Source organism: Streptomyces sp. NPDC001732 (assembly GCF_053596315.1).
The window spans coordinates 260,789-488,547 of the sequence record NZ_JBSFFY010000001.1 but is presented as its reverse complement, the minus strand read 5'-3'; the positions used below and the strand labels follow the sequence as shown (position 1 = coordinate 488,547).

The 227,759-nt window shown below is 72.4% G+C and carries 196 protein-coding genes, 4 tRNA genes, 1 other RNA gene, 3 pseudogenes and 1 riboswitch (2 of these 205 running past the window's edge); of the genes and pseudogenes, 108 read left to right on the top strand and 96 right to left on the bottom strand.

All coding sequences use genetic code 11. The features are described 5' to 3' along the window. Positions 1-120, top strand: the end of a protein-coding gene (locus ACWCXX_RS02060) for a pyridoxamine 5'-phosphate oxidase family protein (protein WP_451123286.1). 393 nt of this gene lie to the left of the window's left edge; 120 of the gene's 513 nt are visible here — the last part of the coding sequence; its start codon lies beyond the left edge, outside the window; its stop codon occupies positions 118-120. Positions 121-252: 132 nt separating this feature from the next. Here ACWCXX_RS02060 and ACWCXX_RS02055 read toward each other — a convergent pair whose 3' ends face one another. Continuing rightward, positions 253-1,062 carry a putative protein N(5)-glutamine methyltransferase gene (locus ACWCXX_RS02055; RefSeq protein ID WP_451123284.1) on the bottom strand — a complete coding sequence of 270 codons (810 nt, stop codon included), beginning with the start codon at positions 1,060-1,062 and terminating at the stop codon, positions 253-255. A gap of 381 nt (positions 1,063-1,443) precedes the next feature. Continuing rightward, the gene (locus tag ACWCXX_RS02050; protein ID WP_451123282.1) at positions 1,444-2,643 is read right to left on the bottom strand and encodes an RNA-guided endonuclease InsQ/TnpB family protein; all 1,200 of its coding nucleotides are present in this window, start codon (positions 2,641-2,643) and stop codon (positions 1,444-1,446) included. A gap of 51 nt (positions 2,644-2,694) precedes the next feature. Here ACWCXX_RS02050 and tnpA point away from each other — a divergent pair. Together tnpA and ACWCXX_RS02040 are read left to right on the top strand one after the other, a co-directional pair. Further along, positions 2,695-2,985, top strand: a pseudogene (gene tnpA, locus ACWCXX_RS02045) (IS200/IS605 family transposase); the annotation flags it as partial. 118 nt (positions 2,986-3,103) lie between these two features. Next, a complete protein-coding gene (locus ACWCXX_RS02040) occupies positions 3,104-3,466 on the top strand; it encodes an acyl-CoA-like ligand-binding transcription factor (RefSeq protein ID WP_451123280.1) in 363 nt (120 codons plus the stop codon). A gap of 100 nt (positions 3,467-3,566) precedes the next feature. Here ACWCXX_RS02040 and ACWCXX_RS02035 read toward each other — a convergent pair whose 3' ends face one another. The 4 genes from ACWCXX_RS02035 to glnA form a co-directional block, all read right to left on the bottom strand. Beyond that, complete coding sequence (locus ACWCXX_RS02035) at positions 3,567-4,601, bottom strand: TolB family protein (RefSeq protein WP_451123279.1); 1,035 nt, start codon at positions 4,599-4,601, stop codon at positions 3,567-3,569. Further along, entirely contained in the window at positions 4,598-5,905 is a 1,308-nt protein-coding gene (locus ACWCXX_RS02030) for an MFS transporter (protein WP_451123277.1), read from the bottom strand. The genes ACWCXX_RS02035 and ACWCXX_RS02030 overlap by 4 nt, the downstream gene beginning before the upstream one ends. Next, complete coding sequence (locus tag ACWCXX_RS02025; RefSeq protein ID WP_451123275.1) at positions 5,905-7,251, bottom strand: discoidin domain-containing protein; 1,347 nt, start codon at positions 7,249-7,251, stop codon at positions 5,905-5,907. Before ACWCXX_RS02025 ends, ACWCXX_RS02030 begins: the two co-directional genes overlap by 1 nt. A gap of 348 nt (positions 7,252-7,599) precedes the next feature. Continuing rightward, a complete protein-coding gene (glnA, locus tag ACWCXX_RS02020) occupies positions 7,600-8,961 on the bottom strand; it encodes a type I glutamate--ammonia ligase (protein ID WP_451123273.1) in 1,362 nt (453 codons plus the stop codon). Between the two features lie 241 nt (positions 8,962-9,202). Between glnA and ACWCXX_RS02015 the strand changes: the two genes are divergently transcribed. The 6 genes from ACWCXX_RS02015 to ACWCXX_RS01990 all read left to right on the top strand — a co-directional run bounded on the left by ACWCXX_RS02015 (position 9,203) and on the right by ACWCXX_RS01990 (position 15,319). Beyond that, complete coding sequence (locus ACWCXX_RS02015; RefSeq protein ID WP_451123271.1) at positions 9,203-9,892, top strand: DUF3105 domain-containing protein; 690 nt, start codon at positions 9,203-9,205, stop codon at positions 9,890-9,892. A gap of 47 nt (positions 9,893-9,939) precedes the next feature. Further along, positions 9,940-10,623: a DUF305 domain-containing protein gene (locus ACWCXX_RS02010; RefSeq protein WP_451123269.1), complete on the top strand. Its 684-nt coding sequence runs from the start codon at positions 9,940-9,942 to the stop codon at positions 10,621-10,623. Between the two features lie 284 nt (positions 10,624-10,907). Then, positions 10,908-11,333, top strand: coding sequence for a CBS domain-containing protein (locus ACWCXX_RS02005; RefSeq protein ID WP_451123267.1), 426 nt, complete (start codon positions 10,908-10,910; stop codon positions 11,331-11,333). Positions 11,334-11,519: 186 nt separating this feature from the next. After that, positions 11,520-11,690: a hypothetical protein gene (locus ACWCXX_RS02000; protein ID WP_451123265.1), complete on the top strand. Its 171-nt coding sequence runs from the start codon at positions 11,520-11,522 to the stop codon at positions 11,688-11,690. A gap of 93 nt (positions 11,691-11,783) precedes the next feature. Next, on the top strand, positions 11,784-13,472 hold the full coding sequence (locus ACWCXX_RS01995; RefSeq protein ID WP_451123263.1) for a multicopper oxidase family protein: 1,689 nt from the start codon (positions 11,784-11,786) through the stop codon (positions 13,470-13,472). A 92-nt stretch (positions 13,473-13,564) separates the two neighbouring features. Next, a complete protein-coding gene (locus tag ACWCXX_RS01990) occupies positions 13,565-15,319 on the top strand; it encodes an NAD+ synthase (RefSeq protein WP_451123261.1) in 1,755 nt (584 codons plus the stop codon). Positions 15,320-15,403: 84 nt separating this feature from the next. Here ACWCXX_RS01990 and ACWCXX_RS01985 read toward each other — a convergent pair whose 3' ends face one another. The 3 genes from ACWCXX_RS01985 to ACWCXX_RS01975 all read right to left on the bottom strand — a co-directional run bounded on the left by ACWCXX_RS01985 (position 15,404) and on the right by ACWCXX_RS01975 (position 19,071). Beyond that, positions 15,404-16,438: an endonuclease/exonuclease/phosphatase family protein gene (locus ACWCXX_RS01985; protein WP_451123259.1), complete on the bottom strand. Its 1,035-nt coding sequence runs from the start codon at positions 16,436-16,438 to the stop codon at positions 15,404-15,406. 226 nt (positions 16,439-16,664) lie between these two features. Continuing rightward, complete coding sequence (locus ACWCXX_RS01980; RefSeq protein WP_451123257.1) at positions 16,665-17,309, bottom strand: TetR/AcrR family transcriptional regulator; 645 nt, start codon at positions 17,307-17,309, stop codon at positions 16,665-16,667. 145 nt (positions 17,310-17,454) lie between these two features. After that, entirely contained in the window at positions 17,455-19,071 is a 1,617-nt protein-coding gene (locus ACWCXX_RS01975; RefSeq protein ID WP_451123255.1) for an MFS transporter, read from the bottom strand. Between the two features lie 192 nt (positions 19,072-19,263). On the opposite strand from ACWCXX_RS01975, the gene panB reads away from it, so the two are divergent. The 3 genes from panB to ACWCXX_RS01960 all read left to right on the top strand — a co-directional run bounded on the left by panB (position 19,264) and on the right by ACWCXX_RS01960 (position 22,248). Then, positions 19,264-20,151, top strand: a complete 888-nt coding sequence (gene panB / locus ACWCXX_RS01970) for a 3-methyl-2-oxobutanoate hydroxymethyltransferase (RefSeq protein ID WP_451123253.1) — start codon at positions 19,264-19,266, stop codon at positions 20,149-20,151. Positions 20,152-20,380: 229 nt separating this feature from the next. After that, entirely contained in the window at positions 20,381-21,403 is a 1,023-nt protein-coding gene (locus ACWCXX_RS01965) for an ATP-binding cassette domain-containing protein (protein WP_451123251.1), read from the top strand. Next, positions 21,400-22,248: an ABC transporter permease gene (locus ACWCXX_RS01960; protein WP_451123249.1), complete on the top strand. Its 849-nt coding sequence runs from the start codon at positions 21,400-21,402 to the stop codon at positions 22,246-22,248. Before ACWCXX_RS01965 ends, ACWCXX_RS01960 begins: the two co-directional genes overlap by 4 nt. 109 nt (positions 22,249-22,357) lie before the next feature. Here ACWCXX_RS01960 and ACWCXX_RS01955 read toward each other — a convergent pair whose 3' ends face one another. Then, entirely contained in the window at positions 22,358-25,687 is a 3,330-nt protein-coding gene (locus ACWCXX_RS01955) for an ATP-binding protein (RefSeq protein ID WP_451123248.1), read from the bottom strand. Between the two features lie 285 nt (positions 25,688-25,972). Between ACWCXX_RS01955 and ACWCXX_RS01950 the strand changes: the two genes are divergently transcribed. Beyond that, the gene (locus tag ACWCXX_RS01950) at positions 25,973-26,779 is read left to right on the top strand and encodes a site-2 protease family protein (RefSeq protein ID WP_451123246.1); all 807 of its coding nucleotides are present in this window, start codon (positions 25,973-25,975) and stop codon (positions 26,777-26,779) included. Between the two features lie 40 nt (positions 26,780-26,819). Here the strand turns inward: ACWCXX_RS01950 and ACWCXX_RS01945 are convergent, their stop codons facing one another. Both ACWCXX_RS01945 and npdG read right to left on the bottom strand, forming a co-directional pair. After that, positions 26,820-27,011 carry a hypothetical protein gene (locus tag ACWCXX_RS01945; RefSeq protein ID WP_451123244.1) on the bottom strand — a complete coding sequence of 64 codons (192 nt, stop codon included), beginning with the start codon at positions 27,009-27,011 and terminating at the stop codon, positions 26,820-26,822. A 133-nt stretch (positions 27,012-27,144) separates the two neighbouring features. Beyond that, positions 27,145-27,852, bottom strand: a complete 708-nt coding sequence (gene npdG / locus ACWCXX_RS01940; protein WP_451123242.1) for an NADPH-dependent F420 reductase — start codon at positions 27,850-27,852, stop codon at positions 27,145-27,147. A 140-nt stretch (positions 27,853-27,992) separates the two neighbouring features. Here npdG and ACWCXX_RS01935 point away from each other — a divergent pair, with 140 nt between their 5' ends. Together ACWCXX_RS01935 and ACWCXX_RS01930 are read left to right on the top strand one after the other, a co-directional pair. Further along, positions 27,993-28,595, top strand: coding sequence for a hypothetical protein (locus ACWCXX_RS01935; RefSeq protein ID WP_451123240.1), 603 nt, complete (start codon positions 27,993-27,995; stop codon positions 28,593-28,595). 174 nt (positions 28,596-28,769) lie between these two features. Beyond that, on the top strand, positions 28,770-30,122 hold the full coding sequence (locus ACWCXX_RS01930) for an MFS transporter (protein WP_451123238.1): 1,353 nt from the start codon (positions 28,770-28,772) through the stop codon (positions 30,120-30,122). 68 nt (positions 30,123-30,190) lie between these two features. Here the strand turns inward: ACWCXX_RS01930 and ACWCXX_RS01925 are convergent, their stop codons facing one another. Then, positions 30,191-30,421, bottom strand: a complete 231-nt coding sequence (locus ACWCXX_RS01925) for a hypothetical protein (protein ID WP_451123236.1) — start codon at positions 30,419-30,421, stop codon at positions 30,191-30,193. Between the two features lie 57 nt (positions 30,422-30,478). Here ACWCXX_RS01925 and map point away from each other — a divergent pair, with 57 nt between their 5' ends. Further along, complete coding sequence (map, locus tag ACWCXX_RS01920) at positions 30,479-31,336, top strand: type I methionyl aminopeptidase (RefSeq protein WP_356932681.1); 858 nt, start codon at positions 30,479-30,481, stop codon at positions 31,334-31,336. Between the two features lie 297 nt (positions 31,337-31,633). Next, on the top strand, positions 31,634-32,296 hold the full coding sequence (locus ACWCXX_RS01915; RefSeq protein ID WP_451123234.1) for a biliverdin-producing heme oxygenase: 663 nt from the start codon (positions 31,634-31,636) through the stop codon (positions 32,294-32,296). A 71-nt stretch (positions 32,297-32,367) separates the two neighbouring features. On the opposite strand, the gene ACWCXX_RS01910 is transcribed toward ACWCXX_RS01915, so the two are convergent. Next, the gene (locus tag ACWCXX_RS01910; RefSeq protein ID WP_451123570.1) at positions 32,368-33,024 is read right to left on the bottom strand and encodes a PhzF family phenazine biosynthesis protein; all 657 of its coding nucleotides are present in this window, start codon (positions 33,022-33,024) and stop codon (positions 32,368-32,370) included. Between the two features lie 310 nt (positions 33,025-33,334). Between ACWCXX_RS01910 and efeO the strand changes: the two genes are divergently transcribed. From efeO to ACWCXX_RS01890, 4 genes are read left to right on the top strand one after another with little or no spacing between them, the layout of a single operon-like run. Then, positions 33,335-34,471 (top strand): iron uptake system protein EfeO, encoded by a 1,137-nt coding sequence (gene efeO / locus ACWCXX_RS01905; protein WP_451123232.1) that lies wholly within the window; start codon positions 33,335-33,337, stop codon positions 34,469-34,471. A gap of 20 nt (positions 34,472-34,491) precedes the next feature. After that, on the top strand, positions 34,492-35,766 hold the full coding sequence (gene efeB, locus ACWCXX_RS01900; protein ID WP_451123230.1) for an iron uptake transporter deferrochelatase/peroxidase subunit: 1,275 nt from the start codon (positions 34,492-34,494) through the stop codon (positions 35,764-35,766). 29 nt (positions 35,767-35,795) lie between these two features. Continuing rightward, the gene (efeU, locus tag ACWCXX_RS01895) at positions 35,796-36,779 is read left to right on the top strand and encodes an iron uptake transporter permease EfeU (protein ID WP_389000578.1); all 984 of its coding nucleotides are present in this window, start codon (positions 35,796-35,798) and stop codon (positions 36,777-36,779) included. Next, complete coding sequence (locus tag ACWCXX_RS01890; RefSeq protein ID WP_451123228.1) at positions 36,712-37,650, top strand: hypothetical protein; 939 nt, start codon at positions 36,712-36,714, stop codon at positions 37,648-37,650. Before efeU ends, ACWCXX_RS01890 begins: the two co-directional genes overlap by 68 nt. Positions 37,651-37,772: 122 nt before the next feature. Here ACWCXX_RS01890 and ACWCXX_RS01885 read toward each other — a convergent pair whose 3' ends face one another. Both ACWCXX_RS01885 and ACWCXX_RS01880 read right to left on the bottom strand, forming a co-directional pair. Continuing rightward, a complete protein-coding gene (locus tag ACWCXX_RS01885; RefSeq protein WP_451123226.1) occupies positions 37,773-38,519 on the bottom strand; it encodes a bifunctional DNA primase/polymerase in 747 nt (248 codons plus the stop codon). Between the two features lie 162 nt (positions 38,520-38,681). Continuing rightward, entirely contained in the window at positions 38,682-39,299 is a 618-nt protein-coding gene (locus ACWCXX_RS01880) for a TetR/AcrR family transcriptional regulator (RefSeq protein WP_451123224.1), read from the bottom strand. Between the two features lie 251 nt (positions 39,300-39,550). Here ACWCXX_RS01880 and ddaH point away from each other — a divergent pair, with 251 nt between their 5' ends. Further along, positions 39,551-40,366 (top strand): dimethylargininase, encoded by an 816-nt coding sequence (gene ddaH, locus ACWCXX_RS01875; RefSeq protein ID WP_451123222.1) that lies wholly within the window; start codon positions 39,551-39,553, stop codon positions 40,364-40,366. Between the two features lie 31 nt (positions 40,367-40,397). Here ddaH and ACWCXX_RS01870 read toward each other — a convergent pair whose 3' ends face one another. Then, complete coding sequence (locus ACWCXX_RS01870) at positions 40,398-41,393, bottom strand: small ribosomal subunit Rsm22 family protein (RefSeq protein ID WP_451123220.1); 996 nt, start codon at positions 41,391-41,393, stop codon at positions 40,398-40,400. A gap of 141 nt (positions 41,394-41,534) precedes the next feature. Here ACWCXX_RS01870 and ACWCXX_RS01865 point away from each other — a divergent pair, with 141 nt between their 5' ends. Next, entirely contained in the window at positions 41,535-42,845 is a 1,311-nt protein-coding gene (locus tag ACWCXX_RS01865) for a hypothetical protein (RefSeq protein WP_451123218.1), read from the top strand. A 149-nt stretch (positions 42,846-42,994) separates the two neighbouring features. Here the strand turns inward: ACWCXX_RS01865 and ACWCXX_RS01860 are convergent, their stop codons facing one another. Continuing rightward, entirely contained in the window at positions 42,995-44,308 is a 1,314-nt protein-coding gene (locus tag ACWCXX_RS01860) for a multidrug effflux MFS transporter (protein WP_451123568.1), read from the bottom strand. Between the two features lie 87 nt (positions 44,309-44,395). Between ACWCXX_RS01860 and ACWCXX_RS01855 the strand changes: the two genes are divergently transcribed. Beyond that, complete coding sequence (locus ACWCXX_RS01855; RefSeq protein ID WP_451123566.1) at positions 44,396-45,451, top strand: Gfo/Idh/MocA family protein; 1,056 nt, start codon at positions 44,396-44,398, stop codon at positions 45,449-45,451. A gap of 75 nt (positions 45,452-45,526) precedes the next feature. Here the strand turns inward: ACWCXX_RS01855 and ACWCXX_RS01850 are convergent, their stop codons facing one another. Continuing rightward, a complete protein-coding gene (locus tag ACWCXX_RS01850) occupies positions 45,527-47,155 on the bottom strand; it encodes an alkaline phosphatase D family protein (protein ID WP_451123216.1) in 1,629 nt (542 codons plus the stop codon). Positions 47,156-47,427: 272 nt separating this feature from the next. Between ACWCXX_RS01850 and ACWCXX_RS01845 the strand changes: the two genes are divergently transcribed. Both ACWCXX_RS01845 and ACWCXX_RS01840 read left to right on the top strand, forming a co-directional pair. Continuing rightward, complete coding sequence (locus ACWCXX_RS01845; protein WP_451123214.1) at positions 47,428-48,201, top strand: SDR family oxidoreductase; 774 nt, start codon at positions 47,428-47,430, stop codon at positions 48,199-48,201. 218 nt (positions 48,202-48,419) lie between these two features. Further along, the gene (locus ACWCXX_RS01840; protein WP_451123212.1) at positions 48,420-49,337 is read left to right on the top strand and encodes a PhzF family phenazine biosynthesis protein; all 918 of its coding nucleotides are present in this window, start codon (positions 48,420-48,422) and stop codon (positions 49,335-49,337) included. A gap of 135 nt (positions 49,338-49,472) precedes the next feature. Here the strand turns inward: ACWCXX_RS01840 and ACWCXX_RS01835 are convergent, their stop codons facing one another. Together ACWCXX_RS01835 and ACWCXX_RS01830 are read right to left on the bottom strand one after the other, a co-directional pair. Further along, complete coding sequence (locus ACWCXX_RS01835; RefSeq protein ID WP_451123210.1) at positions 49,473-50,279, bottom strand: inositol monophosphatase family protein; 807 nt, start codon at positions 50,277-50,279, stop codon at positions 49,473-49,475. 87 nt (positions 50,280-50,366) lie between these two features. Beyond that, complete coding sequence (locus ACWCXX_RS01830) at positions 50,367-50,930, bottom strand: GNAT family N-acetyltransferase (RefSeq protein ID WP_451123208.1); 564 nt, start codon at positions 50,928-50,930, stop codon at positions 50,367-50,369. Positions 50,931-51,063: 133 nt separating this feature from the next. On the opposite strand from ACWCXX_RS01830, the gene ACWCXX_RS01825 reads away from it, so the two are divergent. Then, positions 51,064-51,429 (top strand): VOC family protein, encoded by a 366-nt coding sequence (locus ACWCXX_RS01825; RefSeq protein ID WP_451123206.1) that lies wholly within the window; start codon positions 51,064-51,066, stop codon positions 51,427-51,429. A 4-nt stretch (positions 51,430-51,433) separates the two neighbouring features. On the opposite strand, the gene ACWCXX_RS01820 is transcribed toward ACWCXX_RS01825, so the two are convergent. Continuing rightward, on the bottom strand, positions 51,434-52,318 hold the full coding sequence (locus ACWCXX_RS01820; protein ID WP_451123204.1) for a metallophosphoesterase family protein: 885 nt from the start codon (positions 52,316-52,318) through the stop codon (positions 51,434-51,436). Between the two features lie 382 nt (positions 52,319-52,700). Between ACWCXX_RS01820 and ACWCXX_RS01815 the strand changes: the two genes are divergently transcribed. Then, a complete protein-coding gene (locus ACWCXX_RS01815; protein WP_451123202.1) occupies positions 52,701-55,178 on the top strand; it encodes a SpoIIE family protein phosphatase in 2,478 nt (825 codons plus the stop codon). Between the two features lie 436 nt (positions 55,179-55,614). Here ACWCXX_RS01815 and ACWCXX_RS01810 read toward each other — a convergent pair whose 3' ends face one another. The 3 genes and pseudogenes from ACWCXX_RS01810 to ACWCXX_RS01800 form a co-directional block, all read right to left on the bottom strand. Next, entirely contained in the window at positions 55,615-58,545 is a 2,931-nt protein-coding gene (locus tag ACWCXX_RS01810; RefSeq protein WP_451123564.1) for an AfsR/SARP family transcriptional regulator, read from the bottom strand. A 237-nt stretch (positions 58,546-58,782) separates the two neighbouring features. After that, an RNA gene (gene rnpB / locus ACWCXX_RS01805) (RNase P RNA component class A) lies at positions 58,783-59,184 on the bottom strand. Positions 59,185-59,249: 65 nt separating this feature from the next. Continuing rightward, positions 59,250-59,659: pseudogene (locus ACWCXX_RS01800) on the bottom strand (Uma2 family endonuclease). Positions 59,660-59,837: 178 nt separating this feature from the next. Between ACWCXX_RS01800 and ACWCXX_RS01795 the strand changes: the two are divergent. Both ACWCXX_RS01795 and ACWCXX_RS01790 read left to right on the top strand, forming a co-directional pair. After that, positions 59,838-60,683 carry a MerR family transcriptional regulator gene (locus tag ACWCXX_RS01795; RefSeq protein ID WP_451123200.1) on the top strand — a complete coding sequence of 282 codons (846 nt, stop codon included), beginning with the start codon at positions 59,838-59,840 and terminating at the stop codon, positions 60,681-60,683. Further along, complete coding sequence (locus ACWCXX_RS01790) at positions 60,680-61,543, top strand: hypothetical protein (protein WP_451123198.1); 864 nt, start codon at positions 60,680-60,682, stop codon at positions 61,541-61,543. Before ACWCXX_RS01795 ends, ACWCXX_RS01790 begins: the two co-directional genes overlap by 4 nt. Here ACWCXX_RS01790 and ACWCXX_RS01785 read toward each other — a convergent pair. Then, on the bottom strand, positions 61,488-62,930 hold the full coding sequence (locus ACWCXX_RS01785) for an RNB domain-containing ribonuclease (protein WP_451123196.1): 1,443 nt from the start codon (positions 62,928-62,930) through the stop codon (positions 61,488-61,490). The genes ACWCXX_RS01790 and ACWCXX_RS01785 overlap by 56 nt on opposite strands. 130 nt (positions 62,931-63,060) lie before the next feature. On the opposite strand from ACWCXX_RS01785, the gene yaaA reads away from it, so the two are divergent. Beyond that, positions 63,061-63,861 carry a peroxide stress protein YaaA gene (yaaA, locus tag ACWCXX_RS01780; protein WP_451123194.1) on the top strand — a complete coding sequence of 267 codons (801 nt, stop codon included), beginning with the start codon at positions 63,061-63,063 and terminating at the stop codon, positions 63,859-63,861. 120 nt (positions 63,862-63,981) lie between these two features. After that, positions 63,982-64,653, top strand: a complete 672-nt coding sequence (gene eda / locus ACWCXX_RS01775) for a bifunctional 4-hydroxy-2-oxoglutarate aldolase/2-dehydro-3-deoxy-phosphogluconate aldolase (RefSeq protein ID WP_451123192.1) — start codon at positions 63,982-63,984, stop codon at positions 64,651-64,653. Positions 64,654-64,831: 178 nt separating this feature from the next. Here eda and ACWCXX_RS01770 read toward each other — a convergent pair whose 3' ends face one another. The 4 genes from ACWCXX_RS01770 to ACWCXX_RS01755 all read right to left on the bottom strand — a co-directional run bounded on the left by ACWCXX_RS01770 (position 64,832) and on the right by ACWCXX_RS01755 (position 69,063). Continuing rightward, the gene (locus ACWCXX_RS01770; RefSeq protein WP_451123190.1) at positions 64,832-66,187 is read right to left on the bottom strand and encodes a bifunctional RNase H/acid phosphatase; all 1,356 of its coding nucleotides are present in this window, start codon (positions 66,185-66,187) and stop codon (positions 64,832-64,834) included. Next, the gene (locus ACWCXX_RS01765; RefSeq protein ID WP_451123562.1) at positions 66,187-66,930 is read right to left on the bottom strand and encodes a zinc ribbon domain-containing protein; all 744 of its coding nucleotides are present in this window, start codon (positions 66,928-66,930) and stop codon (positions 66,187-66,189) included. Before ACWCXX_RS01765 ends, ACWCXX_RS01770 begins: the two co-directional genes overlap by 1 nt. After that, a complete protein-coding gene (locus ACWCXX_RS01760; protein ID WP_451123188.1) occupies positions 66,927-67,769 on the bottom strand; it encodes a Nif3-like dinuclear metal center hexameric protein in 843 nt (280 codons plus the stop codon). The genes ACWCXX_RS01765 and ACWCXX_RS01760 overlap by 4 nt, the downstream gene beginning before the upstream one ends. 250 nt (positions 67,770-68,019) lie before the next feature. Continuing rightward, positions 68,020-69,063 carry an ABC transporter substrate-binding protein gene (locus ACWCXX_RS01755; RefSeq protein ID WP_451123186.1) on the bottom strand — a complete coding sequence of 348 codons (1,044 nt, stop codon included), beginning with the start codon at positions 69,061-69,063 and terminating at the stop codon, positions 68,020-68,022. A gap of 805 nt (positions 69,064-69,868) precedes the next feature. On the opposite strand from ACWCXX_RS01755, the gene ACWCXX_RS01750 reads away from it, so the two are divergent. Further along, positions 69,869-71,158 (top strand): hypothetical protein, encoded by a 1,290-nt coding sequence (locus tag ACWCXX_RS01750; protein ID WP_451123560.1) that lies wholly within the window; start codon positions 69,869-69,871, stop codon positions 71,156-71,158. Positions 71,159-71,278: 120 nt separating this feature from the next. Continuing rightward, complete coding sequence (locus ACWCXX_RS01745) at positions 71,279-71,446, top strand: hypothetical protein (RefSeq protein WP_356932642.1); 168 nt, start codon at positions 71,279-71,281, stop codon at positions 71,444-71,446. Between the two features lie 156 nt (positions 71,447-71,602). Here ACWCXX_RS01745 and ACWCXX_RS01740 read toward each other — a convergent pair whose 3' ends face one another. From ACWCXX_RS01740 to ACWCXX_RS01730, 3 genes are all read right to left on the bottom strand, one after another. Then, positions 71,603-72,544 (bottom strand): 3-oxoacyl-ACP reductase, encoded by a 942-nt coding sequence (locus ACWCXX_RS01740; protein WP_451123184.1) that lies wholly within the window; start codon positions 72,542-72,544, stop codon positions 71,603-71,605. Positions 72,545-72,586: 42 nt separating this feature from the next. After that, on the bottom strand, positions 72,587-73,663 hold the full coding sequence (locus ACWCXX_RS01735; protein ID WP_451123182.1) for a Zn-dependent alcohol dehydrogenase: 1,077 nt from the start codon (positions 73,661-73,663) through the stop codon (positions 72,587-72,589). A gap of 69 nt (positions 73,664-73,732) precedes the next feature. After that, entirely contained in the window at positions 73,733-74,605 is an 873-nt protein-coding gene (locus tag ACWCXX_RS01730) for a MaoC/PaaZ C-terminal domain-containing protein (RefSeq protein ID WP_451123180.1), read from the bottom strand. Positions 74,606-74,902: 297 nt separating this feature from the next. Between ACWCXX_RS01730 and ACWCXX_RS01725 the strand changes: the two genes are divergently transcribed. After that, a complete protein-coding gene (locus tag ACWCXX_RS01725; RefSeq protein WP_451123178.1) occupies positions 74,903-75,670 on the top strand; it encodes an ATP-binding cassette domain-containing protein in 768 nt (255 codons plus the stop codon). Positions 75,671-75,681: 11 nt separating this feature from the next. After that, the gene (locus tag ACWCXX_RS01720; protein WP_451123176.1) at positions 75,682-76,914 is read left to right on the top strand and encodes a sensor histidine kinase; all 1,233 of its coding nucleotides are present in this window, start codon (positions 75,682-75,684) and stop codon (positions 76,912-76,914) included. A gap of 45 nt (positions 76,915-76,959) precedes the next feature. Here the strand turns inward: ACWCXX_RS01720 and ACWCXX_RS01715 are convergent, their stop codons facing one another. Then, positions 76,960-77,235: a hypothetical protein gene (locus ACWCXX_RS01715; protein WP_451123174.1), complete on the bottom strand. Its 276-nt coding sequence runs from the start codon at positions 77,233-77,235 to the stop codon at positions 76,960-76,962. A 185-nt stretch (positions 77,236-77,420) separates the two neighbouring features. Beyond that, a complete protein-coding gene (locus tag ACWCXX_RS01710) occupies positions 77,421-77,831 on the bottom strand; it encodes a hypothetical protein (protein WP_451123172.1) in 411 nt (136 codons plus the stop codon). A gap of 368 nt (positions 77,832-78,199) precedes the next feature. Here ACWCXX_RS01710 and ACWCXX_RS01705 point away from each other — a divergent pair, with 368 nt between their 5' ends. Next, complete coding sequence (locus tag ACWCXX_RS01705; protein WP_451123558.1) at positions 78,200-78,832, top strand: response regulator; 633 nt, start codon at positions 78,200-78,202, stop codon at positions 78,830-78,832. 89 nt (positions 78,833-78,921) lie between these two features. Here the strand turns inward: ACWCXX_RS01705 and ACWCXX_RS01700 are convergent, their stop codons facing one another. Both ACWCXX_RS01700 and ACWCXX_RS01695 read right to left on the bottom strand, forming a co-directional pair. After that, the gene (locus tag ACWCXX_RS01700) at positions 78,922-80,145 is read right to left on the bottom strand and encodes a lipid-transfer protein (RefSeq protein ID WP_451123170.1); all 1,224 of its coding nucleotides are present in this window, start codon (positions 80,143-80,145) and stop codon (positions 78,922-78,924) included. Between the two features lie 15 nt (positions 80,146-80,160). Next, on the bottom strand, positions 80,161-82,380 hold the full coding sequence (locus ACWCXX_RS01695; protein WP_451123168.1) for an acyl-CoA dehydrogenase: 2,220 nt from the start codon (positions 82,378-82,380) through the stop codon (positions 80,161-80,163). A 270-nt stretch (positions 82,381-82,650) separates the two neighbouring features. Here ACWCXX_RS01695 and ACWCXX_RS01690 point away from each other — a divergent pair, with 270 nt between their 5' ends. Then, positions 82,651-84,459 carry an MFS transporter gene (locus ACWCXX_RS01690; RefSeq protein ID WP_451123166.1) on the top strand — a complete coding sequence of 603 codons (1,809 nt, stop codon included), beginning with the start codon at positions 82,651-82,653 and terminating at the stop codon, positions 84,457-84,459. Here ACWCXX_RS01690 and pepE read toward each other — a convergent pair. After that, entirely contained in the window at positions 84,422-85,150 is a 729-nt protein-coding gene (gene pepE / locus ACWCXX_RS01685; protein WP_451123164.1) for a dipeptidase PepE, read from the bottom strand. The two genes, ACWCXX_RS01690 and pepE, sit on opposite strands and share 38 nt — an antisense overlap. Positions 85,151-85,230: 80 nt before the next feature. Continuing rightward, on the bottom strand, positions 85,231-86,058 hold the full coding sequence (locus ACWCXX_RS01680; protein WP_451123162.1) for an IclR family transcriptional regulator: 828 nt from the start codon (positions 86,056-86,058) through the stop codon (positions 85,231-85,233). Between the two features lie 148 nt (positions 86,059-86,206). Between ACWCXX_RS01680 and ACWCXX_RS01675 the strand changes: the two genes are divergently transcribed. From ACWCXX_RS01675 to ACWCXX_RS01660, 4 genes are all read left to right on the top strand, one after another. Continuing rightward, positions 86,207-87,160, top strand: coding sequence for a DUF1177 domain-containing protein (locus tag ACWCXX_RS01675; protein WP_451123160.1), 954 nt, complete (start codon positions 86,207-86,209; stop codon positions 87,158-87,160). Beyond that, positions 87,160-88,548, top strand: coding sequence for a cytosine permease (locus ACWCXX_RS01670; RefSeq protein ID WP_451123158.1), 1,389 nt, complete (start codon positions 87,160-87,162; stop codon positions 88,546-88,548). Before ACWCXX_RS01675 ends, ACWCXX_RS01670 begins: the two co-directional genes overlap by 1 nt. Then, positions 88,545-89,873, top strand: coding sequence for a M20/M25/M40 family metallo-hydrolase (locus ACWCXX_RS01665; RefSeq protein WP_451123156.1), 1,329 nt, complete (start codon positions 88,545-88,547; stop codon positions 89,871-89,873). The genes ACWCXX_RS01670 and ACWCXX_RS01665 overlap by 4 nt, the downstream gene beginning before the upstream one ends. Before the next feature lie 120 nt (positions 89,874-89,993). After that, complete coding sequence (locus tag ACWCXX_RS01660) at positions 89,994-90,581, top strand: hypothetical protein (protein ID WP_451123154.1); 588 nt, start codon at positions 89,994-89,996, stop codon at positions 90,579-90,581. A gap of 255 nt (positions 90,582-90,836) precedes the next feature. Here ACWCXX_RS01660 and ACWCXX_RS01655 read toward each other — a convergent pair whose 3' ends face one another. The 4 genes from ACWCXX_RS01655 to ACWCXX_RS01640 form a co-directional block, all read right to left on the bottom strand. Further along, positions 90,837-91,895: a phosphotransferase family protein gene (locus ACWCXX_RS01655; RefSeq protein WP_451123152.1), complete on the bottom strand. Its 1,059-nt coding sequence runs from the start codon at positions 91,893-91,895 to the stop codon at positions 90,837-90,839. 140 nt (positions 91,896-92,035) lie between these two features. Continuing rightward, entirely contained in the window at positions 92,036-92,245 is a 210-nt protein-coding gene (locus ACWCXX_RS01650) for a DUF397 domain-containing protein (protein ID WP_451123150.1), read from the bottom strand. Positions 92,246-92,250: 5 nt separating this feature from the next. Then, positions 92,251-92,448, bottom strand: a complete 198-nt coding sequence (locus ACWCXX_RS01645; RefSeq protein WP_451123148.1) for a DUF397 domain-containing protein — start codon at positions 92,446-92,448, stop codon at positions 92,251-92,253. Positions 92,449-92,453: 5 nt separating this feature from the next. Continuing rightward, entirely contained in the window at positions 92,454-93,326 is an 873-nt protein-coding gene (locus ACWCXX_RS01640; RefSeq protein ID WP_451123146.1) for a helix-turn-helix domain-containing protein, read from the bottom strand. A 277-nt stretch (positions 93,327-93,603) separates the two neighbouring features. Between ACWCXX_RS01640 and ACWCXX_RS01635 the strand changes: the two genes are divergently transcribed. The 6 genes from ACWCXX_RS01635 (at position 93,604) to ACWCXX_RS01610 (ending at position 101,649) form a co-directional block, all read left to right on the top strand. Next, positions 93,604-94,041, top strand: coding sequence for a hypothetical protein (locus ACWCXX_RS01635; protein ID WP_451123144.1), 438 nt, complete (start codon positions 93,604-93,606; stop codon positions 94,039-94,041). Positions 94,042-94,150: 109 nt separating this feature from the next. Then, positions 94,151-94,738 (top strand): class I SAM-dependent methyltransferase, encoded by a 588-nt coding sequence (locus ACWCXX_RS01630; protein ID WP_451123556.1) that lies wholly within the window; start codon positions 94,151-94,153, stop codon positions 94,736-94,738. A 49-nt stretch (positions 94,739-94,787) separates the two neighbouring features. After that, complete coding sequence (locus ACWCXX_RS01625) at positions 94,788-95,738, top strand: N-acetylmuramoyl-L-alanine amidase (RefSeq protein WP_451123142.1); 951 nt, start codon at positions 94,788-94,790, stop codon at positions 95,736-95,738. Between the two features lie 191 nt (positions 95,739-95,929). Continuing rightward, a complete protein-coding gene (locus tag ACWCXX_RS01620) occupies positions 95,930-96,742 on the top strand; it encodes a DUF5336 domain-containing protein (RefSeq protein WP_451123140.1) in 813 nt (270 codons plus the stop codon). Between the two features lie 123 nt (positions 96,743-96,865). Beyond that, on the top strand, positions 96,866-97,876 hold the full coding sequence (locus tag ACWCXX_RS01615; RefSeq protein WP_451123138.1) for an LLM class F420-dependent oxidoreductase: 1,011 nt from the start codon (positions 96,866-96,868) through the stop codon (positions 97,874-97,876). A 437-nt stretch (positions 97,877-98,313) separates the two neighbouring features. Continuing rightward, positions 98,314-101,649: a protein kinase domain-containing protein gene (locus ACWCXX_RS01610; protein WP_451123136.1), complete on the top strand. Its 3,336-nt coding sequence runs from the start codon at positions 98,314-98,316 to the stop codon at positions 101,647-101,649. A gap of 121 nt (positions 101,650-101,770) precedes the next feature. On the opposite strand, the gene ACWCXX_RS01605 is transcribed toward ACWCXX_RS01610, so the two are convergent. The 5 genes from ACWCXX_RS01605 to ACWCXX_RS01585 form a co-directional block, all read right to left on the bottom strand. After that, entirely contained in the window at positions 101,771-102,358 is a 588-nt protein-coding gene (locus ACWCXX_RS01605; protein ID WP_451123134.1) for a VOC family protein, read from the bottom strand. 286 nt (positions 102,359-102,644) lie between these two features. Further along, complete coding sequence (locus tag ACWCXX_RS01600) at positions 102,645-103,427, bottom strand: maleylpyruvate isomerase family mycothiol-dependent enzyme (RefSeq protein WP_451123132.1); 783 nt, start codon at positions 103,425-103,427, stop codon at positions 102,645-102,647. A 217-nt stretch (positions 103,428-103,644) separates the two neighbouring features. Next, positions 103,645-104,718 (bottom strand): prenyltransferase/squalene oxidase repeat-containing protein, encoded by a 1,074-nt coding sequence (locus ACWCXX_RS01595; RefSeq protein WP_451123130.1) that lies wholly within the window; start codon positions 104,716-104,718, stop codon positions 103,645-103,647. Continuing rightward, a complete protein-coding gene (locus ACWCXX_RS01590) occupies positions 104,715-105,473 on the bottom strand; it encodes a class I SAM-dependent methyltransferase (RefSeq protein ID WP_451123128.1) in 759 nt (252 codons plus the stop codon). Before ACWCXX_RS01590 ends, ACWCXX_RS01595 begins: the two co-directional genes overlap by 4 nt. A 61-nt stretch (positions 105,474-105,534) precedes the next feature. Further along, the gene (locus ACWCXX_RS01585; protein ID WP_451123126.1) at positions 105,535-106,857 is read right to left on the bottom strand and encodes a glycosyltransferase family 4 protein; all 1,323 of its coding nucleotides are present in this window, start codon (positions 106,855-106,857) and stop codon (positions 105,535-105,537) included. 231 nt (positions 106,858-107,088) lie between these two features. Between ACWCXX_RS01585 and ACWCXX_RS01580 the strand changes: the two genes are divergently transcribed. Further along, a complete protein-coding gene (locus ACWCXX_RS01580; RefSeq protein ID WP_451123124.1) occupies positions 107,089-107,700 on the top strand; it encodes a TetR family transcriptional regulator in 612 nt (203 codons plus the stop codon). 115 nt (positions 107,701-107,815) lie between these two features. Continuing rightward, the gene (locus ACWCXX_RS01575; protein WP_451123122.1) at positions 107,816-108,166 is read left to right on the top strand and encodes a DUF4190 domain-containing protein; all 351 of its coding nucleotides are present in this window, start codon (positions 107,816-107,818) and stop codon (positions 108,164-108,166) included. A gap of 120 nt (positions 108,167-108,286) precedes the next feature. Here ACWCXX_RS01575 and ACWCXX_RS01570 read toward each other — a convergent pair whose 3' ends face one another. The 3 genes from ACWCXX_RS01570 to ACWCXX_RS01560 all read right to left on the bottom strand — a co-directional run bounded on the left by ACWCXX_RS01570 (position 108,287) and on the right by ACWCXX_RS01560 (position 112,110). Next, positions 108,287-110,272: a helix-turn-helix domain-containing protein gene (locus ACWCXX_RS01570; RefSeq protein WP_451123120.1), complete on the bottom strand. Its 1,986-nt coding sequence runs from the start codon at positions 110,270-110,272 to the stop codon at positions 108,287-108,289. Positions 110,273-110,413: 141 nt separating this feature from the next. Next, entirely contained in the window at positions 110,414-110,647 is a 234-nt protein-coding gene (locus tag ACWCXX_RS01565) for a ferredoxin (protein WP_451123118.1), read from the bottom strand. Beyond that, complete coding sequence (locus ACWCXX_RS01560; RefSeq protein ID WP_451123116.1) at positions 110,647-112,110, bottom strand: aldehyde dehydrogenase; 1,464 nt, start codon at positions 112,108-112,110, stop codon at positions 110,647-110,649. Before ACWCXX_RS01560 ends, ACWCXX_RS01565 begins: the two co-directional genes overlap by 1 nt. Before the next feature lie 219 nt (positions 112,111-112,329). Between ACWCXX_RS01560 and ACWCXX_RS01555 the strand changes: the two genes are divergently transcribed. The 8 genes from ACWCXX_RS01555 (at position 112,330) to ACWCXX_RS01520 (ending at position 120,830) form a co-directional block, all read left to right on the top strand. Continuing rightward, positions 112,330-113,370, top strand: a complete 1,041-nt coding sequence (locus tag ACWCXX_RS01555) for an MBL fold metallo-hydrolase (RefSeq protein ID WP_451123114.1) — start codon at positions 112,330-112,332, stop codon at positions 113,368-113,370. 114 nt (positions 113,371-113,484) lie between these two features. After that, positions 113,485-113,640, top strand: a riboswitch (cobalamin riboswitch). Between the two features lie 90 nt (positions 113,641-113,730). Then, positions 113,731-115,008 (top strand): prenyltransferase/squalene oxidase repeat-containing protein, encoded by a 1,278-nt coding sequence (locus tag ACWCXX_RS01550; protein ID WP_451123112.1) that lies wholly within the window; start codon positions 113,731-113,733, stop codon positions 115,006-115,008. Positions 115,009-115,037: 29 nt separating this feature from the next. Next, on the top strand, positions 115,038-115,697 hold the full coding sequence (locus tag ACWCXX_RS01545) for an SCO2322 family protein (RefSeq protein WP_451123554.1): 660 nt from the start codon (positions 115,038-115,040) through the stop codon (positions 115,695-115,697). Beyond that, entirely contained in the window at positions 115,694-116,842 is a 1,149-nt protein-coding gene (locus ACWCXX_RS01540; protein ID WP_451123110.1) for an energy-coupling factor transporter transmembrane component T, read from the top strand. The genes ACWCXX_RS01545 and ACWCXX_RS01540 overlap by 4 nt, the downstream gene beginning before the upstream one ends. A 16-nt stretch (positions 116,843-116,858) precedes the next feature. Beyond that, the gene (locus tag ACWCXX_RS01535; RefSeq protein WP_451123108.1) at positions 116,859-118,580 is read left to right on the top strand and encodes an ABC transporter ATP-binding protein; all 1,722 of its coding nucleotides are present in this window, start codon (positions 116,859-116,861) and stop codon (positions 118,578-118,580) included. After that, positions 118,577-119,464, top strand: coding sequence for an ECF transporter S component (locus ACWCXX_RS01530; protein ID WP_451123106.1), 888 nt, complete (start codon positions 118,577-118,579; stop codon positions 119,462-119,464). Before ACWCXX_RS01535 ends, ACWCXX_RS01530 begins: the two co-directional genes overlap by 4 nt. A gap of 321 nt (positions 119,465-119,785) precedes the next feature. Next, positions 119,786-120,214 carry an aggregation-promoting factor C-terminal-like domain-containing protein gene (locus ACWCXX_RS01525; protein WP_451123104.1) on the top strand — a complete coding sequence of 143 codons (429 nt, stop codon included), beginning with the start codon at positions 119,786-119,788 and terminating at the stop codon, positions 120,212-120,214. Between the two features lie 322 nt (positions 120,215-120,536). Further along, positions 120,537-120,830, top strand: coding sequence for a hypothetical protein (locus tag ACWCXX_RS01520; RefSeq protein ID WP_451123102.1), 294 nt, complete (start codon positions 120,537-120,539; stop codon positions 120,828-120,830). Between the two features lie 122 nt (positions 120,831-120,952). Here the strand turns inward: ACWCXX_RS01520 and ACWCXX_RS01515 are convergent, their stop codons facing one another. Then, positions 120,953-122,245: an alpha/beta hydrolase family protein gene (locus ACWCXX_RS01515; RefSeq protein ID WP_451123100.1), complete on the bottom strand. Its 1,293-nt coding sequence runs from the start codon at positions 122,243-122,245 to the stop codon at positions 120,953-120,955. Between the two features lie 126 nt (positions 122,246-122,371). Then, positions 122,372-123,550 carry a steroid 3-ketoacyl-CoA thiolase gene (locus tag ACWCXX_RS01510; protein WP_451123098.1) on the bottom strand — a complete coding sequence of 393 codons (1,179 nt, stop codon included), beginning with the start codon at positions 123,548-123,550 and terminating at the stop codon, positions 122,372-122,374. Between the two features lie 271 nt (positions 123,551-123,821). On the opposite strand from ACWCXX_RS01510, the gene ACWCXX_RS01505 reads away from it, so the two are divergent. Together ACWCXX_RS01505 and ACWCXX_RS01500 are read left to right on the top strand one after the other, a co-directional pair. Beyond that, the gene (locus ACWCXX_RS01505; RefSeq protein WP_451123096.1) at positions 123,822-125,135 is read left to right on the top strand and encodes a cytochrome P450; all 1,314 of its coding nucleotides are present in this window, start codon (positions 123,822-123,824) and stop codon (positions 125,133-125,135) included. A gap of 179 nt (positions 125,136-125,314) precedes the next feature. Further along, positions 125,315-126,433 (top strand): AEC family transporter, encoded by a 1,119-nt coding sequence (locus ACWCXX_RS01500; protein WP_451123094.1) that lies wholly within the window; start codon positions 125,315-125,317, stop codon positions 126,431-126,433. A gap of 219 nt (positions 126,434-126,652) precedes the next feature. Here ACWCXX_RS01500 and ACWCXX_RS01495 read toward each other — a convergent pair whose 3' ends face one another. Beyond that, the gene (locus ACWCXX_RS01495; protein ID WP_451123552.1) at positions 126,653-128,662 is read right to left on the bottom strand and encodes a bifunctional glycosyltransferase 87/phosphatase PAP2 family protein; all 2,010 of its coding nucleotides are present in this window, start codon (positions 128,660-128,662) and stop codon (positions 126,653-126,655) included. Positions 128,663-129,056: 394 nt separating this feature from the next. Here ACWCXX_RS01495 and ACWCXX_RS01490 point away from each other — a divergent pair, with 394 nt between their 5' ends. Continuing rightward, positions 129,057-130,145 (top strand): DUF2330 domain-containing protein, encoded by a 1,089-nt coding sequence (locus tag ACWCXX_RS01490; protein WP_451123550.1) that lies wholly within the window; start codon positions 129,057-129,059, stop codon positions 130,143-130,145. Positions 130,146-130,256: 111 nt separating this feature from the next. Continuing rightward, positions 130,257-130,787 carry a GNAT family N-acetyltransferase gene (locus ACWCXX_RS01485; protein ID WP_451123092.1) on the top strand — a complete coding sequence of 177 codons (531 nt, stop codon included), beginning with the start codon at positions 130,257-130,259 and terminating at the stop codon, positions 130,785-130,787. A gap of 127 nt (positions 130,788-130,914) precedes the next feature. Here the strand turns inward: ACWCXX_RS01485 and ACWCXX_RS01480 are convergent, their stop codons facing one another. Next, positions 130,915-133,032 (bottom strand): MFS transporter, encoded by a 2,118-nt coding sequence (locus ACWCXX_RS01480; RefSeq protein ID WP_451123090.1) that lies wholly within the window; start codon positions 133,030-133,032, stop codon positions 130,915-130,917. A gap of 419 nt (positions 133,033-133,451) precedes the next feature. On the opposite strand from ACWCXX_RS01480, the gene ACWCXX_RS01475 reads away from it, so the two are divergent. Continuing rightward, the gene (locus tag ACWCXX_RS01475) at positions 133,452-134,474 is read left to right on the top strand and encodes a peptidoglycan-binding domain-containing protein (protein ID WP_451123088.1); all 1,023 of its coding nucleotides are present in this window, start codon (positions 133,452-133,454) and stop codon (positions 134,472-134,474) included. A gap of 255 nt (positions 134,475-134,729) precedes the next feature. Further along, a complete protein-coding gene (locus tag ACWCXX_RS01470; RefSeq protein WP_451123086.1) occupies positions 134,730-135,392 on the top strand; it encodes an HAD-IA family hydrolase in 663 nt (220 codons plus the stop codon). Between the two features lie 184 nt (positions 135,393-135,576). On the opposite strand, the gene ACWCXX_RS01465 is transcribed toward ACWCXX_RS01470, so the two are convergent. Next, entirely contained in the window at positions 135,577-136,314 is a 738-nt protein-coding gene (locus tag ACWCXX_RS01465; RefSeq protein ID WP_451123084.1) for an ABC transporter permease, read from the bottom strand. A 279-nt stretch (positions 136,315-136,593) separates the two neighbouring features. On the opposite strand from ACWCXX_RS01465, the gene ACWCXX_RS01460 reads away from it, so the two are divergent. From ACWCXX_RS01460 to ACWCXX_RS01450, 3 genes are all read left to right on the top strand, one after another. Then, positions 136,594-137,238: an HNH endonuclease family protein gene (locus ACWCXX_RS01460; RefSeq protein WP_451123082.1), complete on the top strand. Its 645-nt coding sequence runs from the start codon at positions 136,594-136,596 to the stop codon at positions 137,236-137,238. A gap of 992 nt (positions 137,239-138,230) precedes the next feature. After that, on the top strand, positions 138,231-138,677 hold the full coding sequence (locus ACWCXX_RS01455; protein WP_451123080.1) for a DoxX family protein: 447 nt from the start codon (positions 138,231-138,233) through the stop codon (positions 138,675-138,677). A gap of 359 nt (positions 138,678-139,036) precedes the next feature. Then, the gene (locus ACWCXX_RS01450) at positions 139,037-139,699 is read left to right on the top strand and encodes a DedA family protein (protein ID WP_451123078.1); all 663 of its coding nucleotides are present in this window, start codon (positions 139,037-139,039) and stop codon (positions 139,697-139,699) included. On the opposite strand, the gene ACWCXX_RS01445 is transcribed toward ACWCXX_RS01450, so the two are convergent. The 3 genes from ACWCXX_RS01445 to ACWCXX_RS01435 form a co-directional block, all read right to left on the bottom strand. Continuing rightward, entirely contained in the window at positions 139,686-139,910 is a 225-nt protein-coding gene (locus ACWCXX_RS01445; RefSeq protein WP_451123076.1) for a DUF2277 domain-containing protein, read from the bottom strand. The two genes, ACWCXX_RS01450 and ACWCXX_RS01445, sit on opposite strands and share 14 nt — an antisense overlap. Before the next feature lie 107 nt (positions 139,911-140,017). After that, positions 140,018-140,452: a DUF7144 family membrane protein gene (locus ACWCXX_RS01440; RefSeq protein WP_451123074.1), complete on the bottom strand. Its 435-nt coding sequence runs from the start codon at positions 140,450-140,452 to the stop codon at positions 140,018-140,020. Between the two features lie 218 nt (positions 140,453-140,670). After that, positions 140,671-141,333, bottom strand: a complete 663-nt coding sequence (locus tag ACWCXX_RS01435) for a hypothetical protein (RefSeq protein WP_451123072.1) — start codon at positions 141,331-141,333, stop codon at positions 140,671-140,673. A gap of 215 nt (positions 141,334-141,548) precedes the next feature. Here ACWCXX_RS01435 and ACWCXX_RS01430 point away from each other — a divergent pair, with 215 nt between their 5' ends. Beyond that, positions 141,549-141,623 (top strand): 50S ribosomal protein bL37, encoded by a 75-nt coding sequence (locus tag ACWCXX_RS01430; protein WP_451123548.1) that lies wholly within the window; start codon positions 141,549-141,551, stop codon positions 141,621-141,623. Between the two features lie 1,105 nt (positions 141,624-142,728). After that, positions 142,729-143,676, top strand: coding sequence for an N-acetylmuramoyl-L-alanine amidase (locus tag ACWCXX_RS01425; protein WP_451123070.1), 948 nt, complete (start codon positions 142,729-142,731; stop codon positions 143,674-143,676). Between the two features lie 98 nt (positions 143,677-143,774). On the opposite strand, the gene ACWCXX_RS01420 is transcribed toward ACWCXX_RS01425, so the two are convergent. Then, entirely contained in the window at positions 143,775-144,317 is a 543-nt protein-coding gene (locus ACWCXX_RS01420) for a flavoprotein (protein WP_451123068.1), read from the bottom strand. 118 nt (positions 144,318-144,435) lie between these two features. Here ACWCXX_RS01420 and ACWCXX_RS01415 point away from each other — a divergent pair, with 118 nt between their 5' ends. Both ACWCXX_RS01415 and ACWCXX_RS01410 read left to right on the top strand, forming a co-directional pair. Beyond that, positions 144,436-145,620, top strand: coding sequence for a helix-turn-helix domain-containing protein (locus ACWCXX_RS01415; protein ID WP_451123066.1), 1,185 nt, complete (start codon positions 144,436-144,438; stop codon positions 145,618-145,620). Positions 145,621-145,726: 106 nt separating this feature from the next. After that, positions 145,727-145,921 carry a hypothetical protein gene (locus ACWCXX_RS01410; RefSeq protein ID WP_451123064.1) on the top strand — a complete coding sequence of 65 codons (195 nt, stop codon included), beginning with the start codon at positions 145,727-145,729 and terminating at the stop codon, positions 145,919-145,921. Between the two features lie 126 nt (positions 145,922-146,047). Here the strand turns inward: ACWCXX_RS01410 and ACWCXX_RS01405 are convergent. After that, a tRNA-Val gene (locus ACWCXX_RS01405) sits at positions 146,048-146,122 on the bottom strand. Between the two features lie 246 nt (positions 146,123-146,368). Between ACWCXX_RS01405 and ACWCXX_RS01400 the strand changes: the two genes are divergently transcribed. The 4 genes from ACWCXX_RS01400 (at position 146,369) to ACWCXX_RS01385 (ending at position 149,673) form a co-directional block, all read left to right on the top strand. Next, positions 146,369-147,082 (top strand): DUF4097 family beta strand repeat-containing protein, encoded by a 714-nt coding sequence (locus ACWCXX_RS01400; RefSeq protein ID WP_451123062.1) that lies wholly within the window; start codon positions 146,369-146,371, stop codon positions 147,080-147,082. Between the two features lie 71 nt (positions 147,083-147,153). Next, entirely contained in the window at positions 147,154-148,521 is a 1,368-nt protein-coding gene (locus tag ACWCXX_RS01395; protein ID WP_451123060.1) for a hypothetical protein, read from the top strand. A 221-nt stretch (positions 148,522-148,742) separates the two neighbouring features. Then, complete coding sequence (locus tag ACWCXX_RS01390) at positions 148,743-149,330, top strand: DUF4383 domain-containing protein (RefSeq protein ID WP_451123058.1); 588 nt, start codon at positions 148,743-148,745, stop codon at positions 149,328-149,330. Positions 149,331-149,448: 118 nt separating this feature from the next. Then, positions 149,449-149,673, top strand: a complete 225-nt coding sequence (locus ACWCXX_RS01385; RefSeq protein WP_384223688.1) for an FmdB family zinc ribbon protein — start codon at positions 149,449-149,451, stop codon at positions 149,671-149,673. Positions 149,674-149,739: 66 nt separating this feature from the next. On the opposite strand, the gene ACWCXX_RS01380 is transcribed toward ACWCXX_RS01385, so the two are convergent. The 4 genes from ACWCXX_RS01380 to ACWCXX_RS01365 all read right to left on the bottom strand — a co-directional run bounded on the left by ACWCXX_RS01380 (position 149,740) and on the right by ACWCXX_RS01365 (position 155,267). Next, positions 149,740-150,399 carry an O-methyltransferase gene (locus tag ACWCXX_RS01380; protein ID WP_451123056.1) on the bottom strand — a complete coding sequence of 220 codons (660 nt, stop codon included), beginning with the start codon at positions 150,397-150,399 and terminating at the stop codon, positions 149,740-149,742. Between the two features lie 89 nt (positions 150,400-150,488). Next, positions 150,489-151,382 (bottom strand): HAD family hydrolase, encoded by an 894-nt coding sequence (locus ACWCXX_RS01375; protein ID WP_451123054.1) that lies wholly within the window; start codon positions 151,380-151,382, stop codon positions 150,489-150,491. After that, positions 151,379-154,069, bottom strand: coding sequence for a phosphoribosyltransferase (locus ACWCXX_RS01370; RefSeq protein WP_451123052.1), 2,691 nt, complete (start codon positions 154,067-154,069; stop codon positions 151,379-151,381). The genes ACWCXX_RS01375 and ACWCXX_RS01370 overlap by 4 nt, the downstream gene beginning before the upstream one ends. A 34-nt stretch (positions 154,070-154,103) precedes the next feature. Then, positions 154,104-155,267, bottom strand: coding sequence for an HpcH/HpaI aldolase/citrate lyase family protein (locus ACWCXX_RS01365; RefSeq protein WP_451123050.1), 1,164 nt, complete (start codon positions 155,265-155,267; stop codon positions 154,104-154,106). Between the two features lie 220 nt (positions 155,268-155,487). Between ACWCXX_RS01365 and ACWCXX_RS01360 the strand changes: the two genes are divergently transcribed. Continuing rightward, complete coding sequence (locus ACWCXX_RS01360; RefSeq protein WP_451123048.1) at positions 155,488-156,390, top strand: TerD family protein; 903 nt, start codon at positions 155,488-155,490, stop codon at positions 156,388-156,390. A gap of 220 nt (positions 156,391-156,610) precedes the next feature. Here the strand turns inward: ACWCXX_RS01360 and ACWCXX_RS01355 are convergent, their stop codons facing one another. The 6 genes from ACWCXX_RS01355 to ACWCXX_RS01330 form a co-directional block, all read right to left on the bottom strand. Further along, positions 156,611-157,348 (bottom strand): TerD family protein, encoded by a 738-nt coding sequence (locus ACWCXX_RS01355; RefSeq protein ID WP_451123046.1) that lies wholly within the window; start codon positions 157,346-157,348, stop codon positions 156,611-156,613. A gap of 173 nt (positions 157,349-157,521) precedes the next feature. Next, entirely contained in the window at positions 157,522-158,667 is a 1,146-nt protein-coding gene (locus tag ACWCXX_RS01350) for a DUF475 domain-containing protein (protein WP_451123044.1), read from the bottom strand. Between the two features lie 70 nt (positions 158,668-158,737). Further along, positions 158,738-159,313: a TerD family protein gene (locus ACWCXX_RS01345; protein ID WP_451123042.1), complete on the bottom strand. Its 576-nt coding sequence runs from the start codon at positions 159,311-159,313 to the stop codon at positions 158,738-158,740. Positions 159,314-159,668: 355 nt separating this feature from the next. Further along, positions 159,669-160,244, bottom strand: a complete 576-nt coding sequence (locus tag ACWCXX_RS01340; protein WP_451123546.1) for a TerD family protein — start codon at positions 160,242-160,244, stop codon at positions 159,669-159,671. 264 nt (positions 160,245-160,508) lie between these two features. After that, positions 160,509-160,967, bottom strand: a complete 459-nt coding sequence (locus ACWCXX_RS01335; RefSeq protein ID WP_189541777.1) for a peroxiredoxin — start codon at positions 160,965-160,967, stop codon at positions 160,509-160,511. Positions 160,968-161,308: 341 nt separating this feature from the next. Further along, a complete protein-coding gene (locus ACWCXX_RS01330; RefSeq protein ID WP_451123040.1) occupies positions 161,309-161,746 on the bottom strand; it encodes a DUF3052 domain-containing protein in 438 nt (145 codons plus the stop codon). Between the two features lie 471 nt (positions 161,747-162,217). On the opposite strand from ACWCXX_RS01330, the gene aceE reads away from it, so the two are divergent. After that, positions 162,218-164,950 carry a pyruvate dehydrogenase (acetyl-transferring), homodimeric type gene (gene aceE, locus ACWCXX_RS01325; protein WP_451123038.1) on the top strand — a complete coding sequence of 911 codons (2,733 nt, stop codon included), beginning with the start codon at positions 162,218-162,220 and terminating at the stop codon, positions 164,948-164,950. Between the two features lie 124 nt (positions 164,951-165,074). Here aceE and ACWCXX_RS01320 read toward each other — a convergent pair whose 3' ends face one another. Next, on the bottom strand, positions 165,075-165,491 hold the full coding sequence (locus ACWCXX_RS01320) for a peptidase inhibitor family I36 protein (RefSeq protein ID WP_451123036.1): 417 nt from the start codon (positions 165,489-165,491) through the stop codon (positions 165,075-165,077). 208 nt (positions 165,492-165,699) lie between these two features. Beyond that, complete coding sequence (locus ACWCXX_RS01315; RefSeq protein WP_451123034.1) at positions 165,700-167,310, bottom strand: MFS transporter; 1,611 nt, start codon at positions 167,308-167,310, stop codon at positions 165,700-165,702. Positions 167,311-167,426: 116 nt separating this feature from the next. Between ACWCXX_RS01315 and ACWCXX_RS01310 the strand changes: the two genes are divergently transcribed. From ACWCXX_RS01310 to ACWCXX_RS01285, 6 genes are all read left to right on the top strand, one after another. Further along, positions 167,427-168,110: a TetR family transcriptional regulator gene (locus tag ACWCXX_RS01310; RefSeq protein WP_451123032.1), complete on the top strand. Its 684-nt coding sequence runs from the start codon at positions 167,427-167,429 to the stop codon at positions 168,108-168,110. A 267-nt stretch (positions 168,111-168,377) separates the two neighbouring features. Continuing rightward, positions 168,378-169,589 (top strand): alpha/beta hydrolase, encoded by a 1,212-nt coding sequence (locus ACWCXX_RS01305; protein ID WP_451123030.1) that lies wholly within the window; start codon positions 168,378-168,380, stop codon positions 169,587-169,589. Positions 169,590-169,675: 86 nt separating this feature from the next. Further along, positions 169,676-170,662 carry a DUF4429 domain-containing protein gene (locus ACWCXX_RS01300; RefSeq protein WP_451123028.1) on the top strand — a complete coding sequence of 329 codons (987 nt, stop codon included), beginning with the start codon at positions 169,676-169,678 and terminating at the stop codon, positions 170,660-170,662. A 118-nt stretch (positions 170,663-170,780) separates the two neighbouring features. Then, a complete protein-coding gene (locus ACWCXX_RS01295) occupies positions 170,781-172,127 on the top strand; it encodes a sensor histidine kinase (RefSeq protein ID WP_451123026.1) in 1,347 nt (448 codons plus the stop codon). Then, entirely contained in the window at positions 172,124-172,807 is a 684-nt protein-coding gene (locus ACWCXX_RS01290) for a response regulator (protein WP_451123024.1), read from the top strand. The genes ACWCXX_RS01295 and ACWCXX_RS01290 overlap by 4 nt, the downstream gene beginning before the upstream one ends. A gap of 170 nt (positions 172,808-172,977) precedes the next feature. After that, positions 172,978-174,021: an alpha/beta hydrolase gene (locus ACWCXX_RS01285; protein WP_451123022.1), complete on the top strand. Its 1,044-nt coding sequence runs from the start codon at positions 172,978-172,980 to the stop codon at positions 174,019-174,021. Between the two features lie 217 nt (positions 174,022-174,238). Here ACWCXX_RS01285 and ACWCXX_RS01280 read toward each other — a convergent pair whose 3' ends face one another. Both ACWCXX_RS01280 and ACWCXX_RS01275 read right to left on the bottom strand, forming a co-directional pair. Further along, complete coding sequence (locus tag ACWCXX_RS01280) at positions 174,239-175,255, bottom strand: aldo/keto reductase (protein WP_451123020.1); 1,017 nt, start codon at positions 175,253-175,255, stop codon at positions 174,239-174,241. Beyond that, positions 175,255-175,716, bottom strand: coding sequence for a MerR family transcriptional regulator (locus ACWCXX_RS01275; protein WP_451123018.1), 462 nt, complete (start codon positions 175,714-175,716; stop codon positions 175,255-175,257). Before ACWCXX_RS01275 ends, ACWCXX_RS01280 begins: the two co-directional genes overlap by 1 nt. 70 nt (positions 175,717-175,786) lie before the next feature. Here ACWCXX_RS01275 and ACWCXX_RS01270 point away from each other — a divergent pair, with 70 nt between their 5' ends. Beyond that, positions 175,787-176,608 (top strand): serine hydrolase domain-containing protein, encoded by an 822-nt coding sequence (locus ACWCXX_RS01270; RefSeq protein WP_451123016.1) that lies wholly within the window; start codon positions 175,787-175,789, stop codon positions 176,606-176,608. 42 nt (positions 176,609-176,650) lie between these two features. Here the strand turns inward: ACWCXX_RS01270 and ACWCXX_RS01265 are convergent, their stop codons facing one another. After that, the gene (locus tag ACWCXX_RS01265) at positions 176,651-177,901 is read right to left on the bottom strand and encodes an eCIS core domain-containing protein (RefSeq protein ID WP_451123014.1); all 1,251 of its coding nucleotides are present in this window, start codon (positions 177,899-177,901) and stop codon (positions 176,651-176,653) included. Positions 177,902-178,050: 149 nt separating this feature from the next. On the opposite strand from ACWCXX_RS01265, the gene ACWCXX_RS01260 reads away from it, so the two are divergent. Then, the gene (locus tag ACWCXX_RS01260) at positions 178,051-178,641 is read left to right on the top strand and encodes a GNAT family N-acetyltransferase (protein WP_451123013.1); all 591 of its coding nucleotides are present in this window, start codon (positions 178,051-178,053) and stop codon (positions 178,639-178,641) included. 14 nt (positions 178,642-178,655) lie between these two features. Here the strand turns inward: ACWCXX_RS01260 and ACWCXX_RS01255 are convergent, their stop codons facing one another. Further along, entirely contained in the window at positions 178,656-179,315 is a 660-nt protein-coding gene (locus ACWCXX_RS01255) for a pirin family protein (RefSeq protein ID WP_451123011.1), read from the bottom strand. Between the two features lie 114 nt (positions 179,316-179,429). Here ACWCXX_RS01255 and ACWCXX_RS01250 point away from each other — a divergent pair, with 114 nt between their 5' ends. From ACWCXX_RS01250 to fabF, 5 genes are all read left to right on the top strand, one after another. Continuing rightward, complete coding sequence (locus ACWCXX_RS01250; protein WP_451123009.1) at positions 179,430-180,629, top strand: PucR family transcriptional regulator; 1,200 nt, start codon at positions 179,430-179,432, stop codon at positions 180,627-180,629. Positions 180,630-180,718: 89 nt separating this feature from the next. Next, positions 180,719-181,633: an ACP S-malonyltransferase gene (locus tag ACWCXX_RS01245; RefSeq protein ID WP_451123007.1), complete on the top strand. Its 915-nt coding sequence runs from the start codon at positions 180,719-180,721 to the stop codon at positions 181,631-181,633. Between the two features lie 13 nt (positions 181,634-181,646). Next, the gene (locus ACWCXX_RS01240) at positions 181,647-182,678 is read left to right on the top strand and encodes a beta-ketoacyl-ACP synthase 3 (RefSeq protein WP_451123005.1); all 1,032 of its coding nucleotides are present in this window, start codon (positions 181,647-181,649) and stop codon (positions 182,676-182,678) included. A gap of 62 nt (positions 182,679-182,740) precedes the next feature. Continuing rightward, complete coding sequence (locus ACWCXX_RS01235) at positions 182,741-182,989, top strand: acyl carrier protein (RefSeq protein ID WP_362005061.1); 249 nt, start codon at positions 182,741-182,743, stop codon at positions 182,987-182,989. 78 nt (positions 182,990-183,067) lie between these two features. Next, positions 183,068-184,330, top strand: coding sequence for a beta-ketoacyl-ACP synthase II (fabF, locus tag ACWCXX_RS01230; protein WP_451123003.1), 1,263 nt, complete (start codon positions 183,068-183,070; stop codon positions 184,328-184,330). Positions 184,331-184,540: 210 nt separating this feature from the next. On the opposite strand, the gene ACWCXX_RS01225 is transcribed toward fabF, so the two are convergent. Beyond that, positions 184,541-185,035, bottom strand: coding sequence for a DUF3145 domain-containing protein (locus ACWCXX_RS01225; RefSeq protein WP_451123001.1), 495 nt, complete (start codon positions 185,033-185,035; stop codon positions 184,541-184,543). A gap of 349 nt (positions 185,036-185,384) precedes the next feature. On the opposite strand from ACWCXX_RS01225, the gene ACWCXX_RS01220 reads away from it, so the two are divergent. Next, positions 185,385-186,299, top strand: a complete 915-nt coding sequence (locus tag ACWCXX_RS01220; RefSeq protein ID WP_451122999.1) for an SGNH/GDSL hydrolase family protein — start codon at positions 185,385-185,387, stop codon at positions 186,297-186,299. Positions 186,300-186,310: 11 nt separating this feature from the next. Continuing rightward, positions 186,311-187,309, top strand: coding sequence for an aldose epimerase family protein (locus tag ACWCXX_RS01215; RefSeq protein WP_451122997.1), 999 nt, complete (start codon positions 186,311-186,313; stop codon positions 187,307-187,309). 67 nt (positions 187,310-187,376) lie between these two features. Here ACWCXX_RS01215 and ACWCXX_RS01210 read toward each other — a convergent pair whose 3' ends face one another. After that, the gene (locus ACWCXX_RS01210) at positions 187,377-189,848 is read right to left on the bottom strand and encodes a glycoside hydrolase family 3 protein (RefSeq protein ID WP_451122995.1); all 2,472 of its coding nucleotides are present in this window, start codon (positions 189,846-189,848) and stop codon (positions 187,377-187,379) included. A 158-nt stretch (positions 189,849-190,006) separates the two neighbouring features. On the opposite strand from ACWCXX_RS01210, the gene ACWCXX_RS01205 reads away from it, so the two are divergent. Next, positions 190,007-190,603: a TetR/AcrR family transcriptional regulator gene (locus tag ACWCXX_RS01205; protein ID WP_451122993.1), complete on the top strand. Its 597-nt coding sequence runs from the start codon at positions 190,007-190,009 to the stop codon at positions 190,601-190,603. Between the two features lie 129 nt (positions 190,604-190,732). Further along, on the top strand, positions 190,733-192,685 hold the full coding sequence (locus ACWCXX_RS01200) for an FAD-dependent oxidoreductase (protein WP_451122991.1): 1,953 nt from the start codon (positions 190,733-190,735) through the stop codon (positions 192,683-192,685). Between the two features lie 32 nt (positions 192,686-192,717). Here ACWCXX_RS01200 and ACWCXX_RS01195 read toward each other — a convergent pair whose 3' ends face one another. The 3 genes from ACWCXX_RS01195 to ACWCXX_RS01185 all read right to left on the bottom strand — a co-directional run bounded on the left by ACWCXX_RS01195 (position 192,718) and on the right by ACWCXX_RS01185 (position 195,263). Continuing rightward, entirely contained in the window at positions 192,718-193,560 is an 843-nt protein-coding gene (locus ACWCXX_RS01195) for an EI24 domain-containing protein (protein WP_451122989.1), read from the bottom strand. 127 nt (positions 193,561-193,687) lie between these two features. After that, positions 193,688-194,116 carry an organic hydroperoxide resistance protein gene (locus tag ACWCXX_RS01190; protein ID WP_451122987.1) on the bottom strand — a complete coding sequence of 143 codons (429 nt, stop codon included), beginning with the start codon at positions 194,114-194,116 and terminating at the stop codon, positions 193,688-193,690. A gap of 127 nt (positions 194,117-194,243) precedes the next feature. Continuing rightward, positions 194,244-195,263, bottom strand: coding sequence for an NADP-dependent oxidoreductase (locus tag ACWCXX_RS01185; RefSeq protein ID WP_451122985.1), 1,020 nt, complete (start codon positions 195,261-195,263; stop codon positions 194,244-194,246). Positions 195,264-195,405: 142 nt separating this feature from the next. On the opposite strand from ACWCXX_RS01185, the gene ACWCXX_RS01180 reads away from it, so the two are divergent. From ACWCXX_RS01180 to ACWCXX_RS01165, 4 genes are all read left to right on the top strand, one after another. Next, entirely contained in the window at positions 195,406-195,870 is a 465-nt protein-coding gene (locus ACWCXX_RS01180; RefSeq protein ID WP_451122983.1) for a MarR family winged helix-turn-helix transcriptional regulator, read from the top strand. Positions 195,871-195,917: 47 nt separating this feature from the next. Beyond that, positions 195,918-196,484: a hypothetical protein gene (locus ACWCXX_RS01175; protein WP_451122982.1), complete on the top strand. Its 567-nt coding sequence runs from the start codon at positions 195,918-195,920 to the stop codon at positions 196,482-196,484. A gap of 238 nt (positions 196,485-196,722) precedes the next feature. Then, the gene (locus tag ACWCXX_RS01170; protein ID WP_451122980.1) at positions 196,723-197,760 is read left to right on the top strand and encodes a rod shape-determining protein; all 1,038 of its coding nucleotides are present in this window, start codon (positions 196,723-196,725) and stop codon (positions 197,758-197,760) included. 239 nt (positions 197,761-197,999) lie between these two features. Further along, the gene (locus tag ACWCXX_RS01165) at positions 198,000-199,520 is read left to right on the top strand and encodes a GAF domain-containing protein (RefSeq protein ID WP_451123544.1); all 1,521 of its coding nucleotides are present in this window, start codon (positions 198,000-198,002) and stop codon (positions 199,518-199,520) included. A gap of 108 nt (positions 199,521-199,628) precedes the next feature. Here the strand turns inward: ACWCXX_RS01165 and ACWCXX_RS01160 are convergent, their stop codons facing one another. Continuing rightward, positions 199,629-200,060, bottom strand: coding sequence for an Lrp/AsnC family transcriptional regulator (locus tag ACWCXX_RS01160; protein ID WP_124717831.1), 432 nt, complete (start codon positions 200,058-200,060; stop codon positions 199,629-199,631). On the opposite strand from ACWCXX_RS01160, the pseudogene ACWCXX_RS01155 reads away from it, so the two are divergent. The 3 genes and pseudogenes from ACWCXX_RS01155 to ACWCXX_RS01145 all read left to right on the top strand — a co-directional run bounded on the left by ACWCXX_RS01155 (position 200,029) and on the right by ACWCXX_RS01145 (position 204,460). Continuing rightward, positions 200,029-201,416: pseudogene (locus ACWCXX_RS01155) on the top strand (nitrate/nitrite transporter). The gene ACWCXX_RS01160 and the pseudogene ACWCXX_RS01155 sit on opposite strands and share 32 nt — an antisense overlap. 256 nt (positions 201,417-201,672) lie before the next feature. Further along, positions 201,673-203,055 carry an acyl-CoA synthetase gene (locus ACWCXX_RS01150; RefSeq protein ID WP_451123542.1) on the top strand — a complete coding sequence of 461 codons (1,383 nt, stop codon included), beginning with the start codon at positions 201,673-201,675 and terminating at the stop codon, positions 203,053-203,055. Next, complete coding sequence (locus tag ACWCXX_RS01145; protein ID WP_451122977.1) at positions 203,048-204,460, top strand: carboxyl transferase domain-containing protein; 1,413 nt, start codon at positions 203,048-203,050, stop codon at positions 204,458-204,460. Before ACWCXX_RS01150 ends, ACWCXX_RS01145 begins: the two co-directional genes overlap by 8 nt. A 16-nt stretch (positions 204,461-204,476) precedes the next feature. Here ACWCXX_RS01145 and ACWCXX_RS01140 read toward each other — a convergent pair whose 3' ends face one another. From ACWCXX_RS01140 to ACWCXX_RS01130, 3 genes are all read right to left on the bottom strand, one after another. Further along, complete coding sequence (locus tag ACWCXX_RS01140) at positions 204,477-205,742, bottom strand: MFS transporter (protein ID WP_451122975.1); 1,266 nt, start codon at positions 205,740-205,742, stop codon at positions 204,477-204,479. 129 nt (positions 205,743-205,871) lie between these two features. After that, a complete protein-coding gene (locus ACWCXX_RS01135; RefSeq protein WP_451122974.1) occupies positions 205,872-207,755 on the bottom strand; it encodes an ABC transporter ATP-binding protein in 1,884 nt (627 codons plus the stop codon). A gap of 156 nt (positions 207,756-207,911) precedes the next feature. Continuing rightward, positions 207,912-208,094: a hypothetical protein gene (locus ACWCXX_RS01130; RefSeq protein ID WP_451122972.1), complete on the bottom strand. Its 183-nt coding sequence runs from the start codon at positions 208,092-208,094 to the stop codon at positions 207,912-207,914. 526 nt (positions 208,095-208,620) lie between these two features. Between ACWCXX_RS01130 and ACWCXX_RS01125 the strand changes: the two genes are divergently transcribed. Next, entirely contained in the window at positions 208,621-209,202 is a 582-nt protein-coding gene (locus ACWCXX_RS01125) for a peptidoglycan DD-metalloendopeptidase family protein (protein ID WP_451122970.1), read from the top strand. Positions 209,203-209,297: 95 nt separating this feature from the next. On the opposite strand, the gene ACWCXX_RS01120 is transcribed toward ACWCXX_RS01125, so the two are convergent. The 4 genes from ACWCXX_RS01120 to ACWCXX_RS01105 form a co-directional block, all read right to left on the bottom strand. Continuing rightward, positions 209,298-212,195, bottom strand: a complete 2,898-nt coding sequence (locus ACWCXX_RS01120; protein ID WP_451122968.1) for a BTAD domain-containing putative transcriptional regulator — start codon at positions 212,193-212,195, stop codon at positions 209,298-209,300. 257 nt (positions 212,196-212,452) lie between these two features. Continuing rightward, positions 212,453-212,526 (bottom strand) — tRNA-Ile (locus ACWCXX_RS01115). A 234-nt stretch (positions 212,527-212,760) separates the two neighbouring features. After that, positions 212,761-212,833: transfer RNA gene (locus ACWCXX_RS01110), tRNA-Asn, on the bottom strand. A 5-nt stretch (positions 212,834-212,838) separates the two neighbouring features. Continuing rightward, positions 212,839-212,911: transfer RNA gene (locus ACWCXX_RS01105), tRNA-Asn, on the bottom strand. Positions 212,912-213,103: 192 nt separating this feature from the next. Between ACWCXX_RS01105 and ACWCXX_RS01100 the strand changes: the two genes are divergently transcribed. The 4 genes from ACWCXX_RS01100 to ACWCXX_RS01085 all read left to right on the top strand — a co-directional run bounded on the left by ACWCXX_RS01100 (position 213,104) and on the right by ACWCXX_RS01085 (position 218,780). Beyond that, on the top strand, positions 213,104-213,406 hold the full coding sequence (locus ACWCXX_RS01100) for a YtxH domain-containing protein (RefSeq protein ID WP_451123540.1): 303 nt from the start codon (positions 213,104-213,106) through the stop codon (positions 213,404-213,406). A 101-nt stretch (positions 213,407-213,507) separates the two neighbouring features. After that, positions 213,508-214,953, top strand: a complete 1,446-nt coding sequence (locus ACWCXX_RS01095) for an FGGY family carbohydrate kinase (RefSeq protein WP_451122966.1) — start codon at positions 213,508-213,510, stop codon at positions 214,951-214,953. A 162-nt stretch (positions 214,954-215,115) separates the two neighbouring features. Continuing rightward, positions 215,116-216,849, top strand: coding sequence for an ABC transporter ATP-binding protein (locus ACWCXX_RS01090; protein WP_451122965.1), 1,734 nt, complete (start codon positions 215,116-215,118; stop codon positions 216,847-216,849). Further along, positions 216,849-218,780: an ABC transporter ATP-binding protein gene (locus ACWCXX_RS01085; protein ID WP_451122963.1), complete on the top strand. Its 1,932-nt coding sequence runs from the start codon at positions 216,849-216,851 to the stop codon at positions 218,778-218,780. The genes ACWCXX_RS01090 and ACWCXX_RS01085 overlap by 1 nt, the downstream gene beginning before the upstream one ends. 65 nt (positions 218,781-218,845) lie before the next feature. On the opposite strand, the gene ACWCXX_RS01080 is transcribed toward ACWCXX_RS01085, so the two are convergent. The 4 genes from ACWCXX_RS01080 to ACWCXX_RS01065 all read right to left on the bottom strand — a co-directional run bounded on the left by ACWCXX_RS01080 (position 218,846) and on the right by ACWCXX_RS01065 (position 225,186). Then, a complete protein-coding gene (locus ACWCXX_RS01080; RefSeq protein WP_451123538.1) occupies positions 218,846-219,985 on the bottom strand; it encodes an RNA polymerase sigma factor in 1,140 nt (379 codons plus the stop codon). A 193-nt stretch (positions 219,986-220,178) separates the two neighbouring features. Beyond that, complete coding sequence (gene dnaG / locus ACWCXX_RS01075) at positions 220,179-222,086, bottom strand: DNA primase (protein ID WP_451122961.1); 1,908 nt, start codon at positions 222,084-222,086, stop codon at positions 220,179-220,181. Between the two features lie 144 nt (positions 222,087-222,230). Further along, on the bottom strand, positions 222,231-223,490 hold the full coding sequence (locus ACWCXX_RS01070; protein ID WP_451122959.1) for an NAD(P)/FAD-dependent oxidoreductase: 1,260 nt from the start codon (positions 223,488-223,490) through the stop codon (positions 222,231-222,233). Positions 223,491-223,866: 376 nt separating this feature from the next. Then, positions 223,867-225,186 carry a deoxyguanosinetriphosphate triphosphohydrolase gene (locus ACWCXX_RS01065; protein ID WP_451122957.1) on the bottom strand — a complete coding sequence of 440 codons (1,320 nt, stop codon included), beginning with the start codon at positions 225,184-225,186 and terminating at the stop codon, positions 223,867-223,869. 172 nt (positions 225,187-225,358) lie between these two features. On the opposite strand from ACWCXX_RS01065, the gene ACWCXX_RS01060 reads away from it, so the two are divergent. Further along, complete coding sequence (locus ACWCXX_RS01060) at positions 225,359-226,069, top strand: SanA/YdcF family protein (RefSeq protein ID WP_451123536.1); 711 nt, start codon at positions 225,359-225,361, stop codon at positions 226,067-226,069. Between the two features lie 39 nt (positions 226,070-226,108). Here the strand turns inward: ACWCXX_RS01060 and cutA are convergent, their stop codons facing one another. Together cutA and ACWCXX_RS01050 are read right to left on the bottom strand one after the other, a co-directional pair. After that, complete coding sequence (gene cutA / locus ACWCXX_RS01055) at positions 226,109-226,450, bottom strand: divalent-cation tolerance protein CutA (protein WP_451122955.1); 342 nt, start codon at positions 226,448-226,450, stop codon at positions 226,109-226,111. Positions 226,451-226,535: 85 nt separating this feature from the next. Then, entirely contained in the window at positions 226,536-227,150 is a 615-nt protein-coding gene (locus tag ACWCXX_RS01050) for an NADPH-dependent FMN reductase (protein ID WP_451122953.1), read from the bottom strand. A gap of 92 nt (positions 227,151-227,242) precedes the next feature. Between ACWCXX_RS01050 and ACWCXX_RS01045 the strand changes: the two genes are divergently transcribed. Further along, positions 227,243-227,759, top strand: partial view of an aminotransferase class IV family protein gene (locus tag ACWCXX_RS01045; protein ID WP_451122951.1) — the 5' portion only. Its footprint extends 284 nt past the window's final position; 517 of the gene's 801 nt are visible here — the first part of the coding sequence; its start codon is at positions 227,243-227,245; its stop codon lies beyond the right edge, outside the window.

Sequence of the window (227,759 nt, the reverse complement as noted above, 5' to 3'; positions counted from 1 at the left end):
CGGGACGACACGTTCGTGAAGGCGGGGCACGCGGCGCTGGTGTTCGAGGTGCGGCCCCACAAGGTCTTCGGCTTCGGCAGGGGCGACCGCTTCAGCCAGACCCGGTGGCGGTTCAGCTGACCCGCGCCGGGCCGTGCGGACGGGCGGCACCGGCCCGGCCGGCCGTCACCGCGACTGGTGGGCCGTGGGTCGTGGGTCCGGCACGGGAACGGCGGCGCTCCCGGGCCGGGCCCGGTGACCGGATCGGGTCCGTCAGTGCCCGGTGGGGGGCGGGAGAGCCGGGCGGGTGGCGACGACGACGGTCGCGTACAGCTCCTCGGAGGTGACCACGCGCGGGATCAGGCCGCTGCGGGCCACGGTCTCCTCGGCCCGTGCCGCCTGCCGCTCGCTCGTCTCGACCAGCAGGTGCCCGCCCGGGGCCAGCCAGCGCGGGGCCTCGGCGGCGACCCGGCGCAGGACGTCCAGACCGTCCGCGCCGCCGTCGAGTGCCACCCGTGGTTCGTGGATGCGGGCCTCGGGGGGCAGCAGTTCGACGTCCTGCGTCGGTACGTACGGCACGTTGGCCAGCAGGATCTCCACCCGGCCGCGCAGCGACTCGGGCAGCGGGTCGAAGAGGTCGCCCTCGTGGACGCGGCCCGCGTCGCCGATGTTGCGGCGGGCGCAGCGCACGGCGGCGGGTTCGACGTCGGAGGCGTGCAGTTCGACCCGGCCCAGCGTCGCGGCGAGCGCGGCGCCGAGGGCTCCCGAACCGCAGCAGAGGTCGACGACGACCGCCCCGGGTCCGGCGAGTCCGGCGGCCTGTTCCACCAGGAACTCGGTGCGGCGGCGGGGTACGAAGACGCCGGGGTCCACGGCGATCCGCAGACCGCCGAACCCGGCCCAGCCGAGGACGTGTTCCAGGGGCAGTCCGGCGGCCCGTCGTTCGACCATGGCCGCGAGGGCGGCGGGGTCGGGGGCCGTGGAGACGATCAACTCCGCCTCGTCCTCGGCGAATACGCAGCCGGCGGCGCGGAGTGCGGTGACGACGGCGGGAAAGGGGAGCGGTGAAGCAGGTACCGACATGCAGGCGGAGCCTTTCGGGGAAGCCGATGGGCGCTCCGCGGTCGACTACCTCGGGTCGATGCCGCGATCCTGCGGGAGGAGCACCCAGTTCGATCCAGCGGTAATGGGTCTCACCTCCTCGGTCGCGGCCCCCGTTGTGGGGATGCGCCACCCTACCCCATGCCCCGGCCGGGTCCCGCCGTGCACGGCGGTGCCCCGCACGGTCGCTTCGAGCGCCGGGCGGGGCACCGGGGGCATGCCGGTCGCGCGTGCGTCTACAGGTCCACGCTGTCGCGCAGCTTCGTCGGCGTCAGGAACAGGGCGGCGACCACGCCGACCACCGCGATGGCCGCCGAGATCAGGAAGGTGACTCCTCCACCCCGTGGGCGGGGTGGCTTCTCGCTATGCCGGTGCGGCTTCGCGACGGGCCAGCCCGGCCCGTAGGACGTTCAGGGCGCCCACGGTGTCGGCGTGCGCCTTGTGGCCGCAGGCGACGCAGTGGAACTTCTCCTGGGTGGGCCGGTTCTCCTTGGCGGTGTGCCCGCATGCAGGGCACCGCCGGGAGGTGTTGCGGGGGTCCACCGCCATCACTTGCCGTCCGGCTCCTTCCGCCTTGGCGGTCAGGATCGCGAGGAACACCCCCCATCCGGCATCGACGATCGAGCGGTTAAGTCCGGCCTTGGCGGCGGCCCCGTTGGGCAGGAAGACGCCCGGCCGATCCGGGTCCGGCTTCGGGGCCGGGGCCTTGCTCATGCTGCGGATCTTGAGGTCTTCGTGCGCGATGAGGTCGTGATCACGCACCAGACCGAGCGCGGTCTTGTGCGCGTGGTCGGTCCGCTGGCGCCGCACCTTGCGGTGCAGCTTCGCCACCTTCTCCACGGCCTTGCGGCGGCGCTTGCTGCCGCGCTTACACCAGGACAGGGCCTGCTGTGCGGCTTCGAGTTTCGCGGCGGCCTTCGCCCCGTGGCGGGGGTTCTCGACGAAATCGCCGTTGGAGTCGGTGAGGAAGCTGGCGATGCCCATGTCGATGCCCACCACGCTGCCGGTCGCCGCGAGCGGTTCGGGCCGGTCCTGCTCGGCGGTCAGGATGACGTACCAGCGCTTGCCTTCGCGCTTGACCGAGATCGTCTTGACCTTGCCGACCACGGGCCGGTGCTGGTGCACCCTGACGTGCCCGACGCCCTGCAGACGGACACGGGTGACGGGGTCGTGCGGAGTGGCATCCCACCGGCATCCGTCGCCGTCCTTCGGAAAGTCCACGGTGTCGAACCGCTTGCCCGACCGGAAGCGCGGATAGCCCGGCTTCTCCCCGGCCTTCACACGTCGGAAGAAAGCGGCGAACGCCTTGTCCAGTCGGCGCAGCGTGGCCTGCTGGCTGGAGAATGACCAGCGGCCCTGACGCTCCGGATCAAACGCTCGGATCTCCTTGAGCTGCGCAGACTGCTGCCCGTACCGGACGGTGGTCTTCGAGGCGTGCCGGTAGGCGTCGCGGCGTTCCTGTAACGCCCCGTTGTAGAGCGAGCAGTGATCGGCCAGCATCCCGGCGAGTGCACCCTGCTGGCCCACTGTGGGCCGCATGAGGAACTTGTACGCCCGGATCATCCGACCCACCCCCTTCCCTGTCAGCTCACGTGAATCTACTGCATTCGACACATGCCACCGCGTTCGGGGCAAAACTCCGATATTCCTACTAGTCGTCACGCCGTCTGCGTTCTGCACACGCACTTGGTGTTCGTCACCGGGTACCGGCGGACCGTCTTCGACGACGCCACGCTCAAATGGTGCGAAGAGATCACGCGGAAGGTTCGCGGCAAGTTCGAGGCGGGACCAAGAAAGCTCAACGGCGAAGTTGATCATGTACACCTGCTCGTGCGCCACCCGCAGAAAGGCGCCCTGCCGAACCTCGTCAACGGCCTCAAGGACGTCTCTTCCAGGCGGCCCCGCCAGGAGTTCACCGGCTGCGGGCCGCTGGTGAAGCATTCCGGGGCGATTCCCTCCGAAGAGGTAGGATGCTGTCCTCCTGTACGGGGAGGAGCGGCAGACCAGGGACCTCGCCCGGGCCGTGCGCGACCGGCCCGCCGAGGAGAGCGCCTGGACGGCGCTGCGGGCGGCCATGGCCCAGTTCGCCGAGCGGGTCTCGCCGCCGGAGCGCGCGTGGGCGGTACGGACCAGGCTGGCGATGCGACACCCCTCGCTGCTGGCCCGGCAGCTCGCCAACCACGCCGCCCTGGAACGGGATCTGGCCGAGGCGGTGGCGGGGCGCCGGGGCCCGTCGGGGCAGCCGGTCGAGCCGTTGGTGCTGGCCGCGGCGTTCCTGTCCTCGCTGCGGATCGCGATGCGGATGTGGATCGAGGAGGACCTGGCCCGGGAGCCCTCCGAACTGATCGACCAGATCCTCGACCAGATGTCCTGCCGGTTCGACTGAGCGGTACGGCGGGGGCGGCGAAGGCAGCGGGGGCGGGGACGACGGCGGGGCGGCACCGCCCGGTGCCGCCCCGCCGTCCGTTCCTCCGCGCGTCCCGTTCTCAGCGCGCCGTCGTGGCCGCCGCCACCGCCACCGGTGACGAGCCGCCCTTCACGGCCAGGCGGGGCGTCCCCGTCCCGTCCGCCGGTACGGTCCAGACGTCGCCGCCCCGGCCGGACTCGCCCGGCAGCCCGTAGGCGAGCGTGTCGTCGTCCAGCCAGGCCGCCTGGTCGTCGACGCTGCGCTCCTCCGCGAGCGGCGTCTCGCGCATGGTCCGCAGGTCCAGGACGTACAGCCGCCAGGGCGCGGCCGCGTCGTCGGAGACCTTCTTCTTGAACGCGAGCCGGGTGTTGTCGGGCGACAGGGAGGGGCACTCGACGTTCTGCCGCAGCGCCTTCGCCGACCAGTCCCGCATGTTCCCCTCGACGAGGTGGGTGCGCCCCTTGGTGGAGACGGTCGCGTAGAAGCGGTTGTCGTCGCGGGCGAAGGTCACCCCCCAGTAGTTGACGTCGGGGGCGTGGTAGCGGGCGCCGTCGATGGTGAGGGGGATGGTCTCGATGGACTTGATGAGATAGCCGGTGCGCAGGTCGAGGATGGCGGTGCGCGTCGAGAAGGACGTGGTGGCGTACGAGTCGCCGGTCGCGAACACCGTCCAGGACAGCATCCGCCCGGAGGCGGAGACCCGGGCCCGGGTGGGGATGCCCGGCACGGTGATCCGGCGCTTCTCGCGCAGGTTCCGGTCGAGGACGATCGCCTGCGTCCTCGGCAGCACCCCGGGCCTGGCACGCAGGCAGAGCGCGCCGTCGCCGGAGGCGTAGAACCGGTCGCAGGCGGGTCCGCCGGGGGTGCGGGCCGCGGTGGCGGGGGCCATCGGCCGGCGCGCGACCCGGCCGGTACCGGTGTCCCGGAAGTACAGCGCGGGCCCGTCGAGCACGAACGAGGCGTCCGCCTCGGCCCGTTCGCCCCGCGTCCGGTGTTCCGCGTGCATCACGTACCCGACGGAGCCGCCCGTGAGGAGCAGCACCGCGGCCACCACGACGGCGATACGGGCCCGGGGCCCCAGCGGGGCCGCGGGGCGCGGGAACCTGATTCTCATGCGGTCCGCCTCTCGGGATTCCGGTCCTCCGGTTCCGCGGGGGCCGGGGGTCCGTACGGGGTGTGCGGGATGCGGGGCAGCAGCGCCCGGCCGGCCGCGAGCGCGGCGAGCAGGACCGTCGTCGCCGTCCACAGCGCGGTCCCCTCCCCCCACAGCGTCCACGCGGCGCCGAAGCCCGCCGCGGCGAGCATCCGTGCCAGGGCCTGGCCGGTCTGGAGCAGCGCGAGTCCGCCCGCCCTGCCGTCGGCGGGCAGGACGGGCCCGGCGAGGGCCATCAGCACCCCGTCGGTGGTGGCGTAGAAGACGCCCAGCAGGACGAGGACGGGGGCCAGGAGCAGCAGGGCCGGTCCGCCGAAGGGGGCGAGGAGGGTGGCGTACACGCCGAGCAGCGCGAGGTGCCCGTACAGGAAGGGCAGCCGCCGTCCGATCCGGTCCGCGATCCGGCCCGCCGGGATCGCGAGCAGCAGGTAGCACGCCGCCGCGCCGAGCGGCAGCAGCGGGAACCAGCCGATGGGGAGGTCGAGGCGGTGCTGGAGCAGGAGGTAGACGAAGGAGTCGCCGATGGTCGCGGCGCCGAGCACGGCGGCGGCCGCGAGGATGCGCCGGAAGGCGGGGTCGCGGAGCGCCTCGAAGACCTTGCGGGTGCGGGGGGTCTTTCTCACCGGCGGCGCCGGGGGCCGGCCGGGCACGTACAGGACGAGGAGCAGCACCCCGAGCAGGCCGAAGCAGAAGCTGACGACGAACACCGCGTCGTAGGCGTCCGCGGTGACCCAGAGCAGAGCGAATGCGGCGAGCGGTCCGAGCAGCGCGCCCGTGGTGTCCATCGCCCGGTGCACGCCGAAGGACCGGCCGAGCGTGTCGGGCGGGCTGCTCAGGGTGATCAGCGCGTCGCGGGGCGCCGTGCGGATGCCCTTGCCGATCCGGTCGGTGGCGAGGGCCGCCGCGATGCCCGCGGTGACGCCGCCCGCGAGCAGCAGGCCGAGCCGGGAGAGGGCGGAGAGGGCGTAGCCGGTCCCGGCGACCTGCTTGTGTCCGCGGCCGCGGTCGGCGGCGTGCCCGCCGAGCAGTCGCACGACGGCCGCGACGCCGTTGAACAGGCCGTCCAGGAAGCCGAATTGGAGGGGGGAGAGACCGAGTCCGAGGACCAGGTAGAGCGGCAGCACCGCGGTGACCATCTCGGAGGAGATGTCGGTGACGAGGCTGACCGCGCCGAGTGCGAGGACGGTGCCGGGGACGCGTCGGCCCGCTCCGCCGGTGCGGGGCGGGGCCGGCGCGTCCCGGCGCCCTGTGGTCGCCAGGTACATCAGTGGCAGGAGTACTTCGGTCCGGCGTCCTTGACCTTGCCGTCGGTGCCGACGTAGCTCCAGGTGTAGTCGGTGTCGGTGAAGTCCAGCTTCAGGACGCCGTATTCACCGCTGATCCGCTTCTGGCTGTTGGGCTGGACCTCCTCGATGGGGTACGGCTCGGCGCCGCCCATCCCGCCGACGATCTCGGTGATGCCGTCCGCGGCGACCTTGCCGTCGGGGTTCTGCGGGGCGAAGCGCTCGTAGTGGTGGTCGTGTCCGTTGAGCACGAGGTCGGCCTTGGCGCCGTACAGGATCTTCCAGACCGGCCGGCTGACCGGGTCGTTGCCGTGTCCGCCCGAGGAGTACAGCGGGTGGTGCCAGACGGCGGCGATGCACGCCTTGGTGTTCTTGGCGAGGTCGGCCTTGAGCCAGTCGATCTGGGCGCTCTGGTCGAAGGAGTTGGAGTCGAGGGCGATGAAGTGCCAGTTGCCCTCGTCGAAGCTGTAGTAGCTCTTGCCCTGGGGGTACGCGATCGATCCGTAGTACGCCTTGTAGCCGGCCAGCGATCCGGCCGGGTCGTACGTCTCGTGGTTGCCGGGCACCGGGTGCGTCTTGTTCTTGAAGACGCCCCAGGTCTTGTCGTAGTAGGCGCGGTAGTCGGAGATCCGGGCGTCGTCGTACTGGTTGTCGCCCATCGTCAGATAGAACTTCGGGTCGAGCTTCTGGGCGAGCGCGGCGGTCTTGGGGTGGGCGCAGTCGCTGTCGGAGGCGGTGCACTGGGCGGCGATGTCACCGGCGGCGACCACGGTGAAGGAGCCGGTGGGCGGGGGTGTGTCGGCGAGCGTGCCGTACACCTCGACCTCGTACAGCGAGTAGCCGTAGGAGGTGGCGCGCGCGGTGCCGTACACGCGCAGGTAGCGGCCCTTGCCGGAGAGGGCGGACCAGTCGTCGGTGCCGCCGTTCCCGGCCGTCTCGTCGGCGATCCGGGTCCAGTTGGTGCCGTCGGCGGAGAGTTCGATCCGGTACGCCTTGGCGTAGGCGTCCTCCCAGTTCAGCCGCACCCGCGTGATGTCGGCGGTGGCGCCGAGGTCGACGCCCAGCCACTGCGGGTCCTTGCCCTCGACGCTCGCCCAGCGGGTGGCGGGGTCGCCGTCGAAGGCGTTCTGCGGGCCGAACTGGGAGTCCTCGTCGGAGGACGAGGTGGCGGTCTTGCCGCGCGAGATGAGCGGGTCCTCGGCGGCGCCGGCCCGGTCGGGGTGGGCGAACGTCAGACTGCCGGCGAGCAGCAGCACGGCGGCGACGACCATGCCGACCGTGCGGCGCTTCGCGGGTGGGGAGAGAGGAACTGAGCCGTTCAGGTGCATCCCTGGACTCCTGGCCTTGTGGGGGTGGCGAGAGCTGGGCAGCGGTGCGCGGTCCGCGTCCCGGCCCGCGTGCGGGCAGGGGGCGGGACCGTGGTGGCCGGGCCAGAGCTCTCACTGAGCGCGTCATGCCCACGGTGCGGGGCACCGCGCCAGGCCACCGCCCGGAATGCTAGCGAACAGTAAACTTTCCTACCAGTCTTTCAACTCCCTTTGCTCCGCATCGGATTCACCTTTCGCGCACTCGTTTGCATGCGCCGGTGCGGGGGCATGAAGAACGGCTTCGGGCCGACGGTCGTCCGTACCGTCGGCCCGAAGCCGTTCACGTCCGCCGGGCGGGACCGGCCCCGCTCACAGCACCGGCAGCAGGTTCTTCAGCTCGAAGGCGGTGACCTCGCTGCGGTACTCCTCCCACTCCTGCTTCTTGTTGCGCAGGAAGAAGTCGAAGACGTGTTCTCCCAGCGTCTCGGCCACCAGTTCGCTCTTCTCCATCAGCGAGATCGCCTCGCCCAGGTTCTGCGGCAGCGGCTCGATGCCCATCGCGCGGCGTTCCGCGTCGGACAGGGCCCAGACGTCGTCGTCGGCGCCGGCCGGGAGCTCGTAGCTTCCCTCGATGCCCTTGAGGCCCGCGGCCAGGAGCACCGCATACGTCAGGTAGGGGTTGGCGCCGGAGTCGATGGAGCGGACCTCGACCCGGGAGGAGCCGGTCTTGCCGGGCTTGTACATCGGGACGCGGATGAGGGCGGAGCGGTTGTTGTGGCCCCAGCAGATGTACGAGGGGGCCTCGCCGCCGGCGCCCGCGGCGCGGGAGGAGCCGCCCCAGATGCGCTTGTAGGAGTTGACCCACTGGTTGGTGACGGCGGAGATCTCCGCCGCGTGGGTGAGCAGACCGGCGATGAACGAGCGGCCCACCTTGGACAGTTGGTACTCGGCGCCCGACTCGTAGAAGGCGTTGCGGTCGCCTTCGAAGAGGGAGAGGTGGGTGTGCATGCCCGAGCCGGGGTACTCGGAGAACGGCTTCGGCATGAACGTCGCCTGCACGCCCTGCTCCAGCGCGACCTGCTTCATCACCAGGCGGAAGGTCATGATGTTGTCCGCGGTGGAGAGCGCGTCCGCGTACCGCAGGTCGATCTCCTGCTGGCCGGGGGCGCCCTCGTGGTGGCTGAACTCGACCGAGATGCCCATGGATTCGAGCATGGTGATCGCCTGGCGGCGGAAGTCCATGCCGACGTTCTGCGGGGTGTGGTCGAAGTAGCCGGAGCTGTCGGCGGGGGTGGGACGGCTGCCGTCGACCGGCTTGTCCTTCAGCAGGAAGAACTCGATCTCCGGGTGGGTGTAGAAGGTGAAGCCCAGGTCGGAGGTCTTGGCGAGGATGCGCTTGAGGACGTAGCGCGGATCGGCGAAGGACGGCGAGCCGTCCGGCATGAGGATGTCGCAGAACATCCGTGCCGTGCCGGGGGCCTCCGCGCGCCAGGGCAGGATCTGGAACGTCCCCGGGTCCGGCTTGGCGATCATGTCGGACTCGTACACCCGGGCGAAGCCCTCGATGGCCGAGCCGTCGAAACCGATGCCCTCGTCGAACGCCTGCTCCAGCTCGGCGGGGGCGACGGCGACGGACTTGAGGTAGCCGAGGACATCGGTGAACCACAGCCGTACGAAGCGGATGTCGCGCTCCTCAAGCGTCCTGAGGACGAATTCCTGCTGCTTGTCCATAGCCACATCCTTGCAGTTCAGACGGTCCGTGCACCACCGCCCGGGGTAAGGGGGGAACTCCAGTATCACGACCCGGGATTTCACCCAGATTACGCACACGGAGCGGGAGGGAGCACCCGGCCACCCACTACGATCGGCGGCCGTGGCACGCACGGGGCGGAGCGGCTTCGCAACGGTTCCGCACGTGCCCGTTCCTCATGATCGACAGCCCCCCGCTCCCTTCCCAGAAGGACCTGACGCCATGAGCTTCGCTCCCGGGCCCCATCCGCAGCAGCCGCACGACGCCCACCGCGCGCGGCAGCGTCGCGACCGCGCCCTGGCCATAGGGCTGAGCGTGCTCGTCGTCGCGGGCCTGGTCGGCTTCGGCTCGTACCTGGTGCTGAACACGTCCGAGGCGTCGGAGCAGAAGCAGGCGCGGACGCAGGACGCCGCGGCCGGGGACGCCAAGGCGCCCGCGGAGCAGCGGGGGAAGCCGGGCGACGGCTCGATCGAGGGGCTGCGGACGTGGGACGCGGAGAAGCTGACCCGCAACCACGTCACCACCCCCGTCACGTACCCGATGAAGCCCCCGGTCGGGGGTGACCACAACCCCGTCTGGATGAACTGCGACGGCGAGGTGTACGAGAAGGCGATCCCCGACGTGAACGCCGTGCACTCGCTGGAGCACGGCTCCGTCTGGGTGACGTACACCGACAGGGCGTCGGACGCCGACGTGGCGAAGCTCGCCGAGCGGGTCAACAGGACGCCGTACTCGCTGATGAGCCCGTACGAGGGCCAGAGCGGGACGATCATGCTGAGCGCCTGGGGCAACCAGGTGACGGTGGACGGCGCCGACGATCCGCGGGTCGACCGGTTCTTCGCGGAATTCGTGCAGGGGCCGCAGACTCCCGAGCCCGGTGCCACGTGCTCGGGCGGGCTGGGGGCGTCGTGACCGCCGCACGGCGCGGACGGCGCGTCCGGTGGGCGGTGGGGTCCGCCGTGGCACTCGCCCTGGCGTGCGCGGGGGCGGCGACGGTCGCCGCCGCGCGGGACGACGGGGCGGAACACCCGGCGCACCACGCCGCCGCCGACGCGCCGGGCACGCCCGCCGTGGACTCGGCGGACGCCGGTTTCGCCTGGGACATGGCGGTCCACCACCAGCAGGCCGTGGAGATGTCCTTCGTCGTGCGCGACCGCACGCGGGACGAGGAGGTGCGCCGACTCGCGTACGACATCGCCAACACGCAGGCCAACCAGCGGGGCATGCTGCTCGGCTGGCTGGACCTGTGGGAGCTGCCGAAGGCGGCGGCCGGGCAGGAGCCGATGGGCTGGATGGCGGGCGGACACGAGGGCCACGCGATGGACGGCGCGGCGGGCACCGACGGGGCCGAAGGCGCGGAGACCGGCCACCGGGGCCACGACGGAGCGCTCATGCCCGGCATGGCCACCAGGGCCGAGCTGGCCCGGCTCCGCGCGGCGAGCGGCAGGGCGGCCGAGGTCCTGTACCTCCAGCTGATGACCGACCACCACAAGGGCGGCGTCGACATGGCCCGCGGCTGCGCCCGGCTGTGCACGGTGAAGGCGGAGCAGCGGCTCGCCCGTGGAATGGTCGCCGCCCAGCAGTCCGAGCTGGACGCGATGGCCGACATGCTGAAGGCGCGAGGGGCGAAGCCCCGGTCCTGAGGAACTCCCCGCCGCCGGACCCCATTGGCGACCGCCACCGGACTTCTTCGCGTCCGGCGGCGGGCTCCATTCGCGTCCGGCGGCGGGCCGCACGCACCCGCCGCCGGGGCCGCACACACGCCCGGTACCGGGGCCGCCCGATGCCGGACCGCGCACGCGTCCGGCGCCGACGGCGGGTTGCGCACTCGAACAGGTGTGAGCGGTCGCGTACTCCGAACGGGCGTATGACGATGGAATCACTCGGGGTCGTACAGCATGCCCACGGCACTCAGGAGGAAGCCCTCATGACCACCGCCAAGGACATCATGCACACCGGGGCCACGTGGATCCCCGCGCACGAGACGCTCGACCGGGCCGCGCAGCTGATGCGTGACCACAAGGTCGGTGCGCTGCCCATCTCGGCCCACGGCGAGCAGGACCGGATGATCGGCATCCTCACGGACCGCGACATCGTGATCGGCTGCGTGGCGATGGGCCACGATCCGTCGAAGATGACCGCGGGCGACCTCGCCCAGGGCACCCCCCGCTGGATCGATGCGGAGGCCGGGGTGGAAAAGGTCCTGGAGGAGATGGAGACCCACCGGATCCGCCGGCTCCCGGTGGTCGAGAACAAGATGCTGATCGGCATGATCAGCGAGGCCGACCTGGCGCGGCACCTCAGCGACGAGCAGATCGCCGGCTGGGTGGAGAAGGTCTACGCGCGCGGCTGACCGGCACTCCCTCGAACGCCTGACCCGACGACTGCCCGTCACCCCTCGGACGAGGGGTGACGGGCCGTTCCGATGTCCGCCCATCACCCGCCCCATCAGGTCCGGAACCATTGGGGCGATACGTTTCCGCACGCTTCCGCGCCGCTCCGCGAGCGAGGGATACCCGGCGGGGGTAGGGTGCTCGTCATGACCCTGAGTAAATGTGCGACATACGGACAGTTGTCCCTGTTCGTCTCGCTGCTCATCGGGATCGCCCACCTCCTCGGGCGCGTCCCGGCGCGGTTCACTCCGGTGGCCGGTCCGGTGCCCCGCCCGGCCCCGGTCCGTCCCGCCCCGTTGTCGGTGCTGCGCATATAGAGGGGCGCCTCCCCCTCTGCCCCGTGGCAAGGGGATGCCGCCCCTCCCCCAGCAGACCGGAATACCGACAACACCCCGAGGTGCACTCTCGTCATGCGCACTCCCCCCACCCGACGCGCCGTGCTCGGCGCCGCTGTCGCCACCGCCGGCGCAGCAGTGCTGACCGCCTGTTCCGGCGACGGCGCCGCCGGCGGCAGGAAGACCGCCGGCGCGAACGCCGGTGACACGAGCCACGGCAGCGTGAACCACGGGGCCTCCCCCGGCAGGAAGTCCAAGGGCGAGTACGTCTCCCCCGGCGGGGAGGAGGTCGCGAAGGCCGAGGCCGCGCGGGGCTCCGGCCCCGTACGGAAGGTCGATCTCGTCGCCACCCCGTCCCGGCTCGACCTGGGCGGCCTCGTCGTCGGCTCCTGGGCGTACGAGGCCCGGCTGCCCGGCAAGGAACTCCGGGTCACCAAGGGCGACACCCTGGCCCTCACCCTCGCCAACCACCTCCCGCACGACACCTCGCTGCACTGGCACGGCCTCAACGTGCGCAACGACATGGACGGCGTGCCCGACCTGACCCAGCCGCCCATCAAGGTCGGCGCCGAGTTCCCCTACCGGTTCACCGTGCCGCACGCGGGCACGTACTGGTTCCACCCGCACACGGGCGTCCAGCAGGACCGCGGGCTGTACGCGCCGCTGATCGTCGACGACCCGAAGGAGCCGCTCGCGTACGACAAGGAGTGGGTCGTCGTCCTCGACGACTGGGTCGACGGGGTGGACGGCTCGACCCCGGACTCGGTGCTCGACGAACTGAGCGGGGGCAGGGGCGGCATGGACCACGGCGGCGGCAGCCACGGCTCGGCCGCCGACGCCGCCAAGGGGGCCAAGGGGGCGATGGGGCCCGAGGCCGCCGAGCGCCGCTCCGGTCCCTCCCGGCTGAAGCGGGGCTCCTACAGCAAACTGCTGGGCAGTCACGGGGGCGACGTCGACTACCCGCACTACCTGATCAACGGCCGCATCCCGAGGTCCCCCACCGCCTTCACCGCCAGGCCCGGCGACCGGATCCGGCTGCGCATCATCAACGCGGGCGGCGACACCGCGTTCCGCGTCGCGCTCGGCGGCCACCGGATGACGGTCACCCACACCGACGGCTACCCGGTCCGGCACACCACGACGGACGCCCTGCTGCTGGGCATGGGCGAGCGGTACGACGTGCTGGTCACCGCCAAGGACGGGGTGTTCCCGCTGACCGCGCTCGCCGAGGGCAAGGGTGCGTCGGCGCTGGCCCTGCTCCGTACCGGGAAGGGCACGGCCCCCACCGCGTCCGTACGGCCCGAGGAGCTGTACGGGAAGCTGGTGCAGGCGTACGACCTGGCTCCGGACGAGTCCGTGACGCTGTCCTCGCGCGAGCCCGACCGGACCATCCGGTTCAGGTTGACCGGCAGCATGGCGAAGTACGACTGGGCCTTCGACCACGAGCCGTACGACCCGAAGCGGCGCCACCCGGTGAAGGCGGGCGAGCGGGTCAGGCTGGAGTTCTTCAACGTCACGGAGATGTGGCACCCCATCCATCTGCACGGGCACTCGTTCGGTCTCGTGGGACCGGCGGGGCCGAACCACCGGGCCACCCGGCGCGGCCGGGCCTCCTGGGCGCGCAAGGACACCGCGATCATCCGGCCGAACAACTCCCTGGCCGTGGAGTTCGACGCGACCAACCCGGGGCTGTGGATGCTCCATTGCCACAACATCTACCACTCGGACGTGGGCATGATGACGGTCCTCGGCTACCGCCGCTGACCGGCCCGCCTCCCCGTGTCCCGGCGGGCCGCGGGCCCGGGTTCCGCGGCCCGCCGGGACATCGCGTCAATCAGACGATTACACTGGTGCGCGTGCCTCAACTACGCCTCGCACTGAATCAGATCGACTCGACCGTCGGTGATCTCGCCGGAAACGCCGAGGCGGTCGTCCGCTGGACCCGGCACTCCGCCGAACAGGGCGCCCATCTGGTGGCGTTCCCCGAGATGATGCTGACCGGCTACCCCGTCGAGGACCTGGCCCTGCGCCCGTCCTTCGTCGATGCCTCGCGCCGGGCGCTGCGCGCGCTCGCCGTCCGGCTCGCCGAGGAGGGCTTCGGGGAGCTGCCGGTCGTCGTCGGCTACCTGGACCGTTCCGAGACGGCCCAGCCCCGGTACGGCCAGCCCGCCGGTTCCCCGCAGAACGCCGCCGCGGTGCTGCACCGCGGGGAGGTCGTGCTGACCTTCGCCAAGCACCACCTCCCCAACTACGGCGTCTTCGACGAGTTCCGGTACTTCGTGCCGGGCGACTCGATGCCGGTCGTGCGGGTCCACGGCGTCGACGTGGCGCTCGCGATCTGCGAGGACCTCTGGCAGGACGGCGGGCGGGTGCCGGCGGCGCGCGCCGCCGGGGCCGGGCTGCTGCTGTCGATCAACGCCTCGCCGTACGAGCGGGACAAGGACGACACCCGTCTCGAACTGGTCCGCAAGCGGGCCCAGGAGGCCGGCTGCACCACCGCGTACCTGGCGATGATCGGCGGCCAGGACGAGCTGGTCTTCGACGGCGACTCGATCGTCGTCGACCGGGACGGCGAAGTGATCGCCCGCGCCCCGCAGTTCGCCGAGGGCAGTGTCGTCCTCGACCTGGACCTGCCGGCCGCCTCCGCCGAGCCGCCGTCCGGCGTCGTGAACGACGGGCTGCGGATCGACCGCGTGGTGCTCTCCGAGGACCCCCTCCCGGCGTACGGGGCGGAGCTGGCCGGAGGGTACGCCGAGCGGCTGGACGACGACGAGGAGCTGTACTCGGCGCTGGTCGTGGGCCTGCGCGCGTACGCCGCCAAGAACGGTTTCAGCAGTGTGCTGATAGGGCTCTCCGGCGGGATCGACTCGGCGCTGGTCGCCGCGATCGCCTGCGACGCGCTGGGCGCGCAGAACGTGTACGGCATCTCGATGCCGTCGAAGTACTCCTCGGACCACTCCAGGGGCGACGCGGCCGAACTGGCCCGCCGCACCGGGCTGAACTTCCGCACCGTGCCGATCGAGCCGATGTTCGACGCGTACATGGGCTCGCTGGGGCTCACCGGCCTGGCCGAGGAGAACCTCCAGGCGCGGCTGCGCGGCACGATGCTGATGGCCGTCTCCAACCAGGAGGGCCAGATCGTCCTCGCGCCGGGCAACAAGTCCGAGCTGGCGGTCGGCTACTCGACGCTGTACGGCGATGCGGTCGGGGCGTACGGCCCGATCAAGGACGTCTACAAGACCTCGGTCTTCCGCCTCGCGAAGTGGCGCAACCGGGCCGCGGAGGAGCGCGGGCAGGTCCCGCCGATCCCGGAGGCGTCCATCACCAAGCCGCCCAGCGCCGAGCTGCGCCCGGACCAGGTGGACACGGACTCGCTGCCCGACTACGACGTGCTGGACCGGATCCTGGAGCTGTACGTCGACCGGGACCGGGGGCTGGCCGAGATCGTCGCGGCCGGGTTCGACGAGGAGCTGGTGGCGAAGACCCTGCGGATGGTGGACACCGCGGAGTACAAGCGGCGGCAGTACCCGCCGGGCACGAAGATCTCCCCGAAGGGCTTCGGCAAGGACCGTCGCCTGCCGATCACCAACCGGTGGCGCGAGTCGCGCTGAGCGGCCGGGACACCGGCGGACGGACCAGGAGCCGGGGCGCCTGCGGGCGCCCCGGCTCCGCCGTGTCCAGGCCGCGCCCCGGTGTCACAGCCGTACTCGGGCCGCGATCGGCAGGTGGTCGCTGTCCGTCCTGGCGAGCGTCCAGGACGACACCGGTTCGATGTCCTTCACCAGGATCTGGTCGATCCGCGCCATCGGGAACGAGGCCGGCCAGCTGAAGCCGAAGCCGTCACCGGCGGCGCCCTGGGTGGACCGCATCTGGGCGGTGACCGCGTTCAGCGCGCGGTCGTTCATCGTGCCGTTGAGGTCGCCGAGCAGGATCACCTTGTCGAGTGATTCGTGGGAGATGGCCTCGCCCAGGGCGTCGACGCTGTTGTCGCGCTGGTTGGCGGTGAATCCGGCGTGCAGCTTGACCCGTACGGACGGCAGGTGGGCCACGTAGACGGCGACCGCCCCCTTCGGTGTCGTGACGGTGGAGCGCATCGCCCGGGTCCAGCCCATCTTGATGTCGACGGGGCGGGTGGCGCTCACCGGGTACTTGCTCCACAGGCCGACGGTCCCCTGCACCGAGTGGTACGGGAAGCGCTCGGCGAGCGCCTCCTCGTACGCCGCCACCTTGCCGCTCGGCAGTTCCTGCAGGGCGATGACGTCGGCGCCGGAGCTCGCGACGTGCCGGGCGGTGCCCGCGGGGTCGGGGTTGTCGGCGTTGACGTTGTGGGTGGCCACGGTGAGGTCGCCGCCGCTGCCCGACTTGTCGGTGAGCAGGCCGCCGAAGGCGTTGAGCCAGACCACGACCGGCAGCAGGAGGGCGATCAGCGCGGTCGCCGAGCGGCGCACCAGGGCCAGGACCAGCAGCAGCGGCACGAAGACGGCGCACCACGGCAGGAACGTCTCGGAGAGGCTGCCCAGGTTGCCGATGGTGTTCGGGATCTCGGAGTGGAGGGCCATCACGAGGGTGAGCAGGACCGAGCACAGGGCGAGGACGATGCCGCGCCGCCAGATGCCCCGGTCGCCGCTCAGCCTGTCGCGCAGGGCCCGCAGCCGCGCTCCCGGTCCGTCGCGCTCCGGCTCCGGTTCCGCACGGTCGTTCCCGGTGTCCGCTCCGTACGCCTGCACCATCGCGCTGTCCTCACTGACTTGCCCTGCATGTCGCCGCGCCCACGACCCTAGGCGATGGACGGCGTGTTCCCCGCCGTCCGCGACGGCCGTACTGCCATGAGGACGAAGGGCGGGGTCCGGCGGGTTCCGGCCGGGCGGGCTCCGCCCGGGGCTTGTGACACAACGATCACACTCGAACGGAGCAAGGACGGCGGGCGTGGCTCGGTCCCCGGCGGGCGGGCACGGCTCAGTCCCCGGCGGGCGGGCGGGGTGCCAGTCCTTCGACCAGGAGCCGGACGATGCGGTCCGTGAGGTCCTCGGGCAGCGGCGCGTCGGGCCGGTGGACGGTGCGTACGAGCATGGGTCCCAGGAACAGGTCGTTCACCAGTTCCACGTCCAGGTCGGCGCGGAGCTCCCCGGCGTCGATCGCACGCCGCACCGCGGCCAGCATGGCGTCGCGGCGCGGCACGATGACGGTGCAGTGGTACTCCGCCCACAGCCTGGGGTGGCTCTTCATCTGCGCGAAGATGTTGTGCAGCAGGACCGAGGAGCGTTCGGCCAGGCCGCGCTCGCGGATCGACTCCAGCAGCAGCCGCAGGTCGGCGAGCCCGGCGGTGCCGGAGACGACGGGTTCCGGTGGCTCGATGTCGCGCAGGACGTCGACGAAGAGCTCTTCCTTGTCGCTCCACCGTCGGTAGATCGTCGCCTTGCCCACGCCGGCGGTCCGGGCTATCCGCTCGATGGACAGGCCGGCGAGCGGTTCGCCCGCCTCCAGCAGTCCGGCGACGGCGTCCAGGATCGCCCGCTCGGCCGCCGCGCTGCGCGGCCGGCCCCGTCGGGGTTCCGGGCCCTTCCGCGAGGGGCTGCCCCGGTCCTCTCCCTGTATCCGCACGTCGATCCACCTCTCACCGCACCGTCCGACCGCCGTCCGATTCTCGCCGACGGGGGCGGCGCTCCTGTCGGCCGCCCTCGGGAACCGGGGTCGCCCGGGTCCCGGGGGACGGCGTCCTCGTCTCAGCCCTCGGGGGCCGTCTCCCTCACCGGCCCGCCCCCGCCGCGCGCACCGGCCGCCCGCCCTTCCCGGAACCGTCGGGGGCCTGTCCCGCGGGCGGCTTCCCCGGCAGGAACAGGGCCACCACGAGGGTGCCCACCAGGGCGATGGCCGCCGAGCCGATGGCGGTGATGTGCATGGCCTTCAGGAACGCGTCGTTCGCCGCGTCGATCAGCGGGGCGCCCGCCGGGCCCATCCGGTCCGCGATGCCGAGCGTCGCCTCGATCGACTCCCCCGCCGCATCCCGCAGACCGGCCGGGAGCACGCCGAGGTGTCCCTCGATGTCGCCCCGGTAGACGGTGGACAGCACCGAGCCGAGCACCGCGACCCCGAGCGCCCCGCCGACCTGCCGGAACGTGTTGTTCACCGCCGAGCCGGAACCGGCCTTCTCGCGGGGCAGCGCCTGCATCACGGAGACCGTGACCGGCGTCATCACATGCGCCATGCCCGTGCCCTGCACGAAGAGGAGCACGCACAGCACCCAGACCGGCGTGTTCTCGTCGAACAGCGCGAACGACGCGAGTCCGATCGCGACCAGCAGCATGCCGACGGTGCACACGGCACGGGCGCCGAAGCGGTCGACGAACAGCCGGGCACGCGGTGCGAAGACCATCTGGGCGGCGGCCAGCGGCAGCAGCATCAGGCCCGAGTCCAGCGCGCTCCAGCCGCGCACGCTCTGCATGTAGAACGCGGAGAAGAAGGTCACTCCCATCAGCGCGAAGAAGACCAGCGCTATGGCGGCGACGGCCGCGGAGAACGACGGCTTCTTGAAGTACGAGATGTCGATGGCCGGGTGGGTGCTGCGCTTCTCGTGCCAGACGAACCCGGCCAGGACGAGCAGACCGCCGACGATCGGCAGGAGCACGGTGACGTCGGTGAAGTCGGCGAGCTCGCCGCCGCGGATGATGCCGTACACCAGCAGGACCAGCCCGACGATGGAGAGCAGCACACCGATCGGGTCGATCCGGCCCGGCTTCGGGTCCTTGGAGTCCGGCACCAGCAGCACCATCGCGATCAGCGCCACGATCACCACGGGCACGTTGACCAGGAAGATCGAGCCCCACCAGAAGTGTTCGAGCAGCAGTCCGCCGGTGATCGGGCCGATCGCGATGGCGAGTCCGACACTGCCGGCCCATATCCCGATGGCCCGGGGCTGTTCGTCGCGCTCGAAGACGTTCATCAGCACCGCGAGCGTGGCGGGCATGACGAAGGCGGCGCCGAAGCCCATCAGGGCGCGCCAGGTGATCAGTTCGTTCGGCGAGCCCGACAGGGCGGCCAGGGCGGAGCCGATGCCGAAGAGCAGGATGCCGAAGAGCAGCACCTTCTTGCGGCCGATGCGGTCGCCGAGCAGGCCCGCGGTGAAGAGGAGTCCGGCGAACACGAGCGTGTAGGAGTTGATCGCCCACTCCAGCTCGCTCTGGGTGGCCCCCAGTCCGGTGGGTGCGGGGCTGGCGATGGTCTTGACCGCGACGTTCAGGATCGAGTTGTCCAGCACCACGATGAGCAGGCTGAACATCAGAACGACGAGGATCGCCCAACGGCGGCGGTGGACCGCCTCCGGGACCTGGGGTACGGCGGTGCGAGCGCCGGACGGTATCGACATGCCAGGAGCCTATCCCGTTACGATACGAGACCGTCTCGTATTGGAAAGTCTTTACGAACAGGAGTTCTTTCCGGCCGTGCCGGGTGCCCGCACACGCTGTCCCACTTCCCGCGGAGGGGCACGGGATGCCACCATGGAACCGGTCCGGGGACGCCGTGAGGGCGCCTCGAGATGACGAAGGAGCCCACAGCAATGTCGCTTCAGGCTGCGCGGAACCAGTCCGCGAACACCCCCGCGGGAGCCTCCACCGACAGCAGCAAGGCGCTGTACGGAGGAAAGAGCACCCGCCGCATCACCGTCCACGACATCGCCGCCGCCACCGGGCGCGGCGAGAAGTGGCCCATGCTCACCGCCTACGACGCGATGACCGCGTCCGTCTTCGACGAGGCCGGCATCCCGGTCATGCTCGTCGGCGACTCCATGGGCAACTGCCACCTCGGCTACGAGACCACCGTGCCCGTCACGATGGACGAGATCGCGATCCTCTCCGCCGCTGTCGTACGGGGCACCCGGCGCGCCCTGATCGTCGCGGACCTGCCCTTCGGTTCGTACCAGGAGGGCCCCGTCCAGGCCCTGCGCAACGCGACCCGGCTGATCAAGGATTCCGGGGTCGGCGCGGTCAAGCTGGAGGGCGGCGAGCGCAGCCACGAGCAGATCCGGCTGCTGGTCGACGCGGGCATCCCGGTCATGGCCCACATCGGCCTGACCCCGCAGTCCGTCAACGCGATGGGCTACCGGGTGCAGGGCCGTGGCGAGGAGGCCGCGCAGCAGCTGCTGCGCGACGCCAAGGCCGTGCAGGACGCGGGCGCGTTCGCCGTCGTCCTGGAGCTGGTGCCGGCCGAGCTGGCCGCCGAGATCACCCGCATCCTGCACATCCCGACCATCGGCATCGGGGCCGGTCCCGACACGGACGCCCAGGTGCTGGTCCACACGGACATGGTCGGGCTGACCGGGGGCAAGGTGCCGCGGTTCACCAAGCAGTACGCGAACCTGCGCAAGGTGCTGGGCGACGCGGCGAAGGAGTTCGCGGAGGAGGTCGTGGGCGGCGCCTTCCCGGCCGCCGAGCACACCTTCCACTAGGCCGCACCCGGACCACTGGGCCGTGTTCCGCCCAGTGGTCCGGGTCCGGAAAGTCCTGCCGGACGCCCGCACGGGTCCCGGGCCGGACCGCCCGCAGGCGCGGCCCACCCCCTGACCTGCGAAGGGGCCGGGAACAAGACCATTTCCCGCACCACCGACAGCCCGCCGACATCCCCCATCGGCGGGCTGTCGGCCTGCTGTCGGCGGGCTGTCGGCGACGGCTGGTGCCATGGTCGGCATGACGCGAATCGACAAGAACCCCAGGAGCGGCCCGAACGCCGTCGAGGTCCGGGGGCTGGTCAAGCACTACGGCTCGACCAGGGCGCTGGACGGTGTGGACCTCGACGTGCGCGAGGGCACCGTGCTCGGCGTGCTCGGCCCCAACGGCGCGGGCAAGACCACGCTCGTGCGCTGCCTGTCCACCCTGATCCGGCCCGACGCGGGTCGCGCCGTCGTGGCGGGCTTCGACGTGGTGCGCCAGCCCCGGCAGCTGCGCCGCACCATCGGTCTGACCGGGCAGTACGCCTCGGTCGACGAGAAGCTCTCCGGCCGGGAGAACCTCTACATGATCGGGCGGCTGCTCGACCTGTCGCGCAAGGAGGCCCGGTCCCGGGCCGACGAACTGCTCGAACGGTTCTCGCTCACCGACGCGGCCGGACGCGCCGCGATGGACTACTCCGGCGGCATGCGGCGCCGGCTCGACCTGGCCGCCTCGATGATCGGCCGCCCGGCCGTCCTGTACCTGGACGAGCCGACGACGGGGCTCGACCCCCGCACCCGCAACGAGGTCTGGGCCGAGGTGCGGCGGATGGTCGCGGAGGGGGCGACCGTGCTGCTCACCACCCAGTACATGGAGGAGGCCGAGCAGCTCGCCGACGAACTGACCGTCATCGACCGGGGCAGGGTCATCGCCCGCGGCGGGGTGGACGAGCTGAAGACCCGGGTCGGCGGGCGCACCCTGCAGATCCGGCCCGCGGACCCGGCGCACCTGCCCGCCATGGCCCGGTCGGTCCGGGAGGCGGGGCTGGACGGGGCCGCGGGCGCGCGGGTGGTCCCGGACGAGGGGCTGCTGCACGTGCCGGTCCTCAGCGACGAGCAACTGACCTCCGTCGTCGGCCTGCTGGGCGCCCGGGGCTTCCCGCTGGCGCACGTCGCCACCGCGCTGCCCAGCCTGGACGAGGTGTTCCTGGCCATCACCGGCGAGAAGAGCGTTTCCGCCGCCGGCACGATTCCCGAGGAGGTCGCGGCATGAGCACGGCGACTCTGTCCCCCGCTCCCGTCGGTCCGGCCCCGGCAAGGACGGTCCGCGACGAGGACCGGATCGGGCTGCGCGGCAACCTGCGCCACATCGGTGCGCTGGTGCGGCGCAATCTGCTCCAGATCAAGAAGGATCCGGAGTCGATGTTCGACGCCCTCCTGATGCCCGTCGTCTTCGTCCTGCTGTTCGTGTACGTGTTCGGCGGCTCGGTCGGCGGCAGCATGGGCGGCGGCCGGGAGGAGTATCTGAACTACCTGGTTCCGGGGCTGATGTCGATGATGGGCGTGAACATCGCCTCGGCGGTCGGCACCGGTGTCAACGACGACTTCCGCAAGGGGGTCATGGACCGGTTCCGGACGATGCCGATCGCCCGTTCCTCGGTGCTCGTCGCGAAGATCGTGGTCGAGCTGGGCCGGATGACGGTGGCCACCGTGATCCTGCTGGTCATGGGCTTCGTGCTCGGCATGGAGCTCCGGGAATCGGTGCTCGGGCTGATCGGGGCGGTCGCGCTGTCGGCGGTGTTCGGCGCCGCCATCATGTGGATCTTCATCCTGCTCGGGCTGTCCATGAAGACGTCCCAGGCGGTCCAGGGAACGGGGATGCTCGTGCTGATGCCGCTCCAGTTCGGTTCCTCGATCTTCGCCCCGACCGAGACGATGCCGGGCTGGCTCCGGGCCTTCACCGAGTACAACCCGCTGTCCAACCTGGCGGACGCGACGCGCGGCCTGATGATGGGCGGGCCGGTCGCCCACTCGGTGTGGGTGACGCTCGGCTGGGCCGCGGTGATCACCGCGGTGGCGGCGCCGCTCGCGGTGGCCAGGTTCCGCGGGAAGGTCTGAGGAAGGTCCGGGGAACCTCCGCTTCGCGACCGGGCCGCTCCTCCCCGGCCGGGGCCCTCCCGACCGGACCGCGCTTCCTCGGCCGGGACTCTCCCGACCGGGCCGCGCCTCACCGTTCCCGGTACTCGTCCCCCAGGGCGGCGGCCTCCTCCATGGTGAGGCCGTCGCCCTCGGCGTACGCGGCCTCGTAGGCAGCCCGGCCGAGGACGGCGACGGCGCCGCGTTCCGTCCGGTCCCAGTCCTCCCGCTCCATCGCCGTCGGCACGTGGCCCCGGGGCAGCAGGGCCCGGCCGGCGCCGAGCAGACGGGCCGCGCTCAGGGCCCGCCGCTCACCGCCGAGCCCGACCAGGGCCCGTGCCAGGGTGACGAGCTGGATGACGGGCATCTGCGGCGCCATCATCCGGGTCAGCGGGTCGCGGGACCGGTCCAGCGCGGTCAGGACCCGGCGCAGGGCGTCGGCGTACCGCCCGTCCTGGTTGTCCAGCCAGGCCAGGCCGCCCAGGACGAACCCGTCGAAGGCCACCGCCGTTTCGGAGTGGAACTCCTCGCGTGCCGCGTTCATCTGCTCGCGCGCCTCGTCGGTACGGCCGCTGCGGCCCAGCCACAGGGCGAGGTAGAGGCGGGCGGCGGGCATCGCCTCGCGCCCGATCCGCCCTCCCTCGGCGAGCACCTCCCGCAGGATCGCCTCGCCCTCCGCGCCGCGGCCCAGTTCGGTGAGCGCGGACGCGTACCGGGTGCGCAGCACCGCCACCTGGGTCCGGGCGCCGAGCCTGCGCGCGTGGTCGACGGCGGCCCGGAAGTCCTCGGCCGCCTGCGCGTACTCGCCCAGCCGTTCACCGGCCTCGCCCCTGGAGGAGAGCGCCTCGGCCGCGCCCCAGTCGTCGCCGAGCCGGCCGAAGATCTCCAGGCTCTCGTCGGCGTCCGCCCGCGCCTCGGCCGCCCATTCGGGCCGGTTGGCCAGGACGTTGGCCCGCATGTGGAGCGCTCCGGCCAGCTCCCACTCGTAGCCGAGCTCGCGGCAGGTCCGGACCGCCTCGCTCAGCAGCCCCCGCAGGTCGTCCGGCTCGCCGGTGAGCATGACCGCGAAGAACCAGAGCGATGCCGGGACGCGGCAGGTCTGCGGCTGGCCCGCCCGGTAGGTCTTCGCGATGACGCGCAGCCGGGCCCTGCCCTTCTCGTCGTGCCACGTCTCCTTGGTGTGGTCCGCGCTGAGCAGCTGCACCAGGGCCACCTGGCGCCGCGCCTCCTGGAGCAGTTCGGCGTTCATGGGCGGCGGCGCGTCGGTGCAGCGCTCGTGGAGGGAGGGGGCGGGCCGGGCGGGCGGGGCGAAGGGGTCGGGTCCCAGCGCGGCGACCGCGGCGGCCCAGTGGAGCGCGTCGGCGCACAGGTCGCGTATCTGCCAGTACCAGGCCAGTGAGAGCACCAGGCAGAGGGCCTCCTGTTCGTCGCGGGCGGCGACGGCGCGGCGCAGGGCGGTGCGGAGGTTCTCCTGCTCGCGCTGGAGGAGGTCGATCGCGGACTGCTGTCCGGCGCCGCGCAGTCGGGGATCGGTGGTACGGGCCAGCTCCCGGAAGTGCACCAGGTGGCGCCGCTCCACGGCGTCCCGTTCGGCCGCCTCGTCGAGCCGTTCGGCGGCGTACTCGCCCACGGTCTCCAGCAGCCGGTAGCGCATCTCGCCGTCCGCGGCGGGCGTGGCGACGACGAGGGACTTGTCGACGAGCGAGCCGAGCAGCCCGGCGACCTCGCGCGTGTCCTTCGGCCCGTCCGCGCAGACCTCCTCGGCCGCGGCCAGGGTGCAGCCGCCGGCGAAGACCGACAGGCGGCGCAGCACGGCGCGTTCGGGCTCGTCCAGGAGGTCCCAGGACCAGTCGACGACGGCGCGCAGGGTCTGTTGCCGGGGCAGTACGGTGCGGGCCCCGTTGGTGAGCAGCCGGAACCGGTCGTCGAGCCGGTCGGCGATCTGGCGCGGGGTGAGCATCCGCAGCCGGGCGGCGGCGAGTTCGATGGCGAGCGGCAGCCCGTCGAGGCGTCGGCAGATCTCGGCGGCGGCGGCCTCGGTGCCGGGGTCCGTGTCGGTCCGGAAGCCTGGCCGGGCCGCGGCGCCCCGGTCGGCGAGCAGGCGCAGCGCCATCGGGTCGGGCAACGGGTCGACGGGGCGGACCAGTTCGCCCGGAACGCCCAGGGGTTCCCGGCTGGTCGCGAGCACCGTCAGCTGCGGGCAGTGGGCGAGCAGGTGGTCGGCGAGGACGGCGGCGGCCCCGACGAGGTGTTCGCAGTTGTCCAGGAGCAGCAGCATGCGGCGCCGGGAGCAGTGCTCGGTGAGGCGTACGAGAGGGGTTCCCTGGTTGCGTTCGGCGGCCCTCAGCCCTTCGGCGCCCGCGCCGCGCAGCACGGTCTCGCGGGCTCCGAGCGCGCTCAGTACGGCTTCCGGTACGGCCTCGGGGTCGTCGAGGGGGGCGAGTTCGGCCAGCCAGACGCCGTCCGGCCAGGCGTCCGCGACGGATTCGGCGGCCTCCTGGGAGAGCCGGGTCTTGCCCGCGCCGCCGGGGCCCAGGAGGGTGACCAGTCTGGCGTGCGAGAGGTCGTGGCGCAGGGCCTCGATGTCGTCCTCGCGCCCGACGAAACTGGTGAGCCTGGCCCGGAGGTTTCCCGGCCACGCGGTGGGGGCCCCGGTGCGGGCGGGCCGGTCCGGGGGTTCCGGGGCGGGCCGGGGCGCCGGTTCCTGGCGGAGCAACTCGGCGTGCAGCGACCGCAGTTCGGGGCCGGGGTCGGTGCCGAGCCGGTCGGCGAGCAGGGTGCGCACCTCGTCGTAGGCGGCCAGTGCCTGTGCCGTGCGTCCGGCGTCGCGCAGGGCCCGCAGCCGCAGCGCCTGGAGGGGTTCGTCGAGGGGGTGCTCGGCGCACAGGGCGACGAGTTCGGGCAGGGTCTCGTCGGCGCGGCCGAGCGCGAGGGCGGCGCCGAGCCTGCCGCGCCGGGCGTCCAGGCGGCGGGCCTCCCAGCGGGCCTCGGCGGCGCGCCGGTCGGGCAGGTCGGCCAGGACCGGGCCGCGCCACAGGGCGAGTGCCTCGTCGAGGGTGCTCAGGGCCTTCGCCGCGTCCCCCTCGGCCAGGGCCCGTGCGCCCTCCCCCGCGAGCCGTTCGAAGCGGTGGAGGTCGATCGCGTCCGGCTCGGCGGCCAGCCGGTAGCCGTTCTCCGCGGAGGTGACCGCCGCGTGGCCGACGGCCCGCCGGAGCCGTCCGACGAGCGCCTGGAGGGCGCCCACCGCGTCGGCGGGCGGATCACCGTCCCACACCTCGTCGACGAGCACGGCGGCCGGGACGGTGCGGCCGGGACGCAGCGCGAGGGCGGCGAGCAGGGCGCGCAGCCGTGCCCCGCCGATGGCGACGGCCGTGCCGTCGTCGCGAAGTGCCCGGCTGGTACCGAGGATGCAGTAGCGCACCCGCCCATTCTCCGCGACCGGTGCCGGGAAGGGCCGGGCCGGGCGGAAAAGGGGAGGCTGGAAAGGGGTGAAAAGGGGGTGGAAAGAGGAGGCGGGAAAGGGGCGGCAGGGGCCGGAAGGGGCCGAACCGGCGGTTCCGGGAGGCCGGGACGCGTCGGCCCGGCACGGGGCGTTCACGAGACGTCCGCGACGTGCCGCATGTACGGTCGGTCGGGCCCGCCGCCCGCACCCGTACCGGCCCGCCCCCCCTTCCCTTCTTCCGTACTCTCCTTCAGGAGTCCGCCGATGAGCACCTCAGCAGCCCGCAGGGACCGGCGGATCAGCCCGGTCTTCCTCGGCATCGTCGCCGTGGCGGCGGCAGCGGGCTGGGCGGTGTGGACGGGCACCGGACATCCCTACGGGCTCGCGGTCTTCGTCTTCGTCACGGCGGCGTGGGTGGTCTCGCTCTGCCTGCACGAGTACGCGCACGCCCGCACCGCGCTGCACAGCGGGGACACCTCCGTCGCCGCGAAGGGCTACCTCACGCTCGACCCGCTCCGCTACACGCACGCGCTGCTCAGCATCGTGCTGCCGGTGCTGTTCGTGATCATGGGTGGTTTCGGTCTGCCCGGCGGGGCGGTCTTCATCGAGCGGGGCCGGATCCACGGCCGCTGGAAGCACAGCCTGGTCTCGGCGGCGGGTCCGCTGACGAACGTGCTGTTCGCGCTCGTGTGCACGGCGCCGTTCTGGCTGCACGCGCTGGGCGGTGTGCCGCGGGAGTTCCGGTACGCGCTGGCGTTCCTGGCCCTGCTCCAGGTCACCGCGGCGATCCTGAACTTCCTGCCGGTGCCGGGGCTGGACGGGTACGGGGTGATCGAGCCCTGGCTGCCCTACCGGGTCCGCCGCCGGGCGGAGCCGTTCGCGCAGTTCGGGCTGCTCGCGGTGTTCGCCCTGCTGTGGGTCCCGGGGATCAACGAGGTCTTCTTCGGCGCGGTCCACGACCTGCTGGAGTCGCTGGGGGTGGACCGGCTCGGCACGGAGTGCGGGCGGGCCGCCTACCGGTTCTGGGCGAACTGGAACGAGGAGTACCCGGCCTGCGCGACGGCCCCCTGAGCGGGGCCGGTGCTCAGCCGGCGGACTGCTGTGCGGATGCTCAGCCGGCGGACTGGGCGGGCTGCTCGGCCTGGGCCCGATGCCGACGCAGGTAGAACCACGCCATGTTGGAGGAGAGCCCGGCCATCAGCACCCAGACGATCCCGAGCCAGCGGCCCTGGACGAAGGAGATCACCGCCGCGGCGACGGCCAGGACGCAGACGATGAGGGCGTAGAGAGCGAGACGGGGCATGGGGGACGGCTCCTGTCCGGGTGGTGCACGGGTCCCGTCCAGTGTCCCCCATGCCCCGTTCCGCCCGTCGCAGGGGCGGCCCGGGACGGTCGCGGCTCGGCTGCCGAGGCTCGGACGTCGATGCCGTCGCGGCTCAGATGTCGGTGACGCGGAGCCCGGCGTGTGCCTTGTAGCGGCGGTTGACCGAGATCAGGTTGGCGACCAGCGACTCGACCTGGTGGGCGTTGCGCAGCCGCCCGGCGTAGATGCCGCGCATGCCGGGGATGCGGCCCGCCAGTGCCTGGACGGTCTCGGCGTCGGCGCGGGCCTCGCCCAGCACCAGCACGTCGGTGTCGATCTCCTCGACGGCCTCGTCCTGGAGCAGCACCGCCGAGAGGTGGTGGAAGGCGGCGGTGACGCGGGACTCCGGCAGCAGGGCGGCGGCCTGCTCGGCGGCGCTGCCCTCCTCGGGCTTCAGGGCGTAGGCGCCCTTCTTGTCGAAGCCGAGCGGGTTGACGCAGTCGACGACGATCTTGCCCGCGAGTTCCTCGCGCAGCGACTCCAGGGTCTTGGCATGGCCGTCCCACGGCACGGCGACGATCACGATGTCGCTGCGGCGGGCGCACTCCGCGTTGTCCGCGCCCTCGACGCCGTGGCCCAGCTCCTCGGCGGCGGTCCGGGCGCGGTCGGCGGCCCGGGAGCCGATGATCACCTTCTGTCCGGCGCGGGCGAACCGGTAGGCCAGCCCACGCCCCTGCGGTCCGGTGCCGCCGAGCACGCCGACGGTCAGCCCGGAGACGTCGGGGAGGTCCCAGGGGTCCTTGGCGGGGGGCTTGGCACTGCCACTGTCATTCGTAGTCATGGCTCCGACATTACTGCCCGCCACGGGGCGGCACGCTGCGTCGTTCGGCCCCGGGCCTCCGCCGCCCTCGGACCCCCGTTCGGCTGATCGAGAGCCGTTCGCCGGTGCCCGGCGGGGGTGCTGGGGCATGATGCCGGGCCATGGATGCCGTACGTGTCGCCCTGCTGCGCGAAGTGCTCGCCGGGACCGAGTGGCCCGCCGCGACCCGGAGGTTCGCCGGGGCGCTGAGGTCGTCCGTCGTCCCGCACGGCGGCGGGCTGCTGCTGGTGGGGACGGCGGAGTACGAGCCGTGGCACCTGGCGGCCCATCTGGTCGACGAGTCCACCTGGTCCGGGCTGCCGGAGCTGGTCCCCACCCTGGTGCGCCACCGGGTGGAGCCGGGCAGCCCGGCGCATCTGGCGGTCGGCCTGGGCCGGATCGAGGCGGCGGGGCGGGGCGAGACGCTGCTCCTGGTGGCCCCCGAGCGGCCCGGCGAGGGGCTGCTGGAGCGGGTGCACGACGCGCGGCGCGCCGGGGCCACGGTGCTCTCGCTGGGCGACGGCGACCCGGAGGTCCGGGGGCTGGCCCACGAGACGCTCGCGGTGACCGGCGCCGACGACATCGACCTGGACACCGTGCAGCATCTGGTGAGCGCGGCGGCCGGGGAGAACAGCGCGCCCGCGCCGCGCGGCCGGCGCGGCTTCCGGGACCGGCTGTCCCGTCTCGCCGACCAGCTGACGGCGCCTCCCCCGCCCCGCTGGTGAGGCGCGGACCGGGGACCGCCGCCGACGGAACCGCCCTCCGGTCCCCGGTTCCCCCGGCCCTCGGCCCCTGACCGCCATCCGCCCCCGCCGCCGTGTCCCTGGTCGCCCGCCGTCCGCCGCCCGCCGCGAAAAGTGGTTGCACCGCGTGACCGCCGGGCCGGAGCATGGCCCCTCGTGACCTCTGCCCCGCCCCCCGCCGCCGCGTCTCCGGCCGCCCGGCTCCTCGCCCTGCTGCCCGACCTCACGCCCCTGCGTTCCTCCGCCGACTTCCGGCTGCTGTGGATCCAGGGCCTGGTGACGTACTTCGGCAGTTTCATGGCGCTGATCGCGCTGCCGCTCCAGATCAAGGAACTGACGGGTTCCCCGCTGGCGGTCGGCGCGATGGGGGCGGTCGAGCTGGTGCCCCTGGTCGTCTTCGGCCTGTACGGCGGGGCGCTCGCGGACGCCGTGGACCGCCGCAAGGTGATCCTGGGCACCGAGGCGGGGCTCGGCCTGCTCGCCCTGGTGCTCCTGGTGAACGCGGCGCTGCCGAGTCCGTTGCTCTGGCCGCTGTACGTGGTCGCGGCCGGAGTCTCCGCGCTCTCCGGGCTCCAACGGCCCGCGCTGGACTCCCTGATGGCCCGGATCGTGCCGCACGAGCAGCTGACCGCGGCCGCCGCGCTGAACTCGCTGCGCTGGCAGTTCGGTGCGATCACCGGCCCGGCGGTGGCGGGGCTGGTGGTCGCCTACGCCGGGCACGCCACGGCGTACACGGTCACGGTGGCCACCTTCGCCGGCTCCGTGCTCCTGTGCCTGCGCCTGACGCCCGCGCCGCCCGCCCGGGACAACGCGAAGCCGTCGCTGCGCGGCATCGTGGAGGGCGCGAAGTACGCCTGGAGCCGGCCGGTGCTGCTGGGGACGTACGCGGTCGACATGGCCGCGATGTTCTTCGCCTTCCCGAACGCGATCTTCCCGTTCCTGGCGGACGACCTGAACGCCGACTGGTCGCTGGGCCTGATGTACGCCGCGGATTCGGTCGGGTCGCTGGTGCTGGGGCTGACCAGCGGCTGGACGTCACGGGTGCGGCGGCACGGGCTGTTCGTGGTGTTCGGGGCCGCGGTCTGGGGGCTGGCGATCGCGGGGGCCGGGTGGTTCGGCAACGTGTGGCTGGTGCTGGCCTGCCTGGCGGTGGCGGGCGCGGGCGACATGCTCAGCGGGCTCGGTCGCTCCACGATCTGGAACCAGACCATCCCGGAGGAACTGCGGGGCCGGCTGGCGGGCATCGAGGTGCTCTCGTACAGCGTCGGTCCGCAGCTGGGTCAGGTGCGGGCCGGTGCGATGGCGGGCTGGACGGGGACCAGGGCGGCGATCTGGAGCGGGGGCGTGGCCTGCGTGGCCTCGGTCGCGCTGCTCGCCGCGGCGCTTCCCAAGCTGCTCACGTACGACTCCGAGACCGACGAGGACGCGGTGCGCAGGCGGGCGCAGCGCGAGGCGGAACAGGCGGAACGGCCCACGGGGGCCGCGGAGGCCGGTGCCTCCGGCGCGTGAGCGACGAGGGCACCGGGCCCCGGCGGGGCCGGCCCCGGAGTCGGGGCCGGAGCCGCTCCGGGGGCTCCTCACGCCTCCGGGTCCGTGGGGGCGTCCCGGTCGTGCCACTTGGGGTCGTTCTCCCACTCCAGGTTCCGTTCCCGCGCGGTGTCCATCGCGTGCTGCGCCTCCTGGCGGGTGGCGTACGGCCCGAAACGGTCCTTGGCCGGGCACTCGGGGCCCTCCTCGACCTTCTGGTGCTGCAGGCAGTAGAACCACTCGCCGGGCTTGCCCGTGGTGCGCTTCTTGAACAGGGCCATCACGGCTCCTTCCCTCGGGGCCATGCTGCCCCAAGCACGCTGGTTAGACTCGCTGACATGTCTGGCCAGTCGCTGCTCGTACCCGGGGAGATCACTCCCATCCGATCCGTTCCCGGAAACATCCGGCGCCCCGAGTACGTGGGCAAGCCGGCCCCGACCCCGTACACCGGTCCGGAGGTCCAGGACGCCGACACCGTCGAGCGCATGCGCATCGCGGGCCGGATCGCCGCGCAGGCGATGGAGGAGGCCGCGAAGCACATCGCACCGGGCGTCACGACGGACGAACTCGACCGGGTCGCCCACGAGTTCATGTGCGACCACGGAGCCTATCCGTCGACGCTCGGCTACCGGGGCTTCCCCAAGTCGCTCTGCTCCTCGCTGAACGAGGTGATCTGCCACGGCATCCCGGACTCCACGGTGCTGCGCGACGGCGACATCGTTAACCTCGACGTGACGGCGTACATCAACGGCGTGCACGGCGACAACAACGCCACGTACCTCTGCGGCGACGTGGACGAGGAGTCCCGGCTGCTCGTGGAACGCACCCGGGAGGCGCTGAACCGGGCGATCAAGGCGGTCCGGCCGGGGCGGCAGGTCAATGTGATCGGACGGGTCATCGAGTCGTACGCGAAGCGCTTCGGGTACGGCGTGGTGCGGGACTTCACCGGGCACGGGATCAATTCCTCGTTCCACTCCGGCCTGATCATCCCGCACTACGACAGCCCGCACGCGACCACGGTGATGAAGCCGGGGATGACGTTCACCATCGAGCCGATGCTGACGCTGGGCACCCACGACTACGACATGTGGGACGACGGCTGGACCGTCGTGACGAAGGACCGCAAGCGCACCGCCCAGTTCGAGCACACGCTGGTGGTGACGGACACGGGCGCCGAGATCCTGACGCTCCCGTAACCGGCCGTAAGCACGGCACCCGTCGCACAGCCCTCGAAGCGGCCGCCCCCGGGCGGCCGCTTTCGCGTGCCCTCCCGCGAAGCCCCGGTCCCCTCCCCCACCGACGGAACCAGGCGTATCATTTTTACCGACAGCCTGTCGGAAACTTTACCGACAGAACGTCGGGAAGCCATTGACTCAGGTAAGCCTAAGCAGAAGGATCGGGGAGGTCGACAGCCGCTGCCGCGCAGGGGCCGCCGCCGGCATTTCCGTCTCTTCCCGGATTTCCCGTCCCCCCTCGGTCCCCGGAGGCCCGCCTTGGACGCAACCGCCGCCACGCCCTTCTCGACGCTCATCCGCACCGCCTCGCACCAGCAGCACACCGAGGCGGAGACCTCGTCCTTCATGGGTGACCTGCTGGGCGGGCGGCTGGGGGTGGACGCGTACACGCGCTACACCGAGCAGCTGTGGTTCGTGTACCGGGCACTGGAGGAAGGCGCGCAGGCGCTGCGCACCGACCCGGTCGCCGGGCCGTTCATACGGCCCGAGCTGATGCGCACCGCCGAACTGGAGCGGGATCTGGCCCATCTGCGGGGCGCCGACTGGCGCGCGGGCCTGGAGCCGCTGCCCGCCACCGCCGCGTACGCCGCCCGGGTCGCCGAGTGCGCCCGTTCCTGGCCCGCGGGGTACGTCGCGCACCACTACACCCGCTACCTCGGCGACCTCTCGGGCGGCCAGATCATCCGCGACCGGGCGGAGCGCACCTGGGGCTTCGCGCGCAAGGGGGACGGCGTCCGGTTCTACGTCTTCGAACAGATCCCCAACCCCGCCTCGTTCAAGCGGGACTACCGCGAACTGCTGGACCGGCTGACCGCGGACGACCTGGAGAAGCAGCGCGTCGTCGACGAGTGCAAGCGCGCGTTCGCGCTGAACACGGCGGTGTTCCGGGAGCTGGGCGAGGCGTTCCCGCTCAGCGCGTAGCGTTCCGGCGGCGCGGCGGGCGGGGCGGCCGGAGCACGGCGACCGCCCGCGTCCGCCGCGCCGCCGCGTTCTCAGCCGCGGCCGGCCAGTGCGACGCGGCCCCCGATCTCCACCGTGCCGTCGGGGGCGGGGGCGGTGAGGAGCTGGGAGCCGCACCCCTGAATGATGTTGAGGGCGCGCCCCAGTTGCGCACTGAGCAGCAGGGCCGCCGCCCCCGTCGCCTCGTCCTCGACGATCTTGTCGTCGCGTCTCGGGAACGCCCGCGCCCTGACCCGGCCCGCCGCCTCGTCCTCCCAGGCCCACGCGTACAACCAGCCCTCGCCCGGCGGGGGCCCGGTCAGCGCCTCGACCTCGGCGACGGAGGCGTACCGCTCCAGCAGGCGCGGCGGCGCCCACTCGGGGCGGGCGGTGATCCAGGTGAATTCCCCGTCCTGGCGGGCGAATACGTCCCCGACCGGCAGTTCCAGGATCTCCAGGTCGAGCAGCCAGGCGGCGCCGACGAGCGGATGTCCGGCGAAGGGGAGGCGGAGCCCGGGGGTGTAGATGTCCAGGTGCCCGCGCTCGGGGTCGTCGACGAACACGGTCTCGCTGAACCCGAGCCGGCGGGCCAGCTCCTGCCGGGACGCCTCGTCGGGGTACGCGCGGCCGTCCCGCACGACCCCGAGGGCGTTGCCGTGCCTGCCGTCGGGGCCGCAGAACACCCGTAGTACGTCGATGCCCGCGGGCATCTCGAAGTCGCTGTCGCTCACCCGCGCATTCAAGCATCCGCCCGGGTGCCGGCCGGGCGGACGACGCCACTTCCGAAACACGCCCCAGCCGGACCGACCGGACGGAATCCAGAAGCACTTGACCTCCGCTTGACCACTTCATGGGAGTTCCATGGGGCGGCCGTGATCACTCCGTTCCCGACCCCCGGGGATGAGAGCTGAATCACTGCACGGGTGGGTACCGGTCAAGTAAGCCTCGGTTAAGTTAGGTCTGCCTCACCTGCCTTTGTCCGATCTTCTCCCCTTCTCCCTCAGCCTTCGTGGAGCCCGTATGCGAGCCGTTCGTTTCTCCGTCGTCACCGCCGCCGCGGCCGCGGCGGCCCTGACCGCCGTCACGGGCTGCGCAGAGAAGAGCGACGGCAAGGGCGACGGCGCCGTGCGGGTCGTCGCCAAGGACGACGCCTGCGAGGTGTCGAAGAAGGAACTGCCGGCCGGTCACATCGAACTGGCCGTGGAGAACAAGGGCTCCAAGGTCACCGAGGTCTACGTCCTCTTCCCGGACGACCGCATCGTCGCCGAGCGCGAGAACATCGGCCCCGGCACCAAGGCGAACATCACGGCCGAGATCAAGGCCGGTTCGTACGAGATCGCCTGCAAGCCCGGCATGAAGGGGCACGGCATCCGGCAGAAGCTGGAGGTCACCGGCGGCACCGCGGTCAAGCGCAGCCCCGAGATGGACAAGGCGGTCGCGATGTACCGCACCTACGTCCAGGCCCAGGCCGACGAGACGCTGCCGAAGGCCAAGAAGTTCACGGACGCCGTCGCCGCCGGTGACATCGAGACCGCCAAGAAGCTCTACGCCGACTCCCGGCTCGGCTGGGAGCGCACCGAGCCGGTCGCCGAGTCCTTCGGCGACATCGACCCGAAGGTCGACATCCGCGAGGACGGCCTGGAGGACGGTCAGAAGTGGACCGGCTGGCACCGCCTGGAGAAGGCGCTGTGGCAGGACAAGAAGCTGGGCGCCGAGGAGAAGGCCCTCGCCCCGCTCCTCTACAAGGACCTGCTCGACTGGCAGAAGCGGGTCGGCACCGCGGAGATCACCCCGACCTCGATGGCCAACGGCGCCAAGGAGCTCCTCGACGAGGTCGCCACCGGCAAGGTCACCGGTGAGGAGGAGCGGTACAGCCACACCGACCTGGTCGACTTCAAGGGCAACGTCGAGGGCGCCCAGAAGTCCTACGAGCTGCTGAAGCCGATCGCCGCCAAGAACGACGCGGCCCTGACCGCCTCCCTGGACAAGCGGTTCGCCGAGCTGAACACGCTGCTGGACAAGTACCGCGCGGACAAGAACTCCTACGACTTCACCTCGTACGACAAGGTCGGCAAGGCGGACCGCAAGGAGCTGTCGGACGCGGTCAACGCGCTGGCCGAGCCGCTGTCCCGGCTCGCCGCCGCGGTCACGAAGTAACGAGCGGGAGGGCTCTGTTCATGTCCCAGCAGGCACAGGCCGACGAAACCCCGGCACAGGGCTCCGGCCCCGCCCCGTCCCGCCGGGCGCTGCTCGGCTGGGGCGGTGCCGGGCTCGCGCTCGGTGCGGTCGCGGCCGGTGGCGCGGTCGCCGCGGTGCGGTCCGGCGACACGGCGGTACCGGCCGCGGACAGCGGTGCGGCGGTGCCGTTCCACGGCGCGCACCAGGCCGGGATCGCCACCGCCGTGCAGGACCGGCTGCACTTCGCCGCGTTCGACGTGACGACGAAGGACCGCGCCGAACTGGTCGCGCTGCTCAAGGAGTGGACGCGGGCGGCCGAGCGGATGACGGCCGGTCACGCGGTCGGCGACGGGGCGTACGGCGGCCTCGCCGAGGCGCCGCCGGACGACACGGGCGAGGCGCTGGGGCTCAAGCCGTCCCGGCTCACGCTCACCGTCGGCTTCGGCCCCTCGCTCTTCGCCAAGGGCCGGTTCGGCCTGGAGGACCGGCGGCCCACGGCGCTCGTGGACCTGCCGAAGTTCCCCGGCGACAACCTCGACGCGACCCGCAGCGGCGGCGACATCTGCGTCCAGGCGTGCGCGGACGACCCGCAGGTCGCGGTGCACGCCATCCGCAACCTCGCCAGGATCGGCATGGGCCGCATCGCGATCCGCTGGTCCCAGCTGGGCTTCGGCAAGACCTCGTCCACGACGCCGGACGCCCAGACCCCGCGCAACATGTTCGGCTTCAAGGACGGCACCCGGAACATCTCCGGCACCGACACCGCCGCCCTGGACAAGCACGTGTGGGTCGGCGAGAAGGACCGGGCGGACTGGATGACCGGGGGTTCCTACCTGGTGGCCCGCCGCATCCGGATGCACATCGAGACCTGGGACCGCACCTCGCTCCAGGAGCAGGAGGACGTCTTCGGCCGCGACAAGGGAGAGGGCGCCCCGGTCGGCAAGCCCTCCGAGCACGACGAGCCGTTCCTGAAGGCGATGCTGCCGACCGCGCACGTGCGGCTCTCCCACCCGGACAGCAACGACGGTGCGACGATCCTGCGCCGCGGCTACTCCTTCACCGACGGCACCGACGGCCTCGGCCGGCTCGACGCCGGGCTGTTCTTCATCGCCTACCAGCGCGACACCCGCAAGGCGTTCATCCCGATCCAGCGGCGCCTCGCGGCGCACGACGCGCTCAACGAGTACATCCAGCACGTGGGTTCGGCGCACTTCGCCGTCCCGCCGGGCGTCCGCGACAAGGACGACTGGTGGGGCCGGGCGCTGTTCTCTTAACAGGTCGAAACGGAAAGGAGAACCAGGACGTGTTCAGCAACTTCCTGATCGGCCTGCGCGAAGGCCTCGAGGCCAGCCTCGTCGTCTGCATCCTCATCGCCTACCTGGTGAAGACCGGCAACCGGAACAAGCTGGTGCCGATCTGGACCGGTGTCGGGATCGCCGTCGTCATCAGCCTGGCGTTCGGCGCCGGGCTCGAATTCGGTTCGCAGGAGATGACGTTCAAGGCCCAGGAGGCGCTCGGCGGTTCGCTGTCGATCGTCTCGGTCGGCCTGGTCACCTGGATGGTCTTCTGGATGCGGCGCACCGCGCGGCACCTGAAGTCGGAGCTGCACGGCAAACTCGACGCGGCGCTCGCGATGGGCACCGGCGCCCTGGTCGCCACGGCGCTGCTCGCGGTGGGCCGGGAGGGCCTGGAGACCTCGCTGTTCGTGTGGCGCGCGGTGCACGCGGCGGACGACGGCTGGCATCCGATGATCGGCGCGTTCCTCGGGATCGCGGCCGCCGTCGTACTGGGCTGGCTGTTCTACCGGGGCGCGCTGCGGATCAACCTGTCGAAGTTCTTCACCTGGACCGGCGGCATGCTGGTGGTCGTGGCCGCGGGCGTGCTCGCGTACGGCGTCCACGACCTCCAGGAGGCCGAGTTCGTCGGCGGCCTCCACAACCGGGCGTTCGACATCAGCTCCACGATCCCGCCGGACAGTTGGTACGGCACGCTGCTGAAGGGCACGTTCAACTTCCAGCCCGACCCGACCGTCCTCCAGGTCACGGTGTGGGCGCTGTATCTGATACCCACGCTCGCGCTGTTCCTCGCCCCGGTAGGGTTCGGACGGTCAGGGGCCCCCTCCGGAGGGGCGACGGATCAGAAGGCGCGGAAAGCAACGGATGAGAAGCCTGAGGCCGATTCGGCTGGCGACGGGGCTCGCGACGGCGACGGTGCTGTCCTTGACGGCGAGCGGGTGCGTGACGGTGCACGGCGAGCTGGAAGTGGTGCCGACGGCAACCAGGTCTGAGGCCGCGCAGGCACTGAAGGACTTCACCACCGCGTACAACGCGGCTGACAAGGCGTACGACCCGGCCCTGGACGCGGACCGGGTCACCGGCCCGCTCGGCGCGATCAACCAGGCCGGGCTGAAGGCGCGGCAGAAGAACAACCCGGACGGCAATCCGAAGCACCGGCCGCTGGAGCTGACCGACGCCACGTACGTCATCCCGAAGAAGGCGGGCTGGCCCCGGTGGTTCCTCGCGGACACCGACTCCAACCGCGACCAGGACCAGGGGAACCGGGACACCCGCTGGCTGCTCGTCTTCGTCAAGTCCGGGCCCGGCGCCGGGTGGAGGGCCGCCTATCTGTCGGTCGTGCCCTCCTCCCGGCTGCCCGAGCTCGCGAAGGACGGCGAGGGCCGGGCCACCCCGGTGGCCGCGGACGCCGCCGGACTGGCCGTGGCGCCGAAGGACCTGGGCAAGCAGTACACGGACTACCTGCAACAGGGCACCCCGGACGTCTTCGCCCCCGGCGGCACCACCTCGGGCTGGCGGGACGCCCGCCGTAACACCCGGCGGCCGGGCTTCTCGTACCAGTACATCGACCAGCCGCTGAACAGCGGCATGTTCGCCCCGCTCGCGCTGCGGACGAAGGACGGCGGGGCGCTGGTCTTCTTCAGCAGCAAGCACTTCGAGCGGCAGACCGCGGCGGAGGGGCTGCGCCCGCCGGTCAACGACGACGTGGCGGCGCTGCTGACCGGTGAGGTGAAGTCCACCCTCACCAAGGAGCGGGTCTCCAGCCAGCTGGTGTACGTCCCGAAGAAGGGCGCGACGGCCGACGACGGCAAGGTGGTCATGCTGCACCGGCTGCCCGGCCTGACGTCGGCGAAGGGCTCGTAGCGGGTCCGGGGCGGTCCTGAGGGCCGGCCCGCGCCACCCGGCGGGGCGCCCTGGTACCGCGTTCCCGCCCGGGGGCATGCCGGACCGTTTCGGCACGTCCCCCGGCCCGCCCGGCCGGTGGCTCAGCGGCGCGGCGGCCAGGCCATCGCGTCGTGGTCGAGTTCGCTGCGGTCCGCCGCGTCGGCGTACTGCGCGCACGCATCGGTGAGCGTCTCCAGCAGCGTCAGCGGGTCGGGCAGCGGGTGCTCCGGCCCCCGCACCCATCGCACGTCCAGCTCGCCCGGCAGCCTGGCCGGCGGCAGGAGCACATAGCTGCCCCGGCAGTGCCATCGCATGCCGGGGTGTTCGTCCATGGTCTCGGGGTGGCAGTCCAGCTCGCACGGCCACCACTCGTCCTCGTCCTCGGGCGTGCCCCGGGTGGCGGTGAAGAAGAGCATCCGGTCGTCGCCGGACCGGGCGACGGGGCCGACGTCGACGCCCGCGGCGAGAAGCCGCTCCAGTGCCTGCTCGCCCGCGGCCAGCGGCACGTCGAGGACGTCGTGGATCATGCCGGTCGCGGTGATGAAGTTGGCCTGCGGCTGACCGCGGACCCAGCGCTCGATCTGTGCCCGGTCGGTGGTGGACTGGGTCTGCCAGGCGAAGGAGACGGGATGGCGGGCGGGCGTGGGACAGCCGATGCGTTCGCAGGAACATCGGTACCCGACCGGGTGAGCGGCCGGCGCGATCGGCATTCCGGCTTCGGCGACAGCCAGGAGCAGCGCCTCCCGGGCGGTGTCGTCGACCTCGCTCTGGTGCGGTTTGGGTCGGCGGCGAAGCCATTGGGAAAACTTGCTCTCTGAGCCGCGATTACGGCCGAAATCGGCGCCCATCTATCCCCTTACCCGAGTGTTGCCCCTACCCATGGTCCCACCATCCTGCGCCCCGAGTGGCCGGACTTCCGAAGCGGGGTGCGGACAACCGGGGCACGATCGGGGCGCTATGCCTCTTCTTGTCATGAAATGACGGGTGCGCCTCGGGATCGCGGGACGGGCTCAGGGGCGCAGCAGGCCCCGCAGGGCGTGGTCGACGATCGCGTCGGCGTACTCGTGGGTGAGCGGCAGGGTGCGCAGCAGCCAGCGGTGGGTGAGGGGGCCGACGAGGAGCTCCAGGGCGATCCGCGGGTCGGCGTCGGCGCGCACCTGCCCGGCCTCCTGGGCGGCGCGCAGCCGTTCGGCGTACAGCTGGAGCGAGGGGGCGAGCAGTTTCTGGACGAATTCGGCGCCGAGCCGCGGGTCGACGATCCCCTCGGCGGCCAGTGCCCTGGTGGGTGCCTCGAAGGCGGGGTCGTTCAGCTCGTCGACGGTGGCCCGCAGGACGGTCCTGAGGTCGGCGGCGAGGTCACCGGTGTCCGGGAGCGCCGGTGCGGCCTCCCCCTCGGCCTGCCCGGCGGTCCGTTCACCGAGGGCGACGAAGGCGTCCAGGAGGACGGCCGCCTTGGACGGCCACCAGCGGTAGATCGTCTGCTTGCCGACGCCGGCCCGTGCCGCGATGGCCTCGATGGTGGTCCTCGGGTAGCCCACCTCGCCGACCAGGCCGAGCGCCGCGTCGTGGATCGCGCGGCGCGAGCGCTCGCTGCGGCGACTGGAGTCGGGCGTCCGGTTCTCTGTCATGCCGGTCAATCTAGTGCCCCTCCCGGCAACGGAACGAGGCGATACGTATCGTCTCCTCGCGGCACGGAACCGGAGGCCGCGGGTCCTCACCACCCGGTCCCCGTTCGTCCCGGAGCGTCCCCGAATCCCGGGCGGAAACACCCGATCGGATCACTGTTCGCGGGGGCCCGGAGAGCGGATCATGGGCTCACCCACGCACACACCCGTGCGCTGTCCCGGCAGGCGACCCCTGCCTTTCGTGAGGAGCATGCATGCCTCGTGAAGCCACACCCCGCCGTTACCTGATGTGTGCTCCCACGCACTTCAGGGTGACGTACTCCATCAACCCCTGGATGGACCCCAGCAAGCCCGTGGACCTCCCCCTGGCCCAGACCCAGTGGGAGGACCTGCGCGACCGGTACCGCGCCCTCGGGCACACCGTGGAGCTGCTCACGCCCCGCCCCGACCTGCCCGACATGGTCTTCGCCGCCAACGGCGCCACCGTCGTCGACGGCCGGGTGCTGGGGGCCCGGTTCGCGTACCAGGAGCGGTACGAGGAGGCGGGGGCCCACCGGGAGTGGTTCCGGGCCAACGGCTTCACCGAGATCCACGAACCGGACCACGTCAACGAGGGCGAGGGCGACTTCGCGGTCACCTCGTCGTACGTCCTGGCCGGGCGGGGCTTCCGGTCCAGCCCGCTCTCGCACGGCGAGGCGCAGGAGTTCTTCGGGCGCCCGGTGATCGGGCTCGATCTGGTCGACCCGCGCTACTACCACCTGGACACGGCCCTGTCCGTGCTGGACGACGCGGGCGACGAGGTCATGTACTACCCGGGCGCCTTCTCGCCGGGCAGCCGCGCGGTGCTCGCCCGGCTCTTCCCGGACGCGCTGATCGCCGAGGAGGCGGACGCCGCGGCGTTCGGTCTGAACGCGGTGAGCGACGGGCTCCACGTGCTGCTGCCGCAGGGCGCGGCGGGGCTCTTCGACCCGCTGCGGGCGCGGGGCTTCGAACCGGTGCCGATGGATCTGGGTGAGCTGCTGAAGGGCGGCGGCAGCGTGAAGTGCTGCACGCAGGAGCTACGGGGGTGAGCGGGCGGGCCGCCCGTCGGCGGGCGGCCCCTCAGTCGTTCTCGCCGGGCGGCCACGCGTCGCCCCACGCGACGTCCCGGGCGGCCCGGTACAGCTCGCCGTGCCGCTTGGTGACCGTGGAGCGCCGCAGGGCCTCGTCGCGGGTGCACAGGTCCAGCAGCACCTGCCCCTTGCGGATCTGCGGCTTGCGGATGGCCCGCTCCCGGGCGGGCCGGGCCCCGAAGCGGGTCGCCACGACGTAGCTGAACTTCTCGTCCTCGTACGGCAGTGAGCCGCCCTTGACCTGCCGGTGCAGCGAGGAGCGGCTGACCCGGGCCGAGAAGTGGCACCAGTCCGTGCCCGGCTCGATGGGGCAGGCGTCGCTGTGCGGGCAGGGTGCGGCGACCGTCAGACCGGCGGCGATCAGCCGGTCGCGGGCCTCGATGACGCGGGCGTAGCCGTCGGGGGTGCCCGGCTCGACGACCACGACCGCCTGTGCCGCCGCGGCGGCGGTGTCCACGAGGGCGGCCCGGGTGTCCGCCGTGAGTTCCTTGAGCACGTAGGAGACGGTGACCAGGTCCGTGGCGGCGAGGCCGGGGCCCTCGCCGATCCGGGCCCGGCGCCACTCGACGGCGCGCAGGGCGGGGACGCCGGAGAGCTCCGCCAGCTCGCGGCCGAGGGCGAGTGCGGGCTCGGACCAGTCCAGCACCGTCGTCCGGGTCCCTTCCCAGGCCCCCGCCACGGCCCAGCTCGCCGCCCCGGTGCCGCCGCCCACGTCGGTGTGCGTGGCGGGTGCCCAGTCGGGGGCCGCCTCCCGGAGGGCGGCGAGAGCGGACCGTACCGCCTCGAAGGTCGCGGGCATCCGGTACGCGGCGTACGCGGCGACGTCGGAGCGGTCGCGGAGCACCGGCGCGTCGGTGGGAGTGGTGCCTCGGTAGTTGGCGATGAGCCGGTCGACGGCCTGGGACGCCTGCCTGGGCGGCAGGCCGTCGAGCAGTCCGGCCAGCGCCGCACGCAGTGTTTCCGCAATGGGGAGGGTGGCGTTCACCGACGAATTGTAGGCAAAGACGACGCACCCGGCGCCGCCCCGCTATCCGCGTAGAACTGCGCGGAATCCGAACTGCCGCGATGCCTGCACAAGTTGCTACGCTGACCGCCGCGAGGTCGGGATTACCCATCGAGGGGAACCATGAGACAGAAGATCGTGCGCCTGGTTCTGGTCGGCGGAGTACTCGTGCTTGTCATGCTTCTTCTGCTGACCACGTGTGGGAGTGGCGAGAAGGACAACGACGCGCCGGAGGAATCGACCAGGAAGAACCGGACCGAGGTGACCCAGCTCACCGTCCCCTCCGCGTACACCACGGAAAACGGCTGGGAGCTCATCGGGACCTCTCCCGACTACGCGCTGTCCCGGACGACCGGCCGTCTCGCCTATCTGGTGCGGGAGTCGGAGGGCAAGTACCAGCTGCGGACCATCGATTCGAAGACCGGGCGGCCCGGTTGGCACGGGGAGACCTGGCGGCCCCCGTCCCCGAAGCACTTCCCGCGTCTCCTCCAGGTCACCGTGGACGACCACGAGTACTTCGTGACGTGGGCGTACGGGAAGGTCGGCGAGAACGCACTGACCCCCGCCGACACGATCGTCTCGCTGGACGTCTACGACGTGGAGGACGGCTCCCGGCGGCGCGTCGAGGTGCCGTGGACCTCCGTCCCGACGGTCTCCGCCACCGGCCCCGGCATCCTCATCAGCGACGGCCGGGCCAACAGCATGGTGGTCGACCCGGTGACCGGCCGGGTGGCGGAGATCGCGGCCTCGGCGCTGAAGTACCCGAAGGGCTGCAAGACCTGCAAGCAGCTCACCGAGGTGCGCGGGCTGACGCAGAAGGGGCTGCTGGCCAGCGGGTCCAGGGAGTTCTGGGTGCAGGGCGGCTGGTTCAGCCGCAACGTCGCGCCCAAGGGGACGGACCGGGTCAGCGGAATCCCGACCTCGGTGATCCCCGGCCTGGTCCTGGCGAAGTGGCAGCTCGACAAGAAGGCGAAGCGCGCCACCACCCACGACCTGTGGGCGGTGCACGACGTGGAGTCGGGCAAGACGCTGGCCTCGGTGCAGTGCAGCAAGCCCGCGATAAAGCCGGGCCAGTACCCGCAGCTGATCGCCGCCCCGTCGGGCAGCTACCTGGTGGCCGGGCCGCTCGCCTTCGACCTGGCCACGAAGCGCGGGTTCTGCTTCGAGGGGGCGGACGGCACGAAGCCGCTGACGCTGGCGTCCGTGAACGACGAGGGCGTCGCGTACGGCGCGACGAGCGCGCGCAACGCGGCCGACGTCCTGGCCGGCGGCGGCTCCCCCGTCGCGGTCGCGGTCCGCAGCGGTTCGACGGGCGCCCTGCCCTCCAACGTGCGGCTGCCGGGCGCGGAGACGGCGGACGGCGTCGGGCTGTTCCGCTGGACGGACGAGAAGGACCGCCCGCACCTGATCGGTTACCCGAGGTCGGCTTCGTAGGGGTCCGCTTCGGCCCGTGACGGGCCGGACGGACCGGGTGGTGCACCCGGTCCGTCCGGCCCGTCCGGTTTCCCGGGAACCCCGTCCGGCTCTCCGGAAACACGGGCGCGCCGGGCCGGGGCCCGTCGCCCCGCGTCACGAGGCCCGTATCAGGACGTCGCCGTCCGCTGCCAGGGCCGGCACATCCCGAGGAAGCAGGCCATCGCGCCCACCCCGCACACCAGCTGCACCAGGGCCATCGGAACGGCCGTGTCCTCGCCCGCGATCCCGACGAGCGGGGAGGCCACGGCGCCGATCAGGAACGACGAGGTGCCGAGCAGCGCGGAGGCGGACCCGGCGGCGTGCTTCGTGCGCATCAGGGCCTGGGCGTTCGTGTTCGGCGCCGCGAGCCCCATCGCCGACATCAGCACGAACAGCCCGGTCGCGACCGGCACCAGGCCCACGTCCCCGAGGACCCCGGACGTCATCAGCAGCAGCGCGGTGGCGGCCAGCACGATGACCGAGAGTCCGAAGGCCAGCACCTTGTCCAGGCTGACCCGGCCGACCAGCAACTTGCCGTTGATCTGGCCCACGACGACCAGGCCGACCGAGTTGACGCCGAAGAGCAGGCTGAACGTCTGCGGCGAGGCCCCGTAGATCTCCTGCATGACGAACGGCGAAGCGCTCACGTACGCGAAGAGGGCGGCGAAGGCGAGGCTGCCCGCGATCATGTAGCCGGTGAAGACCCGGTCGGCGAGCAGGCCGCGCATGGTGCGCAGCGCGTCGCCGATCCCGCCGGTGTGCCGGTCCTGCGGCGGCAGGGTTTCGTGCAGCCACTTCCAGACGACCAGGGTGAGGACCAGGCCGACGAGGGTGAGGACGGCGAAGACGCCCCGCCAGTCGGTGAACCGCAGCACCTGTCCGCCGATGAGCGGCGCGATGATCGGCGCGGCGCCGGAGATCAGCATCAGGGTGGAGAAGAACTTGGCCATCTCCACGCCGTCGTACATGTCGCGCACCACGGCACGGGCGATGACGATGCCCGCCGCGCCGGCCAGGCCCTGGAGCAGGCGGAAGGCGATGAGGAGTTCGGCGGTGGGGGCGAAGACGCAGATCGCGGTGGCGACGACGTAGACGACCATGCCGAGGAGCAGCGGCCCGCGCCTGCCCCACCGGTCGCTCATCGGTCCGACGACGAGCTGTCCGAGCGCCATGCCGGTGAGGCAGGCGGTGAGGGTGAGCTGGATGGTCGCGGCGGGGGCGTGCAGGGACTCGGTGACCGCGGGCAGGGCCGGGAGGTACATGTCCATGGAGAGCGGCGGCAGTGCGGTGAGGCCGCCGAGGACGAGGGTGACGAGGAGCCCGGTGCGGCGGGCTGCTCCGGTACCGGTACCGGAGGCGGGCCCTGGCTCCGCGGTGCCGGTTTCGGTGGTCGATATGTGGGTGTGTTCCTGCTGGGCCCGGCTTGCGCCGCTCTCCGGCATTGTCATCTCCATGTCGTTGAATCCGCATCTATGCTCTCAGCTCAGCTGGACTGGTCGAGACCTTCCTGGGGAGCAGTCATGACGGGCATGGACAGGGTCGTGCGGTGGGGCGTGCTGGCCACCGGCGGCATCGCGGCGGCGTTCGCCGAGGACCTGCGGTCGTTGCCGGGTTCGGAGGTGGTGGCCGTCGCGTCCCGCACGGAGGCCTCCGCGCGGGCGTTCGCCGAGCGGTTCGGGATACCCCGGGCGTACGGCGACTGGGCCGCCCTCGCCGCCGACGACGAGGTCGACGTGGTGTACGTGGCGACGCCGCACTCGGCGCACCGGGAGGCGGCCGCGCTCTGTCTGGAGGCCGGGAAGCACGTGCTGTGCGAGAAGGCGTTCACGCTCAACGCCCGGGAGGCGGACGAGTTGGTGAAGCTCGCCCGGGACCGGGGGCTCTTCCTGATGGAGGCCATGTGGACGTACTGCGATCCGGTCGTCCGGCGCATGACGGAGCTGGTGCGGGACGGTGCCATCGGCGACATCCGCACCGTGCAGGCCGACTTCGGGATCACGGGCCCCTTCGAGGCCGGGCACCGGCTGCGCGACCCGGCGCTGGGCGGCGGCGCGCTGCTGGACCTCGGGGTCTATCCGGTCTCGTTCGCACAGCTGCTGCTGGGCGAGCCGGACCGGGTGCAGGCGGACGCGCTGCTCTCCCCCGAGGGCGTCGATCTGCACACCGCGATGTTGTTGGGCTGGTCGGAGGCGGGTGCCTCGGCACTGCTGAACTGCTCGATCGTGGCGGACACCCCGCGGACCGCCTCGATCACCGGCACGAAGGGGCGGATCGACTTCCCGCCCGGCTTCTTCCACCCGGAGCGGTTCGTGCTGCACCGGCCGGGGCACGACCCCGAGGAGTTCACCGCCCGAACCGCCGGAAACACCGGGGCTATGGGGGCCGGTGAGGCGGGCGGGGCCGTCGGGTCCGGCGAGGGGCTGCGCGGTCTGCAGTTCGAGCAGGCCGAGGTGGCGCGGGCGCTGCGGGCGGGCGAGACGGAGTCGCCGCTGGTGCCGCTGGACGGTTCCCTCGCCGTGATGCGGACGCTCGACGCGGTACGCGACCGCATCGGCGTCCGCTACCCGGCCGACGACCTCCTCTGACGCACTCCCCGACGCTCTCCCCGACGGACGCTTCGGCCGCCGACCTCCGGGGTTTCGGGGCCGACGGCCGGGCGGTCACGCGGGCTTGAGGCCCTGGTTGCCCACCTCCGTGACGAAGGAGGCGGCGGTCGAGAGCGGCGCTCCGGGGGTGGTGACGGCCGACACCGTGCGGTAGTCGGCGCGCGCCTGCTTCTGGTCCAGCGTGATGACGGCGTAGCCGCGCCGGCCGTTGAAGAACTTCATGTGCGGGTTGGCCTGCATCTGGTTGTTCCAGCTGCCGGGCCGGTCCGAGCCGTTCTTGCCGCTGGTGATGGACGTGGCGACGATCTCCGTGCCGACGGTGCGGGACGAGGGGTCGTCGAAGTCCTTCTTCAGGTCGAAGCCGTAGCCGACGTGCACGTCGCCGGTCAGCACCATCAGGTTGTCGATCCCCGCCGCCTCGGCGCCACGGAGGATCCGCGCCCGGGAGGCGGGGTAGCCGTCCCACGCGTCCATGGACACCTTGAACGCGTCGGTGGGGACGTCGTGCCGCCGGGCGAGTACGACCTGCTGCGGCACGACGTTCCAGGTGGCGCGCGAGGCGTGCCAGCCGTCGAGCAGCCAGCGCTCCTGGGCGGCGCCGGTCATGGTGCGCGACGGGTCCTCGGACTCCGGTCCGGGCCTCTGCCAGCCGTCACCGTACGCCTGGTCGCTGCGGTACTGGCGGGTGTCGAGGATGTCGAACTGGGCGAGCCGGCCGAACTGCAGGCGCCGGTAGAGCTTCATGTCGGGGCCGGTCGGCCGCTGCGGGATGCGCAGCGGCTGGTTCTCCCAGTACGCGCGGTAGGCGGCGGCGCGGCGCAGCAGGAACTCCTCCGGCGGGACGTCGTTCTCGGGGGTGCCGCCCGCGTAGTTGTTCTCGGTCTCGTGGTCGTCCCAGGTGACGACGAAGGGGTGCGCGGCGTGGGCGGCGCGCAGGTCGGGGTCGGACTTGTAGAGGGCGTACCGCAGCCGGTAGTCCTCCAGCGTGACCGTCTCCCGGTTGAAGTGGGCGGGGAGGCTGCGGTCGGTGTACTTGCGGGCGCCGCCGGTCGCGTCGACGGCGTACTCGTAGAGGTAGTCGCCGAGGTGGAAGACGACGTCCACGTCCTCCTGGGCGAGGTGCCCGTACGCGGTGAAGTAACCGTCGTGGTAGGCCTGGCAGGAGACGGCGGCCAGGCTCAGCACGCTGTTGCGGGCGCCGCGGGCGGGGGCGGTGCGGGTTCGGCCGACGGGGCTGGTCCAGTTCCCGGCGCGGAAGCGGTAGTAGAGGACGCGGTCGGCGTCGAGGCCCTTGACCTCGACGTGGACGCTGTGGTCGAACTCCGGGTGTGCGGTGGCCGATCCGCGCCGGACGATGCGGGAGAAGCGCTCGTCGCGGGCGAGTTCCCAGCGCACCTGCACGCGGGCCCGGGGCAGTCCGCTGTCGGCCTCGTACGGGCGCGGCGCGAGTCTCGTCCACAGCAGGACCGAGTCGGGCAGCGGGTCGCCGGAGGCGACGCCGAGGGTGAACGGGTCTTCGGTGATCTTCCGGGCGTCCAGCTCGGCGGCGCTCGCGGTGCCCGCGGTCGGCAGGTTGACCGAGAAGGCGAGCGCGGCGGCGGCACCGGTGACCGTGAGGAAGCGGCGGCGCCCGAGGTTCCTGGCTGCGTCGCGCATCTCCTGCCGGTGCGATGAGTGCGTCATCTGTCCCTCCCCTTGCTGGTGGTGTATTCGGGCAGTCCACCGGCCCGGCACATCGAGCGGCTGTCGTGTTCGCGTCGATCGGGCGTCGGGAGGATGAGTAATGCGGCAGGAACGGGTTCACGGGACAAAGCGCGCATTCGCGGACGGGTAATGATCACCTCCCGGCGCCCCGGCCGGGACCCGAACCTGCCACCCCACGCGCATTCTTGACCACATATGACCCCATGCGTCCTCATTTGTCCTGATGGAGGAAGGGCGTACGCTGCGACCCCATGAGCAACAAAGTGTTGAACTCCGACGCGAGGACGGCGGTCGTGACGGGTGCGGGTTCCGGGATCGGCCGGGCGGTGGCGCTCGCACTGACCGGGGCCGGCTGGTCGGTGGCGCTCGCGGGCCGCCGTCCCGAACCGCTCGCCGAGACCGCGGTGCTGGCCGGGGAGAACGCCCGGGTGCTCACCGTTCCCGCCGACGTGTCCCGCCCCGAGGACGTGGCCGCGCTCTTCTCCTCGGTACGGGAGTGCTTCGGCCGCCTGGATCTGCTCTTCAACAACGCGGGCACGTTCGGCCCGGGTGCCGTCCCGATCGAGGACCTCGCGGTGGAGGACTGGCGGGCGGTGGTGGACGTGAACGTGACGGGCGCGTTCCTGTGCGCGCAGGCCGCGTACCGGCTGATGAAGGAGCAGCGCCCGCAGGGCGGCCGGATCATCAACAACGGCTCGATCTCCGCCCACTCGCCACGCCCCCACTCGGTCGCCTACACCACGACCAAGCACGCCGTGACGGGGCTGACGAAGTCGCTGTCGCTGGACGGCCGTCCGTACCGGATCGCCTGCGGCCAGATCGACATCGGCAACGCGGCGACGGACATGACCGAACGGATGCGGACCGGCACCCTCCAGGCCAACGGCGAACTCGCGGTCGAGCCGGTGATGGCGGCGGCGGACGTGGCCCGGACGGTGCTCCACATGGCGGAGCTGCCACTGGAGGCGAACATGCAGTTCGCCACGGTCATGGCGACGACGATGCCGTACGTGGGGCGCAGCTGATCAAGCCGAACGGCAAGCTCCAGGACTCCTGCTCGTGGACGAAGGCGGGCAAGGGCACCAAGACTGCCACTGACCCCGGCCCGGCCACCTCGCGACCCGGCCCGTCCCGGCCCGTCCCGTCCCGTCCCGGCTCGGCTCGGGTCGGGTCGGGTCGGGTCGGCCTCCGGCACTCTCCCGGCCGGGGAATGCCCCGGGCCGCGACGGAGTTGATCTGCGGCATGACCCAGAATTCGGATACCGAGGTCCTGCGCTACACCGCGTTCTCCGCCGATCCGCACGGCGGCAATCCGGCAGGAGTCGTCCTGGATGCGTCCGGTCTCGACGAGGCCGCGATGCTCGCCGTCGCGGCGGAGCTGGGTTACAGCGAGTCCGCGTTCCTGACGGGACGGTACGAGTCGCCCGGCGAGGACTCGTCGACCGGTGAGGGCTCACCGGGCCGGGAGGGCTCACCGGCCCGCCGGGGGTACGCCATCCGCTACTTCAGCCCGAAGGCCGAGGTCCCGTTCTGCGGCCACGCCACCGTGGCGACGGCCCTCGCGCTGGCCGAGCGCGACGGCCCCGGCGAGCTGGTGTTCCACACGGCCGCGGGCCCGGTGCCGGTCACCGTCGCCCGGGAGGGCGGCGAGTTCCGCGCCACGCTCACCAGCGTCGAACCCCACGTCTCGGAGGTCGCGCCCGACGACCTGGCCGAGGCGCTCGCCGCCCTGGACTGGCCGACCGCCGATCTCGACCCGGCCCTGCCGCCCCGGATCGCCTACGCGGGCGCCCGCCACCTGGTGCTGGCCGCCGCGGCCCGCGAACGTCTCGCCGAGCTCTCCTACGACTTCGCGCGCCTCGAATCCCTCATGCACCGACTGGACCTGACGACGGTTCAGCTGGTGTGGCGGGCGGCGCCGGACGTCTTCCACGTCCGTGACCCGTTTCCGGTCGGCGGCGTGGTCGAGGACCCCGCCACCGGCGCCGCGGCGGCGGCCTTCGGCGCCTATCTGCGCACGGAGGGCCTCGTCCCGGACAGCACGGTCCTCACCCTCCACCAGGGCGAGGACATGGGCCGCCCCGGCACCCTCACGGTCGAACTGCGCGCGGGCGACCCCCGGGTGCGGGTGAGCGGAACGGGAACCCGGATCGACGCCTGACGGCCCCCGCCCGAGGGCGGCTTCGGGCGGGGGCCGATGACCATGGGCAGCCGTCTCCGGCACGGCACGGCGGGCCGGGCGGCCCCGGGCGAGCGTCTCCGGCCCGGCACCTCCGGACGGGCGGCCTCGTTTCCGTCACGCGCCCCGGCCGTTGATCATCGACATCAGCAGCTCGTGGGTCCCGGCGTCCGCGGCGGCCACCAGCCCCCGGCCGCCCTGCTCGACCGGGACACCGTCGACGCCGGTGACCACGCAGCCCGCGGCCCTGCACAGGGCGATGCCGGCCGCGAAGTGGACGCTCCCGGACAGGTCGCCGCCGTCGGTGACGTACGCGGCGCGCCGGCCGGCCGCGACCCAGGCCAGGGCCAGCGTCGTGGACACGACCCGGGGCCGGAACCGTTCGACGAACCCGGGGTGGGCCAGCAGGTCCGTGGCCCGGAACGCGGGCGCGCCCGGGAACGGCGGATCCAGGTTGACGTCCACCAGCCGGGTCTCGGGCGTGGGCACCAGGGGCGCGTCGGTCCCGTCGCCCCGCCGCACCCGGGCCGTCTCCCCGTCGGTGAAGAAGATCTCGCCGCCGAAGGGGTCCGCCACGGCCGCCGCCCCGCCGCGCAGCGCCACGTTGACGGCCACCAGCATGTTGCCGACGGCGTAGTTGAGCGTGCCGCACAGCGGATCGACCAGCCACTGGCGTCCGGAGTCGTCCGCACCCCGCCGCTGTCCGCCCTCCTCGCCGAGCACCGCGTCATCGGGCCGGGCGGCGCGGACGACGTCGAGGACCGCCCTCTCGGCCTCCACGTCGGCGGCGGTGGCGAAGTCCCCGTCGCCCTTGTCGATACGGTCGAGCCGTCGGCCGTACATGCCGCGCACCACGTCCGCGCCGGCCCGCGCAGCGGCCACGGCGACCTCGTAATCATCAGGATTCGCACCGGAGTCGACCATGCCGTGCATGGTAACGACGCGTCCCCGGCCGACCGTGAGAGACGGCCGTCGGAGGTGGTCGTCGGAGGTGGTCGTCGGAGGCGGCCCTCAGAGGCGTTTCTCCAGCAGTGTGACCTTGTAGGTGTGGCCGAGGCCGCCGTCCTTCGAGTGCTCGCGGACGGTCTCGTAACCCGCCGCCCCGTAGTACTCCCGGAGCCGGGCGTTGTCGGCCAGGCAGTCGAGTCGGCAGAACGCGCGGCCCGCCTCGGCGACCCGGGCCTCCGCCCGTGCCAGCATCCGCCGTCCGGTGCCCGGGGGCGCGACGCGGCGGTCGGTCATGAGCCGGTGGACGTAGCCCGCGTCCGGGGCCCGGGGTCCCCATGCGGCCGGGTCGTCCCACCACAGTTCCCAGGCCCCGGCGACGGGTCCGTCCTGCCCGAGCACGGCCATCCAGACCTCGCCCTCGCGCAGCCGCTCCCAAAAGTGCCGGACGCCGAGTTCGCCCGGCTTCCACTGGTCGATGCCGTGCGCGATCTGCCAGCGCGCCGCGTCGTCCCGCAGCCGGACCAGGTCCGACAGGTCGGACTCGCCCGCCTGACGGAAGCTCAGGGGCGCGTACGCCGAGGTGCCGGATCGGGAAAGGAACCGGCCATCGGGTATCTCGTTGTTCACAGTCCGGCACCCTATGCCCGCCGCCGGATGGTACGAAGTCGGTTCCGTGACGACCCCATGGCCAGTCACGTGCTCGACCCCACGACCGATTCCGTGACCAGGCCCGTGACCAGTCCCCTGACAGGAGTTGTCGATGTCCGTCCGCAGAGTCGTCCCCAACCTTCGCACCACCGGTGTCCCCATCACCGAAGGGATGCGGCGGAGCGCGGAGTTCTACGGCCGGCTGGGGCTCCGGGAGGTCATGAACCACGGCTGGATCATGACGCTCGCCTCTCCGTCGGAACCCTCGGTGCAGCTGAGCGTCATGGGTGCCGACGCGACCGCGCCGGTCGTCCCGGACATGAGCGTGGAGGTGGAGGACGTGGACGCGGTCCACGCGGCCATGAAGGAGAGCGGCGCGGAGATCGTGTACCCCCTGAGCGACGAGGAGGGGGGCGTGCGCCGTTTCTTCGTGCGTGACCCGGACGGCCGGGTCGTCAACGTCCTGGGGCACCGCTGACGGGTCACGACGCGCCGCCGGAGTCGTCCTCGTGCGGAACCTCGTACGGGAGGATCCGCCGCAGCAACCCTTTGGGGTGGCCCCGTTTGCGCCATTCCCTCGGGTAGCCGATGGAGACCTCCTCGAAGCGGACTCCGTCGTACCAAGTCGTGCGGGGGATGTGCAGATGGCCGTAGACCATCGCCGCCACGTTGAAGCGCCGGTGCCAGTCGGCGGTGAGTTCCGTCCCGCACCACTGGGCGAACTCGGGGTACCACAGCACGGCCATCGGGTCGCGCACGAGGGGCCAGTGTCCGGCGATGACCAGCGGGATCTGCGGGTCGTGCGCCGCGAGCCGCCGCTCCGTCTCCGCGACCCGGGCCCGGCACCAGGCGTCGCGGCTCGGGTACGGGTCGGGGTGCAGCAGGAACTCGTCGGTGCACACCACCCCCGTCCGGTGCGCGTACTCCAGGGACTCCTCCTTGGTCGTGGTGCCCGGCGCCCGGAAGGTGTAGTCGTACAGCAGGAACACGGGCGCGACGGCCACCGGCCCGCCCGGCCCCCGCCACAGCGGATACGGGTCCTCCGGCGTGGTCACCCCGAGGCTCCGGCACAGCTCGACCAGGTACTCGTACCGTTGCCGGCCCCGCAGTTGGACCGGGTCGTTCTTGGGCGTCCACAGCTCGTGGTTCCCCGGGGTCCAGACGACCCGCGCGTACCGGCTCGCGAGCAGCCGCAGCGCCCACTCCACATCGGCGACCCGTTCCGCGACGTCACCGGCGACGATCAGCCAGTCCTCGTCCGAATCCGGCCGCAGGGACTCGACGATGGGGCGGTTGTCCGCCATCCCCACGTGGAGGTCGCTCACCGCCAGCAGAGAGCCACGGCTTCCAACGGCGCGATCGGACATGCAGAACCTTTCCGAGGTACGGCTGGGACTTCCGGGACGACTGGAACCACCGAACGAGACCGTGCCCCACCACCACCGCAACCGGACCCCCCCCCACCGGCTCGCGGGCCGGCTGTCACGCGTGTGTCGCAGGAACTCGCCCGATTGCCTCGATGATCCAGCACTCGGCGGGCATGAATCCTCGTACGCTCACTCAGCTTGGCAGGAGAGGTGAAGGGAGTTCGACGTGGGGGCACGGGTTCTGACACCGCTTCGCCCGGCCGGCCCGACGGAAGCTGTGCCTCCGGGTGGCTTTCGGGACTGGCGGCCGGAACGGGCGGAGGCATGATGGAGAGGTCCGTGGCCGGCGCCGTGGGCAGCACCGTGAAAGGAAGCTGAGTACGTGGTGGACGGCAAGACCCTCCCAGGCGCATCCGTGCACAGCGGCCTCCCGTTCGCGGACGGCGCGGCCGGGGCCCTGCTCGACGCGGAGGGGCGGATCATCGGCTGGACCCCGGCGGCGGCGGAGCTGCTCTCGCTCCCCGCCGACGCCGTCCGCGGCCGTCCGGTGCGGGAGCTGCTCGCGGATTCCGGCGCACGGTCCGGGCTGTGGATCGACCGGCCGGAGGGTGCCCGGTCCGGGGGCGTGCGGTCCGGCGAGGCGGTGGTGCGTACCGGCCGGGGCGAGGAACTGGGAATCGTCTTCCAGGTCCTCCCTCTGGCGGCCGAGAACACCGGACTCGGGCTCGACACCGGACCCGGGAGCGGGAGCGGGGCTTCCGTGGAACCGGCGCGGTACTTCGTACTCGGGGCCCCTGCCGGAATGGTCTCCCGGTGGCGGCAGGACCGCGCGTTCACCCGGGAACTCTTCCTCCAGGACCGGCTGGGCCTCGCCGTGTTCGACGAGGAACTGCGGCTGGCCAGGACCAACACCCATCTGTTCCCGTACACCGGTCTCCCGCCGGACCTGCGCGGCCGGCGCCTGGGCGACTTCCTGGAGGCCGACGACGCCGCGGCGGTCGAGCAGCGGCTGAGGGAGGTCCTGCGGACGGGCCGGCCGCTGATCCTGGCGGAGGAGCGGGTACGGACCATCGAGGACCCCGGCAGCGGGGTGGTGATGGCCATCTCGGCGTTCCGGCTCCAGGCGCCGGACGGGCAGGTCTTCGGCGTCACCGCGCTGTTCACGGACGTCACCGAGCAGCGCCGCTCCGACGAGCGCCTGGCGATCCTGCACCACGCCACCGCGGCCGTCGGCGGATCGCTGTCCGTCACGGGCACCGGCGAGGAGCTGGCCGCCGTACTGGTGCCCGAACTGGCCGACTTCGCCGTGGTGGAGATCGCGGAGGCGGTGTTCACGGGCGAGGAGCCGGTCCCTGGCAAGGACGGGCGGCTGCCACTGCGCCGGACCGCCGTGGCCGGGGAACCCGCGCCGGAGGGGCCGGTCGCCACCGTGGTCCCGGCCGACACCGGCCCGTCGGTCACCGGCTCCCCCGCGTCGATGACCGCCCCGTTGCGGGCCCGGGGCAGCTTCCTCGGCCGGGTGACCGTACGGCGCGCTCCCGGCCGTCCCGACTACGAACCGGCCGACCTGGATCTGCTGTGCGAGATCGCCGCACGTGCGGCCCTCGCCCTGGACAACGCCCGCCGCTACACCCGGGAGCACCGGTCCGCCGTCGGGCTGCAGCGCAGTCTGCTGCCGCCCGCGCAGGCCGAGACCGTCGCCGTGACGACGACCGGCTTCTACCTGCCGGCCGACCCCACCACCGGCGTCGGCGGCGACTGGTTCGACGTGATCCCGCTCTCCTCCGCCCGGGTCGCCCTGGTCGCCGGGGACGTCGTCGGCCACGGGCTGGGGGCCACCGCCACCATGGGGCGGCTCCGCACCGCCGTCCGCACCCTCGCCGACCTCGACCTGGAACCGGACGAGCTGATGGTGCACCTCGACGACCTGGTCTCCCAGCTCCGCGACGAACCCCACGGCCTCACCCGACCGGGCGACGACGACGGGGAACCTTCCGACGGCTGGGCCGATCCGGTCGGCGCCACCTGCCTGTACGCCGTCTACGACCCGGTCTCCCGGCGTTGCGCAATGGTCTCGGCCGGGCATCCCCCGCCCGCCGTCGCGGCCCCGGACGGGACGGTCTCGTACGTGGAGCTGAACCCCGGGCCACCGCTGGGCGTCAGCGGCCTGCCCTTCGAGACGACCGAGGTCGAGCTGGCCCCCGGCAGCATCCTCGCCCTCTACACGGACGGGCTGATCGAGGGGCGCGACAGCGACCTGGACGAGGGCATGGCCGAACTGCGCCGCCGCCTGGCCCGCCCCGGCGCCACCACCGCGCCGCTGCGGGAACTCGGCCAGGAGATCATTTCCGGTCGGCCCCCGCACCACCTCGCCGACGACGTCACGCTGCTGCTCGCCCGCACCCATGCGGTGCCGCCCGAGAACACGGCCGTCTGGCCGGTGGACTCCGACCCGGCCGCCGTCGCCCGGGTCCGGCAGGAGTCTGCCCGGCAGCTGCGCGCCTGGGGCCTGGAGGAGCTGGTCTTCACCACCGAACTGGTGCTGAGCGAGCTGGTCACCAACGCCATCCGCTACACCGGCGGCCCGGTCGAGGTCCGGCTGATCCGGGCGGCCCAGCTGACCTGCGAGGTCTCCGACCCCAGCGCCACCCAGCCCCGCATGCGCCGGGCCCGGCTCACCGACGAGGGAGGCCGCGGCCTGTATCTGGTCGCGCAGCTCACCACGCGCTGGGGCAGTCGTTACACCCGGCGCGGCAAGACGATCTGGGCCGAACAGCCGATCCCACCCCTGACCGCGGAGGCCCCGGACACGCCGGTTCCGGGCGCGGAGATCCCGGGCGAGGAGGCCCCGGAGACGTAGCCCCTCACCCCCGCGCCGTCCGGCAAGAGGTTCATCGCCTCCGGGTCGGACGGTCCGCTCGATGCGCTCGAAGACGTCCGATTCCGTCTCCTGCTGCCAGGCCGGCAGGTCGGCCCGGTCGGCGACGTGGCCGGGCGTCGGTGCCTTCCTCGACGAGGGGCGGAGCCGACGGCCCGGCCTGCTCGTGCTCGGCCTGGTGGGGCCGTGTTGGCCGCATGTTGAGGCTCTGTTGGGCGCCGGGCGCATTCTTTCCGTTGTCGGTCGAGGGGCGGGGAATTCCGCTTCGGCTGCGGGCCCGTGTGAACGTCGAGGGCATTCGGCCGGAGCGCACGAGCCAGGTCGGCCGACAGGCGTCCGAAACGGCTCCGGGTGAATGCTCGGGACCGCGGCCCTGCGGGGGCAGGGACGGGGGAAAGGACGCGGGCGGGGCCGTGCTCTACGGGGGAGAGGAAGGAGACACGGCCACGCTCTTCGGGGGCGGGGGCGCGGGTGCTGACGACAACGTGGTCAGACCCGCGCGACTCGCCTCGATGTGCTGTGTCATGCCGTGGCACGACGCGAGTTCCAGGCATTGCTCCCAGCGGGCCCGTGCGGCGTCCTGCTCTCCGAAGTGCTGGTGCGTGCGGGCCATGAAGGCCATGCAGTCGGCGGTACCGCCGAGGTCGTTCATCCGTTGCCGGATGGCCAGGGCCTCCGTCTGCGCTTCCAACGCCGCCTCCCGGTCGCCCAGTTGTCGCTGGATGTCGCCGAGCTTGGTGAGGCTGGTGGCCAGGAAGACGTTGTGCCGCTGCTCGCGCAGTGCCTCGATGACCTTCTGGTAGTACATCGCGGCGAGGGCGTGTTCGCCGAGCAGCTCCTGGGCGTCCGCGATCCGGCTCAGGGCCAGCGCCTCGCTCCGGGCGCTTCTGGCGGAGCGGTACAGCTCGTGGGACCGCTCGGCGTGGACCAGTGCCCGCGCGGCGTCGCCGGCCTGGACGTACAGCCCGGACATGTTGCCGAGGATCGACGCCTGGGCCAGTACGTCGCCGGCGTCGGTGAAGAAACCGAGGGCCTTGTGCAGGTGCTCCAGGCACTGTTCGTTGCGGTACGCCATTCCGTGCGCGACGGCGGTCCTGCGGTGGAGCCATGCCTGGCCGAGTGTGTCCCCGTGCGCCACCGCGATGTCCATGGCCTGCCGCAGACAGGCGTCCCACTCGCCGGTCCACCAGCGGGTCGTCGCGTATCCGAAGAGCCCGGCGGCCAGGCGCCAGGCGAGGTCGGAGCGGCCGGTCTCGCCGGCCCGGGTGATGGCCTCCCGGATCGTGGGCAGTTCGCGCTCGGTCCACTCGATGGCGTCCGCGTCCTCGGCGAAGCGGGGCAGGGCGGGGCCCTCGGGTTCGTCGAGCGGCGGTGGTGACTGCGACTCGTGGCTGGCCACGGCACAGGCCGCACCGACCGCCCGCGCGTACCAGGTGAGCATCCGGGCGGTGGCCGCCTCCCGGTCCCGTACGGGCTCCTCCTCCGTCGCGCGCTGGGCGGCGTACTCGCCCAGGAGGTCGTGGAGCGCGTACCGGCCGGGGCCGGGGTTGTGGACGAGGTTCGCGTCGACCAGGAGTTCCAGGGTGGCGGCCGCGTCGCATTCGGCCACGCCCAGCAGGGCGGTGGCCGACTGGGTGGTGAAGGTGTGCGGCTTCCACAGTCCGAGCAGCCGGAAGGCCCGCGCCGCTTCCCGCTCCGGGGCGTTGCCGCTGTCGCATATCGCCCGGTAGCTCATGTCGAAGGTGTGCCGTACGGCGACCGCTCCCATGGTCAGGGCCTGGAGGCGGCCCCGGTCCGGGGCGAGACGCTCGGCCAGCAGCGCCAGTGGCCAGGACGGGCGGGAGGAGAGTCTGCCGCCGACGATCCGCAGGGCCAGCGGAAGGCCGCCGCAGGCGGCCAGGATGTCGGCGAGGGCGGCCGGTTCGTGCGCGATCCGGTCGGCGCCGCAGAGCCTGGACAGCAGGGTCAGCTGCTCGTCGGGGTGGAGGGGGTGCAGGGGCATCATCTCGACCCCGGGCAGCTCGGCCAGCAGATGGCGGCTGGTGACCAGGACCGCGCCGGGGCCGTGGGGCGGCAGCAGCGGGGTGACCTGGGCGGCGTCCCCGGCGTTGTCCAGGACCAGCAGCACGCGGCGGCCGGCGATCGCGGACCGGAACAGGGCGGCCCGGTCGTCCGTGTCGTCGGGCAGCGCGGCCGGGCGTGCGCCGAGGTCGGCCAGGAACCGGGCGAGCAGGTCGTGGGCGCTGCGCGCGCCCCCGCTGCTGAACCCCCGCAGGTCCGCGTAGAGCGTGCCGTCCGGGAAGTCGTCCTGGACCAGGCGCGCCACGTGGACGGCGAGGGCGGTCTTGCCGATACCGCCCATGCCCGAGATGACGACGGGCCGCAGCGGCGCGGGGGCACTGCCCCTGCCTCCGTTGCCGTTGCTGTCGCTGTCGTGCCGGGTCGCCGTCCGGCGCAACAGCGCCACCGCCATGTCCGTCTCGGCCTCTCGGCCGGTGAACTCCGGTACGGACGAGGGGATCTGGTACGGGGGCCGGGGTGCGGCCCCGTCCTCGGGCTTCGGGCTCGGCGCCTGCGACCGGGTGCGGGCGGCCGGGGCCTGTTCCTGGCTCAGCAGTTCCTGGTACGACTGGCGGACGGCGGGGCCGGGCTCCGCGCCGAGTTCGTCCACCAGCGACCGCCGCAGGGTGTGGAAGACCTCGAATGCCTCGGCCTGGCGTCCGGTCCGGTGCAGGGCGAGCATGAGTTGGCGGTGGAGTTCCTCGCGCAGCGGGTTCTCGGCGGCCAGGACGGCGAGTTCGGGGAGGATCTCGCGGTGGTTCCCGAAGTGGAGGCCGGCGTCGAAGCCCCATTCCCGGACCTGGAGGCGCAGTTGGTCGAGCTGGTGGACGCGCAGGGAGGGGGTCCGGTGGTCGCGGAACGGAGCCAGGTCGGCCAGCGGCGCACCGCGCCACAGGGCCGACGCCGCCTCGCTCTCCTCGCGGACCTTGTGCCAGTCGCCCGCCTGGTGGGCGAGGCCGGCGGCGCGGACCCGGGCTTCGAACACCTCGATGTCCAGGTCGCCGTCCGCCACGAGAAGTTGATAGCCCGGCGCCACGGTCAGCAGGCGTTCCGCCCCGGTGGGGACGAGGAGTCTGCGCAGCCGGGTCGCGTGGTTGGCGAAGGACGCCTCGACGCTGGAGGGCAGTTGGTCGCCCCACATGGCCTCCTGCAGGGCGTCCTTGGACACCACCCGGTTGGCCTGGAGCAGCAGCGCGGCCAGCAGTACCCGGACCTTGAGGCCCCTCACCGGTCTCAGTTCCGTGCCGTCGTGCACCACCAGCGGACCGAGCAGCCCGAACCTCAGCATCACGCCCCCCAGGCGACAACAATCGGCACCCGTGCTGTGGAGGGACCGGCTGGGGCACATCGTAATCCGTATGAGGACGACAGGATTCGCAGGTTCCGGTGGCCGCGGTCGGCCCTGTGCGGGGGGCTCCGGAGGAGTTTCCGCTGCCTGACGCGGCAAGCACACAAGGGGACGAAAGACCCGAAAGGGCCCTGGTCCGAGCCGGAGCCCTTTCGGAAGCAAAGCCGCAGGTGACGGCAGACGAGTCGGGCTGTACGCCGGGTTCTGTCACCCGGTCGCCTCGCGGCGGCCGGGGAGACGGCCATCCATCTAGGACCGGCATTGCTGTCGGCCTCGTGCGGTCTACCCGCGAACTCGGGCGGGCCGCCCTCGATCATTCGCGCAGGGCCGTCTTGCGACGGCCCCTCTTGACCTTGCTCCGGGTGGGGTTTACCTAGCCGCCTGGGTCGCCCCAGGCGCTGGTGGTCTCTTACACCACCGTTTCACCCTTACCGAGGACCGAGGTCCCCGGCGGTCTGTTCTCTGTGGCACTGTCCCGCGGGTCACCCCGGGTGGCCGTTAGCCATCACCCTGCCCTGTGGAGCCCGGACGTTCCTCGGGGAGATCCGAAGATCCCCACGCGGCCGTCCGCCCGGCTCGTCTGCCGTGCCGACCATGCTACCCGCCCGGCGGGGCCGCCGGTCGGGGCCGGGTTCGGATCGGGTTCAAATGAGTTCCTCGGTCTCCAGGTCGAAGGCGAACGGCTCCGGGAGGGTGAGCCGCCTGCCGAACGGGATCGTGCAGTGCCGGCGGTAGTCGTCGCCCTCCGGGTCGCTGAACAGCGTCAGCGAGGACTGCTCGCGGTCGACCAGGAGGTGGAGCGGGATCGGTCCGCGGGCGTAGCAGTGCCGCTTGTCCGTGCGGTCCGCCCGGGGCTTGGTCGAGGTGACCTCGACGACGAGGGCCACCCCCTCGCACGGCATCCAGGGGTCGGCTCCCCGGTACAGGCGCAGTTCGGCGGCGGCGTCACGACAATCTCCCCCTCGATCAGCTCGGCCCGGAAGCCCTCCGGCGTATCCAGCGCCAGGAAGCCCTCCAGCAGGACGTCCGCCTGCGTGAGCGGTTCGTGCGGCATGGCAGTCATGTCACGCCCCTTCCTCGGTCGCTCGCCGGATTGGGACATCGTTGGGCCCGCCGTCCGTGAGATGGGAGTACGTCGCTCGATCGTGGCACAGGCGGGAGCGGAGTTGCCGGATGCCGGCGGGGCGGGCCGCGCTTGACCTTGTCGCGGCGTCAAGGTTTCTACTGGCCCCATGCGCATCGGAGAGATCGCCGCGCTCGTCGGGGTCACCTCGCGGGCGATCCGGCACTACCACCACATCGGTCTGCTTCCCGAGCCCGCCCGCCGGGCCAACGGCTACCGCGTGTACGGCGTGCGGGACGCCGTGGTGCTGGCCCGTGTCCGGCGGCTCACCGAGCTCGGGCTCGGGCTGGACGAGGTGCGGGACGTCCTCGCCGACACGGCGGGGTACGAACTCATGGACGTGCTCGCCGGGCTGGACGCGGATCTGGCCCGGCAGGAGAGCGAGATCCGGGAGCGGCGGCGTCGGCTGGCCGTGCTGCTGGAGACGCCGGTCTCCGCCGAGGAGCCCGTGCCGCCCGCGCTCGCCGAGCTGCTGGGCACGGGGCCGGCCCTCGCTTCCCCCTCGGCCGCCAGGGACCGTGAGCATCTGGCGCTGCTGGCGCCGGCGGGTGTCGGCGGCGAGGTCCGCGACGCGCTCACGGCACTGGCCGAGGACCCGGCCGTGCATGCCCTGTACGAGCGGCTGGACGCGCTGGCCGGAGCGGCCGTGGACGATCCGCGGATCGGGCCGCTCGCCGCCGACATGGTGGCCGTCGTGCCGGACGAGACACTGGCGGCGATCCCCTCGGACGGGCCGGCCGTTCCGGGGATCGGTGAGGCCCTGCTCGACGACTGGGCACCCGCCCAGGCCGAGGTGGTGCGCCGGGTGATGAACGACCTGGCAGCCCGGGTGGCGGGAACGGACCCGGCCGCGGACGCGAACACAGTCACAGATACGACCGCGAACACAGACACAGACACAGGCACGGGCGCGGACATGGACACGGGTACGGACGTCGGGGCGGAGGCGGGATGAGAGCGCGGGTTCCTGGATGGGTGCTGGGGGTCGTGATGGCGGCCGAGGTGACTCTGGCGGGCTGTCTCCTGGCCGGGGTCCGGATACCGGGGGCGGGGCTGCTCGCGGCCGAGGGACTGGCCGTGACCGTGCTCGGGCTGGAGGGGGTGGTCCTGTGGCGGCTCCTGCGCGCGGGGCGACGTGCCGGGCTCGGGTGGCCGGAGGCGCTGCGTGCGGCGCTGCGCACCGCCGTACCGGTGCGGGTGCGCCGGCTCGTCGGGCACGAGGCGCGCGCCCTGCACAGTCTCGGGCTGTGGCTGCTGCGACGGCGGCACGCCGTGCCCGAGGACGCCGTCGCCGTCCCGTACACGGGGCCGCAGACGGCGATGATGTACGGCCTGCTCTTCGTCTCCGTGGTCGAGACGGTGATGCTGGCGCTGCTGATCCCGTGGCCTCTCGTGCACGGCGTGCTGCTCGTGGTCGACGTGTACGGGGTGGTGTTCGTCCTGGCGCTGCACGCCTCGTGCGTGACCCGGCCGCATGTGGTGGACGCCGACGGGGCGCTGCGCATCCGCTACGGCGGGCTGTTCGACCTGCGGGTTCCCGCCGGGGCGGTCGCCGGGGCACGGGTCGAGCGGCGCTTCCCCGAAGGGGGGCCGATACGGCCGGGGCCGGACGAGTCGCTCGATCTCGTCGTGGGCGGGCAGACGACCGTGAGCGTGGAACTGACCGCTCCCGTGGAGTACGTACGGCCGCTGGGCGGGCGCGGGCTGGCGCGGACGGTCCGGTTCCACGCGGACGACCCGGGGGCCGTCGTGGCCGCGCTCACGCGGGGACGAAGAGCACCTTCGCCGAGCCGGGATCAGCCCGGTCCAGCCTGACCGGCAGCCGCTCCCCCAGCGGGAGCTTCGTGTCGCCGCCGTCGATCCGGGCGACGACGGCCGGGTCGACGACGTGGACGGTGCCGATGGTGGGCTCCTGGTCCTTCACGTCGACCACGTACGCGTCGAAGACCTCGCCGACCCGGTCCTTGAGCAGGGCCGCCTCGACCAGGTCGACGCACTCGCGCTCCACGGTGCCGGCCCGTGCCGTCCCGCCCGCCATCTCCTTCGGCAGGCCGGGCAGCGCGGCGAGGACCCACTCGGGCGGGTCCCGGTCCGCGACGGCGGCGAGGCACAGCTCGGCCGTGTACCGGTCGACGAGGCGGCGCAGCGGGGCGGTGCAGTGCGTGTAGAGGTCGGCGACGGCGGCGTGGACGGCGGGGACGGGGAGTTCGCCGTGCTCGAAGACGGTGTACCCGGCGCCGCGCAGCAGGGTGGTGCACTCCTGGAGGAACGCGGCGTGGTCGCCCCTGCGCGGGTCGAGGGAGCGGACGAGCCGCGCGTACGGGACGTGGTGCGGCCAGTCGATGTGCAGCGCCTCGGCCGAGCGGCGGAGCCGGGCCACGGCGCCGTCCGGGGCGACCGGCAGGGTCCGCAGGATGCCGGTGCCGGTCTCCTTCATGAGGTGGGCTGCGGCCATGCCGGTCAGCAGGGAGATCTGGGCGTTCCAGCTCTCGGTGGGCAGCGGGGCGCGGTATGCGAGGCCGTACGTGCCGTGGTGCTCGACGATCTCCTGCTCGGGCACGTCGAGGGAGATGCCGCCGCGGGCGACCTCCTGCTCCTGCCGGAGCCGTCCGATCTCCCGGAGCAGGGCCAGGGACTCCTCGGCGGTGCCGGTGTCGATCCGCTGCTGGACGCCCGAATAATCGAGCCTGGCGCGGCTGCGGACGAGGGCCCGGCGCACCGAGGTGGTGACGACGGCGCCGTCGGAGTCGAGGTCGATCCGCCAGAGCGCGGCGGGACGGGCGCCTCCCGGCAGGAGGCCTGCGGCGTTCTCGGAGAGCGTGGTGGGGTGGAGCGGCACCTTGCCGTCGGGGAAGTGGAGGGTCGTCACCCGGCGGTGGGCCTCGGCGTCGAGCGCGCCGCCGGGGCGCACGAAGGCGGCGACATCGGCGACGGCGTAGTGCACGCGGTAGCCGTGTCGGCGGCGTTCGAGGTGCATGGCCTGGTCGAGGTCGGTCGATCCGGGCGGGTCGACGGTGAAGAACGGCAGGTCCGTCGCGTCCTCGTGGGACCGGATCGCCGGTTCCCCGGCCGCCCGCGCCGCTTCGGCGAGGACGTCGGGCGGGAAGCCGTCGGGCAGGTCCAGTTCGGTGCGCAGTTCGCGCAGGGCCGCCCCCAGCGAGGTGTCGGCCGGCCCGGTCATACGGAGATGGCGGCGGGGCATGGACCGAGCGTAGGCCGGGGCCGGGCGGGCGGCATCCCGGACGGCTGCCCGTCCGGCCCCGTCGCCCCCGTACGCTGGCGCGGGGCCCGGACGCCCGCCCCGTCTGTCGTGCGTACGAAGGAGAATCGCCGTGCTCGTGCTGTTGCCGCCCTCCGAGGGAAAGGCCGCCTCGGGGCGCGGTGCGCCCCTGAAGCCGGAGTCGCTGTCGTTGCCGGGCCTGGCGGAGGCGCGGGCCGCGGTGCTCGACGAGCTGGTCGAGCTGTGCGCGTCGGACGAGGAGAAGGCCCGTGAGGTGCTCGGGCTGAGCGAGGGGCTGCGCGGCGAGGTCGCGAAGAACGTGGAGCTGCGCACGGCCGGGACGCGTCCGGCCGGGGAGATCTACACGGGGGTGCTGTACGACGCGCTGGACCTGGCCTCCCTGGACACGGCGGCCAAGCGGCGGGCGGGCAGGTCACTGCTGGTCTTCTCCGGGCTGTGGGGCGCGGTGCGGGTGGGCGACCGGATTCCCTCGTACCGCTGCTCGATGGGAGTGAAGCTGCCGGGGCTGGGTGCGCTCGGGGCGTACTGGCGCGGCCCGATGGCGCAGGTGATGCCGGAGGCGGCCGGGGACGGGCTCGTCCTGGACCTGCGGTCCGCCGCCTACACCGCGGCCTGGAAGCCGAAGGGCGAGGTGGCACAGCGCACGGCGAGCGTGCGGGTGCTGCACTCGCAGCTGGTGGACGGGGTGGAGAAGCGGTCGGTGGTCAGCCACTTCAACAAGGCGACCAAGGGGCGGATCGCCCGCGACCTGCTGGTCTCGGGGGCGTGCCCGGCGGGGCCCGCCGAGCTGGTGGAGGCGCTGCGGGAGCTGGGGTACGTCGTGGAGGCCGAAGCGCCCGCGCGGGCCGGGCGGGCCTGGTCGATCGATGTCGTGGTGGCGGAGATCCACTGAGCCGCCCGGCCCGCGGCGGGTGAGCTGTCGGAGCTGTGAGGGTCGAACCGTCACCCCATTACGTTGCAGCATGCGCAACGCTCGTTGCGTACAGTGCTGTGGTCGCGGCAGGATGAGCGCATGACCTCCTCTGCCTCCTCTGCCTCCTCTGCCTCCGCTGCTTCCGCCGCCCCTGCCGGCTCCGTGCTGGATCTGGCCCCCGTCGTTCCCGTGGTCGTCCTGGAGGACGCCGCCGACGCGGTGCCGCTCGCCCGCGCCCTGGTCGCGGGCGGGCTTCCGGCCATCGAGGTGACGTTGCGGACCGCCGCGGCCCTGGATGCGATCAGGGCGATCGCGGCCGAGGTGCCGGACGCGGTGGTCGGCGCCGGCACGGTGATCTCCGTTCGGAACGTCGCCGACACGGTCGCCGCGGGGGCGCGGTTCCTGGTCAGCCCCGGCTGGACGGAGCGGCTGCTGGACGCGATGAAGGCGTCGGGGGTGCCGTTCCTGCCGGGTGTCTCGACGACGTCCGAGGTGGTCGCGCTGCTGGAGCGCGGGGTCACCGAGATGAAGTTCTTCCCGGCCGAGGCGGCGGGCGGCACGGCGTATCTGAAGTCGCTCGCCTCGCCGCTGCCGCAGGCCCGGTTCTGCCCGACGGGCGGCATCTCGCCCGCCTCCGCGCCGTCGTACCTGGCGCTGCCCAACGTCGGCTGTGTGGGCGGAAGTTGGATGGTTCCGGCGGACGCGGTGGCGGCGAAGGACTGGGCGCGGGTGGAACGGCTGGCGAGCGAGGCGGCGGCCCTGCACGGCTGACCGCGCCCCAGGCCACGGACCTCACGCCACGGGCCACAGCCATAGCCCTCGGGCCTCAACGCCACGAGCTACAGCCCCCGGGCATCACGTCACGGGCCACAGGCCACGAACCTCACGCCGGGGGCCGCCGACTGCCGGTCCGCCCGGGGCCCGTTCCCGGGCGCCCCGGGCCCGTCGGCTACCTCAGGTGCGAGGTGTCGTTCAGGAGCCGGACCGACGCGTTCCCGTCCGCGTAGTACGCCACCGCGGAGATCGAGGCCGCCGAGAGTTCCATGCGGAACATGGCCTCCGGCGGGGCGCCGAGGGCCAGCCGGACCAGGGTCTTGATCGGCGTCACATGGGTGACCAGGAGGACCGTGCGGCCCGCGTAGCGGGTGGTGAGGCGGTCCCGGGTCGCCGCGACGCGGCGGGCCACCTCGGCGAAGCTCTCCCCGCCGCCGGTGGGGGCCGCCTTCGCGGAGCCGAGCCAGGCGTCCAGGTCGGGGCCGTAGCGCTCGCGCACCTCGGCGAAGGTCAGCCCCTCCCAGGCGCCGAAGTCCGTCTCGCGCAGGCCGTCCTCGATCCGGACCTCCAGACCGAGCCGGGCCGCGACCGCGCCCGCCGTCTCGCGGCAACGGCGCAGCGGTGAGCTGACGATCTCCTCGATCGTGCCGCGGGCGGCCAGTGCACCCGCGATGAGCTCGGCCTGGCGGTGGCCGACCGCCGAGAGTTCGGGGTCGCTGCCGCCGCTGCCCGAGAACCGCTTCTCGGGGGTGAGCGCCGTCTCGCCGTGCCGGAGCAGTACGAAGGTGGCGGGCGCGCCGAGATCGGGCGCCGCCGCCCAGCCCACCTGGGGCGCGGTGGTGGCGCCCGCCACGGGTGCCGCGCCCGCGGGGGCGACCGGCGCCGTACCCGTGGCGCCCGCGGCCGGGGCCGTAACGGCAGCCGTACCGGCAACCCCCGCGCTCGTTCCCGCGCGGCCGGAGAGGGCGGCGCGGGCCTTCGCCGCGCCCGCCGCCGCATCGCCGGGCGGGCCGGAGACCGGCGGCAGGTCCAGGGCCGGCGCGGGCCGAGGGGTATCGAGGGAGGCCGTCGAGGCCGACGGCTCCCACTGCTTGCCGCGCCTGCCCGCGTCCATCGCCTCGTTGGCGAGCCGGTCCGCGTGCTTGTTCTTCTCGCGCGGGATCCACTCGTACGTGACGGCGGAGGGCGGCAGGATCCTGGCGGCCTCCGCCGCGAGCGGCTTCATGTCGGGGTGCTTGATCTTCCAGCGGCCCGACATCTGTTCCACGACCAGTTTGGAGTCCATCCGGACCCGCACCTGGAGCGCACCGTCCGCCGAGGCGTCCGGCACCAGCGCCTTCGCCGCCTTCAGGCCCGCGATGAGGCCCTTGTACTCGGCGACGTTGTTCGTCGCGACGCCGATGTACTCGGCGGCCTCGGCGAGGGTCTCCCCCGTCACCGGATCGATGACGACCGCTCCGTAACCGGCGGGACCCGGGTTGCCCCGGGAACCGCCGTCGGCCTCGACGACGAACTGGCGCGGCTGGGTCATTACAGGCCCGACTCCGCCGTACGGACCAGGATGCGGCGGCAGTTCTCGCAGCGCAGCACGGTGTCCGGGGCCGCCGCCTTCACCTCGTTGATCTCGGTGATGTTCAGTTCGAGGCGGCAGCCCTCGCAGCGGCGCTGGTAGAGGCGGGCCGCACCGACGCCGCCCTGCTGCTCGCGGAGCTTGTCGTACAGCTTCAGCAGGTCGGCGGGGACGGAACCGGCTACGACCTCGCGCTCCTTGGTGACCGTCGCGGCCTCGGCGTCGAGCTCCCTGGTCGCGGCGTCGCGGCGGGCGGTCGCGTCGTCGACCTTGGCCTGGACGGCGGAGACCCGCTCGGACAGTTCGGTGACGCGCTCCTGGGCGGACTCGCGGCGCTCCATCACTTCGAGGACGACGTCCTCCAGGTCGCCCTGGCGCTTGGCCAGCGAGGCGATCTCGCGCTGGAGGCTCTCCAGGTCCTTCGGCGAGGTGATCGCGCCGGAGTCGAGGCGCTGCTGGTCGCGGGCGGCGCGCTGGCGCACCTGGTCGACGTCCTGCTCCGCCTTGGTCTGCTCGCGGGCGGTGTCGCTCTCCTCGGTCTGCGAGGCGACCAGCAGGTCGCGCAGCTGCGCGAGGTCGCTGGTGAGCGCCTCGATCTCGGCGTGCTCGGGCAGCGACTTGCGCCGGTGCGCGAGCTGCGACAGGCGTACGTCGAGGGCCTGGACGTCGAGGAGTCGGATCTGGTCGGCGGGCGCGGCGTTCAGTTGGGGGCTCCAGAAGAGTGGTGGGTGGTGGTGGTCCAGGGGTCGGTGACCTGCTTCGAGACATGGACCCGCAGGCCCCATCCGTGGCGGTCGGAAATCGCGTCGAGCTGCGCTGCGGCCTGCTCGCACCAGGGCCACTCGGTGGCCCAGTGGGCGGCGTCGATCAGGCCGAGCGGGGAGTGCTGGACGGCCTCGGAGGCCGGGTGGTGGCGCAGGTCGGCGGTGAGGAAGGCGTCGACGCCCGCGGCGCGCACCGCGTCGAAGAGGCTGTCGCCGGAACCGCCGCTGACCGCGACGGTGCGCACCGTCGCCGCCGGGTCGCCCGCGAGCCGGATGCCCTGCGCGGTGGCGGGCAGCCGGGCAGCGGCACGGGCGGCGAACCCGGCCAGGGTCTCGGGGTGGTCGAGCACGCAGATCCGGCCGAGTCCGCGACGGCCCTTCGGGTCGGACGGGTCCGGCACGAGCGGACCCTCGACGCGGAGGTCGAGCGCGCCGGCCAGCGCGTCCGAGACGCCCGGGTCGGCGGTGTCGGCGTTGGTGTGGGCCACGTGCAGCGCGATGTCACGCTTGATGAGGGTGTGCACGACCCGACCCTTGAAGGTGTCGGCCGCGACCGTCGTCGTACCCCGCAGGTAGAGCGGGTGGTGGGTGACGATCAGCTGGGCACCGAGCCGGATCGCCTCGTCGGCGATCGCCTGGACGGGATCGACGGCGAACAGCACCCGGTCGACCTCGGCGTCGGGGTCTCCGCACACGGTGCCGACCGCGTCCCAGCTCTCGGCCCTTTCGGGCGGCCAGAGGGCGTCGAGTTCGGCGAGGACATCAGACAGGCGGGGCACAAGCAAAGGCTACCTGCCCCCGGTGTCCCGTCGTCCAGGGCTCCGGCGCCCGGCGGCCCGGCGGACGGGCCACGGCCTGCACGGAACCGCCCTCCGGGCCGGTGCCGCGCCCCGGGGACGGCCCGGTTGACGACCCGGGGACGATCCGGTGGACGAGCCGGGGCGGGCAATGGACGACCCCGCGGGTGAACACCGGACGACCCCGCCGGCAGGCACCGGGTGATCCTGCGGGCGGGGAACCGGGAAGTCGTTACTTCACGAGGTCGGCACGGAGGTCGTCGAGGACCAGGTTCGCGGCCGTGACGCCGAGACCGAGGTACCAGGTCTCGTCGGGGACGTCCTTGGCCCGGCCCTCCTTGACCGCCTCGAGGTTCTTCCACAGCGGGTTGGACTGGGTGGTGTCCCGCTCGGTGGCCTTCACCTCGCCGTAGACGCCGGTGAAGATCCAGTCGGCGTCGGCCTCGTCGATCTTCTCCGGGCTGATCTCCGCGGCGAGGTCGTCGATCTGCTGGTTCTCGGGCCGCGGCAGGCCGACGTCCTCCAGGATCGTGCCGATGAAGGACGCCTTGGCGTAGAGGCGGATCCGGTCCGGCATGTAGCGGACCATGGAGATGGTCGGCTTCTTCGGGCCGATGTCCTCGCCGAGCTTCTCGGCCTTCTTCTCGTAGGCGTCCAGCTCCTCCTTCGCCTTGGCGGTCCTGTCCAGCGCTGCGGCGTTGAGGAGGTAGTTCTCCTTCCAGGTGAAGCCCGGACGGATGGAGAACACGGTCGGCGCGATCTTGGAGAGCGCCTCGTACTTGTCGGCGGCGCGCAGCTGGCTGCCGAGGATCAGGTCGGGCTTCAGGCCGGCGATCGCCTCCAGGTTGAGGTTGTTGATCGTGCCGACGTTCTTGGGGTTGCCCGCGTCCTTCTTCAGGTACGAGGGAATGACCGCGTCGCCCTCGGAGGGCGCGTAGCCGACCGGCTTCACGCCCAGCGACACGACGTTGTCGAACTCGCCGACGTCCAGCACGACGACCCGCTCGGGGGCGGATTTGAGCTCGGTCCTGCCCATGGCGTGGGTGAGGGTGCGGGGGTACTCGCCGGCCTTGGCGTCCGTCCCGAACTCCGCGGTCTTCTTCGCGGCGTCGGCGAAGTCCTTGCCCCCGGTGGCGACGGCCGCCTTCTTGTCGCCGCCGTTGCCGGAGCCGGCCGCGCCGTCCGATTTCCCGTCGTCGCTCCCGCAGGCCGAAAGGGAAAGGGCGGCGGCCACCACCAGGCCGACTGCGGCGGTACCGCGGCGACGAAGGGACATCACTTGCTCCAGTCGAGGGTCACAGAGGCTTAGCTTAGGAATGCCTAACCTTAATACCCTCGGATCTTGCCCAGCACAGGCACCCCAATACCCTCGGATCTTGCCCAGCACAGGCACCCCCTCGCTCTCAGGCAAACCTGGACACCGCCACCCTTATGTGTGAAGTGGCAGGTCTCGTGTTGTTCGGCAGGAAGTGCGAAAACTAGCTTCGGTCGCCGGAGGTGACCATTCCATGACTGCCTGTGCCATCGAGAACGGGACTGCGAGGGCGACCGGAGCCGCCGGGGACGCCACGGACGCGGTCCTGGAGAGCGGCGGACCGGACGTGTCCGGGATCCCGGCCGTGTCCGGCCCGCCGCCCGGCACGCCCACGGAGCCCGTGGCCGCCGGGAGCGCGACGGGCGGGGTCGCGGTTCCCGGAGGGGGCCCGGCTGCTGCCGGAGGTACGACCCCCGAGGGCAGGGCGGCGGCCGGAAGCATCCCGGCCGGGACCACCGCGACGGGAAACCCCGGGAGCGACCCGGCCGGCACCACCGCGACCGGAACCACCGGAGCCAACGCTTCCGGGCCCGTCGCCTTCCAGTCCGTCACCGCCCGGCCCGCCCCCGGTCGGCCCGTCACCGCCCGTCCCGCCACTGGCCTGACGGCTGCCACCGGTCCGACGACCACCCCCGGGCGCCCCGTCGCCAAGCGGCCCGGCGCCACCGGGGTCGTCACTTCCCGGGGCGTCGCCCGTCGAGTCGCCGCAGCCAGGATCGCCGCCCCCGGGGCCGCCTCCGGTCTCCCCGCGTCGTTCGCCTCCGGGGTGTCCATCGCCGTACGGCCCGCCCCGGCGCTGCCGTCCGGGGCGTCCGGCGCCGCCCGCCCGGCCGAGGGGCCCGCGCCGACCGTGCCCGCCCTTCCCGCCGCGCTCCCCCCGGCGCTCGCTCCGGCGTCTGCGCCCGCGCCCACGCCCGCGTTCACGATCTCCGCGGACGGTGCGTACGCGGCCCGGCTCGCCCTCGCCGACGTGGCGGCGGCCGAGGCGTCCGACGGAGCCGCCGGGACCGCCGGCCAGGCGTGGTTCGTGGAACGCTGGACGCTCGACGGGCCCGAGCCGTACGCCGTGCCGCTCCCCCTCGACCAGCCGGAGGAGGCCGACTCCGAGGTGCTGCCGCTGACCGACGGGCGGGTACTGATCCGGCGCCGGGTCGCGGACCGGCACGCGGTGTCGCTGCTCTACCCGACCGGCCCCGGTACGGGTGAACTCCCCCTCGGCACCGTCGAATGCGCCGACCTGACCCTGTTGCCGCCGTGCCCGGACGGGGTGAGCGCGTACGCCCTGTCGGCCGGTGCGCACTCCACCTCCGTCTGGCTGGTGGCGGGCGGCGCCTTCGGCCCGGAACACGTCGCGGAGGTCCCGGGGCGCTGCTCCGGCGGCGTCTGGCTGGACCGGGCGGGGCGGATGCTGGCCCTGGACCGCGGGATGCCGGGCGGCGGGCCGGTCAAGGCCGTCGCCGTGGACCTGGAACGGGGCGGCGAGGTGACACCGCTGCTGCAGATCGCCCCCGGCAGCAACGACCGGCTGCTGCTCGCCGATCCGGACAGCGGGCTGCTGCTGATCCGCTCGGACGCGCCTGGGCACGACCGGCTCGGGTGGGGCGTGCTGGGCAGCAGTCTGCCGGTGCGCTTCCCCGAGTGTCTGCGCCTGCCCGAGGCGGCGGTGACACCGTTCGCCGTACAGCCGGGGCAGATGCTGATGCCGGAGAGCTGCGCGGTGGCCCTGCGGATCGACGGGGCGGCGGGCAGTTGGGTCGGGGTGTGGCGCCCGGCGGGGCGCCGGCTGCATCAACTCGCCGCCCCCGAGGGGTGGCAGGCGGGTCACGGGGTGTGGAGCCGGGACGGCGTGCTCGGGCTTCCGTACTCCGACGGGGACGTGCCGTGCGGCGTGGCGCTGTTGGAGGCACCGGCGGACGAGGAGCATCATGTGCTGCCGTCGTCGGCGGCGTGCGCGGAAAGCGGTATGGAACCGTCCGCCACCGCTTCGCCTCTACCGACGTGCAAACCGGTTCCATTGGGGCAGGCGCCTCTCGTCGGGCGCGCGATTCCTGGTTAAATCTCTGGGCCCGGGTAGCGCGGTCGTGACGCGTGGTCGCCGATGGCGGCCGTGCCGTGCGCGGCGGCGTGACCGACCCTGGTGACACATGTAAGCAACCACAACGGGGTGACTTCCCACATGTCTGAAGCCCGAACCGACACGACCCAGACCCGTCCCCAGGACGCGGACCGGGCCGAAGCCGGCGGCTCCGGAAAGCACCGAGGAGGCGAGTCGGTGGACGAGACGGCGGCACAGCCGCACGGCCGCCACCGGCGCCCCTCCGAGGGGGACGGCAGGGCGGCCTGACCGCACGGAACATCAACGAGGGACGGGTGGGCCCCGGCAGTCGGACGGCTGCCGGGGCCCACCCGTTTTCCGTTCAGGTCCTTCCGGACGCCCCGGCTTCGGATGTCCCTGCCCAGGCCCCTCCGGCCGCCCCCGGCCCCGTCGCGGGTGTCCTCGTCAGCCCCGTTTCAGGCCGAGCACCTCCGCCGCGGCGAAGGTCTCGTTCGGCGGGCGGTCCTCGTAGTACGGAGAGATCAGCTCGTCCAGCTCGTCGAAGGTGAACGTCTCCTTCGCCGAGTCGAACTTCGCCGCCACCCTGGGGCGTTCGACGACGGCGACCATTCCGCCGTGCACGACCAGCAGTTGTCCGTTGACCTTGGCGGCGGCCGGTGAGGCCAGGTAGCCGACCAGCGGCGAGACGTGCTCGGGGGCGAGCGCGTCGAGCCGGCCGTCCTCCGGCAGCTCGAAGCCCGCGAAGACGTCCTCGGTCATCCGGGTGCGGGCCCGCGGGCAGATGGCGTTGGCGGTGACGCCGTACCTGGCCAGGGCCAGGGCCGTGGAGGTGGTGAGGCCGACGATGCCGCCCTTGGCCGCCGCGTAGTTCGGCTGGCCCGCCGAACCGGCCAGGAACGCCTCCGACGAGGTGTTGACGATCCGGCCGTAGACGGGGCCGCCGGACTCCTTGGCACGGGCCCGCCAGTGCGCGGCGGCGAAGTGCGTGGTGTTGAAGTGGCCCCGGAGGTGGACCCTGATGACGGAGTCCCACTCGTCCTCGGTCATCGAGAAGATCATCCGGTCGCGCAGGATGCCCGCGTTGTTGACCAGGATGTCGAGCTTTCCGCAGGTGTCGACGGCCAGTTGCACGAGCGCCCCGGCCTGCTGGTGGTCGGAGACGTCGCCGACGTGCGCGACCGCCCGGCCGCCCGCGGCCCGGATCTCCTCGGCGACCTCCTCGGCCGGGCCCGCGGACGCCTCGCCGGAGCCGTCGCGGCCCGGTCGCCCGTAGTCGTTGACGATCACGAACGCGCCGAGCCCCGCCAGTTCCAGCGCTTCGGCGCGTCCGAGGCCGCGGCCCGCACCGGTGACGATCGCGGACATGCCGTCCAGGGGAAGTGACATCGGAATCTCGGGGTCCTCTCAGGAGGGAGCAGGGTGGGAAGGTCAGAGTTCGACGCAGGTGCGCAGCGATTCGCCGGTCCGCATCTGGTCGAGGGCGTCGTTGATCCCGTCGAGCCGCACCCGGTGGGTGATCATCGATTCGAGGTCGATCCGGCCGGCCCGCCAGAGCGCGATGGCCCGTTCGTACGAGCGGGTCACGTCCCCTCCCCCGTACATGGAGGGCAGGATGCGCTTCTCGTCGAAGAACAGCTCGAACATGTTGACCTGGAAGTTGTCGTCCATCGCGCCCGCGCCGACGATGCAGAGGGTGCCGCCGCGCCGGGTGTGGTCGTACGCCGTGCGGGCGGTGGCCGACTTGCCGACGACCTCGAAGACGTAGTCGAAGCCCTCGCCGGAGGTGATCCGCTGCTTGGCGTCGGTGAGTTCCTCGGGGGCCAGGGCCTCCGTCGCGCCGAACCGCAGCGCCGCCTCGCGCCGGGAGGCCACCGGGTCCACGGCGACGATCTGGGCGGCGCCCCGCACCCGGGCCCCCTGGATCGTGGAGATGCCGACGCCGCCGCAGCCGATCACGGCGACCGACGAACCGGCCTCCACCTGCGCGGTGTTGATGGCCGCGCCCAGTCCGGTGGTCACCCCGCAGCCGATCAGCGCGGCGATCTCGAACGGTACGTCGTCGGGGATCGGTACGGCGCAGCCCGCGCCGACGACGACCTCCTCGGTGAAGGTGCCGGTGCCCGCGAAGCCGAAGACGTCCTTGCCGGGGCGCTTGAAGTTGGGCGTGCCCGCGTTCATGAAACCGGCCAGGCAGAGCTGGGTCTGCCCCCGTCGGCACGACGGGCATTCCCCGCACGCGGGCAGCCAGCAGACCAGCACCCGGTCCCCCGCGCTCAGTCCGGTGACGCCGTCGCCGACGTCGAGGACCTCGCCCGCGCCCTCGTGGCCGGGGATGAACGGGGCGGGCTGCGGCAGCACTCCGCTCATCGCCGAGACGTCGGAGTGGCACAGTCCGGTGGCCCGGATGCGGAGCCTGACCTTGCCGGGGCCGAAGCCCACCGCCTCGACGTCGTCGAGGACCTCCAGTTTGTCCTGGCCTATCTCGTGCAGTACGGCGGCGCGCATGGTGCGGCTCCTCTCGTGGGGCCGTGTCGTGGGCCCGCGTCATGGGCCCCCGGAACGCGTGGAGTTGGTTCAGGAGTGTTCGACGAAGGTGTCCCCGAGAACCGTGGCGTCGTCCCGTTCCACGGCTCTCACCTCGACCCGCACCTGGTTCTCGGCGGTCCACATCTCGATGCGGAGGGTCTCGCCGGGGTAGACGACGCCGGTGAAACGGGTGCGGTAGGAGCGGATGCGGGAGACGTCGCCGCCGAGCACCGTGTCGGTGACGGCCTTGAGGGTCATGCCGTAGGTGCACAGCCCGTGCAGGATCGGCCGGTCGAATCCGGCGCGCGCGGCGAACTCCGGGTCGGCGTGCAGCGGGTTCCAGTCCCCGGAGAGCCGGTACAGCAGCGCCTGGTCCGGGCGGATCGGCCGTTCCACGACGTGGTGGGGGGCGACGGCGGCGTGGGCGGTCCGTTCGGACGGGCCGCGGTCGCCGCCGAAGCCGCCCTCGCCCCGGACGTAGATCTGGGCGTCGTTGGTCCACAGCGGGCCCTCTTCGTCGGCGGCCTCGGCGCGCAGCACCAGCACGGCCGCCTTGCCCTTGTCGTGGACCGCGGCGATCCTCGAGGTCTGTACGGCGCTGCCGCGCACCGGGATCGGCCGGTGCACCCGCACGCTCTGCCCCCCGTGCAGAACGGCGGCGAGGTCGATGTCGATGCCGGGCGAGGAGAGTCCCCCGAGGGACCCCATGCCCCCGCCCGCGACGGTGGCGAAGGAGGGCAGCACGTGGAGCCGGGACTCCAGTGTGTAGCGCAGTTCGCCGGGGTCGACGGCGGGGTCGGCCGGTTCGGGACCGGCACCGGCGCCGATCCCGAGGTGGTAGAGCTGCACGTCCTTGTGGTCCCAGCCGATCCGGGCGGACCGGGGTTCGGCGGCGAGGGCCTTTTCGGCGTCGATGGGCATGGGAGAGCCGCTCCTTGATGGTGGGAAGACCCCGGCGCGGCCGTCCGCACCGTCGGCCGCACCGAGGTCGCGCGGGACCGGCCGCGACGCCCGTTCTAGAACGCGTTCTAGCCGGTGAACCCATGTATAACGCAGCGCCCGGCAGTTGTGAACACCTTTACTGACGTATCGTCAGATCCATTGCGGGGAAGGGTCGTCGCCCCGGCCCGGCCTCGAACCCGGCCGGTACATTTGTCACGGCGAAGTCCCTACGCACGTCTCTGTCCGGCCCCCGGCGTGCTCCGTAGCGTCGTTCCCATGAAACCGACAACGGGGAACGGAACCGCGGTGGCCCTCACCGGGGTGGTCAAGACCTTCGGCCGGGCGGGACGGACGGTGCGGGCCGTGGACGGGATCGACCTGTCCGTCGGCCGCGGCGAGACCGTCGCCCCGCTCGGCCGCAACGGCGCGGGCAAGTCCACCACCATCGGCCTCCTGCTGGGGCTGGACGAGCCGGACACCGGCCGGGTGCGGGCGCTGGGCTCCGCCATGTCGATCGGTACGGGGGTCGCCTCCGACAAGACGCTCGGTTGGCTCCAGCAGTTGCGGGTCACCCCGCTCGCCCCCGCGCAGGCGGTCGTGGGCCGGGCGGTCAGCGGTTCGGTGACCGTCCTGCCGACGATCCTCACGGTGCTGCTGGCCGGCGGGCTGCTCAACGGGGTGCGGCTGGACGCCTGGCAGTGGGTCCTGCTGGTGCTGCTGCTGTGGCTCGGCGCGCTGCCGTTCACCCTGCTCGGCCTCGGCAACGGGTACCGGCTCACACCGCAGGGCACCGGGGTGGTCAACGTGGCCTGCCTGATGGGCTTCGCGATCGTCGGCGGGCTGTGGTTCCCGCTGGAGCTGCTGCCCGAATGGCTGCGCTCCGTCGGCAGGTTCACCCCCGCCAACCGGTTCGCCGACCTGGGCTGGGCGACCACCGAAGGCCACGCGCCGGGAATCGGTACGATCGCGCTCCTGGGCGCGTGGCTGCTGCTGTTCGGCACGTACGCCGTGATCTCGTACCGTCGGTCCGCGAGGACCCTGTGACAGGAGCGGAGATGCCCGGGAACCTACGGGGTGAGTGCGAGGACGGACGGCCGCGCCCGTGGCGGCGTCGGCGCGGAAAGCGGCGTCCCGGCCCGCCCGGACCGTACACCCTGCTGCCCTGGCTGCTGATGGGCATGGGCGCCTTCTCCAACCTCTTCCAGGGCGAGGCGGCCAATCCGTGGCTCGGCGGGCTCGGGCTGCTGACCTTCAACTCCCTCTACGTCTCCGTGGTGTTCCGCGGCTTCGACAGGAGGAAGCGCGAGAGCCCGGTCACGTACTGGCTGCTCGGCGCGATGGCCGCCGTGACGTTCGCGCTGGCGATCGGCTACGGGGGCAGCTGGCTGCTGTTCTTCCCGCTGCTCTCGCTGGCCTGCGGCACCGTCCTGCGCCAGCGGAGGCTGGCGGCCGGTCTCCTCTCCCTCGCCGTGGCCGCCACCGCCGTCGCGGTGTGGCGCGGCCACGGCGGCTCGGACCCGTGGACGATCGGGTACGGCACCTTCATCTCCGGGGCGGTGACCGCCGCGATCCTCACCCTCGCGGAGACGGTGACGGAACTGCGCGCCACCCGGCAGGAACTGGCCCGTACCGCCGTCGAGAAGGAGCGGCTGCGGTTCTCCCGCGACCTGCACGACCTGCTGGGGCACACGCTCTCCGTGATCGTGGTCAAGTCGGAGGCCGCGCGCCGGCTCGCGCCGCGCGACATGGACGCCGCGCTCGCCCAGGTCACCGACATCGAGTCCGTCGGCCGCCAGGCCCTCACCGAGATCCGTGAGGCCGTGACGGGTTACCGGGAGGGGAGTCTGGCGACCGAACTGGACCGGGCCCGCTCCGCCCTGACCGCCGCCGGGATCGAGCCGGCGCTCCGCCGCTCGGGGCCGCCGCTCCCCCCGCAGACGGAGGCGCTGCTGGGCTGGGTGGTGCGGGAGGCGGTCACCAACGTGGTGCGCCACTCCCACGCCGCCACCTGCTCGTTCACGGTCGACGGCAACGCCGAACGGGTCCGGCTGACGGTCGTGGACGACGGCCGCGGCGCCGATCCGGACGCACCTGCCATCCCCGGCATCGGCGGAACCGGCCTGACCGGCCTGACCGAGCGCCTCGCCGCGGCGGGCGGCTCGCTCCGGGCGGGCCCGGGGGCCGGGGGCGGCTTCGTCGTCACGGCGGAACTGCCCGCGGACGGCCCCGCACCGGACGACGGGGAACCGGCCCCCGACCGGGCCGTGGGCCACGCACCGGGGCAGTGACCGGAAACCCGCGGGCGGAGCCCCGGAGGCACTTCGGGACACCCCTTACGGCACGTACTTCTCCCAGCGGGTCCAGGTGCCGCCCTCCAGTTGGGAGTAGATCCGGGTGCTTCCCGCGGTGACCGCGTACACCCGGTGGTATCCGCTGGGGCGGATCTCATAGGTGTCCATGGTGTAGGCCACTCCGTTGCTCACCCGGACAGGACCGTTGCTGGTACCCGAAATGCGGTACACGTAGGAGTTCGGCGGGCTGACGAAGAACACTTCGTCCCTGATGCCGTCACGGGTCCAGTCGGCATTCACCCACTTGCTTCCGCACACCACAGGAACGATGTGCCCGAAAGCCTCGATCCGACAGGACGGCGCCCGCCCCGAAGACGGGCCGTGAGATGCGCCTTGTGACGGCGCCGCCGACATGAAGGTCATCCCCACGATGCCCGCAGCCGCCATTGCCAGCTTGCGAAATTGCATTTACGTCCCCCTGCGAAGACCGACGTTCACATTTCCTACGAGCCGAGACGCGGATTCCTCACCCATTTGGTGTGGGACTTCTTCTCCGGGGTCCTGGAGCCGAAGAACTCGACACGTGCATAGGCCAGCATGTCCTGGTGTTCGAAGTAGGTGAGGAAGACGTCACGCCATTCCTTGCACGCCTTGTCGCCGATGGGCACCCGGAAGATCGACGGGGCGGTCTCGATCCGGGCGGTGCCGCCCCGAGTGACGTATCCCTGGAGTTGAGCCGTTGCCTGGGCCTTGTCCCCCGGGGTCGCGTCGCACAGTTGGAGGGTGATGTTTTCGAGGCGGTTGACGTTCGCCCAATCGCCGCTCCAATCGACCCTGATGTCACCGGCCGTCCCGGACGGGAACTGTGTCGCGGCCACGGCCGGCCCCGTCAGCGTCGCGGTCGATGCGCTCATCACCGCAGCGATTACGGCAATTCCCCTGGCCAAGATCCTGTTCATCCCCAAGACGATTCCCTTCTCCCGAAGTTGATCGTTCGACCCTCACGATCGGCCGCCGCATACGCTAGCAGCGGCTCACCCGCGAGGGCAGTGAAAACCGGACTCCGGCACATCGCATACACATATGGGCGGCAGCGTTTCGCTCACCTCTTCCATATGTCGATCACCGTGCCTGCCGAACACAATCGCTGTTCACGGTCAGTGGAACTGACGCACGAAAAACGGCACGTGGAATCTCCGGGACGGTCCCTCCGGTCCGGAACTCGCACGAGGGTCCGCCGGATCGCCCCGTGACGGCCCTTAGGCTGTTCCGCGTGAACGAGATGCCGCAGGATCACCGGCCGGCACGGTCCGTACGGGTGCTGCTCGCCGAGGACCAGGGGATGATGCGGGGCGCGCTCGCGCTGCTGCTCGGCCTGGAGCCGGACATCGAGGTCGTGGCCCAGGTGGCCGCCGGGGACGAGATCGTGGACGCCGCGCTGCGTTTCCGCCCCGACGTGGCGCTCCTGGACATCGAACTGCCCGGCCGCAGCGGGCTGGACGCCGCCGCCGATCTGCGCGAGGAGGTGCCGGACTGCCGGGTGCTGATCCTGACCACGTTCGGCCGCCCCGGTTATCTGCGCCGGGCGATGGAGGCCGGGGCGGCGGGGTTCCTGGTCAAGGACGGGCCGGTCGAGGAACTCGCCGTCGCGATCCGCCGGGTGCTGGGCGGCGAGACGGTCATCGACCCCGCCCTGGCCGCCGCCGCGCTCGGCGCCGGGCCCAGCCCGCTCACGGCGCGGGAGCGGGACGTGCTGAACGCCTCGGTGGACGGGGCGACGGTCGCCGACATCGCGGCGAAGCTGCACCTGTCCGAGTCGACGGTGCGCAACTACCTGTCGGCGGCGATCGGCAAGACGGGGACGCGCAACCGGATGGAGGCCGTGCGCGCGGCGCGACAGCAGGGGTGGCTGTAGCGGCCGGCCCGGAGTGTACGGAGCGAAGACCCCGCGAAGGCCCCTCCCGGTCCCGGCTGCCCCGGCCCCGGACGCCCCTGGCGCTGCCGCTACCGCCGCAGCAACGTCACCACCGCCGCGCCGCCGAGGCCGATGTTGTGGGCCAGGCCGACCCGCGCGTCCGGCACCTGCCTGTTGTCCGCCTCGCCCCTCAACTGCCAGGTGATCTCCGCGACTTGGGCGATACCGGTGGCGCCGAGCGGATGCCCCTTGGAGATCAGTCCGCCCGACGGGTTGACCACCCAGCGCCCGCCGTACGTGGTGGCCCCGGACTCGACGAGCTTCCCCGATTCGCCCTCGCCGCACAGTCCGAGCGCCTCGTAGGTGAGGAGTTCGTTGATGGAGAAGCAGTCGTGCAGTTCGATCACGTCGAGGTCGGCTGCGGACAGCCCGGAGGCCGCGTACACCTGCCGGGCGGCGGCCCGCGACATCGGCAGGCCCACCGCGTCGATGCAGGTCCCGGAGGCGAAGGACTCGCCGGTGTCGGTGGTCATGGCCTGGGCGACGATCTCCACCGCCCGGTCGTGCAGGCCGTGTTCGTCGACGAAGCGCTGCGACACGACGACGGCCGCGGCGGCCCCGTCGGACGTGGGTGAGCACTGGAGCCTGGTCAGCGGAAGGTGGACGGGCTTCGCGGCGAGCACCTCCTCGACCGTGTACGGGTCCTGGAACTGGGCGTACGGATTGTTCACCGAGTGCCGGTGGTTCTTGGCGCCGACCGCCGCGAGCTGGGCTTCCGTCGTCCCGTACCGCGCCATGTGCTCACGGGCCGCGTTGCCGAACAACTGGGCGGTGGGCGGGCTCTTCTCGAAGCCGTGGGCGGCGGCCATGATCCCGTAGTGCCGGGCCACGGGCGACGCCTTGAAGTCCGCGGCACCGCCGTCCGCGCCACCGCCGCCGAGCGCGCCGCGCGTCATCTTCTCGAAGCCGAGCGCGAGGACGCAGTCGCTGATGCCGCCCTCGACGAACTGCCGGGCCGTCATCAGGGCGGTGGAGCCGGTGGCGCAGTTGTTGTTGACGTTGTAGACGGGCACCCCGGTCAGGCCGAGCCCGTACACGGCGCGCTGCCCGGCGGTGGAGGGCTGGAAGCAGTAGCCGACGACGGCCTGCTGGATCTGCTCGTAGGAGAGCCGGGCGTCGGCGAGCGCCGCCGTTCCGGCCTCCTTCGCCATGTCCCAGTACTGCCAGTCGCGCGTCTGCGGCTTCTCGAACCTGGTCGTTCCGACCCCGACGACGTACGCCTTCGCGGGTTTCACGGTGGTGGCGGGTTTCATGGGTGGTGGGTCCCTTCAATCGCGCGGGAGGCCGAGGATGCGCTCGGCGACGACATTGAGCTGGACCTGGGTGGTGCCGCCCGCGATGGTCAGACAGCGGGACATCAGGAAGCCGTGCAGGGCCCGTTCCCCGGCGCCCTCGCCCGTGGCGCCGGCCGGTCCGAGGAGCTCCAGGGCCAGTTCCGCGACCTTCTGCTGGTGGGTGGTCTGGACGAGCTTGCGCACGGAGGCCCCCGCGCCGGGTTCGAGGCCGGAGACCTGTCGCAGGGTGGTCCGCAGCCCGATGCAGCCGAGGGCGTGCGCCTCGGCGGCGAGCGCGCCGACGCGGGCCCGGTACGTGCCGTCGAGTTCGCCGCAGCGGGCGATCAGCGCCTCCAGGCCGGTGTCGAAGGTCATCTGGTCGGCCATGTGGACGCGTTCGTTGCCCAGGGTGTGCCGGGCGACCCGCCAGCCGTCGCCGGGCCCGCCGACGATGGCGTCGGCGGGCAGCAGGACATCGTCGAAGTACACCTCGTTGAAGAGGGAGTCGCCGGTGATCTCCTTCAGCGGCCGGATGTCGATGCCCGGGGTGTTCTTCATGTCGACGACGAAGTAGCCGAGTCCCCGGTGCTTGGGGGCGTCCGGGTCGGTCCGGGCGAGCAGGATGCCGTGGTCGGCCCCCCGTGCGGCGCTCGTCCACACCTTCTGGCCGTTGATCCGCCAGCCCTCCTCGGTCCGCTCCGCCTTCGTGCGGAGCGAGGCGAGGTCGGAGCCCGCGCCGGGCTCCGAGAACAGCTGGCACCACAGGAGTTCGCCGCGCAGCGTGGGCGGAAGATAGCGTTCCCGCTGCTCTGCCGTGCCGTGGGCGATGAGCGAGGGCACCACCCAGGTGGCGATCCCCAGATCGCTGATCCGCACCTCCTGTTCCGCCAACTCCTGCTGTACGACCAGCTGTTGTACGGGGTCGGCGCCCAGGCCCCAGGGGGCGGGCAGGTGCGGGGCGGCGTAGCCGGTCGGGGCGAGGGCGCGGCGGGCCTCCTTCGGGTCGAGACCGCGGGCGGCGGCCACGACCCGGTGCGCCTCGGCGCGATGGGCTGCGGCCCGTTCGGGGAGTTCGAGGGAGAGTTCGCGGCGGGCCCCGCTCCCGGCCAGCCGCACGGCCCGCAGCCGGTGGGCGTCCCCGGCCCCCAGCAGCTGCCGCGCCACCAGGGCCCGGCGCAGGTACAGATGGGCGTCGTGCTCCCAGGTGAAGCCGATGCCGCCGAGGATCTGGATGCAGTCCTTGGCGCAGCCGTACGCGGCGTCGAGGGCGTCCGACGCGGCGAGGGCGGCGACCATGGACCGTACGTCCGGGTCCTTCTCCCCGTCGGCGGCGCGGGCCGCGTCCCACACCAGCGCGCGGGCCCGTTCGACCCGGATCAGCATGTCGGCGCAGAGGTGCTTGACGCCCTGGAACCGTCCGATGGGCCGGCCGAACTGCTCGCGCGTCCTTGCGTGTTCGGCGGCGATGTCGAGGGTCCTGGCGGCGGTTCCGCAGGCTTCCGCGGCGAGCAGGACGGCGGCGAGGTCGCGGACGTGCGCGGTGCCGGTCCGCACGAGGCGCTCCGGGGGGACGAGTACGCCCTCGGCCACGACGTCGGCCGTGCGGCGGGTGGGGTCGGCGCCCCGGTGCGGGTGTGCGGTCAGTCCGTCGGCGGCGGCGTCGACGGCGAACCAGAGGGTGCCGGAGGCCGATTCGGCGGCGAGGAGCAGCAGGTCCGCGTCGGCGCCGGAGAGGACGGGCGGGGAGGTGCCGTCGAGCAGGTAGCCGTTCTGCTGCTCGACGGCGGTGAGGGTGCCGGACCCCAGGGCGACGGCGCCGATGCGGCTTCCGGAGACCAGGCCGTGCAGTGGTTCGCCGCCGTGGCCGCCGGAGGCCAGGCCGTGGAGCGGTTCGCCGCCGTCCGCCGCGTGCAGTACGGCACCGGCGAGGGCGTTCGCCAGGTACGGGCCGGGGAGCGCGGCCCGGCCCGCCTCCTCCAGGACCACGGCCAGGTCCAGGAGCCGGCCGCCCCCGCCGCCGTGCTCCTCGGGGAGGTGGAGGGCGAGCAGGCCCTGTTCCGCGAGGGTGTCCCAGTAGCCGGGGCGCCCGCCGGGGGCGCCGGTGCCGTCCGCGTCGAGGAGTGCGCGGAGCTCCTCGGGCGGCACGGCGCGCGCCAGCACGCCCCGTACGGCCTGCGCCAAGTCCCTGTGTTCTTCGGTGATTCCGATGCCCATGCGGATCCTCGCCGGTCGCAGCCACTGGAACGGCGCAAGAGTAGAACACGTTTCAATCTGACGGAAGGTCAGGGATCGGCCGTTCCCCGCCGCGCCCCGTTCGTGCCGCATTCACCGGAATACCTCGGGCGGCTGGAAGGTTCACCCTGCACGCATCTGCTTCGCGCCCAACTCCGCCCGCACGTGGCGGGCGACGTCGCCCGCCGCCGGACCCGCACACTCCGCCGGACCTTCCACAGCCCTCGACCATGCCGCCCGGAGGCCGCACGCATGCCACAGACGTCGAACGAACAGCACGCCGGGGAACCCGCCGCTCCGTCCACGCATGGGACGGGCGGCGGCGTCGTCCCCGTACTCGCCTTCGCGGGTATCACCGTCGCGGTGATGCAGACCCTGCTCGTCCCCGTCATCAAGGACCTGCCCACCCTGCTGCGCACCGACCTGTCCAACGCCACCTGGGTGCTGACCTCGACGCTGCTCGCGGGCGCCGTCTCCACCCCGATCATGGGCCGGCTCGGCGACCTCTACGGCAAACGCAGGATGCTGCTCGCCAGCCTCGCCGTGATGGTGGTCGGCTCCCTCATATGCGCCTTCACCGACGACCTCGTCGTCATGATCACGGGCCGTGCGCTCCAGGGCTTCGCCATGGGTGCCGTCCCGCTCGGCATCGGCATCATGCGCGACGAGCTGCCGCGCGAGAAGCTCGGCTCGGCGATGGCCCTGATGAGTTCCTCGATCGGGGTGGGCGGCGGGCTCGCACTGCCCGCCGCCGCGCTGGTCGCCCAGCACTTCGACTGGCACACCCTGTTCTTCGGCTCGGCCGCGCTCGGCGTGCTGTCGATGGCGCTCACCGTCCTGGTCGTGCCGGAGACCACCCTGCGCGCCCCCGGCCGGTTCGACCTGGTCGGCGCGCTCGGGCTGTCGCTCGGTCTGGTCTGTCTGCTGCTGCCCGTCACCAAGGGCGGTGACTGGGGCTGGACCTCGGGCGCCACGCTCGGACTGCTCGCCGCCGCACTGGTGATCCTCCTCCTGTGGGGCCTGTTCGAACTGCGCAGCCCGGCCCCGCTGGTCGATCTGCGCACCACCGCCCGGCGCGAGGTGCTGCTCACCAACCTCGCCTCGGTCATGGTCGGGGTCGCCTTCTACGCCGTCTCGCTGATCCTGCCGCAGCTGCTCCAGCTCCCCACGTCGACGGGGTACGGCCTGGGTCATTCGATGGTGGTCGCCGGGCTGTGCGTGGCGCCGCTCGGTCTGACGATGATGTTCGTCGCCCCGCTGTACGCCCGGCTGTCGGCCCGCCGGGGTCCCAAGGTGTCGCTGATGCTCGGTCTGCTGGTCATCGCGGTCGGCTACGGCGCGGGGCTCGGCCTGATGAACGCCGCCTGGCAGACCGTGGTGATCGCGGTGGTCATCGGGGCCGGCATCGGACTCGCGTACTCCTCGCTGCCCGCGCTGATCATCGGCGCCGTCGATCCGTCCGAGACGGGTGCGGCCAACGGTCTGAACACCCTGATGCGGTCGATCGGCACCTCGGTGTCGAGCGCCGTGATCGGCATGGTGCTGGCCGACACCACGGTACGGACGGACGGGGTGCCGCTGCCCTCGATGGAGGGGTTCCGCATCTCGTTCCTGATCGCGATGGGCGCGGTGGTGGTCGGTCTGGTGCTGGCCGCGTTCCTGCCCTCGCAGCGCGAGGCGATGCGCCCGGCCCTGCTGGCGAGCAGCGAGGACGACCTCGGGGAACCGGCCCCGGCCCCCGCCCCCACCGCGTCCCGCACCGTGGCCGGTTCGGGCGGCTTCCGCGGCCGGGTGCTGGGCACGGACGGGGTGCCGGTGGCCCGCGCCAACGTCACGCTGATCGACCACCGGGGCCGGCAGGCCGGTCTCGCCGTGACGGACGAGCACGGCCACTACGCCCTGGCCGCCCCCTCCGGCGGGAACTTCGTGCTGGCCGGATCGGCCACCGGGTACGCCCCGCGCGCCTGCCCGGCGACGTACCCGGGTGACGGCCTGCCGGTCGACACCGATCTGGTGCTGGGCGTCAACGCGCCGGGGCGTCGAACCGCGGTGTCCCCGTGAGCAGTTGAGAGACGTCCGTCCCGGCCGGAAGTTCCTGCGGCGGTGTGCCGCGGGTGAACAGCCGGGCGGGGCGGGCGCCCTCCACCCGGGCCAGCGGCCCCTCGACCCGCAGCCACGACCCCTCGCGCAGGCCGAGCACCGGCACGTCGTTCTCCTCCAGGAACTCGGTGAGCCGTTCCTCGCGGGTCTCGCCCTTGTGGGTGCTGGCCGGGTCCGGGTCCAGGTAGTGCGGGTTGATCTGGAACGGGACGAGGCCGAGCGTCTCGAAGGACGGCGGCTGCACGATGGGCATGTCGTTGGTGGTGCGCAGGGTGGGCGCCGCCATGTTCGTGCCGGCGCTGGCCCCCATGTACGGCAGCCCGTTCCGCACCGCCTCGGCCCCGGCCTCCCGCAGCCCGGTCCGGTACAGGGCGCTCAGCAGCCGGAAGGAGTTGCCGCCGCCGATGAACACGGCGTCGGAAGCGGCGAGTTCGGCGATCGGGTCGGTGTTCTCGTGGACCCCGCGGACGGTGATCCCGGACGGTTCGAGGGCCTCGCGGACGCGCGCGGTGTACGTGTCGTGGTCGGCGAGCGCGTAGGGGACGAAGGCCAGCCGGGCCTCGTCGGGCAGGAACGCGGTGACGGTGTCGAGGGCGTGTTCCAGGTAACCGCGGCCGTACTGGGTGGAGTTGGAGAGCAGCAGCAGATTCACGGGGTTCCTCTCGGTTTCCTTCCGGTCTCTTCCGGATCGTCAGGTGGCACGAAGGCGAGTGGTGCGGGAGCGGCGGGCCGTCAGGTGGTGCGGGGGCGGCGGGCGCGGGGCTTCGGGCGCTGCGGCGGGTGGGTGAGCCGCTTCTCCAGCAGCTGGGCCGCGTGGCGCAGCGCGTCGAGCCGGTCCTCGGGCGCCCCCGCGAAGCGTTCCTCGGCGCCGCCGAGGCTGAGGCTGCCGTAGGGTTCGCGCCCGAGGAAGACCGGCACGGCGACGGTGGCGACCCCGGTGTCGTACTCGCCGACCGTCCAGGCGTAGCCCTGGGCGCGGATCCTGAGGAACTCCTCCTCCAGCCGGTCCGGGTCGGTGACCGTCCGGTCCGTGAACCGGGCCATGGGGCGGCCCCGGAAGAGCCGGTGGCGCTGTTCGTCGGGCAGGTACGCGTAGAACGACTTGCTGGTCGCCCCGGCGTGCGCCGGGTAGAGCTCGCCGACCAGCGGGTAGTAGCGCAGCGGCCCGGCCTCCCCCTCCTCGGCGGCGACGCACCGCATGTGGAAGCTGTCCGGCAGGCAGAACAGGACGGTGTCGCCGGTGGCCGCGCGCAGTTCGTCCAGGACCGGTCCGGCCAGCAGCTCCAGCGATCCGGACCGTTCCCAGAGCCTGCCCAGGCGCAGCACGGCGGGGCCGATGCGGTAGCGGCGGGTGACCGGGTCGGAGACCAGGAAGCCGCGCCCGGCGAGGGTGGCGAGCAGCCGCTGGGCCACCGAGGTGTCCCAGCCGAACTCCTCGGCGACCTCGGTGACGCCCCAGTCGGGCCGGGTCCGCTCGAAGGCGAGCAGCACGAGGAGTGCCCGGTCGACGGTTTGCAGCGCCCCGGCGGGGGTGCGCCGGTCCAGATCGAAGTCCGCCATCGTCATCTCACCATTCAGACCTGAATTGCAAATAACGGGAAACAGTTGCGTTCAACGCTATCCGATCCCGAATGTGGCCTCAGCACCCCGCCCCGCGTTTCCCCCGTCGGACGCCGGCCCGGGTGCCCGGACGCGAGAAAGGCCCCCCATGTTGAAGTACGTGCTGGACATCGTCGATCTGCTGGACGATCCCCAGGTCAATGGCAAGACGGTCGTCGAGTACCTCGACTCCGTGAGCGGCGCCGAGGGCTCGTCCGCGAAGGTCACCACGGTCGTCGGAGAGCAGGGCTCGACGGACTTCGTGATGGTCCGCATCCCGGGCGCGCACGGGCGCACGGCCGGGGGCGACGCCCGCACCCTGGGCGTGGTGGGCCGGCTCGGCGGCATCGGCGCCCGGCCCGGGGTGACCGGCCTGGTCTCCGACGCCGACGGCGCGGTCTCCGCGATCGCCACCGCCGCCAAGCTGCTGGACATGCGCCGCCGCGGCGACGTGCTGCCCGGCGACGTGATCGTGGCCACCCACATCTGCCCGAACGCGCCGACCGAGCCGCACGACCCGGTGCCGTTCATGGGCTCGCCCGTGGACATCGCCACCATGAACCGGCACGAGGTGACCGACGAGATGGAGGCCGTGCTCTCCATCGACACCACCAAGGGCAACCGGATCATCAACCACAAGGGCCTCGCCCTGTCGCCCACCGTCAAGGAGGGCTGGGTGCTCCGGGTCAGTGAGTCGCTCGGCGAGCTGCTGGCCGTGGTGACGGGTGAGCCGTTGGTCACGTATCCGGTGACCACGCAGGACATCACCCCGTACGGTAATGGGGCACACCACATCAATTCGATCCTGCAGCCCTCCACCGCCACGGCCGCCCCGGTCGTCGGCCTGGCCATCACCTCGGCCGCCGCGGTGCCGGGCTGCGGTACGGGGGCGAGCCACGAGACGGACATCGCGTCCGCCGCCCGTTACGCCGTGGAGGTCGCCAAGGCCTACGGCGGCGGCCACCTGGACTTCCACGACGCGGTGGAGTTCGAGAACCTCGTCAACCGCTACGGGTCGCTGGCACACCTGCAGACCCTCGGCCGTACCTCACAGGAGTCCTGATGGCAGCCACCCCGCAGGCCGAGACCGGGGCCCACGAGGCCAAGGCCATCGGCAGCGACGACTACTCGCTGTCCCGCGTCCCGCGCGACAAGCGCTTCGGCTTCTGGTCGATGCTGCTCCAGTGGCTGGCCCAGTCCGGCTCGATCTCGCAGTTCACCCTCGGCGCCACCATCGGTGTCGGCATGACCTTCAAGGACGCCTTCCTCGCCTTCACGCTCGGTGCGGTGATCCTGGAGGTCGTGATCTTCGCGATCGGCCTGGCCGGTATGCGCGAGGGTCTGGCGACGCCCATGCTGACCCGCTGGGTCGGCTTCGGCCGCAACGGTTCGGCGCTGGTCAGCTTCGTCATCGCGGTCAGCCTGGTCGGCTGGTTCGGTGTCCAGAACACGATCTTCGGCAACAGCGTCTCGGCGCTGGTGGGCGGCCCGGCCTGGATGTGGTGCGTGCTGGCCGGCATCGCCATCACCACACTGGTGATCTTCGGCTTCAAGTACATGGCCACCTTCGCCAAGATCGTCACGCCGCTGTTCTTCGCGATGGTCGCCTGGTCGGTCGTATCGACGCTGAAGGACCACTCCGTCGGCGAGCTGATCAGCTCCCCGCCGCCCGGCGAGACCATTCCGCTCGCCGTCGCCGCCACCGCCATCGCGGGCGGCTACATGACCGGCGCGATCGTGTCCCCGGAGATGACCCGGTACAACCGGAAGGGCTCGCACGTCTTCCTGCAGAGCGCCTCGTCGATGATCCTCTCCGAGTACATCGTCGGCCTGACCGGCGTGCTGCTCGGCCACCTGGTGAAGAGCAGCGAGGTCTCGCACATCGTGCTCTCCACCTCCGGCGTCTTCGGCGTGCTCGTCGTCCTGATGTCCACCGCCAAGATCAACGACTGGAACCTGTACGGCTCCTCGCTCGGCGTCGTCAACTTCTTCCAGGTCGTCTTCCGCAAGCGGCTGCACCGCGGCGCGGTCACGATCGTCCTCGGCGTCGCGGGCACGGCCCTGTCCGCGGTCGGGATCATGACCCACTTCACGGAGTTCCTCTCGGTCCTCGGCGTCGCCATCCCGCCCATCGGCGGCATCATCGTGGCCGAGTACTGGGTCGTGAAGCGGATGCGCAAGCCGCTGGACGAGACCCGCGAGTCCGAGACCCTGCCGACGTCCTCGCCGACCTGGGTCCCGATGTCCGTCGTCATCTGGACAGCGGCGTTCTGCGTCGGCAAGTTCTACGACGGCGGCATACCGGCCCTGAACTCGCTGGCCACCGCGTTCGTCCTGTACAGCGTCCTCGGCCTGCTGGGCTGGGTGAAGCCGTACGGCACCTCCACCCTGGACGACGAGGACGCCTCCGCCCCCGCCGCCCGCGCGACAACCCCTGTGGGAGCAGCATGACCACCCCCGACCCCACCGCCCCGCTCGTCCCGGCCTCGGCCGAGGCCCAGGACGAGGTCGTCGGACTCTGCGCCGAACTGATCCGGTTCGACACCTCCAACCCCACCAGCGACGAGCGCGCCTGTGCCGACTGGGTGGTGGGCCGTCTCGCCGAGGTGGGCATCGAGTCCGAACTGGTCGAGTCCGCCCCGGGCCGCGCCAGTGTCATCGCCCGGATCGCGGGCGCCGACCCGGAGCGCGGCGCCCTCCTGGTCCACGGCCACCTGGACGTGGTGCCCGCCGACGCCTCCGAGTGGCAGGTCCCGCCGTTCTCCGGCGAGATCCGCGACGGCTACCTGTGGGGGCGCGGCGCGATCGACATGAAGGACACGGTGGCCGTCATGCTGGCCACCGCCCGGCACTTCGCCCGCACCGGCACCAAGCCGTCCCGCGACCTGGTCCTGGCCTTCCTCGCCGACGAGGAGGCGGGCGGGAAGTTCGGCGCGCACTGGCTGGTCGAGCACCGCCCGGAGCTGTTCGCCGGGGTGACCGAGGCGATCGGCGAGGGCGGCGGCTTCTCCTTCGCGATCGACGACACCCGCCGCCTGTACCCGATCGAGAACGCCCAGCGCGGCATGGCCTGGATGGAGCTGACCGCCACCGGCCGGGCCGGCCACGGCTCGTCGCCCAACGACGAGAACGCGGTCACCGACCTCGCCGAGTCGCTGGCCCGCATCGGCCGCGAGACCTTCCCGATCCGGCTGATCGAACCGGTCCGCGCCCTGCTCGAAGAGGCCGCCCGCCTCTACGGGGTCGAGTTCGACGAGGACGACGTCGAGGGCAGCCTCGAACGGCTGGGCCCGGTCGCCGACTTCATGCAGGTGGTGCTCCGCAACTCCGCGAACCCCACCATGTTCGACGCCGGTTACCAGACCAACGTCATCCCCGGAAAGGCCACCGCCCGGGTGGACGGCCGCTTCCTGCCCGGCCACGAACAGGAGCTGATCGACACCATCGACCGGCTTCTGCTCCCCTCGGTCACCCGCGTGTGGGTCAACCACGACATCGCGCTGGAGACCACGTTCGGCGGCCCGCTGGTCGACGCCATGTGCGCGGCCGTGCGCGCCGAGGACCCGGACGGCCACCCGGTCCCGTACTGCAACCCGGGCGGCACCGACGCCAAGGCCTTCACCCACCTCGGCATCCGCTGCTTCGGCTTCAAGGGCCTCAAGCTCCCGCACGACCTGGACTACGGCCGCCTGTTCCACGGCGTGGACGAACGCGTCCCGCTGGAGGGCCTGCGCTTCGGCGTCCGCGTCATGACCCGGCTCTGGCAGAGCTGCTGACTCCCCACTCGGCACCCTCCGCCAGGCCCGGGGCCCCGACCCGGGCCCACCCCACGTACGCCCCCACCGGAATCCATGCCTCCGGTGGGGGCGTACGTCCTGCTCGGTAAAGTGCCGGGCATGGGTGCAACGTCTGCTCGGCCCGCCGGGCGCCCCGCTTCGTGGTGGCGCGAACAGTGCCTCGGACTGCTCGACGCGGGTGACTGGTACGAGCTGTATCGCGCGGCGACGTCCTGGCGCGTCAGCGGCGGGGGGTCGTTCACCCCGGACGCCTGGCTGATGGATGTCTGCTCGGCCCTGCTGCACCATCAGCCGAAGACCGCGCTGCACTGCTGCGACATGGCGCTGAGCACCTGGATCGAGCGGCCCGGCGACCGGGCCGTGCTGCGCTACGTCCGTGGTCTGGTGATCGCCGACCACATCAAGGATCCGCTGCGCGCCCTGGACGACCTGGAATCCGCGCTGCACGGCCCGGACTGGCTGGCGGCGCAGGCCGCACCCGAGCTGGATCGGGTGACGGCGGAGGCGGAGCGTTCACGGGTACGCAAGCCCCGTGCAACTCCCGCTCCCGAGCTGGACACGGCCTACCGGGACCTGATCCGTTCGAATGCCTCGGACCCCGCCCCGTCCCCGACGGAACCCCTGCCGGCCGACGGCGCGGTCCCCTCGCTCTGGACCCCGGCGATGAGCCGCCTTCGGCGTCCCTGAGCCTCCTCCGGCCGGGTCCCCCTCTCCCCCGTTCATCGGGCTCCTCGGCCGGCAAGGGCCATTGCCCACCGCTGACGGTCATCTGCTGGAGTGCGTCCACCTCGATATGGACCGACATCCGGAACCGGCCGGCCGGCGCAGCGGCCACCGTCGACTTCCCGCTGCCGGGAATGCCGGTCGGCAGGACCGCCCCGGCGGTCGGCTCGCGGTCGACCGCCGGGGCGGCGACTGCTTGATCCGCTTTCGGCCCATGCCCTAGTACCAGGGGCGGGTGTCGTGCGTGGGCAGCGGACGCAGCTGCGGCCAGCGCGCGAGCAGGCGGCCGGCCAGGGCGGAGCCGAGGCGGCCGACGGCGTGCAGGTGGTCGTGGTCGCGGGTCATGTCGGCGACCACGCCCAGGCGGTGGACGAGCCGCTCGCGGGCGGAGACGTAGCCCCACTCGAAGTCCTCGGAGGGCACTCGGGCGAACTGGTCGACCGTCCCGCGGTGGGCCCGCTCGACGAGCGCGTCGCCCTGGATCAGCCAGCCCGCACACGCGTCGGCGAGGTCACCCGGCACGTCCTTCCCGGTGAGGCCGCGCCAGGTGGTCCGGTAGACGTCCTCGACCTCCGCGAGCGGGGCCGCGGTGACCGACATGGCACACCAGCAGGTGGGGAAGCCGATGCGGAAGTAGGCGAGTTCGATCAGGCCGTTGCCGAGCGAGGCCCGCTCGAAGTCGACGAAGCGGACGCCGTCGGCGGTGCGCAGATCGTTGCCGGGACAGGGGTCGCCGTGCAGCAGCGCGTGGTACGGGGTGGGGTCCAACCGCTCCAGGAGACCGGCGAGTTCATCGGGAACCGTGGGCGGCACGGGCACGTCGAGCGCCCTGGCCAGGGCGAGGAAGGACTCCGCGTCGGCGGCCGTGGGACCCGGCCAGACCGGTAGCGCGCCCGCGTCGGCGGGCCCGGTCAGGGCGTGCAGCCGGGCGAGCGACTCGGCGTACCCCGGCATCCAGTCGTCCGTCCTGCCGAGGTCGTCCACGTGCTCAAGGACCATCACCCGCGAGGGCGGGTCCGTGGCGAGCACCGCGGGGGCCACTGCGGGCCCGGAGGCCCGCCCCGCCAGGCGCAGCCCGGCGACCTCCCGCGCGAAGCGCGTGTTCGCGTCGGCTCCCGTGTCTCCGCCGTCGGCGATCTGCTTGACGATCACCAGCCGCCGGTCGGCCAGCCGCACCCGCCACACCCGCGACCGCGGACTGCTGTCCAGGAGTTCGGCCTGCTCGGGAGTGCCCACGGTGGAGAGCAGCACCTCGCTGAAAGGAACACGGTCCGGCATGCCGACGAGCGTAGCCCCGAGACGTCGTTGCGTTCGGTGCGCCGGGCACTGCTCGGTCGTGACGACCACGGAGCGCCTTCTCCCAGGGTCGGCGGAGGTCCCTGCCGGGGCATTGACGGGGACCTCCGTTCGAGAGTCGGTCAGGCGATCGTGTCGCCGTCCTTGATCCCGTCGACGAACGCGTGCCAGGCGGCGGCCGGGAACACGCAGACGCCCTGCCCGGGGTCCTTGGAATCCCGAACAGCCATCACCCGCCCGTCGAGCCGAGCACCCTCGACGCAGTTGCCGCCCTGGTTGTTGCTGTAGCTCGACTTGAACCAGTGGGCGCCGGCGGGCTCATGAGTGGTCATGTAGATCAATGCTCCTTGATCCCGTCGACGAACGCGTGCCAGGCGGCGGCCGGGAACAGACAGACCCCCAACTCCGGCGCCTTCGAGTCCCGCACAGCCATCCGCGCCCCCTCCAACCGGGCACCCTCGACACACTGCCCGCCCTGGTTGTTGCTGTAGCTCGACTTGAACCAGTCGGCACCGGCGAGCTGATGAGTGGTCATGTGAATCAATGCTCCTTGATTGCTTCTCTGATCATGCCGAGAGATTCCTGTGGTCCCACAGCAAGAATCTGGAGGTCGTTGAACGCCTCTTCGTACAGGCCCACATCGGCGCGCTTCCGCGTGACCGATGCCCCGCCGAGGTTCTCCAGGTAGACGATGGATTCTGCATCGTCGAACCGGAGCAGCGTGAAGGCGCCGTTCATCCCAGGATGTACGCCCGCCCTGAAGGGGACGACTTGCACCCGTACCCAGGGCAGCTCGGCCACCTCCGCCAAATGCTCTATCTGCGCCCGCATGACGGCCGAACCGCCAACTCCGCGACGAAGGATCGCCTCGTTGATGACCGCCGCGAACTTGAGCGGCGCTGGCTCACGGTGGAGCACCTCTTGCCGCGTCATCCGTACCGCGACATGTCGGTCGATCTCGTCGGCGGAAAGCCTCTCGTGCTCCCGCTGGTAAATGGCGCGCACGTAGTCCTCGGTCTGGAGGAGGCCGGGAACGAACTCGCCTTCATAGTTGTGGAGTGCCGCAGCCGTGGCCTCCAGCCCCAAGTACGCCTTGAACGTGGGTGCGATGACCGGACGGTACTCGGGCGACTGCCACCAGTCCTTCTTGGTCTTGGTCACGGCCGCGTACCCCAGCAGCAGGGCCCGCTTTTCGGGAGACGCCCGGTAGATCTCGCAGAGCGCCATCACGTCCGCGGTCTCAACCACCGCGTTCTCGCCCGTCTCCAGCCTCGTCAGCTTCGACGGGCTGCAGATCAGGGTGCGAACCACCTGGGTGGACGTGAGACCGGCTTCCTGCCGGAGCCGGCGGAGCTCGCGGCCTAACTGGAGGCGGCAGAGGGCGGGTGTCGCCGACTCCACATCCGTGATCATCTTCTGCCTCCCAGGGAGTGTTACCCAGTGTGACGGAGAATGTCCCGCCGCCGCAAGGCGCTTTCTGCGTCACGGCAGAAGGCTTCGCGCGAGGGCGTGAACGGATCGCTGCAGTACGGGACTTCACACAGAAAGCCGCTTGCAGAAAACCGCTGCAGCGCTTCCAAGGTATCGACTCCTCTGTCACGATTACCAACGGTTGCCGATAAAGCGCACAGAGCGACCGACTCATGATCCCATCTCTGTGCACCCCCACACCCAAGGCCCAGGAGCCCCCATGGAAGACCTCATGCCGAGCCCGCTGCCGGTACCGGACACGGCCGAACTCCCCCTGGACGTCGAGACCGCGGAACGGGCGGCCGACGGTGCGCTCGATCTCCGGCTCGGCACCACCACTCGGCAGGAGATCGACGAGTGGACGGCCCAACTGCGCGGCCGTGTCGTCCTCTTCGCCGAGGAGGTCCTCGGGCAGGAGCAGACCATCGCGACGCGTGCCGCCCGATGGGAGGTCGATCAGCTCCTCGCCTCGGCGCCACGGGACACCGCTCTCGTCTTCGGCGCCTACCAGCATCTGCGCGACCTGGCCCGGATGCTGCGGCGGCTGGTCACCGAGTACCGGGACCGGACGGAGGGTGCCGGGGACCGGCCGGGCGACTCCCCCGCCGAAACCTCCGGCGGGGGCGTACGGCACGATGGGGCGCCGTCGAACGCGTAGTCCCGAAACCGCCCCCAACCGCCCCCACCAGGAGGAACCCGTGCCCGCCGAGTCCGCCGTCGAGCCGTCGCCCGAGATTCTCGCCGCCTTCCGGGCAGCCAAGGGCTTCATGCCGGTGGACGAGGGGCTCGCGCTGTACCGGGCCGCCGTCGAGGCCGCCGCGCTGGGGTTGCCGGTCCTGGAGGTCGGCACGTACTGCGGGCGCTCCACCATCCTGCTCGCCGACGCCGCGCGGGCGGCCGGTGTGACGGCACTCACCGTCGACCACCACCGCGGCAGCGAGGAGCAGCAGCCCGGCTGGGAGTACCACGACCCGACCGTGGTGGACCCGGAGGTGGGGCGGATGGACACGCTGCCGACCTTCCGCCGGACCCTGCACGCGGCGGGCCTGGAGGACCACGTGGTGGCGCTGGTCGGGCGGTCGCCGCAGGTCGCGGCGGTCTGGGGCGGGCAGCTCGGGTTCGTGTTCATCGACGGCGGGCACACCGACGAGCACGCCGGCGGCGACTACGAGGGCTGGGCGCCGCACGTGGTCGAGGGCGGGCTGCTGGTGATCCACGACGTGTTCCCGAACCCGGAGGACGGCGGGCAGGCCCCGTACCGGATCTATCTGCGGGCGCTGGAGTCCGGCGCGTTCACCGAGGTTTCGGTGACGGATTCGCTGCGGGTGCTGCGACGTACCGGAACCGGCATCTGAGGGCCGCCGTCCGCGGGCGGCCGTCCGGGAGCCCCGATAGCATCGCGTGGTGCCGTACGACGAGAGCGTTCCCCCCACACCGCGCCGCCGTCCCCTGATCGCCGCCGCCGTGCTCGCGGCCGTGTGCCTGAGTGCCGCGGGCTGCGGCGCGGGCGACGGCGGGGACGGTGACGCGCAGGCCCTGCCTCGACCGGGCGGCAGTGCCGCCACTTCCGCTCCGGCTTCCGCGTCGGTGTCGCCGTCGAAGAGCTCCCCGGCGCCCGGGAAGAAGTCCGCCTCCCCCACCCCGTCCGCTTCCGCTTCCAAGCCCGCGGGCAAGACCTCCGGGCCGTTGTCGGGCAAGACCGTCGTGATCGACCCCGGGCACAACCCGAACAATCGCCTGCACACCCGGGAGATCAATCGTCAGGTGGACATCGGCACCGGGCGCAAGGAATGCGACACCACCGGCACCTCGACCAATTCCGGTTATGCGGAGGCCCGGTTCACCCTCGATGTGTCGCACCGCTTGCGCGACCTGCTGCGGGCGCAGGGGGCCGAGGTCCTGCTGACGTACGACAACGACCGCGCGTACGGGCCGTGCGTCGACGAGCGGGCCCGGATCGGCAACAGGGCCGGGGCCGACGCGGTGGTCTCGGTGCACGCGGACGGTTCCGCGGTCGGCAACCGCGGTTTCCACGTGATCCTGCCCGCGGCCGTGCGGGGCGGGGCGGCGGACACCTCGAAGATCGTCGGACCGTCGCGCGATCTGGGAACCAGGATCGCCGGTCTCTTCGTCCGTGCTACCGGAAGCGCACCCTCCAATTACGTTGGCGGCAATACCGGATTGGACACCCGCAAGGATCTGGGCGGACTGAATTTGTCGACCGTGCCCAAAGTGTTCATCGAATGCGGCAATATGCGTGATCCCAAGGACGCCGCACTGCTCACCAGCCCGGACTGGCGCCAGAAGGCCGCACAAGGCATTGCCGATGGCATCAGTAGTTACCTCAAGGGGTAGCAAGAGGTGGTTCCGGGGCGAAAATGGGGGGATGTGCGTCCAGCCTCCGGGCAGGGCCACGGCCCGACCGGTCAGACGATAGATTCATCCGTACGATGGGGGCCTCCCCCGAGCTTCGTGCCGTGCCCGCCGTACCCGTGCAGGCGGCAGCGACGACCGCCCAGACGAGACGACCGACTAAGGACCTTCACGTGAATATCCGCTCCCTCACTCGAGGCGACGGCGTGGTGATCGGAGCAGCGGTCGTGCTGTTCATCGCCTCTTTCCTCGACCTCAACGGCTTCGACTGCCCCCCGCGCGTCGACTGCTCCGGCTACGACTCCGCGAACGCCTGGGACTCGCTCGGCCTCCTGATGAGCGTCTTCCTGGCGGGCATCATCGGTGCGGTGCTGGTGATCGTGGGCCGTTCCATGCCGGGCCGCAAGGTCGCCGGCTTCGACCTCGTCCAGTTCGGCGCCGCGTTCACCGTCTTCTCGCTGTGGACGGCCTTCTGGACGACCATCGACGCCAGCGACGCGGGCGCGGGCATGATCCTCGGCCTGCTCGCGACCATCGTGCTCGCGGGCGGCGCGGTCGCCACCCCGCTGGTCCCCGCGCTCAAGGCCCCGCTGATGGGGGCCCCGAGCCCGCAGGCGGTGCAGCCCCCGTACGGCCAGGGACAGCCCGGCCAGGGCTACGGCTACCCGGGCGGCGCCCAGCAGCCGTCGTACGGCGGCCAGCCCTCCTTCGGCGGTCAGCCGCAGGCCGGTCAGCCCGACCCGCAGAACGCCCAGCCGCAGGCCGCGGCCACGGGTGCGCCGGCCGGTGACTTCACCCCGTTCTGGTTCGCGGTGCCGGTGGCCCGCCCGCTGTACGGCGAGGACGGTTCGCCGTCGCCGATCGCCGAACTGGCGCCCGGCACCTGGTACCTCGCGGTCGAGCAGCGCGGTCAGACCCTGGTCGCGCAGACCCAGGACGGCCGTCGCGGCGTGCTCCAGGACACCACGGGCATCCAGCGCGGCTGAGCCTCCGCACCACTCGCAGTCACGACAGCGGCCCCCCGCCCCTTCCGGGCGGGGGGCCGCTGTCGTACCCTCCGTCCGTACGCATTGATCTGACGTATCGTCAGAAATGCTGGGAGGTGTCGGATGCGGCTCGGACTCGCGCTCGGCTACTGGGGCCGGGGCCCCGACCCCGCCCATCTCGAACTGGCCAGGACCGCCGAGCAGTTGGGGTACGCATCGGTGTGGACGGCGGAGGCGTGGGGGGCGGACGCCTTCACCCCGCTGACCTGGATCGCCGCGCACACCTCCCGCATCCGACTGGGCACCGGCATCGCGCAGATGGCGGCGCGCACCCCGACCGCGACCGCCATGCACGCCCTCACGCTCGACCACCTCTCCGGCGGCCGGATGATGCTCGGCCTCGGGCTGTCCGGCCCGCAGGTGGTGGAGGGCTGGTACGGGCGGCCGTTCCCCGCGAGCCCGCTGACCGCGACCCGTGAGTACGTCGACGTCATCCGCCAGGTCCTCCGCCGCGAGGCCCCCGTCGAATTGGACGGCCGGTTCCACCCCCACCCGTACACCGGCCCGGACGCCACCGGGCTGGGCAAGCCGCTGAAGCCGATCACCCACCCGTTGCGGTCGCGGCTGCCCGTGCTGCTCGGGGCGGAGGGGCCGAGGAACATCGCGCAGACGACCCGCATCGCCGACGGCTGGCTGCCGCTGTACTGGTCGCCACTGCGCACCGACGTGTACGCGGCCTCGCTCACCGACCTCCCCGACGGCTTCATGATCGCGCCGCTGGTCCGCGCCCGGGTCTGCGACGACGTCGCAAAGGGGCTGCTGCCGGTGAAGGCGATGCTCGGCTTCTACATCGGGGGGATGGGGCACTCGGCCCGCAACTTCCACGCGGACCTGATGGGCCGGATGGGGTATGAGGAGGAGGCCCGGCGCATCCAGCGGCTGTTCCTCGAAGGGCGCAGGGAGGAGGCGGTGCTGGCCGTGCCCGACGCGTTCGCGGACGAGATCTCGCTCGTCGGCCCGCGCGAGCGGATCGCGGAGCGGCTGAAGTCGTGGCGCGCGGGACCGGTCACCGATCTGCTGGTGACGGCGCCGGACCCGCACACCCTGCGGGTGCTCGCGGAACTCAACGAGTAGGACCGCTCGTTCGGGCCGGGCCGGACGGGAGAGGTCCGGGTCGGGCGGGGGCCGCGGGGTCCGGCCGGGGCGGGTCGGGCCGGGTCGTGCTGTGCCGGATCGGGCGGCGGGGTCCGTGTGCTCCGGTACCGGCCGGGCGACGGTCCGGCGGCGGTCTCCGGGCTGCCGGGCGATGGACCTCGGGCGGCCGGGCGTGCCACGGTGGTCTCCGGTGATTCACCGGCCGTACGGGGGCCGGGAACTCCCCGCGCGTCGGGGCCGGTTCGAGGAGTGGTCGTAGGCTCATGCAGCGTTCCTGGCGTTCCCTGTTCCGGAGGGGCGCCCCGGCCCCGGATTCCCCGTTCGCGGGGGACACTGCGCCGGGCACGGTGTTTCCGTCCGCGTCGGCTCCCGCGCCTTCCGCCGCGGACCCGGCACGCTGGGCCCCCGGTTCGACCGTGGCCGGGCTCTACCGGGTGGAGGCCCTGCTGGGCGCCGGCGGCATGGGCGAGGTCCACCGGGTGCGGCACCTGGGCTGGCAGCACGACATGGCGGTGAAGAGCCCCCGGCCGGAGCTGTGGGCGGGCGAGCGGGGCATCGAGGCGTTCCTCGAAGAGGCCCGGGTCTGGGTGGGCCTGGAGCCGAACCCGTACATCTGTGCCTGCCACTACGTGCGCGTGGTGGCGGGGGTGCCGCGGATCTTCTCCGAGTTCGCCGGGGGCGGCAGCGTCGCCGACGCGCTGCGTGGGGGCCGGATCACGACGGTGGAGCAGATTCTCGACATCGGCATCCAGACGGCCCGGGGCCTGCGGGCCGCGCACCGGGCCGGTGTGGTCCACCAGGACGTCAAGCCCGCGAACATGCTGCTGAGCACCGACGGGCGCGCGATGCTCACCGACTTCGGACTGGCGCGCGCCCAGGCCCGGACGGTCCCGGCCGGTGCGGTGCCGCCCACCGGGCCGGGCGGGGACGGGGACGGGTCGATCCTGGTCACTCGCAACGGCCTGACCCCCGCGTACGCCTCCCCCGAGCAGATGACGGGCTCCCGGGTCGGCCGGCGCAGCGACATGTGGTCGTGGGCGGTGTCCGTGCTGGAGCTGTTCCTCGGCGAGGTCACCTGGTCGGTCGGTCCGGTGGCCGGGGAGGCGCTGCGGGCTGCCGTCCGGGAGAGCGCCGTGCCCGGCCGTCCGCCGATCCCGCACGAGGTGGCCGCGCTGCTGGAGGCGTGTCTGTCCGTCGATCCGGACTCCCGGCCGCCGGACATGGACGCCGTCGCCACCCGGCTGGTCCGCGTCCAAGAGGCGGAGACCGGCAGGCCCTGCCCGAGAACCGCCGCGCCGACGGTGTCGCACCTGGCCGAGGGCTGGAACAACAGGGCGCTGTCGCTGCGCGACCTCGGCGAGGCGGAGGCGGCCGACCGGTGCTGGCAGAAGGCCCTGGACGCCGATCCCCGGAACCCCGACGCCACCTTCAACCGGGGGCTGGCGCGGTGGCGGGCCGGGGAGATCACCGACGTCGCCCTCGTCCGGGACCTGGAGTCGGTGCTGTCGGCGCACCCCGGCGACGCCCGCCCCCTCCGTCTGCTGGGGCTCGCACATCTGGAACGGGGCGACGCGAAGGCGGCGCTCGAAGCGCTGCGCGAGGTCTCGCGGCCGGGCCCGCCCGACCCCGAGACCGCTGCCGCGCTGCACGCCGCGACCGGGGCGGTCGAGCGTTCCGCCCCCGGCCGCACGCTCCCCGGGCACAGCACCCGGGCCCATTCGCTCGCGGTGACCCCGGACGGCCGGTACGCCCTGTCCGGCGGTTCGCAGAACGAGGTGTTCCGGTGGGACCTGGGCACCGGCGCCCGGACCGGCACGGTCGACTCCGTGGCGGATGACGTCATGTGCGTCGCGCTGACCCCGGACGCGGGGGCCGCCCTGGTGTGCGACGGGCTCCTGGGGAACGAGCCCTCCTGGTGGGACCTGACGAAGGAGAAGCGGCGGGGCGTCCTGAAGGGGCACACGCAGCAGGTCACGGCGCTGGCGATCACCCCGGACGGCCGGCACGCCCTGACCGGGTCCAGGGACCGGACGCTGCGGTGGTGGAGCCTGCCCGGCGGCCGGTGCCGACGCGTCCTGACCGGCCACACCGACGCGATCTGGTCGGTGGCCGTGACCCCGGACGGGCGCCGGGCGCTGTCCGGCGGCTCCGACGGCACGGTGCGCTGCTGGGACCTCGCGTCGGGACACTGCTCGCACACGATGACGGGCCACCGGTGGGTCCACTCGGTCGGGATGTCCCCGGACGGGCTGCTGGGCCTGTCCGGCGGGGCGGAGGGCACCGTACGGGTGTGGGACCTCGCCGCGGGGCGCTGCGTCCGGGTCCTCGAAGGGCACTTCGACGCCGTGCGGTCCGTTGCCGTCGGCCCCGGCGGACGCCACGCGCTGACCGGGTCCGCCGACGGCACCGTGTGCTGGTGGGACCTCGCGGACGGCCGTTGCCTGCGTACGTTCGCCGTCTCCGGCCACGGCATCGAGGCGGTGGCGTTCGCCGGTCCGCACGACGCCGTCGCCTCGTACACCGGCGGCATCGAACGGTTCCGGCTGGAATCCGGCGATCCGGCGCCGTGGAGCTACAGCCTTCCCGGCAGCGCGGAGGAACTCGGTGCGCGGACGGCGTCGTTCCGGGAGCACCTGGAGCGGGCCCGCCGACTCGTCGGGGCGGGCGATCCCGCAGGCGGCGCCGCCGCCCTCCGCTCGGCCGGGGCCCTTCCCGGCTTCGCCCGCCACCCCGAGGCCGTCGGGCTGTGGCGCCGGATCGGCCCGTCCGGCACCCGGACCGGCCTGCGCGACGTACGGCGCGCCAAGGTGATCGGCGGCGCGGGGAACGGCCCCCTCGGCGATGTCGCCCTCGCCGAGGACGGCCGCCGCGCCCTGTCGGGCGGGTCGGACAACCGGGTGCGCCTCTGGGACCTCACCACGGCGCGGTGCCTGTACGAGTTCACCGGGCCGGGCCCCGGACGCGCCGACTGCCCAAAGCCGCTCTCCGGCCGCCCCGACCTCCACACGGTGCAGGCCGTGGCCATGACCCCGGACGGGCGGTTCGGTGCCGCGGCGAGCCAGGAGGGCTCCGTGCAGACCTGGGACCTCACCGCCGGTGTCGCGGGGCCCGTCCTGTCCTGCGGGGCCGGGTCGGCCGAGGCCGTCGCCGTCACCCCCGACGCCCGTCGTCTCCTCGTCGGGTACATGGACGGCACCGTACGGCTCTGGGACGCGGCCACCGGGCGGTGCGTGCGCACCCTCACCGGGCACACCTCGACGACGGACGCCGTCGCCCTCACCCCGGACGGCCGCTTCGGCCTCTCCGGCTCGTGGGACCTGACGGCCCGGCTGTGGGACCTGGGGACCGGTGAGTGTCTGCGGGTCATGACCGGAGCCGAGGAGCCCGTCACCGAGGTCGCCCTCACCCCGGACGGGCGCCGGGCGCTCCTCGGCGGCTGGGAGTCCGACGCGCGCTGGTTCGACCCGCACGCCGGCACCTGCCTGCGGGTCCTCACCGGGCACACCGATTCGATCGCCTCGGTGGCCGTCACCCCGGACGGGCGCCACGGGTTCACCGCGAGCTGGGACGGAACCATGCGCTGGTGGAACCTCGGTGACGGGAGCTGCCTGCGCGCCGCCCCGCTCACCGGGCACATCGGCGATGTCTCCGCCGTCGCGGTCACCCCGGACGCCCAGTCCGCGCTGTCCGCGGGCCCGGAGGGCGCCCTGTGCCTGTGGGAGTTCGACTGGGACTTCGACTTCCCGCGCTGACCGGCCGGTGCCCGGGGCCGGACGTACGGGGCCGGACGTACGGGGCCGGACGTACGGGGCCGGACGTACGGGGCCGGACGTACGGGGCCGGACGTACGGGGCCGGACGGGAGAGGTCCGGGTCAGGCGGGGGCCGCGGGGTCCGGCCGGGCCGGGTCGGTCGGCCAGGTGCCGCTGCCGACGGTGGCGGGGCGCACCCGCCGCCGGGTCGCGGTGTGCTCCCAGGGCTGCGGGTCCGGGTACGTCAGGAGTTCCAGGGTGCTGCCCCACGGGGTGCGCAGATACGCGAACCGGTTGCGCTCCCCCGCCTCGGGGCCCGGCAGCGGCTGCGGGTCGGCGAGCAGCACGGCTCCCGCGGCCACGCAGGCCCGCACGGCCGCGTCCAGGTCGTCGGCGTACAGCGCGACGTGCTGCCAGCCGAAGTCGCAGGGCAGCACCGGGGGTTCGCGGCGGGGCCCCTCGAACTCGAACAGCTCGATGCACGGGCCGTCGCAGGGCAGGGCCAGCATCCTGACCGCCAGTTGCCGGGTGCCCGCCGGGACCCCGAGCCGCCGCTCGACCTCCGGCCCGCCGCTCGGGCCGTCCTGGCGGCGCAGGGTGTCGTAGAGCACCTCGGCGCCGAGCGCCCTGACGAGGAAGAGGGTGGCGGTCTCCAGGTCGGGGACCGTGACCCCGATGTGGTCGATGCCTCGCACGGTTGTGGCCGTCATGGGTTCACCGCTCCTGTCCCGGGGCCGCGCCGACCGCCCCGTCCGCCCGGAGCGGGCCGGGTCCGGCGTCGTGCCGCGCGGTGGGCCGTCTCCCCTCCAGCTTCGCTCAGCCCCGCCCGGCCCGCACGACGGACCTCGGTGGCCTCCCGCCCGGCCGGCGCGACGGGTCTCCGCGGCCCCCTGTCCGGATCGGGCGCCGGGCCCCAGCGGCCTCCCGTGCCCCGGTGGTCTCCCGTCCGGCCCGCGCGACGGACCCCGGGGGCCTCCCGTCCGGATCGGGCCCGGCTCAGCCGAACGAGGTGCGCTCCAGCCAGAAGTCCAGCAGCTCCGCGTCGCCCAGCACCTCGACCCGGTCGCCGTCCGCCGCCAGGCGCCGGTTGAAGGCCAGCATGAGATCGGTGAGCGGGCCCCGCAGCGCCACGGTCGCCTTCTCGTGGGCGCGCCGCCAGGTGAAGCCGTCGTCACCGAACTCGATCAGCCACTCGGCGCCCGGCACGTCCGTGGCGTGCAGGTGGATGGAGCGGCCGGCCCCGGTCAGCCCGGCGGCCTCCCTGTCGCCCGCGGCACGGACGAAGGCGACGATCTCCAGCCACTCCTCGATGGTGTCCGCGGCCAGCTCCGGCGCCACCTCGTAGCCGGTCTTCGTGGTGATCGCGGCGTCGGCGTGGTGGACGATCGTCTCGTGGGCCATCCGGCGCGACCAGAACCCCGCGCTCCGTTCCCACCCCCAGGTCCACACCTCCTGGTCCGGCCCGGCCTCCCGCAGCAGCCGGACGGTGTCCGCCGCGCCCTTCGCGAGCCAGGCGTCGAGCGCCTCGGGGTCGTCGCTCCCGGGGGCGTTCTCCGGTACCCGCTCCGGCGGGACCGCGTCGGTGGCGCGGGTGCGTACGATCTCGCCGACCCAGCGGTGGGCCCTGCCGACGTGCAGAGCGAGGTCGCGCAGGCTCCAGTCGGGGCAGGTCGGGACGGTCGCGCCGAGGTCCGCGCCCCGGAGCGAGGCCCTGAGCGCGTCGGTGCGGGCGATGATCTCGGCGCAGTAGTCGTCATGCGGAAGCGGAAGTGAACTCATGCCGCGACCCTAGTGCGATCATGAATCGAAATCCCGGCATTTACTCGCCCATTCGTTCGCCCGGCGGCCCGAACCCTCCTGCCTGTCCGCCGAGTTGGGCCGTGGTCGTCGGCACCGTGTCCTTCACCTCGACGCCCGCACCGTACGGTCGGCCACCCGGGCGGGGCCGTCCGGGTGGCCGGGGCCGCCCCTGCCCGCAAGGGGCCCGGGTCCGCCCCTATCCGCAGCAGTCGGGTTCCAGCCCGCGCGGCAGGCGTTCGCCGCCGAAGACCGCGGTGGTCGCCTCGTCGCCGCCGAGCGCGGCCACCGCGAGCAGCAGCGAACCGGCGGTCCAGGTGGTGAGCTCCTGGGGCCATATCGCCCGGTTGCCCTCGAAGACGTACCCCGTCCAGTACATGCCGCCCTCGGCGCGCAGGTGCTGGATGGACTGGAGGATCTCCAGCGCCCGGTCGGACTCGCCCATCACCCAGAGCGTCAGGGCGAGTTCGGAGCTCTCGCCGCCGGTCACCCACGGGTTGGGCAGCACGCAGCGCACCCCGAGGCCGGGCACCACGAAGCGGTCCCAGCCCTCCTCGATCCGGTCCTTGGCGGCCGTCCCGGTGAGCGCGCCGCCGAGGACCGGGTAGTACCAGTCCATCGAGTAGCGGCTCTTGTCCAGGAAGCGTTCCGGGTGTTCGCGGATCGCGTGGGCCAGCGCCCCGGCGGCCAGCTCCCAGTCGGGCTGCGGCTCTTCGCGCCGTTCCGCGATGGCCAGCGCACAGCGCAGCGCGTGGTGGACGGAGGAGCAGCCGGTCAGCAGCGCGTCGTGGACGGGGGTTCCGTCGGCCTCGCGCTTCCAGCCGATCTGGCCGCCGGGCTGCTGGAGCCGCAGGACGAACTCGACGGCGGCGTAGACGGTCGGCCACATCCGGTCCACGAAGGCGTCGTCGCCGGTGGCGAGGTAGTGGTGCCAGACGCCGACGGCCACGTACGCGCAGAAGTTGGTCTCCAGGCCCCGGTCGGTCGGCTGCCCGGCGTCCCCGTCGTGGTAGGCGGCGTACCAGGAGCCGTCCTCGTTCTGGTGCCGGGCCAGCCAGTCGTAGGCGCGTTCCGCGGCCTCGTGCTCGCCCGCGGCGTCGAGGGCCATGGCGGCCTCGGTGTGGTCCCACGGGTCGAGGTGGTGGCCCCGGAACCAGGGCAGTGCGCCGTCCTCGCGCTGGACGGCGAGGAGGGCGGAGACGGTCTCGGCGGCCTGCTCGGCGGTGAGGACGCCGGGCAGCACGAGGTGTTCTGTCTGCTCGGGAAGGGTCACGCCTCGGCCTCGGTGAGGTCCTCGGCCGCGGCGGCCACGGGCAGGTGCGGCTTGGTCGCGTACGCCACGAAGCTCTTGCCGACGACCGGGTTGAGGAGCTGCTCGGCGACCCGGGTCGCCATCGGCTTCTTCATGATGTCCCAGACCAGCAGCTTGTGGTACGCGCGGACCGGCAACGCCTTCTCGTTGTCCACGCCGAATGCACACTTGAGCCACCAGTACGGCGAGTGCAGTGCGTGGGCGTGGTGGGTGCCGTACGGCTTGAGACCGGCGCCGCGCATCTTGGCGAGCAGTTCGTCGGCCTTGTAGATGCGGATGTGGCCGCCCTCGACCTCGTGGTACGCGTCGGAGAGCGTCCAGCAGACCTTCTCGGGGCCGTAGCGCGGCACGGTGACCGCGATCCGGCCGCCGGGCCTGAGCACCCGGACCATCTCGGCGAGCACGCCCTTGTCGTCGGGGATGTGCTCCATGACCTCGGAGATGATCACGACGTCGAAGGACCCGTCGGGGAACGGCAGGTTGAGCGCGTCGCCCTCCATCGCGGTGGCGGTGGCGCCCTCGGGGGCCTCACCGGCCTCCTTCATCGCGGCGAACCACTTGGCGACCTCGCGGATCTCCTCGCCGTTCCGGTCGAGGGCCACGACCTGGGCGCCGCGCCGGTAGCACTCGAAGGCGTGGCGTCCGGCGCCGCAGCCCAGATCGAGCACTCGGTCGCCGGCGGCGAGCGGGAAGCGGGTGAAGTCCACGGTCAGCACGAGTGCCTGCTTTCGCGGTCGGAGTGGGTCGGGTGCGGGAGCGGAATCGGGGACGGCTGGGTCAGCGACGGCGGCCGGCGCCGGACCGGGCGGCGATCGCCTCGCGGTAGAGGGCCGCGGTGCCGATGGCGGCCTGCTTCCAGGTGAACCGGGACAGCACCCGCTCGCGGCCCGCGGCGCCGAGCCGGGCCCGCAGGTCCGGGTCGGCGAGCAGTCGGCCGAGCGCGTCGGCCAGGGCCCCGGAGTCGGCGGGCGGAACGGCGAGGCAGGTCTCGCCGTCCGGTCCGGCGACCTCGGGGATCGCACCGCCGGTGGTGGCGACGAGGGGCGTGCCGGTGGCCATGGCCTCGGCGGCGGGCAGCGAGAAGCCCTCGTACAGCGAGGGGACACAGGCGATCTGCGCACCACGCACCAGGTCGACGAGTTCGGCGTCGCTGATGCCCTTGACGAACTCGACGGCGTCCTGGAGGCCGTGCCGTTCGATGGCCTGCGCGACGGGTCCGTCCTCGGTCCGCTTGCCGACGACCACGAGGTGCGCCCGCGGGTTGTCGGCGCGGAGCTTGGCGAGCGCGTCGACGAGGTGGACGAGGCCCTTCAGCGGGACGTCGGCGCTGGAGGTGGTGACGATCCGGCCGGGTATCTCGGCGACCGAGGGGTCGGGCGACCACAGGTCGGTGTCGGCGCCGATGTGGACGACGTGGATGCGGTCCCGGCGCACCCCGAGGTGGTCGACGATCTCCTGCCGGGAGGAGCCGGAGACGGTGAGCACCGAGGGCAGCCGGCGCGCGACCCGCTTCTGCATGCGGGTGAAGCCGTACCAGCGGCGCACGGAGGCGCGGCGGCGGCGGGTCTCCGCGGCGTCCAGTTCCAGCTGCCGGTCGACGGTGATGGGGTGGTGGATCGTGGTGACGAGCGGGGCGCCGAGGTCCGCGAGCAGGCCGTAGCCGAGGGTCTGGTTGTCGTGGACGACGTCGAACTCGCCGCGGCGGGCGGCGAGGTGGCGCCGGGCGCGCAGGCTGAAGGTGAGCGGTTCCGGGAAGCCGCCGGTCCACATGGTGGCGACCTCGGCGACGTCGATCCAGTCCCGGTACTCGCCGCGCTTCGGGGTGCGGAACGGGTCCGGCTGGCGGTAGAGGTCCAGGCTCGGCAGTTCGGTGAGCGGGACGCCCTCGTCGAGCACCGGGTAGGGCTGGGCGCCGATCACCTCGACGCTGTGGCCGAGGCGGGAGAGCTCGCGGGCGAGGTGGCGGACGTAGACACCCTGGCCGCCGCAGAAAGGATTGCCCTTGTAGGTGAGGAGTGCGATGCGCAACGGGCGGTCGTCGGCGGTGCCGGACGTGTCCGGGCCCGTACGGGGGCCCGACTCTATGGCCTCAGCGGTCACACTCGGCCCCCTTCTCACTGCGTTTTCGCCGGAGCGTAACCGCTCACGCTAATCTAGAACAAGTTTCAGACTGGATCGTTCAATGAGCTACGAATCTACCGGCAGGTAGCGTCGGTGCAACGGCCGGATCAGGTGATTCGCGCCACCACCGGGCCCCCTGGCATGCTGTCGCCGCCGGGAGACCGAGCGCCTCCCTCCGATCGCGGACAGCAGCCATGGATGGGGGACATCATGACCGCGGAAGCCAGGCCGGCGTCGCCGCCCCTGACCGAACGGCAGGAGGCCCGCCGCCGCCGCATCCTGCACGCCAGCGCCCAGCTCGCCGGGCGGGGCGGTTTCGAGGCGGTGCAGATGCGCGAGGTGGCGGAGGCCGCCGGGGTCGCGCTGGGCACCCTGTACCGCTACTTCCCCTCCAAGATCCACCTGCTGGTCGCCACCATGCAGGACCAGCTCCAGCACATGCACACGACGCTGCACAAGCATCCTCCGGCCGGGGACGACGCGGCGCAGCGGGTCGCCGACACCCTGATGCGGGCGTTCCGCGCGCTCCAGCGCGAACCGCACCTGGCGGACGCGATGGTACGGGCGCTGACCTTCGCGGACCGCAGCGTCAGCCCGGAGGTGGACACCGTCTCCCGGATCACGACGACGATCATCCTGGACGCGATGGGACTGGAGCACCCGACGCCGGAACAGCTCTCCGCGGTCCGGGTCATCGAGCACACCTGGCACTCGGCGCTGATCACCTGGCTGTCGGGGCGGGCGTCGATCGCCCAGGTGAAGATCGACATCGAGACGGTGTGCCGGTTGATCGACGTGACCTGCCCGCCGGATGCGCGATAGCACACGCCCCCGCCCCTCCGCAGCGTTTTCATCACATCCCCCTCACCTTTCTCTCCGAAAGGGCCACAGATCGCCTCTTAGCATGGGCATGACCAGCGCCGATGGAGAGGAAGACATGTCCGACCAGACGAACAACGCGAATGGCGCGACGGGGACACAGGCCCCGAACGGACCGGGATACGGCGCTCAGCCCCCGGCCGGTTACGGGTACCCCGCCGGTGCCCCGCTGCCCGGTGGCAAGGCGACGGCCTCGATGGTGCTCGGCATCCTCGGCCTGGTGCTCGTCCCGATCATCCTGCCGATCATCGCGCTGTGCCTCGGCGTATCGGCCAAGCGCATGGCGGACCGGGGCGAGGGCGGCAACCGCGGCCAGGCGGTCGCGGGCATCGTGATGGGCAGCGTCGGCGTCGCCTTCGCCGTGCTCGGCATGAGCGTGGCCACGATCCAGGCGGTCGGGGCGGTCTGACGTTCCCCGCCCGCCCGGACGCCGGGCGCCCGGCCGCACCCGGGCAGCCGCGCGACCGGCCCGGAGCCGGGACGCGGTCCGGGTCCCGGATCTGCCCGGATCTCCTCCCGGAAGGTTCGGTCACCGTTTCCGGTCGCTCGTCAACAGGTGCAGTCGCAGGGCGAGTTGCAGCTCCAGCGCCCGGCCGGGCTCGTTCCAGTCCGGCCCCAGCAGCGCCTGCACCCGGTCCAGCCGCTGCACGACCGTGTTGACGTGCACGTGGAGTTCGTCCTTGGCGCGGACGAGGCTGCCACCGGACCCGAAGTAGGCGCCGAGGGTGCGCACCAGCTGTGTGCCGCGCCGCGCGTCGTACTCCAGCAGCGGCCCCAGCGTCGCCGAGACGAAGCCGTCGACGTCCTGCGCGTTGCCCAGCACCACGCCCAGGAAGCCGAGCTCCTCGACGCACGCCCCCTCCCCCGTACGCCCCAGGACCCGCATGGCGCTCAGGCAGCGGGCGGCCTCCTGGTGGGCACGGACCAGTTCCCGGACCCCGCCGGTCGGTCCCGCGGCGGCGACGGTGACGGGGGTCTGGGCCAGTTGCCCGAGCCGGTCCGCCGCGGCGCGTGCCGCGTCACCGGCCGCCGTCGCCGGGTCGTCGGCCGCCGTCAGCAGCACCACGCTCCCGGCGTGTTCCGCGGACACGCCGTGGACGTCGCCACCGAACAGATAGCGCACCGCGGCCGGGGCCAGCCGCTCCCGGGCGCCGCCCTCGGCGACCTCGGCCACCAGCAGCAGATGCGGGCGGTCGAGGTCGACGCCCAGGCGCCGGCCGCGTTCGGTCAGGCCCTCCGGGTCGCGGTCCGCACCCGTCAGCAGGTCGGTGATCAGCTCGCCGCGGACGCGGTTCTCGGTCTCGGCGACGGTGCGCCGCAGCAGCAGGAGAAGTCCGGTGACCACGGCGGCCCGTTCGTAGAGCCGCCGGTCGGAGTCGTCGAGCCGCCCGTCCCGGTGCAGGACCAGCCCGGCGAGGAGTTCCTGCCCGGCGAGGACCGCACAGATCCACCGGCCGTCGCGGTGCACGGCCCGTGCGCCGGTACGGGACTCCCCGGCGGTCTCGGCCAGCCATCCGGCGTCCATGGCGTCGGGGGTGAAGTCCGTGCCGTCGGGCCGGACGGCCGCCAGGAGGCGCCCGCCCGGGTCGTGGATGGTCAGCGGGGAGTCCAGCAGCCCCGCGACCGCCGCCGCGACGTCCTTGACCTCCCGGCCGCGCAGCACCAGGTCGGTCAGCCGGTCGTGGGACTCCTCGGCCCGCCGCATGGCCGCCGAGTGCTCCCGCACCGCCGCGTTGGCCTCGGCCAACTCCGCGTTGGTCACGGCCAGTTCGTTCAGCGCGGACCGGGTGTCGGCGAGCGCGCGGGCGGTGTCGATGGCGATCGCGGCGTGGGCGGCGAGCGAGCAGAGCAGGGCGACCTCGTCGGGGCTGAAGACCCGGGCGGCGCGGTCGGCGGCGAAGAGGACGCCGATGACCTTTCCCGTACCGCCCCGGCTGGAGCCGAGCAGCAGCGGGACGCCCAGGATGGCGACGAGCCCCTCGTCCAGCACCCCGGCGTTGATGTTGGGGGTGTGGTGGAAGCGGTCGTCGGTGCGGTAGTCGGGGGTCGCGTACGGTCGCGCGGTCTGCGCCACCAGGCCGCCGAGCCCGTGCCCGAGTTCCAGCCGCAGCCGTTGGAAGACCATCGACACCGACCCGTCGGTGACCCGCATGTAGGTGTCGCCCGCCTCCTCGTCGGGGAGTGTGAGGTACGCGGTGTCCGTGCCGAGCAGCATCCTGGCCCGGCGGACGATCGCCTTCAGCACCGCGTCCAGGTCCCGGGAGGCGGCGAGGTCGCCCGCCGTGTCGAAGAGGGCGGTGAGCTGGAGTTCGCGGCGCCGGTGCTGCCGCAGGGCGCCCCTGATCCGCAGAGCGGTGGCGGTGGCCCGCTCCACCTCGGCCAGGTCCCCCGGAGGCACCCCGGCCGCCCGCGCATGCGAGGAGACGGCCCCCAGCGCCTCGGCGGGGGCGTCATCGGCCAGCAGATCGAGCAGACGGCGCAGATGGGGGGCGGCAGAGGCGGGCGGTTCGGTCATGAGCGGTCGGCAATCGTAGGAGCGGCGGAGGCACCGGCCGGCACCCCCGCCGCGTTCGTACCCGCCCGACGGGGTCCGGCGCAAGACACGGAACGGGGTCTTCGCCGCACTCCGCCCCCCGGGCGGGGCCTTGCCCGCTCCCTACTCCTCCGGTGGGAACACCGCCTCCCCCGTGGCGGTCAGGGTGATCGTGATCGCCTCGACCGGGCAGCCCTCGGCGGCGGCCAGTACGCCTTCGTCGGCGTCGGCCTCGGGGGCCGAGGGGCGGGACTGGCGGGCGGAGTCCAGGGCGAAGCCGTTCGGGGCGTGGTTCACGCACATGCCGGAGCCGATGCAGATTCCCCGGTCGACCTCCACGGTCCAGCGGTCCCCCATCACACACCGCCCTCGTAGCCGGCGGGCAGATGGATCATCTTGTGCTCGAAGTACTCGCCGTAGCCCTCGGGGCCGAACTCCCGGCCCAGGCCGGAGTTCTTGTAGCCGCCGAACGGGCCGAGCATGTCGAGGCTGAAGGTGTTCACGCTGTACGTGCCCGTCCTGACCCGGCGGGCGATGTCGATGCCGCGTTCGGTGTCGGCGGTCCAGACGCTGCCGCTGAGCCCGTAATCGGAGTCGTTGGCGATCCGTACCGCCTCGTCCTCGTCGCCGTACGGCAGGAGGCAGATGACGGGGCCGAAGATCTCCTCGCGGGCGATGCGCATGGAGTTGTCGACGTCGCCGAAGAGGGTCGGCTCGACGTACCAGCCCCGCTCCTGGGAGGCCGGACGGCCACCGCCGGTGAGGATCTTGGCTCCCTCGTCCTGGCCGATCCGGATGTAGTCGAGCGACCGTTGCTGCTGGCGCCGGGCGACGAGGGGGCCGAGTTCCGTGGCCGGGTCGAGCGGGTCGCCGATCTTCAGCGCACCCGCCGCGGCGGCGAACGCCTCGGCCGTCTCCTCGTACCGGGAGCGCGGCACGAGGATGCGGGTCTGGGCCACGCACGCCTGGCCGTTGATCATCCAGGCGAAGGGGACGATGCCGGCGACGGCGGTGTCCAGGTCGGCGTCCGGGAGGATCACGGCGGCGGACTTGCCGCCCAGTTCCAACGTGACGCGGGTGAGGTTGCGGGAGGCGACCTCCATCACCCGGCGCCCGGCGGCGACGGACCCGGTGAACGACACCTTGTCGACGCCCGGATGCCCGACCAGGTACTCGCTGACCTCCCGGTCGGCCGGCAGGATCGACAGCACCCCCGCCGGGAGCCCGGCATCCGCGGCGATCTCGGCCAACAGGTAGGCGTCCAGCGGGGATTCGGGCGAGACCTTGAGGACCGCGGAGCAGCCGGCCAGCAGCGCGGGCGCGAGCTTGGCGGCGGCGGTGAACTGCGGGACGTTCCACGGCACCACCGCCGCGACCACCCCCACCGGCTCCCGGCGCACCAGCAGCGGTCCGAGCACCCCGGTCCGCCGCTCCTCGTACGGGAAGGTGCGGGCGACGGCGATCGCCGCGTCCCACACCATCATCGCGGCGAGCGCCTGCACCATGACGCTCGACGTGTACGGGGTGCCGTTCTGCGCGCTGATGACCCGGGCGATCTCCTCGTACCGGACGGCGAACGCGTCCTTGATCCGGGTCACCACCGCGATCCGCTCGTCCAGGGTCATCCGCGGCCACGGCCCCTCGTCGAACGCCCGCCGGGCGGCGGCGACGGCCCGGTCCACGTCCGCCTCGCCGGCGTGCGGCACGCGCCCGATGACCTGCTCGGTGTGGGGCGACACGACCTCGATGACGTCCCGGCCCAGCGGATCGACCAACTCCCCGCCGATGAACAGTTTTCCGTGTTCGACAAGCTCGGTCATGGCTGCTGCCTCCCGCGAACCGGTACGATAGCTGACTACCCGTCAAAACTGATACCAGTTCCAGTTCCAGGAGTCCACGGACGCGCGCACGGACCCCGACCCGAAGCGAATGGTCGACCGGGGCTACCAATGGAACAGGTTCTCGTTACAGTGGGCTCGGTGCACCGCACAGCCGTACGTCCGGTACGCCGACCAGGCCGCGGAGAGACGGGGAAGCCCATGACTCAGGTGACCGACCACGGCGGGGGCGTGCACAGCGTCAAGGTGCCGATCCCGGACAACCCGCTGGGCCACACCCTCGTGCACGTCCTGGACACCGATCGCGGGCCGGTCCTGATCGACACCGGCTGGGACGACCCCGGGGCGTGGGACACGCTCACCGCGGGGCTGACCGCCGTGGGGACAGACGTCGGCGAGATCCACGGCGTGGTCGTCACCCACCACCATCCCGACCACCACGGCCTGTCCGGGCAGGTGCGCGAGGCCTCCGGCGCCTGGATCGCCATGCACCCGGCGGACACCGAGATCGTGCGCCGCACCCGCGAGTCGGAACCCGGCACCTGGCTGACGTATCTCGTGGGCAAGCTCACCGCGGTCGGGGCGCCCGAGACGCACCTCGCGCCGTTGCGGGCCGCCGCGGCCGAGAGGAGCGCGAGGAGCACCCTGCCCGGACTGCGGGCCGCGCTCCCGGACCGGGAGATCGTGCCCGGTGAGCTGCTGGACCTGGCCGGACGCCGGCTGCGGGCCGTCTGGACGCCCGGCCACACGCCGGGGCACGTCTGTCTGCATCTGGAGGAGGAGCATCCGGGGAACCTGCCGGGCCGGGGCCGGCTCTTCTCGGGGGATCACCTGCTGCCGGGGATCAGTCCGCACATCGGGCTGTACGAGGACCCGGACGACGCCACGGTCACCGATCCCCTCAGCGACTACTTCGCCTCGCTGGAGCGCGTCGGGCGGCTCGGGGTCGCGGAGGTGCTGCCCGCGCACCAGCACGCGTTCACCGACGCGGCGGGCCGGGTGCGGGAGCTCCTCGACCACCACGAGGAGCGGCTGGCCGGGCTGCTCGGGCTGCTGGCCGTCCCGCTGACCCCGTGGGAGCTGGCCGAGCGGATGGAGTGGAACCGGCCGTGGGCGCAGATCCCGTACGGCTCGCGGAACATCGCCGTCTCCGAGGCCGAGGCGCATCTGCGGCGACTGGTGAAGCTGGGGCGCGCGGAGGCGGTGGCGGGGAGCGAGCCGGTGAGGTACGTCGCGGTGTGAGGCGCGGCACGGGGGTGGTGCGAGGGGCCTCGTGGGGTGAGGGGCGGCACGGGAGTGGTGCGAGGGGCCTCGTGGTGTGAGCAACGGAGCACGGGACGGGCAGAAGGCCTTCTGGGGGCGCCCGGTAGAGTGAGCGGGTCGTCATCATGCCCGTTCAGGGGGAAGCCGGTGCGAATCCGGCACTGACCGCGCAACCGTGAGCCGTCGTCGCAGGCGGTGAGTCGGAATGCCCTGTCCGAGGTCGTGACCGGCTCGCGCCACCGGACCCCCGGTGGCCGGCACCGTCGAGGTATACGGGGCCGAGCCCGGTACCTGAGCGTGCCTGTGCCCGGTTCCGTACCAGGAGAGGCCCCGCACGCCATGACCGTACGCCGCAGCGTCGCAACGCTCGCCGCCACCGCAGCCGTGCTCTGTGCTGCCGCTGCCCCGGTCGCCGTCGCGGCACCGTCCCCCACTCCCCCGCCCTCCACCGCCCTGCCGTCCGGGCTGTACGGCACGAAGGACCCCACCTACGACGGGGTGTGGCGGCAGTCGCTGTCCTTCCTCGCGCAGAAGCTCGAAGGAGTCACCCCGGCCGCGAAGTCGGTGGACTGGCTGATCTCCCAGCAGTGCGCCAACGGCGCGTACGCCGCGTACCGGCCCGACGCCTCCCGGCCGTGCGACACGAAGACGGTGCTGGACACCAACGCCACCGCGGCCGCCGCCCAGGCGCTGGCCGAGGTGGGCGGCCACCCCGAGATCGTGAACAACGCGGTGCGCTGGCTGAAGTCCGTGCAGAACGAGGACGGCGGCTGGGGCTACGCCGTCGGTGCGCCCAGTGACGCCAACTCCACCTCCCTGGTGATCGGCGCCCTCGCCCGGCAGGGGCAGCGGATCGCCGACATCACGACGCCCGGCGGCAAGACCCCCTACGACCCGCTGCTCGCCCTCGCGATCCCGTGCGGCGGCGAGGACGGCGGCGCCTTCGCCTACCAGCCCGACAAGAAGGGGAAGCTCGTCGCGAACGCGGACGCCACCGCGGCCGCCGTGCTCGGCACGATGGGCAAGGCCCTGGCCGTGGGGAACAACGCCGCGGGCAAGACGCCCAGCACCTGCCGCCCCGGGGACGACCCCACCCCCGAGCAGGCCGCGCAGAACGGCGCCCACTACCTCAAGAACGCCCTCGCCGAGCACGGCCGACTGAACGCGCCGCCGATGCCGGGGGCCGCCGACACGACGCCGCAGCCGGACTTCGGCAACACCGCGGACGCGGTCGTCGCACTGTCCGCGTCCGGTCACCAGAACGAGGCGGACGGAGCCGTGGCCTGGCTGAAGAAGAACGCCCGGGACTGGGCCGAGCAGAACGGTCCCGCCGCCTACGCGCAGCTGATCCTGGCCGCGCACGCCACCGGCAACGACGCCCGGGACTTCGGCGGCGTCGACCTGGTCGCCCGGCTGAACGCGAACGGCCCCGCGCCCGCCTCCGTGGTGACGCCCGACCCGGCCGGCGACACCGGGTACGTGCCCACGGAGCAGGACCAGGTCCACAGCGGCGACGACGTGATCGGGGGCGTGTGGTGGTACGTCGGCATCGGCCTCGTCCTCTCGGCGGTCGCGTTCTTCCTGATCAGCGGACGCCGGAAGAACCAGCAGTCGTGAGGCGGGCGGGAAGGGCCGGCGCGCTGCTGATGGTGCTGGGCGCCGTCCTGGCCGTGCTCGGCGCGGGGACGGCCCATGCGACGGGCTACCGGTACTGGTCGTTCTGGGAGGGCTCCGGCACCGGCTGGACGTACGCCACCCAGGGCCCGTCCCTGGTCCGGCCGGACGACGGCACGGTGCAGGGCTTCCGGTTCGCGGTGAGCGAGGACTCCCAGGACGCCGCGAAGCCGCGCCGCGCCCCCGACTTCGCGAAGATCTGCGCGGGCACTCCGGCCCGGGACGGCACCAAGCGGATCGCGCTCGTCATCGACGCGGGCACGGCGGCGGACGCCCCGTCCGGACAGGCACCGCCCGCGCCGCGCACCGCGTGCGCGCGGGTCGCCCCCGACGCCAGCTCCGCCGAGGCGCTCGCCTCGGTGGCCGAGCCGCTGCGCTACAGCAGCGACGCGATGCTCTGCGGCATCTCGGGCTACCCGCGCTCGGGCTGCGGCGAGCAGGTCTCGGACGACGGCCGCGGGGCACCGTCCGTGTCCGCCTCCGGTGCCACGTCCCCGGCCGGTTCCGGCACCGCCTCCGACGCCACGGACGGCTCCGGTGGCGGCCCGTCCGCCGGAGTGTTCGTCGGCGCCGCCGCCGTGCTGCTCCTCGGTGTCGCCGCGGTCGTGCGGGCCCGCCGCCGGCACGGATGACCGCCCCCGACCAGGCGGGACTTCCGAAACACGCCCTGGCTCCCGCCGCGACCCGGAGCAACGCCGTGCCCGCCGGGGCCTGGTGGCTGTGGGCGCTCGGGCTGGCCACCGCCGCGTCCCGGACCACCAACCCGCTGCTGCTGGGGCTGCTGGTGGCGGTGGCCGGTTATGTGGTCGCGGCGCGCCGCACGGACGCGCCGTGGGCCCGCTCGTACGGGACGTTCATCAGGATCGGGCTGTTCGTCGTCGGTGTGCGGCTGGTCTTCTCCGTCTTCCTCGGCTCGCCGCTCCCGGGCACGCACACCGTGTTCACGCTCCCCGAGGTACCGCTGCCGGACTGGGCGAAGGGGGTCAGGATCGGCGGCCGGGTCACCGCCGAGCAACTGGTCTTCGCGCTGTACGAGGGGGCGAAGCTGGCCGCCCTGCTGATCTGCGTCGGCGCGGCGAACTCGCTCGCCAACCCGGCCCGGCTGCTGAAGTCGCTGCCGGGGGCGCTGTACGAGGCGGGGGTCGCCGTCGTCGTCGCGATGACGTTCGCCCCGAACATGGTCGCCGACGTGATGCGGCTGCGCACCGCCCGGCGGCTGCGGGGGCGCCCGACCGGCGGCGTCAAGGCGGTCCTCCAGATCGGACTGCCGGTCCTGGAGGGCGCGTTGGAGCGTTCGATCGCGGTGGCGGCGTCGATGGACGCGCGCGGATACGGGCGCACCGCCCAGGTCCCGCCCGCCGTCCGCCGCACCACGAACGTCCTCACCCTCGGCGGGCTGCTCGGGGTGTGCGCGGGCACGTACGGTCTGCTGGCCGCGCAGGGCGCGGTGTACGGGCTGCCGCTGCTGGCCCTCGGACTGGTCGCCGCGGCGGCCGGGCTGCGACTGGGCGGGGCCCGCTCGGTCCGTACCCGCTACCGGCCCGACCGGTGGGGCGTACGGGCCTGGCTGGTCGCGGGCTCGGGGATCGCGGTGGCGGTGGCGATGATCCGGGCGGGCAGTGTCGACGCGGCAGCGCTGCACCCCGGCGTCGTCCCGCTGACCGCGCCGGTGTTCCCGCTGTGGCCGGCCGCGGCGGTGCTGATCGGACTGCTGCCCGCGGTGGTGGCGCCGGTGCCGCCGCCGGTGGGCGCGCCGAAGCCCGAGGAGGGCCAGTGATCAGGGAGAAGGGCCAGTGATCAGGTTCGAGCAGGTCTCGGTGCGGTACGAGGGGGCGGAGCGCCCCACTCTGTCCGGGGTCGATCTGACCGTGCCCGAGGGCGAGTTGGTGCTGCTCGTCGGTCCGTCCGGGGTCGGCAAGTCGACCCTGCTGGGTGCCGTGTCCGGGCTGGTGCCGCACTTCACCGGCGGCACCCTGAGCGGCCGGGTCACGGTCGACGGGCGCGACACCCGTACCCACAAACCGCGTGAACTCGCCGATCTGGTCGGCACGGTGGGCCAGGACCCGCTCTCCCACTTCGTCACCGACACGGTCGAGGACGAGCTGGCGTACGGGATGGAGTCGTTGGGGCTGGCCCCCGACGTGATGCGGCGGCGCGTCGAGGAGACCCTGGACCTGCTGGGTCTGGCCGGGCTGCGCGACCGGCCGATCGCCACGCTGTCCGGCGGCCAGCAGCAGCGGGTCGCGATCGGTTCCGTCCTCACCCCGCACCCCAAGGTGCTGGTCCTCGACGAGCCGACGTCCGCGCTGGACCCGGCGGCGGCCGAGGAGGTCCTCGCGGTGCTGCAGCGGCTGGTGCACGACCTGGGCACCACGGTCCTGATGGCGGAGCACCGCCTGGAGCGGGTGGTGCAGTACGCGGACCGGGTCGTCCTGCTGCCGTCGCCGGGTGCCGCGCCGGTCATGGGCGCGCCCGCGGACGTCATGGCGCTCTCCCCGGTCCATCCGCCGGTCGTGGCGCTGGGCCGGCTCGCGGGGTGGGAGCCATTGCCGCTCTCGGTCCGTGACGCCCGGCGCCGGGCGGCCGACCTGCGCGAACGGCTCTCCTCCGCCCAGCCGCCCGCCCCGGCCCCGGTGGCCGCCCCCGCCACCCCGGCTCCCCCCGTCCCCGCCACCGCCACCGCGCGGCGCGGTGTCCTGGCCCGGCTGCTGGGCCGCGAGGCGCGGGCCGTGACCGGGGCGGAGCCCGTCTCCGGCGCCCCGGCGCGGGTCGAGCGGCTGGGCGTACGGCGCGGGCGCGTCGAGGCGCTGCGCCGGGTGACGCTCACCGTCGCCCCCGGCGAGACCGTCGCCCTGATGGGGCGCAACGGCGCGGGCAAGTCCACCCTGCTGGGCGCCCTCGTCGGCATGGTCGAGCCCACCACCGGCACCGTCCTGGTCGGCGGCCGGGCCCCGCACCGGACCCAGCCGCGCGAGATGGTGCGCCGGGTCGGTCTCGTACCGCAGGAGCCGCGCGATCTGCTGTACGCGGACACGGTCGGCGCCGAGTGCGCGGCGGCCGACACCGACGCGGGCGCCGCCCCCGGCAGTTGCCGGGCCCTGGTCTCCGAGCTGCTGCCCGGGGTGCCCGACGGCACCCATCCGCGCGATCTCTCCGAGGGGCAACGCCTCGCGCTCGCCCTGGCCGTGGTGCTCACCGCGCGGCCCCCGCTGCTGCTCCTGGACGAGCCGACGCGCGGCCTGGACTACGCGGCGAAGGCCCGGCTGGTCGGGGTGCTGCGCGCGCTCGCGGCCGAGGGGCACGCGATCGTCCTGGCCACGCACGACGTGGAGCTCGCGGCGGAGCTGGCGCACCGGGTGGTGATCCTCGCCGACGGGGAGGTCGTCGCGGACGGGGAGACCCGGCAGGTGGTGGTCTCCTCCCCGGCGTTCGCCCCGCAGACCGCGAAGATCCTCGCCCCCCAGGAGTGGCTCACCGTGGCCCAGGTGCGCACCGCGCTGGGGGCCGGTTCATGAGCGGACGACGTACGGGCACGGATACGGGCACTGACACGGAGAAGAAGGCGGGTACGCGGACGGAAGCGGGTGGGCGGCGGGTGCGGGCGGTACGGCTCGGGCCCCGGGCGGTCGCCGCGCTCGTCCTCATCGGTGTGATCGGAGTGTTCGCGTTCGGCTGGCCCCTGCTGGCCGATGCCGGCTCCGGCCTGGCGCACTCCGCGGACGCGCCGTGGCTGTTCGCCGCGCTGCTGCCGCTGCTGGTCGGGGTGGTCGTCGCGACGGTCGCGGACGGCGGCCTCGACGCCAAGGCGGTCGCGATGCTGGGGGTGCTGGCCGCGGTCGGTGCCGCCCTGCGTCCGCTGGGGGCGGGCACGGCGGGGCTGGAGCCGATGTTCTTCCTGATGGTGCTGAGCGGCCGGGTACTCGGGCCGGGGTTCGGCTTCGTGCTGGGCGCGGTGACGATGTTCGCGTCCGCGCTGCTCACCGGCGGGGTGGGGCCGTGGATGCCGTTCCAGATGCTGTCGATGGGCTGGTTCGCGATGGGCGCGGGCCTGCTGCCGGGCCCGGACCGGCTGCGCGGGCGCGCCGAGCTGCTGCTGCTCGCGGGCTACGGGTTCGTGGCGGCGTTCGCGTACGGCACGGTGATGAACCTGTACGGCTGGACGATCGTGCCCCCGTCCGGCTCGGGGATCTCGTTCCACCCGGGCGATCCGCTGGTGGACAACCTGGTCCGCTTCCTCGCCTACTGCGCGGCCACCTCGCTCGGCTGGGACCTGGGCCGGGCCTCGCTCACCGTGGTACTGGTCCTGACCGTCGGTCCGGCGCTGCTGAAGGCGCTGCGCCGGGCCACCCGCCGGGCCGCCTTCGAGGCCCGGGTCACATTCGACGCTCCTTGCGAGTGAGGGCTCCCACAGGCCCTTGGCCCTCTCCTGAGCGGGTTAGTGGACAGCCGGTGGACCGACAACTCCAGCCGACATTTGTTTTGACCTGCTACGACCCATTCCGGGTGGTCGAGGTCGTCCGGGACCTTCGGGGCCGGGTGCGAGGCGGGGTCGTATCCGGGGTCGTTGCGGTGGTTGAAAGCCGCCGCCAACACTGGACGAGTCGCCGAACACCGCCGGGTCCCCCGCATCGGACCCCGGTCGACGAACGCCGTTCCACCCGCACGGCCACGTGCTCCGGACCGGCCCGCGACTTCCCCCGTACCCGACGTCAGGTCTCCTGTGTCGTTCGCCCGCAACATCCTCGCCCTGCCCCGCACCGCCCGCCGCAAGTCCGCCGCCATCGGCACCGCCGCACTCCTCGGAGCCACCGGCCTCGCCCTCGGTGTCACCCCGGCGACGGCCGCCCCGGCATCCGCCGCGACGGGCGCGCAGGCCACGGCGAGGGCGATGATCGGTGACGCCGCGCAGTTCCAGTGCTTCAGCAACATCGTCCAGCACGAGAGCGGCTGGAACCACACCGCGACCAACGCCTCCTCCGGCGCCTACGGTCTCGTCCAGGCCCTGCCCGCCTCGAAGATGGCCTCGGCCGGCGCCGACTGGCGGACCAACCCCACGACCCAGATCAAGTGGGGCATGGACCACATGAAGTCCCGTTACGGCAGCCCGTGCGACGCCTGGGCGTTCTGGCAGTCCAACGGCTGGTACTGATCGTCCGTCCGCCGGCCGGTGACGGGCCGACGTCCGACGGACCGCACCCCTGCACCACATCCCGCACGAAGGCTCCGACCGGTGGTCGGAGCCTTCGTCATGTCCCGATCCGCACATCGGAATTCCTCGGCCCGGCCGTCCTGGCCGACCGAAGTCCCCTGCTACCACCGGGCAAGCGATCAGGCATTAGCTCATTCAGGTGCATTTGGCTCGCCCGTCCGTTCCCATCGGCCGCCTACGCGTTGTCACTCACGTGGAACCAAGAGAATTCTGGGAGCGGAACACAGTCCTGGCGGAAGCTTTCTGCGCCAGTGACGAACGCATGCGCCGGGCGCAGGCGTTGCTCGACGAGACGCAGGCCGAGCGGAGCAGAACCCTGGCGGCCTTCGCCGTCACGGTCGGCGACGACGGCTCGATCGCCGACTTGATGGGCCTCAAGGAGCGCGAAGTGCGATTAGCACGACGCGCCGTCGGTCGCAGCAACGCCCGATCCCTCGCCGAAGAGCTCTTGAACCAGGCCACGCAGGCCCCGAAGAGCATGGTGAATAAACCTTTCTTCTCATACGCCGGGCTGTTCAGCCCCACCGCCACCTTCCCCACCCACGTGCCGTACTGAGCACGTCCCCCACGACGCGGCGACGCGGCCCCGACCGGGTTCCCGGCCGGGGCCGCCCGCCGTCATCAGCGCCGCCCGTCGCCGTCGCCAGTGCCGCCCGTCGCCGTCGGTGCAGACCGCCGTCAGCTCCGCGCGGCGATCCCGTCGAACCAGCGGACGATCTGCGGGCCCGCCTTCAGGTACGTGCCGTTGTGATCGACCGTGCCCTGGTCCACGACCGGGGCCTCGACACCGTGCGCGGCCAGATCCGCGGCGCAGTTGCGGGCGTTGGCGATCGGCACGTCGGTGTCGCCGGACGAGGAGTGGAGCCGCACCGGGACGTCCGGCTTCCAGTCGCAGTTGCCGTCCTGGGCGCGCGCCGCGGCCAGCAGCCCGCCGGTGGGGTGCTGGACCTGGCGATAGTAGTCGTCGGTGAGCAGTTCCTCCAGCGTCGCGGGCAGCGCCGGGATGATCTCCTCCTCGGTGTGGTTGGTGTCGAAGAGCCGGTCGACGACGTCCGCGTACGGCTTCCGGAACGCCTCGGAGGGGTCCTTGTAGAGCGGGTGCAGCCGGCTCTGCGCGGTGAGGTAGTACGTCATGTAGAAGACGGCGCTGGTGTCGTTGACCCTGCCGTCGAACAGGGCGGGCGTCTCCGCGTGCTCGATGTCGTAGGGGCCGGAGACGGGGGCGAGGGCCCGGAGCCTGAAGTGCCGGTCCGCACCCCCGTCGAGGGCCCGGCCCAGGGCCATCGCCACCTGGCCGCCCTGGGAGAAGCCACTGGCGTACACGTCGCCGGTGAGCGGACGGTGCAGCTGCCGCGCGGCGGTGCGGGAGGCCCGCAGCATGTCGACCGAGGCCGTGACGGCGGACTTGGTGTCCATGTACGGGTGGCGGCCCGGCCCCCTGCCGAGCCCCAGGTAGTCGGGGGCGGCGACGGCCCGGCCCGCCGAGGCGTGGAGGTAGGGGGCGAAGCGGCCGAAGCCCTCGCCGACGGAGGGCGCGTAGTCGCGGTGGGCCATCGTGCCGTGGGTGTCGGAGACCAGGTCCAGCCGTCGGGGGCCGCCCTCGGGAAGGACCAGCAGCCCGGTGGCGGTGGTGGGCGCGCCCTGCGGGGTGACGGTGCGATAGGTGAGGCGGTGGGCCCGCAGGCCGTGGCGGACGGTGTCGGTGTCCATGCCTGCCCGAGCGAGGAACCGGGCGACGGCGGCGCGGTCGAGGGCGGCCACGGGGGTAACGCCCAGGAGGGTTCCCCTGCCCTGGTGCGTCGCGGCGTGCGGGCGCGTCGGGCCCGGGGCGCCGGAGGGCTGCTGGGCGAGGGCCGGGGCGGTGCCGAGCGCGGCGAGGACCGTCGCCGCGACGACCGCCGTCGCCCGCCGTGCGACGCGGGGCCGTCCGTACCGGGACCGACGGTTCGCGGAGCTGGTGTGGTTGTCCATGACGACGACGCTAGGGAACCGCGCCCGCCGACGACATCGGCGTGGGCCCCGGCCGGGGGTGTTGCCAGGTGCACCCCCGGACCGGGGTGTTGCGACGACCACGGCACCTCGGTCCGGCGCACGGCGTCACAGCCGCTGGATGATCGTTCCCGTCGCGAGCGCGCCGCCCGCACACATCGTGATCAGCGCGAACTCCTTGTCGCGGCGCTCCAGTTCGTGGAGCGCCGTGGTGATCAGCCGGGCTCCGGTGGCGCCCACCGGGTGGCCGAGCGCGATGGCTCCGCCGTTGACGTTGACCTTCGCAAGCCCGTCGAGGTCCCGCTCGAAGACCTGGGCCCAGCTCAGCACCACCGAGGCGAAGGCCTCGTTGATCTCGACGAGGTCGATGTCCTTGAGCGACATCCCGGCCCTGCCCAGCACCGCGCGGGTGGCGTCGATCGGCCCGTCGAGGTGGAAGTGCGGGTCCGCGCCGACCAGCGCCTGGGCGACGATGCGGGCGCGCGGCCTGAGCTTGAGCGCGCGCGCCATCCGTTTGGACGCCCACATGATCGCGCAGGCGCCGTCGGATATCTGCGAGGAGTTGCCCGCGGTGTGGATCGCGGTGGGCATGACCGGTTTGAGCCGGCCGAGTCCCTCCGTCGTGGTGTCGCGCAGCCCCTCGTCCCGGTCGACCAGGCGCCACATGCCCTGCCCGGCCGCCTGCTCCTCCTCGGTGGTCGGCACCTGGACCGCGTACGTCTCCCGTTTGAACCGCTCCTCGGCCCAGGCGGCGGCGGCCCGTTCCTGCGAGAGCAGGCCGAACGCGTCGACGTCCTGCCGGGTCAGTCCGCGCCTGCGGGCGATGCGCTCGGCGGCCTCGAACTGGTTGGGCAGGTCCACGTTCCACTCGTCGGGCCAGGGCTTGCCCGGCCCGTGCTTGGAACCGCTGCCCAGCGGCACCCGCGACATGGCCTCGACGCCGCAGCTGATGCCGATGTCGATGACCCCGGCCGCGACCATGTTGGCGACCATGTGCGCGGCCTGCTGCGAGGAACCGCATTGGCAGTCCACGGTGGTGGCGGCGGTCTCGTACGGAAGCCCCACGGCGAGCCAGGCGTTGCGGGCCGGGTTCATGGACTGTTCGCCGGCGTGGGTGACGGTGCCGCCGACGATCTGCTCGACGCAGTCGGCGTGGATGCCGGTGCGGCCGAGGAGTTCTCGGTAGGTCTCGCCCAGCAGATAGCCGGGATGCAGATTGGCGAGCGCCCCCTGGCGTTTGCCGATGGGGGTGCGTACGGCTTCGACGATGACGGGTTCCGCGGCCATGAGCTCGTCCTCTCCTCACACGTCCGCGGCGGCGTCCCGGCGCCCGCGGAGTGGAACTAGTACGCGTTCTAGTTCTACGGGCAGTCTCACGAAGGTCACCCCGAGTGTGCAAGGGTCTTGCACATGCCCACCGCCCGCCCCGTCCAGTCTTCACGCAACGGATCGGCCACCGCCTCTTGCCAGTTGTAGAACTCGTTACTACCTTTCGGACAACTTCTGATGGGCCGTCAGACGACGTTCGGGCGGCCCTCGGACCGACCTGGAGCTGCCGATGTCCTGCCCCCATCTGCCCGAAGGGTTCGACTTCACCGACCCCGATCTGCTCCAATCCCGCATCCCGCACCCGGAGTTCGCACAGATGCGGCAGACCGCACCGGTCTGGTGGTGCGCCCAGCCGGCCGGTGTCTCCGGCTTCGACGACGAGGGCTACTGGGTCGTCACCCGGCACGCCGACGTCAAGTACGTCTCCACCCACCCCGAACTGTTCTCCTCGAACATCAACACCGCGGTCATCCGCTTCAACGAGTCGATCAGCCGCGACCAGATCGAGGTCCAGAAGCTGATCATGCTGAACATGGACCCGCCCGAGCACACCCGGGTTCGCCAGATCGTCCAGCGGGGCTTCACGCCACGGGCGGTACGGAGCCTGGAGCAGGCCCTGCGCGACCGCGCCCGTTCGATCGTGGCCGCCGCGCTCGCCTCCGCCGACGAGGACGGCTCGTTCGACTTCGTCACCCGCATCGCCGTCGAACTGCCGCTCCAGGCCATCGCGGAACTCATCGGCGTACCGCAGGAGGACCGGGCCAGGATCTTCGACTGGTCCAACAAGATGGCCGCGTACGACGATCCCGAGTACGCGATCACCGAGGAGGTCGGCACCGAGGCGGCCATGGAGATCGTCTCGTACTCGATGAACCTGGCGGCCGCCCGCAAGGAGTGCCCGGCCAAGGACATCGTCTCCCAGCTGGTCGCCGCGGAGGGCGAGGGAAACCTCTCCTCCGACGAGTTCGGCTTCTTCGTGATCCTGCTCGCCGTCGCCGGCAACGAGACCACCCGCAATGCCATCAGTCACGGCATGCACGCCTTCCTCACCCACCCCGACCAGTGGGAGCTCTACAAGCGCGAACGGCCGGCCACGACCGCCGAGGAGATCGTCCGCTGGGCCACCCCCGTGGTCTCCTTCCAGCGGACCGCCACCCAGGACGTCGAACTGGGCGGGCAGTTGATCAGGAAGGGCGAGAGGGTCGGGCTGTTCTACTCCTCGGCCAACAACGACCCCGAGGTCTTCGAGAACCCGGAGACCTTCGACATCCGCCGCGACCCCAACCCCCACCTCGGATTCGGCGGCGGCGGGCCGCACTTCTGCCTCGGCAAGTCCCTGGCCGTGCTGGAGATCGACCTGATCTTCAATGCGATCGCCGACGCGCTGCCGGACCTGCGGCTGGTCGACGACCCGCGGCGGCTGCGCTCGGCCTGGCTCAACGGGATCAAACAGCTCCAGGTCAGTACCGGTACCGGTGGGAGTACCCCTGGTGCGACCGAGGGTGCCGGGACGGTCGAGGGCGCCGGGACGGCCGGGGGCTGAGCGCTCCGGGTGACTGGTGGCTTCGGACGGCGGGGGCCTCCTCCTCGCCCGGCCCCGCCGTCCGTCGCGACACCGTCCGCCCCGGCCCGGGGCCACACGGCGTACGACTGTCCGGGCGCCGAGGACGTACGCACTCCTGCCGAACCCCAGCACAGGAGGCGCACAACGGCGCGAGGATCATGGCGGGCATGCACGCCCTGTTCTCCGCCTTCGCCCCCATCTGGACGCTGACCGCCATCGGTTGGGCGACCGGCCGCAGCGGCCTGCTCGGGCAGCAGGCGGAGGCCGTGCTCGGCCGGTTCGTCTTCCACGTGGCCATGCCCGCCGCCCTGTTCACCATGGTCTCCGGAGCGCGGCTCGACTCCTTCGCCAACCCCTCGATGGTGGCCTTCGCGGCGGGTACGGCACTGGTCTGCGGCCTCGGCTTCCTGACGGCCGGCCGGCTCTTCGGCCGGGGCACCGCGGACGGGGCGATCGGCAGCATGGCGTCGGGCTACGTCAATTCCGCCAACCTCGGCATCCCGGTGGCGGCCCAGGTGCTCGGTGACGCCTCGTTCGTCGCCCAGATCATCCTGTTCCAGGTGCTGTTGGTCTCGCCCGTGATCCTGACGCTGCTGGACTCGGGCACGGGGAGCGGTCCGGGTGGCGGTCAGGGGGCCGACGTCGGGGTCGGTACGAAGTCCGGAAGAGCCGTCGTACTGCGGCGGATGGTGACGATGCCGGTCCGCAACCCCATCATCATGGCCTCGTTGCTCGGCGTGGCCGTCTCCGCGCTCGGGCTGAGGCTGCCGCACGCCCTCGCCCACTCCTGCGACCTGCTCGGCGCCGCCGCCGTGCCGACGGCCCTGATCACCCTGGGTCTCTCCCTGAATCCCCGCCCGGCCGCCGACGGTTCGACAGCCCTCGCCCGGCGCACGGCACCTGCGAAGGAAGCGGGCAGCCCGGAGCAGGAGGCAGGAACGGAGGCAGGAACGGGGAGCGCGCGGGACGCCACGAAGCGCACGGAACGCCCAGGACGCACGGAGCGGGCCGAGGTCGCCGTGACGGTGGCGCTCAAGACGCTGGCCCAGCCCCTGATCGCCTTCGCCGTCGGCGGCCCGCTGCTGCACCTGCCGGAGCACCAACTGCTGGCCGTCGTGCTCTGCTCCGCGCTGCCGACCGCTCAGAACGCCTTCATCTACGCCCAGCAGTACGGCCTGGACACCCGCCCGGCCCGAAACGCCGTGGTGGCCTCGACGGTGGTCTCCATGGCCACGCTGTCCCTCGCCACCTGGGCCCTCGGCTCGACCACCTCGTGAGCCGTTCGAGTGGCGGACCGACGCAAATGGGCAGATGCTGGTCAGGCGGCGATCCACGCCGAAGGGGCGTCAGGACGATGTGCTCGTCCCTGCGCCCCTTCGGCCCCGGCGCCGCTCCGTGGGCTTCCCGGACACCGCGTGCGGTTCCGACGGCCCCTCAGCGGCGCCCGGTCCGCTCCTCGGTGCTGCTCGCGTCCGCCCGGTGCTGCTCGGTTCTGCTCAGTTCTGTTTGCCGGCCACCGCGTCGGCCGGTGCGTCGGCCGGTGCCTTTCTCGGTGCCGGAGCCTTCCGTCCCGCCCCCTCCGGCCCGCCCTGCGCCCGCGCCTCCACCGTGGCGGGCTCGGCCGCAGGTCGTGGTTTCCTCGGTCCCGACAGAACGTGGGTCAGCCCGAAGCCGAGCGAGACCACGACCGCGCCCCCCACCGCGTCCAGCACCCAGTGATTGGCCGTGGCGACGATCGCGGAGACCGTGAACAGCGGGTGCAGCAGCCCCAGTGCCTTCATCCACATCTTCGGGGCCAGCACAAAGACGATCACTCCGCACCAGAGCGACCAGCCGAAGTGCAGCGAGGGCATCGCCGCGTACTGGTTGGTCATCGAGGTCAGCGTTCCGTAGTCCGGCTTCGCGAAGTCCTGGACGCCGTTCACCGTGTCGATGAAGCCGAGTTCCGGCATCAGGCGCGGCGGGGCGAGCGGGTAGAGCCAGAAGCCGGCCAGGGCGAGGACCGTGGCGAAGCCGATCGTGCTGCGGGCCCAGCGGTAGTCCGCGGGGCGCCGCGCGTAGAGCACCCCGAGGATCGTCAGCGGCACGATGAAGTGGAGCGTCGTGTAGTAGTGGTCGAAGAACCCCCTCAGCCAACCGATTTCCACCACCGCGTGGTTGACCCGGTGCTCGATGTCGATGTGCAGCCACTGCTCGATGGAGTGGATCTGGCGGCCGTGGTGTTCGGCGGTGGCACGACCGGCCGTCGCCGCGAGTCTGACGTGCGAGTACGCGGAGTACACGACCCTGATCAGGAGCAGTTCCAGCAGCAGGTTGGGACGGCTGAGCACCCGCCGCCAGAACGGCAGCAGCGGAATCCGGCCCCGGCGGGCGGGGGCGGGGGCCGCGTACTCGGTGGGGACCGGGTGCTGCCAGTACTCCGAGGCGCGCGGCAGGAACGGCACCGCGCAGGCCGCGGCGATCGCGGTGAGCAGCAGCACGTTGTCGCGCAGGGGGAAGAGGAGCGCCATGTTCGGCAGCAGCATCTTCCCCGGCAGCGTGATGACGAGGACCACGACCACGGGCCAGACCAGCCGGTCGGAGGCCCGCCTGCCGACCCGTCCGACCACGGCGAGCAGTACCCACAGCAGTTGGTGCTGCCAGGCGGTCGGCGAGACGGCGACGGCGACGCAGCCGGTCACGGCGACGGCCAGCAGCAGTTGCCCGTCCCGCGCGTACCGCGCGGCGCGGCGCAGCCCGACGCAGCAGACGGCGACCGCCAGCCCCACGAACAGCACGATTTCGAGCGGGCCCGTGAGCCCGAACCGGAGCAGCGCACCGTGCATGGACTGGTTGGCCGGGCTGTCCGCGTCGTCGCCGAGCCCGGCGCCCGCGACGTGGTGCACCCAGTACGTCCACGAGTCGCCCGGCAGCGCGGCCCAGGCCAGCGCCGTGCAGGCGGCGAACGTGACGCCGCCGGTCAGCGCCGCCCGGCGGCGCCCGGCGAGCCCGAGCAGGACGGCGAAGAGCAGCACGGTCGGCTGGAGCGCCGCCGCCAGCCCGATCAGCACCCCGGGGGCGCGCTCCCCGCGGACCACGAAGCAGCCCAGCAGCACCAGCAGGACCGGCAGGATGCTGGTCTGCCCCAGGTGCAGTGCGTTGCGGACCGGCAGGGAGAGCATCAGCAGGCTGATCGCGACGGGGGCGGCCAGCAGGGCGGTGCGGCGGGTGACCGGTCCCGGCAGGGCACGGGCGGCGACGACGCCCAGCGCGGCGACGAGCAGCAGCGAACCGAAGGTCCAGGCGACGCCCAGACTCTGTTCCGCGGTTCTGGCCAGCGGCTTCAGCACCAGTCCGGCGAACGGGGTGCCGGTGAACCGGTCGCTGTCGTAGAGCGAGCCCGGCATGTGCAGGACGCCGTTCTCCCCGATCCAGGTCTCCAGGTCGGTGAGCCGTTCGCCCGGCGGCTGCCTCAGCACCACTGCCATCTGCCGTACGGCCAGTGCGGCCACGACCAGCCAGAGCAGAGCCCGAACCGCCCCGGTCCCCGTCCTCGCCCCCGTCGCCGCGTCTGTGCGCACACTCCGCTCCGCATTCGCCACGCTGCGCCGATCCTCCCGCCGATCCTGTGCCCGCCGCTCGACCCGGGCGCGTTGTGAAACCTTCGCATTGCCCCACGAGATAGACCCAATCCACCCTCCCTTTGCCTGACTGCCGCGCCGATTTTGTTCGAAACCATGTCCTGGCAACCGGACGTGCGACCGATACCCGAACCGGAACCGGAATCACCGTCCGCACGTCCTCACCCGTGTTCGTCGGCTCATCGGGGGAGGAAAACGGCACATGCAGGGCTCAGGAGGAAAGCCGCGGACGCGGGGCGGGCGCAACCCATGGGCGGTGCGGGCGCTGTCGTTGCTGCTGATGTTGGCGGCACTGCAGCTCGGATCGCTGATCGGCCCGGCGTACGCGTGCGGCTGCGGGGCGATGGTCCCGAGGGACGAGAGCCAGGTCTCGGTCGACCGGGAGACGTCGGTGGTGGCCTGGGACGGCCGCACCGAGCAGATCGTCATGCGGCTCACGGTCCGCGGGAACGCTCCCGAGGCCGCCTGGATCATGCCGGTGCCGCACCGGGCGAGCGTGGAGCTCGGCGACGCGAGCCTCTTCTCCGAGCTCTCCGCCCTCACCGCCCCGGCGCACGAGACCAGGCACTACTTCTGGCCCCGCTCCGACGACTGGCCGTTCGCCCCCACGACCGGTGACAGGGTCGGGGCGCCTTCCGCCGCGGCCCCGCCGGTCGAGGTGGTGGGCCGGGAGCGGCTCGGCCCGTTCGACGTGGCACGACTGGCGGCCACCGACCCGAAGGCGCTCCAGGGCTGGCTGGAGGAGAACGGGTTCGAGCTCCCCGACCGGCTGGCGACGGCGCTGGAGCCCTACGTCGAGCAGAAGTGGGAGTACGTCGCGGTCCGTCTCGCTCCCCGCGAGGAGGGAAGGCCGCTCACCGGCAGCCTCGAACCGCTGCGGCTGCGCTTCGCCAGCGGCCGGCTGATCTACCCGATGCGGTTGTCGAAGCTCGCCTCGACACCGCAGGAACTCGGCCTGTACGTCCTTGCCGCGCACCGGATGGAGCCGCGCGGTCCGATCGGCGGTGACGCGCCGGAGGTGACCTATGCGGGCAGGATCGACCCCGCATCGGAACACGGCGACGCGGACGCGCTGGCGGCGATGACCGACGGCAAGCCGGTGTTCCTCACAGCGATCGAGCAGTCGTTCCCGCGCCCGGAGCGGATCGACGGCGATCACGAGCTGCGCGCGACCGCCACCGACACCCCGTACCGGACCACGGTGTACACGGACCGGCTGCTCACCGTGGCGGGCATCCCCGCCTGGGTGCTGACGCTGCTCGGGATCGTGGCGGCGGCGGTCGTGGCGGCGCTGCTGGTGCGGCGGGCCCGGAGGCGGCGGCCGGTGGTGCCTCCGCCGCCGGTCATGGTTCCGCCGCCGCTGGTGTGAGAGCGGGTAGGAGCAGGAGGGCGGATCGTGAGCACGAGGGCGGGTCTTGAGCAGGAGGGCGGATCGTGAATTCGTTCGCCTGCTTGATCGCCTCCGCCCAGAATGACCGGCATGACTGGCGCTCCTGGCACGACCGACCTGACCGACACGACTGGCGCGACCTGGACCTCGGCCCCCGAAGCGTTCGACTCGCCGGACTCCGCACTGCTGCGTCGCGACTACTACGACGAGGTCGCCAGCCGCTACTGGGGCCGGCCCGCCACCGCCGAGGAGATCGACGAGGGGCTCACCGACGACGGTGCCGAGCTGCTCGTGCCGCCCACCGGCGAGTTCATCGTCGGCCGGTTCGGTGGAAGGCCCGCCGCCTGTGCCGGTCTGCTGGTGGTGGAGGCGGGCGTCGCGGAGCTGACCCGGGTGTTCGTGCGCCCCGAGTACCGCGGCACGGGCGGCGGCGCGTTGCTCATGGCGGCGGTCGAGGAGGCGGCGCGCGCCTTCGGTGTACGCACGCTCAGGCTGGACACCCGCAGCGACCTGGTCGAGGCCCGGGGGCTCTACGCCAAGCACGGCTACCGGGAGGTCCCGGCGTTCCACCGGCGGCAGTACGCGGAGCACTGGTTCGCGAAGGACCTGCCGGAGTCGTAGGACCCGGCCTCATGCCTTGCGACCGCACGGGTCCGGCCGCGCGGCTCGGTCCGGTGCGGTGTGGTCCGGTGCGGTGCGTGCGGTCCGGGCCGGGCCGTGTGGTCCGGTCCCGGCCGCGTGGCTCCGTTCAGGCCGTGTGGTCCGGTCCCGGTGGCGTGGGCCGGTTCAGGCCGTGCGGGCCGGTCCCGGCGGCGTGGTCCCGTCTCGGTTCGGGGCTGTGCGGCCGTTCCCTGCTCGACCCGCTCGTCTCGGCGGTCAGTTCCGCCACGAGCCTGACCAGGTCGGTCGGGCGTTCCGGCCCCCACCAGTCGCCCAGCAGCTCGGCCATCGACTCCTCCCGGGCCTCCGCGAGCCTCACCACCACTTCCTCGCCGGCCCCGGTGAGCACCAGTTGCACGCCCTCGCGCCGGACCAGTCCGCGTTCCTCCAGCTGGCGGGCGGCCTCGCTGATCACCCGTAGTGGCACGGGGGTGGTGTCGGCGAGCACGGCGGGCTCGACCGCGCCGTGCCGTTTGACGCGCAGCAGCATCCAGCTCGCAGCGGGCAGCAGGTCGTAGCCCGCCCGCTCGGTTATCTTCACGTAGACCTCGCGGCGACCCTCGCGGGTGGCGAGCACCGACAGGGCGCGGGCGCATTCGTCGTAGGAGGACCGCTCGACCGGGTTCGACGCCAGGGTCTCGGTGGAGTCGGGGGCGGTCACCGAACCGCGCAGCCTGTCCTCCTTGAGGAACCAGGCGAAGACGAAGGCGATCAGCACGACGGGCGCCGCGTACAGGAACACGTCCGTGATCGAGGCCGAGTACGCGTGAAGCACCTCCGGGCGCAGCGCGGGCGGCAGTTTCCCGATGGCGCGCGGGTCGGCGGCCAGCCCTTTCGCACTGGCCCCCGGGGGCAGTGCACGACCGGCGAGCGCCGAGGTCAGTTCGTCGGTGAGCCGGTTGGTGAAGATCGTGCCGAAGACGGCGACGCCGAACGAGGCGCCGATGGACCGGAAGAAGGTGGCCCCTGAGGTGGCGACGCCGAGGTCCTGGTACGTGACGGCGTTCTGCACGACCAGCACCAGGACCTGTATCACCAGGCCGAGCCCGGCGCCGAAGACGAAGAAGTAGGCGCTCATCTGCCAGGTGCTGCTGGTCTCCGTGAGCCGGTGCAGGAGCAGGAGTCCGATCATGGTGATGCCGGTGCCCGCGATCGGGAAGACCTTCCAGCGGCCGGTGCGGCTGACGACCTGCCCGGACGCGGTCGAGGTGAGGAGCAGCCCGAACACCATCGGGAGCATGTGCACACCGGACATCGTCGGCGTGATCCCGTGCACCACCTGGAGGAAGGTCGGCAGATACGTCATCGCGCCGAACATCGCGAAACCGACGACGAAGCTGATGACGGCGACGAGGGAGAAGGTCCTGATCCGGAAGAGCTTCAGCGGGATGACCGGTTCGGCGGCGCGGCGCTCCACGCCCACGAAGGCGACCAGCAGCAGCACGCTCAGGACGGTGAGGCCGATGATCTGCGCCGAGCCCCAGGCCCAGGTGGTGCCGCCGAGCGAGGCGACGAGGACGAGGCAGGTGGCGACGGACGCGATGAGGAAGGTGCCGAGGTAGTCGATGGTGTGCTTCGTGCGGTGGACCGGGATGTGCAGCACGGCGGCGATCACGAGGAGCGCCACGACACCGATCGGCAGGTTGACGTAGAAGACCCACCGCCAGCTGAGGTGTTCGGTGAAGAACCCGCCGAGGAGCGGCCCGAGGACGCTCGTGGTGCCGAAGACCGCGCCGAACAGTCCCTGGTACTTGCCCCGCTCGCGCGGGGCGACGATGTCGCCGACGATCGCCATCGAGAGCACCATGAGACCGCCGCCGCCGAGGCCCTGGAGAGCCCGGAAGCCGATGAGCTGCGGCATGTTCTGGGCGACGCCGCAGAGCGCCGAGCCGACGAGGAAGACGACGATCGCGATCTGGAAGAGCTTCTTGCGCCCGTACTGGTCGCCGAGCTTGCCCCAGAGCGGGGTCGCGGCGGTCGAGGCCAGCAGATAGGCGGTGACCACCCAGGAGAGGTGTTCCAGCCCGCCGAGGTCGCTGACGATGGTCGGCAGCGCGGTGGAGACGATGGTCTGATCGAGTGCGGCCAGGAGCATGCCGAGGAGCAGCGCGCCGATGGCCACGAGTACCGACCGCGAGGAGCGGCCCTCGCCCGGGGCCGGGACGGGGGCCGGGGACGGGGCCGTGGGGCTCGGTTGCTGGGCCATGGAACATCTCCTCGGGTCCACTACATCCCCATCCTGGACGTTCCACCCCGTTATGGCCTGCCGAGGAGGCGGCAAGTGTGCCCCCGGGCGGCGTTCGCGTTCCGGCCTCGTACCGGACGACGGGTTCCGGTTGTCGCATTTCGGCCTCCTACCGGATGGCGCGTTCCGGATATCGCATTTCGGCATGGCATTGGGCGTCCCGGGGGCGGATTGCATAATCACAGGGCATTCAAGGGGAGGGACCCACAATGACCGGACATGTATGCCCGGAGTGCGGTGCGGACCGCGGAACGGACGGAAGGCCCGAGGCCGGCCGGGGGGCCGCTCCGGGTACCGGCTGCGCCTGCGGACAGCAGACGCCCGAGCGGTACCGAGCGATACCCGAGCAACACCGGACGACGCCTGGGCAGCACGGGACAGTGACCGACCGGGACCGGACTGCGCCCGGCCCGCACCGGACGACGCCCGAGCAGTACCGGGTCGCCGAGCAGCAGCGGGCCGAGCGGTCGGCGGCCGACGAGGCGGAGAGGGCGGCGGCAGAGGACTTCGATCCGCTGCGCATCCGGCCGTACGTGATGCTGGGGAACGAGCCGTCGAGGGCCGCCCACGAGGAGCGACCGGGCCCGTCCGAGCCGTACGGCCCCGCCGAGGAAGCGGACACGACGATGCCGCTCCTCCTCGGCCCGATGGCGGACCCGCCGGGCACCGGCGGCCCTTCCGGGGCGCCCGACACCACGGCCCTCACCTCGCCCTTCGCGCCCCCTTCCGTACTCTCCTCACCCGCCGCGCCCACCCTGCCGATCGCGGCGGGCGGGCCCGCCGAGGGGGCCGACCGGCGGCGCGGCAGACCCTTCATGACGGTCGCGATGGGAGCGGCCGCGATCGCCGTGGTGGGCACGGCGGCCTTCGCGAGCGGGCTCCTCGGCGGCGGCAGCGGGGACATCGACCGCGAGCAGGCCCTGCCGAGCACGGTGGCGAGCCTTCCCGAGGCGAGCCTCCCGGCGGAGGAGTCGGCGTCGGCCTCCGCACCGGCCCTGCCCTCGTCCTCCGCGCCGGTTTCCGCGTCGCCGTCCGCCCCGGCCTCGGCGAGCGCCTCGCCGTCCCCCTCCGTCTCCGCCGCCTCCTCCCCGCCACCCGTCGCCCCGTCCGCCACGCCCTCGCGGTCCACGAGCCCCACGGCGACGACCACCCCGCCTCCCTCGCTGGCCGGGGGCACGCTGCGGCTCGGCGACCGGGGGCCCGAGGTGGCCGAACTGCAGCGCCGCCTGAGGGAGTTCCGGCTCTACTCCGACCCGACCGACGGCAACTACACGAGCCGGGTCGAGTACGCCGTGAGCGCCTACCAGTCGTACAGGTCGATCACCGGTGACCCTCCGGGGGTGTACGGCCCCCGGACGCGCCGCGCGCTGGAGGCGGAGACGACGGGCCGGGGGAACTCCTGACACTCGCCCCTGGGCCGAAGAGGCGGAGAAGGAGGAGCGGAGGAAGCGGTCGGCCATCGGCCCGGGAGGGGAACGATCACGACCCCGGGAAGGGATTGGCTTTCCCCGGCAGCTTTTTGTATCGTGATGGAACAAAGTAGCCTCCGCCCGCCACTCCCTGACCGGCGGGCGAGGCTGCTTGCCCCCTTTCCCGCGTTTTCGCACCCCGTTTCCGCGTTCTCGCGCCCCCCGCACCCCGCGTTCTGGAGCCCGCCCATGCCGGCCACCGTCCTCACTGCCCGCGCTCTCCTGCTCGACATGGACGGGACCCTGGTGAACTCCGACGCCGTCGTGGAACGCTGCTGGCGGCGCTGGGCGCTGCGCGAGGGGCTGGACCCGGAGGCGGCGCTGAAGGTGGTCCACGGACGGCAGGGCTACGCCACGATGGCGGTGCTCCTCCCGGACCGGCCGATGGAGCAGAACTACGCGGACAACCGCGCCATGCTCGCCGAGGAGACCGCCGACACCGACGGCGTCGTCCCGATCGGCGGCGCACCGGCCTTCATGGACGCGATCGCCGCGCTGCCGCACGCCCTGGTGACCTCGGCCGACGCGGCCCTGGCCCGGACCCGGATGACCGCGTCCGGCCTGCGCATCCCGGCCGTCCGCGTCACCGCCGAGAACGTCGGCGCCAGCAAGCCGGACCCCGAGGGCTTCCTCAAGGGCGCGGCCGAGCTGGGCTTCGCCCCGGCGGACTGCGTCGTCTTCGAGGACTCGGAGGCGGGCATCGCGGCCGGGCGGGCGGCGGGCATGCGCGTCGTCGGCGTCGGCCCGCGCGCCGCGGCCCTCTCCCCCGACGCCCACGTCGAGGACCTGACGCGGGTACGGGTGGAGGCGGCGGCCGACGGCTCGATCCGCCTGCACATCAACGAGCACTGACCCGCCCCGGGGCGCTTCGGCGCACCTGCCGCCGCAACACCCCGCCCCGGCCCACGGCCGCCGCACTCCGCCGCGCACCGGCGTGATCCGTCGCAGCCGCCACGGTCCGGTGCGATCCGCCACGGTCCGGCGCACCCCGTCCCGGTCCGCTCCACGCCGCCCCGGCCCGCCGCGCCCGCCGGTCTCACTCCTCCCGGTGCAGCCGCCCCCGCGCCACCAGTTCGAGCACCGTGGCGACGGCCACCGCCTGCACGGCCATCAACGCCACCAGCACGAACAGCTGCACGGCCCCCGCCTGTACCGGTGAGGCGCCGCCGAGCAGCATGCCTACGAAGGCTCCCGGCAGAGTGACGAGCCCCACCGTCCGGGTCTGATCGAGGCCCGGCAACAGCGCGTCCGCCGCCGCGGGCCGGGCGATCTCCAGCCGCGCGTCACGGTCGAGCAGCCCGAGGGCCATGCCCGCCTCCACCTCGCCGCGCCGGCTCGTCAGCTCGTCCAGCGCCCGCCGCCCGCCGAGCACGGTCGCGGTCAGCGCACCACCGATCAGAATGCCGGTCACCGGGATCAGGGCGACACCCCGGACCGGGAGGAGTCCGGTGAGCAGCAGCAGGACGACCACGGGCACGACTCCCGCCGCGATCGGCAGGGCCGCCCACCACCAGGTGCGGTTGCGGGTGACCCGGCGCCCCGCGGTCCGTACCGCCACGGCGTACATCAGTGCCACGAACGCCAGCAGCGGCGGCAGCGAGTGGACCACCCAGCCGATCAGCAGGGAGACCGCGGCGAGTTGGACCGCCGCCCGCAGCCCGGCCAGCAGGATCTCGCGGGACCGGCCGAGCGAGGCCAGGGCGGCGACCGCGGCGGCCGTCGCGAGCAGCAGGGCGAGGACCACCCCGAGCGTGATGTCGACCGGTAGCAGCACCCCGCAACCCTACGACCGCCCCCCGCCCGGCCACCGTCGTGAACCGGCCGGCGCAGCCGTCCGCCTGGCATCGCGTCAGCCTGCGGGGAGGCCCGTGCGCCCGCGCAGATGTGGACGTACGCCCCCATGCTCCAGCCGTGTTGGCCAAAACCCTTGATGTGACGTGGCCATGTCGCCACCCTGTTACCTGGTGCCCACCCCACGGAAACCTGGCGCCGCCACGATGACCGGGCCCCACCGGTCACCCGTCCAAGGTCCCCCCACGTCAAGGGAGTTCGCATGTCAGGTGTCTACGCGCGTCGCCTCGCCGTCGTCGCCGCATCCGCCGCCTTCGCCGCAGCCTCCGCGCTGCTCACCGCCCCCACCGCCCAGGCGGCCATGCCCACCCCGGTCTCCGCCTCGACCGCCCGCTCGTACCTCAGCGAACTGACCGTCTCCCCCGAGGGCTCGTCGACCGGCTACAGCCGCGACAAGTTCCCCCACTGGATCACCCAGTCGGGCACCTGCAACACCCGTGAGGTCGTGCTCGAGCGCGACGGCACGAACGTGCAGCAGGACTCCAGCTGCGCGGCCGTCAGCGGCAGTTGGTACTCGGAGTACGACGGTGCCACCTGGACCGCCGCGTCCGATCTGGACATCGACCACATGGTCCCGCTCGCCGAGGCCTGGCGGTCGGGCGCCAGCAGCTGGACCACCGCCCAGCGCCAGGCGTTCGCCAACGACCTGACGCGCCCGCAGCTCATCGCGGTCACGGACAACGTCAACCAGGCCAAGGGCGACAAGGACCCGGCCGACTGGCTGCCCTCGCGCACCTCGTACCGCTGCACGTACGCGCGGGCCTGGGTGCACGTGAAGCACTACTACGACCTGAAGGTCGACTCGGCGGAGAAGAGCGCCCTGCAGGGCATTCTCAACAACTGCTGACCCCGGCAACGGAGGTGAGGGCGCACAACCGCCCTCGGCACACCGGCAGGGGCCACCGATGAAGCCCCCGCCCTCCGCCACTCCGTTCCCCGCCCCACGCGTACGGAGCCGCGCACCCCGCGCGGCTCCGTACGCGCGTACGCGGAACCCCGCGTTCCGTACACGCATGCACGGAACCCCGCGTTCCGCACGCGCGTGCGGGGCGCTTCCGTACGCGCGTGCGCGCGGGACGGCGGGGCGGAACGGCACCGTCGCGCCCGGCACGGCGGTGCCGGATGCGACCCCTGAGACACCGGCGTGTTTTCGGCCGAGTACGGCGGCGCACGCCGGACGCGCGAGCGGGCCGACGCCCCGCCGACCGCCACCGGTCGGCACCCGACGCCGGAAGGGCGGGCCGGGGCCTCGCGAAGGCCCCGGCAGGCCCCGATCGAGCCCGTGCTTTTCCACACGGCCGCCGGCACCGATGCACGGAGGCGCTCCGGACCCCGCACGCCCCGGCGGCGGTATGCGCACCGCCGCCCGATGCGTCCCCCCGCGGCCCTCACGGAGCCGACGCCCCCCTTTCGCGGTGCCCGGCCGCGTGCCGGAACCCTCGTCGCGCGGCTGACCTGCCCCCGCCCGCGCACGGGCCGCCCCCGGTCCGCTCCGCACGGGATTCCGCTTCGCCCCGCGCCCGCACACCGGCTCCCCGACGCCCCGGGGCCGGCCCCCGCACCCCGCCCGCGCCTCGGCCCCACTCCGCCCACACTCCGCCCACCGGACCATGACATTCCTCACGGATGGCCGGAAAGTTACGCCGCCATTGGTTCAGGCCAAGGCGGCAGACCAAGGACCGCAGATGGCGGCGGTACCACCTCGCGACCTGGTCGACGAGTACATGACGACTTTCGGACACTTGCAGGATGTTGAAGTTGCAAGCATTGGTGAGGTTTCCCTAATCTGTGCCACCCGATCGGTTCCCGTCCCCGCCCGACCGAAGGAGCACGCCCCCCATGAACGCACGCCTGAATCATGCTCGGCCCTACGTCCTCTGCCTGTTCCGAATAGTCGTCGGCCTGCTCTTCGCCTGCCACGGCGCCTCGTCGCTCTTCGGCGTCTTCGGCGGCGCCCACTCCGCGTCCGTCGGCGACTGGCCCGGCTGGTACGCGGCGGTCATCCAGCTCGTCGGCGGCGTCCTGGTGATGCTCGGCCTCGGCACCCGCGTCGCGGCGCTGATCGCCTCCGGCTCCATGGCGTACGCCTACTTCAAGGTCCACCAGGCCGAGGCCCTGCTCCCGATCCAGAACAACGGCGAGCCCGCCGCCATGTTCTGCTGGGCGTTCTTCCTGCTGATCTTCACCGGCCCCGGAGCCCTGGCCCTGGACCAGCTGTTCAGCCGGGGCGGCGTGGAGAGCAGCGACGCCGACGCGCGCGAGAAGCCGTCGGCCGTCACGGTCTGACCCGCCCGGGGCCACCCCTCCCGCCGGCCGCGAACCGGCTCCGCCCGCGGCCGGCCGGTCCGTCGCAGACCGCTCGTCCTCCCTGCGACCGACCTCCCGTCAGGCCCCGTCGCCGAGCCCGCCGCAAGGCCGGCTGCAAGGCCCGCCACGGCCCTCTTCGCCGGGCTCCTTCCTCACGTACATCCGGGCGTGCACCCGGAACCGAGGCTTCCCATTTCCGGGTGTACGTGAGGTTCCCAACATCATCCGTATTTTATCGATCACCGGATAAACGGCAGGCGTACGCTTTGCAGCCGACCCTGCCGCTCCTGCCGCTCCCCCGCGACGTCGCGGCGTTGTTCCGAATCGGGGAGTAGTAGGTGCTTGAGAGTGTGGGCGCACTGACCAGCAGCCCATGGATCTATGTCGTGGTGGCCCTTTCCGTGCTCCTGGACGTCTTTCTGCCCGTGCTGCCCAGCGGCGTGCTGGTGATCACCGCCGCCACGGCTGCCGCCGCCGGTTCGACGACGGTCGCGGGTGCCGCCTCCGCGGCGGGCGTGGTCGAGGAGGTGCCCCAGGTGCCCTCGCTCCTCGCCCTGATCCTCTGCGCGGCCAGCGCCTCGGTGCTCGGCGACCTGGTCGCGTACCGGCTGGCCTGGCGCGGCGGGGAACGTCTGGACCGGGCCATCGCCCGCTCCCGCCGCCTCACGTCCGCGCAGGAACGCCTCGGCGCGGCCCTGTCCCGTGGCGGCGGCATCCTCGTCATCATCGCCCGCTTCGCCCCGGCCGGGCGCTCGGTGGTCTCCCTGGGCGCGGGCGCCGCGCATCGCGACGTCAAGGAATTCCTGCCCTGGTCGGCCCTGGCCGGTGTGGCCTGGGCCGGTTACAGCGTGGGCCTCGGCTACTTCGGCGGTCAGTGGCTCGGCGCGACGTGGGTGGCCACGGGCATATCCGTCCTCGCCCTGTTCATGGCGGGCGCCCTGGCCGCGTACCTCGTGCGCCGACCTGCCGCGGAGGCTCCGGCGACCACTACGGCCTCCTGACGCCGCCCCGCACCTCCAGCCCCTCCAGCAGTCCGGCGGTCGCCGCGGCGATCTCGTCGACGGCCCGGTCGAACACCTCCTGGTTGTGCGCGGCCGGGGCACGGAAGCCGGACACCTTGCGCACGAACTGCAGGGCGGCGGCGCGGATCTCCTCCTCGGTGGCCTCCTCGGGGAGAACGGGCGGGCGAAGGGTCTTGATGCTTCGGCACATGTCCCCAGTGTGAACCGGGCCACTGACAACGCCCCGGCCTCCCGCCGCCCCTTGCCCCGCCGACGCCCCGACGCACCGACCGGTCGGCCGCCGGTCGCTCCGCCCGCTCAGACGATCGCCTTCGAACGGTCCGTGCACAGGGCCCAGATCACGAACGTGTCGACGGCGATCGAGATGATCGCCCAGACCGGCTGGTACGGCAGCCAGGCGAAGTTGACGATCAGGCCGATGGCGGCGATCACCACACCCGTGGCACGGGCCCAGAGGGCGCCCCTGAGGACGCCCCAGCCGACGATCCCGAGCACGATGCCCAGAACGAGGTGGATCCATCCCCAGGCGATCACGTTGAATTCGAACGTGTAATTCCCGACGCGGGTGTAGACGGAGTCGGAGGCGATACCGGCGATGCCCTTGATCACCCCGAAGGCACCGTCGACGAGGAGCAGGACCCCGGCGAACATGGTCCCCCCGGCCGCCCAGGGGTTGACGTCCCCCCGTGCGGCGAAACCGGTCGGACCGGGCGTGGGTGTCGAGTGCGCCATGGGAACCTCCTTGGCCGTGGCGGGACGGCGGACAGAACCGACCCTGCGCGACGCCCTCCCCCGTGACCACTCATGCGCCCCCGTGCGGGTGAGCCCCGAATGCCCCTCGCCGCGCCACCGGCCCGCACCGCCGTACCCGTACCGCCCGCCCCTGCGCTGCCGGGCCGCCGGCCCTGTCCCCGTACCGCCCGGCCCTGCTCTGCCCTACGACGTCTGCCCTACGAGGACGGCAGCCGCGTCACCTTCGAGACCCGGCAGGTCATCCTGCCCGGCACCTTCCCCAGCCCCTGGGCCTTCTGCACCGACTTCCGCCCCGCCGCCAGGTCGGTCGCGGTCGCCAGGCCCGAGGCCCGGCGGGTGCCCTCCCCGTCCACGAACTCCACGGACACGATGTAGGACGCCTGCGCCCCGGAGTGGTTCACGATCTCCACGTCCGCGTCGGGCCACTCGGTCAACGAGTCGACCTCGCACCGGGTGATCCGCACGTCCCCCGTGCCGTCCGTGCCTTCCAGGGCGGGCAGTTCCGTGGGGGCGCCGGACGCGTCGTCCGGCGCGGGCGCGCCCTCCGTCGCCGACGCCCCGCCGCCCGGCCGCTCGGCCACCGGCGGCTTCGCCCTGCCCGACGGCGAATTGTCGCCGGCCAGGACGGCGATCAGCACGCCGAGCGCCAGCAGGACGGCCACCCCGCCCACCACGGACAGCGTGACGATCAGCCCGGTCCGGGACTTCTTCGGCGGCTGCGGATGGCCGTACCCCTCGGGTCCGGGCGACTGCGGCCAGTGCTGGTACGGCGCCCCCTGCGAAGGGTCCTGGGCGGACGGGAACGGTGGTTGGGGCGGCTGCTGCCCCGGCTGCGGCGGTGGCGGGTGGCCGTACGACATGGGTGATCCCCCCTGGGACAGTGCCGACTTGAACGAAGACACGTTACGGCGGGGCCCGGCCCGTCTCCCGTGCGGGGGGAGCCTGGGGAGGCCTGCGGGGGGGCAGGGGGAACAGGAGAGCGGAAACCCGCTTCCGTGTCATTGCCGATGCGGTGGGCACGGGTCGAACCTAAACTGGCGTGAACACGAAGATCCCGGACATAGGGAGACACGTCATGGCCAAGAGCGGAAACAAGCGACGCGCCCGCAAGAAGAAGAACGCCAACCACGGCAAGCGCCCCAACGCTTGAGCCGACCCGCCGAACCCTCAAGCCCCCGAATCCCCGAATCGCTCCGCGCCCTTCCCGCCCCCGTGCGGGAAGGGCGCGGCTTCCGCGTGCACCGGCGCGGACGTCCCGGTCCGGCCCGATCGAGCCCGTGCTTTTCCACACGTCCAACGCCCCGTTGCCGTCCTGTAATCGGACCGGGTGGTCAAGGGTGCGCAGCCCGCGTCCACTCGCGCGAGTGCGGTGTGGGATCACTTCCGGACATCGGTGGGCCGCGTGCACACGGGGTTCCTACTGTCAGCGGTATTGCTCGACGACCGCAACGGGGGGCTTACCCGTGACGATGACAACCAAGGCGTACGAGACCGACCGGCAGAACCTCGTCCGCGCCCTACGACCGGGGACCGGGCCCGCTCTTCCGGTCCGTGGCCCCGTCCGCCGCACACCCGGCCCGCGCGTACGGCCGGTACCGGGCCGAACAGCCGTGACCACCCCCGGCACCGGCCCCGGGGACCGCACCGGGGGCAGCACCGGGGCCCGGCCCGAGCCGCACCGCCCGGACATCCCCCGATGACTCCCTCCCCGGCCGGTCCTCCCCCGAGGGGACGGCGACCGGAACGGGTCACCACCCATCCATCGGAGAGGAGGACGGCACCATGCGATGCAGCAAATGTGGCGCCCAGATGAGCCAGACCGCCGGCGGCTGGTGGCAGTGCTGGGGCTGCGGCAACAGCCAACCCGGCTATGCGGAAGCCGACGAACGGCCGTGTGCGAACCGGTGCACCCCGGCCGCACGATCGTCGAACAGGAACTCGGCCCGGAGAACGGCCGAACCCCGCCCGGTGCTCGTACGGCTGACGGTCCGTACACGTTGTCGACCCCGTGGTCGAGTCCGACCGCTGTCACCGGGGTATGGAACCCGTACGAGTCGGTCGTCGCCGCGGAGCATCCCGCGTTCGCGCGGACGCCGACGAAAGGCATGAAGTACGCGGTCACGCCGGCGGATCACCCCCGGCGCGGACCCGTGCTTCCGGGTGGAGAAGATGGAGCAGAGCGACAGCACGGCGAACGCGCCCCGCCGACGGGGATCGCAACGTTACGTACACCTCGGGCCGAAGGGGAGGATCACATGGCACAGCCCATGACTGCCGCGCGGGTTCTGTCCGCACTGCGCGCTGAGGGTGTCCGCGTGGTGGAGGTCGGCAACTGGCGCACGCACAACCGGAATTCGAAGGGCCCGTGGGGCCCGGTCAACGGCAGCATCGTGCACCACACCGTCACCAAGGGCACCGCTTCCACCGTGGCCATGGTCCGGGACGGGTACAGCTCCCTGCCCGGTCCGCTGTGCCACGGGATGATCGCGAAGGACGGCCGGGTGCACATGGTCGGCTGGGGCCGCGCCAACCACGCCGGCGGCGGCGACCCGCGCGTCCTGGAGCAGGTGATCGCCGAGTCCTACGGCACGCGCCCGACCCCGCCCACGAAGGGCAACGCCGACGGGGTCGACGGCAACGCCCGGTTCTACGGCTGGGAGTGCGAGAACCTCGGCGACGGCAAGGACCCCTGGCCCAAGGCGCAGTACGACGCGATCGTCCGGGTGCAGGCCGCGTTGTGCCGGGCGCACGGCTGGTCGGCGAAGTCCGTGATCGGCCACCTGGAGTGGTCGAACGACAAGGTCGACCCCCGTGGTTTCACCATGCCGAAGCTGCGTTCCGACGTGGCCGAGCGGCTGAAGCACCCCGCGAGCTGGAACCCGAACGAGGAGGACCCCATGGCAGGCATCACCAAGCGCGACATCTTCGACGCCGTCTGGAAGACCGACGCGATCGGCGGCCCGACGGACGCGGCGGACCACCAGACGAACCCCACGTGGCAGCCGCAGTCCATCCTGAAGGACATGCAGGCCCGCATCCGCTCCATGGACAAACGGATGGCCGCCCAGACCGCCGCGATCACCGCCCTCGCCGGCCAGCTCGGCAAGGGCGCCGACACCGCGACCATCGTCACCGCGGTCCGGACCGCGATCGAGCAGGCCGTCGTCGACGACCACGCCACCGTCGACGCCGACGGGGCCTGACGGCACCGGGGTTCTTCCGGCATTCCGGCCCGTGGCGGCGGGACGCGGAGCGCGTCCCGCCGCCACGGGCCCGCTCGCGTCGCCCCCACGGGCCCCGGCTACCGACCGGTGCCGAGGAGCGCACTCATCGCGTCCAGGGCGAGGTGCCAGGGGAAGCCCTCGGGCCGGCGCTCGCCCGGCTGGTTCGGCTCGAATCCGCCCGGCCCGTAGAGCACCGTCACCCCGGCGTTCCGCAGCGTCGCCACCGACAGGTCGAACCGGGGGTGCCGCGCGTAGGCCGCGTTCAGGCACGGCACGACCACGGTCGGGATCTCCTTGCCGATCGCCTCCGCGGCCACCCCCACCACGAACTTGCCCGTCAGGCCGAGGGACCACTCGTTGACCGTGTTGAAGGTGGCCGGCGCGAACAGGATCGCGTCCGCCTTCGGCCACACGTCCGGCTCCCCGGGCAACTTGTACTCGCAGCGCACCGGATGCCCCGTCAGCCGCTCCAGCTCCGGCAGCCGTTCCCCCAGCCACCCGGCCGAAGCCGGGGTCAACCCGAGGCACACGTCCCACCCGCGGCTGCGGGCCTCCTTGATGGCTCCGGCGACTTCGAGAACGGGCGGGGCGGCGGATCCGAACAGGTACAGAGTCGTCATGCCGTCATACGACCACACCCGCGACCACCACCGGACCGGGTGGAATCCGGGCGACGGGAGGACGGGCGCGCGGACGCGTGAGTACGGTCCGGATGACGAGTCAGGAATGGAGGCCGGCATGCTCGGAGCGGACTACGGCCACACGGGCGCCCGCATCAAGGAGCAGCGGAAACTCGCCAGGCTGACACAGCGGCAGCTGGCCGAGCGGATTCCGTACTCGTACAGCCTTCTGAACCAGGTCGAGTGCGGTGCCAAGCCGGCGAACCCCGACTTCGTGGCGGCGGTGGCCCAGGCCCTGCGCATCGACGTCACCGCGCTGACGGGGCAGCCCTATGTGACCGAGCTCCAACAGGACCGCCTCACCGAACTGGTGCGCCCCATCCGGGAAGCGCTCGACCTGTACGACCTCGGGGCCGAGGACACCATCCCCGCCCGGCCGGCGAAGCAGTTGATCGCGGCCGCCGAGGAGCTGTGTGCCCAGGTCAGGGCCACGCGTCTGCGGAACGCCGCCCGGCTGCTGCCGGCCGTGATCGCGGAACTCACCACCGCGGCCTGGCGCAACCGGTCGACGGAGCTGTGGCAGGCACTCGCCTCGACGTACCGCACCGCGCACGACATCGCGGTGAAGCTCGGCTACTACGACCTCGGCTCGGTCGCCCTGGACCGCATGTGCTGGGCCGCCCACCGGGCCTCCGACCCCTGCCTGGCCGCCATCCGCCAGTACATGCGGGCCCTGGCGTACTTCCGGGAGGGCGAGTACGCCATCGGGCAGCGCCTCGTGGCCGCCGGTCACGGCATCGTCGGCGCGGCGGAGCAGACCCGTGAGGCGATCGCCGTCACGGGCCAGCTCCACCTCGGGGCCTCCGTCATCGCCGCCCGCGCCGACCAGCAGTACGTGGTCGACACCCACATCGCCGAGGCGAAGCGGTGCGCCGCGCGGACCGGGGACGCCTCCGAGATCCACTGGCTGTCCTTCGGCCCCACGAACGTCGCGCTCCACAGGATGTCGGCGGCGGTCGAGATGCGGCAGTACGACGAAGCCCTCGCCCAGGCCAGGACGATCGAGCTCCCGCCCACCCTGGCCACCTCCCGGCGCGCCCACTTCCTCATCGACCGGGCCCGCTCGGAGATGGAGACCGGCCGCACCGAGGCCGCGCTCGGCAGCATCGTCGACGCCCGGCACACGGCCCCCGAGCAGACCCGGTACCACCCCGGGGCCCGGGAGACCATCAAGGGCCTGGTCCATGTCTCCCGCCGCACCCCGGACACCCTCGGACACATGGCCGCCTGGGTCGGTCTGTGACCGCACCCACGCCCCCGGCCCGCCGACGCTCACAGATCTGTGAGCGTTGAGCCCCTTCCCGCCCGGCATCCTGATCCCAACTGAACAGCGACGAGCCGGGGACGCCATGACAGTGAGGGACCTGCCACCAGTCGACGAACTGACGGGACAACAGCGGCGCGGCGCGAACTGCTGCTTCTGCGGCTCTCCCCTCCTCAACGGAACAGCCCACGACCTGGGCCCCCGCCCGGTGGACGCACACGGCACCTCGGCCCTGTGGTTCCCCCGCTGCTGCCCCCTCTGCTGGAAGGACCACGGGTGACCGTGGGTGACTGTGGATGGCCACGGGTGACCGCCCCTGACCGGCGACCTCGGCCCCGCCCTTCGCGAAGCCCTTCGCACACATGCCGAAGGCCCCCTGCCGAGATCGGCAGGGGGCCTTCGTCACTGGTGGGCGCGGACGGTTTCGAACCGCCGACATCTGCTTTGTAAGAGCAGCGCTCTACCCCTGAGCTACGCACCCGTGGATGAGGCAACAGCGTACATGGCCCGGGGCTCCCGGTCACAAACGGTTTCCCTCGGGGAAGACGTGGGGGGGATATCCCCACCCTTCGTACGGTAGCCGCCCGGATTCTGTCCCGGGCCGTCGTCTCCGTACGGTGAAGCTGCCGCGTCCGGAACGCATGCGGCACATGTCCGTACGACCTGGGGGAAGATCATCTTGACAGTCCGTACCCGCACTCTCCTCGCATCCGGCGGAGCCGTGCTCATGGCTCTCGCTCTCACCGGCTGCGGCAGTACGGACGCCGGTGACGCGCCTGCCGAGCACAAGTCGTTCGCGCTGCACGGGAAGACGTTGACCATCCGTTCCGGCCATTCGTCGCTGGACCTCGTGCCGGCCGATGTGCGGAAGGTCGAGGTGACCCGGCGCGTCGACGGGTGGGTGATGCTCGGGAGCGGCCCCGAACCCCGGTGGGAGATGGAGGACGACACACTCACCCTCGGGGTGAAGTGCGACGCCCTGATCAGCGACTGCGCCTCGCAGCACGAGGTGAAGGTGCCGCGCGGGGTGACGGTGGTCGTCGAGGGGGACGACGGGAGGATCACCGCGTCCGGCTTCGACACCCCGCTCTCGCTGACCGCCGACAACGGCAGGGTGACGGTCAAGGACTCCAGTGGTCCACTGGAGCTGAAGAGCGACAACGGGGGCATCACCGCCGAGCGGGTCTCGGCCGCGTCCGTGTCGGCGCGGTCCGACAACGGCAGGATCCGGCTGGAATTCGCCTCCGTGCCGGACCGGGTGGACGCAGTGAGTGACAACGGGGGGATCACCGTCCTCCTGCCGGACGGTGCCACGAAGTACGCCGTGGACGCCGCCGCCGACAACGGGAGGGTCTCGGTGGACGTGCCCCGCGGCGACAGCCGCCACGTGGTGAAGGTCCGGAGCGACAACGGCGAAGTCGACGTCCGCAGCGCGAACTAACCGGCCCGTGTGTTCGTCCTTACCTGGTGGGAGAATGTACCGGGCAGGGCGAGACGGCACGGGAGAGGGATGTGACGGCGACACACGCGCGGCCGCGGGCGGGAGCGGGTGGCAGTTCCGCCGTCAGGGACGTCCTCGGGCTGATGCTGTTGCCGGTGCCGCTGCTCGTCGCCGCGCTGCCCGCCGCCTTCGCCGGCGGCGGTACGAGACGGTGGTTCGGCGGGCGCGGGGAGAGCCAGCGGGCCGACGCACAGGCCGCGAAGGACGCCGCCGCATCGGCCTTCTACGAGCTGGACACGGCCCAGCGCGATCTGCGGATCTCCATCGAGACGATCACCGCGGTCGACAGCTCGCCCCGGGCCCGCAAGGCCGTGGACGACTTCACCGCGCTCGGGCAGCGGATCGACGCGGTCAGTCATCTGTACATCACCGCCGTCGACGCGTACGACCTCGACCGGGACGATCTCGAACCGTCGGTGGCGACCCGTGCCAGGACCGAGCTGACCACGGCCAAGGACGAGCTGGTACGGGTCAAGGGCGAGCTGGACCGGTTCGCCCAGGGGCTCGGTCCGCTGCTGGGCAGCGCGGAGACGCAGCTCGCCCGGCTCGCGCCCGCGGTGGAACGGGCCCGGCAGGCGCTGCTCGGTGCGAGCAACGCGCTCGACGCGGTGCGGGCCTCCGGGCTGCGGGCGGACCATCTCGCCGCGCGGCTGGCGGCCCTCGCCCCCGAGCTGACCAAGCTCAACGAGGGCGCGGGTCGGCACGGCGTCCAGGAGACCCTGCAGCGCGCCGACCGCGTCCTGCGCGACGCCGAGGCCGTACGGGCCGAGGCGGGCGAGCTGCCCGCGCGGGCCGCCGAGATCGATCACCGGCTGGTCTCGCTGCGCACCCGCGCCCAGGCGTTGACCAACCGGGCGGGTTCGGTGGAGCCGGTGCTGAGCGAGCTGCGGCGGCGGTTCTCCGCGGCCTGCTGGCAGGATCTCCAGCCCGTGCCCGAGCAGGCCGTCGTCAATGTGCGGCGGGCCGAGGAGAAGCTGAAGGAAGCCGCCCAGGCCCGGGACGAGCAGCGGTGGGCCGACGCAACCTCCCGGCTGAGCACGGTCCGCGCCCTGCTGAACGCCACGGACGAGGCGGTGTCGGCGGCCGGTGACCGGCTGCACCGGCTGGAGGGCGTGGCCAAGGACCCGCAGCAGGAGATCCAGCGGACCCGGTTCGCGGTCCGGGACGCCCAGCGCTTCGCCATGGAGGGGCGCAGCACGCCCGATCCGCGCCATGCCCGCCCGCTGGACGACGCGGTGGCCCGGCTGGACCGTGCCGTCACCGCGCTGGAGGGGCGGCACCCCGACTACTGGCACTTCCTGACCGAGACCGAGGCGGTACGGCGGACCGCCTCGCGGGTGGTCTCCGAGATCCGCGAGGAGCGCGGGGCCGGGACCTGATTCCAGCCGCGGGACCGGGGCCGGGACCTGATTCCGGGCCCGGCATCGGGCCTCTGCACCTGGCCCCGGGCGTGGCCCCTCGTCTGGCGCCGGTTCTGGTGCCGGGCCTCCATGCCTGGTTCCCGGCGGACGGTCCCCGGACGCGGGGCCCCGGGGCCCTTGATGTGCGGCGGCCCGGGCACGGGCGGATCCTGGGGGTAGTACGCCCGAAGGAGGCCGACATGGCCACCCATGTACTGCACGTCCCGGGCCGACGAACGCCTCGTCGCCGCAAGGCCACCGCGCTCGACAAGCATCTGCCGGTCGATCACCGGCTCAACCGCGTCTACCGGGTCGGGGCGGGACTGATGGGGCTGGTGCTGTTCGCCTTCGGCATCCTGGGCCTGATCAACAGGATCGGCTTCTTCAGCACCGGCGGGGCCACCGTCGCGGGGCTCAACACCAACGGCGCCCTGAGCGTCCTGTCCATCTGCGTCGGCCTGCTCCTGTTCCTCGGGATGGTGATCGGCGGCAACTTCGCCTCGACGCTCAACATGGTGCTGGGCATCGCCTTCATCCTGAGCGGCTTCGTCAATCTCGCCCTGCTGGGGACCGCCTACAACTTCCTCGCCTTCCACCTCCAGAACGTGCTGTTCAGCTTCGTGGTCGGTCTGATGCTGATGGTGTTCGGGATGTACGGGCGGGTCAGCGGCGGCCTTCCGCACGACAACCCGTACTGGCGGGCCCGCCACCCCGATGAGGCCGAGCGGGAGATGCGGCTGAGCCGGAGGGCGACGGCATCGATGCCGGTGGTCCGGCGCGACCGCTGACCCGTGCCCGTGCCTGCGGCCATGCCCGTACGGTCGCTCCGCCACTGGAGGGGTGCCCTGCGGCCGGGGCGCCCGCCGGGTCTGTTTCCGGCGGGCCCGTCGCCGTTAGCCTGGGGCCATGCCTCGTTACGAATACCGCTGCCGCTCCTGCGGAGACACGTTCGAACTCAGCCGCCCGATGGCGCAGTCCTCGGACCCGGCCTCCTGCCCCGCCGGGCACGACGACACCGTGAAGCTGCTGTCCACCGTCGCCGTGGGCGGATCGTCCGCCAAGTCCGCGCCCGCCGCCCCGTCGGCCGGTGGCGGGGGCGGCGGTTGCTGCGGCGGGGGCTGCTGCGGCTGAACACGGGCGGCCCCGGCCCTGCCCGAACGGCCCCGGGGCCGTCACCGTTCGGCGCTCGTCTGCCGCTCATCGCCTGCGCGAGAGCGTCAGCCCGTCGGAGACGGTCAGCATCACGCTGTCCATCCGCACGTCGGCGGCCACGTGCTCGTTGAACTCCTTGATCGCCGCCGCCCCGCCGGTGGCCCGCGGATCGGTCACCCCGCCGTGGAAGAGCACGTTGTCCGTGACGAGCAGGCCGCCCTGCCGCATCCGGGGCACCAGTTCCTCCCAGTACGGGATGTAGTTGCCCTTGTCCGCGTCCAGGTAGGCGAGGTCGATGTGCGGCTCGGCCGGCATCGCCCGCAGCGTGTCGAGCGCGGGGGCGATGCGGAGTTCGATCCGGTCCGCGACGCCCGCCTTCTCCCATGCCTCCCGGCCGTAGGCGGTCCACTCCTCCGAGACGTCGCAGGCGATCAGCCGCCCGTCGGCGGGCAGCGCCTGTGCCATCGACAGGGCGGAGAACCCGGTGAACGTCCCGACCTCCACGATGTGCCGGGCCCCGGTCAGCCGGACGAGGAAGGCGAGCAACGGGCCCTGCTCCTCCGCGGACTGCATGCCGGCCTGCTCGGGCAGACGGGCGTACGTGGTCTCGATCAGTTCGCGCTGCACCGCGTCGAGCGGCGGATTGTGCGCCAGCATGTAGGCGTACAGCTCGTCCGTGATCTTGGTTTCGTTGCCTTTGGTCATCCTGTGCTCCTCGTGCCTCGTTCGGCCGGTGTGCCGATGTCCGGCGTCGGGACGATCTTCTCTCCCGAGGCCCGGGTTTTCCCCGAGGCTCAGATTCCTCCCGAGGCCCGGGTCTCTCCTGAAGCCCCGGTTTCTCCTGAAGCCCGGAGGAAACACCGCAGGATCTCCTCGCCCGCGGTCACGCCCTGCGCGGCCGTCACCTCGACGTGCGGGGCGCTCCAGCCGGTGTCGGCCAGTTCGCCGTGGGCCGGGCGCCAGGCGCGGTCCGCCGCCAGGAGCAGATCGGCGTCGAGGAGGCTGTCGCCCGCGGCGAGGGTGAGCGTGGCGCCGGTGCGGCGGGCCACCTCGTTCATCGCGGCGCTCTTGGTGAGCGGGCCCGGTACGGCGTAGATCTTGCGGCCCTGGAGGGAGACCGTCCAGCCGCGGGCCCGTGCCCACTCCCCCAGTTCCTCGACCCAGCCCTCGGGCAGCAGCGCGCGTTCCACGACGAGGTAGGCGAAGAGGTCCTCGGCGACCCGTTCCTTGAGCAGCCAGGCCGGATCGGCCGCGGCCAGGAGGTGCGCGCGCACCTCGGCGAGCGGGGCGCATTCGTCGGCGAGCCTGTGGGCCACCTGCCGCTGCCAGTCGGGGTCGGACTCGCCGTCGACGAGGAGGTGTCCGCCGTTGGCGCAGATCGCGAACCTCGGTGCGGGGCCGGGCAGACGGATGCGCCCGTACTGCTCACGGGTGCGTGTGGTCGTCGGGACGAAGACCGTGGTGCGGGCCAGTTCGTCCAGCAGTGCCGCCGCCGTCTCGGTGAGGTGGGAGAGCGGCTTGTGGTCGTACACCTCCACGCAGAGCAGCCGGGGGGCCTCGGCGTCCGGCATGCCGAGCCGGAGCGCCCCCGTGGAGTAGATCAGCGTGCGGTCGAGGTCGCTGGCGACGAGCGTCACGGGGGTGGGAGCAAAGGACACGGCAGGTACGGGCGTGGCCGGTGTGGTCACTTGGACTCCACCGCCCGGCCGTCCGCGCCCGTCGCTCCCCTGGTGTACTTCGGGTGGATCAACCCGACGCAGGAGTACGGGAGTCCGTCGACCTCCTCCACCGGTACGCCCCGCTGCTCGGCCAGCAGCCGGATGTGGTCGAGGTCCGCGCCCGCGCCGCGCTCGGCGAGGATCTTCCACGGGACGCGGCGCAGCAGTACCCGGGTCGTCTCGCCGACGCCCGGCTTGACCAGGTTCACGTCGTGGATGCCGTACTCCTCGCTGATGCGTTCCACGGCGGCCCAGCCCTCCCAGGTGGGTGCCCGGTCGGCCGCGAGCAGCTCCTTGACCTCGGCGTCCACGGCGTCGACGACCTCGTCGAAGTGGGCGGCGACGGTGTCGAGGAAGTGGCCGGACACATCGGCGTCCGCCAGCTCCCGGTAGAACTTCGCGCCGTGGAAGTCCTCGGGGCCGACCAGGTCGGCGCGGAGCACGGTGCGCGAGATCAGTCCGGAGACGGTGGAGTTCAGGCAGGCGGACGGGATGAGGAAGTCCTCGCGCGTGCCGTAGGTGCGGACGCAGCCGCCCGGGTCGGCGAGCACCGCGATCTCGGGGTCGAAACCCTCGAACCCGGCGAGGGCCTCGGACAGTTCGCGGGTGATCGCACCCTTTCCGGTCCAGCCGTCGACGAAGACGACGTCGGCCGGATCGTGGTGGGCCGCCAGCCAGCGCAGGGCATTGCTGTCGATGCCCCGGCCCCGGACGATGGAGACGGCGTAGTGCGGCAGGTCGATGCCGTGCCGGTGCCCGGCCCAGCGCCGCATGAGTACGCCGACGGGCGTACCGGCCCTGGCCAGCGAGACCAGGACGGGGCGGGGGCCGCGCTCGGCGAGCACCGTCTCGGTGACGGTGCCGACCGCGCGGGCGACGCGGGCGGCCGACAGGCCCAGCGCCGCCCTGAACAGCTCCTGGTACCGCTCGGACGGCTGGTATTCGACCGGCAGCGACTCGGCGTAGTGCGCGCCACCGCTCTGTATCGCCTCCTCGCGCTCCTCGGTGGGCGCCTCCAGTTCGACGTCCGAGAGGTCCTGGAGCAGCCAGCCGACCTCGTCCGGCGCGTAGGAGGAGAAGGCGGGGCCGCGAAGGGGCTCGGGCAGCACGGTGGTTTCCTGCCGTTCGGATTCGTCGGAGGAGGCGGAGGCAGCGGAGGTGACGGAGGAGGTGGGGGTGTCGGATGCCGCGGCGTCGATTGCGTCGGTTGCAGCGGTGGCCTCACGGAGGTCCGGCGCCGCGCGCGGGGGCACGTACGAGGGGACGACTGCCAGCAGTACGTGGTCGGTGTGCGCGGCGAGCTGCGCCAACAGGCCGTCGGGGGCGTGCAGTTCGGGGGTGTCGGCGGTGGAGTCGACGGTCAGCACCACGGCGTCGAACCCGGCGCCCGCGACGTTGTACGCGTACCGGTCACCGGGCCCGTCGGCCGGGTCGTCGTGTGCCGGGAAGACCAGTCGGCTGCGTATCGCGTAGCCGGGGTCGTCCACGGCGAGGACCGGGGAACGCGTCGTGGTGGAGTAGCGCACCTCGGCGTCGAGGCGGTCCTCCAGGGCCGTGCCCAGGCGCAGGGGGGCGTACATCAGCTCCTCGAAACCGAGGACCAGTACGCGTCGGGCGTCGCCCAGCGCTTCGGCGATCCGGGCCGCCATGACGGGAAGGGCCGGTTCCAGTACGGCCCGGTGGGCGGGGGTGAAGCCGTGCCGTCCGCCGTCGGGAACGCCCGCGGGCCATCGGAGATCCACCCGGGTGCAGGTCCGGACCTCGGATGCTGCGCCGTCCTCGGCCTCCGGCACCCTCACCGCGCCCGCCGCACCCGTCGCGCCTGCCGTGCCCGACGGCTCCGGCGCCCTCGTCGGGTCCGAGGACGCCGGCGTCCTCGCCGCGTCCGCAGGCTTCGGCTCGTGGGCGGCGACCAGGGCCCGGCCCTTCTCCAGGACGCCCTTCGGGAGGACGACCGTGCCCGCGCTCCGGGCCACCAGGTCGATGCGCGCGCCCGTCTCCGCGGCGAACTCCGTCAGCCTTTCCCGGTCGCCCGGTGACCTCATGTCCACGAGGGCGACGATGACGTAGCGGCTCCGCGGGTAGCGCTCGTGCAGCGCGCGGATGGTGTTGAGCACGGTGTTGCCGGTGGAGAACTCGTCGTCCACCAACACCAGCGGCCCGTCGGAGACCTCGGCCGCCAGCAGCTCCGGGTCCTCCGGGAGCAGCAGGTGAGAGGTGGCGTGCGAGTGGGACTCCTCGAAGCCGCCCGCCTGTGCCACGCCCTCGACGGGGCGGCGCGTGGAGTGGAGGTACGGCGCCACGCCCAGGCCGTCGGCGACCGCGTGGCCGAGGCCGGTGGCCGTCTCCGCGTAACCGAGCACGACCGCCCGGCCCGCCTCGGCGTCACCGAGGAGTTCGCGCACCCGCCGGCCGAGTTCGAATCCGGTGCCGTACACGACGGAGGGCTTCTGCGGCACGTGCTTGCCGAGCACGTTCGACACGAGGAGATGGGCCCGCTTGGGGTTGCGGCGCAGGGCGAGGCCCAGCAGTTCTCTCAGCTCGCCGTCGCCGTCGGGCCTTCCGTCGCCGACGAGCTCCACGCCCAGTCGCTCCGTCACCCAGCTGCCCGACCACACCACGTTCGCCGTCTCTTTCCTCGCCGCGCGCTCGCTCATCGAGACACGCTCGTTCCGCGTGACACACCCGCGCTCATTCCGCGAGGCCCGCGGCCAGCAGTTCCACGAAGCCGACGTCCGCCTTCGCCACGCCGAACACCTCGGCCCGTCGCAGGGTCCGCTCGGCCCAGGCCCGGTGCGGCTTCACCTCGTTCATCTTGTTCGTGTAGGCGGAGCGCATGACTCCGCCGCCACCCCGCTCCGGCCGCAGGATGTCCTGGGCGTCGCTGTACTCCTCGTGGCTGACCACGGACAGCGCGTGCACGGGCGCGACGTGTGACGGGTGGATGCAGGTCTTGCCGAGCAGGCCGTTCGCCCGGTCGAGCTCGATCTCGCGCAGCAGCCCGTCCAGGTCGTGCTCGATCAGCGCCGTGCGCAGCTCCTCGGCCCGGCCCTCCAGGAAGGGGCTGCGGCGCAGCTGCGGTTTGAACATGCGCTCCTGGAGCCGGAAGTACTCCCACACCGGGCCGGTGATCGTGAAGCCCGTGCCGTCCGCCCGGCCCAGCACGTTGACCACGTCGGCGATGACCGCGCCGACGATCTGCACGTCGTACGCCGTCATGTCGGGCGCCCTGCGCAGTCCGTACGCCGAGCAGAAGTCGGTGACGCCGAGCCGCAGCGCGAGAACCTGCTCGCGGTACTTGTCGACGGTGCGGGCTATTCCCCGGAGCGTCTCGCTGCGGGTCTCCAGATGCAGCAGTTCGGGCGATTCGAGAACGGGCATCGCGAACAGTCGCCGACCGCATGCCTTCTCGGCCTTGCCTAGCGCCTCCAGAAAGGGCACGCCACGCTCTTCGGTGAACTTCGGAAGTACAAAACCAGACAACATTCGGACGGTACGGCCGAGCCGGTGGACCAGGTCCATTATCTGGCCCGGCTCCCGGACCCGGATGAAGAGCAGGGGCCCCTCGACACCGCGCGCGTCCAGCTCGGCGAACTGCCTGACCAGGTTCTCCTCGGCGTCGACGACCTCGGAGTCGTCGATGGAATCCTCCAGGCACAGCACCATGGAGACGACACCGCGCCCGGCCTGCTTGATGATGTCGTCGGCGAGCCGCGGCCTGGTGGCGGGGCTGTACAGGGTGGCCCCCAGGGCGGCCGAAAGCGTGCGGGGGGGCGATTCCGCGCCGAATTCGCACGGTTCCCGGAAGAACAACGCCTCCCTCACCGCGGGCGCGATGTGCCCGAAATGACGCATGTGACTCCCCCGAACTGCCTGACCGGCCGGACAACGTATGGCCGGTAATAGTACGTACGGACGGGTGTCGACAGTTCCCCACGTGCATGAATTCCGGGTAACTCGTCCATTTCCCGATGTGCAGAAGCGCGGCGGAAGAAGCATCTCCGGCGCGTCCCCGGAAGATCCGGTACGACCCCCGCGTTGTCCGCGCGGGCAGCCAGCAGGCAGGATGACGGGCATGACGCACGCGATGGTGAAAGGCTCGAACGTCCCTCTGGACGCCATGGCCGTACGGGCCGTGCTGCGCTGGACCCCGGGCGCCGGTGTCCCGGACGTGGACGCCTCGGCGCTGCTGCTGGGAAGCGGCGGCCGCGTGCGCTCGGACGAGGACTTCGTCTTCTACAACCAGCCCCGCCACCCCTCCGGCCTGGTACGACGGCTGCCGAAGCGCAGCGTCCCGGAGGGGCTCACGGACACCATCGAGGCCGACCTGAACGGGCTCGACCCCTCGGTCGAGCAGGTGGTCGTCGCCGCCTCCTCCGACGGGGCCGCGTTCGCCCAGGTGCACGATCTGCGCATCCTGCTGTACGACGCGGCGACGGCCGACGGGGAGCCGCTCGCGGTCTTCGACGTGCGGCCGGAGACCGGCGAGGAGACGGCGATCATCTGCGGCGAGCTCTACCGGCGCGGCGATGGCTGGAAATTCCGGGCCGTGGGGCAGGGCTATCCGACCGGCCTGATCGGTCTGGCGACCGCGTTCGGCATCTCGGTCGACGAGGGAGAGGCCGCGGCGGAGCCCGGACCGGCCCCGGCGGCGCCCGCACCGGTCACCACGCCCGGCTTCCCGCCGCCCGTGCCCGACTTTCCGCCTGCCCCGGCGCCCGGCCCCGACTCGCAGGTCACGGTGCAGCACCAGCAGCCCGCGTACGGGTATCCGCAGCCCGCGGCAGCGCATGCGGCGCCCCCGGCCGCCCCTCCCGCCCACCAGCCCGGGTACGGGTATCCGCAGCCGGCCGTCGCCCAGCAGCCCCCGGCCCAGCCTCCCGCCTACGGTTATCCCCAGCCCGCCGCTGCCGCGGCGCATGCTCCGGACCCGAATTTCGCGCTGCCGCCGCAGGGCCCGCAGTTCGTGAGGTCCTGAGCCGCCCCGCCCACGCGGAAGTTCCGGCACGGGGTCACCCGGAGCCCCTGGAGCTCCGCCCGCACGGAAGCCCCGCCCCAGTCCCCAGGCCGCCCGCAGCCGCTGCGGAAGGGGCGGGCCGTCGCCGGGCCCGGACCGGGCTTCCACGCCCTCCACCGGGCCCTCCTGGGCGTCACCGGGCCCGGCCCCGGGGGCGGCTCCCGGGAAGGATGCCGCGCTCTCAGGTCCGGGACTTGTAGCCGCGCCCCCACTGCATGCCGAAGCCGTACATCCGGTCCAGCTCCGACTGGAAGCCGTACACGAACTTCACCTCGCGCCGCACGATCAGCTCGCCCTTGACGTTCTCCACCGTGAAGACGGCGCAGGAGCGGGCCTGCGGGGCGCGCTCGTCCAGTTCGATCTCGATCCGCGGGCCGCTGCCCGTCGGGTAGAGCGTCACCGTGGCGTGCGTACGGTCGAACGCCGGCGTCTGGTCGTAGATGTAGACGAAGAACAGCAGCCGCTTGATCTCGTCGTGATGGTCGAGGTTGACGTAGACGGTCTCGCCCGAGGGCGCCCCGAAACGGTCGTCGCCGCTGAGCCGGATGTACGGCGGCCCGTTCAGGTCGCCGATGAGATTGCCCAGCGGCTGGACGACGCCCTTGGTGCCGTCCTTCAGCTCGTACATGCACCCCAGGTCGAGGTCGACGTTGACCATGCCCTGGGTGTGCGCCTGGACCACGTCCGGCTGGAAGAGCTTCAGCGGGTGCAGCAGCCGGCCGCTCTGCCGCGATCTTCCCTCGATGTCGGACGTGCGCATCCGCCAGGAGAGATTGACCCGCAGCGTGCCGGCCACCGTGCCCTGTTTGTTCAGCGAGACCGTGGCGCGCCGTCGGGAGAGCACGATGGAGTCGGTGATCGCACCGCCCGAATCGAACGGCGACTCCCGCCCCGGCCACAGGTTGTCCCAGAACCCCATCCCCAGCCCCCACACGTATCGGTAGAAAAGTGCCCCGGCACCGCAGACACCCCGTACGTCGCACGGGGCGCCCACATCACAGCGGGGCGGCCGCCGGGCCGGGTCCGGATGTCTCCGGAGAACCGTCGCCGTACGGACCGCCCCGCTGAGAGCGTTCCTCAATCCCTACCGGGTCACACCCCGGACGGGACTTCCGCCCTGGAACCTTCGCCGTCGCCCCCGCCCTCGGCTTCCAGCGCCTTGTTGCGCCGGACCGAGGACCAGAAGGACCAGCCGATCAGCGCGACACCGATGAAGCCGGTGATGAGCTCGTTGATCTCGTACTGGATGGTGACGAGCAGGAGCACCGCGAGCGCGCCGATGGCGTAGTGGGCGCCGTGCTCCAGGTAGACGTAGTCGTCGAGCGTGCCCTGGCGGACCAGGTAGACCGTGAGCGAACGGACGTACATGGCGCCGATGCCGAGGCCGAGGGCCATCAGCACGATCTCGTTGGTGATGGCGAAGGCGCCGATGACACCGTCGAACGAGAAGGACGCGTCGAGCACTTCCAGGTAGAGGAACATGAAGAACGCGGCCTTGCCGGCGAGGGCGACGGCGGAGACCTTCTTCCCGCTCCGCTTGGCCTCTTCCTCTTCCTCCTGCTCGCGCTCTTCCTCCTCCTCCAGCTTGTTCTCGAAGAAGCCGGAGAGGCCGCCGACGATGAGGTAGGTGATCAGACCCGCGACACCGGCGAGCAGAACGGTTTCCGCCTTGTCGGCGTGGCCGCCGCCGTGCTGGTGCGCGTTGGTGGCGACGGTCATGGAGGCGACCAGCAGCACGATGAGCGCGATGCAGACCGACAGCATGTCGACCTTGCCGAGCTTGGCGAGCGGGCGCTCGATCCAGCGCAGCCACTGGATGTCACGGTCCTCGAAGATGAAGTCGAGGAAGATCATCAGCAGGAACATGCCACCGAACGCGGCGATCGCCGGGTGAGCGTCCGTGACGAGTTCCTGGTAACGCTCGGGCTCGTTGAACGAGAGATCGATCGCGTCGATCGGACCGATCTTGGCGGTGATCGCCACGATTACGACGGGGAACACCAGTCGCATACCGAAGACCGCGATGAGCACACCGATCGTCAAGAAGATCTTCTGCCAGAAGGCATTCATCTTCTTCAGGATCCCGGCGTTGACCACCGCGTTGTCGAAGGACAGCGAGATCTCCAGGACGGAAAGGATCGCGACCACCCCGAAGGCTTCCCACCCCCCGTAGATCACAGCTGCGGCAAGGCCGAGCGCGGTGACCGCGAACGACCAGCCGAAGGTTTTCAGAAGCACTGGCTACCCCATCGTGTAAGTAACGGGTCTCCCCCGATGTGCACGGGGCTCCCCCGCGCCGTGCGCGGTTTTACGAAACGTTGACCCCGAAGTCTAGAGCGATGCCCCGCAGTCCGGACGCGTACCCCTGCCCTACTGCGCGGAACTTCCATTCGCCGTTGTACCGGTAGAGCTCGCCGAAGATCATCGCGGTTTCCGTCGAGGCGTCCTCGCTGAGGTCGTAACGCGCGAGTTCCTGACCGTCCGCCTGATTCACCACGCGGATGAACGCATTGCTGACCTGACCGAAGGTCTGGCCGCGGTTGTCCGCCTCATGGATCGAGACCGGAAAGACGATCTTGTCGCAATGCGCCGGTACCTGCGTGAGGTTCACGATGATCGATTCGTCGTCCCCCTCGCCCTCACCCGTGAGGTTGTCACCGGTGTGCTCCACGGAGCCGTCGGGGCTCGTGAGGTTGTTGTAGAACACGAACCATTCGTCGCCGAGCACCCGGCCCGACTGGCACAGCAGGGCGCTGGCGTCGAGGTCGAAATCGGCGCCCGTGGTGGATCGTGCGTCCCAGCCGAGCCCGATCAGCACCTGGGTGAGGTTGGGTGCGGCCTTGGAGAGGGAGACATTGCCTCCCTTGGCGAGCGTGACGCCCATGGTGTGTGTCCTCCCCGAGTCGTTGAACCGTCTGTTGAGCCCGTCCGGCTCGTCGAGCCCGTCGGGCCTGTTGGACCCGGCGGGTCCGTCGAACCCGTCGGGCCCGTGGAACCCGTTCGATTCATTGAACCCATCGGGCTGTCGGACCCGCTCGGTTCACTGAACCTGTCGAGCCCGATGCACCCACTGGGTCCGCCGGGCTCATGTGTGACCGGACGGGCCCACCGGGGCCGTCCGGGCCGCTCGAACCGTCTGCCGAGCCGCATCCGGCGCCGCACGAAAGTGCGGCGCCGGACGAGAGTGTCTGCTGGCGTGGACCGGGCCGCGCCCGAGTGGCGGGCCCTGTCGCGTCTGCTCAGACGTTGACGCCGAAGTCCTGCGCGATGCCGCGCAGACCCGAGGCGTAGCCCTGACCGATGGCGCGGAACTTCCACTCCCCCGCGTTGCGGTACAGCTCGCCGAAGACCATGGCGGTCTCCGTCGAGGCGTCCTCGCTGAGGTCGTAACGGGCCAGCTCGCTGTTGTCGGCCTGGTTGACCACGCGGATGTACGCGTTGCGCACCTGGCCGAAGCTCTGCTGGCGGGTCTCGGCCTCGTAGATCGAGACCGGGAAGACGATCTTGTCGACATCGGCCGGGACACCGGCCAGGTTCACCTTGATGACCTCGTCGTCGCCCTCGCCCTCACCGGTGAGGTTGTCACCGGTGTGCTCCACGGAGCCGTCGGGGCTCTTGAGGTTGTTGAAGAAGACGAAGTTGCCGTCGCTGCTGACCTTGCCCTCGGCGTTCGTCAGCAGGGCGCTGGCGTCGAGGTCGAAGTCACCACCGGTGGTGGTACGGGCGTCCCAGCCCAGACCGACGATGACCGCGGTCAGGTTGGGCGCGGCCTTGGTCAGCGAGACGTTGCCGCCCTTGCTGAGGCTGACTCCCACGAGTCCTCCCATTGGTTTCCTTGGGGGCCGGCCGACGCCGGCGCCTCCACGTTGCGTTGGCATCCGATCAACGACTGGATCCTAGTGACCGGTTCCCGGCCGAGCAGGCTTTTGGCCGGGTCGGCCGCGGATCCACCGGTACCGGATCACCGGATCCCGGCATACGTGCCGCGGATCGGGATCCGGCCGGAAGTCCCGGTTCAGAAGTCGCCGGTCGGGGGGTCGGCGGTTCCCGGTCGAGACCCTCGATCGGGAGGCCGTCGATCAGAGCGCGTCGAGCGCCTTGATGTAGTCGTTGAGGTCGCGGGCGTCGGGCAGACCGTTGACGACGGTCCAGCGCACCACGCCCTCCTTGTCGATGATGAAGGTGCCGCGCACCGCGCAGCCCTTCTCCTCGTCGAAGACGCCGTAGGCCCGCGAGGTCTCGCCGTGCGGCCAGAAGTCCGAGACCAGCGGGTACTCGAGGCCTTCCTGCTCGGCGAAGACGCGCAGGGTGTGGATGGAGTCGTTGGAGACGGCGAGCAGCTGCGTGTCGTCGTTCTCGAACTTCGGCAGCTCGTCACGGAGCGCGCAGAGCTCGCCCGTGCAGACGCCGGTGAAGGCGAACGGGTAGAACAGCAGCACGACGTTCTTCTCGCCGCGGAAGTCGGAGAGCTTCACGGTCCGGCCGTGGTTGTCCTTCAGCTCGAAATCCGGGGCCTTGGTGCCGACCTCGATCGCCATGAAAAGCGTCCCTTCGCTACGTTGACCGGGCTTGGGCTGTCCGGGTGGTTCCCACCCTACGCAGAGCCTGTGACAAGCCGCACGGAGCCCACGGACCGGCGACCCGGAGACGTCACGGACGACGAGTCCAAAGGTGGTGCGGCCGGCGGTCCGGCGGCGTCACGGGCGGCACCCCGCCGCACGGCCCCGCCGGGCGCGGCCCCGCCCTGTGCTGCCCCGCCCCGCGCGGAAGGAACCGGCGCGGAAGGAACCGGCACGGAAGGACCCAGTCCGTACGAAGGCCCCCGGCCGGCTCGATGCCGTCGGGGGCCTTTCGGGGCGAAGTGCCCGGCGAGCGTGGGTCAGCGCTTGGCCCTGGCCGACTTCGGCGTGACCAGACGGCTGCCCGTCCAGTCCTTGCCCGCGCTGATGCTCTTGGTCTGGGAGAGACCGGCCGTCTGCGCGGCCTCGTTGATGTCGCTCGGTTCGACGTACCCGTCACGGCCGGTCTTCGGCGTCATCAGCCAGACCGTGCCGCCGTCCTCGATCAGACCAATGGCATCCACCAGCGCGTCCGTAAGGTCGCCGTCCTCGTCACGGAACCACAGCAGCACGACGTCTGCGACGTCGTCGTAGTCCTCGTCGACGAGATCCTGGCCGATTGTGGCCTCAATGCCCTCACGGAGCTCCTGCTCGACGTCGTCGTCGTAGCCGATCTCCTGGACCACCTGTCCGGGCTCGAACCCCAGGCGTGCCGCCGGGTTGGTCCGCTCCTCCGCGTGGTCCGCGGTCGCGCTCACGGGTTGCCTCCTGATCATGTTTCGGAAAATGCTTCAGCCACGCGCGTGCGCGGGGCGTTGGCCGTAGTCCACACGGGAGCGGCGGATCGCGCAAGTACCCGGCGTGCGAGACCGCCTAAACGGTGACGTTCCCCGCCACGTCGCCGCACTGTCGGCGGACCCCTCCGCGGGACCGGCACTGCCGTCCACTCCCATTTACGTCCTTCCACAGCTTATGCCGTTTCGATCCCCCATTCGGAGTCGAACATGCTTTGGGAACGCTTGGACGCCTTGGGCGTATGGTTGCGGTTTGGACCAGGCCATCCCCGTACTCCGGTCGCGATGTCTCGCAACACGACGGTTACCCCTCGGTAGAGATGACGTTTGCGCCCCCGAGGTACACGATGGTGATGGCGTACATGCATACATCCCGGGGGCATGTTCTCCCTCAATCAGGCCCCATAGAGCACCACCGAACAGCGAAGGAACAGCGTGGCTTCCGGATCCGATCGCAACCCGATCATCATTGGCGGCCTGCCGAGCCAGGTCCCGGACTTCGATCCCGAAGAGACCCAGGAGTGGCTCGACTCGCTCGACGCCGCGGTAGACGAGCGCGGCCGCGAGCGGGCCCGTTACCTGATGCTCCGACTCATCGAGCGCGCGCGAGAGAAGCGCGTCGCCGTGCCGGAGATGCGCAGCACGGACTACGTGAACACGATCGCCACGAAGGACGAGCCGTTCTTCCCCGGCGACGAGGAGATCGAGCGCAAGGTCCTCAACGCGACCCGCTGGAACGCGGCCGTGATGGTGTCGCGCGCCCAGCGTCCGGGCATCGGTGTCGGCGGCCACATCGCCACCTTCGCCTCCTCCGCCTCGCTGTACGACGTGGGCTTCAACCACTTCTTCCGGGGCAAGGACGACGGCCGGGGCGGCGACCAGATCTTCTTCCAGGGGCACGCGTCCCCGGGCATCTACGCCCGCGCCTTCCTGCTCGACCGACTGAGCGAGGCGCAGCTCGACGCCTTCCGCCAGGAGAAGTCGAAGGCGCCCAACGGCCTGTCCAGCTACCCGCACCCGCGGCTGATGCCGGACTTCTGGGAGTTCCCGACGGTCTCGATGGGCCTCGGTCCGCTCGCCGCGATCTACCAGGCCCGGATGAACCGCTACATGGAGGCGCGCGGCATCGCCGACACCTCCGACTCCCACGTCTGGGCGTACCTGGGCGACGGCGAGATGGACGAGCCCGAGTCGCTCGGCCAGCTCTCCATCGCCGCCCGTGAGGGCCTGGACAACCTCACCTTCGTGGTCAACTGCAACCTGCAGCGGCTCGACGGCCCGGTGCGCGGCAACGGCAAGATCATCCAGGAGCTGGAGTCGCAGTTCCGCGGGGCCGGATGGAACGTCATCAAGCTGGTCTGGGACCGCTCCTGGGACCCGCTGCTCGCGCAGGACCGCACCGGCATCCTGGTGAACAAGCTGAACACCACGCCGGACGGCCAGTTCCAGACGTACGCCACCGAGTCGGGCGCGTACATCCGTGAGCACTTCTTCGGGGACGACCCGCGGCTGCGCGACATGGTCAAGGACATGACCGACGACCAGATCCTGCACCTGGGCCGCGGCGGTCACGACCACAGGAAGGTCTACGCGGCCTACGCGGCGGCCAAGGCCCACAAGGGCCAGCCGACGGTGATCCTGGCGCAGACGGTCAAGGGCTGGACCCTGGGGCCGAACTTCGAGGGCCGCAACGCGACCCACCAGATGAAGAAGCTCACGGTCGAGGACCTCAAGCGGTTCCGCGACCGGCTGCACATCCCGATCACGGACAAGCAGTTGGAGGACGGCCTGCCGCCGTACTACCACCCGGGCCGTGACTCGGAGGAGATCCAGTACATGCACGACCGCCGCAAGGGTCTGGGCGGTTACGTCCCGACCCGGGTGGTACGCGCGAAGCCGCTGGTCCTGCCCGAGGACAAGACGTACGCGACCGCGAAGAAGGGTTCGGGTCAGCAGTCGATCGCCACCACCATGGCATTCGTCCGCATCCTGAAGGACCTCATGCGGGACAAGGAGATCGGCAAGCGCTTCGTGCTGATCGCGCCGGACGAGTACCGCACCTTCGGCATGGACGCCTTCTTCCCGAGCGCGAAGATCTACAACCCGCTGGGGCAGCAGTACGAGGCGGTGGACCGCGATCTGCTGCTGGCGTACAAGGAGTCGCCCACCGGTCAGATGCTGCACGACGGCATCTCGGAGGCCGGCTGCACGGCGTCGCTGATCGCCGCCGGTTCGGCGTACGCCACGCACGGCGAGCCGCTGATCCCGGTGTACGTCTTCTACTCGATGTTCGGTTTCCAGCGCACCGGTGACCAGTTCTGGCAGATGGCCGACCAGCTCGCGCGCGGCTTCGTGCTGGGTGCGACCGCCGGCCGTACGACGCTGACCGGTGAGGGCCTCCAGCACGCGGACGGCCACTCGCAGCTGCTCGCCTCGACCAACCCGGGCTGTGTCGCCTACGACCCGGCGTTCAGCTACGAGATCGCGCACATCGTCAAGGACGGTCTGCGCCGGATGTACGGCGAGAACAGTGAGGATGTCTTCTACTACCTCACCGTCTACAACGAGCCGATCCAGCACCCGGCCGAGCCCGAGAACGTGGACGTCGAGGGCATCCTCAAGGGCGTGTACCGCTTCAAGGCCGCCGAGCGGGGCGATATCCCGGCCCAGATCATGGCGTCCGGCGTGGCGGTCCCGTGGGCGGTCGAGGCGCAGCGCATCCTCGCCGACGAGTGGAACGTCCGCGCGGACGTCTGGTCGGCGACCTCCTGGAACGAGCTGCGCCGCGAGGCCGTGGAGGTGGAGCGGTACAACCTGCTGCACCCGGAGGAGGAGCAGCGCGTGCCGTACGTCACGCGGAAGCTCTCCGGCGCCGAGGGGCCGTTCGTGGCGGTCTCGGACTGGATGCGTTCGGTGCCGGACCAGATCGCGCGCTGGGTGCCCGGTGCGTACCAGTCGCTGGGCGCGGACGGCTTCGGCTTCGCGGACACTCGTGGTGCGGCCCGTCGGTTCTTCCACATCGACGCGCAGTCGATCGTCCTCGCGGTGCTCACCGAGCTCGCGAAGGAGAACCGGATCGACCGTTCGCTGCTGAAGCAGGCCATCGACCGGTACGAGCTGCTGGACGTCACGGCGGCCGACCCGGGCGCGGCCGGCGGCGACGCGTAGGCGCGGCGCACGACGTGTGAAGGGCGGCGGGACCTCCTGGTCCCGCCGCCCTTCGGCATCCGTGGCCGGTTCTCCGGTTCGCCGACTCCCCGGAACCCCGGCCTCGGAGCCGCCTCGGCCCCGGTCAGTTCTCCCAGATCTTGAAGGCCCTGACCTGGTACGGGGACCGGGGCGTCCAGGTGCCGCCGCCCGGGTAGGTCTCGAACTCGCCGGTCTCGGCGCACTCCGCCGACTGGTAGGTGGTGACGGGGCGGCCGGTGCGGTTGGCGAGCGATTGGACGCTGCTGCCCTTCGGCAGCGGGATGCAGCTCTCGATGTCGACGGTGGACAGTTCGTGGGTCTGCCGGGCCCCGGTGAAGTCCGGCTTCGCCCAGAGGCAGAGCTGGCCGCTCCCGCAGCTCCCGAGACCGACGGCCGCCGCGCCGTGCGCGGTGCGGGCGTTCGCGGGGTGCGGGGCGGTCCCCGGGCCCGCGAGGTGGCCTGCGGCCGGCGGGATCAGGGCGGTGGCGGCCAGGGCCGCGGCAAGGAAGGTCGTACGCATGGACATCAGCCCCCGTGGCGTTGCGAATCAGTTGTACGCACCCTGACCTGCGGCGCGGTGCCCGGGGAAGGAGCCGCGGACCACACCACCCTGATAGGCGACAGCCCCGCCGGAACGGTCCGGCGGGGCTGTCGTATGCGCTGTGTTGACGTACGGGAACCGGGCGTCGGGGTACGGACGCCGGCTCCGGGGCCGTCGCAGTGACCGGTCAGATGTGGCCGGCGCCCGCTCCCGCGGCGGCGTTCTCGCCGCGCTTGGTGAGGGTGGCGACCACCGCGGCGACCACCGCGACGATGCCGGCGACCGTGAACGCGGTGCTCATGCCCGACACGAAGGTGTCATGGGCGACGCCCGCGATCTTCTGTGCGACCTCCGGCGGAACGTTGCCGTCCACCGGCGGGATGCCGACCTCGACGGCCGAGGACGCCTGGTCGAGCTGGGCCGGGCTCAGCGGCGGGAGCTCCGCGGCCTTCCAGTTGCCGGCCAGCTTCGAGTCGACCTGGGAGGCCATGACGGCGCCCAGCACCGCCGTGCCGAGGCTGCCGCCGACCTGCATGGCGGCCTGCTGGAGACCGCCCGCGACGCCGGAGAGCTCCATCGGGGCGTTGCCGACGATGACCTCGGTGGCGCCGACCATCACCGGGGCGAGGCCGAGGCCGAGCAGACCGAACCAGATCGACATGGTCAGGGTGCCGGTGCCGATCTCCAGCCGGGACATCCCGAACATGGCGACCGCCGTGCACACCATGCCGCCGACCAGCGGGACCCGCGGGCCGAACTTGGTGATCATGGCGCCCGCCAGCGGCGAGGCGACGATCATCATGCCGGTCAGCGGCAGCAGGCGCAGGCCGCTGTCGACGGGGCGCAGACCGTGCACGTTCTGGAGGTAGAAGGTGACGAAGAACAGCCCGCCCATGAAGGCGAAGGCCATCAGCACCATCAGGACCGTGCCCGCGGACAGCGGTACGGAGCGGAACATCGCGAGCGGGATCAGCGGCTCCCCAACGTTCTTCTGGGAGAGCGCGAAGACCACGAACAGGACCAGCGCGCCACCCAGGAAGCCGAGCGTCCTGTAGTCGCCCCAGCCCCATTCGGCACCCTTGATGAGCGCCCAGATCAGGCAGAACATCGCCTGCGACAGCAGCACGATGCCGCCGATGTCGAAGGAGCGCGGGGCGTTCTCGGCGCGGTGGTCGCGGAGGATCACCAGGCCCAGCAGGAGCGCGATCACGCCGACCGGCACGTTGATGAAGAAGACGGACTGCCAGTTGACGTGCTCGACCAGCACACCGCCGAGGATCGGGCCGCCCGCGGTGGAGGCGCCGATCACCATGCCCCAGATGCCGATCGCCATGTTCAGCTTCTCGGCCGGGAAGGTGGCGCGCAGCAGGCCGAGCGCGGCGGGCATCAGCAGGGCGCCGAAGAGGCCCTGGAGCACCCGGAAGACGATCACGAGGGCGACGCTGTCGGAAAGGCCGATGGCCCCCGATGCCGCGGCGAAGCCCACGACACCTATGAGGAAGGTCTGGCGGTGGCCGAACCGGTCACCGAGCTTGCCCGCGGTGATCAGGGAGACCGCGAGGGCGAGCATGTACCCGTTGGTGATCCACTGGACGTCGGCGAGCGAGGCGTGCAGATCCTGTTGGATGGCGGGGTTGGCGATCGCGACGATCGTGCCGTCGAGCGCGACCATCATCACGCCGATGGCCACGGAGAAGAGCGTCAGCCAGGGGTGGCCGCGCAGCCCCTTGGCAGGTGCGGGATCGACGGAGCCGTGCGGCTCCCGCGACGCCTTTTCGACGGTGGTCTGACTAGTCATGCCGGGGACATTAGTGTCAGCCTCTGACAGTTGACAAACCAATTCACAAGCCAGTAACTGTCACGTACCTCACAGGTACGCTGACCGGGCAAAGCAGGAGAAAGAGGACCGTTCAAGTGATCGCTGGGCAGCAGGCCGTACGCTCGACCGGGCTGCGCGAACGGAGGAAGCGCCGCACCCGGGACGCCCTGCTGCACGCCGCCCTCGTCCTCTTCACCACCCAGGGGTACGAGGAGACCACCGTCGACGAGATCGTCGACACCGTGGAGGTCTCCCAGCGCACCTTCTTCCGCTACTTCGCCAGCAAGGAGGAGGCCGTCTTCGCCATCCAGGAGATGGTGGAGTCGCGTTTCCTCGCGGAGCTGCGCCGCCGCCCCGCCGAGGAGGCCCCGTTCGAGGCGCTGCGCGGTGCCGTCTTCCGCACCTGGAGCAGTATCGGCGAGGCGGTCGAGGCGGTGGTCACGGTCGAACTCCACATGCGCACGTACCGGATGATCGAGTCGACGCCCTCGCTGCTCGCCGCCCATCTGCGGCGGAGCAGCCAGCTGGAGAGCCGGCTCGCGGCGCTGATCGCGCGGCGCGAGGGCCTCGACGTGGACGAGGATCCGCGCCCGCGGGTCGCCGTGGCCGCGTTCTGCGGGGTGATGCGGGTGGCCGGGCAGCTCTGGGGGCAGGGTGGGGACGCCACCGTGGATGCGCTGCGCACGCTGACCGAGACGTACCTGGACCAGCTCGGCCCCGCCCTGGCGGGGGACTGGCGGGCCGGGGCCCACCCGGTGCCGGACGACCGGACCGCCTGACGGCCGCCTTCGCCCCCGTACGCCCCGATCCACCGGTGCGCACCCGGGCCGCCCGATGTGCTGCACGCCTCATCGCCGCGCCATGACCGACTTCACAACAGCCGCTCCCCGGCGGGCGCGCACGGCGCCCGAGAGGCGTTTCGCACTCCTGAGCGTGCGCATGCCGACCACACAGCGTGAGAACGACGACCCCGAATTCCCTGCAGCCGAGTGATGTGCATCACCCTCTCCATGACTGCCGACGCGCGTCTCCTAATGTGGGCCGGAGTGACTTCCTTCGACTCCTCCCCCACGCTCACCGCATGGCGCGCGCTGCTCGCCGTCGCGGTGGTCTTCGTGATGCTGGCGACCACCGGCTGGACCGCCGTACGTCATCAACGCTCCGACGAGCCACGCGAGATCGCGCTCACCGCCTGGGCGCGGGGCACGGTGGCGGGTCGTGCGCTGCCGGCCGCCGACGCCCCGCCGTACCGGCTGGCCCATTTCTTCGCCACGCTCACGGCCGCGCAGCGCAGCGGCCTGGCCGACAGGTACCCCTTGGTCGTGGGGAACCTGAACGGCGCCCCGGTCACTCTGCGCTACCGCGCCAACCGGCTGGCGCTGGTGCAGGCGCGGAAGGTCGAACAGCGGCGCACGCACGACGTGCGGCTCTCCCCCGAGGGGCGCGCGGAAGCGCTCCGCCGGGTGCACCGCTTCGGTTCGATGCTCTCCCCCGGCCGGCACTTCCTCGCCTTCGACCCGTCCGGAAGGGGCCGTGCCGCAGAGGTGTTCGGCGATCTCGACCGGGCCCAGCGGGTCTCCGTGATCGTCCCCGGCGTCGACACCGACCTGCTCACGCTGGAGCGGTCCGCGCCGAAGGCGAACGCCGCGCCGGTCGGCATGGCGAAGTCGCTGTACGCGGCCGAGCGCGCCGCGCGGCCCGGTGTCCGGACCGCCGTGATCGCCTGGGCCGACTACACCACGCCCGCCGGAATCGGCATGGACGCGGCCCTGGGCAACCTCGCCGCACGTGGGGCGGTGCGGTTGAACGCGCTGCTGGACGCCCTGCCCGGCACCGCCCCGGTCTCGCTGTTCTGCCACAGCTACGGCTCGGTGCTGTGCGGGGTCGCCGCGCACGGACTGCCCTCCAGGGTCGGCGACATAGCGGTCGCGGGCAGCCCCGGCATGCGGGTGGAGAGCGCCGGTGGGCTGCGCACCAAGGCCCGGGTGTGGGCGATGCGGGACCGCGGCGACTGGATCGAGGACGTACCGAACCTGCGGTTCGGCGTCCTGGGCCACGGCGCCGACCCGGTCGACCCGGGCTTCGGCGCACGCGTCGTCTCGGCGGGCGGCGCGATCGGGCACAGCGGCTATTTCGAGCCGGGGACCGAGAGCCTCGACAACTTCGCCGCGATCGGCGTGGGGGCCTACGACTCGGTGAGCTGCGCGAGTTCCGACAAGGGCTGCCGGGAACGAATCGCCGGAAGCCAGGACATCTGACGGCTGCGGCATACCGCAACCGTCCTGCACATCATGGTCTGCTCCGAAGGGGGACGAGCGAGCAAGTGCCGCATACGATGAGGCACATGGGTGATGCGCTGGCCGGAATTCATGCCACCTGGGAGTTCGACACCGACTCCGTGCTCATCCGCTTCGAACGGGGGATCCGCACGCCGAAGCTCTTCCAGAGCCTGCGTGAGCGTCGTGTTCCGCACGCGGCGCTGTCATCGGTGACGCTGACCCCGGGCAAGCGGGGCACGGTGGTGCTGCACGCCGTGCCGAGACCCGGTGCCGATCCGCTGATGGAAGCCGCCGCCGGACAGCTGAAGGACAGCTGCGATCCGTACCGGCTGGTGCTTCCCGCCGAGCGCGAGGCGCCGGCAGAGTACTACGCGGACGCGCTGCGTGCCGTGCTCGGCGCGGACGCGGCGGAGCCCGCCGACCGGTTCCTGGTCGCGGCCCCCGAGGCGCCGATGCAGTTCAAGGCGTACGACGGCCGGGCCGGCTTCGACGGCCGACGGGTCTCCTTCCGCTGGTTCCGGACGGGCGCCTCCACGGCGAAGTGGAAGGCCGGCGACCAGACGTTCGGGGTGACGGAGCTGAGCGGCGTCGAGTGGCGCTCGCCGGAGGCCCTGGAGGGCTATCTGCGCCTGGTGCCGAGGGGTTCGGAGAGCCTGGCCCCGGGCGCCTGCACCAGTACCGGCCTGGGCATGGAACCGGGCATGGGTGGCATGGACACCGAGCCGGGGCCGGACGGCACGGGCTCGGTGCTGCGGAGCCCGCAGCCGAGGTCGCTCCGCCCCGCGCAGGCGGACCAGGACCCGGCCGCGGTGGTCTTCGGCTTCGGTTACGGCCCGGTGCACGAGTCGCTGCCGTTCGCCGCGGCCGTGCTGGAATCCGTACGGAGAAACCATTCGGCTGCCGCCCCGGCCACCGTCCTGGCGGGCGCGGGACGGCGCGACCCCTCGGACATCGCGGAACGCATCCGGCACCTCGGGGAGCTGCACCGGGCCGGTCTGGTGACGGACGACGAGTTCAGCGCCAAGAAGGCCCAGCTGCTCGCCGAGCTGTAGGGCGGCGCGCCCCTCCGGCCCGCCCGGCCGGTAGTACCGCCGTACGAGAGGCCCGGTGGCGAACCGGAACCCCGGTATGACGCCACCGGGCAGGGCCGCTCCCTAGGCTGATGCAGCCATGACCACTTCCCCGCCACGCGTTCCGAGCGAGGCGCCGCCGCGCCCGCAGCCCGCCGCCGACGGTCTGGTGAGCGCCGCCCGCCGCAATCTGCGCGAGATCGCCCACGGGCTCCGCCATCCGTCGCACCCCCCGCTCCCGCCGTTCGCGAACGCGCCCGGACGGTGGCGGAGGCTGCTGCCGTACGTGGTCGTCATCGCCCTCGCGACGGTCTTCGTCCCGGTCACGATCAATGTGCTGACCAATGATTACGGGGTGGCCAACGCACTGGCGGGTCTGCTGGCCGTCGCCCAGACGGCACCGCTGCTGATGCTGGCGCACCGCCCGTTGCAGGCGTGGTGGATCGTCTTTCCCGCCGACATCGTGGGGGCGCTGGTACTGCTCGGGTACCCGGACCCGCCGCAGGGCATCTGGCCGTGGCCCGCCTCCACGCTGGTCTGCTACCTCTTCGTGATGCTGGCGGTGGCCCTGCGCGAGACCCGGCGGACCGTGATCTCCGTCTGGGCCCTGACCGCCGTGGCGAGCCTGGTCCTGCACCTGGCCGCCACGGACCGCAGCAACGGCACCTCGGCCCTGCTCCCGGCGCTCGGCGCGGTGCTCATGGTGATCGGTGCGGTGATCCGGGAACGGGGCGACGCACAGCGCCGGCTCGCCGAGCAGGAGACCATCAGCGAGGCCGAACGGGCCCAGCGCACGCTGCTGGAGGAACGCGCCAGGATCGCCCGTGAGCTGCACGACGTGGTCGCGCACCACATGTCCGTGATCACGGTCCAGGCCGATTCCGCGCCCTACCGGATCAGCGGGCTGCCCGAGGAGGCGCGCGAGGAGTTCGGGGCGATCGCGGCGAGCGCGCGGGAGTCCCTCGCGGAGATGCGGCGGCTGCTGACGGTGCTGCGCAGCGACGGCACGGAGGGCGAGCGGGCGCCGCAGCCGGGGCTCGACCGGCTCCAGCAGCTGGTGGAGGCGACGGTACGGGCGGGGCTGCCCGCCGAGTTGTCGCTCCCCGCCCGGCTGCCGGACGTGCCGCAGGCGGTGGACGTGTCGGCGTACCGGATCGCGCAGGAGGCGCTGGCCAATGTGGTCCGGCACGCGCCCGGTGCGCGGACCCGGGTGTCGGTCACCTCCGACGACGCTCATCTGACCGTCCTGGTGGTCAACGGCCCGGCGGAGCATCCCGTTTCGCCGCTGGAGCCGACCGGGACGGGGCACGGCCTGGTCGGCATGCGGGAACGCGTACGGTTGACGGGCGGCACGCTGGACACCGGGCCCCTGCCCGACGGCGGCTTCCGGGTGGCCGCGCGGCTGCCCCTGCCCCCTGTCACGGCCAAGGCTTCGGAGGACTCTTGACCATCCGCGTGATCATCGTCGACGACCAGGCCATGGTGCGGGCGGGGTTCGCGGCGCTGCTCTCGGCGCAGAGCGACATCGACGTGGTCGGCGAGGCCCCGGACGGGCGCCGGGCCGTCGAGGTGAGCCGGCGGCTCCACCCGGACGTGGTCCTGATGGACGTCCGGATGCCCGAGATGGACGGGCTGGCGGCGGCCCGTGAGCTGCTGAACCCGCCGACGGGTGTGGTGCACGTGCCCAAGGTCCTGATGCTGACCACGTTCGACGTGGACGACTACGTGTACGAGGCGCTGCGCGCCGGGGCGTCCGGCTTCCTGCTGAAGGACGCGCCGCCCACGGACCTGATCTCGGCGGTCCGGGTGGTCGCGGCGGGCGAGGCGCTGCTCGCCCCGTCCGTGACGCGCCGGTTGATCGCGGACTTCGCCCGGCAGGGGCCCGCCGGCGTCGCCCGGAGCGGACACGCGCTGCGGCTGAACGGGCTGACCCCGCGTGAGACGGAGGTGCTGGAGCTGATCGCGCGGGGGCTGTCCAACCAGGAGATCGCGGGGAAGCTGGTGCTGGCCGAGCAGACGGTGAAGACGCACATCGGGCGGGTGCTGGCGAAGCTGGACCTGCGGGACCGGGCGCAGGCCGTGATCTTCGCGTACGAGTCGGGAGTGGTGGTCCCGGGCGAGGCGTAACCCCGGGCGCCTCCTGGGTCACCTCGGTATCCGTGGTCTCCCTGGCACCTGGGTAGCACTTCGTACTTGGCTCCTCGGTGTGATGTCTCCGGGCCCGCCTTCCCTCTACCTTCCTCTCCGTCACGCCGGTCGGCGTGCGGGATTCCGGGTCGACCGGAGGGGGAGGACGGGTGCGCCGTTACGCGAGGACCCTGGTGACGGTCGCGCTGGCGATCACGACGGTGACGGGTACGGCCGGCTGGGCGTCCGGGAACGCCCAGCAGGCCCTCACCGGGCCGCCCCCGGGCACCGCGGCCTGGCGCGCCGATCACTCGCTGGGGCAGGAGCTGCCCGACCCCGAACGGGCCACTCCGGCCGAAGTCGGCGCTTTCTTCCGGGGGTTGACCGCCGGCCAGCAGCAGACCCTGGTGGTCCGGCATCCGCTCGTCGTGGGCAATCTGGACGGGGTGCCGGTGAAGCTGCGCTACCGGGCCAACGCCCTTTCCCTGCGCGCCGGTCACGACCCCCGGTACGCACGTCTCGCCATGCCGGGCCGGCACATCCTGGCCTTCGACCCGCGCGGACGCGGCCAGGTCGCCGAGGTCTTCGGGGACCTGGACACCGCACGCCATGTGGCCGTCGTGGTGCCGGGCTCGGACAACGACGCCGGGACCTTCGACCGTACGAACGACGTGTACGGCACCCCGGTCGGCATGGCGAAGTCCCTGTACGCACGGACCGGGCGCGGCAGCGCCGTCGTCGCCTGGACCGGGTACACCACTCCCGTGGGCCTCGGCATCGACGCCGCGACGGGCTCGCTCGCCGAGGCGGGTGCCGAACGGCTGACCCGGTTCACGGACGGGCTGGCGGCCGTCGGCACGCCGGCCCCCGCCGTGTTCTGCCACAGCTACGGCTCCGTCGTGTGCGGCCTCGCCGCGCCCCGGCTGCGCGCCGCAGACCTGGTCGTCCTCGGCTCGCCCGGGATGCGCGCGGACAGCGTCGCCGATCTGCACACCGAGGCCCGGGTCTGGGCGGCGAAGGACGCCACGGACTGGATCGACGACGTGCCGAACGTCGAGGTGGCGGGGCTCGGCCACGGCCCCGATCCGGCCGGCCCGGACTTCGGCGCGCGCCGGGTCCCGGCCCGCGACGCCCACGGTCACACGGGCTACTTCGCCCCCGGCACGGACTCGCTCCGCGCCTTCGCCACGATCGCCGAGGGGAAGGCACGGTGAGCCCCGACGCGCCCGGTCCCCCGGGCACGTCGGACGTCGCCGTCCGGTCTCGACGGGCGCCGCGGGGGCGGCGTACGTCGCGGGCTCGGAGGGCGCCGCGGGTTCGGCGTACGTCGCGGGTGCCGGACCAGGTGTACGCCGCGGGCTCGACGGGCGCCGCAAGCTCGGCGTGCGTCGCGGCCCCGGTCGGCGGGCCCGGTCCCGTTCCGGCCGGCGGCTACTCGCGCGCGGTGGACGTCGAGCTCATGTCCGGGTACCGGTCCCCGGCCACCAGCCCCGCGATCGGCTCCAGCAGCGCCAGTTCCTCGTCCGTCAGCACGATCCGGGTGGCGGCCACGTTCTCCAGCAGCCGGCTGCTCCTGCGGGTGCCGGGGATCGGCACCACGGTCAGGCCGTGCACCCGGGCCCGCTGCTGCACCCAGGCGAGTGCCACCTGCGCGGCCGATGCGCCGTGCGCCGCCGCGATCTTGTGGACGGGTTCCAGCAGGGCGGCGTTCCGCTTCGCGTTCTCGCCGGTGAAGCGGGGCTGGTACCGGCGGAAGTCACCCTCCGACAGCTCCTTGGCCGCGTCCGTGAACGCCCCGGTCAGAAAGCCCCGGCCGAGCGGCGAGTACGGCACGAAGGTCACCCCGAGCTCGACGGCGGCCGGCACGGCGCTGCGCTCGACGTCCCGGCTGAAGAGCGACCACTCGGACTGGAGGGCCGCGATCGGGTGCACCGCGTACGCCTCACGCAGCTCCGCCCCGGTCACCTCGCTCAGCCCGAGCTGCTTGACCTTGCCCTGCCGGACCAGTTCGGCCATCGCGCCGACGGACTCGGCCAGCGGGACGGCCGGGTCGCGGCGGTGCATGTAGTAGAGGTCGATGACGTCGGTGTCCAGCCTGCGCAGGCTGTCCTCGACGGCCTTGCGGATGTACGCGGGGTCGTTGCGCACGCCCCGGTAGTGCGGGTCGTCGTCCCTGCGCTCGATGGCGAACTTCGTGGCGAGGGTGATCTCGTCCCGGTGCGCCCCGACGAACGGGGCGAGGAAGGTCTCGTTGGCGCCGCTTCCGTAGACGTCGGCGGTGTCGAAGAGGGTGACGCCCGCCGCCAGCGCCGTCTCCAGCGTCTCGCGGGCGGCGGCCTCGTCCGTGGCACCGTAGAACTCGCTCATGCCCATGCAGCCGAGTCCCTGCACGCCGACCTGCGGGCCGCCGTTGCCGAGCTCCACGGTGATGATCTTGTCGTCAGTCATCAGGCACTGGGCCTTTCCGGCGCCCGTCGGGCGCCCGCATAGAAGTCGATCTTGTGGTCGAGCACGGCGAGGGTGTCCTGGAGCTCCGCGATCCGCGTCCTCACGTCGCGGCGGGTCGCCTCCAGCAGCTCCTGCCGTTGCTCGAAGGTGTGCTCTCCCTCGCGCAGCAGTTCCGCGTACCGGACCATGTCGGCGACCGGCATCCCGGTCAGCCGCAGCTTGCCGACGAAGGCCAGCCAGTCCAGGTCGCGGTTGGTGAAGCGGCGCTGGCCGGTGTGGGAGCGGTCGACGTGCGGCATCAGTCCGATCCGCTCGTACCAGCGCAGGGTGTGCGCGGTGAGTCCGGTGAAGGCGGCGACCTCACTGATGGTGTAGCGGTCCTGGCCGTCGGGGCGTGGATGCGCCTGCGGGGCCGAGGCGCAGACGTCCACCTTCACGGAAGTGCTCTCCATCACCGTCATGCCCTCCACGCTAGAACCTTGGAGTGCACTCGAAGCAAGCGCGGACGGGAACGGGTTTAGGCTCGTACGCATGCAGAGCCTGGCGATGATCGACAACTGGCCCGTCCCCACCGCGGCGGCTGCCGTCGTACGAGCGGACGGCGGCGTCGTCGGTACGCACGGCCCGACCGCGCACCGCTTCCCGCTCGCCTCCGTCACCAAGCCGATCGCGGCCTACGCGGCGCTCGTGGCGTACGAGGAGGGGGCGGTCGAGCTGGACGAACCGGCCGGGCCCGAGGGGTCCACCGTGCGGCATCTGCTCGCGCACACCAGCGGGCTCGCCTTCGACGAGCACCGGACGACGGCCGCGCCGGGCACCCGGCGGCTCTACTCCAACGCGGGCTTCGAGGTGCTCGGCGACCACATCGCCAAGGCCACCGACATCCCGTTCCCGGAATACGTGCGCCAGGCCGTGCTGGAACCGCTCGGGATGACGGCGACCGCGGTGGACGGCTCGCCCGCCAAGGACGGCGTCTCGACCGTCGAGGACCTCGTGCGGTTCGCGGCGGAGGTGCAGGCCCCGCGGCTGCTCGATCCGCGTACGGTGCTGGCCGCGCAGACCGTCGTGCACCCCGGGCTGAAGGGCGTACTGCCCGGCTACGGACACCAGAACCCCAACGACTGGGGGCTCGGCTTCGAGATCCGGGGCTCCAAGTCGCCGCACTGGACCGGAATTTCGTCGTCGCCCGCGGCCTTCGGGCACTTCGGCCAGTCCGGCACCTTCCTGTGGGTCGACCCGGTCGCGGGCGCGGCCTGCGTCGCCCTGACCGACCGGGCCTTCGGGCCGTGGGCGGTGGAGGTGTGGCCGACGTTCACGGACGCGGTGCTCGCGGAGCTGGGCTCCGGCCGCTGACACCGGCCGGAACCCGGCCGGCCGGAAGACGGTCGGCCGGGGTCAGACGAGTGGTTCGATCATGTGGGTCCGGCGCCGGGACCGCGTGGCCGCGTCGCCCGACCAGGCCGTCCGGTTCGGGTCGAGACCCACGCCGTTGGCGAGGCCGAGCCGGGCGATCACGGCGTTGTGCTCGATGCAGGCCCGCTCCAGGGGGTCGATGAAGTCGTTCTGCAGCTCCGCCTGTGTGACCGCCGCCCCGGCGGTCACCTTCGCGTCGATGAAGTCGTAGACGTGCTCCAGCTGTTCGGAGCGGGGCGTGATGGCACCGTCCTCGGTGAAGTTGAGGTCCGGTCCACTGCTGCCCGGGTCGTCGTTCCTGTCCGCCGGCGCGGGGCCGAGCGCGAAGTTGGCCGGAATGTTCTTCAACGCCTTGGAAACGGCGTTGAGTTGGGCGCTGGTGCTCGTGAACGCGGTCGGGGCGACCGGCCCCAGGGCCGTCACGACATCGGTCAGCTGGGCCGGGGTGAGAAGCCCGGCGAACCGTTCGAGCAGCGACTTGGGCACGATGTGGTGCAGGGTGTGCACGAGTGCGTTGCCCGGATTGGCCGCCTTCTCCGCGGCCAGGGCGTTCTTCGTCGGATTGTTCTTCCAGTCACCGGCGCGCTGAACCGCCGTCCCGGCGGTCGACGGCGCATGGGATTCGGGCTTCTCCCGGTCGCCGGAGGTCCCGGTCCGTACCGGTGCGGACATGACCCGGCGGGCGTTCTGCTCCGCGGCCCGCTCGTAGGCGTCCGAGGGGTCGGAGATCCGCAGGCCCGCGCCGTTGTCGGTGCCGGGGACGGCGCCCTGCCGTTGCTGGACGACATGGGTCAGTTCATGGGCGAGGGTGTGCTTGTCGCCTCCCCCGGCGCCGACGACGACATGGTGACCGGAGGTGTAGGCGCGGGCGCCGACCTCGGCGGCGGAGGCCCGCGCGGCGCTGTCGTCGTGGATGCGCACGTCGGAGAAGTCGGCGCCGAGGCGTGCCTCCATCTCCTCCCGGAGCACGGCGTCCAGGGGCCTGCCCCCGGTGCGCAGGACGTCATGGACGGCGGAACGCTGCACGTCGTGCCGGTGCTCCTCCGGCCGGTGCTCCTCGGGCTGCGCCCAGGGGTGCCCCGCCTGCCGGAGCAGCTGGACGACGGCGGCGTTGCCGAGGCTGCTCCGGAGGGTGCGCGGCAGGTGCTCGGGGAGTTCGCCCGTCTCCGGCCGCCTCACCGGCGTGCGTGCGCGGGCGGAACCGGGGGTGCGGTCGGAGTCTCGTGCGCGCATCAGAATCCTTCCGGAGGGGTGCACGGGGCAGTGGCCCCTCCATCACTACGCGGACCACACCGCTCCGGGCCAGGTACACGGGGGCAGAATCGGCCGGCCCGCCAGACAGAGAGGCATGGCCGACGCGACACCCGCTACTCTCCTCGGTCATGGCCGACACAGTCCGCGCCACCGCCGCCGATGTCCCCGCGCTCGCCGCCGTGCTCGCCAGTGCCTACGCCGAGGATCCCGTGTGGACTTGGCTGATGCCGCACGACCGCGACCGGCGGCTGCGGCTGCTGTTCACCGCGCATCTGGCCCAGCAGGTCCCGGCCGGCCGGGTGTGGACCGATCCGGAGCGCACCGTCGCGGCGGTGTGGGCGGAGCCCGGGAAGTGGAAGCTTCCGGTGACGTACCTGCTGCGCAACGCGGGGCCGCTGGTGCGCGCGACGGGGGCTCGACTCCCGCGTACGGCAGGGCGGTTGTTCGCCATGGAGCACCGCCATCCGACCGGTCCCGAGCACTGGTACGTCGAGTACATCGGCACCCGGGCGGACGCGCGCGGCACCGGGCGCGGGGCGCGGGTGCTGGGCGGGCTGCTGGAGCGGGCGGACGCGGACGGACGGCCGGTCTTCCTGGAGTCCAGCAACCGCCGCAACCTCACCTTCTACCAGCGGCACGGCTTCGCCCTGCACGAGGAGATGACGTTCCGCGCCGGGCCGCCGATGTGGTCGATGTGGCGCCGGAACGGCGGCCAGTAGGCCGGGACGGCAGTTCAGGCCGGCAGTTCCCAGATCAGCACCTCGGCCGGTCCGGCCGCCACCAGTTCCAGCCCCGCCTCGCCGGTGATCCGTGCCGAGTCGCCCGGTCGCAGCTCCTCGTCGCCGAGCCGCACCGGACCGGCCACCACATGGACGTACACCCGCGCCGCCTCCGGCACCGTCGTCCGCTCCCCCGCGGCCTGCCTGCGCACCTGCAGCAGCGCACCGGCCGCCGGAAGGGCGTACGGGGTGGCGGCGTCGGCGAGGCCGGGGACGATCGTGTACGAGGGTTCGCCGCCCGGTTCGAGCGGTGTCAGCCACATCTGGACGAACGTCAGCGGTACGTCCCCGTCATTGCGTTCGACGTGGCGCACGCCGGACGCGGCGCCGAGGTGCTGGAGGTCGCCGGGCCGTACGACCGTGGCACGGCCGGTGGAGTCGCGGTGGGTCAGCTCGCCCTCGACGACCCAGGTGACGATCTCCGTATGGCTGTGGGGATGTTCGTCGAAGCCTGCGCCGGGCTCCAGGCGTTCCTCGTTGACGGCCATGAGCGCGCCGAAGCGCAGATTGCCCGGGTCGTAGAAGCCGGCGAAGGAGAACGCGTGCCGGGACAGGATGCCGGCGTCCCGGTCCCCGCCCTGGAAGCGGTCTTCGGCGCGGTGTACGGAAATCACCGGTCCACGGTAGCCCGGCGGGAGCGCGGGGAACCCCCCGGTCACTACCGGCCGGTACGACCCGCGGTGGCCCCGGCCCTCCGTGCCCGTCGCCCGATAAGGCAGTCTTGTCTCGTGCCCCGACCCGATCCTGAGCAGCCCGCTGCGAACGACGCCCACCTGCATGCCGCGACCCTGAAACGGCTGGAGCAGTCCTCCGGCCGACTGGCCGCGAACGCGATCGCCCGCATGGACGAATCGCTGCCGTGGTACCGGGCGATGCCCCCGGAGAACCGGTCCTGGATCGGCCTGGTGGCCCAGGCCGGCATCGCGGCGTTCACCGAGTGGTTCCGGCATCCGGAGACCCCGCAGGCCATCTCCACCGACGTGTTCGGCACGGCTCCGCGCGAGCTGACCCGGGCGATCACCCTGCGCCAGACCGTCGAGATGGTGCGCACCACGATCGAGGTCATGGAGGCCGCGATCGAGGAAGTCGCCGCACCCGGTGACGAATCGGTGCTGCGCGAGGCGCTGCTCGTCTACGCGCGGGAGATCGCCTTCGCCACCGCCCAGGTGTACGCGCAGGCCGCCGAGGCCCGCGGCGCCTGGGACGCCCGGCTGGAGTCGCTCGTGGTCAACGCGGTGCTGTCCGGCGAGGCCGACGAGGGTGCCGTGTCACGCGCCGCGGCGCTCGGCTGGAACTCCCCCGAGCACGTCTGCGTGGTGCTCGGCACGGCCCCGGACGGCGACAGCGAGCTGACCGTGGAGGCGATCCGGCGGGCCGCCCGCCATGCCAAGCTCCAGGTCCTGACCGGGGTGCTCGGCAACCGCCTCGTGGTCATCGCGGGCGGCAGCGACAGTCCGCTGCACGTCGCCAAGGCGCTGATCGGCCCGTACGCGGCGGGGCCCGTCGTCGCCGGGCCCGTGGTGCCCGACCTGCTGGCGGCCACCCGGTCCGCACAGGCCGCCGCGGCCGGGCTCAGGGCGTGCGGTGCCTGGCAGGACGCCCCGCGACCGGTGCTGGCCGACGATCTGCTGCCGGAGCGCGCGATGGCGGGCGACCCTGCCGCGCGGGACCAGTTGGTGGAGGAGATCTACAGACCATTGGAAGAAGCGGGTTCCGCTCTCCTGGAAACACTGAGTGTGTATCTGGAGCAGGCGAGCAGCCTGGAGGGCGCGGCCAGAATGCTCTTCGTTCACCCCAACACCGTGCGCTACCGGCTCCGACGTGTGACAGACGTCACCGGATGGTCACCTTCCGATGTCCGCTCGGCATTCACGTTGCGGATCGCCCTGATCCTGGGGCGCTTGGCCGCCAGAGATCCACAGTCCTAGACTTTTGTCGAACATCAACAATTCCCCATACGGTTCTTGGTCCCTGTCCCCACGGGTGTTCCGGACCGTTCACAAGAGAGAGTGTGAGGGTGCTCGTACTCGTCGCTCCCGGCCAAGGCGCCCAGACGCCCGGCTTCCTGACTCCCTGGCTCGACCTCCCCGGCGCCGCCGACCGCATCGCGGCCTGGTCCGACGCCATCGAGCTCGACCTCGCCCACTACGGCACCAAGGCCGAAGCGGAGGAGATCCGTGACACCGCGGTGGCGCAGCCGCTGCTGGTCGCCGCCGGTCTGCTCTCCGCCGCCGCGCTCGACGCCTCCCCGGCCGTCGTCGCAGGTCACAGTGTTGGCGAGATCACCGCAGCCGTCCTCGCCGGAGTCATCGGCGACGAGGCCGCGCTGCGCCTCGTGCGGACCCGCGGGCTCGCCATGGCCGAGGCCGCCGCGGTCACCGAGACCGGCATGTCGGCGCTGCTCGGCGGCGACCCCGAGGTGTCGGTCCCGCACCTGGAGAAGCTCGGGCTGACCCCGGCAAACGTCAACGGCTCCGGCCAGATCGTCGCCGCCGGCACCATCGAGCAGCTCGCCGCGCTGGCCGAAGACATGCCCGAGGGCGTGCGCCGCGTGGTCCCGCTCAAGGTCGCCGGTGCCTTCCACACGCACCACATGGCGCCCGCCGTGGACCGGCTGCGCGAGGCCGCCGCGGGGCTCGACGTCTCCGACCCGACCGTGACGTACGTCTCCAACGCCGACGGCAGGACCGTGGCCACGGGTGACGAGGTCGTCTCCAGGCTGGTGGGCCAGGTGGCCAACCCGGTCCGCTGGGACCTGTGCATGGAGACCTTCAAGGAGCTGGGTGTCACGGCCCTCATCGAGGCGTGCCCCGGTGGCACGCTCACGGGTCTCGCCAAGCGCGCGCTGCCCGGTGTGAAGACGCTCGCGCTCAAGACCCCCGACGACCTCGAAGCCGCCCGCGCGCTCATCTCCGAGCACGCGAGTGTCTAAGGAGCCCGAGAGCATGTCGAAGATCAAGCCCAGTCAGGGCGCCCCGTACGCACGGATCCTGGGGGTGGGCGGCTACCGCCCGACCCGGGTCGTGCCCAACGAGGTGATCCTCGAAACGATCGACTCGTCCGACGAGTGGATCCGCTCGCGCTCCGGCATCGCCACCCGCCACTGGGCCTCCGAGGAGGAGACCGTGGCCGCGATGTCCGTGGAGGCGTCCGGCAAGGCCATCGCGGACGCCGGGATCAGGGCCGATCAGATCGGCGCCGTGATCGTCTCCACCGTCTCGCACTTCAAGCAGACCCCGGCCATCGCGACGGAGATCGCCCACAGGGTCGGGGCCGGCAAGCCCGCCGCCTTCGACATCTCGGCCGGCTGCGCGGGCTTCGGCTACGGGCTGACCCTGGCCAAGGGCATGATCGTCGAGGGCTCGGCGGAGTACGTCCTCGTCATCGGCGTGGAACGGCTCAGCGACCTCACCGACAAGGAGGACCGCGCGACGGCCTTCCTCTTCGGCGACGGTGCCGGCGCGGTCGTCGTCGGCCCCTCCCAGGTCCCCGCCATCGGGCCGACCGTCTGGGGCTCCGAGGGCGACAAGTCCGAGACGATCAAGCAGACCGTGTCGTGGGACGAGCTCCACGCCGGCGACGTCTCGCGGCTGCCGCTCAACCAGCGCGGCGAGATCAAGTTCCCGGCGATCACGCAGGAGGGCCAGGCGGTCTTCCGCTGGGCCGTCTTCGAGATGGCGAAGGTCGCCCAGCAGGCGCTGGACGCGGCCGGGATCAGCCCGGAAGACCTGGACGTCTTCATTCCGCACCAGGCCAACATGCGGATCATCGACTCGATGGTGAAGACCCTGAAGCTGCCGGAGAACGTCACCGTCGCCCGTGACGTGGAAACCACCGGCAACACCTCCGCCGCCTCGATCCCGCTCGCGATGGAGCGGCTCCTGGCGACCGGTCAGGCGAAGAGCGGCGACACCGCGCTCGTCATCGGCTTCGGGGCGGGTCTCGTCTACGCCGCGACGGTCGTTACCCTCCCCTAGGCACCCCAGGCCGTTTCGGCCCGGACGTCCGAACCCTGTAGATAAATACCGAAGGAGCCATCATGGCCGCCACCCAGGAAGAGATCGTCAACGGTCTCGCCGAGATCGTCAACGAGATCGCCGGGATCCCGGTCGAGGACGTCCAGCTGGACAAGTCCTTCACCGACGACCTGGACGTCGACTCGCTGTCCATGGTCGAGGTCGTCGTCGCCGCCGAGGAGCGCTTCGACGTGAAGATCCCCGACGACGACGTCAAGGGCCTCAAGACGGTCGGCGACGCTGCCGACTACATCCTCAAGCACCAGGGCTGATCAGCCCCGGCTCCTGTGTCGCCACCCGGCGGTGGCGCCGCTGATTCACGACCCTCTACACGTGGAGAAGATTTTCCAGTGAACTCGACCAATCGCACCGTGGTCGTCACCGGTATCGGCGCAACCACTCCGCTGGGTGGCGACTCGGCGTCGACCTGGGAAGGTCTGATGGCCGGTCGTTCCGGCGTCAAGCCTCTCGAGGGCGAACGTTTCGCCGAGCTCCCCGTCCGGATCGCCGCCCTCGCGGCCGTCGACCCGGGCGACGTACTGCCCCGCCCGCTCGCCCGCAAGCTGGACCGCTCGGCGCAGTTCGCGCTGATCGCGGCCCGCGAGGCGTGGGCGGACGCCGGCTTCACCGGCAAGGCCGGTGAGGACGAGAAGATCCAGCCCGAGCGGCTGGGCTCGGTCATCGCCTCCGGCATCGGCGGCGTGACCACCCTGCTCGACCAGTACGACGTGCTGAAGGAGAAGGGCGTACGCCGCGTCTCCCCGCACACCGTCCCCATGCTCATGCCCAACGGTCCGGCGGCCAACGTCGGTCTGGAGGTCAACGCCCAGGCCGGTGTGCACACGCCGGTCTCCGCCTGCGCCTCGGGCGCCGAGGCGATCGGGTACGCCGTCGAGATGATCCGCACCGGCCGTGCCGACGTGGTCCTCGCCGGTGGCACGGAGGCGGCGATCCACCCGCTGCCGATCGCCGCGTTCGCCAACATGATGGCGATGTCCAAGAACAACGAGGAGCCCGAGAAGGCCTCCCGCCCGTACGACACCGGCCGTGACGGCTTCGTCCTCGGCGAGGGCGCCGGCGTCGTCGTCCTGGAGTCCGCGGAGCACGCCGCCGCGCGCGGCGCCAAGGTGTACTGCGAGGTGCTGGGCCAGGGCCTGTCCGCGGACGCCCACCACATCGCGCAGCCCGAGCCGACCGGTCGCGGCATCGCCGCCGCGATGGAGAACCTGCTGGAGCAGACGGACCTCAAGCCGTCCGAGGTCGTGCACCTCAACGCGCACGCCACCTCGACGCCGCAGGGCGACATCGCGGAGCTGAAGGCCCTGCGCAAGGTGCTGGGCGACGACCTCGACCACGTCGCGATCTCCGCGACGAAGTCGATGACCGGGCACCTCCTCGGTGGCGCCGGCGGCATCGAGACCGTCGCGACGGTCCTGGCCCTGTACCACCGGACGGCCCCGCCGACGATCAACGTGGAGCACCTCGACGAGGAGGTGGAGGCGGACGTCGTGCGCGACGAGCCGCGACCGCTGCCCGAGGGTTCGATCGCCGCGATCAACAACTCGTTCGGCTTCGGCGGACACAACGTGGTCCTGGCGTTCCGCAGCGTCTGACCCGAGGTCCCGCGGCCCGGTCGCGAAGAGGCTCGTAATCGAAGAGGCCCGCCTTCCCCGCACGGGGGGGCGGGCCTCTTCGGTTCCGCGGAAACGGGCCCCTCGGACGGAAGCGGGCCTCTTCGGTTGCACCGGAGCGCCCCGGGGCGCCCGGCGGGGAGGCTCCCGGCGCCGCGCGCCCCCGGCGCCCCGGCGCCGGGGCCCGCGCCCTCACACCACCTGGTGCAGCCACCGCACGGGCGCGCCCTCGCCCGCGTGCCGGAAGGACTCCAGCTCGTCGTCCCAGGGCTTGCCGAGCAGCTTGGCGATCTCGGCCTCCAGGTCCGTCTCGCCCCGCACGGACCGCGCGAGCGCCGCCCTCAGCCGGTCCTCGGGCACCAGGATGTCGCCGTGCACCCCGGTGACGGCGTGGAAGATGCCCAGGCCGGGGGTGGAGCTGTAGCGCTCGCCCTCCGCGGCTGCGCTCGGCTCGGCCGTCACCTCGAACCGCAGCAGGTCCCAGCCGCGCAGCGCGGAGGCCAGCTCGGAGGCCGTGCCGGGGCGGCCCTGCCAGGAGAATTCGGACCGCCAGGTGCCGGGGGCGGCGGGCTGTCTGATCCAGTCCAGCTGGACCCGCACCCCGAGGACACCCGCCACCGCCCATTCGACGTGGGGGCAGAGCGCGCGCGGTGCGGAGTGAACGTACAGAACTCCACGTGTCGTCACCGGGACCTCCAGTGTGGGACGAAGTTCGCCTTCCCCAGCGGCCTCGCGCCCGTACCGCCTCTTCCCGGTCGGCTCCCGAGGTTGTCATCAGTAAACAGCATCGGGGTGAAACTCCTGAAAAGGGAAAGTATGTGACGTGGTGTGATTTCCCGAATGCCACCCGAGTGGAGCCGGGCCGGGGAAGCGCCGCTGGTTCGACGAGGAAAAGCTACCGCGCGGGGAGGTCCCGGGTGTGACGTACGGTCGGTCCCGGGCACATCATTCGCCCAGCTTTCACCCGCCGGGGCGGCGGGGCCTTCCGACCGGTGCCACACGGGGCTGCCGGGGGCATGAGCGAGGGGACCCGAGGATGCAGGATCGTTCCGTCCGCCGTCGGTCGCGTACCGCAGCGGCCCTCCTGGCAGTGACCTCACTGCTCGGCACGGCCGCCCTGTCCGGCTGTGACTCCGGCCACGACGGGACGACGAAGGGGGCGTCCGGGGAGCGGAAGCCGTCGGCCAGACCTGCTCCGGTCTGGGACCGCAGCCCCGGTTCGGTGGCCGCGGTGGGCGACTCCATCACCCGGGGCTTCGACGCCTGTTCGGTGCTGGCGGACTGCCCGGAGGCGTCCTGGGCGACCGGCACGGACGGCGCGGTGCGCAGCCTGGCCGTGCGGCTGCTGGGGGCGTCGGGGGCCGTGGACCGGAGCTGGAACCACGCGGAGACGGGGGCCCGGATCGCCCAGCTGCCGGAGCAGATGGCGCTGGCCGCGAAGAAGGAACCCGATCTGGTGACAGTGATGATCGGTGCCAATGACGCCTGCCGGGACTCGGCCCGGCACATGACGCCGGTGGCCGACTTCCGCACGTCCTTCGAGACGTCGATGCGCCGGCTGCGGGCAGGGGCCCCGAAGGCCCAGGTGTACGTGTCGAGCGTGCCGGACCTGAAGCGGCTCTGGTCGACGGGGCGCGACAACCCGCTGGGCAAGCAGATCTGGAAGCTGGGGATCTGCCGGTCGATGCTGGGCGAGGCGGACGACATGGGTGCGGCGGCGGTGGCCCGGCGGGCCTCGGTGCGGGAGCGGGTCGTGGCGTACAACGAGGTGCTCCGGGAAGTCTGTGCGAAGGACCTGCGCTGCCGCTACGACGGCGGGGCGGTCTTCGACTACCCGTTCACCGGCGCGCAGCTCAGCCAGTGGGACTGGTTCCATCCGGGGCGGGACGGGCAGGCGCGGCTGGCGGAGATCGCGTACCGCAACGTCACCGCGGCCCGGCCCCCGGCGTAGGGTCGTCGTTCATGATCACTGGTTCGGGCACGGCGGTGCGCACGGAAGAGTTCGGCAGCCTCGCGGACGGCACCCCGGTGCACCGCTGGACGCTGGAGCGGGGCGGCACCCGGGTGCGGGTGCTGACGTACGGCGGCATCGTGCAGTCGGTGGAGGTGCCGGACCGGGACGGGGTGCGGGCGGACGTCGCGCTCGGGCTGCCGGACCTCGCCGGGTACGAGACGTTCACCGGGCCGTACTTCGGCGCGCTGGTCGGGCGGTACGCGAACCGGATCGGCGGGGCCCGCTTCGAGCTGGACGGCCGCACGCACCGGGTGACGCCCAACGAGGGGCGCAATCAGGTGCACGGCGGGGCCAGGGGCTTCGACAAGCGGGTGTGGCGGGCGCGGGAGGCGGCCGACGGCGTCGAGCTGCTGCTGGTCTCCGAGGACGGCGAGGAGGGCTTCCCGGGACGTCTGACGATGTCGGCGGCGTACACCCTGGACGAGGGCGGGGCGCTGCGGATCGCGTACCGGGCCACGACCGACGCCCCGACGGTGCTGAACCCGACCAACCACACGTACTGGAACCTTGCGGGCGTCGGCAGCGGCGGCGCGCTCGGGCAGGAGCTGCGGATCGCGGCGGGGCGGATCACCCCGGTGGACGCCGAGTCGCTGCCCACGGGCGATTTCCTGCCGGTGGACGGCACCCGGTTCGACTTCCGTGCGCCGCGTCCGCTCGGCCCGGCCTACGACCACAACTTCGTGCTGGACGCGGCCGGACCGGGTCCGGCGGCCGAGCTGTACGACGCGGGCTCGGGGCGCGTGCTGACCGTGACGACGACGGAGCCGGGGCTCCAGCTGTACACGGCGGACCACTTCGACGGGCGGCCGTTCGGCCCGTGCGCCGGGGTCGCGCTGGAGACCCAGCACTTCCCGGACTCCCCGAACCGGCCGGAGTTCCCGAGCACGGTGCTGCGGCCGGGCGAGGAGTTCGTCTCGACGACCGTGTACGGGTTCTCGGTGCGCTGAGGCGGTGCGGCGGCCCGGCGCGGGCTCCGGCCGGGACCGGGGCCGGGCCGCCGCTCCCCGGTGCCGGCTACTTCTCGATCTCGACGACCGCCGTGCGGCGCACGTCGCCGAGCGAGTGGGCCGCCTGCACCTCGTACGTGCCGGGGACGAGGACCCAGTCGTACGCCTCCTCGTCCCAGATCTCGTAGGCGCGCCGTTCGATCTCGACGACCGCCTCGGCGCTCTCGCCGGGGGCCGCCTCGACCCGGGCGAAGCCGGCCAGCCGGCGGGCGGGGCGTCCGTCGCCCGCGTACCGGGGTGCCAGGTAGATCTGGACGGTCTCGGCGCCCGGCCGGGTGCCGGTGTTGCGGACGTGGACGGTGACGGAGTCCTGGCCGGCCACCAGGCTCTCGTACTCCCAGGTGGTGTAGCCGAGCCCGTGGCCGAAGGGGTAGGCGGGCGCGGTGCCGGCCTTCTCCCAGGCCGGGTAGCCGACGAAGACGCCCTCGTCGTAGTGGAGTTCGCCGTCGGTGGGGGTGGTGGCGGAGACGGGGACGTCGGCGAGTGCGACCGGCCAGGTGGTGGGGAGCCGGCCGCCCGGTTCCTCGGCGCCCAGCAGGACGTCGGCCAGCGCGTGACCGGCCTCCTGGCCCGGGAACCAGCCGAGCAGCACGGCGGCCACCTCCTCGCGCCACGGGAGTTCCACCGGGGAGCCGGAGTTGACGACCACGACGGTACGGGGGTTGACGGCGGCGACGGCGGTGACGAGTTCGTCCTGGTGGCCGGGGAGCCTCAGGTCGGTGCGGTCGAAGCCCTCGGACTCGACGCGTTCGGTGGTGCCGACGACGACGATCGCGGCGTCCGCGCCGCGGGCGGCCTCGACGGCCTCGGCGATCAGCTCGCCGGGGTCGCGGCGCGGGCCGAGGTGGCAGAGGGAGAACGAGACGCCGAGGATCGGTCCGTCCTCGGCCAGGGTGTCGGGGACCTGCCGCAGCGAGACCTGGACGGGTTCGCCGGCCGCGAGGGTGATCCGGCCGCGCTCCAGGGGGTTGCCGAAGAACGCCTCGCCGGGGTCGGCGGAGCCGGTGACCCGGTGGACGCCGTCGTACAGGGTCTCGCCCGCGACGGTGAGGGTGAGCGCCCCGGTGCCCCGGGTGCCGAAGACGTGCTCGCCGCTGTCGCGCGGGACGAGGGTGCCGGTGATCTCGACGCTGTGCAGCCGTTCGCGGGTGACGCCCTCGGGGAGGTCGTCGCCGAGCCACTGGAGGGCGCCGTCGTGCAGCGGGGCGGAGCCGATGACGGTGCCGTCGGCGTCGCGGCAGACGGCCCGGAGCTCGAAGCCCTTCTGCGCGGGGACGAGTTCGTCGTTCGGGTCGGCGCCGACCCGGTAGTCGAGCACCCCCTCGGGGAGGGCCGCGGCGAGTCCGTCCAGCGGGGAGACGACGTGGTGCGGGAAGACCTGGGCGGAGCCGCCGCCGAGGACCCGGGCGTCCCGGGCGAGTGCCCCGCTGAGCGCGACCCGGCGGACGGCGGTGGCGTCGAGGGGCAGGGCGGCGCGTTCGTTGCGGACGAGGACGAAGGAGCGGCGGGCGATCTCGCGGGCCAGGGCATCGCCGTCGAGGGTGCCGGGGTGTGCGGCCGGATCGACGACGGGCGGGGCACCGTCCAGGAGGCCGACGCGGGCGGCCAGCCGCAGCACGTTGCGCACGGCGCCGTCGACGACGGACTCCTCGACCTCCCCGGCCCGTACGGCGTCGGCGAGCGCCTTCCCGTACACCGTCCTGGGGCCGGGCATCGCGACGTCGAGACCGCCGCGGGCGGCCCCGGCGGTGGAGCGGGCGGCCAGCCAGTCGGAGACGACGAAGCCGTCGTAGCCCCACTCGCCGCGCAGCACCGTGTTCTGCAGGTGGTGGTGCTCGGTCATGGTGGAGCCGTTGACCCGGTTGTAGGCGGACATGATGCCCCAGGGGTGGGCGTTCCTGACGATCCGCTCGAAGGGGGCGAGGTAGACCTCGCGCAGCGCGCGCGGGGCGACGATGTTGTCGACGGTGAAGCGGTCGGTCTCGGCGTCGTTGGCGACGAAGTGCTTGACGGTCGTGCCGACGCCGCCGTCCTGCACCCCCCGCACGTAGCCGGTGCCGATCTCGCCGGTGAGGTACGGGTCCTCGCTGTACGCCTCGAAGTGGCGTCCGCCGAGCGGGGAGCGGTGGAGGTTGACAGTCGGGGCGAGCAGGACGTGCACGCCCTTGCGGCGGGCCTCCTGGGCGAGCAGCCGGCCGGCCCGGCGGGCCAGTGCCGGGTCCCAGGTCGCGGCGAGCGCGGTGGGCGAGGGGAGCGCGACGGACGGGTCGTCGGCGCTCCAGGAGACGCCGCGGACACCGATCGGCCCGTCGGACATCACCAGGGAGCGCAGCCCGACGGCGGGGATCGCGGGCAGGGACCACATGTCCTGACCGGCCAGGAGCCGGGCCTTGTCGTCGAGCCCCAGCGCGGCGAGCGCCGCGTCGACCGCGGCCTCGCGGACCGCATCGGGGTTGCTGGGTGTGGACGCGTCTGCCACGGCCGTACCTCCTCGTCGGGTTCCTGCGCTGAACGCCTCCATACTCACCCCCCGACCGGTAGACCAGTAGGTTTCGAGACCATTTCGTTACACTCGGGGATGGCGTACGGTGCGGTCCGGGGTGCGGGACCGATCATGTACCGGAAGGGGCCGGGGAGATGGCGCGGGCCAGAAGCGCGGAGCGGCGGGCGGAGATCGTCCGGGCGGCTCTCGAAGTGATCGCCGAACGCGGCTACCGCGGCGCCTCCCTGAGCGCCGTGGCCGAGCGGGTCGGCCTCAGCCAGCAGGGGCTGCTGCACTACTTCCCGACCAAGGAGGCGCTGCTCGTCGCGGTGCTGGAGGAGCGCGACCAGTGGGACACCGGGGGCGTCACCCGGAGCGACGGCGCCTGGCGGATCGAGCTGCTGGCCTCCCTCGTCGAGTACAACGCGATGCGGCCCGGCATCGTCCAGACGTTCTCGGCGCTGCTGGGCGAGAGCGTGACGGAGGGTCATCCCGCGCGGGAGTTCTTCACCCGCCGCTACGCCCAGGTCCGGGCGAGCATGGCGGCGACACTGCGCGCCGAGCACGGCGAGCGGCTGCCGGGCGGGCTGACGCCGGAGCGCGCGGCGCCGCTGCTCGTGGCGGTGCTGGACGGGCTCCAGTACCAGTGGCTGCTGGACCCGGACTCGGTGGACATGCCCGCGGCGTTCGAGGACTTCCTGGCCCTGTTGCGGCCGGCCGGGGCGGAGGAGTCGCAGTCCCCTCCCCCGTGACGCGCCCCGTAATGTGCCCCGTGGTGGCGTCAGCACGGCGAGCGGTCCGGAGCGCCTTCGAGTGATTCCCGGGCGGTCTACGCGCGTCCGGGCACGGGGCACGTTCCGGGGCGACCCAGGGTTGACCGCATGACTTCCGAGCCCGCCGGACCCTCGTCCGGCCTGCCCTCCCGCCGCACCCTGATCGCGGGCGCCGCCGGTGCCGCCGCCCTGGCCGCGAGCGCCTCCGGTACCGCGAGCGCCGCCGCGCCGGATGCCGCCGACGCCCTTCCCGTCTCCGGCACCACGCTCGCCCCCGCGGCCGCCGGATCGGACTGGAACACCTGCCTGGACATCGCCCGCGCCATCCTCGTACGCGACGAACAGGACCGGCCGCTGGTCCCCCGCTACCGCGACATCCTGCTCTCCAAGGGCCTGCCGCGCAGCCGCAAGCCCCCCAAGAAGGTGCTGATCGTCGGCGCGGGCCCGGCCGGGCTCACCGCCGCCCACCTGCTGCGCGGGGCCGGGCACTCCGTCACCGTCATCGAGGCCAACGGCAACCGCGTCGGCGGCCGGATCAAGACCTTCCGCAAGGGCGGCCACGAGAACGCGAAGGCGCCCTTCGCCGACCCGAAGCAGTACGCCGAGGCCGGTGCCATGCGGATTCCCGACAGCCATCCGCTGGTCACCGGGCTCATCGACAGCTTCGACCTGAAGCGCCGCCGCTTCTACCTGGTGGACGTCGACGCCGAGGGACGGCCCGTCAACCACACCTGGATCCACGTCAACGGCGTCCGGATGCGCAAGGCCGACTACGCGAAGAAGCCGCGGGCGATCAACCGCTCGTTCGGCGTCCCCGCCGAGTTCGAGGACAAGCCCGCCGCGACGATCGTGCGCGAGGCGTTCGCCCCGGTCCGCAAGGAGTTCGAGGGCAAGGAGGGCCGGGAGCTGGTCGAGGGCTGGGCGCGGGTGATCCAGCGGTACGGGCACTGGTCGATGTTCCGGTTCCTGACCGAGGCCGCCAAGCTCGACGAGCGCACCGTCGACCTCATCGGCACGGTGGAGAACCTCACCTCCCGGCTCCATCTCGCCTTCGTGCACAGCTTCATCGGGGCCTCCCTGATCAGCCCGGACACCGCCTTCTTCGAACTGCCGGGCGGCACGGGCGTCCTCGCCGACGCGATGTACGGGCGGGTCGAGGACCTGGTGCGGCTGGACCGCCGGGTCACCCGGATCGGTCACGGCGAGGACGGCGTCCGGGTCGAGACCGTGTCCGAGGGCCGTGACGGCAGGCCGCTGGTGCGCCAGACGTTCACCGGCGACCGGGCGATCATCACCGTGCCGTTCTCCGGGCTGCGCCACATCCCCGTCGCACCCGCGCTCTCGTACGGCAAGCGGCGCGCGATCACCGAGATCCACTACGACGCGGCGACCAAGGTGCTGCTCGAATTCAGCCGCCGCTGGTGGGAGTTCGAGGAGAAGGACTGGAAGACCGAGCTGGAGAAGATCAAGCCGGGCCTGTACGACGCCTACCGGCTGGGCAGGGCGCCGGCCGACGGTTCACTGCTGGGCGCCCATCCCTCGGTGCCGCCCGGCCACATCCCGCCCGACCAGCGCGTGCACTACGCGGCGCACCGGGCCACCGCCCGCAGCCAGCCCGAGGCGGCGCACGTCATCGGCGGCGGCTCGGTCACCGACAACCCCAACCGCTTCATGTTCCAGCCGTCCCACCCGGTCGAGGGCAGCGCGGGCGGGGTCCTCCTCGCCTCGTACAGCTGGTCCGACGACGCGCTGAAGTGGGACTCGCTGGACGACGACGAGCGCTATCCGCTTTCCCTGTCCGGGGTGCAGGACGTGTACGGGCAGCGCGTAGAGGTGTTCTACACGGGCGTCGGCGCCACCCAGTCGTGGATGCGCGATCCGTACGCGTACGGCGAGGCGTCGGTGCTGCTGCCCGGCCAGCACACCGAACTGTTCGCCGATGTGCGGTCGGTCGAGGGGCCGTTGCACTTCGCCGGCTGCCACACCTCGGTCAAGCCGGCCTGGATCGAGGGGGCGTTGGAGTCGGCGGTCAGGACGGCGCTGGAGGTGCACAGCGCCTGAGGTCCTTCATTCGGACCGGGTGCGGGACCGGCTCAGTCCCTGCCGGGGGTGTACGGGGCCGACGCCCCGTGCCCGCCCCGTGCCCGGTCCCCGGCCCCGTCTTCCCCGCCGTCCCCGTCCCCGTCCCCGTCCTCGTCCTCGACCGGCACCAGGTCCCGGGCCAGCAGGGTGGCCCCGGCGACGGCCCCCGGCATCAGGAACACGGCGACGAACGGGATCAGGAAGACGAGCGCCAGCGGCACGCCGAAGCCGAGGGCCAGTGCGCGACGGCCGCGGAGCAGCCCGAGCCGTTCCTTCAGCTCCATGCCGCGGCGCTGGAGCGCGACGGCGGTCAGTTCCTCGGAGAGGAAGTAGCCGGTGACGCAGAAGCCGATCGCGGGGACGACGGTCTGGCCGAGGACCGGGACGAACCCGAGGGCGAAGAGCAGCGCCGAGTAGAGCCCCACCCGCACCAGGACGCGGACGCTGTCGCGGGCGGAGATCCACAGCTCCTGCCAGAGCGGCAGCCCTGACTCGGGGACCTTGCCGCCCTCGGTGCGGTCCACCTGTTCGGACAGCGACTCGTAGAAGGGCTGGCCGACCAGCAGCGTCACGGCGGTGAACGTGATCACGGCGAGGAACAGCCCGAGACCGAAGACCAGCACGGTCAGGGTGGTGCGGAGCAGCCCCTGCCAGGGCGAGGACCAGTCGTCGGCGAACGGGGTCGCCCAGCCCACCAGGTCGTCGGCGCCGTACCCGAGGCCGATGAACGCCGCCACGTACAGCACGAGGGTGACGAGTCCGGGCAGCAGGCCGAAGCCGAACCAGCGCCCGTGCCGTCCGACCCAGCGCTGTCCTTTTATCAAGTAGCCGAAGCCCGCCCCGAGATCACGCATGGCGTCAGCGTACTGGGATCGGCGGGGGCCTTCGAACGGGGAGCCGGGGGCGGGTGTTCCGGTCCCGGACGGGGCCGAGGGCCGCACCCTCTGCGGGGTACGGCCCTCGGCGGGAACGGGCGGACGGTCAGGCGACCGACAGCTCGACCTTGATGTTGCCGCGCGTGGCGTTCGAGTACGGGCACACCTGGTGGGCCTTCTCGACGAGCGCCCGCGCGGTGTCGGCGTCGACGTTCGGGATGGTCGCGGTGATCGTGACCTCCAGGCCGAAGCCGCCCTCGGCGGTCTTGCCGATGCCGACCGCGGCGGTCACCGTGGAGCCGGAGATGTCGGCCTTCTCCTGGCGGGCCACCACACCCAGCGCGCCCTGAAAGCAGGCGCTGTAGCCCGCCGCGAAGAGCTGCTCCGGGTTGGTGCCCGCGCCGCTGCCGCCCATGGCCTTGGGCGGGTTGACGACGACGTCGAGGTTGCCGTCGTCGGACGAGACGCGGCCGTCACGGCCGTTCTCGGCGGTGGCGACGGCGGTGTAGAGAACGTTGATGTCCTGAATGGTCATGCCGAGGATTCCTCCTGCTGTGCGCCGCGACTCGCGCCCACGATCGCGACGGCCTGCCGATGAGACTAGCCGGTGCGCCCAAGCGGCTGTCGGGCGAGGGGACGAGGGTCGGGCGAGGGGACGAGGGTCAGGCGAGGGAGACGATCATCTTTCCGGTGTTCTCGCCGCGGAGCAGTCCGAGGAAGGCGTCGAAGCCGTTCTCGATGCCCTCGACGACGGTCTCGCGGTACTTCAGCTCGCCCGAGGCCAGCCAGCCCGCGACCTCCTGGACGAACTGCGGCTGGAGGTCGGCGTGGTCGTTGACGAGCATGCCCTGGATGCGCAGCCGCTTGCCGATGACGAGGGCGAGGTTGCGCGGGCCGGGCGTCGGTTCGGTGGCGTTGTACTGGGCGATCATGCCGCAGACGGTGACGCGGCCGTGCGGGTTGAGGCAGGAGATCGCCGCTTCGAGGTGCTCGCCGCCGACGTTGTCGAAGTAGACGTCGATGCCGTCGGGGGCGGCGGCGCGCAGCTGCTCGACGACCGGGCCGTTCTTGTAGTTGAACGCGGCGTCGAAGCCGTACTCCTCGACGAGGAGCGCGACCTTCTCGTCGGAACCGGCCGAGCCGATGACCCGCGAGGCGCCCTTGAGCTTCGCCATCTGGCCGACCTGGCTGCCCACGGCACCGGCCGCACCGGAGACGAAGACGGCGTCGCCCTCCTTGAAGGAGGCGACGTCGAAGAGGCCCGCGTAGGCGGTGAGCCCGGTCATGCCGAGCACGCCGAGGTAGGCGGAGAGCGGGGCGACCGCCGGGTCGACCTTCACGGCGTGCCCGGCCGGGACATGGGCGTATTCGCGCCAGCCGAGACCGTGCAGGACGTGGTCGCCGACCGCGATGCCCTCCGCGTTCGAGGCGATGACCTCGCCGACCGCGCCGCCGTCCATGGGCCGGTCGAGCCCGAAGGGCGGGACGTACGACTTCACGTCGTTCATCCGGCCGCGCATGTACGGGTCGACCGAGAAGTACCGGTTGCGGACGAGGACGCGGCCCTCGGCCGGGGCGGTGACCGGGGCCTCACGCAGCGTGAAGTCCTCGGCCTTCGGCCAGCCGTGGGGACGGGCGACGAGGTGCCATTCGCGGCCGGACGCGGGAAGTGCTGCGGACATGGGCTCGGGTTCTCCTCAATGGCTCACGGGATGGGGGAACTCCGCCCGCGGAGTCCGGGCGGCGGGACGAAATACTTCATGAAGTAAAACAACCATGCTCCTGAATATTTCACCTTGTCAAGCAACCGGCTATCCTGGCGTCATGGCCACCACCCGCACAGACCCTCTGACCCTCGAAGTCGTCGAGCTCATCGGTACCGTCGTGGCGCGCTACTACGAGGAGTACGACGAGGCCGCCGCGGCCCACTCGCTCACCGGCGCGCAGGCGCGCGTGCTCGGGCTGCTCTCGCTGGAGCCGATGCCCATGCGGCGGATCGCCCAGAAGCTGAAGTGCGAGCCGTCGAACGTCACGGGGATCGTCGACCGACTGGAGACCCGCGGCCTGGTGGAGCGCAGGCCCGACCCCACCGACCGCCGGGTGAAGCTGGCCGCCCCGACGGAGCAGGGTGCGCGGACCGCGCGGGAGCTGCGCGAATCGCTCACCTTCGCGCGGGAACCGCTGGCCCGGCTGTCCGACGGGGACCGCGCGCTGCTGCGGGACCTGCTGCGGCGGATGCTGGGCGGACCGGACCTCCTGCCGGAGAGGCCGGGCCCCTCCGAGGACTGAATACGAGGCGGTCGGTGGCGCGGGCCGTGGTGTGGAAGCGTGGGCCCATGACCGCGTCCGTGCCCTTCGGCCCCCGTGAGTTCCAGCTCGTCCTGTTGCGCCGGATGGCCGACCACCAGCCGGGCCCGGTCGAGGACGCCCGGCGCGAACTGGGCGCCTCGTCCGCCGAGATGCGCGAGGCCAACCGCCGCTGGCAGGCCATGGCGCGGGCGCCGCGCGGCCGGGGCGCGCTGCGCCGCTACCGTTCGGTGCTCGGTGAGCCCGAGTCGTCCGAGCGCCGCACGATCGGCGACCTGGAGTGCGACGCGTTGCGGTGGCCGGTGCCGCTCTGGCCGGACCTGCGGTTCGAGGTGATGGTCGCGCCGGGCGGCGCCGTATGGAACGAATGGCTGGTACGGGCGCCGGGAGCGCCGGGCCCTGAACTGCGCGCGATCGCGGACCTGCGCCCCTGGTCGGCCACGGTGGACGAGGTCGCGCGGGCCTTCCCGCCGGCCCGGCCGATGGAGGGCGGCGCGCCGACCCGGTGGGCGCTGGCGGTCACCGAACCGGGGACGGGCCGGCCGTACGTCGCCGAGTTCACCTGGGGGCTGTTCCAGCGACTGCTGCCGGGGTGAGCCGGGGCGGCCCGCCTTCTCGCGCCGCGTCGCGCCGTGCCTCACCCCATCGCGTTCCCGTGCGCTCCCCTGCCTCGCCCCCTCACCTTCCGCCGCGCTTTCTGGCAGGCCGTCAGCTCCGTACCCTCCTCCGGCGCCTCCCAGCGCGCGCCGCGACTGCAAAGGGCGCACCATGCGAGAGAGAACCGGCGGCTGCCCTGCCGGTACCCACCCGTCCGCGCTCCCGGGAGAACCTGCCGTGACCGTCAGTCTTGAGCAGTTGCGTCGTTGCCATGTCGCCGTCGACCTCGGAGCCGCCCGGACCCGCGTGTACGTCAAGGGGCTCGGGCTCGTCGTGGACGAGCCGAGCGTCGCCGCGGTGAACACGCGTACCGGGTCGCTCATCGCGGTCGGCGCGCTCGCCGAACAGATGACGGGCCGCACCCCCGACTACATCCGGGTGACCCGCCCGGTCTCCGGCGGAACCGTCGTGGACATCGAGATGGCCCAGCGCATGCTCCGCCATCTGCTCGGCGAGAAGCTCCGCCGCCAGCTGCGCCGCAAGCCCCGGCTGCGGGCCGCCGCCTGCACCCCGCACGACAGCGATCCGCTCGCCCAGCGGGCCGCCGTGGAGACCCTGGTCGGGCTCGGCGCCCGGCGGGTCGAGCTGGTCGACACCCTGATCGCGGCGGCCGTCGGCTGCGGGCTGCCGGTGGAGCAGCCGACCGCGACCATGATCATGGTGTGCGGGGCGGCGACCACCCAGATAGCGGTGCTCTCGCTCGGTTCGATCGTGAGCGCCGTACGCATCCCGATCGGCGGCGACGCCATCGACCACGCGGTGATCCAGCACCTGCGCCAGCACCACGCACTGATGCTGCCGAGCCAGTCCGTGCGCCCCCTGCAACTGGCGCTCAGCGGCAGCGGACTGACCTCACGGGGGCCCGCCACGACCGAGATCCACGGCCGTGACGTGGCGACGGGCCTGGCCCGCTCGGTGCGGGTCGAGACCGCCGCCGTGCGGCAGGCCATCCACGCCCCGCTCACCAGCGTCCTGGACGGGCTCGGCAAGATCCTGCGCGACTGCCCGCCCGACCTGGTGGCCGACCTCGTGGACTGCGGGATCATGATGGTCGGAGGCAGCGCCCTGCTGCCCGGCCTCGACCAGATGCTGCGGGACGCGACGGGCATGCAGGTGCACATCGCGGAACGGCCGGACGTCTGCGCGGTGCTGGGGCTCGGCGCCATGCTGGACGGCCAGATCGAGCCGATGGTCCTCGACCCGCTCGCCTGCTGAGCACGAAGGGGGCGTGGCGCATGCCCGACCAGACGGAACACACGCCCGCGGAGCCACCGGACAGCTCGGGCACGGAACACCCGGACGTCCCCGACCCCGAACACGCGCCCGCGCCAAAACCGCCGGACGTTCCCGGCACGGAACACCCGTCCCTGGAACGCCCAACGGTCCCCGGCACGGAACGCCCGGAACCCGCCGAGCGCCCGGGGCTCACCGAGCCCGCGGCATCCGGGCTGCCGATGTTCCTGGAGGCGGTGCTGGGCATCGGCACCGACCTCGGGCTGCGGGCCACCCTCCAGCGGATCGTGGACACCACGACCACCCTGACCGGGGCCCGGCACGGCGCGCTCGGCGTGCTCGACCAGGAGCACGGCACCCTCGGCGAGCTGTTCACCTCGGGGCTCAACGAGGACGAGCGCCGACGCATCGGCGACTTCCCGGACGGGTACTCGGGGATGCCCGGTGCCCTCGTCGGCGCATCGGAGCCGGCGCGCTCCGACGACCCGAGCACCGATCCGCGCTCCTGCGGGGTGCCGCCCGGCCATCCGCCGGCCCGGTCCTTCCTCGGGACGCCGGTCCGGGTGCACGGCCAGGTCTTCGGCAACCTCTACCTCACCGGCAAAAGCGCCGGTGCCTTCACCGACGCGGACACGGCGGTGCTGAAGGCGCTGGCCTCGCAGGCCGGAATCGCGATCGCCAACGCCCGGCTGTACGAGGCGGCCCGGCAGCGGGAACGCTGGATCGAGGGAGCCGCCGCCGTCACCACCGCGCTGCTGAGCGGCGGGAGCCCGGCCGACGCGCTGATGACCGTCGCCGAGGGGGCCCGGGTGCTGGCCGACGCGTCCGCCGGGGTGATCCTCCAGCCGAACGAGGAGGGCGGCATGGAGATCGTCACCGCGTCCACGCTCGACGACCCGGCCGGCATCGTCGGTACGACCATCGCGCCCGGTTCCGAGGTGCTGGTCCAACTGCTGGGCGGGGAGCCGGTGTTCATCGACGACTCGGCGACCGATCCCCGGATGACGACGCATGTGCGGGCGCGGTTCGGCCCCAGCATGATGCTGCCGCTGCAGAGCGGCGGCCGGCTGATCGGCACCCTCGCCCTGCCCCGGCGGCGCGGCGCCCGCCCGTACACGGCCGTGGACCGGTTGCTGGCCTCGCAGTTCGCCTCGCAGGCCGCGCTCGCGCTGGTACTGGCGGACGCCCAGCACGACCGGGAACAGCTCGCGGTCTACGAGGACCGGGACCGGATCGCCCGCGATCTGCACGACCTCGTGGTCCAACGGCTGTTCGCGACCGAGATGATGCTGGAGTCGACCCGTCGCAGGACCGTCGCCCCGGAGACGGACGAGCTGCTCGGCAGGGCGGTCGACGAGCTGGACTCCACCATCCAGGAGGTGCGGACGGCGATCTTCGCCCTCCAGCAGCCGCCCGCCGAGGTCCCCGCCACCTTCCGCGGCCGGGTGCTGCGGGAGACGGGGGGCGCCTCCGCCGTGCTCGGCTTCCAGCCGTCGGTGCACTTCACCGGGGCGGTCGACGCCCTGGTCCAGGAGCCCGTGGACGGCCGGCTGCTCACCGCGCTGCGGGGCGCCCTCGCCGCCGCGCACCGGCGGGCCGGGGTGTCGGCGATCGAGGTGGAGGTGGACGCGACGGCCGTCCTTCCGGACGGGCGGAGCGCGGTCCGGCTGGTGGTCGCCGACGACGGCCGCGAGGAGGACGGTTCGCGCCCGTCGACCTTCACCTGGCAGGCACCGCTCTGATACCCGGCCGCTCTGATACCCGGCGACTCCGAAACCCGGCCGCTCCGGGACCCGGCGGGCACCGCACCGAAATTTCCGCGGCTCCTTCCCCGGACGTCACCCGGACCCTCACCTCGCGGGCGCCGCCCTGAGCGCGACCCGGGTGTTGGAGTGCGCGACACCGGCCTCCCGCTTGAGTCTGCGCAGCAGTCCGTCCAGGGCCGCGGTGTCGGCGACGGTGGCCCGTACGAGGTAGTCGTGGCCGCCGGTCACATGGACCACTTCGGTGATGCCGGGCAGGGCCAGCACCGCCCGCTCGAACACCTCGTTCGTCGTGTCGATCCGCAGTGTCACGTCGATGAAGACGACGAGGCCGGTACGGGTGTCGGCGGCCGGGTCGATGATCACGGTGAAGCCCCGGATGACGCCGTCCCGGCGCAGCCGCCGCACCCGGTCGGCCGCCGCGTTGGCGCTGAGCCCGACCCGCACGCCCAGATCGCGGTACGAGATCCGGGCGTCCTCCTGGAGGATGCCGAGGATTTCCCTGTCCAGCCGGTCCATACTGCGATTGTCTCAGCTTTGCCCGGTTTACGACGGTGCGAGCCGCAGTCGGGGAGCCCGTGCACCGGCGTGCACGCCTCCCGGCAGGGTTGCCCCGCATGGCTCATCCCGGCGGGCCCTCGAACGCCGCACGCCCTTGACTGAAGGGGTGGATACCGCCGTCAAGCAGGCTCCCGCCCCGGTCGACGCACCGTCCGTGGCCGCCTACCGCAACCTCGTGATGGCCACGATCGGGTTCGGGCTGACCTTCTGGGCCTGGAATCTGATCGCGCCCCTGGCGGGGGACTTCAAGGAGCGGCTCGGCCTGTCCTCGTTCGAGCAGTCACTGCTGGTCGCGGTGCCGGTGCTGGTCGGTTCGGTGGGCCGGGTCCCGGTCGGCGCGCTCACCGACAAGTACGGCGCCCGGCTGATGTTCCCGCTGGTCTCGGCGCTCACCGTCGTGCCCGTGCTGCTGCTGATCCCGGCGCGGAACTCGTACGGTGCGATGCTCGCCGTGGGCTTTCTGCTGGGGCTGGGCGGCACCACGTTCGCGATCGGCATTCCGCTGGTCAACTCGTGGTTCCCGCCCGCCAGGCGGGCCTCGCGCTCGGGGTGTTCGGGATGGGCATGGGCGGTGTCGCCCTGTCCGGGTACTTCACCCCGCGGATCGCCGGGCACGGCGACAACCTGCCGTTCCTGGTGGTCGCGGCGGCGCTCGTGGTCTACGCGACGCTGGCCGCGGTGCTGGTCGGCGACCGGCCCGACCGGCCGGTGCCGAGGGAGTCCCTCGGCCGTCGGCTGGCCGGTGCGGGGCGGCTGCGGGTCACCTGGGAGCTGTCCGCGCTGTACGCGATCGGCTTCGGCGGAATCGTCGCTTTCGGCGTCTACCTCCCCACGTACCTGAAGACCTGGTACGACCTGTCGCCCACCGACGCCGGTACGAAGGCTGCCGGGTTCGCCCTGGTCACGGTCGCCTTCCGGCCGATCGGCGGCTGGCTCTCGGACCGCGTCCACCCGGCCCTGGTCACGGCGGTGGCGCTCGGTCTGGCCGCCCTGATGGCGATCGCCCAGGCGTTCGACCCGCCGCTGGCCCCGGGCGGCACGCTCGCGCTGCTCTGCATGGCGGCGGGTCTGGGCACGTCGAGCGGCAGCGTCTTCGCCCTGGTCGCGCAGGTGACGCCGCAGGCGAAGGTGGGGAGCGTGACCGGGATCGTGGGGGCCATGGGCGGCCTGGGCGGTTTCGTGCCGCCGCTGGTGATGGGGGCGATCTACAGCGCGAAGGACTCGTACTCGATCGGCTTCATGCTGCTGTCGGACCTGGCGCTCGCGGGCTGCGTGTACGCGTACGGCCGGATGCGGAACGTCCGTCGGGAGTGAGACGTCCGGGAGCGGCGGGGACGTGCGCGGGCAGCCCCCGGAGCGGCGGGGACGTGCGCGGGGCGGCTCCGGAGCGGCGGGGCACGCCCGCCCTCCGCCCTCGCACACGCTCCGGCCGGGACGTGTGCGCGGAGTCACGGGACGAGCGAGGGGTGGCGGGAGGCACCACCTCGCTAGTGTGCGGTGGGTGACTCCTCTTCTGTCTGTGCCGTCCGACGGTTCGACCCGGGAAGCCGTCCGATTCGGCGAACACGCCATGACCTACGACCAATTGGCCTCCGCGTCCACCGCGCTCGCCGGGCGTCTCGCGGGTACCGGACGGGTCGCCGTATGGGCCACGCCCACCCTCGGGACGGTGGTCGCCGTCGTGGCCGCACTGCGGGCCGGGGTGCCGGCGGTCCCGCTGAACCCGAAGACGGGCACGCGGGAGCTCGCCCACATCGTGGCCGACAGCGCCCCGACCGTGGTGCTGGCCGGGACGGACGACACGCTCCCGCCGGTGCTCGACGCGCTGGACCGCATCGACGTCGGGACGGAGCCGGACGGGGCGGGCGGGGCGTCGCTCCCCGAGCCCTCCCCCGAGTCCCCCGCGCTGATCGTCTACACCTCCGGCACCACGGGCCCGCCCAAGGGTGCGGTCCTGCCGCGCCGCGCGATCGCCGCGTCGCTCGACGCGCTGGAGGACGCCTGGCAGTGGACCAGGGACGACGTGCTCGTCCACGCCCTGCCGCTGTTCCATGTGCACGGCCTGATCCTGGGCGTGCTCGGGCCGCTGCGCCGGGGCGGCTCGGTGCGGCACCTGGGCAGGTTCAGCACCGAGGGGGTGGCCCGGGAGCTGTCGTCCGGCGGCACCATGCTCTTCGGCGTACCGACGATGTACCACCGGCTCGCCGAGGCCCTCGACGGCGCAGCACCGGGCGCGGACGGGCTGGCGAAGGCGCTGGCCGGGGCCCGGCTGCTGGTGTCCGGCTCGGCCGCGCTGCCGGTCCACGACCACGAGCGGATCGCTGCGGCGACGGGCCGCCGGGTCATCGAGCGGTACGGCATGACGGAGACCCTGATGAACACCGGCGTACGGGCCGACGGCGAGCCGCGCCCCGGCACGGTCGGCGCACCCCTGCGCGGTGTCGAGCTCCGTCTGGTCGAGGAGGACGGCACCGTCCTGACCGGCCCCGACGTCATCGGCGAGATCCAGGTGCGCGGCCCGAACCTGTTCACCGGCTACCTGAACCGCCCCGACGCCACGGCCGCCGCGCTCACCGAGGACGGCTGGTTCCGGACCGGCGACATGGCCACCCGTGACCCCGACGGCTACGTACGGATCGTCGGCCGCAGGGCCACCGACCTGATCAAGAGCGGCGGCTACAAGATCGGCGCCGGGGAGATCGAGAACGCCCTGCTGGACCACCCCGGGGTCCGCGAGGCCGCCGTCACGGGCGAACCGGACCCGGACCTGGGCGAGCGGATCGTCGCCTGGGTGGTGTCGGCCGACCCGTCCGCTCCCCCGGCCGCCGACGAGCTGGCCGACCACGTGGCCGCCCAGCTGTCCCCGCACAAGCGCCCCCGCACGGTCCGCTACCTGGACGCCCTGCCCCGCAACGACCTCGGGAAGATCATGAAGAGGTCGCTCCGTGCCTGAGCGGCTGACGGCGAGAGCGGCGATCGCGGCGCTCACCACTGAGTTCGAGGAGCTCCCCGGTGTCGTCCCCGGCACCGACGACACCGGGGACGGGCCGCTGGCCTGGGCCGGGTACGCGGACTCCCGGGCCCGCGCCGCCGCCCGTACCGGCGAGGAGGAGTCCGTCGTCCACGGCCTCGCCTCGATCGGTGGCCGGACCTGCGTCCTGGTCTCGTTCGAGTTCGGCTTCCTGGGCGGTTCGCTGGGGCAGCGCACCGGGGACCGGCTGGTGGCCGCGTACGAAGCCGCCCGGAGCCGGGCGCTGCCGCTGGTCTCGCTGATCGCGACGGGCGGCAGCCGGATGCAGGAGGGCATGATCGCCCTGACCCAGCTCCAGCGGGTGGCCCGCGCCTCGGCGCGGCTGCGGGCGGCGGGCCCGGCACAGATCGCGGTCCTGCGCGACCCGACGACGGGCGGCGGCTGGGCCACGCTCGGGGCGGGCGCCGACGTGATCCTGGCGCTGCCGGGCGCCCAGGTCGGCTTCGCCGGTTCCCGGGTGCGGCCCCCGGACGCGGACCCCGCGGCGTACACCGCCGAGGGCCAGCTGGCTGCGGGCCAGATCGACGCGGTCGTCCCGCCGGACGAGCTCCCGAGGACGGTGGGCCGCTGGCTGCGGGCGCTGCACGTCCCGGACGGCCCGGCGCTCCCCGCGCCGGTGCCGGAGGCCCTGGCCGCCACCGGTCTCCCGGGGACCGGCTGGGAGGCGGTCCGGCAGGCCCGCTCGCCCTCCCGGCCGCGCGCCGAGGCGTATCTGGACGCCTGTTTCGCGTACCGGATGCCGCTCGTCGGCGACCGCTGCGGGGGCACGGACCCGGGGCTGCTCGCCGGTTTCGGGTGGCGGGGCCACCGGTCGATCGCGTACGTCGCCCAGTGCGGCACCCCGACCCGCCCGGCCGGCTACCGCACGGCGGCCCGGCTGATCCGGCTGGCGGACCGGCTCGGCATCCCCGTCCTCACCCTGGTCGACACCCCGGGGGCGGCGAACGACGCGGAGGCGGAACGGGCCGGGGCGGGCGCCGCCATCGCCGACGCCTTCGCGGCCATGGCCGAGGCCCGGGTGCCCGTCACCACCCTGGTGATCGGCGAGGGCGGCTCGGGCGGTGCGCTGGCGCTCGCGGCGCCGGGGAACACCCATGTCACCCGGGACAGCTACTTCTCGGTCATCGCCCCGGAGCTGGCGGCGGCGATCCTGAAGCGCCCGCCGGAGGAGGTGCGGGCCACGGCCGACCAGCTGCGGCTGCGCCCCCAGGACCTGGTGGAACTGGGCTTCGCCCGCTCGGTGGTGGGGCCGCCGCAGGACGGACCGTCGCAGGACGGCTCCGGGGGCACGACTCGGGACGACGTCGGGGGCGCGACGCGGGAGTGAGGCGCGGGCGGGGGCATCACGGCTGCGGGTTCTGCGCGTCGTACCGCGCGAACCCGCGCCACCGCAGTCCCAGCAGGGTCACGGCGACGACACAGGCGATCCCGCCCCCGGTCACCGCCAGACCGGGCGAGGCCAGATCGGAGACCGACCCGGCCAGGAAGTCGCCGAGCCTGGGCCCGCCCGCCACGACGACGATGAACACGCCCTGCAGCCGCCCCCGCATCTCGTCCGGCACGGCCGCCTGGAGCATGGTGTTGCGGAAGACCATCGACGTGGTGTCCGCGCACCCGGCGAGCGCCAGGAAGATCAGCCCGAGCCAGAGCTGGCGGGTCAGCCCGAAGACCGCGACGGCCGCGCCCCAGGCGGCCACGGCCAGCAGCACCGCGAGGCCGTGACGCCGGACGCGGCCCAGCCATCCGGAGAACACCCCGCCGAGCAGCGCGCCCAGCGCGGGGGCGGCGACCAGCAGCCCGGTGGTCTTCGCGTCGCCCCCGTACCAGAGGACGGCGACGACGGGGAACAGGGCCCGGGGGTGGGACAGCACCATGGCGCACAGGTCGGTGAAGAAGGTCATCCGCAGATTGGGCCTGGTCCCGAGGAAGCGCAGCCCGTCCGCGACGGAGGCCCGCTTGTCCCCCGAGTCCTCCTCCCGCTGCGGCAGCATCGAGGGCAGCCGCCACATCGCGTACAGCGAGGCGGTGAAGGTGACGGCGTCGACGGTGTACGCGGCCCGGTAGCCCCACCAGCCGACGACGAGCCCGCCGAGCATCGGCCCGGCCAGCATGCCGGTGGTGCTGGTCATGGAGTTGAGGGCGTTCGCCGCGGGCAGCTGCTCGGCCGGCAGCAGCCGGGCGATCATCGAGCTGCGGGCCGGGGCGTTGACCGCGAAGCAGGCCGCCTGGAGGGCCACGACCGCGTACAGCAGCCCCACCTGCTCCACCCCGGCGACGGCGGCGACGACCAGGACGACGGAGAGCAGGAACGAGCCCGAGGCGCTGGCCAGCCCCAGCTTGCGCCGGTCCATGGTGTCGGCGACGGCACCGCCGTACAGGCCGAAGACGACGAGCGGCAGGAACGAGCAGAAGCCGATGAGCCCGACCGAGAAGGCGGACCCGGTGATGTCGTAGACCTGGAGCGACACGGCGAGCGACGTCATCCCCTGCCCGATCCAGGAGACCGTGTTGCCGAACCAGAGGCGTCGGTAGTCGGGAGAGGCCCTCAGCGGTGTCAGGTCGGCGAATATGCGGGTGCGGCGGGCGGGTCCTTCGGTCGTTTCGGTCACAGCGGATGGTAACGAGCGAGGTCCCGACCGCCGCCGGGCACGGCCCGTTTCCGGCCGCGCGCATCCACCACCGCCTTCCGGCCATCACACGCCCTGCCCCCCGATCCGAACCAATCGAGACAAAAGGCCCTAGCTCCAGTGGATTCCTGACGGTTCGCCGGACCGGTGCGCGACCCTGTCGTGCTGCCGGACGCGGCGTTCGAAGAGCGTGGCGTACAGGCCGCTGTTGCCGAGGAGCTGGGTGTGCGTACCGGACTCCACCAGCCGCCCCTCGTCCAGGACCAGGACGCGGTCGGCGTCCGCGGCGAGGGCCAGGTCGTGGGTGATCACGATGGTGGTGCGCCCTCGGGCCAGCCGCCGCAGCGGGGCGAGGATGCGCTGTGCGGCCAGCCGGTCCAGCCCGGTGGTGGGCTCGTCGAGCAGGAGCACGGGGGCGTCGCGCACCATGGCGCGGGCGATGGCGATGCGCTGCAACTGGCCGCCGGACAACCGGGAGGTCCCGGTCGATATGACGGTGTCATACCCCTCCGGCAGGGCCTCGATGAACCCGTCGGCGTCGGCCGCCCGCGCGGCCTCCACCACGTCGCGGTGGCTCACGTCCGTGCGCCCGCAGCCGATGTTCTCCTCGATGGTGTCGTGCAGCACGAGCGTGTCCTGGGGCAGCAGCGTGATGTTCCGGCGGAGGTGGGTCAGCGGCAACCGGTCCACGGAGACGCCGTCCAGCCTGATGCTGCCGGAGTCGGGGTCGTAGAACCTCAGCAGCAGCGCCGCCAGGGTCGACTTGCCCGCGCCGCTGGGGCCGGTGATGACCAGGAGTTCCCCGGGGCTGGCGGTGAACGAGAGGTCCCGGAGCACCGGTTCGCTGCCGTTGGGGTAATGGAAGAAGACGTGGGACGCCTCCACCTCGCCGAGCGCCCGGCTCCGGGGCGGCTCGGGCACGGAGGCGGCCGGGTCGGTGACGGAGGGCCGGGAGTCGAGGATCTCCAGCAGTCGTTCGGCTCCCGCGGTCGCCGCGGTGGCGGTCAGACCGAGTTTCCCCAGTGAGCGGATCGGCGGGTAGAGGTAGCCGATGAACGCGGCGAAGGCGAGGAGTTGTCCGAGGGTCATCCGGCCCGCGGAGATCTCCCACGCCCCCAGGCCGATGATGGTCAGGACGCAGAGCGTTTCGAGGACCTCGATGAACTGCTCGTAGAACTCGGTGAGACGGACGGCCTTCACGGCGGTCCGCAGCCGGGTCCGCGCCTTGTCCGCGAGCCGGATCTCCTCGTCCTGCTGCCTGTTGTACGCCTGGGTCATGACGACGTTGACCAGCGTCTCCTCGACCACCGCCGTGATGGCGCCGTCCGCCGCCCGGCCGCGCCGGGACACCGCGCGCAGGGGACCGGTGAACCGGCGGGTGACGATCAGGAGCAGCGGGACCATGACGAAGGTGGCGAGGGCCAGCTCCCAGCGCAGCATCAGGGCCGCGCCCGCGTAGAAGATGGTGCCGAACAGTGCCGAGGCCGTCCCGACGATGCCGGAGATCACCAGCGCCTCGATGGCCTCCACGTCCCCGGTCAGCCGTTCCACCAGGTCGCCGCGGCGATTGCGCTGGAAGAAGTGCGGCGGCAGTTTCTGGAGGTGGCCGAAGACGCGGGCCCGCAGCCGCAGCACGAAGCGCTCGGCGGTCCAGACCGCGAGCGAGCTGCCCAGGTACCCCACCACGGCACCGGCGACCGCGACGGCGAGCCACTGACCGGCGGGTTTCCAGAAGGCACTGACGTCGCCCCGTTGCAGGGCGGTGTCGGTGAGTTCGGCGAAGAGCAGGACCGTGACGGTCTCGGCGAGGGCAGCCAGGACGGCGCACAGGAAGATGACGATCAACCAGCGCCGGTCTCCCCTGGTCAGTGGCCAGAAGCGCCGGAACGCCACCACGACGCTGACGGGGTCGGTGCGGATCGGAACGTCCGTCACCGAGTCCTGGGGCGGCTCTTCGGTACGTGCTGAACGCTGGAGCGGGCTGCGAAGGCTCATGGGCGTCACGTCACAGAGGTTCTGGGGGCGTGGACCGTCGCCATGGACGTCGGGGCCGCGGGCCGTCCCCCGTGGACACGGGCCCCAGAACTCCGAGGCGGACCCGCGCGGTACGCGCGAGCCTGCCTCGGGCTGGGTTCGGTGTCAGGGAGGGGGTCAGTAGCCCCCCCGGCCTCCACGGCCGCCATAGCCGTAGCCGCCGTAGTCACCGTAGTCGCCGTAATCGCCGTAGTCGCCGTAGTCGCCGCGGAACCTGCGTCCACGTCCGCGTCCACGTCCGCGTCCGCCGAAACGACCGCGACCCCTGTCCCTGTGGTCGAAGATGCTGCGTACGTTCATCTTCGCCTCCTTCGGAGGATGCTGTGCCGCTCCTTGCTTCTGCAACGGCACTTCCGACACTACGTCGACCCCCTACGACCAACAAGTCGTACAAGCCCATATCAGCATTAAAAGCCGTGAAATATCGTATTTCATCGGAGTGTTACCGTCGGTGACTCTCCGGGCACCTCCCTGAACGGCGCACGACCGTCCTGCCGTCGGCCCACCTCGAACTCCTGAAGCCTCTCCTCGGCCCCGGCCACCCGGGGCCCGGGACGACCGGTGCTCCCCGACTCGGCGCCCCCTGCCGCGGGCCGGGGTGCGAGGGGGGCCAACCCGACGAAGTACCGGAGGCCCGCGGGGACACGGCCCTTTCCCCTCTCACGCGGACTCTTCTCCCTGCCGTGCCGCCCCTCTTCCCCCGTTCGCGGACGCGGTCGGTGACGTGCCCGGAGCACGGGTCCGCCCCTCCTGCGTGCCGCGGTTGTATCCGCTTTGTATGCCCGCCTCCTTGAATCGCTCGGTCACCGAGGACAAGGAGAGGACCATGCGGAGACGTACCCGTCGGCTTCTGGCCGTCATCGGCGCGGCGGCCACCCTCGCGGCACTGGCTCCCGACGCCGTGGCCGCACCGCGGGCCGGCTCGTCGGACGTCACGGCGAACGCGAGCCGACCCACCTTCAAAATGCCGTTCCGCTGCGGCCAGAAGTGGCTCGGCAGCAACTGGAACGGACACAGCCCGGCACACTCGATCGACTGGAACCACTACGACGCGAGCGGCACCCCGAACGACCTCGGCCGCCGGGTGCTCGCCAGCGCGGGCGGCGAGGTCGTGGCCTCGTACTACTCCACCAGCACCGGCTACGGCAACACCGTCGTGATCGCCCACGGAAACGGCTGGCAGACGCGGTACTCGCATCTGAGGAGCCGCAACGTCCAGCTCGGCGACCGCGTGGCCCAGGGCCGCGTCATAGGGCAGGTCGGCGCCTCGTCCGCGCTCTACGACATCTCCCCGCACCTGCACTACGAGCAGATACACGACAACAGGGTCGTCGTCGCGGTCGTCCAGGGCGTCACCTGGGCCGACTACCTCAAGCGGTACCAGGTCAGCAACAACGGCTGCGGCTGAGACACCGACAGCCCCGGGCCGGGGCGGGTACGCGGGGCTCGCCGTTCCCGCCCCGGCCGGCCCGGACCGCCCCCGGCCCCTCCCCTCAACTCCCCTCAGCCCAACGCCCGCAGCCTCGCGCGCACGAGTTCCGCCTGGTCGCGCGCGCCGAGCCGACGCCACGTCGACAGTGAGCGGTGGAAGTAGCGCAGCGCGGTGTGTCTCCGGCCCGCCGCCTGGTGCAGTTCGCCGAGGAGACCGGCGACGCGTGCGGCGGCGGCCCGGTCACCGAGTCGCTGCTGCACGGCGAGCGCGTCGACCAGCGGCGCCGAGGCCGCTCCCGCGTTGCCCTGACGCAGGAAAAGCTCCCCGATGGCCTGCTGCACGAACGCCGCACAGTGCAGGTCGGCGAGCTCGTCCAGGATGCCCAGCGCTTTCCTCAACTCGGCGTGCGCACGGTGCGGTTCGCCCAATTGCTCGTGCAGTGTCGCGACCCTGCGGCGCACCTGTGCCTCCCGGTGCCGGTCGCCGACCTCGCGGGACAGCTCCAACGCCCCGTCGAGCCAGGGGGCCGCGGCCACGGGGTCCTGCCGCTGCAGCCACACCGAGGCGATCGCGTTGCAGGTGACCGCTTCACCGTGCCGGTCACCCGCCTTGCCGAACCGGTGCAGCGCGTCGGTGAACGCCTCCAGGGCGGCGTCGGCCTTGCCCAGGAACCGGTACACCGACCCGGTGCCCACCGCCGCGACCGCCTCGCCGGACAGGTGCCCGAGACCGGCGAAGAGCGTACGCGCCCGGCCGAAGGAGACGAGCGCGTCGACGTACCGGTCCTGGTACAGGTGGAGTTGGCCGAGGTTGCGCAGCAGCGCGGCGGCCCGTGCGTCGGACGGATCGGGCATCGCCTCCAGCACCAGCCGGTGGGTCCGCAGCCAGTCGTCGTAGTAGAACCGCATGTCGAAGAAGCCCGCCAGCTCGATCGCCAGGTCGGCGGCCCGGTCGACGCAGCCGAGCCGCAGTGCGGACTCCACGGCCCCGACCAGCGTGCGGCGTTCGGTCTCGAACCACTCCACGGGCAGGGCACGCACCACCGGTGCCAGGGCGGCCACCGGGCCGCTCGGCGTGCCGGGTTCGCCGAGCACGCCCAGGAAGTGGGTGGGCATCGCCGAGTTCGCGAAACGGGCAAGGGTGATGAGGCCGTCGACGACCCGCAGCCGGCTCCGGCGGCGCACGCCGGGGCCGTCCGTCTCGGACAGTTCCCTGGCGTAGCAGCGGAGCAGGTCGTGCATGCGGTACCGCCGAAGCCCCAGGCCGTCGGTGCCGACCGCCTCGATCAGATGCTCGTCGAGCAGCGTCTCCAGCTCCCCGGCGGCACCGTCGGAGCGGCCCACCGCCTCCGCGACGAGCCAGCCCGCCACCGCTTCGTCGCCCAGCCGCCCGAAGGCGCGGAAGACCGCCGCCGCCGGTTCGGGCAGATGCCGGTAACTCAGCTCGGCGCTCGCCCGCACCTCCATCTCCCCGGTCCGGAGCTGGTCGAGGCGTCCGCGCTCGTCCTCCAGGGAGTCGGCCAGGGTGCCGACGGTCCAGCCCGGCCGGTTCGCCAGCCGGGAACCGGCGATCCGGACGGCCAGCGGCAGGAAGCCGCAGCCGGCGAGCACCCGGTCGGCGTCCGCCTCCTCGGAGTGCAGCCGCTCCGCCCCGACGATGCCGCCGAACAGCTCGCGGGCCTCCTGTCGCTTCATCAGCCCGAGGGGGCAGTGGTACGCCGGAAGGTCCGGCATCCGGCGACGCGAGCTGACGAGGACGGCGGAGCCGCCGGTGCCGGGCAGCAGGGGGCGCACCTGTGCGCCGTCGGCGGCGTCGTCGAGGACGATCAGGAACCGCCGTTGTGCCAGTCGGGAGCGGAACAGCGCGGCCTGCTCGCTCAGTTCGATCGGTACCGCGCTGTCCATGGCGGCGCCGAGACCGCGCAACAGCTCGGCCAGTACGTCGCCCGGCTCGCGCGGCTGATCGCTCATACCGCCCAGATCGACGAACAGCTGACCGTCCGGGAAGGCCTCGCGCACCCGGTGCGCGACGTGCACCGCCAGCGTGGACTTGCCCGACCCCGGCGGTCCCGAGAGGACCGCGACGACCGGCTGCCGCCCGGATCTCGACAGCAGCCGGTCCAGTAACCCGATCTCCTCGGTCCGGCCGGTGAAATCCGGTATGTCCATCGGTAGCTGACACACCGGCGTGGGCGCCGCCGGACGGCTCCTGCCGAAGTACTCGTACCCGTTCAGCTCCTCCCCCATGGCCCGCAGCGGTGCGCTCGGCTCGATGCCGAGCTCACGGGCGAGCATCCCCTCGGCCTCGGCGTAGGCGGACCGGGCTTCGGAGGTGCGACCCGCGCGGTGCAGCGTGCGCACGAGCATCTGCCACAGGTCCTCGCGCAGCGGATCCTCGGTGAGCCGGGACCTCAGCTCCACGAGCAGGGGCGCGTAGTCCCCGAGGCGCAGTCGCACTTCGAGGCACTCGCCGACCGCGACCGAGCGCATCTCCTCCAGCCTGACGACCGCCGGGTCCCACACCACACTGGCGGGGAGGTCCTGCAGGACGCTGCCGCGCCAGAGGCCGAGGGCCGATTCGTAGGCGTGCAGGGCCGCGGCGTCCTCGCCCCGGTCACGTGCCGCACGGGCCTGCCCGAGACGCCGTTCGAAGAGCAGCGTGTCGACGTCCTCGGGCGGGACGTCGAGCGAATAGCCCGAGGACCGGGTGCTCAGCCCTCCGGTGGCGATTCCCGCCTCCGTCAGGGCGCTTCGGAGAGCGCGCACATAGGTACGGACATTGGCCACCGCCGACCGGGGCGCGCCACCGGGCCACAGGACCTCGGTCAGGACGTCGAGCGAGACGAAGCCCCCGGGTTGCAGCAGCAGGGTGGCCAGAACCGCTCGGGGTTTGAGCCCGCCGACGGGGACGGCACCGCCCCCGGCCCCCACCCGAAGCGGCCCCAGCACTCCGAAGAGGGGCTCCCCCATGCACGCCTCCATGACAGGCTCGCGACAAGCAGCAGGGTACTGGCGTTCGGGGGTCACGGACAGGGATTCGCGCTCCGTTCCCCAGGGCCGCGACCCTCAGGCCCGCCGGCCCGCAGACCGGCACGCCGATGACACTTCGGGCGGCGGGCGGCGGGCGGCGGGCGAGCCAATGATCTTGGACCACGCAAAAGACCCCCGCCAACGCAGGGGCCTTTACGTTTCACCAGGTCAGAACGTTTTTGCTCTGGACGCTTCGGTGGGGCGGGTGGGACTCGAACCCACGGCCGACGGATTATGAGTCCGCTGCTCTAACCGGCTGAGCTACCGCCCCTTTTCGGCGTGGCGCGTACAGGTGTGCGCGCCGTCTGCCGCAGCATAGCCGGTCATACGATCTCTCGCTCCGGATGGTCGGCTTCGCCTGACCATGGAGACCGCGCCGACGGCTGCCCGGTTCCGGAAGGGACGAAACAACCCCCGAAAGAGTCACATGCATCCCACACGCATCACGGCGCCGACCGGCGACGGGCATGCGAAAGAGGACCCCGCAGGGCCCTCTTCCGTTCCGCTCCCCCGACTGGACTCGAACCAGTAACCCTCCGGTTAACAGCCGAATGCTCTGCCAATTGAGCTACAGGGGATCGCGCTCCCCCGACTGGACTCGAACCAGTAACCTGCCGGTTAACAGCCGGCTGCTCTGCCAATTGAGCTACAGGGGATTGCTGCGTTTGCACCGAACCCTACCTGCCTGGTCGATGCCGGGCGGCGCGCGTTCGCTGCGACACATACATTAGCGCAAGCAGGGGGGTGCTTTGCCAATCGGTATCCCCGGGCCGATCTCCGGCGCTCTCGGGCGGCCGGACAGCACACGTCCCACGAGCGTCGCACCGACGCAAGGAAGGGTGGCAGCCATGCGGTACCGGCTCACGTTCATCGCCGGACTGGCCCTCGGATACGTGATCGGGACACGGGCCGGGCGCGAGCGCTACGAACAGATGAAGGAGTCCGCGCGCCGGTTCGCCCAGAACCCGGCCGTGCGCAACACCGCCGAGTCCGCGGCGCAGAACGGCCGGCAGATGGCAGGCAAGGCGTACCACGCGATGAGCGAAAAGGTCGGCGCCAAGGTGCCCGCCCCGGTGGCCGAGCGGATGCGCTCGCTGCGGGACCGCACCCGCAACGGGGCCGAGGACGACTGGGGCACCTCCAACACCTAGTGCTGTGGCCTCTCCTCCGGGTCGGGCCCCGCGCGCCGGGGCGCCCGCCTGCCGCGCCGCCCGGTACGGAAACGCTCCGGTGGTGCGGCAGAATCTTGTGCATGGGGATAGTCGCGGGCTTGGACAGCTCTTCCGCCTTCACGCACATCGTCGTCTGCGATGCGGACACCGGCGCCGTGCTGCGCCGGGGGTACGCCGCGCACCCCGTCGATCCGAAGGCCACCGAGGTCGACCCGCAGGCGTGGCTGCTCTCGCTCGGCGAGGCCGCCGAAGGGGGGCTGCTCGAAGGCGTGCAGGCCATCGGCGTCTCCGCGCAGCAGCACGGTCTGGTGCCGCTGGACCAGCAGGGCAATCCCGTACGGCCCGCGCTGCTCGGCAACGACAAGCGGGCGCAGGCCGCCGCGGCGGACCTGGTCGACCTGCTCGGCGGGCGGCAGCCCTGGGCCGAGGCGGTCGGCTCGGTGCCGCAGGCGGCGCAGCCGCTGGCGAAGCTGCGGTGGATGGCGCGGAGCGAGCCGGAGGCGGCCCAGCGGGTGGCCTCGGTGCTCCAGCCGCACGAATGGCTGGTGTGGCAGCTGCTGGGGCGGCCCGCCCGGCGGACCACCGACCGGGGCGCCGCCTCCGGCACCGGTTACTGGTCGGCGGGCAGCGGCGCCTACCGGCCCGACCTGGTGGAGCTCGCGCTCGGGCACCAGGCCGCGCTGCCCGAGGTGCTCGGCCCCTCCGAGACCGCCGGCACGACGCCCGAGGGGCTGCTGATCTCCGCGGGGACCGGCGAGACGATGGCCGCGGCGTTCGGGCTCGGGGTCGGGGTGGGCGACGCGGTGGTGTCGCTGGGCGCCTCGGGCTCGGTCATGGCGGTGCACCACGAGGCGCTGTCCGACCCGGCCGGAATGATCACGTCGTTCGCGGACGCCACCGGGATGCACCTGCCGGTGGTGCACACGTCGAACGCGGTGCGGGCGCTGCGCGGGACCGCCGAGATGCTCGGCCTGGAGAACCTGGAGGAGCTGTCCGCGCTGGCGCTGAAGTCGACCCCGGGCGCCTCCGGGCTGGTGCTCCTGCCGTACCTGGAGGGCGAGCGCACCCCGCACCTGCCGCACACCGCGGGAACGCTGTGCGGACTGCGGCGCGAGTCGATGAAGCCGGAGCACCTGGCGCGGGCGGCGTTCGAGGGGATGCTGTGCTCGCTGGCCGACGCGCTCGACGTGCTGCGCGGCCGGGGTGTCGAGGTGCGGCGGGTCTTCCTGCTGGGGGCGGCGGCCGAGCTGCCCGCCGTGCAGGGGCTGGCGCCCGCGCTCCTCGGTACGCAGGTGATCGTGCCGCAGCCCGCCGAGTACGCGGCGCTGGGCGCGGCCCGGCAGGCGGCCTGGGCGCTGGGCGTCTCGCAGGGCACGGCCGATCCGCTCGTCCCCCCGGCCTGGCAGGGCGCCGCGGCGCAGGTGCTGGAGCCGGGCGAGGAGCTGGCGGTCGGGCAGGCGGTGCGCCAGCAGTACGCGACGACCAGGGACCGGATCCATCCGGGGGCGTTCGACGCCGTGCGCTGAGCGCGCACCGGCGCATGGGACCGGGTGCACGGCGGGACTCCCTCCCACTGTGTACTCGGTCTTTTTTTTGACCTGGTCTTGAGTAAAATTGCTCGCAGTCGGGGCCGACGGTGCCGGAAAATGGGTCGACTCCCGCACTCTGCCGACACCCGAGAGACACGCGTGCTCATAAAACTCCTGCGGGCCCATCTCGGTCCGTACAAGAAACCCATCGCACTGCTGGTTCTCCTCCAGCTGTTGCAGACCTGTGCCAGCCTCTACCTCCCCACCCTGAACGCCGACATCATCGACAACGGTGTCGTCCAGGGGGACACCGGCTACATCCTCGAGTTCGGCGCCATCATGATCGCCGTCAGCATCGGCCAGGTGGTCTGCAACATGGGGGCCATCCACTACGGCGCCCGTACCGCCTCCGCGCTCGGCCGTGACGTACGGGCCGCGGTCTTCGACCGGGTGCAGTCGTTCTCGGCGCGTGAGATGGGACGGTTCGGGGCACCGTCGCTGATCACCCGTACGACCAATGACGTCCAGCAGATCCAGATGCTGGTGCTGACGACGTTCACCCTGATGGTGTCGGCCCCGATCATGTGCGTCGGCGGCATCGTCATGGCGCTCGGCCAGGACGTCCCGCTGTCGGCGGTGCTGCTCGCGGTGGTGCCGGTGCTGGGCATCGCGGTGAGCCTGATCGTGAAGCGGATGCGCCCGCTGTTCCGCACGATGCAGGAGCGGCTCGACACGGTGAACCGGGTGCTGCGCGAGCAGATCACCGGCAACCGGGTCATCCGCGCCTTCGTCCGCGACGAGTACGAGGAGAAGCGCTTCCGCGGCTCCAACGGCGAGCTGATGGACGTGTCGCTGGCCACGGGCCGGCTGATGGCGCTGATGTTCCCGACCGTGATGACGGTCGTGAACGTCTCGTCGATCGCCGTGCTCTGGTTCGGCGCCCAGCGCATCGACAGCGGGGGCATGGAGATCGGCGCGCTGACCGCCTTCCTCGCCTATCTGATGCAGATCGTCATGTCGGTGATGATGGCCACCTTCATGTTCATGATGGTGCCGCGCGCCGAGGTGTGCGCCGAGCGCATCCAGGAGGTCCTGGAGACGGAGTCGAGCGTGGTCCCGCCGGTCTCGCCGGTCCACGAGCTGCACGCCCGCGGCCATCTGGAGGTGCGCGGCGCGGACTTCCGCTACCCGGGCGCCGAGGAGCCGGTGCTGCGGTCGGTGGAGCTGGTGGCCCGCCCCGGCGAGACCACCGCGATCATCGGGTCCACCGGCAGCGGCAAGTCGACGCTGCTGGGGCTCGTGCCGCGGCTGTTCGACGTGACGGACGGCCAGGTGCTGGTGGACGGCACGGACGTGCGGACGCTGGACCCGGCCCTGCTGGCGAAGACCGTGAGCCTCGTTCCGCAGAAGCCGTACCTGTTCTCCGGGACGGTCGCGACGAACCTGCGGTACGGGAACCCGGACGCGACCGACGAGGAGCTGTGGCACGCGCTGGAGGTCGCCCAGGCCAAGGAGTTCGTCGAGGCCCTGGAACACGGCCTGGACGCGCCGATCTCGCAGGGCGGCACCAACGTCTCCGGCGGGCAGCGGCAGCGGCTGTCCATCGCCAGGACGCTGGTGCAGCGGCCGGAGATCTACCTCTTCGACGACTCGTTCTCCGCCCTCGACTACGCGACCGACGCCGCGCTGCGCGAGGCGCTGGCGCGGGAGACCGCCGACGCGACCGTGGTGATCGTGGCGCAGCGCGTGTCCACCATCCGTGAGGCCGACCGGATCCTGGTGCTGGACGAGGGCCGGGTCGTGGGCTCCGGCACCCATCACGAGCTGATGGACGGCAATGAGACCTACCGGGAGATCGTGCTCTCCCAGCTGACGGAAGCGGAGGCCGCGTAATGGCCGGTCCTGGCGGACGCATGATGGCGGGCGGGGCGCCGACCGACCGGTCCATGGACTTCAAGGGGTCCTCGAAGCGGCTGCTGAGGCGCTTCGAGACGGAGAAGGTCTCGCTGTACGCGATGCTGGCGGCCTGCGCGGTGAGCGTCGGCCTGTCGGTGATCGGGCCGAAGATCCTCGGCCGGGCGACCGACCTGGTCTTCGCCGGGTTCGTCGGCCGGAAGATGCCGGAGGGGACGACCAAGGAAGAGGCCATCGCGCGCATGCGCGAGGGCGACAGCGGCCTCGCCGACATGCTGTCCGGGGTGGACTTCGTGCCGGGGCACGGCATCGACTTCGGCGCGGTGGGCGACGTCCTGCTGGTGGCACTGGCGATCTACGTCGGGGCCGGGCTGCTGATGCTGGTGGCCACCCGGCTGTCGATCCGGATCATCAACCGGGTCGTGTTCCAGCTGCGCGAGGACATCCAGACGAAGCTGTCGCGGCTGCCGCTGTCGTACTTCGACCGGGCCAAGCGCGGCGAGGTGCTCAGCCGGGCGACGAACGACATCGACAACATCTCGCAGACGATGCAGCAGACGATGGGCCAGCTCATCAACTCCCTGCTCACCATCGTCGGCGTCCTGGTCATGATGTTCTGGGTCTCGCCGCTGCTGGCCCTGGTGGCCCTGGTGACGGTGCCGCTCTCGGTGGTCGTGGCGACGAAGGTCGGCAAGCGCTCGCAGCCCCAGTTCGTGGAGCAGTGGAAGGTCACGGGCACGCTCAACGCCCACATCGAGGAGATGTACACCGGGCACACCCTGGTGAAGGTCTTCGGGCGGCAGGAGGAGTCCGCGAAGGACTTCGCCGAGCAGAACGAGGCGCTGTACGAGGCGAGTTCCAAGGCCCAGTTCAACAGCGGGATCATGCAGCCGCTGATGATGTTCATGTCGAACCTGAACTATGTGCTGGTCGCCGTCGTCGGCGGGCTGCGGGTCGCCTCGGGCTCGCTGTCCATCGGTGACGTGCAGGCGTTCATCCAGTACTCGCGCCAGTTCTCGATGCCGCTGACCCAGGTCGCCTCGATGACGAACCTGGTGCAGTCGGGCGTCGCGTCGGCCGAGCGGATCTTCGAGCTGCTGGACGCCGAGGAGCAGGCCGCCGACCCCGCACCCGGCACGGGCGAGCGGCCCGAGGAGCTGCGCGGCGGGGTCTCGCTGGAGAAGGTGTCGTTCCGCTACGACCCGGACAAGCCGCTGATCGAGGACCTGTCGCTGGACGTCGAGCCCGGCCACACGGTCGCGATCGTCGGCCCGACCGGCGCCGGCAAGACCACCCTCGTCAATCTGCTGATGCGGTTCTACGAGGTGACCGGCGGCCGCATCGCGCTCGACGGGGTGGACGTGGCGAAGATGTCGCGCGACGAGCTGCGCCGGTCGATCGGCATGGTCCTCCAGGACACCTGGCTGTTCGGCGGCTCGATCGCGGACAACATCGCGTACGGCGCCTCGCGCGAGGTCACCCGGGAGGAGATCGAGGAGGCGGCGCGGGCGGCCCACGCCGACCGCTTCATCCGTACCCTCCCGGACGGCTACGACACGGTGATCGACGACGAGGGCACCGGGGTCAGCGCGGGCGAGAAGCAGCTGATCACGATCGCCCGCGCGTTCCTGTCCGATCCGGTGATCCTGGTGCTCGACGAAGCGACCAGCTCCGTCGACACCCGTACCGAGGTGCTGATCCAGAAGGCGATGGCGCGCCTCGCGCACGGCCGCACGAGCTTCGTGATCGCGCACCGGCTCTCCACGATCCGGGACGCCGACGTCATCCTGGTGATGGAGGACGGCTCGATCGTCGAACAGGGCACGCACGAGGAGCTGTTGGCCTCCCAGGGTGCCTACGCCCGGCTGTACTCGGCGCAGTTCGCCCAGGCGGTCGCCGAAGTCGACTAGGAGCACCGCCCGTTCGGATCGCGAGGGCCCGTGCCGCCGCCGGTGGCGCGGGCCCTCGCGCCGTGTCAGTCGAGGTAGCCGCGGAGCTGGTCGGCGAAGGCGTGGTCCCGCAGCTTGCCGAGCGTCTTGGACTCGATCTGGCGGATGCGTTCGCGGGTCACGCCGAAGATCCGGCCGATCTCCTCAAGGGTGCGGGGCCGCCCGTCGTCCAGCCCGTAGCGCAGCTGGACCACCTTCCGCTCGCGTTCGCCGAGGGTGGAGAGCACCGCTTCCAGGTGTTCGCGCAGCAGCAGGAACGCGGCGGACTCGACCGGGGAGGCGGCGTCGCCGTCCTCGATCAGGTCGCCGAGGGCGACGTCCTCCTCGCCGACCGGGGCGTGCAGCGAGACGGGTTCCTGGGCGAGCCGCAGGACCTCGCCGACCCGCTCCGGGGTGAGGTCGAGCTGGTCGGCGACCTCCTCGGCCGTCGGCTCGTACCCGCGTTCCTGGAGCATCCGGCGCTGGACCCGCACGACGCGGTTGATCAGTTCGACGACGTGCACCGGGACCCGTATGGTCCGCGCCTGGTCGGCGAGGGCGCGGGACATGGACTGCCGGATCCACCAGGTCGCGTACGTGGAGAACTTGTAGCCCCGGGTGTAGTCGAACTTCTCGACCGCCCTGATCAGTCCGAGGTTTCCCTCCTGGACCAGATCGAGCATGGTCAGTCCGCGTCCGATGTGGCGCTTGGCGACGGAGACGACGAGGCGGAGGTTGGCCTCGATGAGGCGGCGCTTCGCCGTCCGCCCCATGACCACCAGCCGGTCGAGGTCGCCGGCCAGCCGGGTGTCCGGGTCCGGGGTGCGCGCGAGCCGTTCCTCGGCGAAGAGCCCGGCCTCGACGCAGCGGGCGAGCTCCACCTCCTCGGCGGCGCTGAGCAGGGGTATTCGGCCTATCTCCCGCAGGTACTGGCGGAAGAGGTCGGAGGAGTTGCCCTCGGTCTCCGAACGGCTCCGCGCCCCCGGCTCCGGTTCCGGGCCCGACCCCGTTTCCGGTTCCGGAGCTTCGGGCGCCTCGGGCTCCTCCGCGAGCGCCCCGGGCGGGTCCGGCGGCTCGGCGGCCGGTACCGGCGGGGGCTCCACCGCGGCCTCCGGATGTCGCACGGCCCGGTTCTGCGTGGGGATGGCCGAGACGTACTCGGTTTTGGTCAGGGTCCGGGTCTGCACGGGGGCGACCTCCAGGTGATCGCTGCCGGACCGCGGGGATGGCAGCCACCGTTCGGTGGACCGGCCGCGCTCCGATGACTCAGGCACCGCCCTCAGTGTGGGGCACGACACATCCCCGTCACGAGGGGCGTGCGGGGACTTTCTGAGTCCGGTCCGTGACCGGGCGATTACCGCCGGGAGCGCCCGAGGGGCGTCAGAGCGCGGCGGCCCCGTGGCTGCGCAGGCTCTGGGCGTACTGCTGGAGGACCCAGACCTCGTTCTGCGCGGCGGCCAGATGGTCCGGGGCCACATTGCTGCCGAGGCGGGCCAGGCTGCCCTGGACGTCGTTGATCCGGCGGTCCACGGCGCGCAGCCTGACCTGGACGAGCTGCATGCCCGCGTAGGTCTCGTCGATGGTCTTGCCGTGGAAGACCTCGACGGCCAGTTCGGTGACGAGGTTGCGCACCGTGTCGTCGGGGGCCGCGTCCAGGACCTGGGCCAGGTACTCGCGGGTTTCCGGCACGCCCGATTCCGCGCCGCCCGCCTCCTCGATGCACCGCCGTACGGCGGCGTAGGGCGGGGCGGTGAACTCGTCGGCCCCGTAGGCGTCGAAGGCGGGCGAGACGAGGGAGGGCTTCTGGAGGGCGAGCTTCAGCAGCTCGCGCTCGGTGCGGTGGGCGGGGCTGCGGAGGTTGAGGGCGGGGCCCGAGGGGGTCACCGGCGCCGGGGCCTGCTGGTGCTGGGGCCCCGGGCGGGAGGGGCCCCGGGCGGGGCCCCGCTGGTCGCCCCGCTCGCGGGCCCAGCGGGCGAGCTGGCCGACGCGCCTGACCACGAACTGGGTGTCCAGGATGCCGAGCATGCCGGCCAGCTGGACGGCGACCTCGTGCTGCGAGGAGCTGTTCTTGATCCGGGCGACGACGGGCGCCGCCTCGTCGAGCGCGGCGGCGCGGCCCGCCGGGGTCTCCAAGTCGTACCTGGAGACGATCTGGCGGAGCGCGAACTCGAAGAGCGGGGTGCGCGGCTCGACCAGGTCGCGCACGGCGTCGTCGCCCTTGACCAGACGCAGGTCGCAGGGGTCCATGTTGTCCGGGGCGATCGCGATGTACGTCTCGGCGGCGAACTTCTGGTCGTCCTCGAAGGCGCGCAGGGCGGCCTTCTGACCGGCCGCGTCGCCGTCGAACGTGAAGATCACCCGGGCGCTGCCGTTGTCCATCAGGAGCCGGCGCAGGATCTTGATGTGGTCGCCGCCGAAGGCCGTGCCGCAGGTGGCGATGGCGGTGGTGACCCCGGCGAGATGGCAGGCCATGACGTCGGTGTAGCCCTCGACGACCACGGCCCGGCTGGCCTTCGCGATGTCCTTCTTCGCCAGGTCGATGCCGTACAGCACCTGGGACTTCTTGTAGATCGCGGTCTCGGGGGTGTTGAGGTACTTCGGTCCGTTGTCGTCCTCGCGCAGCTTGCGGGCGCCGAACCCGACGACGTCGCCGGAGGTGTCGCTGATCGGCCACATCAGCCGGCCGCGGAAGCGGTCGATGGGGCCGCGCCTGCCGTCCTGGGAGAGGCCGGAGGCGATCAGCTCCTTGTCGCTGAAGCCCTGGCCGCGCAGATAGCGGGTGAGGTGGTCCCAGCCGGCCGGGCTGTAGCCGATGCCGAAGTGGGCGGCGGCGGCCTGGTCGAAGCCCCGCTCGGCGAGGAACTTCCGGCCGATCTCGGCCTCGGGGCTCTCCAGCTGCTCGACGTAGAACCGGGCGGCGACCTTGTGCGCCTCGACCAGCCGGATGCGCTCGCCGCGCTGGTGGGAGGGGTTGTACCCGCCCTCCTCGTACCGCAGGGTGATGCCCGCCTTGGCGGCGAGCCGCTCGACCGTCTCGGAGAACGAGAGGTGGTCGATCTTCATCACGAAGGCGATCGTGTCGCCGCCCTCCTGGCAGCCGAAGCAGTGGAAGAGGCCCTTGCTCGGACTGACCTGGAAGGAGGGGGACTTCTCGTCGTGGAACGGGCAGAGCCCCTTGAGGTTGCCACCGCCCGCGTTGCGCAGCTGGAGGTACTCGGACACGACGGCGTCGATCGGGACCGCGTCCCGTACCGCCTTCACATCGTCGTCATTGATCCTGCCTGCCACGGGTGAATTCTACGGGTGGGGTCGGACAGCCGGACCGCGCGGCGATGTGATCCACGGAACCCGCCGGTCCGGTGCGGCCGGGTCCGCCCCCGCCCGGGGAGGCCGGGCGGGAGGGCGGACGCCGTCGGGCGCCCCGCCCCCGGCTCAGCCCAGGGATTCCAGCGGTACCGACGGGTCCGCCAGCGCGTCCGGGTCGATCTGCCGGCCGGACCTGATCAGTGCCTGCACGGCCTCGGTGACGTCCCACACGTTGACGTTCATGCCGGCCAGCACCCGCTGGTCCTTCAGCCAGAAGGCGATGAACTCGCGCCTGCCCGCGTCGCCGCGGATGACCACCTGGTCGTAGCTGCCCGGCGGCGCCCAGCCGGAGTATTCGAGGCCGAGGTCGTACTGGTCGGAGAAGAAGTACGGCACCCGGTCGTAGCTCACCTCCTGGCCGAGCATGGCGCGGGCCGCGGCCGGGCCGGTGTTCAGCGCGTTCGCCCAGTGCTCCACGCGCAGCCGGGACCCGAGCAGCGGATGGGCCACGTTGGCGACGTCACCGGCCGCGAAGATGTGCGGGTCGCTGGTGCGCAGGGAGGCGTCCACGGCGATGCCGCCGCCCTCCGCGCGGGCGGCCATGGCGAGCCCGGCGGTCTCGGCGAGGGCGGTGCGGGGAGCGGCGCCGATCGCGGCGAGGACGTCGTGGGCGGGGTGCTCCTCGCCGTCGTCGGTGCGGACGGCGAGCACCAGGCCGTCCTGGCCGATGATCTCGGTGAGGCGGACGCCGAAGTGGAAGCGGACCCCGTGCTCGCTGTGCAGGTCGGTGAAGATCTGGCCGAGTTCGGGGCCGACGACCTGGTGCAGCGGGGTCGGTTCCGGTTCGACGACGGTGACCTCGGCGCCGTACCCGCGCGCCGCCGCCGCGACCTCCAGGCCGATCCAGCCGGCCCCCGCGATCACCAGGTGGCCGTTGTCGCGGCCGAGCGTGGCCAGGACGTTGCGCAGCCGGTCGGCGTGGGCGAGGCGGCGCAGGTGGTGGACGCCTGCCAGGTCCGTGCCCGGCACGGGGAGGCGGCGCGGTTCGGCCCCGGTGGCGAGCAGCAGCTTGTCGTAGTGGACGACGGTGCCGTCGCCTAGCTGTACGGAGCGGTCCGCCCGGTCGAGCGAGGTGACGGGCTGGCCCAGGTGCAGTTCGATCTCGGCGCCCGCGTACCAGGCGGTCTCGTGGACGAAGACGCTGCCGCGGTCCTCCTTGCCGGAGAGATAGCCCTTGGAGAGCGGAGGCCGTTCGTACGGATGGTCGCGTTCGTCGCCGAGGAGGATCACCCGGCCGCTGAAACCCTCCGCCCGGAGGGTCTCCGCCGCCTTCGCTCCGGCCAGTCCTCCGCCGACGATGACGAACGTCCGATGTGCGTCGACCACTTGGTGCCTCCTCGGTGCTTGCTTCACGGCGCCGCCAACTGCGAGCGTCCCGCACGCAGCGTGATGGCGAAAGAGGGTGTACCCCGATCAGGTCACCCCCCGTGGCCGGTCCCAGTCTGCGCCCGCGGCCCACGGCCCGTGGCGCGGCTCGCGGACGGGGTGCGAACGGGCCGGTTCCCGGTTGCCCGGCCGGGGCGACTGACTACTGTGGGAATCCGGCGCCGTCGGGGCGGTCCGGCAGGGCCTCGGGACGGCGCGGAGGACGCAATGCGCGGGGCGCATGTTACGCATCCACTTCACCAGCGAGGACCTGAACCGGCTGCGGACCGCGCCGGGCCCGGCGCGGCGGCCGGTGGGCCGGGCCTCCGGCGGCCGGTCAGCGGCGGGAGGTGAGCGAGGCGTGCAGGGAGCGCGCCGACGCGTCGGTGAGGGCGGCGATCTGGTCGACCAGGACCCGTTTGCGGGCGGCGTCGTCCCGGGCGGCGTCGAACAGCGCCCGGAACTGCGGCTCCAGCCCTTCCGGGGCGCGCGCGGTCAGTGCGGCGGCCAGCTCGGCGATGACGATCCGCTGGTCGGCGCGGATCGCCTCCTGCTCGGCGCGCTGCATGACGTACCGGTCGGCGACCGCCTTGAGGACCGCGCATTCGTTGCGGGTCTCGCGGGGGACGACGAGCTCGGCGGCGTACCGGCCGAGGCGGCCCGTGCCGTACGCCTGCCGGGTGGCGCTCTCGGCGGCGAGGCAGAACCGGCCGATCAGCTGGCTCGTGGCGTCCTTCAGCCGGGCCTGCGCGACGGCGGAGCCGTCGTAGCCGCGCGGCCACCAGTCCTGGGCGACGAGCCGGTCCAGGGCTTCGGCCAGCTCCTCGGGGTCGGTGTCCGCCGGGACGTAGCGGCCGACGGCGACCGTCCAGATCTCGTCGCGCTCGGGCTCGGCGCAGAGACGGTCGGGGTCGATGTGTCCGGCGTGCAGCCCGTCCTCGAAGTCGTGCACGGAGTACGCGACGTCGTCGGACCAGTCCATGACCTGGGCCTCGAAGCACTTGCGGTTCTCCGGCGCGCCCCTGCGGGCCCAGGCGAAGACCGGCAGGTCGTCCTCGTACACCCCGAATTTCGGTGAGCCGGGGTCGGTGGGGTGCGCGCCGCGCGGCCAGGGGTACTTGGTGGCGGCGTCCAGGGCGGCCCGGGTCAGGTTGAGGCCGACGCTGACCAGTTCACCGGTCCGGGTGTCGGGCACGAAGCGCTTGGGTTCGAGCCGGGTCAGCAGGCGCAGCGACTGGGCATTGCCCTCGAAGCCGCCGCAGTCCGACGCGAAGTCGTTGAGCGCCTGCTCGCCGTTGTGCCCGAACGGCGGGTGGCCCAGGTCGTGGGCGAGGCAGGCCGTCTCGACGAGGTCGGGGTCGCAGCCGAGCGCGGCGCCGAGTTCGCGGCCGACCTGGGCGCATTCGAGGGAGTGGGTGAGCCGGGTCCGCGGGCTGGCGTCCCAGGTGTGGCCGCGGGTGCCGGGGGTGACGACCTGGGTCTTCCCGGCGAGCCGGCGCAGTGCGGCGGAGTGCAGCACCCGGGCGCGGTCGCGCTGGAACGCGGTACGGCCCGGCCGCTTGTCCGGCTCGGTGTCCCAGCGTTCGGCGTCCGCCGCACTGTAGGGGGCCGTGCCGTGGTGGTCCTGCGTGCCGTGCGTGCCGTGCGTGCCGTCCATGGTTCCGACAGTAGACGGCCGGTCCGACGAGCGGGCTCAGGCGCGGGCACCGGGCGGACGCGCGGGCCCGCCCGAACCCGTCCGCCCGATTCGCAACCCTTTGGGTCCACTGATCGTCCGATCATGTGGGGGCGGCAGCCTCCGGTGCGGAAAAGAAGGGGCTCCCATGCGGATGAGGTTGCCGGGACGGCGGCTGCTCGGACGGTTGCGCCCGGGGCTGCCCCGGACGCGGCGCGGGCAGCGGCGGGCCGTGCAGGGGGTGATGCTCGCGTGCGTGGCCGCGCTGGCGCCCGCGACCTGGATGCACTGCGTCGCCGACGCCCGCGTCAGGACGGTCGCGGACGCGCCCGCGCAGCAGGTGGCCGTGGTGTTCGGGGCGGGGCTGTGGCAGGGCAGGCCGTCGCCGTACCTCGCGAACCGGCTGCGGACCGCCGCCGAGCTGTACCGGGACGGAAAGGTGAAGGTCGTGCTCGTGACCGGCGACAACAGCCGGAAGGAGTACGACGAGCCGGAGGCCATGCGCACCTATCTGAGGGAGCGGGGCGTTCCGGACGATCGGATCGTGAGCGACTTCGCCGGGTTCGACACCTGGGACTCGTGCGTACGGGCCAAGAAGATCTTCGGGGTCGACCGGGCGGTGCTGGTGAGCCAGGGGTTCCACATCCACCGGGCGATCGCGCTGTGCCGGACCGCCGGCATCGACGCGTACGGCGTCGGTGTCGACGCCGTGCACGACGCGACCTGGTACTACGGCGGGACGCGGGAGGTGTTCGCGGCGGGGAAGGCGGCGCTGGACGCCGTGTTCAAGCCCGATCCGCACTTCCTGGGGCCGCGCGAGCCCGGTGTCGGGAAGGCGCTGGCGCTGGCGGCGGACGAGGAGTAGCCCCCGCCCGCCGTGCCGCCCGCGCCGCCGGACCCGGTGTTACAGGGAGGTGACCGGGGCGGTCTCGGCCGAGACCCAGGCGAGGTAGCGGTCACTGCCCCGGAGGATCGGGATCGCGATGATCTCCGGGGTCTCGTAGTCGTGCGCCGCCCGGAGGTGGGCCTCCAGTTCGTCGTACCGCTCGGCCGTCGTCTTGCACAGCAGCTGCCACTCCCGCGCCGTCTCGACGGCACCCTGCCAGCGGTAGACCGAGGTGACGGGCGCGGAGATCTGCACGCACGCGGCAAGCCGCGCCTCCACCACGCCCCGGGCCAGGCCCCGGGCCTTCTCCTCGCTGTCCGTCGTGGTCAGTACGGTCAGCCAGGCCGGTGTCGTCGTCACCTTCGGCTCCTCGTGGGTCGGTTACGGGATGCCCTCGCTCCCTGCCCCGATTGTCGTACCCGCCCCGGCCCGGCGCCGCCCGCGGTCAGCGGCCGTACGGGCGCACGGCCTTGGCGTCGCGCAGCGCGTGCCCCCACCAGACCAGCTGGTCGAGCAGCACCTTGGCCGCCGCGTCGCAGCCCGCCGGGTCGCGGTGCCCGCCCTCGTCGTCGAACAGGGAGCCCGCGTTGTGGAAGGACACCGTCTCGCGGATGCCGACCGTGTGCAGCTCCGCGAAGACCTGCCGCAGGTGCTCGACGGCCCGCAGCCCGCCGGACACCCCGCCGTACGAGACGAACGCGACGGGCTTGGCCTGCCACTCGGCGCGGTGCCAGTCGATGAGGTTCTTCAGCGGGGCCGGGAAGGAGTGGTTGTACTCGGGGGTGACGACGACGAAGGCGTCGGCCGCCGCCAGTCGCGACGAGACGGCCGCGAGCCGGCTCCGCGCGGCGGCGTCGGGCCGGTGGGAGAGGGCGACCGGGAGGTCGATTTCCGCGACGTCGATCACATCGGTCTCGATGTCGGAGCGCTCCGCGGTGCGGGAGAGGAACCAGCCGGAGACGACGGGGGCGAACCGCCCCTCGCGGTTGCTGGCGACGATGACCGCGACCTTCAGGGGCGCGGCGGAAACGGTGGACACGGGTGCTGTGGTGGGTTCCATGCGGAGAGGCTCGTACGTCAACCATGGTTGAGGTCAAGCCCTGCCGGACAGGCCCCCCTTCGGCCGCCGCGGGCCGACCCTACGGTGGACCCATGACGACTTCCCCGCACCCGCCCTTCCCGTACGCCGAGTTCGACGGGCACCCGGCCACCGAGGAGGATCTGCGGATTCCGGCCTTCTCCGGCTACGGCCATTTCACCGCCATGCAGGTCAGGGACGGGAAGGTGCGCGGTCTCGCGCTGCATCTGGCCCGGCTGGACTCCGCGAACCGGGAGCTGTTCGAGCGCCCGCTGGACGGGGAGCGGGTCCGCGGGCTGGTCCGGCACGCGCTGGACGGCGCCGGGGTGCGGGACGCCTCCGTCCGGGTGCACGGCTTCCTGCCCCCGGACGACGCGGAGACCACCGTCATGGTGACGGTGCGCGAACCGGCGCGGAAGTCCACCGAACCGCACGCCCTGATGTCCGTCCCGTACGTCCGCACCGTGCCGCACATCAAGCGTCCCGGGGAGTTCGGCCAGATGTACTACGCGCGGCAGGCCGCACGCGCCGGTTTCGACGAGGCCCTGCTGACCGCGCCGGACGGCACGGTGGCGGAGGGGGCGATCACCA

Coding starts and splice junctions, on each gene's coding strand:
- eda (WP_451123192.1), top strand. CDS start 63,982: ATGACCTCCTCTGCCTCCTCTGCCTCCTCTGCCTCCGCTGCTTCCGCC.
- ACWCXX_RS01500 (WP_451123094.1), top strand. CDS start 125,315: ATGGCGGGCATGCACGCCCTGTTCTCCGCCTTCGCCCCCATCTGGACG.
- ACWCXX_RS01795 (WP_451123200.1), top strand. CDS start 59,838: ATGCGCATCGGAGAGATCGCCGCGCTCGTCGGGGTCACCTCGCGGGCG.
- ACWCXX_RS01925 (WP_451123236.1), bottom strand. CDS start 30,421: ATGGCCCTGTTCAAGAAGCGCACCACGGGCAAGCCCGGCGAGTGGTTC.
- ACWCXX_RS01635 (WP_451123144.1), top strand. CDS start 93,604: ATGGAAGACCTCATGCCGAGCCCGCTGCCGGTACCGGACACGGCCGAA.
- efeO (WP_451123232.1), top strand. CDS start 33,335: ATGCGAGCCGTTCGTTTCTCCGTCGTCACCGCCGCCGCGGCCGCGGCG.
- ACWCXX_RS01960 (WP_451123249.1), top strand. CDS start 21,400: ATGAGCACGGCGACTCTGTCCCCCGCTCCCGTCGGTCCGGCCCCGGCA.
- panB (WP_451123253.1), top strand. CDS start 19,264: ATGTCGCTTCAGGCTGCGCGGAACCAGTCCGCGAACACCCCCGCGGGA.
- ACWCXX_RS02035 (WP_451123279.1), bottom strand. CDS start 4,601: ATGAGAATCAGGTTCCCGCGCCCCGCGGCCCCGCTGGGGCCCCGGGCC.
- ACWCXX_RS01720 (WP_451123176.1), top strand. CDS start 75,682: ATGCCCGGGAACCTACGGGGTGAGTGCGAGGACGGACGGCCGCGCCCG.
- ACWCXX_RS01680 (WP_451123162.1), bottom strand. CDS start 86,058: ATGGCGGACTTCGATCTGGACCGGCGCACCCCCGCCGGGGCGCTGCAA.
- ACWCXX_RS01365 (WP_451123050.1), bottom strand. CDS start 155,267: ATGCGTCATTTCGGGCACATCGCGCCCGCGGTGAGGGAGGCGTTGTTC.
- ACWCXX_RS01150 (WP_451123542.1), top strand. CDS start 201,673: ATGACCTACGACCAATTGGCCTCCGCGTCCACCGCGCTCGCCGGGCGT.
- ACWCXX_RS01670 (WP_451123158.1), top strand. CDS start 87,160: ATGGCAGCCACCCCGCAGGCCGAGACCGGGGCCCACGAGGCCAAGGCC.
- ACWCXX_RS01600 (WP_451123132.1), bottom strand. CDS start 103,427: ATGAGTTCACTTCCGCTTCCGCATGACGACTACTGCGCCGAGATCATC.
- ACWCXX_RS01130 (WP_451122972.1), bottom strand. CDS start 208,094: ATGAACGTACGCAGCATCTTCGACCACAGGGACAGGGGTCGCGGTCGT.
- ACWCXX_RS01335 (WP_189541777.1), bottom strand. CDS start 160,967: ATGGCGATCGAGGTCGGCACCAAGGCCCCGGATTTCGAGCTGAAGGAC.
- ACWCXX_RS01200 (WP_451122991.1), top strand. CDS start 190,733: ATGACTTCCGAGCCCGCCGGACCCTCGTCCGGCCTGCCCTCCCGCCGC.
- ACWCXX_RS01825 (WP_451123206.1), top strand. CDS start 51,064: ATGTCCGTCCGCAGAGTCGTCCCCAACCTTCGCACCACCGGTGTCCCC.
- ACWCXX_RS01125 (WP_451122970.1), top strand. CDS start 208,621: ATGCGGAGACGTACCCGTCGGCTTCTGGCCGTCATCGGCGCGGCGGCC.
- ACWCXX_RS01355 (WP_451123046.1), bottom strand. CDS start 157,348: ATGGGGTTCTGGGACAACCTGTGGCCGGGGCGGGAGTCGCCGTTCGAT.
- ACWCXX_RS01575 (WP_451123122.1), top strand. CDS start 107,816: ATGTCCGACCAGACGAACAACGCGAATGGCGCGACGGGGACACAGGCC.
- ACWCXX_RS02030 (WP_451123277.1), bottom strand. CDS start 5,905: ATGTACCTGGCGACCACAGGGCGCCGGGACGCGCCGGCCCCGCCCCGC.
- ACWCXX_RS01390 (WP_451123058.1), top strand. CDS start 148,743: ATGGCCACCCATGTACTGCACGTCCCGGGCCGACGAACGCCTCGTCGC.
- ACWCXX_RS01640 (WP_451123146.1), bottom strand. CDS start 93,326: ATGATCACGGATGTGGAGTCGGCGACACCCGCCCTCTGCCGCCTCCAG.
- ACWCXX_RS01235 (WP_362005061.1), top strand. CDS start 182,741: ATGGCCGCCACCCAGGAAGAGATCGTCAACGGTCTCGCCGAGATCGTC.
- ACWCXX_RS01410 (WP_451123064.1), top strand. CDS start 145,727: ATGACAGTGAGGGACCTGCCACCAGTCGACGAACTGACGGGACAACAG.
- ACWCXX_RS01065 (WP_451122957.1), bottom strand. CDS start 225,186: ATGGACGGCACGCACGGCACGCACGGCACGCAGGACCACCACGGCACG.
- ACWCXX_RS01675 (WP_451123160.1), top strand. CDS start 86,207: ATGTTGAAGTACGTGCTGGACATCGTCGATCTGCTGGACGATCCCCAG.
- ACWCXX_RS01120 (WP_451122968.1), bottom strand. CDS start 212,195: ATGGGGGAGCCCCTCTTCGGAGTGCTGGGGCCGCTTCGGGTGGGGGCC.
- ACWCXX_RS01695 (WP_451123168.1), bottom strand. CDS start 82,380: ATGGGCATCGGAATCACCGAAGAACACAGGGACTTGGCGCAGGCCGTA.
- ACWCXX_RS01515 (WP_451123100.1), bottom strand. CDS start 122,245: ATGGACAACCACACCAGCTCCGCGAACCGTCGGTCCCGGTACGGACGG.
- ACWCXX_RS02050 (WP_451123282.1), bottom strand. CDS start 2,643: ATGATCCGGGCGTACAAGTTCCTCATGCGGCCCACAGTGGGCCAGCAG.
- ACWCXX_RS01550 (WP_451123112.1), top strand. CDS start 113,731: ATGACCGTACGCCGCAGCGTCGCAACGCTCGCCGCCACCGCAGCCGTG.
- ACWCXX_RS01790 (WP_451123198.1), top strand. CDS start 60,680: ATGAGAGCGCGGGTTCCTGGATGGGTGCTGGGGGTCGTGATGGCGGCC.
- ACWCXX_RS01360 (WP_451123048.1), top strand. CDS start 155,488: ATGACGCACGCGATGGTGAAAGGCTCGAACGTCCCTCTGGACGCCATG.
- ACWCXX_RS01050 (WP_451122953.1), bottom strand. CDS start 227,150: ATGGAACCCACCACAGCACCCGTGTCCACCGTTTCCGCCGCGCCCCTG.
- ACWCXX_RS02000 (WP_451123265.1), top strand. CDS start 11,520: ATGACCCTGAGTAAATGTGCGACATACGGACAGTTGTCCCTGTTCGTC.
- ACWCXX_RS01295 (WP_451123026.1), top strand. CDS start 170,781: ATGACCACTTCCCCGCCACGCGTTCCGAGCGAGGCGCCGCCGCGCCCG.
- ACWCXX_RS01710 (WP_451123172.1), bottom strand. CDS start 77,831: ATGAGCGCATCGACCGCGACGCTGACGGGGCCGGCCGTGGCCGCGACA.
- ACWCXX_RS01240 (WP_451123005.1), top strand. CDS start 181,647: ATGTCGAAGATCAAGCCCAGTCAGGGCGCCCCGTACGCACGGATCCTG.
- ACWCXX_RS02015 (WP_451123271.1), top strand. CDS start 9,203: ATGAGCTTCGCTCCCGGGCCCCATCCGCAGCAGCCGCACGACGCCCAC.
- ACWCXX_RS01315 (WP_451123034.1), bottom strand. CDS start 167,310: ATGACTAGTCAGACCACCGTCGAAAAGGCGTCGCGGGAGCCGCACGGC.
- ACWCXX_RS01570 (WP_451123120.1), bottom strand. CDS start 110,272: ATGACCGAACCGCCCGCCTCTGCCGCCCCCCATCTGCGCCGTCTGCTC.
- ACWCXX_RS01605 (WP_451123134.1), bottom strand. CDS start 102,358: ATGACGGCCACAACCGTGCGAGGCATCGACCACATCGGGGTCACGGTC.
- ACWCXX_RS01630 (WP_451123556.1), top strand. CDS start 94,151: ATGCCGGTGGACGAGGGGCTCGCGCTGTACCGGGCCGCCGTCGAGGCC.
- ACWCXX_RS02055 (WP_451123284.1), bottom strand. CDS start 1,062: ATGTCGGTACCTGCTTCACCGCTCCCCTTTCCCGCCGTCGTCACCGCA.
- ACWCXX_RS01345 (WP_451123042.1), bottom strand. CDS start 159,313: ATGGGCGTCACGCTCGCCAAGGGAGGCAATGTCTCCCTCTCCAAGGCC.
- ACWCXX_RS01540 (WP_451123110.1), top strand. CDS start 115,694: ATGACCGCCCCCGACCAGGCGGGACTTCCGAAACACGCCCTGGCTCCC.
- ACWCXX_RS01745 (WP_356932642.1), top strand. CDS start 71,279: ATGTCTGAAGCCCGAACCGACACGACCCAGACCCGTCCCCAGGACGCG.
- ACWCXX_RS01415 (WP_451123066.1), top strand. CDS start 144,436: ATGCTCGGAGCGGACTACGGCCACACGGGCGCCCGCATCAAGGAGCAG.
- ACWCXX_RS01320 (WP_451123036.1), bottom strand. CDS start 165,491: ATGCGTACGACCTTCCTTGCCGCGGCCCTGGCCGCCACCGCCCTGATC.
- ACWCXX_RS01220 (WP_451122999.1), top strand. CDS start 185,385: ATGCAGGATCGTTCCGTCCGCCGTCGGTCGCGTACCGCAGCGGCCCTC.
- ACWCXX_RS01910 (WP_451123570.1), bottom strand. CDS start 33,024: ATGCCCGCGGGCATCGACGTACTACGGGTGTTCTGCGGCCCCGACGGC.
- ACWCXX_RS01485 (WP_451123092.1), top strand. CDS start 130,257: ATGACTGGCGCTCCTGGCACGACCGACCTGACCGACACGACTGGCGCG.
- ACWCXX_RS01510 (WP_451123098.1), bottom strand. CDS start 123,550: ATGGCCGCGGAACCCGTCATCGTCGAAGCCGTACGCACCCCCATCGGC.
- ACWCXX_RS01135 (WP_451122974.1), bottom strand. CDS start 207,755: ATGAGCCTTCGCAGCCCGCTCCAGCGTTCAGCACGTACCGAAGAGCCG.
- ACWCXX_RS01265 (WP_451123014.1), bottom strand. CDS start 177,901: ATGCGCGCACGAGACTCCGACCGCACCCCCGGTTCCGCCCGCGCACGC.
- ACWCXX_RS01060 (WP_451123536.1), top strand. CDS start 225,359: ATGAGGTTGCCGGGACGGCGGCTGCTCGGACGGTTGCGCCCGGGGCTG.
- glnA (WP_451123273.1), bottom strand. CDS start 8,961: ATGGACAAGCAGCAGGAATTCGTCCTCAGGACGCTTGAGGAGCGCGAC.
- ACWCXX_RS01770 (WP_451123190.1), bottom strand. CDS start 66,187: ATGACCCAGCCGCGCCAGTTCGTCGTCGAGGCCGACGGCGGTTCCCGG.
- ACWCXX_RS01810 (WP_451123564.1), bottom strand. CDS start 58,545: ATGCTGAGGTTCGGGCTGCTCGGTCCGCTGGTGGTGCACGACGGCACG.
- ACWCXX_RS01690 (WP_451123166.1), top strand. CDS start 82,651: ATGCCACAGACGTCGAACGAACAGCACGCCGGGGAACCCGCCGCTCCG.
- ACWCXX_RS01195 (WP_451122989.1), bottom strand. CDS start 193,560: ATGCGTGATCTCGGGGCGGGCTTCGGCTACTTGATAAAAGGACAGCGC.
- ACWCXX_RS01730 (WP_451123180.1), bottom strand. CDS start 74,605: ATGCCCATCGACGCCGAAAAGGCCCTCGCCGCCGAACCCCGGTCCGCC.
- ACWCXX_RS01455 (WP_451123080.1), top strand. CDS start 138,231: ATGAACGCACGCCTGAATCATGCTCGGCCCTACGTCCTCTGCCTGTTC.
- ACWCXX_RS01440 (WP_451123074.1), bottom strand. CDS start 140,452: ATGGCGCACTCGACACCCACGCCCGGTCCGACCGGTTTCGCCGCACGG.
- ACWCXX_RS01655 (WP_451123152.1), bottom strand. CDS start 91,895: ATGCCGGACCGTGTTCCTTTCAGCGAGGTGCTGCTCTCCACCGTGGGC.
- ACWCXX_RS01850 (WP_451123216.1), bottom strand. CDS start 47,155: ATGACGCACTCATCGCACCGGCAGGAGATGCGCGACGCAGCCAGGAAC.
- ACWCXX_RS01740 (WP_451123184.1), bottom strand. CDS start 72,544: ATGTCACTTCCCCTGGACGGCATGTCCGCGATCGTCACCGGTGCGGGC.
- ACWCXX_RS01700 (WP_451123170.1), bottom strand. CDS start 80,145: ATGAAACCCGCCACCACCGTGAAACCCGCGAAGGCGTACGTCGTCGGG.
- ACWCXX_RS01215 (WP_451122997.1), top strand. CDS start 186,311: ATGATCACTGGTTCGGGCACGGCGGTGCGCACGGAAGAGTTCGGCAGC.
- ACWCXX_RS01985 (WP_451123259.1), bottom strand. CDS start 16,438: ATGGTGCAGGCGTACGGAGCGGACACCGGGAACGACCGTGCGGAACCG.
- ACWCXX_RS01490 (WP_451123550.1), top strand. CDS start 129,057: ATGTTGGCGGCACTGCAGCTCGGATCGCTGATCGGCCCGGCGTACGCG.
- ACWCXX_RS01480 (WP_451123090.1), bottom strand. CDS start 133,032: ATGGCCCAGCAACCGAGCCCCACGGCCCCGTCCCCGGCCCCCGTCCCG.
- ACWCXX_RS01735 (WP_451123182.1), bottom strand. CDS start 73,663: ATGCGCGCCGCCGTACTGCACGAGATAGGCCAGGACAAACTGGAGGTC.
- ACWCXX_RS01935 (WP_451123240.1), top strand. CDS start 27,993: ATGGATGCCGTACGTGTCGCCCTGCTGCGCGAAGTGCTCGCCGGGACC.
- ACWCXX_RS01470 (WP_451123086.1), top strand. CDS start 134,730: ATGCCGGCCACCGTCCTCACTGCCCGCGCTCTCCTGCTCGACATGGAC.
- ACWCXX_RS01785 (WP_451123196.1), bottom strand. CDS start 62,930: ATGCCCCGCCGCCATCTCCGTATGACCGGGCCGGCCGACACCTCGCTG.
- ACWCXX_RS01545 (WP_451123554.1), top strand. CDS start 115,038: ATGGTGCTGGGCGCCGTCCTGGCCGTGCTCGGCGCGGGGACGGCCCAT.
- ACWCXX_RS01370 (WP_451123052.1), bottom strand. CDS start 154,069: ATGAGCGAGCGCGCGGCGAGGAAAGAGACGGCGAACGTGGTGTGGTCG.
- ACWCXX_RS01270 (WP_451123016.1), top strand. CDS start 175,787: ATGCAGAGCCTGGCGATGATCGACAACTGGCCCGTCCCCACCGCGGCG.
- ACWCXX_RS01615 (WP_451123138.1), top strand. CDS start 96,866: ATGCGGCTCGGACTCGCGCTCGGCTACTGGGGCCGGGGCCCCGACCCC.
- ACWCXX_RS01975 (WP_451123255.1), bottom strand. CDS start 19,071: ATGTCGATACCGTCCGGCGCTCGCACCGCCGTACCCCAGGTCCCGGAG.
- ACWCXX_RS01420 (WP_451123068.1), bottom strand. CDS start 144,317: ATGACGACTCTGTACCTGTTCGGATCCGCCGCCCCGCCCGTTCTCGAA.
- ACWCXX_RS01280 (WP_451123020.1), bottom strand. CDS start 175,255: ATGACTGACGACAAGATCATCACCGTGGAGCTCGGCAACGGCGGCCCG.
- ACWCXX_RS01185 (WP_451122985.1), bottom strand. CDS start 195,263: ATGTCCGCAGCACTTCCCGCGTCCGGCCGCGAATGGCACCTCGTCGCC.
- ACWCXX_RS01175 (WP_451122982.1), top strand. CDS start 195,918: ATGACCGCGTCCGTGCCCTTCGGCCCCCGTGAGTTCCAGCTCGTCCTG.
- ACWCXX_RS01705 (WP_451123558.1), top strand. CDS start 78,200: ATGCCGCAGGATCACCGGCCGGCACGGTCCGTACGGGTGCTGCTCGCC.
- ACWCXX_RS02025 (WP_451123275.1), bottom strand. CDS start 7,251: ATGCACCTGAACGGCTCAGTTCCTCTCTCCCCACCCGCGAAGCGCCGC.
- ACWCXX_RS01160 (WP_124717831.1), bottom strand. CDS start 200,060: ATGGACCGGCTGGACAGGGAAATCCTCGGCATCCTCCAGGAGGACGCC.
- ACWCXX_RS01995 (WP_451123263.1), top strand. CDS start 11,784: ATGCGCACTCCCCCCACCCGACGCGCCGTGCTCGGCGCCGCTGTCGCC.
- ACWCXX_RS01275 (WP_451123018.1), bottom strand. CDS start 175,716: ATGACGGTGATGGAGAGCACTTCCGTGAAGGTGGACGTCTGCGCCTCG.
- ACWCXX_RS01645 (WP_451123148.1), bottom strand. CDS start 92,448: ATGACCACTCATCAGCTCGCCGGTGCCGACTGGTTCAAGTCGAGCTAC.
- ddaH (WP_451123222.1), top strand. CDS start 39,551: ATGCCTCGTGAAGCCACACCCCGCCGTTACCTGATGTGTGCTCCCACG.
- ACWCXX_RS01885 (WP_451123226.1), bottom strand. CDS start 38,519: ATGGGCGCCGATTTCGGCCGTAATCGCGGCTCAGAGAGCAAGTTTTCC.
- ACWCXX_RS01505 (WP_451123096.1), top strand. CDS start 123,822: ATGTCCTGCCCCCATCTGCCCGAAGGGTTCGACTTCACCGACCCCGAT.
- ACWCXX_RS01865 (WP_451123218.1), top strand. CDS start 41,535: ATGAGACAGAAGATCGTGCGCCTGGTTCTGGTCGGCGGAGTACTCGTG.
- ACWCXX_RS01880 (WP_451123224.1), bottom strand. CDS start 39,299: ATGACAGAGAACCGGACGCCCGACTCCAGTCGCCGCAGCGAGCGCTCG.
- ACWCXX_RS01530 (WP_451123106.1), top strand. CDS start 118,577: ATGAGCGGACGACGTACGGGCACGGATACGGGCACTGACACGGAGAAG.
- ACWCXX_RS01380 (WP_451123056.1), bottom strand. CDS start 150,399: ATGACCAAAGGCAACGAAACCAAGATCACGGACGAGCTGTACGCCTAC.
- ACWCXX_RS01845 (WP_451123214.1), top strand. CDS start 47,428: ATGAGCAACAAAGTGTTGAACTCCGACGCGAGGACGGCGGTCGTGACG.
- npdG (WP_451123242.1), bottom strand. CDS start 27,852: ATGACTACGAATGACAGTGGCAGTGCCAAGCCCCCCGCCAAGGACCCC.
- ACWCXX_RS01965 (WP_451123251.1), top strand. CDS start 20,381: ATGGTCGGCATGACGCGAATCGACAAGAACCCCAGGAGCGGCCCGAAC.
- ACWCXX_RS01945 (WP_451123244.1), bottom strand. CDS start 27,011: ATGCCCCGTCTCGCTCTCTACGCCCTCATCGTCTGCGTCCTGGCCGTC.
- ACWCXX_RS01950 (WP_451123246.1), top strand. CDS start 25,973: ATGAGCACCTCAGCAGCCCGCAGGGACCGGCGGATCAGCCCGGTCTTC.
- ACWCXX_RS01860 (WP_451123568.1), bottom strand. CDS start 44,308: ATGCCGGAGAGCGGCGCAAGCCGGGCCCAGCAGGAACACACCCACATA.
- ACWCXX_RS01190 (WP_451122987.1), bottom strand. CDS start 194,116: ATGACCATTCAGGACATCAACGTTCTCTACACCGCCGTCGCCACCGCC.
- ACWCXX_RS01085 (WP_451122963.1), top strand. CDS start 216,849: ATGGCCGGTCCTGGCGGACGCATGATGGCGGGCGGGGCGCCGACCGAC.
- ACWCXX_RS01560 (WP_451123116.1), bottom strand. CDS start 112,110: ATGACCGAGCTTGTCGAACACGGAAAACTGTTCATCGGCGGGGAGTTG.
- ACWCXX_RS01520 (WP_451123102.1), top strand. CDS start 120,537: ATGCGCCGGGCGCAGGCGTTGCTCGACGAGACGCAGGCCGAGCGGAGC.
- ACWCXX_RS01460 (WP_451123082.1), top strand. CDS start 136,594: ATGTCAGGTGTCTACGCGCGTCGCCTCGCCGTCGTCGCCGCATCCGCC.
- ACWCXX_RS01650 (WP_451123150.1), bottom strand. CDS start 92,245: ATGACCACTCATGAGCCCGCCGGCGCCCACTGGTTCAAGTCGAGCTAC.
- ACWCXX_RS01385 (WP_384223688.1), top strand. CDS start 149,449: ATGCCTCGTTACGAATACCGCTGCCGCTCCTGCGGAGACACGTTCGAA.
- ACWCXX_RS01205 (WP_451122993.1), top strand. CDS start 190,007: ATGGCGCGGGCCAGAAGCGCGGAGCGGCGGGCGGAGATCGTCCGGGCG.
- ACWCXX_RS02005 (WP_451123267.1), top strand. CDS start 10,908: ATGACCACCGCCAAGGACATCATGCACACCGGGGCCACGTGGATCCCC.
- ACWCXX_RS01565 (WP_451123118.1), bottom strand. CDS start 110,647: ATGGGGGACCGCTGGACCGTGGAGGTCGACCGGGGAATCTGCATCGGC.
- ACWCXX_RS01425 (WP_451123070.1), top strand. CDS start 142,729: ATGGCACAGCCCATGACTGCCGCGCGGGTTCTGTCCGCACTGCGCGCT.
- ACWCXX_RS01180 (WP_451122983.1), top strand. CDS start 195,406: ATGGCCACCACCCGCACAGACCCTCTGACCCTCGAAGTCGTCGAGCTC.
- ACWCXX_RS01820 (WP_451123204.1), bottom strand. CDS start 52,318: ATGTCCGATCGCGCCGTTGGAAGCCGTGGCTCTCTGCTGGCGGTGAGC.
- ACWCXX_RS01840 (WP_451123212.1), top strand. CDS start 48,420: ATGACCCAGAATTCGGATACCGAGGTCCTGCGCTACACCGCGTTCTCC.
- ACWCXX_RS01725 (WP_451123178.1), top strand. CDS start 74,903: ATGAAACCGACAACGGGGAACGGAACCGCGGTGGCCCTCACCGGGGTG.
- map (WP_356932681.1), top strand. CDS start 30,479: ATGTCTGGCCAGTCGCTGCTCGTACCCGGGGAGATCACTCCCATCCGA.
- ACWCXX_RS01400 (WP_451123062.1), top strand. CDS start 146,369: ATGGCTCTCGCTCTCACCGGCTGCGGCAGTACGGACGCCGGTGACGCG.
- ACWCXX_RS01300 (WP_451123028.1), top strand. CDS start 169,676: ATGGGTGATGCGCTGGCCGGAATTCATGCCACCTGGGAGTTCGACACC.
- ACWCXX_RS01835 (WP_451123210.1), bottom strand. CDS start 50,279: ATGGTCGACTCCGGTGCGAATCCTGATGATTACGAGGTCGCCGTGGCC.
- ACWCXX_RS01855 (WP_451123566.1), top strand. CDS start 44,396: ATGGACAGGGTCGTGCGGTGGGGCGTGCTGGCCACCGGCGGCATCGCG.
- ACWCXX_RS01580 (WP_451123124.1), top strand. CDS start 107,089: ATGACCGCGGAAGCCAGGCCGGCGTCGCCGCCCCTGACCGAACGGCAG.
- ACWCXX_RS01100 (WP_451123540.1), top strand. CDS start 213,104: ATGCGGTACCGGCTCACGTTCATCGCCGGACTGGCCCTCGGATACGTG.
- ACWCXX_RS01555 (WP_451123114.1), top strand. CDS start 112,330: ATGACTCAGGTGACCGACCACGGCGGGGGCGTGCACAGCGTCAAGGTG.
- ACWCXX_RS01095 (WP_451122966.1), top strand. CDS start 213,508: ATGGGGATAGTCGCGGGCTTGGACAGCTCTTCCGCCTTCACGCACATC.
- ACWCXX_RS01755 (WP_451123186.1), bottom strand. CDS start 69,063: ATGTCCCTTCGTCGCCGCGGTACCGCCGCAGTCGGCCTGGTGGTGGCC.
- ACWCXX_RS01445 (WP_451123076.1), bottom strand. CDS start 139,910: ATGTGCCGAAGCATCAAGACCCTTCGCCCGCCCGTTCTCCCCGAGGAG.
- ACWCXX_RS01260 (WP_451123013.1), top strand. CDS start 178,051: ATGGCCGACACAGTCCGCGCCACCGCCGCCGATGTCCCCGCGCTCGCC.
- ACWCXX_RS01665 (WP_451123156.1), top strand. CDS start 88,545: ATGACCACCCCCGACCCCACCGCCCCGCTCGTCCCGGCCTCGGCCGAG.
- ACWCXX_RS01660 (WP_451123154.1), top strand. CDS start 89,994: ATGGGTGCAACGTCTGCTCGGCCCGCCGGGCGCCCCGCTTCGTGGTGG.
- ACWCXX_RS01435 (WP_451123072.1), bottom strand. CDS start 141,333: ATGTCGTACGGCCACCCGCCACCGCCGCAGCCGGGGCAGCAGCCGCCC.
- ACWCXX_RS01165 (WP_451123544.1), top strand. CDS start 198,000: ATGTTCCTGGAGGCGGTGCTGGGCATCGGCACCGACCTCGGGCTGCGG.
- efeB (WP_451123230.1), top strand. CDS start 34,492: ATGTCCCAGCAGGCACAGGCCGACGAAACCCCGGCACAGGGCTCCGGC.